This is a genomic window from Arthrobacter sp. 01N442, assembly GCF_056399345.1.
Genome location: NZ_JBFTRD010000005.1, coordinates 113,539 through 337,599, shown reverse-complemented (window position 1 = coordinate 337,599; position 224,061 = coordinate 113,539). Strand labels below are relative to the sequence as shown.

General features: G+C 67.2%; 213 protein-coding genes, 9 tRNA genes, 1 other RNA gene and 3 riboswitches (2 of these 226 cut by a window edge). Of the genes, 72 read left to right on the top strand and 151 right to left on the bottom strand.

Annotation, left to right across the window (positions count from 1 at the left end; translation table 11 throughout):
* On the top strand, positions 1 to 1,116 hold the 3' portion of the coding sequence (locus tag AC1DNC_RS12870) for a DUF5129 domain-containing protein (RefSeq protein ID WP_476862914.1). 360 nt of this gene lie to the left of the window's left edge; 1,116 of the gene's 1,476 nt are visible here — the last part of the coding sequence; the start codon falls outside the window, past its left edge; it ends in the stop codon at positions 1,114 to 1,116.
* Positions 1,117 to 1,202: 86 nt separating this feature from the next.
* Positions 1,203 to 1,580, top strand: a complete 378-nt coding sequence (locus AC1DNC_RS12865; RefSeq protein WP_476862913.1) for a cupin domain-containing protein — start codon at positions 1,203 to 1,205, stop codon at positions 1,578 to 1,580.
* Positions 1,581 to 1,613: 33 nt separating this feature from the next.
* Here AC1DNC_RS12865 and AC1DNC_RS12860 read toward each other — a convergent pair whose 3' ends face one another.
* Both AC1DNC_RS12860 and AC1DNC_RS12855 read right to left on the bottom strand, forming a co-directional pair.
* Positions 1,614 to 2,807, bottom strand: a complete 1,194-nt coding sequence (locus AC1DNC_RS12860) for a type II toxin-antitoxin system HipA family toxin (protein WP_476862912.1) — start codon at positions 2,805 to 2,807, stop codon at positions 1,614 to 1,616.
* Entirely contained in the window at positions 2,807 to 3,004 is a 198-nt protein-coding gene (locus AC1DNC_RS12855; RefSeq protein WP_476862911.1) for a helix-turn-helix transcriptional regulator, read from the bottom strand. The genes AC1DNC_RS12860 and AC1DNC_RS12855 overlap by 1 nt, the downstream gene beginning before the upstream one ends.
* Before the next feature lie 250 nt (positions 3,005 to 3,254).
* On the opposite strand from AC1DNC_RS12855, the gene AC1DNC_RS12850 reads away from it, so the two are divergent.
* On the top strand, positions 3,255 to 3,812 hold the full coding sequence (locus AC1DNC_RS12850; RefSeq protein ID WP_476862910.1) for a dihydrofolate reductase family protein: 558 nt from the start codon (positions 3,255 to 3,257) through the stop codon (positions 3,810 to 3,812).
* Positions 3,813 to 3,910: 98 nt separating this feature from the next.
* On the opposite strand, the gene AC1DNC_RS12845 is transcribed toward AC1DNC_RS12850, so the two are convergent.
* Positions 3,911 to 4,669, bottom strand: a complete 759-nt coding sequence (locus AC1DNC_RS12845; RefSeq protein WP_476862909.1) for an NlpC/P60 family protein — start codon at positions 4,667 to 4,669, stop codon at positions 3,911 to 3,913.
* 4 nt (positions 4,670 to 4,673) lie between these two features.
* A riboswitch (cyclic di-AMP (ydaO/yuaA leader) is annotated at positions 4,674 to 4,838 on the bottom strand.
* Between the two features lie 223 nt (positions 4,839 to 5,061).
* On the opposite strand from AC1DNC_RS12845, the gene AC1DNC_RS12840 reads away from it, so the two are divergent.
* The gene (locus AC1DNC_RS12840; protein ID WP_476862908.1) at positions 5,062 to 5,316 is read left to right on the top strand and encodes a hypothetical protein; all 255 of its coding nucleotides are present in this window, start codon (positions 5,062 to 5,064) and stop codon (positions 5,314 to 5,316) included.
* On the opposite strand, the gene AC1DNC_RS12835 is transcribed toward AC1DNC_RS12840, so the two are convergent.
* Complete coding sequence (locus tag AC1DNC_RS12835; protein WP_476862907.1) at positions 5,313 to 6,170, bottom strand: hypothetical protein; 858 nt, start codon at positions 6,168 to 6,170, stop codon at positions 5,313 to 5,315. The genes AC1DNC_RS12840 and AC1DNC_RS12835 overlap by 4 nt on opposite strands.
* 56 nt (positions 6,171 to 6,226) lie before the next feature.
* Positions 6,227 to 6,883, bottom strand: coding sequence for a DNA alkylation repair protein (locus AC1DNC_RS12830; protein WP_476862906.1), 657 nt, complete (start codon positions 6,881 to 6,883; stop codon positions 6,227 to 6,229).
* Between the two features lie 344 nt (positions 6,884 to 7,227).
* On the opposite strand from AC1DNC_RS12830, the gene AC1DNC_RS12825 reads away from it, so the two are divergent.
* Positions 7,228 to 8,484: a hypothetical protein gene (locus tag AC1DNC_RS12825; protein ID WP_476862905.1), complete on the top strand. Its 1,257-nt coding sequence runs from the start codon at positions 7,228 to 7,230 to the stop codon at positions 8,482 to 8,484.
* A gap of 135 nt (positions 8,485 to 8,619) precedes the next feature.
* On the top strand, positions 8,620 to 10,029 hold the full coding sequence (locus AC1DNC_RS12820) for an MBL fold metallo-hydrolase (protein ID WP_476862904.1): 1,410 nt from the start codon (positions 8,620 to 8,622) through the stop codon (positions 10,027 to 10,029).
* 145 nt (positions 10,030 to 10,174) lie between these two features.
* Here AC1DNC_RS12820 and AC1DNC_RS12815 read toward each other — a convergent pair whose 3' ends face one another.
* From AC1DNC_RS12815 to AC1DNC_RS12785, 7 genes are all read right to left on the bottom strand, one after another.
* Positions 10,175 to 10,624: a universal stress protein gene (locus AC1DNC_RS12815; protein WP_476862903.1), complete on the bottom strand. Its 450-nt coding sequence runs from the start codon at positions 10,622 to 10,624 to the stop codon at positions 10,175 to 10,177.
* A 215-nt stretch (positions 10,625 to 10,839) separates the two neighbouring features.
* Entirely contained in the window at positions 10,840 to 11,163 is a 324-nt protein-coding gene (locus AC1DNC_RS12810; RefSeq protein WP_476862902.1) for a helix-turn-helix domain-containing protein, read from the bottom strand.
* A 257-nt stretch (positions 11,164 to 11,420) separates the two neighbouring features.
* Positions 11,421 to 12,185, bottom strand: a complete 765-nt coding sequence (locus AC1DNC_RS12805; protein WP_476862901.1) for a sulfite exporter TauE/SafE family protein — start codon at positions 12,183 to 12,185, stop codon at positions 11,421 to 11,423.
* The gene (locus AC1DNC_RS12800; RefSeq protein WP_476862900.1) at positions 12,182 to 12,790 is read right to left on the bottom strand and encodes a rhodanese-like domain-containing protein; all 609 of its coding nucleotides are present in this window, start codon (positions 12,788 to 12,790) and stop codon (positions 12,182 to 12,184) included. Before AC1DNC_RS12800 ends, AC1DNC_RS12805 begins: the two co-directional genes overlap by 4 nt.
* A gap of 170 nt (positions 12,791 to 12,960) precedes the next feature.
* Positions 12,961 to 13,263, bottom strand: a complete 303-nt coding sequence (locus AC1DNC_RS12795) for a rhodanese-like domain-containing protein (RefSeq protein ID WP_476862899.1) — start codon at positions 13,261 to 13,263, stop codon at positions 12,961 to 12,963.
* Positions 13,264 to 13,402: 139 nt separating this feature from the next.
* Positions 13,403 to 13,729, bottom strand: a complete 327-nt coding sequence (locus AC1DNC_RS12790) for a metal-sensitive transcriptional regulator (protein ID WP_476862898.1) — start codon at positions 13,727 to 13,729, stop codon at positions 13,403 to 13,405.
* Between the two features lie 2 nt (positions 13,730 to 13,731).
* A complete protein-coding gene (locus tag AC1DNC_RS12785) occupies positions 13,732 to 14,046 on the bottom strand; it encodes a rhodanese-like domain-containing protein (RefSeq protein ID WP_476862897.1) in 315 nt (104 codons plus the stop codon).
* 153 nt (positions 14,047 to 14,199) lie between these two features.
* On the opposite strand from AC1DNC_RS12785, the gene trxA reads away from it, so the two are divergent.
* From trxA to AC1DNC_RS12770, 3 genes are all read left to right on the top strand, one after another.
* Positions 14,200 to 14,565: a thioredoxin gene (trxA, locus tag AC1DNC_RS12780; RefSeq protein ID WP_476862896.1), complete on the top strand. Its 366-nt coding sequence runs from the start codon at positions 14,200 to 14,202 to the stop codon at positions 14,563 to 14,565.
* A 364-nt stretch (positions 14,566 to 14,929) separates the two neighbouring features.
* Positions 14,930 to 15,487 (top strand): hypothetical protein, encoded by a 558-nt coding sequence (locus AC1DNC_RS12775; RefSeq protein ID WP_476862895.1) that lies wholly within the window; start codon positions 14,930 to 14,932, stop codon positions 15,485 to 15,487.
* A gap of 73 nt (positions 15,488 to 15,560) precedes the next feature.
* Positions 15,561 to 16,598 (top strand): Gfo/Idh/MocA family protein, encoded by a 1,038-nt coding sequence (locus AC1DNC_RS12770; RefSeq protein WP_476862894.1) that lies wholly within the window; start codon positions 15,561 to 15,563, stop codon positions 16,596 to 16,598.
* Between the two features lie 27 nt (positions 16,599 to 16,625).
* Here the strand turns inward: AC1DNC_RS12770 and AC1DNC_RS12765 are convergent, their stop codons facing one another.
* Both AC1DNC_RS12765 and AC1DNC_RS12760 read right to left on the bottom strand, forming a co-directional pair.
* Entirely contained in the window at positions 16,626 to 17,270 is a 645-nt protein-coding gene (locus AC1DNC_RS12765; protein ID WP_476862893.1) for an FMN-binding negative transcriptional regulator, read from the bottom strand.
* A gap of 38 nt (positions 17,271 to 17,308) precedes the next feature.
* On the bottom strand, positions 17,309 to 18,256 hold the full coding sequence (locus AC1DNC_RS12760) for a DMT family transporter (RefSeq protein ID WP_476862892.1): 948 nt from the start codon (positions 18,254 to 18,256) through the stop codon (positions 17,309 to 17,311).
* Between AC1DNC_RS12760 and AC1DNC_RS12755 the strand changes: the two genes are divergently transcribed.
* Together AC1DNC_RS12755 and AC1DNC_RS12750 are read left to right on the top strand one after the other, a co-directional pair.
* On the top strand, positions 18,255 to 19,676 hold the full coding sequence (locus AC1DNC_RS12755; RefSeq protein ID WP_476862891.1) for an aminotransferase-like domain-containing protein: 1,422 nt from the start codon (positions 18,255 to 18,257) through the stop codon (positions 19,674 to 19,676). The genes AC1DNC_RS12760 and AC1DNC_RS12755 overlap by 2 nt on opposite strands.
* A gap of 26 nt (positions 19,677 to 19,702) precedes the next feature.
* Positions 19,703 to 21,112 (top strand): AAA family ATPase, encoded by a 1,410-nt coding sequence (locus AC1DNC_RS12750; RefSeq protein WP_476862890.1) that lies wholly within the window; start codon positions 19,703 to 19,705, stop codon positions 21,110 to 21,112.
* 138 nt (positions 21,113 to 21,250) lie between these two features.
* On the opposite strand, the gene AC1DNC_RS12745 is transcribed toward AC1DNC_RS12750, so the two are convergent.
* Together AC1DNC_RS12745 and mscL are read right to left on the bottom strand one after the other, a co-directional pair.
* The gene (locus AC1DNC_RS12745) at positions 21,251 to 21,472 is read right to left on the bottom strand and encodes a hypothetical protein (RefSeq protein WP_476862889.1); all 222 of its coding nucleotides are present in this window, start codon (positions 21,470 to 21,472) and stop codon (positions 21,251 to 21,253) included.
* Positions 21,473 to 21,691: 219 nt separating this feature from the next.
* The gene (mscL, locus tag AC1DNC_RS12740) at positions 21,692 to 22,099 is read right to left on the bottom strand and encodes a large conductance mechanosensitive channel protein MscL (RefSeq protein ID WP_476862888.1); all 408 of its coding nucleotides are present in this window, start codon (positions 22,097 to 22,099) and stop codon (positions 21,692 to 21,694) included.
* Positions 22,100 to 22,243: 144 nt separating this feature from the next.
* On the opposite strand from mscL, the gene AC1DNC_RS12735 reads away from it, so the two are divergent.
* The 4 genes from AC1DNC_RS12735 (at position 22,244) to AC1DNC_RS12720 (ending at position 25,306) form a co-directional block, all read left to right on the top strand.
* Positions 22,244 to 23,473 (top strand): amidohydrolase, encoded by a 1,230-nt coding sequence (locus tag AC1DNC_RS12735; protein WP_476862887.1) that lies wholly within the window; start codon positions 22,244 to 22,246, stop codon positions 23,471 to 23,473.
* 123 nt (positions 23,474 to 23,596) lie between these two features.
* Positions 23,597 to 24,034 carry a universal stress protein gene (locus tag AC1DNC_RS12730; protein ID WP_476862886.1) on the top strand — a complete coding sequence of 146 codons (438 nt, stop codon included), beginning with the start codon at positions 23,597 to 23,599 and terminating at the stop codon, positions 24,032 to 24,034.
* 50 nt (positions 24,035 to 24,084) lie between these two features.
* A complete protein-coding gene (locus AC1DNC_RS12725) occupies positions 24,085 to 24,477 on the top strand; it encodes a VOC family protein (RefSeq protein ID WP_476862885.1) in 393 nt (130 codons plus the stop codon).
* A 37-nt stretch (positions 24,478 to 24,514) separates the two neighbouring features.
* On the top strand, positions 24,515 to 25,306 hold the full coding sequence (locus AC1DNC_RS12720; protein ID WP_476862884.1) for an SDR family NAD(P)-dependent oxidoreductase: 792 nt from the start codon (positions 24,515 to 24,517) through the stop codon (positions 25,304 to 25,306).
* A 31-nt stretch (positions 25,307 to 25,337) separates the two neighbouring features.
* On the opposite strand, the gene AC1DNC_RS12715 is transcribed toward AC1DNC_RS12720, so the two are convergent.
* A complete protein-coding gene (locus tag AC1DNC_RS12715) occupies positions 25,338 to 26,195 on the bottom strand; it encodes a 3-hydroxyacyl-CoA dehydrogenase (RefSeq protein WP_476862883.1) in 858 nt (285 codons plus the stop codon).
* Between the two features lie 13 nt (positions 26,196 to 26,208).
* A complete protein-coding gene (locus AC1DNC_RS12710) occupies positions 26,209 to 26,853 on the bottom strand; it encodes a TetR/AcrR family transcriptional regulator (protein WP_476862882.1) in 645 nt (214 codons plus the stop codon).
* 69 nt (positions 26,854 to 26,922) lie between these two features.
* Between AC1DNC_RS12710 and AC1DNC_RS12705 the strand changes: the two genes are divergently transcribed.
* The gene (locus tag AC1DNC_RS12705; protein ID WP_476862881.1) at positions 26,923 to 29,328 is read left to right on the top strand and encodes an alpha/beta fold hydrolase; all 2,406 of its coding nucleotides are present in this window, start codon (positions 26,923 to 26,925) and stop codon (positions 29,326 to 29,328) included.
* Positions 29,329 to 29,391: 63 nt separating this feature from the next.
* Entirely contained in the window at positions 29,392 to 29,979 is a 588-nt protein-coding gene (locus AC1DNC_RS12700; protein ID WP_476862880.1) for a TMEM175 family protein, read from the top strand.
* 40 nt (positions 29,980 to 30,019) lie between these two features.
* Here the strand turns inward: AC1DNC_RS12700 and AC1DNC_RS12695 are convergent, their stop codons facing one another.
* The gene (locus AC1DNC_RS12695) at positions 30,020 to 30,817 is read right to left on the bottom strand and encodes a dioxygenase family protein (RefSeq protein WP_476862879.1); all 798 of its coding nucleotides are present in this window, start codon (positions 30,815 to 30,817) and stop codon (positions 30,020 to 30,022) included.
* 196 nt (positions 30,818 to 31,013) lie between these two features.
* Between AC1DNC_RS12695 and AC1DNC_RS12690 the strand changes: the two genes are divergently transcribed.
* From AC1DNC_RS12690 to AC1DNC_RS12665, 6 genes are all read left to right on the top strand, one after another.
* The gene (locus AC1DNC_RS12690) at positions 31,014 to 31,763 is read left to right on the top strand and encodes a polysaccharide deacetylase family protein (protein WP_476862878.1); all 750 of its coding nucleotides are present in this window, start codon (positions 31,014 to 31,016) and stop codon (positions 31,761 to 31,763) included.
* Between the two features lie 99 nt (positions 31,764 to 31,862).
* The gene (locus AC1DNC_RS12685; protein ID WP_476862877.1) at positions 31,863 to 32,936 is read left to right on the top strand and encodes a DNA polymerase IV; all 1,074 of its coding nucleotides are present in this window, start codon (positions 31,863 to 31,865) and stop codon (positions 32,934 to 32,936) included.
* Positions 32,937 to 32,965: 29 nt separating this feature from the next.
* Positions 32,966 to 33,739 (top strand): hypothetical protein, encoded by a 774-nt coding sequence (locus AC1DNC_RS12680; protein WP_476862876.1) that lies wholly within the window; start codon positions 32,966 to 32,968, stop codon positions 33,737 to 33,739.
* A gap of 225 nt (positions 33,740 to 33,964) precedes the next feature.
* The gene (locus AC1DNC_RS12675) at positions 33,965 to 35,635 is read left to right on the top strand and encodes a phosphodiester glycosidase family protein (protein ID WP_476862875.1); all 1,671 of its coding nucleotides are present in this window, start codon (positions 33,965 to 33,967) and stop codon (positions 35,633 to 35,635) included.
* A gap of 47 nt (positions 35,636 to 35,682) precedes the next feature.
* On the top strand, positions 35,683 to 36,768 hold the full coding sequence (locus tag AC1DNC_RS12670; RefSeq protein ID WP_476862874.1) for a glycerophosphodiester phosphodiesterase: 1,086 nt from the start codon (positions 35,683 to 35,685) through the stop codon (positions 36,766 to 36,768).
* A gap of 129 nt (positions 36,769 to 36,897) precedes the next feature.
* Positions 36,898 to 37,434 carry a hypothetical protein gene (locus tag AC1DNC_RS12665; RefSeq protein ID WP_476862873.1) on the top strand — a complete coding sequence of 179 codons (537 nt, stop codon included), beginning with the start codon at positions 36,898 to 36,900 and terminating at the stop codon, positions 37,432 to 37,434.
* 87 nt (positions 37,435 to 37,521) lie between these two features.
* Here AC1DNC_RS12665 and AC1DNC_RS12660 read toward each other — a convergent pair whose 3' ends face one another.
* From AC1DNC_RS12660 to AC1DNC_RS12625, 8 genes are all read right to left on the bottom strand, one after another.
* Positions 37,522 to 38,037: a DUF805 domain-containing protein gene (locus AC1DNC_RS12660; protein ID WP_476862872.1), complete on the bottom strand. Its 516-nt coding sequence runs from the start codon at positions 38,035 to 38,037 to the stop codon at positions 37,522 to 37,524.
* A 223-nt stretch (positions 38,038 to 38,260) separates the two neighbouring features.
* Positions 38,261 to 39,235: a class 1b ribonucleoside-diphosphate reductase subunit beta gene (gene nrdF, locus AC1DNC_RS12655; RefSeq protein WP_018761532.1), complete on the bottom strand. Its 975-nt coding sequence runs from the start codon at positions 39,233 to 39,235 to the stop codon at positions 38,261 to 38,263.
* A 90-nt stretch (positions 39,236 to 39,325) separates the two neighbouring features.
* Positions 39,326 to 41,446 carry a class 1b ribonucleoside-diphosphate reductase subunit alpha gene (gene nrdE / locus AC1DNC_RS12650; RefSeq protein ID WP_476862942.1) on the bottom strand — a complete coding sequence of 707 codons (2,121 nt, stop codon included), beginning with the start codon at positions 41,444 to 41,446 and terminating at the stop codon, positions 39,326 to 39,328.
* A 68-nt stretch (positions 41,447 to 41,514) separates the two neighbouring features.
* Positions 41,515 to 42,003 (bottom strand): class Ib ribonucleoside-diphosphate reductase assembly flavoprotein NrdI, encoded by a 489-nt coding sequence (gene nrdI, locus AC1DNC_RS12645; RefSeq protein WP_476862871.1) that lies wholly within the window; start codon positions 42,001 to 42,003, stop codon positions 41,515 to 41,517.
* Between the two features lie 42 nt (positions 42,004 to 42,045).
* Positions 42,046 to 42,291, bottom strand: coding sequence for a glutaredoxin-like protein NrdH (gene nrdH, locus AC1DNC_RS12640; protein ID WP_476862870.1), 246 nt, complete (start codon positions 42,289 to 42,291; stop codon positions 42,046 to 42,048).
* 422 nt (positions 42,292 to 42,713) lie between these two features.
* On the bottom strand, positions 42,714 to 43,211 hold the full coding sequence (locus tag AC1DNC_RS12635; protein WP_476862869.1) for a hypothetical protein: 498 nt from the start codon (positions 43,209 to 43,211) through the stop codon (positions 42,714 to 42,716).
* 398 nt (positions 43,212 to 43,609) lie between these two features.
* Entirely contained in the window at positions 43,610 to 44,506 is an 897-nt protein-coding gene (locus tag AC1DNC_RS12630) for a hypothetical protein (RefSeq protein ID WP_476862868.1), read from the bottom strand.
* Between the two features lie 245 nt (positions 44,507 to 44,751).
* Positions 44,752 to 45,399 carry a hypothetical protein gene (locus AC1DNC_RS12625; protein ID WP_476862867.1) on the bottom strand — a complete coding sequence of 216 codons (648 nt, stop codon included), beginning with the start codon at positions 45,397 to 45,399 and terminating at the stop codon, positions 44,752 to 44,754.
* A 430-nt stretch (positions 45,400 to 45,829) separates the two neighbouring features.
* Here AC1DNC_RS12625 and AC1DNC_RS12620 point away from each other — a divergent pair, with 430 nt between their 5' ends.
* Together AC1DNC_RS12620 and AC1DNC_RS12615 are read left to right on the top strand one after the other, a co-directional pair.
* Entirely contained in the window at positions 45,830 to 48,172 is a 2,343-nt protein-coding gene (locus AC1DNC_RS12620) for a bifunctional polysaccharide deacetylase/glycosyltransferase family 2 protein (RefSeq protein WP_476862866.1), read from the top strand.
* Between the two features lie 58 nt (positions 48,173 to 48,230).
* Positions 48,231 to 49,325, top strand: coding sequence for a chitinase (locus AC1DNC_RS12615; RefSeq protein WP_476862865.1), 1,095 nt, complete (start codon positions 48,231 to 48,233; stop codon positions 49,323 to 49,325).
* Positions 49,326 to 49,375: 50 nt separating this feature from the next.
* Here the strand turns inward: AC1DNC_RS12615 and AC1DNC_RS12610 are convergent, their stop codons facing one another.
* From AC1DNC_RS12610 to AC1DNC_RS12595, 4 genes are read right to left on the bottom strand one after another with little or no spacing between them, the layout of a single operon-like run.
* The gene (locus tag AC1DNC_RS12610) at positions 49,376 to 50,617 is read right to left on the bottom strand and encodes a class I SAM-dependent methyltransferase (RefSeq protein ID WP_476862864.1); all 1,242 of its coding nucleotides are present in this window, start codon (positions 50,615 to 50,617) and stop codon (positions 49,376 to 49,378) included.
* On the bottom strand, positions 50,614 to 52,041 hold the full coding sequence (locus AC1DNC_RS12605; protein WP_476862863.1) for a class I SAM-dependent methyltransferase: 1,428 nt from the start codon (positions 52,039 to 52,041) through the stop codon (positions 50,614 to 50,616). Before AC1DNC_RS12605 ends, AC1DNC_RS12610 begins: the two co-directional genes overlap by 4 nt.
* Positions 52,038 to 52,769 (bottom strand): DUF1365 domain-containing protein, encoded by a 732-nt coding sequence (locus AC1DNC_RS12600; protein WP_476862862.1) that lies wholly within the window; start codon positions 52,767 to 52,769, stop codon positions 52,038 to 52,040. Before AC1DNC_RS12600 ends, AC1DNC_RS12605 begins: the two co-directional genes overlap by 4 nt.
* A complete protein-coding gene (locus tag AC1DNC_RS12595; RefSeq protein WP_476862861.1) occupies positions 52,766 to 54,151 on the bottom strand; it encodes an NAD(P)/FAD-dependent oxidoreductase in 1,386 nt (461 codons plus the stop codon). Before AC1DNC_RS12595 ends, AC1DNC_RS12600 begins: the two co-directional genes overlap by 4 nt.
* 172 nt (positions 54,152 to 54,323) lie before the next feature.
* Between AC1DNC_RS12595 and AC1DNC_RS12590 the strand changes: the two genes are divergently transcribed.
* The gene (locus tag AC1DNC_RS12590) at positions 54,324 to 55,244 is read left to right on the top strand and encodes a LysR family transcriptional regulator (RefSeq protein ID WP_476862860.1); all 921 of its coding nucleotides are present in this window, start codon (positions 54,324 to 54,326) and stop codon (positions 55,242 to 55,244) included.
* 3 nt (positions 55,245 to 55,247) lie between these two features.
* On the opposite strand, the gene AC1DNC_RS12585 is transcribed toward AC1DNC_RS12590, so the two are convergent.
* Positions 55,248 to 56,672, bottom strand: a complete 1,425-nt coding sequence (locus AC1DNC_RS12585; RefSeq protein WP_476862859.1) for an aldehyde dehydrogenase family protein — start codon at positions 56,670 to 56,672, stop codon at positions 55,248 to 55,250.
* Positions 56,673 to 56,771: 99 nt separating this feature from the next.
* Between AC1DNC_RS12585 and AC1DNC_RS12580 the strand changes: the two genes are divergently transcribed.
* Positions 56,772 to 57,278 carry a DUF2004 domain-containing protein gene (locus tag AC1DNC_RS12580; RefSeq protein ID WP_476862858.1) on the top strand — a complete coding sequence of 169 codons (507 nt, stop codon included), beginning with the start codon at positions 56,772 to 56,774 and terminating at the stop codon, positions 57,276 to 57,278.
* Between the two features lie 153 nt (positions 57,279 to 57,431).
* Here the strand turns inward: AC1DNC_RS12580 and metE are convergent, their stop codons facing one another.
* Positions 57,432 to 59,774 (bottom strand): 5-methyltetrahydropteroyltriglutamate--homocysteine S-methyltransferase, encoded by a 2,343-nt coding sequence (gene metE / locus AC1DNC_RS12575; RefSeq protein WP_476862857.1) that lies wholly within the window; start codon positions 59,772 to 59,774, stop codon positions 57,432 to 57,434.
* A 57-nt stretch (positions 59,775 to 59,831) separates the two neighbouring features.
* Positions 59,832 to 60,806 (bottom strand): methylenetetrahydrofolate reductase, encoded by a 975-nt coding sequence (locus AC1DNC_RS12570; protein ID WP_476862856.1) that lies wholly within the window; start codon positions 60,804 to 60,806, stop codon positions 59,832 to 59,834.
* 445 nt (positions 60,807 to 61,251) lie between these two features.
* On the opposite strand from AC1DNC_RS12570, the gene AC1DNC_RS12565 reads away from it, so the two are divergent.
* Positions 61,252 to 61,449: a hypothetical protein gene (locus AC1DNC_RS12565; protein WP_249777074.1), complete on the top strand. Its 198-nt coding sequence runs from the start codon at positions 61,252 to 61,254 to the stop codon at positions 61,447 to 61,449.
* A gap of 34 nt (positions 61,450 to 61,483) precedes the next feature.
* Here the strand turns inward: AC1DNC_RS12565 and AC1DNC_RS12560 are convergent, their stop codons facing one another.
* From AC1DNC_RS12560 to AC1DNC_RS12485, 16 genes are all read right to left on the bottom strand, one after another.
* Positions 61,484 to 62,686: an ROK family transcriptional regulator gene (locus AC1DNC_RS12560; RefSeq protein ID WP_476862855.1), complete on the bottom strand. Its 1,203-nt coding sequence runs from the start codon at positions 62,684 to 62,686 to the stop codon at positions 61,484 to 61,486.
* Between the two features lie 212 nt (positions 62,687 to 62,898).
* Positions 62,899 to 64,056, bottom strand: a complete 1,158-nt coding sequence (locus AC1DNC_RS12555) for a class I SAM-dependent methyltransferase (protein WP_476862854.1) — start codon at positions 64,054 to 64,056, stop codon at positions 62,899 to 62,901.
* A gap of 69 nt (positions 64,057 to 64,125) precedes the next feature.
* Positions 64,126 to 65,259: an NAD(P)-binding domain-containing protein gene (locus AC1DNC_RS12550; protein WP_476862853.1), complete on the bottom strand. Its 1,134-nt coding sequence runs from the start codon at positions 65,257 to 65,259 to the stop codon at positions 64,126 to 64,128.
* A 64-nt stretch (positions 65,260 to 65,323) separates the two neighbouring features.
* Positions 65,324 to 65,396 (bottom strand) — tRNA-Ala (locus AC1DNC_RS12545).
* A 186-nt stretch (positions 65,397 to 65,582) separates the two neighbouring features.
* Positions 65,583 to 65,655 (bottom strand) — tRNA-Ala (locus AC1DNC_RS12540).
* A 118-nt stretch (positions 65,656 to 65,773) separates the two neighbouring features.
* The gene (gene rsfS / locus AC1DNC_RS12535; RefSeq protein WP_476862852.1) at positions 65,774 to 66,175 is read right to left on the bottom strand and encodes a ribosome silencing factor; all 402 of its coding nucleotides are present in this window, start codon (positions 66,173 to 66,175) and stop codon (positions 65,774 to 65,776) included.
* 130 nt (positions 66,176 to 66,305) lie between these two features.
* On the bottom strand, positions 66,306 to 67,661 hold the full coding sequence (locus AC1DNC_RS12530; protein ID WP_476862851.1) for a hypothetical protein: 1,356 nt from the start codon (positions 67,659 to 67,661) through the stop codon (positions 66,306 to 66,308).
* 7 nt (positions 67,662 to 67,668) lie between these two features.
* Positions 67,669 to 68,298, bottom strand: a complete 630-nt coding sequence (nadD, locus tag AC1DNC_RS12525) for a nicotinate-nucleotide adenylyltransferase (protein ID WP_476862941.1) — start codon at positions 68,296 to 68,298, stop codon at positions 67,669 to 67,671.
* A 55-nt stretch (positions 68,299 to 68,353) separates the two neighbouring features.
* Positions 68,354 to 68,587, bottom strand: coding sequence for a hypothetical protein (locus AC1DNC_RS12520; protein ID WP_476862850.1), 234 nt, complete (start codon positions 68,585 to 68,587; stop codon positions 68,354 to 68,356).
* Between the two features lie 89 nt (positions 68,588 to 68,676).
* Complete coding sequence (locus AC1DNC_RS12515; RefSeq protein ID WP_476862849.1) at positions 68,677 to 70,011, bottom strand: glutamate-5-semialdehyde dehydrogenase; 1,335 nt, start codon at positions 70,009 to 70,011, stop codon at positions 68,677 to 68,679.
* 26 nt (positions 70,012 to 70,037) lie between these two features.
* Complete coding sequence (proB, locus tag AC1DNC_RS12510; RefSeq protein ID WP_476862848.1) at positions 70,038 to 71,189, bottom strand: glutamate 5-kinase; 1,152 nt, start codon at positions 71,187 to 71,189, stop codon at positions 70,038 to 70,040.
* Positions 71,179 to 72,768, bottom strand: coding sequence for a GTPase ObgE (obgE, locus tag AC1DNC_RS12505; protein ID WP_476862847.1), 1,590 nt, complete (start codon positions 72,766 to 72,768; stop codon positions 71,179 to 71,181). Before obgE ends, proB begins: the two co-directional genes overlap by 11 nt.
* A 116-nt stretch (positions 72,769 to 72,884) precedes the next feature.
* On the bottom strand, positions 72,885 to 73,148 hold the full coding sequence (gene rpmA / locus AC1DNC_RS12500; protein ID WP_009372867.1) for a 50S ribosomal protein L27: 264 nt from the start codon (positions 73,146 to 73,148) through the stop codon (positions 72,885 to 72,887).
* Between the two features lie 60 nt (positions 73,149 to 73,208).
* Positions 73,209 to 73,517 carry a 50S ribosomal protein L21 gene (gene rplU / locus AC1DNC_RS12495; protein ID WP_175321083.1) on the bottom strand — a complete coding sequence of 103 codons (309 nt, stop codon included), beginning with the start codon at positions 73,515 to 73,517 and terminating at the stop codon, positions 73,209 to 73,211.
* 366 nt (positions 73,518 to 73,883) lie between these two features.
* The gene (locus tag AC1DNC_RS12490) at positions 73,884 to 75,473 is read right to left on the bottom strand and encodes a bifunctional hydroxymethylpyrimidine kinase/phosphomethylpyrimidine kinase (protein ID WP_476862940.1); all 1,590 of its coding nucleotides are present in this window, start codon (positions 75,471 to 75,473) and stop codon (positions 73,884 to 73,886) included.
* Positions 75,474 to 75,522: 49 nt separating this feature from the next.
* A riboswitch (TPP riboswitch) is annotated at positions 75,523 to 75,620 on the bottom strand.
* Positions 75,621 to 75,763: 143 nt separating this feature from the next.
* Complete coding sequence (locus tag AC1DNC_RS12485) at positions 75,764 to 79,147, bottom strand: Rne/Rng family ribonuclease (RefSeq protein ID WP_476862846.1); 3,384 nt, start codon at positions 79,145 to 79,147, stop codon at positions 75,764 to 75,766.
* Positions 79,148 to 79,620: 473 nt separating this feature from the next.
* Between AC1DNC_RS12485 and AC1DNC_RS12480 the strand changes: the two genes are divergently transcribed.
* On the top strand, positions 79,621 to 80,292 hold the full coding sequence (locus AC1DNC_RS12480) for a vitamin K epoxide reductase family protein (RefSeq protein WP_476862845.1): 672 nt from the start codon (positions 79,621 to 79,623) through the stop codon (positions 80,290 to 80,292).
* A gap of 93 nt (positions 80,293 to 80,385) precedes the next feature.
* Here AC1DNC_RS12480 and ndk read toward each other — a convergent pair whose 3' ends face one another.
* The 10 genes from ndk to AC1DNC_RS12430 form a co-directional block, all read right to left on the bottom strand.
* The gene (ndk, locus tag AC1DNC_RS12475) at positions 80,386 to 80,799 is read right to left on the bottom strand and encodes a nucleoside-diphosphate kinase (RefSeq protein ID WP_476862844.1); all 414 of its coding nucleotides are present in this window, start codon (positions 80,797 to 80,799) and stop codon (positions 80,386 to 80,388) included.
* Between the two features lie 38 nt (positions 80,800 to 80,837).
* Complete coding sequence (locus AC1DNC_RS12470; RefSeq protein ID WP_476862843.1) at positions 80,838 to 81,281, bottom strand: DUF4233 domain-containing protein; 444 nt, start codon at positions 81,279 to 81,281, stop codon at positions 80,838 to 80,840.
* A gap of 3 nt (positions 81,282 to 81,284) precedes the next feature.
* Positions 81,285 to 82,643, bottom strand: coding sequence for a bifunctional folylpolyglutamate synthase/dihydrofolate synthase (locus AC1DNC_RS12465; protein WP_476862842.1), 1,359 nt, complete (start codon positions 82,641 to 82,643; stop codon positions 81,285 to 81,287).
* Between the two features lie 3 nt (positions 82,644 to 82,646).
* The gene (ileS, locus tag AC1DNC_RS12460) at positions 82,647 to 86,000 is read right to left on the bottom strand and encodes an isoleucine--tRNA ligase (protein ID WP_476862841.1); all 3,354 of its coding nucleotides are present in this window, start codon (positions 85,998 to 86,000) and stop codon (positions 82,647 to 82,649) included.
* Positions 86,001 to 86,345: 345 nt separating this feature from the next.
* A complete protein-coding gene (locus AC1DNC_RS12455) occupies positions 86,346 to 87,581 on the bottom strand; it encodes an MFS transporter (RefSeq protein WP_476862840.1) in 1,236 nt (411 codons plus the stop codon).
* Complete coding sequence (gene crcB / locus AC1DNC_RS12450; RefSeq protein ID WP_476862839.1) at positions 87,578 to 87,955, bottom strand: fluoride efflux transporter CrcB; 378 nt, start codon at positions 87,953 to 87,955, stop codon at positions 87,578 to 87,580. Before crcB ends, AC1DNC_RS12455 begins: the two co-directional genes overlap by 4 nt.
* Positions 87,952 to 88,515 (bottom strand): fluoride efflux transporter FluC, encoded by a 564-nt coding sequence (locus AC1DNC_RS12445; protein WP_476862838.1) that lies wholly within the window; start codon positions 88,513 to 88,515, stop codon positions 87,952 to 87,954. Before AC1DNC_RS12445 ends, crcB begins: the two co-directional genes overlap by 4 nt.
* Positions 88,515 to 89,066: a universal stress protein gene (locus AC1DNC_RS12440; protein WP_476862837.1), complete on the bottom strand. Its 552-nt coding sequence runs from the start codon at positions 89,064 to 89,066 to the stop codon at positions 88,515 to 88,517. The genes AC1DNC_RS12445 and AC1DNC_RS12440 overlap by 1 nt, the downstream gene beginning before the upstream one ends.
* Positions 89,067 to 89,201: 135 nt before the next feature.
* A riboswitch (Fluoride riboswitch) is annotated at positions 89,202 to 89,289 on the bottom strand.
* A gap of 57 nt (positions 89,290 to 89,346) precedes the next feature.
* Positions 89,347 to 90,126: an SDR family oxidoreductase gene (locus AC1DNC_RS12435; protein WP_476862836.1), complete on the bottom strand. Its 780-nt coding sequence runs from the start codon at positions 90,124 to 90,126 to the stop codon at positions 89,347 to 89,349.
* Positions 90,127 to 90,152: 26 nt separating this feature from the next.
* Positions 90,153 to 90,521 (bottom strand): DUF488 domain-containing protein, encoded by a 369-nt coding sequence (locus AC1DNC_RS12430; RefSeq protein ID WP_476862835.1) that lies wholly within the window; start codon positions 90,519 to 90,521, stop codon positions 90,153 to 90,155.
* A gap of 64 nt (positions 90,522 to 90,585) precedes the next feature.
* Between AC1DNC_RS12430 and valS the strand changes: the two genes are divergently transcribed.
* Positions 90,586 to 93,204: a valine--tRNA ligase gene (valS, locus tag AC1DNC_RS12425; protein ID WP_476862834.1), complete on the top strand. Its 2,619-nt coding sequence runs from the start codon at positions 90,586 to 90,588 to the stop codon at positions 93,202 to 93,204.
* Positions 93,205 to 93,304: 100 nt separating this feature from the next.
* On the opposite strand, the gene AC1DNC_RS12420 is transcribed toward valS, so the two are convergent.
* The 8 genes from AC1DNC_RS12420 to AC1DNC_RS12385 form a co-directional block, all read right to left on the bottom strand.
* Positions 93,305 to 93,601: a putative quinol monooxygenase gene (locus AC1DNC_RS12420; RefSeq protein ID WP_476862833.1), complete on the bottom strand. Its 297-nt coding sequence runs from the start codon at positions 93,599 to 93,601 to the stop codon at positions 93,305 to 93,307.
* A 108-nt stretch (positions 93,602 to 93,709) separates the two neighbouring features.
* A complete protein-coding gene (locus tag AC1DNC_RS12415; protein WP_476862832.1) occupies positions 93,710 to 95,539 on the bottom strand; it encodes a glycoside hydrolase family 15 protein in 1,830 nt (609 codons plus the stop codon).
* A 400-nt stretch (positions 95,540 to 95,939) separates the two neighbouring features.
* A complete protein-coding gene (locus AC1DNC_RS12410) occupies positions 95,940 to 96,557 on the bottom strand; it encodes a mycothiol-dependent nitroreductase Rv2466c family protein (RefSeq protein WP_476862831.1) in 618 nt (205 codons plus the stop codon).
* 142 nt (positions 96,558 to 96,699) lie between these two features.
* Positions 96,700 to 97,980 carry an ATP-dependent Clp protease ATP-binding subunit ClpX gene (gene clpX, locus AC1DNC_RS12405; RefSeq protein ID WP_476862830.1) on the bottom strand — a complete coding sequence of 427 codons (1,281 nt, stop codon included), beginning with the start codon at positions 97,978 to 97,980 and terminating at the stop codon, positions 96,700 to 96,702.
* 210 nt (positions 97,981 to 98,190) lie between these two features.
* The gene (locus AC1DNC_RS12400) at positions 98,191 to 98,850 is read right to left on the bottom strand and encodes an ATP-dependent Clp protease proteolytic subunit (RefSeq protein WP_056738346.1); all 660 of its coding nucleotides are present in this window, start codon (positions 98,848 to 98,850) and stop codon (positions 98,191 to 98,193) included.
* A 38-nt stretch (positions 98,851 to 98,888) separates the two neighbouring features.
* Positions 98,889 to 99,500 (bottom strand): ATP-dependent Clp protease proteolytic subunit, encoded by a 612-nt coding sequence (locus tag AC1DNC_RS12395; protein WP_175321079.1) that lies wholly within the window; start codon positions 99,498 to 99,500, stop codon positions 98,889 to 98,891.
* 246 nt (positions 99,501 to 99,746) lie between these two features.
* Complete coding sequence (gene tig, locus AC1DNC_RS12390) at positions 99,747 to 101,156, bottom strand: trigger factor (protein WP_476862829.1); 1,410 nt, start codon at positions 101,154 to 101,156, stop codon at positions 99,747 to 99,749.
* Between the two features lie 68 nt (positions 101,157 to 101,224).
* Positions 101,225 to 101,299 (bottom strand) — tRNA-Pro (locus tag AC1DNC_RS12385).
* Positions 101,300 to 101,430: 131 nt separating this feature from the next.
* Here AC1DNC_RS12385 and AC1DNC_RS12380 point away from each other — a divergent pair.
* Positions 101,431 to 101,501, top strand: a tRNA-Gly gene (locus AC1DNC_RS12380).
* Between the two features lie 146 nt (positions 101,502 to 101,647).
* Here AC1DNC_RS12380 and AC1DNC_RS12375 read toward each other — a convergent pair.
* From AC1DNC_RS12375 to AC1DNC_RS12365, 3 genes are all read right to left on the bottom strand, one after another.
* Positions 101,648 to 102,595, bottom strand: a complete 948-nt coding sequence (locus tag AC1DNC_RS12375; protein ID WP_476862828.1) for an Fpg/Nei family DNA glycosylase — start codon at positions 102,593 to 102,595, stop codon at positions 101,648 to 101,650.
* Positions 102,595 to 103,089, bottom strand: coding sequence for a ribose-5-phosphate isomerase (locus AC1DNC_RS12370; protein WP_476862827.1), 495 nt, complete (start codon positions 103,087 to 103,089; stop codon positions 102,595 to 102,597). The genes AC1DNC_RS12375 and AC1DNC_RS12370 overlap by 1 nt, the downstream gene beginning before the upstream one ends.
* A 73-nt stretch (positions 103,090 to 103,162) precedes the next feature.
* On the bottom strand, positions 103,163 to 104,164 hold the full coding sequence (locus AC1DNC_RS12365; RefSeq protein WP_476862826.1) for a hypothetical protein: 1,002 nt from the start codon (positions 104,162 to 104,164) through the stop codon (positions 103,163 to 103,165).
* A gap of 143 nt (positions 104,165 to 104,307) precedes the next feature.
* Between AC1DNC_RS12365 and pepN the strand changes: the two genes are divergently transcribed.
* Together pepN and AC1DNC_RS12355 are read left to right on the top strand one after the other, a co-directional pair.
* Complete coding sequence (gene pepN / locus AC1DNC_RS12360) at positions 104,308 to 106,860, top strand: aminopeptidase N (RefSeq protein WP_476862825.1); 2,553 nt, start codon at positions 104,308 to 104,310, stop codon at positions 106,858 to 106,860.
* Positions 106,861 to 106,963: 103 nt separating this feature from the next.
* Positions 106,964 to 107,461, top strand: coding sequence for an OsmC family protein (locus AC1DNC_RS12355; RefSeq protein ID WP_476862824.1), 498 nt, complete (start codon positions 106,964 to 106,966; stop codon positions 107,459 to 107,461).
* On the opposite strand, the gene AC1DNC_RS12350 is transcribed toward AC1DNC_RS12355, so the two are convergent.
* Positions 107,449 to 108,456 (bottom strand): NAD-dependent epimerase/dehydratase family protein, encoded by a 1,008-nt coding sequence (locus tag AC1DNC_RS12350; RefSeq protein WP_476862823.1) that lies wholly within the window; start codon positions 108,454 to 108,456, stop codon positions 107,449 to 107,451. The two genes, AC1DNC_RS12355 and AC1DNC_RS12350, sit on opposite strands and share 13 nt — an antisense overlap.
* Positions 108,457 to 108,544: 88 nt before the next feature.
* Here AC1DNC_RS12350 and AC1DNC_RS12345 point away from each other — a divergent pair, with 88 nt between their 5' ends.
* From AC1DNC_RS12345 to AC1DNC_RS12330, 4 genes are all read left to right on the top strand, one after another.
* A complete protein-coding gene (locus tag AC1DNC_RS12345; protein ID WP_476862822.1) occupies positions 108,545 to 109,204 on the top strand; it encodes a mechanosensitive ion channel family protein in 660 nt (219 codons plus the stop codon).
* A 1-nt stretch (position 109,205) separates the two neighbouring features.
* The gene (locus AC1DNC_RS12340) at positions 109,206 to 109,664 is read left to right on the top strand and encodes a globin (protein ID WP_476862821.1); all 459 of its coding nucleotides are present in this window, start codon (positions 109,206 to 109,208) and stop codon (positions 109,662 to 109,664) included.
* Positions 109,665 to 109,800: 136 nt separating this feature from the next.
* Entirely contained in the window at positions 109,801 to 110,244 is a 444-nt protein-coding gene (locus AC1DNC_RS12335; RefSeq protein WP_476862820.1) for a GNAT family N-acetyltransferase, read from the top strand.
* 36 nt (positions 110,245 to 110,280) lie between these two features.
* The gene (locus AC1DNC_RS12330; RefSeq protein ID WP_476862819.1) at positions 110,281 to 110,910 is read left to right on the top strand and encodes a CG0192-related protein; all 630 of its coding nucleotides are present in this window, start codon (positions 110,281 to 110,283) and stop codon (positions 110,908 to 110,910) included.
* A 62-nt stretch (positions 110,911 to 110,972) separates the two neighbouring features.
* On the opposite strand, the gene AC1DNC_RS12325 is transcribed toward AC1DNC_RS12330, so the two are convergent.
* Positions 110,973 to 111,632, bottom strand: coding sequence for a DUF8185 domain-containing protein (locus AC1DNC_RS12325; RefSeq protein ID WP_476862818.1), 660 nt, complete (start codon positions 111,630 to 111,632; stop codon positions 110,973 to 110,975).
* 63 nt (positions 111,633 to 111,695) lie between these two features.
* Between AC1DNC_RS12325 and tesB the strand changes: the two genes are divergently transcribed.
* On the top strand, positions 111,696 to 112,676 hold the full coding sequence (gene tesB, locus AC1DNC_RS12320) for an acyl-CoA thioesterase II (RefSeq protein WP_476862817.1): 981 nt from the start codon (positions 111,696 to 111,698) through the stop codon (positions 112,674 to 112,676).
* A gap of 78 nt (positions 112,677 to 112,754) precedes the next feature.
* Here tesB and ettA read toward each other — a convergent pair whose 3' ends face one another.
* The 3 genes from ettA to AC1DNC_RS12305 form a co-directional block, all read right to left on the bottom strand.
* Positions 112,755 to 114,437 (bottom strand): energy-dependent translational throttle protein EttA, encoded by a 1,683-nt coding sequence (gene ettA, locus AC1DNC_RS12315; protein WP_476862816.1) that lies wholly within the window; start codon positions 114,435 to 114,437, stop codon positions 112,755 to 112,757.
* Positions 114,438 to 114,536: 99 nt separating this feature from the next.
* Entirely contained in the window at positions 114,537 to 114,992 is a 456-nt protein-coding gene (locus AC1DNC_RS12310; RefSeq protein ID WP_476862939.1) for a DUF6993 domain-containing protein, read from the bottom strand.
* A 121-nt stretch (positions 114,993 to 115,113) separates the two neighbouring features.
* Complete coding sequence (locus AC1DNC_RS12305) at positions 115,114 to 115,653, bottom strand: single-stranded DNA-binding protein (protein WP_476862815.1); 540 nt, start codon at positions 115,651 to 115,653, stop codon at positions 115,114 to 115,116.
* Between the two features lie 268 nt (positions 115,654 to 115,921).
* On the opposite strand from AC1DNC_RS12305, the gene AC1DNC_RS12300 reads away from it, so the two are divergent.
* Positions 115,922 to 115,994, top strand: a tRNA-Arg gene (locus AC1DNC_RS12300).
* Positions 115,995 to 116,088: 94 nt separating this feature from the next.
* Here the strand turns inward: AC1DNC_RS12300 and AC1DNC_RS12295 are convergent.
* Complete coding sequence (locus tag AC1DNC_RS12295) at positions 116,089 to 117,105, bottom strand: magnesium and cobalt transport protein CorA (protein WP_476862814.1); 1,017 nt, start codon at positions 117,103 to 117,105, stop codon at positions 116,089 to 116,091.
* Between the two features lie 238 nt (positions 117,106 to 117,343).
* On the opposite strand from AC1DNC_RS12295, the gene AC1DNC_RS12290 reads away from it, so the two are divergent.
* Complete coding sequence (locus AC1DNC_RS12290) at positions 117,344 to 117,901, top strand: LapA family protein (protein ID WP_476862813.1); 558 nt, start codon at positions 117,344 to 117,346, stop codon at positions 117,899 to 117,901.
* Positions 117,902 to 117,960: 59 nt separating this feature from the next.
* Here the strand turns inward: AC1DNC_RS12290 and map are convergent, their stop codons facing one another.
* On the bottom strand, positions 117,961 to 118,728 hold the full coding sequence (gene map / locus AC1DNC_RS12285; RefSeq protein ID WP_476862812.1) for a type I methionyl aminopeptidase: 768 nt from the start codon (positions 118,726 to 118,728) through the stop codon (positions 117,961 to 117,963).
* Between the two features lie 38 nt (positions 118,729 to 118,766).
* Positions 118,767 to 120,332, bottom strand: a complete 1,566-nt coding sequence (gene mptB, locus AC1DNC_RS12280; RefSeq protein WP_476862811.1) for a polyprenol phosphomannose-dependent alpha 1,6 mannosyltransferase MptB — start codon at positions 120,330 to 120,332, stop codon at positions 118,767 to 118,769.
* Positions 120,333 to 120,489: 157 nt separating this feature from the next.
* Here mptB and orn point away from each other — a divergent pair, with 157 nt between their 5' ends.
* The 4 genes from orn to def all read left to right on the top strand — a co-directional run bounded on the left by orn (position 120,490) and on the right by def (position 123,243).
* Positions 120,490 to 121,137 (top strand): oligoribonuclease, encoded by a 648-nt coding sequence (orn, locus tag AC1DNC_RS12275; RefSeq protein ID WP_476862810.1) that lies wholly within the window; start codon positions 120,490 to 120,492, stop codon positions 121,135 to 121,137.
* A gap of 131 nt (positions 121,138 to 121,268) precedes the next feature.
* Positions 121,269 to 121,341: transfer RNA gene (locus AC1DNC_RS12270), tRNA-His, on the top strand.
* Between the two features lie 131 nt (positions 121,342 to 121,472).
* On the top strand, positions 121,473 to 122,627 hold the full coding sequence (locus AC1DNC_RS12265; RefSeq protein WP_476862809.1) for an acyl-CoA dehydrogenase family protein: 1,155 nt from the start codon (positions 121,473 to 121,475) through the stop codon (positions 122,625 to 122,627).
* 43 nt (positions 122,628 to 122,670) lie between these two features.
* Positions 122,671 to 123,243, top strand: coding sequence for a peptide deformylase (def, locus tag AC1DNC_RS12260; RefSeq protein WP_476862808.1), 573 nt, complete (start codon positions 122,671 to 122,673; stop codon positions 123,241 to 123,243).
* Between the two features lie 175 nt (positions 123,244 to 123,418).
* On the opposite strand, the gene ppk2 is transcribed toward def, so the two are convergent.
* Entirely contained in the window at positions 123,419 to 124,330 is a 912-nt protein-coding gene (ppk2, locus tag AC1DNC_RS12255) for a polyphosphate kinase 2 (protein WP_476862807.1), read from the bottom strand.
* A 134-nt stretch (positions 124,331 to 124,464) separates the two neighbouring features.
* Between ppk2 and AC1DNC_RS12250 the strand changes: the two genes are divergently transcribed.
* Entirely contained in the window at positions 124,465 to 125,427 is a 963-nt protein-coding gene (locus AC1DNC_RS12250; protein WP_476862806.1) for a 1-phosphofructokinase family hexose kinase, read from the top strand.
* Positions 125,428 to 125,526: 99 nt separating this feature from the next.
* Positions 125,527 to 126,093, top strand: a complete 567-nt coding sequence (locus tag AC1DNC_RS12245; RefSeq protein WP_476862805.1) for a hypothetical protein — start codon at positions 125,527 to 125,529, stop codon at positions 126,091 to 126,093.
* A gap of 19 nt (positions 126,094 to 126,112) precedes the next feature.
* On the opposite strand, the gene AC1DNC_RS12240 is transcribed toward AC1DNC_RS12245, so the two are convergent.
* The 4 genes from AC1DNC_RS12240 to AC1DNC_RS12225 all read right to left on the bottom strand — a co-directional run bounded on the left by AC1DNC_RS12240 (position 126,113) and on the right by AC1DNC_RS12225 (position 129,231).
* Positions 126,113 to 126,400 (bottom strand): hypothetical protein, encoded by a 288-nt coding sequence (locus AC1DNC_RS12240; RefSeq protein ID WP_441417537.1) that lies wholly within the window; start codon positions 126,398 to 126,400, stop codon positions 126,113 to 126,115.
* Between the two features lie 117 nt (positions 126,401 to 126,517).
* Complete coding sequence (locus tag AC1DNC_RS12235) at positions 126,518 to 127,315, bottom strand: HNH endonuclease family protein (protein WP_476862804.1); 798 nt, start codon at positions 127,313 to 127,315, stop codon at positions 126,518 to 126,520.
* A gap of 147 nt (positions 127,316 to 127,462) precedes the next feature.
* A complete protein-coding gene (locus AC1DNC_RS12230) occupies positions 127,463 to 127,672 on the bottom strand; it encodes a hypothetical protein (protein ID WP_476862803.1) in 210 nt (69 codons plus the stop codon).
* A 65-nt stretch (positions 127,673 to 127,737) separates the two neighbouring features.
* Positions 127,738 to 129,231, bottom strand: a complete 1,494-nt coding sequence (locus AC1DNC_RS12225; RefSeq protein ID WP_476862802.1) for a glyceraldehyde-3-phosphate dehydrogenase — start codon at positions 129,229 to 129,231, stop codon at positions 127,738 to 127,740.
* 278 nt (positions 129,232 to 129,509) lie between these two features.
* On the opposite strand from AC1DNC_RS12225, the gene AC1DNC_RS12220 reads away from it, so the two are divergent.
* Positions 129,510 to 129,662: a hypothetical protein gene (locus tag AC1DNC_RS12220; protein ID WP_175320881.1), complete on the top strand. Its 153-nt coding sequence runs from the start codon at positions 129,510 to 129,512 to the stop codon at positions 129,660 to 129,662.
* Positions 129,663 to 129,747: 85 nt separating this feature from the next.
* Here the strand turns inward: AC1DNC_RS12220 and AC1DNC_RS12215 are convergent, their stop codons facing one another.
* The 4 genes from AC1DNC_RS12215 to rnpB all read right to left on the bottom strand — a co-directional run bounded on the left by AC1DNC_RS12215 (position 129,748) and on the right by rnpB (position 133,276).
* Positions 129,748 to 131,982 (bottom strand): FtsX-like permease family protein, encoded by a 2,235-nt coding sequence (locus tag AC1DNC_RS12215; RefSeq protein WP_476862801.1) that lies wholly within the window; start codon positions 131,980 to 131,982, stop codon positions 129,748 to 129,750.
* A complete protein-coding gene (locus AC1DNC_RS12210; RefSeq protein ID WP_476862800.1) occupies positions 131,979 to 132,194 on the bottom strand; it encodes a hypothetical protein in 216 nt (71 codons plus the stop codon). The genes AC1DNC_RS12215 and AC1DNC_RS12210 overlap by 4 nt, the downstream gene beginning before the upstream one ends.
* Before the next feature lie 87 nt (positions 132,195 to 132,281).
* Positions 132,282 to 132,809 carry a PadR family transcriptional regulator gene (locus tag AC1DNC_RS12205; RefSeq protein WP_476862799.1) on the bottom strand — a complete coding sequence of 176 codons (528 nt, stop codon included), beginning with the start codon at positions 132,807 to 132,809 and terminating at the stop codon, positions 132,282 to 132,284.
* 73 nt (positions 132,810 to 132,882) lie between these two features.
* Positions 132,883 to 133,276: RNase P RNA component class A (rnpB, locus tag AC1DNC_RS12200), an RNA gene on the bottom strand.
* Positions 133,277 to 133,386: 110 nt separating this feature from the next.
* On the opposite strand from rnpB, the gene AC1DNC_RS12195 reads away from it, so the two are divergent.
* The 3 genes from AC1DNC_RS12195 to AC1DNC_RS12185 are packed head-to-tail and all read left to right on the top strand — an operon-like array spanning position 133,387 to position 135,300.
* A complete protein-coding gene (locus AC1DNC_RS12195; RefSeq protein WP_476862798.1) occupies positions 133,387 to 134,280 on the top strand; it encodes a slipin family protein in 894 nt (297 codons plus the stop codon).
* A 4-nt stretch (positions 134,281 to 134,284) separates the two neighbouring features.
* Positions 134,285 to 134,482, top strand: a complete 198-nt coding sequence (locus tag AC1DNC_RS12190) for a hypothetical protein (protein ID WP_476862797.1) — start codon at positions 134,285 to 134,287, stop codon at positions 134,480 to 134,482.
* Between the two features lie 53 nt (positions 134,483 to 134,535).
* Positions 134,536 to 135,300 (top strand): YaaA family protein, encoded by a 765-nt coding sequence (locus tag AC1DNC_RS12185; RefSeq protein ID WP_476862796.1) that lies wholly within the window; start codon positions 134,536 to 134,538, stop codon positions 135,298 to 135,300.
* 57 nt (positions 135,301 to 135,357) lie between these two features.
* Here AC1DNC_RS12185 and AC1DNC_RS12180 read toward each other — a convergent pair whose 3' ends face one another.
* Together AC1DNC_RS12180 and AC1DNC_RS12175 are read right to left on the bottom strand one after the other, a co-directional pair.
* The gene (locus AC1DNC_RS12180) at positions 135,358 to 136,095 is read right to left on the bottom strand and encodes a zinc ribbon domain-containing protein (protein ID WP_476862795.1); all 738 of its coding nucleotides are present in this window, start codon (positions 136,093 to 136,095) and stop codon (positions 135,358 to 135,360) included.
* Positions 136,096 to 136,273: 178 nt separating this feature from the next.
* Positions 136,274 to 137,167 carry a Nif3-like dinuclear metal center hexameric protein gene (locus AC1DNC_RS12175; protein ID WP_476862794.1) on the bottom strand — a complete coding sequence of 298 codons (894 nt, stop codon included), beginning with the start codon at positions 137,165 to 137,167 and terminating at the stop codon, positions 136,274 to 136,276.
* A 111-nt stretch (positions 137,168 to 137,278) separates the two neighbouring features.
* On the opposite strand from AC1DNC_RS12175, the gene msrA reads away from it, so the two are divergent.
* From msrA to epsC, 3 genes are all read left to right on the top strand, one after another.
* Positions 137,279 to 137,803, top strand: a complete 525-nt coding sequence (gene msrA / locus AC1DNC_RS12170; RefSeq protein ID WP_476862793.1) for a peptide-methionine (S)-S-oxide reductase MsrA — start codon at positions 137,279 to 137,281, stop codon at positions 137,801 to 137,803.
* 66 nt (positions 137,804 to 137,869) lie between these two features.
* Entirely contained in the window at positions 137,870 to 138,805 is a 936-nt protein-coding gene (gene cysK / locus AC1DNC_RS12165; RefSeq protein ID WP_476862792.1) for a cysteine synthase A, read from the top strand.
* 37 nt (positions 138,806 to 138,842) lie between these two features.
* Positions 138,843 to 139,427 (top strand): serine O-acetyltransferase EpsC, encoded by a 585-nt coding sequence (gene epsC, locus AC1DNC_RS12160; protein ID WP_476862791.1) that lies wholly within the window; start codon positions 138,843 to 138,845, stop codon positions 139,425 to 139,427.
* A gap of 78 nt (positions 139,428 to 139,505) precedes the next feature.
* Here epsC and gndA read toward each other — a convergent pair whose 3' ends face one another.
* Positions 139,506 to 140,942 (bottom strand): NADP-dependent phosphogluconate dehydrogenase, encoded by a 1,437-nt coding sequence (gene gndA / locus AC1DNC_RS12155; protein ID WP_476862790.1) that lies wholly within the window; start codon positions 140,940 to 140,942, stop codon positions 139,506 to 139,508.
* A 227-nt stretch (positions 140,943 to 141,169) separates the two neighbouring features.
* Between gndA and AC1DNC_RS12150 the strand changes: the two genes are divergently transcribed.
* On the top strand, positions 141,170 to 141,898 hold the full coding sequence (locus AC1DNC_RS12150; RefSeq protein WP_476862789.1) for a FadR/GntR family transcriptional regulator: 729 nt from the start codon (positions 141,170 to 141,172) through the stop codon (positions 141,896 to 141,898).
* Positions 141,899 to 142,178: 280 nt separating this feature from the next.
* Here the strand turns inward: AC1DNC_RS12150 and AC1DNC_RS12145 are convergent, their stop codons facing one another.
* The 5 genes from AC1DNC_RS12145 to AC1DNC_RS12125 form a co-directional block, all read right to left on the bottom strand.
* The gene (locus AC1DNC_RS12145; protein WP_476862788.1) at positions 142,179 to 142,469 is read right to left on the bottom strand and encodes a hypothetical protein; all 291 of its coding nucleotides are present in this window, start codon (positions 142,467 to 142,469) and stop codon (positions 142,179 to 142,181) included.
* Between the two features lie 118 nt (positions 142,470 to 142,587).
* Positions 142,588 to 142,663, bottom strand: a tRNA-Val gene (locus tag AC1DNC_RS12140).
* Between the two features lie 99 nt (positions 142,664 to 142,762).
* Positions 142,763 to 143,656 carry an NAD-dependent protein deacetylase gene (locus AC1DNC_RS12135; protein ID WP_476862787.1) on the bottom strand — a complete coding sequence of 298 codons (894 nt, stop codon included), beginning with the start codon at positions 143,654 to 143,656 and terminating at the stop codon, positions 142,763 to 142,765.
* Positions 143,657 to 143,700: 44 nt separating this feature from the next.
* The gene (locus tag AC1DNC_RS12130) at positions 143,701 to 144,201 is read right to left on the bottom strand and encodes a peroxiredoxin (protein WP_476862786.1); all 501 of its coding nucleotides are present in this window, start codon (positions 144,199 to 144,201) and stop codon (positions 143,701 to 143,703) included.
* Positions 144,198 to 144,617, bottom strand: a complete 420-nt coding sequence (locus AC1DNC_RS12125; protein WP_476862785.1) for a DUF3052 domain-containing protein — start codon at positions 144,615 to 144,617, stop codon at positions 144,198 to 144,200. The genes AC1DNC_RS12130 and AC1DNC_RS12125 overlap by 4 nt, the downstream gene beginning before the upstream one ends.
* 420 nt (positions 144,618 to 145,037) lie before the next feature.
* Between AC1DNC_RS12125 and aceE the strand changes: the two genes are divergently transcribed.
* From aceE to fabF, 6 genes are all read left to right on the top strand, one after another.
* Positions 145,038 to 147,818 carry a pyruvate dehydrogenase (acetyl-transferring), homodimeric type gene (gene aceE, locus AC1DNC_RS12120; protein ID WP_476862784.1) on the top strand — a complete coding sequence of 927 codons (2,781 nt, stop codon included), beginning with the start codon at positions 145,038 to 145,040 and terminating at the stop codon, positions 147,816 to 147,818.
* Between the two features lie 141 nt (positions 147,819 to 147,959).
* Positions 147,960 to 149,204, top strand: coding sequence for a PucR family transcriptional regulator (locus AC1DNC_RS12115; RefSeq protein ID WP_476862783.1), 1,245 nt, complete (start codon positions 147,960 to 147,962; stop codon positions 149,202 to 149,204).
* Positions 149,205 to 149,292: 88 nt separating this feature from the next.
* A complete protein-coding gene (locus tag AC1DNC_RS12110; RefSeq protein ID WP_476862782.1) occupies positions 149,293 to 150,222 on the top strand; it encodes an ACP S-malonyltransferase in 930 nt (309 codons plus the stop codon).
* Entirely contained in the window at positions 150,219 to 151,280 is a 1,062-nt protein-coding gene (locus AC1DNC_RS12105; protein ID WP_476862781.1) for a beta-ketoacyl-ACP synthase III, read from the top strand. Before AC1DNC_RS12110 ends, AC1DNC_RS12105 begins: the two co-directional genes overlap by 4 nt.
* A 144-nt stretch (positions 151,281 to 151,424) precedes the next feature.
* Positions 151,425 to 151,670: an acyl carrier protein gene (locus AC1DNC_RS12100; RefSeq protein ID WP_175320862.1), complete on the top strand. Its 246-nt coding sequence runs from the start codon at positions 151,425 to 151,427 to the stop codon at positions 151,668 to 151,670.
* Positions 151,671 to 151,909: 239 nt separating this feature from the next.
* Positions 151,910 to 153,145, top strand: a complete 1,236-nt coding sequence (gene fabF, locus AC1DNC_RS12095; RefSeq protein ID WP_476862780.1) for a beta-ketoacyl-ACP synthase II — start codon at positions 151,910 to 151,912, stop codon at positions 153,143 to 153,145.
* A 155-nt stretch (positions 153,146 to 153,300) separates the two neighbouring features.
* Here the strand turns inward: fabF and AC1DNC_RS12090 are convergent, their stop codons facing one another.
* The 20 genes from AC1DNC_RS12090 to ffh all read right to left on the bottom strand — a co-directional run bounded on the left by AC1DNC_RS12090 (position 153,301) and on the right by ffh (position 169,943).
* Entirely contained in the window at positions 153,301 to 153,804 is a 504-nt protein-coding gene (locus tag AC1DNC_RS12090; RefSeq protein ID WP_136322385.1) for a DUF3145 domain-containing protein, read from the bottom strand.
* A 399-nt stretch (positions 153,805 to 154,203) separates the two neighbouring features.
* Positions 154,204 to 155,130 (bottom strand): tyrosine recombinase XerC, encoded by a 927-nt coding sequence (locus tag AC1DNC_RS12085; protein ID WP_476862779.1) that lies wholly within the window; start codon positions 155,128 to 155,130, stop codon positions 154,204 to 154,206.
* A gap of 168 nt (positions 155,131 to 155,298) precedes the next feature.
* Positions 155,299 to 156,486 (bottom strand): DNA-processing protein DprA, encoded by a 1,188-nt coding sequence (gene dprA, locus AC1DNC_RS12080; RefSeq protein ID WP_476862778.1) that lies wholly within the window; start codon positions 156,484 to 156,486, stop codon positions 155,299 to 155,301.
* 65 nt (positions 156,487 to 156,551) lie between these two features.
* Positions 156,552 to 158,096 (bottom strand): YifB family Mg chelatase-like AAA ATPase, encoded by a 1,545-nt coding sequence (locus AC1DNC_RS12075; protein ID WP_476862777.1) that lies wholly within the window; start codon positions 158,094 to 158,096, stop codon positions 156,552 to 156,554.
* Positions 158,097 to 158,453: a YraN family protein gene (locus AC1DNC_RS12070; RefSeq protein ID WP_476862776.1), complete on the bottom strand. Its 357-nt coding sequence runs from the start codon at positions 158,451 to 158,453 to the stop codon at positions 158,097 to 158,099.
* Between the two features lie 91 nt (positions 158,454 to 158,544).
* Positions 158,545 to 158,871 (bottom strand): DUF2469 domain-containing protein, encoded by a 327-nt coding sequence (locus AC1DNC_RS12065; RefSeq protein ID WP_056426737.1) that lies wholly within the window; start codon positions 158,869 to 158,871, stop codon positions 158,545 to 158,547.
* A gap of 110 nt (positions 158,872 to 158,981) precedes the next feature.
* Positions 158,982 to 159,653: a ribonuclease HII gene (locus AC1DNC_RS12060; protein WP_476862775.1), complete on the bottom strand. Its 672-nt coding sequence runs from the start codon at positions 159,651 to 159,653 to the stop codon at positions 158,982 to 158,984.
* A gap of 11 nt (positions 159,654 to 159,664) precedes the next feature.
* Entirely contained in the window at positions 159,665 to 160,573 is a 909-nt protein-coding gene (gene lepB / locus AC1DNC_RS12055) for a signal peptidase I (RefSeq protein ID WP_476862774.1), read from the bottom strand.
* Positions 160,574 to 160,627: 54 nt separating this feature from the next.
* Positions 160,628 to 161,305 (bottom strand): signal peptidase I, encoded by a 678-nt coding sequence (lepB, locus tag AC1DNC_RS12050; RefSeq protein ID WP_476862773.1) that lies wholly within the window; start codon positions 161,303 to 161,305, stop codon positions 160,628 to 160,630.
* A 105-nt stretch (positions 161,306 to 161,410) separates the two neighbouring features.
* Positions 161,411 to 161,770, bottom strand: a complete 360-nt coding sequence (gene rplS, locus AC1DNC_RS12045) for a 50S ribosomal protein L19 (RefSeq protein ID WP_056738299.1) — start codon at positions 161,768 to 161,770, stop codon at positions 161,411 to 161,413.
* 261 nt (positions 161,771 to 162,031) lie between these two features.
* Positions 162,032 to 162,835, bottom strand: a complete 804-nt coding sequence (trmD, locus tag AC1DNC_RS12040; protein WP_476862772.1) for a tRNA (guanosine(37)-N1)-methyltransferase TrmD — start codon at positions 162,833 to 162,835, stop codon at positions 162,032 to 162,034.
* 1 nt (position 162,836) lies between these two features.
* Positions 162,837 to 163,421, bottom strand: coding sequence for a ribosome maturation factor RimM (gene rimM, locus AC1DNC_RS12035; protein ID WP_476862771.1), 585 nt, complete (start codon positions 163,419 to 163,421; stop codon positions 162,837 to 162,839).
* 126 nt (positions 163,422 to 163,547) lie between these two features.
* Complete coding sequence (locus AC1DNC_RS12030; RefSeq protein ID WP_056426755.1) at positions 163,548 to 163,790, bottom strand: RNA-binding protein; 243 nt, start codon at positions 163,788 to 163,790, stop codon at positions 163,548 to 163,550.
* A gap of 1 nt (position 163,791) precedes the next feature.
* Positions 163,792 to 164,214, bottom strand: coding sequence for a 30S ribosomal protein S16 (gene rpsP, locus AC1DNC_RS12025; protein ID WP_476862770.1), 423 nt, complete (start codon positions 164,212 to 164,214; stop codon positions 163,792 to 163,794).
* A 219-nt stretch (positions 164,215 to 164,433) separates the two neighbouring features.
* Complete coding sequence (locus AC1DNC_RS12020; RefSeq protein ID WP_476862769.1) at positions 164,434 to 164,871, bottom strand: hypothetical protein; 438 nt, start codon at positions 164,869 to 164,871, stop codon at positions 164,434 to 164,436.
* Positions 164,872 to 164,976: 105 nt separating this feature from the next.
* Positions 164,977 to 165,852: a VOC family protein gene (locus tag AC1DNC_RS12015; RefSeq protein WP_476862768.1), complete on the bottom strand. Its 876-nt coding sequence runs from the start codon at positions 165,850 to 165,852 to the stop codon at positions 164,977 to 164,979.
* An 80-nt stretch (positions 165,853 to 165,932) separates the two neighbouring features.
* Positions 165,933 to 167,033: an amidohydrolase family protein gene (locus AC1DNC_RS12010; protein ID WP_476862767.1), complete on the bottom strand. Its 1,101-nt coding sequence runs from the start codon at positions 167,031 to 167,033 to the stop codon at positions 165,933 to 165,935.
* Positions 167,034 to 167,036: 3 nt separating this feature from the next.
* On the bottom strand, positions 167,037 to 167,522 hold the full coding sequence (locus AC1DNC_RS12005) for a GNAT family N-acetyltransferase (RefSeq protein ID WP_476862766.1): 486 nt from the start codon (positions 167,520 to 167,522) through the stop codon (positions 167,037 to 167,039).
* 1 nt (position 167,523) lies between these two features.
* Positions 167,524 to 168,273, bottom strand: coding sequence for an alpha/beta fold hydrolase (locus AC1DNC_RS12000; protein WP_476862765.1), 750 nt, complete (start codon positions 168,271 to 168,273; stop codon positions 167,524 to 167,526).
* Between the two features lie 83 nt (positions 168,274 to 168,356).
* Positions 168,357 to 169,943 (bottom strand): signal recognition particle protein, encoded by a 1,587-nt coding sequence (gene ffh / locus AC1DNC_RS11995; RefSeq protein WP_476862764.1) that lies wholly within the window; start codon positions 169,941 to 169,943, stop codon positions 168,357 to 168,359.
* A gap of 160 nt (positions 169,944 to 170,103) precedes the next feature.
* On the opposite strand from ffh, the gene AC1DNC_RS11990 reads away from it, so the two are divergent.
* Positions 170,104 to 171,492: a glucose-6-phosphate dehydrogenase gene (locus AC1DNC_RS11990; protein ID WP_476862763.1), complete on the top strand. Its 1,389-nt coding sequence runs from the start codon at positions 170,104 to 170,106 to the stop codon at positions 171,490 to 171,492.
* A gap of 110 nt (positions 171,493 to 171,602) precedes the next feature.
* Here AC1DNC_RS11990 and AC1DNC_RS11985 read toward each other — a convergent pair whose 3' ends face one another.
* Positions 171,603 to 171,941: a P-II family nitrogen regulator gene (locus AC1DNC_RS11985; protein ID WP_175320845.1), complete on the bottom strand. Its 339-nt coding sequence runs from the start codon at positions 171,939 to 171,941 to the stop codon at positions 171,603 to 171,605.
* On the bottom strand, positions 171,938 to 173,311 hold the full coding sequence (locus tag AC1DNC_RS11980; RefSeq protein WP_476862762.1) for an ammonium transporter: 1,374 nt from the start codon (positions 173,309 to 173,311) through the stop codon (positions 171,938 to 171,940). Before AC1DNC_RS11980 ends, AC1DNC_RS11985 begins: the two co-directional genes overlap by 4 nt.
* 238 nt (positions 173,312 to 173,549) lie before the next feature.
* Between AC1DNC_RS11980 and AC1DNC_RS11975 the strand changes: the two genes are divergently transcribed.
* A complete protein-coding gene (locus tag AC1DNC_RS11975) occupies positions 173,550 to 174,800 on the top strand; it encodes an MFS transporter (protein ID WP_476862761.1) in 1,251 nt (416 codons plus the stop codon).
* Here AC1DNC_RS11975 and ftsY read toward each other — a convergent pair.
* The 7 genes from ftsY to coaD all read right to left on the bottom strand — a co-directional run bounded on the left by ftsY (position 174,797) and on the right by coaD (position 182,973).
* Complete coding sequence (gene ftsY / locus AC1DNC_RS11970; protein WP_476862760.1) at positions 174,797 to 176,005, bottom strand: signal recognition particle-docking protein FtsY; 1,209 nt, start codon at positions 176,003 to 176,005, stop codon at positions 174,797 to 174,799. The two genes, AC1DNC_RS11975 and ftsY, sit on opposite strands and share 4 nt — an antisense overlap.
* A 78-nt stretch (positions 176,006 to 176,083) precedes the next feature.
* Positions 176,084 to 179,692: a chromosome segregation protein SMC gene (gene smc / locus AC1DNC_RS11965; RefSeq protein WP_476862759.1), complete on the bottom strand. Its 3,609-nt coding sequence runs from the start codon at positions 179,690 to 179,692 to the stop codon at positions 176,084 to 176,086.
* 99 nt (positions 179,693 to 179,791) lie between these two features.
* Positions 179,792 to 180,763 carry a bifunctional DNA-formamidopyrimidine glycosylase/DNA-(apurinic or apyrimidinic site) lyase gene (gene mutM, locus AC1DNC_RS11960; protein WP_476862758.1) on the bottom strand — a complete coding sequence of 324 codons (972 nt, stop codon included), beginning with the start codon at positions 180,761 to 180,763 and terminating at the stop codon, positions 179,792 to 179,794.
* An 8-nt stretch (positions 180,764 to 180,771) separates the two neighbouring features.
* Positions 180,772 to 181,512, bottom strand: a complete 741-nt coding sequence (gene rnc / locus AC1DNC_RS11955; RefSeq protein WP_476862757.1) for a ribonuclease III — start codon at positions 181,510 to 181,512, stop codon at positions 180,772 to 180,774.
* A 21-nt stretch (positions 181,513 to 181,533) separates the two neighbouring features.
* Positions 181,534 to 181,737 (bottom strand): 50S ribosomal protein L32, encoded by a 204-nt coding sequence (gene rpmF, locus AC1DNC_RS11950; RefSeq protein WP_056738282.1) that lies wholly within the window; start codon positions 181,735 to 181,737, stop codon positions 181,534 to 181,536.
* 36 nt (positions 181,738 to 181,773) lie between these two features.
* Positions 181,774 to 182,298, bottom strand: a complete 525-nt coding sequence (locus AC1DNC_RS11945; RefSeq protein ID WP_082574983.1) for a YceD family protein — start codon at positions 182,296 to 182,298, stop codon at positions 181,774 to 181,776.
* A gap of 174 nt (positions 182,299 to 182,472) precedes the next feature.
* On the bottom strand, positions 182,473 to 182,973 hold the full coding sequence (gene coaD / locus AC1DNC_RS11940; protein WP_476862756.1) for a pantetheine-phosphate adenylyltransferase: 501 nt from the start codon (positions 182,971 to 182,973) through the stop codon (positions 182,473 to 182,475).
* Between the two features lie 48 nt (positions 182,974 to 183,021).
* Here coaD and AC1DNC_RS11935 point away from each other — a divergent pair, with 48 nt between their 5' ends.
* Genes AC1DNC_RS11935 through AC1DNC_RS11925 form a run of 3 tightly spaced genes read left to right on the top strand, consistent with a single transcriptional unit; the run spans position 183,022 to position 185,938 of the window.
* Positions 183,022 to 183,936 carry an SDR family NAD(P)-dependent oxidoreductase gene (locus AC1DNC_RS11935; RefSeq protein ID WP_476862755.1) on the top strand — a complete coding sequence of 305 codons (915 nt, stop codon included), beginning with the start codon at positions 183,022 to 183,024 and terminating at the stop codon, positions 183,934 to 183,936.
* On the top strand, positions 183,933 to 185,141 hold the full coding sequence (locus AC1DNC_RS11930) for an aminotransferase class I/II-fold pyridoxal phosphate-dependent enzyme (protein ID WP_476862754.1): 1,209 nt from the start codon (positions 183,933 to 183,935) through the stop codon (positions 185,139 to 185,141). Before AC1DNC_RS11935 ends, AC1DNC_RS11930 begins: the two co-directional genes overlap by 4 nt.
* Positions 185,138 to 185,938 carry a spermidine synthase gene (locus tag AC1DNC_RS11925; protein ID WP_476862753.1) on the top strand — a complete coding sequence of 267 codons (801 nt, stop codon included), beginning with the start codon at positions 185,138 to 185,140 and terminating at the stop codon, positions 185,936 to 185,938. Before AC1DNC_RS11930 ends, AC1DNC_RS11925 begins: the two co-directional genes overlap by 4 nt.
* 299 nt (positions 185,939 to 186,237) lie before the next feature.
* Here the strand turns inward: AC1DNC_RS11925 and AC1DNC_RS11920 are convergent, their stop codons facing one another.
* From AC1DNC_RS11920 to thiL, 6 genes are read right to left on the bottom strand one after another with little or no spacing between them, the layout of a single operon-like run.
* Positions 186,238 to 186,723 carry an AAA family ATPase gene (locus tag AC1DNC_RS11920; protein ID WP_476862752.1) on the bottom strand — a complete coding sequence of 162 codons (486 nt, stop codon included), beginning with the start codon at positions 186,721 to 186,723 and terminating at the stop codon, positions 186,238 to 186,240.
* Between the two features lie 33 nt (positions 186,724 to 186,756).
* Entirely contained in the window at positions 186,757 to 187,479 is a 723-nt protein-coding gene (locus AC1DNC_RS11915; RefSeq protein ID WP_476862751.1) for a class I SAM-dependent methyltransferase, read from the bottom strand.
* A gap of 23 nt (positions 187,480 to 187,502) precedes the next feature.
* Positions 187,503 to 188,111 carry a 16S rRNA (guanine(966)-N(2))-methyltransferase RsmD gene (gene rsmD, locus AC1DNC_RS11910; RefSeq protein WP_476862750.1) on the bottom strand — a complete coding sequence of 203 codons (609 nt, stop codon included), beginning with the start codon at positions 188,109 to 188,111 and terminating at the stop codon, positions 187,503 to 187,505.
* Between the two features lie 48 nt (positions 188,112 to 188,159).
* Positions 188,160 to 190,370 carry an ATP-dependent DNA helicase RecG gene (locus AC1DNC_RS11905; RefSeq protein WP_476862749.1) on the bottom strand — a complete coding sequence of 737 codons (2,211 nt, stop codon included), beginning with the start codon at positions 190,368 to 190,370 and terminating at the stop codon, positions 188,160 to 188,162.
* Positions 190,360 to 191,439: a DAK2 domain-containing protein gene (locus tag AC1DNC_RS11900; protein WP_476862938.1), complete on the bottom strand. Its 1,080-nt coding sequence runs from the start codon at positions 191,437 to 191,439 to the stop codon at positions 190,360 to 190,362. The genes AC1DNC_RS11905 and AC1DNC_RS11900 overlap by 11 nt, the downstream gene beginning before the upstream one ends.
* A 22-nt stretch (positions 191,440 to 191,461) precedes the next feature.
* Positions 191,462 to 192,466, bottom strand: coding sequence for a thiamine-phosphate kinase (gene thiL, locus AC1DNC_RS11895; protein ID WP_476862937.1), 1,005 nt, complete (start codon positions 192,464 to 192,466; stop codon positions 191,462 to 191,464).
* Between the two features lie 148 nt (positions 192,467 to 192,614).
* Here thiL and AC1DNC_RS11890 point away from each other — a divergent pair, with 148 nt between their 5' ends.
* Positions 192,615 to 193,118, top strand: coding sequence for a DUF3515 domain-containing protein (locus tag AC1DNC_RS11890; RefSeq protein ID WP_476862748.1), 504 nt, complete (start codon positions 192,615 to 192,617; stop codon positions 193,116 to 193,118).
* A 29-nt stretch (positions 193,119 to 193,147) separates the two neighbouring features.
* Here the strand turns inward: AC1DNC_RS11890 and AC1DNC_RS11885 are convergent, their stop codons facing one another.
* The 5 genes from AC1DNC_RS11885 to AC1DNC_RS11865 all read right to left on the bottom strand — a co-directional run bounded on the left by AC1DNC_RS11885 (position 193,148) and on the right by AC1DNC_RS11865 (position 198,152).
* On the bottom strand, positions 193,148 to 194,296 hold the full coding sequence (locus tag AC1DNC_RS11885; RefSeq protein WP_476862747.1) for a D-alanine--D-alanine ligase family protein: 1,149 nt from the start codon (positions 194,294 to 194,296) through the stop codon (positions 193,148 to 193,150).
* Between the two features lie 2 nt (positions 194,297 to 194,298).
* Entirely contained in the window at positions 194,299 to 195,360 is a 1,062-nt protein-coding gene (locus AC1DNC_RS11880) for an NAD(P)H-dependent glycerol-3-phosphate dehydrogenase (RefSeq protein WP_476862746.1), read from the bottom strand.
* Positions 195,357 to 196,169 (bottom strand): lysophospholipid acyltransferase family protein, encoded by an 813-nt coding sequence (locus AC1DNC_RS11875; protein ID WP_476862745.1) that lies wholly within the window; start codon positions 196,167 to 196,169, stop codon positions 195,357 to 195,359. Before AC1DNC_RS11875 ends, AC1DNC_RS11880 begins: the two co-directional genes overlap by 4 nt.
* 10 nt (positions 196,170 to 196,179) lie before the next feature.
* Positions 196,180 to 197,505: a UDP-N-acetylglucosamine 1-carboxyvinyltransferase gene (murA, locus tag AC1DNC_RS11870; RefSeq protein ID WP_476862744.1), complete on the bottom strand. Its 1,326-nt coding sequence runs from the start codon at positions 197,503 to 197,505 to the stop codon at positions 196,180 to 196,182.
* Positions 197,506 to 197,642: 137 nt separating this feature from the next.
* Positions 197,643 to 198,152, bottom strand: coding sequence for a TspO/MBR family protein (locus AC1DNC_RS11865; RefSeq protein WP_476862743.1), 510 nt, complete (start codon positions 198,150 to 198,152; stop codon positions 197,643 to 197,645).
* Positions 198,153 to 198,449: 297 nt separating this feature from the next.
* Here AC1DNC_RS11865 and AC1DNC_RS11860 point away from each other — a divergent pair, with 297 nt between their 5' ends.
* Complete coding sequence (locus AC1DNC_RS11860) at positions 198,450 to 199,928, top strand: HNH endonuclease (RefSeq protein ID WP_476862742.1); 1,479 nt, start codon at positions 198,450 to 198,452, stop codon at positions 199,926 to 199,928.
* Positions 199,929 to 200,184: 256 nt separating this feature from the next.
* Here AC1DNC_RS11860 and leuD read toward each other — a convergent pair whose 3' ends face one another.
* Together leuD and leuC are read right to left on the bottom strand one after the other, a co-directional pair.
* Positions 200,185 to 200,787: a 3-isopropylmalate dehydratase small subunit gene (leuD, locus tag AC1DNC_RS11855; protein ID WP_476862741.1), complete on the bottom strand. Its 603-nt coding sequence runs from the start codon at positions 200,785 to 200,787 to the stop codon at positions 200,185 to 200,187.
* Between the two features lie 58 nt (positions 200,788 to 200,845).
* The gene (gene leuC, locus AC1DNC_RS11850; protein WP_476862740.1) at positions 200,846 to 202,300 is read right to left on the bottom strand and encodes a 3-isopropylmalate dehydratase large subunit; all 1,455 of its coding nucleotides are present in this window, start codon (positions 202,298 to 202,300) and stop codon (positions 200,846 to 200,848) included.
* 160 nt (positions 202,301 to 202,460) lie between these two features.
* On the opposite strand from leuC, the gene AC1DNC_RS11845 reads away from it, so the two are divergent.
* Both AC1DNC_RS11845 and AC1DNC_RS11840 read left to right on the top strand, forming a co-directional pair.
* Positions 202,461 to 203,180: an IclR family transcriptional regulator gene (locus tag AC1DNC_RS11845; RefSeq protein WP_175322958.1), complete on the top strand. Its 720-nt coding sequence runs from the start codon at positions 202,461 to 202,463 to the stop codon at positions 203,178 to 203,180.
* A 40-nt stretch (positions 203,181 to 203,220) separates the two neighbouring features.
* Positions 203,221 to 203,766, top strand: coding sequence for a DUF1697 domain-containing protein (locus tag AC1DNC_RS11840; protein WP_476862739.1), 546 nt, complete (start codon positions 203,221 to 203,223; stop codon positions 203,764 to 203,766).
* Here AC1DNC_RS11840 and AC1DNC_RS11835 read toward each other — a convergent pair.
* The 5 genes from AC1DNC_RS11835 to AC1DNC_RS11815 form a co-directional block, all read right to left on the bottom strand.
* Positions 203,753 to 205,402: a GTPase gene (locus AC1DNC_RS11835; protein ID WP_476862738.1), complete on the bottom strand. Its 1,650-nt coding sequence runs from the start codon at positions 205,400 to 205,402 to the stop codon at positions 203,753 to 203,755. The genes AC1DNC_RS11840 and AC1DNC_RS11835 overlap by 14 nt on opposite strands.
* Entirely contained in the window at positions 205,399 to 207,159 is a 1,761-nt protein-coding gene (locus tag AC1DNC_RS11830; protein WP_476862737.1) for a dynamin family protein, read from the bottom strand. Before AC1DNC_RS11830 ends, AC1DNC_RS11835 begins: the two co-directional genes overlap by 4 nt.
* A 106-nt stretch (positions 207,160 to 207,265) precedes the next feature.
* Positions 207,266 to 207,341: transfer RNA gene (locus AC1DNC_RS11825), tRNA-Glu, on the bottom strand.
* Between the two features lie 144 nt (positions 207,342 to 207,485).
* Positions 207,486 to 207,557: transfer RNA gene (locus tag AC1DNC_RS11820), tRNA-Gln, on the bottom strand.
* Between the two features lie 134 nt (positions 207,558 to 207,691).
* Entirely contained in the window at positions 207,692 to 209,569 is a 1,878-nt protein-coding gene (locus tag AC1DNC_RS11815) for an O-antigen ligase family protein (RefSeq protein WP_476862736.1), read from the bottom strand.
* 257 nt (positions 209,570 to 209,826) lie between these two features.
* Between AC1DNC_RS11815 and AC1DNC_RS11810 the strand changes: the two genes are divergently transcribed.
* A complete protein-coding gene (locus AC1DNC_RS11810; RefSeq protein WP_476862735.1) occupies positions 209,827 to 214,467 on the top strand; it encodes a carboxypeptidase regulatory-like domain-containing protein in 4,641 nt (1,546 codons plus the stop codon).
* A gap of 278 nt (positions 214,468 to 214,745) precedes the next feature.
* Complete coding sequence (locus tag AC1DNC_RS11805; RefSeq protein ID WP_476862734.1) at positions 214,746 to 216,194, top strand: hypothetical protein; 1,449 nt, start codon at positions 214,746 to 214,748, stop codon at positions 216,192 to 216,194.
* A 75-nt stretch (positions 216,195 to 216,269) separates the two neighbouring features.
* Here AC1DNC_RS11805 and AC1DNC_RS11800 read toward each other — a convergent pair whose 3' ends face one another.
* The 8 genes from AC1DNC_RS11800 to AC1DNC_RS11765 form a co-directional block, all read right to left on the bottom strand.
* A complete protein-coding gene (locus tag AC1DNC_RS11800) occupies positions 216,270 to 217,007 on the bottom strand; it encodes an HAD family hydrolase (RefSeq protein ID WP_476862733.1) in 738 nt (245 codons plus the stop codon).
* A complete protein-coding gene (gltX, locus tag AC1DNC_RS11795) occupies positions 217,007 to 218,542 on the bottom strand; it encodes a glutamate--tRNA ligase (RefSeq protein WP_476862732.1) in 1,536 nt (511 codons plus the stop codon). Before gltX ends, AC1DNC_RS11800 begins: the two co-directional genes overlap by 1 nt.
* A gap of 117 nt (positions 218,543 to 218,659) precedes the next feature.
* On the bottom strand, positions 218,660 to 219,436 hold the full coding sequence (locus tag AC1DNC_RS11790; RefSeq protein ID WP_476862731.1) for a fumarylacetoacetate hydrolase family protein: 777 nt from the start codon (positions 219,434 to 219,436) through the stop codon (positions 218,660 to 218,662).
* Between the two features lie 46 nt (positions 219,437 to 219,482).
* Positions 219,483 to 220,277 (bottom strand): MBL fold metallo-hydrolase, encoded by a 795-nt coding sequence (locus tag AC1DNC_RS11785; RefSeq protein ID WP_476862730.1) that lies wholly within the window; start codon positions 220,275 to 220,277, stop codon positions 219,483 to 219,485.
* A 141-nt stretch (positions 220,278 to 220,418) separates the two neighbouring features.
* Complete coding sequence (locus AC1DNC_RS11780) at positions 220,419 to 221,531, bottom strand: branched-chain amino acid aminotransferase (protein WP_476862729.1); 1,113 nt, start codon at positions 221,529 to 221,531, stop codon at positions 220,419 to 220,421.
* Positions 221,532 to 221,639: 108 nt separating this feature from the next.
* Positions 221,640 to 222,692 (bottom strand): 3-isopropylmalate dehydrogenase, encoded by a 1,053-nt coding sequence (locus AC1DNC_RS11775; protein WP_476862728.1) that lies wholly within the window; start codon positions 222,690 to 222,692, stop codon positions 221,640 to 221,642.
* A gap of 72 nt (positions 222,693 to 222,764) precedes the next feature.
* Positions 222,765 to 223,523 carry a class F sortase gene (locus AC1DNC_RS11770; protein WP_476862727.1) on the bottom strand — a complete coding sequence of 253 codons (759 nt, stop codon included), beginning with the start codon at positions 223,521 to 223,523 and terminating at the stop codon, positions 222,765 to 222,767.
* An 80-nt stretch (positions 223,524 to 223,603) separates the two neighbouring features.
* A complete protein-coding gene (locus AC1DNC_RS11765) occupies positions 223,604 to 223,834 on the bottom strand; it encodes a hypothetical protein (RefSeq protein ID WP_476862726.1) in 231 nt (76 codons plus the stop codon).
* Between the two features lie 54 nt (positions 223,835 to 223,888).
* Here AC1DNC_RS11765 and AC1DNC_RS11760 point away from each other — a divergent pair, with 54 nt between their 5' ends.
* Positions 223,889 to 224,061 carry the beginning of a hypothetical protein gene (locus tag AC1DNC_RS11760; RefSeq protein WP_476862725.1) on the top strand. Its footprint extends 742 nt past the window's final position, so the window shows 173 of its 915 coding nt (coding positions 1–173); its start codon is at positions 223,889 to 223,891; its stop codon lies beyond the right edge, outside the window.

Here is a 224,061-nt window from a genome sequence, read left to right as displayed (position 1 = left end):
CACGTAGGAACGTACATGGGCGAGGACCGAAAGGTGTCGCTTGAGCAGCGAGCCGACATCCAGGATGCGTCCAAGGAACTGCTGCGCGACGCCCAGTGGACGGAGGGCACCATTGCCGGCATCCGGCGCGGTGCCGAGCTGATCAACCAGCCGTGGTACCGCTCGACGGCGTTCCTCGTCACAGCTTGGAGCGCCGTGGGGGCTGTCGCGGCTGGGGCAGGCACCTGGCTGCTGGTGCGCTGGCGTACCCGGGTGGGCGGCCGCAAGGAGATCGCCCGCGGCGACGCGAACTATGCCAATGTGAGCATGGACCTCCAGGTTACCGAACTCAATGCCAGCACCATCCCCGAATCCTCGCGCTACGGCAGCACCGTGCTGGAGAAGCACCGCACGTTCCTGAGCCGTTACAACACCGCCACCGGGCTCTCCAACCAGGTGCACGGGCTGACGCCGCGGCAACTGGGGCGCCGGTCCAGCCTGTCGCTGGCGCGGAAGTACGCGGACGCGGCTGCCGAACTCGATGCCCTGGACGACGTCATTGCCGACACCAACGCCCTGCTGAACCGGGGGTCCGTCTGGGCGACGGCGTGGGACCGGCAGCTCGCACCCTTCCGCAGCGACCTCGCCGGGATTGAGGGCATGCTCGCCAAGAGCCACGGCGAAAGCGACTCCGCCACGGCAGCCGCCCTCCGTTCCTTCCGCGACCGCAGCCAGCGTGAGATCGAGCGCTGGACGGCGGAACTGTCCGACGGCACCATCACTCCCGAAACCGCATTGGACCGGCTGCGCGATGCCAGGACCGAACTTTCCGGTCTGCTCAAGAGCCACGCCGACACTGTGATTGCCGGTTTCGCCCGCAACGAGCGCGAGGCCAAACTCATGCGCCGGGAAATGGAGGAGGCCCAGGCGGGGACCGGCAAGAAGCAACGGCGCAGCTATGAACCCAGCATCCTGGGCACGGTTTATCCCTCTTATTACTTCTTTTCGGTCCCCACCTTCAACTCTGGTTTCAGCACGGGCGTCGGCAGCGTCAGCTCTGCGAGGGGCGGGTCCACCACAGGCTATGGCGGCAGCGGCGGCAGCTTTTCCGGGTCCGGGAGCTCGTCCAGCTTCTAGGAAAACTGTGTATCGACAACCGGCGGCCAAGCGAGGACGCTTGGCTCCGTAAGCAGTTAAATTCCCTGATCGAAAGAGGGAGTGCCATGACCACAAATGTTGTTACCCAGCTGCAGGTGAAGTCCCACAACTCGCCGGATGAGAAACGCCGTCCGGATAAGACTGAGGTGGACATTGTGTCCGTCGGCGACTACACGATCGGCCGGTTCAGCTTCGAGCCGGGATGGCGCTGGTCCGAGTGCATCAAACCCGTGGTGAAGACTGAATCGTGCGAGAACAGCCACGTCGGCTTCTGCGTTTCCGGCAAGCTGACCGTCGAGACCACCGACGGCGGACGAATCGACATCGCTGCTGGCGATTCCTACACCATTCCGCCGGGCCACGACGCCTGGGTTGAGGGTGGGGAACGGTTCGTCGGGATTGAGTTCCTGAGTGCAGCAGCCTTCGCCAAGGGCGCGGAATAGGCGCGGCCAGGGCTCAACCAGTGGATCCCCGGTTCAGGCGCTTAGTTCCTGGCGCCTGAACCGCAGCTCCCGCTGTGCCCCGCGCAGCGGTGAGCCGGAGAATGGCAACTCGTCGAGGCGGACGGCATCCGCCGCGGAAAGCGCCGTGCGGTTGGCACTTTCCGCGGCGCGCTGCGGCAGGCCAAGTGCGTGCGCAAATTCTGCCCAGTGCCGTGCTTTGAGGTTCCGGGTTTTGCCGGCGACGGGCAGCGCCAGGGTCTCGTCCCCGTACAGCAAGGTGCAGGGAACATCGTAGACGGGGGCCATGACGAATCCGCCGGGTCCGCCCAGGATGGCCAGGTTCTTGGCGTGCAGGTCACCGTTTCCGGTCAGCCACGCGAAGAGGAACTGGAGGTACAGGTTGCGGCTGGCTACCACCGGGGCCTTGCACATCCGGGCCAGGGCGGCGGCGACCTCCTCGGCGTCCACCCCGTATTTGGAGGCCGGTGGCAGACCCAGCACCTGGGTGCCGTCCTCAAGCGGCAGCCGGTGCCATGCGCCGTCGGCCGACTTGACCCGGTCGAACCGTTCGACAAGGAGCCCGGGCAGTCCGTTGCGGTCGGCAATGACGGAGCTCTTCGCGACGGGGATCTTCAGTGCCTTCGCACCTTTCAGGTGGGCGGCCTCGTTCTCCACCAGGTGCGGATGTTCCGGAGGATCGAGCTTCAGCAGGTAGCGGTGTCCGCGCAGGGCCAGGGGCGTGGTCAGCATGGACGCGCTGGTCTTGCGCTGAACCCCCGGGATGCCGTGCAGGTCTACCGTGTTGGCGAGGAAGGAAAAATCCAGCTCTTCAGGCCGGGAGGTATCGGCCAGGGCCGCCGGTTCAGCCGGCGCCTCTCCGGCAGGAACCACCTGCACATCGCCCGGCACGTCCGCCCCGACGGCGAGGAGCAGGGTCAGCTCGTCGTCGAAACTGGTCTTGGTGGCGCTCTTCAGGACGGTGAGCCGGTGGCCTTCGGGCAGGAGGCCGGCGAAGAAGGCAGGCAAGGCCCCGGCCGGGGCTTCCACCGCGACGTCGACCGGCGGCAGGGAGACGGCAACGGCCGGATGGCCGCCGGCGAGATAGTCGGGGCGGTAGGTAAACTGCACTCCCCCGGCGCCGGTGCGGGCTAGGCGGCCGGCCAGGCGGCCGTTCTTGTAGACGTCAGCGGCCTTGACGAACCTCAGGTCCTGGAGTTCCGGGACCATCAGCCCACCGCGAGTTTCAGGCCGAGCACGTTCGCCACCGCCACGACCGCCTGCAGTGACGGGTTCCCGCTCCCTGTCTCGATGGCGCGGACGGTGCGCTCCGAGGTTCCGGCCAGGTGCGCCAGGTCCGCCTGGGTCAGACCGGCCTCCCTGCGGGTCCGGCGGATCCCCTCGGCTATCGCCCCCACGTCGCTCACTGTGCTCCCCTTCTCGTCCCTTTGTTACCGCATCCTCCGGCCAATCCCTTCCGGCAGTATGTTGCCGATCCAGCGCGAGGACTCTCCCATCATGGCCGATACGGACTCATTCGGCAAGATAATGCCGTAATTGGCTCAAAGAGCTTCCGCCGGAAGCCATAAGACCCTAATCGGCAGAAAATTGCCGAATCGGCCCCACGGTCACGCTACAGCCTCCCGCCAGGGATCCTCGCGGCGTAAGCTCTCGGCCATGCGGAAGATCATCCTGGCAATACAGGTGTCCCTCGACGGCTTCTTCGAGGGCCCCAACGGCGAGATCGACTGGCACATGGTCGACGAGGAACTCCACACCCACTTCAACGAGCAGCTCGCCACCATGGGCGCCTTCCTGGACGGCCGCGTCACCTACGAACTGATGGCCGGATTCTGGCCGACGGCGGATCAGGATCCCTCCAGCACCCCAGCCGAGGCCGAGTTCGCAAAAATTTGGCGGGACATGCCGAAGATCGTCTATTCCAGGACGCTGGAGCGGGCGGGGTGGAACACCACGGTGGCGCGCGACGTCGTCGCCGATGAGGTGCTGGCACTGAAGGCGCAACCCGGGGGAAGCCTGGCGCTCGGCGGGGCGGACCTGGCCGCTACCTTCCGCCGGCTCGGACTCATCGACGAGTACTGGATCTACGTCCACCCGGTGCTGATTGGACGCGGGAACCCGCTATTCAAGGACTCTGACGACAGGACCGCGCTGAGCCTCGCCGGCACCCGTACGTTTGGCAACGGCGTCGTCCTGGTGCGGTATACCGCCTGAGCATCGCCGGCAGGCGAAAAACGTGCGCAAAAGCCGGGGCCGGCTGCCATGAAAAGGCAGCCGGCCCCGGCCCTGGAAAGAGGTTCCTGCGCTTGTTGCTATGCGCCGGCGCGGACGAAGGTCACACCGCCGGTGGCAGTCAGCCAGGAAAGCGGGTGCTTGATGGTCTGGTTGCTGCCGTTCATGCCGCCGCTGATGACCTCGCCGCCACCGGCGTAGATGGCCACGTGGCCGGACTGGACGATCATGTCACCGGGCTGCGGGGTGCCCACAACCTTGCCGTAGTTCATGAACTGCTGGGGACCGAGGTCGCCCACGTGGATGCCGGCCGCACCGAGGGCCTTCTCCACCATGGCGGTGCAGTCCTGGGTGATGCCGATCTGGCTGTAGGCAGCAGAGAGCATCGCGGCGTTGACTCCGCCGGCTGCGGGGGCAGGCGCCACGGCCGACTTCGCCTGCACGGTGATCTGGGGAGCTGCCGGCGCAACGGCCGGGGCGGGTGCGATGGCCGGGGCCGGGGCGGCGACTGCCGGGACTGCAACAGGCTTCGGCTGTGCGACGACCGGTGCCGGCGTGGTCGTCACTGCCGGGCGGGCGAAGCTGATCTGGACCGCGGAATCGGCGGTGACGGGCGCGGAAATCTTGCTGCCGACGTCAACGGACGACGCCGGGGCGGCCTCGTTTTCGGCCGGGGCGACAGCTGCATTGGCGGCCATTCCGCTCGTGAGGACCAGGCCGGAGGCTGCGAAGACTACCGCGGCCTGACGGCCGATGATGCCTGATTTGCCCGAGAATGCTGAGCCCTGTCCGGCGGATGCGTCGGAACGATGGCGCGCAGAAGTAATGCTTGAAGTCATGGTTGTAGCCTCTCCCAATGCCTGCGAGGTGAGCTGTCGGATTCGGATGGGAGGCACCCGGCCGCGGGCCCGTCAATGCGGGCGCTGTGCGGCTTCACCCCAAGACCTGCTAAAAACGCAGATCGAAAGTGGTTTCCCCGTCTCTGCCAGATGGTTGCATTCGGATCCCGGGCCGCGGCAGAGTTAGGCAATCGGCTCGGGAGCGCCCGTATCGGATACAAACAGGCACCTATCCACGGTAACGGCCCATGGCCTGAATGTCACATTCAGATAACGGGGCCGTGTGCTCGCGCGGACAGTCCGCTGTGTCCCCTTGCGGACAAGGCCTAGGGCTCCGGCGGTCGTCCGCCATAGGATGAAGGCACCCAGCGTTCCCCGAGCGGAGGCACGAAATGAACAGCCACTGTGTCGCGATTTGCCAGCTCAGCGATGAGTCGCAGGAGGATTTTGACGTCAACACCGAGTTGCTGATTCTCGAGGAGAAGGAAATCCATGTGGCGACGTGGGACGCCGAACCGCGCGACGGCGGCTTCGATGTCCACGTCCTGAACGACCGTGTGGACACGCTCGGTTTCATGGTGGTGACCGATTGGCAGTTCCTCGACGGCAAGGCATACGCCGTCGTGGAGCGCCGGCCGCAGCGCTAGGGCAACCTGCTGAGCACCTGGTTGACGACGTCGGCGCCCTGCCTGGCGGCGGCATCGGCGTCGAGTGTCTGCGCCGCGTTGCCGTTGACGGTTTGGCGGTAGATCACGTCCACCCCGGATTTGCTGCCCCCCACGTAGATTGCGCCGACCCGCGCGCCGTCGGAGGTGAGCTGCGAGACCGCGAATGACTGCTCTCCGTCGACCTTCGCCGAGAGCCGGACAATATCCATCTGCAGCTTGCCGGGCAGCAGGGAGATTTCCCTCACGGTGTTGCATGAACCATAGGCATCGCGCCGCTGCTGGAATTCGGACCGCCCGGTTGAAGACGCGGGATGGACGGCGCTGAGGGAGCGGTAGGTTCCGGTCATCTTCATCGCGTCCTGGTCCCCGGGCGTGGACGGAATCAGGAGGCCGCTTGCCAGGCTGCCGTTGGCGGCGTTGAACATGAGGTAACTGTCGAAGAGCTCGCACTTGCCCGGCGCAGCGCCGCGTTTCGGGTCGGAGGCGTCGTGGTAATCACCCAGCGCGCCCGACGCCACGGCCCGGGGGTCATCTGCCTGGAGCTGGCCGATGCCATCGAGCTTGACTCCCCGGAGCAGCGCCTGCAGCCGTGCGTCGGTGTAGTCCCGATTCCCATCAGCCGTCGGCTTTCCGGCCGGGCCGCTGGCCGGACCGGGGGTGCCCGTCGTGGGGGTTTCCGTCGTGGGGCTGCCCGTCGTGGCGGCGCCCGTCGTGGGGGCGCCGGTTGTGCCCGGCCCCGAGCCGGGGCCGGCCGAGCACCCGGCCAACAGCGTTCCTGCAACGACGGTCCAACTGAGCTGGCGCGCCCAGCGCCGCGCCTGGAAGGTCTTCACCGCTTCAGCTTGACCCCGCCGCGGTGCCTCCCGCGAGAGCCTTAGTACCCGCTTCGCTAAAGACGCAGCTCAGGGCGGCGTTTCCGCACCTCGGCGACGACATGTGAGACCGCATCCCGGACCAGGCAGGAGTCACCGACGTGGGCCTCCGTCCCGCTCCCGGCACTGGGCGCGAAGCACTTTCTGGCATCGCGCACAAAGCGGTCCCAGTCGCCCGCGCCGGATCGAAGCTCACGGAGCGGCGCCATCAGGGCCGCGCGTCGCAACCAGTCGTCCGGGTCCTGCAGCCAGCGGCCCATCACAGCGTCCGCGCGGGCCCGGCTTTGGGGATCCAGCCCCGCCAGCAGCGGCCCGACGACGTCGATTGCCAACGGGTCGGCCAGCTCACGCAGGCGAGCGGTACGGACGAAGCCCTCGATCCGGGTCAGGTCCGAATTGTCCAACACAGCCACGCGGGATTGCAGTAGGACGACGGCGGCGAGGCGGCGTTCGAAAACCGGGACCGCCCACAACTCCGAGCTCAGCGCCGCGATCTCGTCACGGTCAAGGTCCCGGTAGCGGCGGAGCGCATCCCGGACCGTGCCGCGGACGGCACCGACGGAACAGCCGTAACTCGCCAGGTCCGGTCCATACCGGTCCCGCGCTTCTTCGGCGCGCTGCCATGAGCTCTCACGCTGCAGGCACGCATCGATGAAGTCCCCGGCCTGGCTCATGGATCCATTCTGACCCGGCTAGGGCTGCAGAGCCTAAGCGGGCCCGGACGGCGGGACACCAGCCTGTCGTGCGCCGAGGGGCACAAATCCTCTGGTGCCGTCCAACCCCGCGGCGGAACATGGGCTCAGCACATCTTTCGACGGCAGGGAGTCCAGTCGTGTGTCCAGGTGCTGCAACAACCCGAAATGCCGGTGGGCCTGTTTCACGGTCACGTCGCTGGCTCTTTGCCTGCGCTGCCGCCGCTCTGGCGGTCACCGGCTGCACGCCGGATCCGCCCTCACCACCTGACGGGAACGGATCGGTCCCCGCGAGCGCGCCTGTCCCGGCGTCGACGGCGGAAGGTGTGCTCTCCGATGAGGAACTCATGGTCCTGCTGGAGTCGGCCATCAACGGAAACCATGAGGGCACCGGACGTGTCTCCAGGAGCTCGGAGTTGCGCTCCCGCCTGCAAGGCCAGCAGGGCCCCCTCGACGATCCCGCCGTCGAGCCCGGCGAATGCGGGGTGTTCCGCCCGCACAGCTCGCCCACCAGCGGAGCGGACCTTGCAATGCACTTCGCCGCGGGCGTCCTCACCCTGACCGGGGCGTGGTCCCGCGAGGCCCTCGCTTTCGTCTTTGCCCGAAGCGCGCCGCGAAGCGAGATACTCGCTGCGGATTTCGCCTACACCGACGCGCTGGCCCAAAGGTGTGCAACGTTCCGGCAGACGTCGGGGAATGCCCCATCCTCCACCGTCAGGCTGCTCAACGTGCCGGCCGTGGGCGAGAAGGCCTACGCCACCGTCCTGGGCACCCCGGCGACTGCCGGTACTCCCCCGGTCGGAGCCACCATCGCATTGCAGGTGCTGCAGGGCACGCTGTCGATTGGGCTGCGCCGACAGGCACCCGCCCCCAGTTCCGAAGACGACGTTAGGACGGCCCTCGAGCCGCTGGTCCGGCTGGCCCAAAAGCTGATCGGCCAGACAGTCTCCAGCCCAGCGCCGTCTGCCGCACCGGCGCCGGGTCCGCCCGCCAGCCCTCGACGTCCCGCGCAGCAGACACCGCAGCAACTGGCCCGGCTGCTGCAGGGCATTACCGGGCCCACAGGGAACCAAGCCCAGGTGCTGGAGGGTGGCTACGCCCGGTCCGGGCCCGCAACGGCTCGGGCCGCGCCGGCTTGCGTCTATGACGACGCGGCATATCTTGCCTCCCTCGCGGGGTCCTCCGCCGTGGTGGCGGAGATCCCTGGTGATCCGCCGAAAACGGACCGGATCAGTTTGCGGCTCCTCAGCTTGCCGTCTCCGCCGACGGGATCGTCACCCTCAGACAGCCGGGCAGCTGACCTTGGCCGCTGTGGCTCCATCCTGGAAAAGCTCCCCGGCGGCGGCTCGCGCACCTGGACGGCGATCAAGCACCTGGCCGTCGACACCGGCGGAGAAGCCGGCTACGCCCTGGTTTATGTGCTGCCGGACGGGACGGGTGTCAGGCATGTCCGGGTGGGCGCCAGGAAAGGCGTGCTGTGCGTGGACACGGAAACGAAAACGCTCTCCGACGCCACCGTCCTCCAGGCTGCGCGGGGACTCGCCGCCACCATCAACAAGGTGCTGGCCAGGGTCGGCGGCTGAGCCTCCGGGCCACGCCGTCGGCCCCGCCGAAGAATCTGTCCTGTCGCGTTTGCGAGATACCCCCCGGGGTATTATTGTTGAACGTAGAGGAGGAAGGAATCCCTTCCCCGTCCACCTCAAGAAGGAGTTCCCCGAATGCTCATCGAGCGCATCTACGACGAAGACCTCGCACAGGCCAGCTACTTCATCGGCTGCCAGGCCAAGGGTGAGGCCCTTGTGGTTGACCCCCGCCGTGACATCGCTGTCTACCGGGACCTTGCTGCCGCGAACGGGATGAAGATCGTGGCCGTGACCGAGACGCACATCCACGCGGACTTCCTCTCCGGCACCCGCGAACTGGCCGCCGCAACCGGCGCCACCGCCTACGTCTCCGGCGAGGGCGGCGCGGACTGGCAGTACGGCTTCGAGGCCGAACGCCTGAACGACAATGACGAAATCACCCTGGGCAACATCACCGTCAAGGCCCTGCACACCCCCGGCCACACCCCGGAGCACCTGTCCTTCCTGATCACCGACGGCGCGTTCGCCGACAAGCCCGGCTACCTGCTCTCCGGTGACTTCGTGTTCTCCGGCGACCTCGGCCGCCCGGACCTCCTGGATGAAGCCGCCGGCGGCGTCGACACCCGCTTCGAAGGTGCCAAGCAGCTCTTCGCCAGCCTGCGGGATAAGTTCCTGACCCTGCCGGACCACGTCCAGGTCCACCCCGGCCACGGCGCCGGCAGCGCCTGCGGCAAGGCCCTCGGCGCCATCCCGTCCTCGACCGTCGGCTACGAACGCCTCTACGCCTGGTGGGGCCCGTACCTCGCGGCCAACGACGAGCAGGGCTTCATCAACGAACTCCTCGACGGCCAGCCCGACGCCCACGCCTACTTCGCACGGATGAAGCGCGAAAACCGTGAAGGCCCCGCTGTCATGGGCGAACGCGCACCCCTGACCGAGCTGCCGGCGGCCGACGTCGCCTCCGACCTGGCCGCGGACAAGGTCATCTTCGTGGACACCCGCCCCAACGGCCAGGTCCACGAAGGCACCGTCACGGGCTCGGTCAACGTCCCGGCCGGCAAGTCCACCGCCAGCTTCGGCGCCTGGGTGGTCGACCCCGAAAAGGACAAGGCCCCGCTGGTCCTGCTCGCCCCCAACCAGGCCGCAGCGCAGGAGATGTGGGACCACCTGGTCCGCGTCGGTATCGACAAGGTCGCCGGCTACGTCACCGGCCTCGAAGGCCTCCCGATCTCCGTGCCCAAGCTGATCCAGCCGGAAGAACTCGAGGGCTTTGAGGCCGCCATGGTCCTGGACGTCCGCAACAAGACCGAGCACGCCGCCGGCCACATCCCCGGCTCCTACCAGCTCAGCGGCGGCCGCGTCATGTGGCACCTGGGCGAGCTCCCGGCAGAGGGCACCATCGTCTCCTACTGCCAGAGCGGCGTCCGAAACTCCGTCGCGGCCAGCGCCCTGCGCCGCGCCGGGTACGACGTCGTCGAACTCGACGGCAGCTACGCAGCCTGGGCAGCACAGCAGCAGGCAACGGACACTGTTCCGGCCAGCTAGCCAGTATCACCAGTAACGAAACAGAGTAAATGCGTGGCGGCGGCCCGGGGAAACCCGGACCGCCGCCACAGCTGTGTCTGGGAAAAGTTCCCCCTGGCATCCCAGCGGCAACGGGGGCCCGATGAGCCCCTGGCCAGCCTCGCCGTCAGGAGCCCGGCGCCGGGTGAACGCCTGGACGGACGACCAGCACCGGGCACTCGGCGTGGTGTACAGCCTGGGTCGATACCGAGCCCAGCAGCATGTTCGCGAAGCCGCCGTGCCCGCGCGATCCAACCACGAGGAGGTCGGCCCCCGCGGCGGCGCCGAGCAGCACCTCGGCCGGATGCCCTACGGTCACCTCACCGGTGACATCGACGCCAGCATCCGCCGCGTGCCGCACTGCCTCGGCATGAGCCTGCCGGGCATGGTCGCCGAAAGCATCCCGATCCGGCGCCCGGCCTGCCGCGTCACCGATGACGGGGTAATGCCAGGCGCTCACAATGTGGACCTGGCCAGAGCGCAGGCGGGCTTCTTCGAGGGCCCAGTCCAGCGCGGCATAGGAGGAAGTCGACCCGTCGACCCCCACGACGATGCGGAACGTTTTTCCTGTTGCCATTGCGCGCCTCCGTCGTGTGTCCCTCGGGCACAGCGCCATGGTTTTTAGGGCACCCGTCGTGAAGATCTCCGTGACTGCGGCCTTGAGATCCTCCAAAGGGTCTGGAGCCTGGAGGCGGGACTGGTGATAGAAGAATGTCGATCGGGCAAGACCGGAGACTTGCAGCAAAATTGGAAGCGGGAAGTCAGCCTTGAGGGCGATGAGGGCCTGGACCTTCACCGTTGTTTTGGATCCCTCAAGGCCCGTAATTTTCCCAAGTAGGCCACTTCTGCCCGCAGGCGCTCGTTCTCACGGCGCAGCCGCTCCAGTTCGGATGGTTCAACCGGCGGGGCGTCGGGCTTTGGGGGCCGGCCTTTAGGCTTCGGTCGCAAGGAGTCCGGGCCCTCGAGACGATACGCGCGGACCCACGTTCTCAGCAGGACAGGAGAGGACAGGCCGGCCTCAGCTGCCAAGTCAGGGCCGGTCTCACCGGCGATGAAACGTTCGACCAAAGCGAGCTTGAACTCGAAAGAATATGACTGCTTCGTCGGCTTGCTCACCAGCGCTCCTCGACCACGAATCCTCCACCGCCGATACAGCCTCTTGACCGGCCAGTTCGACACGCCCAACAGATTAGCCGTCGCCTGATCTGCAAGACCTTTCTCAAACCACGCTACAGCCGCCTCACGCTGAGCCTCGGATAACGAACTATCTACACGCAAAAAACTGCTCCCCGGAAGTCAGAACTGAATTTCTCAGTCCAACTTCCGGGGACCAGTTCACAATCCTCCGGCGCTTTTGTTCAGTTGAAGCCCTCTTAGGAGACCAGCGCCTGCGCCGTCACATAGGCGGCGACCAGCAGGACCAGGACGCCGAAGCCGCGTTTGAGCGCCTTGTCCGGGATCTTGGTCCCCAGCCGGCCCGCAATCAGCGAAGCAACCATTGCTGCCCCTGCGAAAGCGGCCGTGACAGCCCAGTCGATCTGGAGGTCACCAAGGTGGGCGGCGAACCCGGCGATCGAGTTGATCACAATGATGACCAACGAAGTGCCGACGGTCACGGCCATCGGCAGGCCCAGGACGAGGGTCAGCGCCGGGACGATCAGGAACCCGCCGCCGACGCCCAGCAGCCCGGTCAGGAAGCCCACGACGGCGCCGGTCGCGATTGCCTTGGGCAGGCAGCTGCGCCAGTTCACGCCGCCGCCGGGGAGGGCGCAGGATCCGCCGGCCGCCTTGGACGGAAGCATCATCCGGATGCCGGCGAAGACCATGATGGCGGCGAAGGCCAACAGCAATACCTTCGGGTCGAGCAACCGGTTCACGTAGGCGCCCAGGTAGGCGGTTGCCGTGCCGGCGGCACCGATGATGAGGGCCAGCCGCCAGTTCACTCCGCCCCGCAGCCGGGGCACCACCGCGACGGCGGACGAGGCCCCGACCACGACCAGCGACGTCGGTATCGCCGCGGCCAGCGGCAATCCCACGCCGTAGACGAGCGCGGGGACGGCGAGAATGGACCCGCCGCCTCCTACCAGGCCCAGCAGGCCGCCGACGATCAGCCCGAACGCCGCCGCGGTGAGGATCATGCCTTGGAGCCCAGGTTCTGCAGTGCCTGGTGGGCGGTGGGCTCGTTGGCGGAGCGGTTCCACGGCATCTTGGAAAGCATCTGGCCCATCGCGCAGCTGTTCGTTGCCGCGGAGAAGGTCAGGCCCGCCCCGATGCCGCCGGCAAGCAGTCCCAACTTCGGCGAGAGCAGCTTGCTGCCCACCACGCCGGCCAGGACCAAGGATCCGGCCGTCATGCGGACCTGGCGCTCCAGGGCCCAGGTGTTCTTGCCCTTGACGACGTTGCCGCCGGCGGCGGCGTAGGCAGGAACGCCTCCGGTCAGCACGCTGGCGCTGCCGAGGCCTACCGCATCCAGATGCTTCCGGGCCTGTTCGGCACGGTTTCCGGACTGGCACACCAGTACGACGCGGGTGCCCATCTTGGCGGCAAATTCCTCAGCGTGCTCGCTCAGCAGCGGGAGCGGGACATGGTACGAGCCCTTGATGTGCATCGAATCAAACTCGGCACCGCCGCGTACGTCAATCACCATCAGGTCATCGTGGTTGTCCTCCCAGGCTTTCAGCGTGGAGGCGTCAATGGACTGGGGTGCGGACTGGACCGGGGTGGTCTGCTTTGAGGTAGTCATAGTCTCTTTCGGTATAGCTTGGGCAATTCTGGCGACAGCCCGCGGATGCGGGACATCGCCGTCCACCGGCCCGGAGCCCGGCAGGGCGCAGCCAGGACAGAACAGTCAGGACAGGTGGAGGCCCGGGCGGCGCGTGGGGGGAAGCGCCGCCCGGGCAGTCTTGGGGAGAGTCAGCCGGCAGGAAGTCCTGCGGCAGTCCAGTCGAGCATCCCGCCAGTCATCGTGTAGGCGGTGAAGCCTGCGGCGGCAAGTTGGTCCGCGGCTGCGGCGCTGCGGCGACCGCTGCGGCAGACGGCGACGACGGGGCGGGAGTTGTCCAGCTCGCCCATTCGCGCGGGCAGTTCGCCCAGCGGGATGTGCTGCGCGCCCGCGATCATGCCGGCGGCGACTTCCTCGGATTCGCGAACGTCCACGATCTGGGCGTCGCTGCCGTTCTTGAGCTGTTCGTCGAGTTGCTGGGCGGTGATGTCCATGGATGTGCACCTTTCGGGAGGCATTCGGGCGGGGCAAGTGGCCGATCCAGCCACTTACAATATACCCCCAGGGGTATAGCGGATCAAAATCTATAAGGGCGCACGAGGAGCGCCGGGAGCGCCACGCAGGCTGCGGGCATCAGGTCAAGCGCAGGAAGAGGCCACGAATTTCCTCGAGGGTCAGCCTCTGCGCCTCCGCACCGGCGGGCAACCCCGCCTCCACCCCGGACGGCACGTCGGTAATGCAGTCGCGCATGGCGGAGGAAAGGAGCTCGAACCCGGCCTTATCCAGGGCGCCGCGGACAGCCGAGAGTTGCGTGACGACACTCCGACAGTCTGATCCGGACTCGACGGCGGCGATCAGGGCGCCGAGCTGGCCCTGGGCGCGCTTGAGCCGGTTGATGGTGCGGCGCATCCCGGCGTCACTACCCGGCGTTGCCCCGGGCAGGCTGATGGCCGATGCCATGCTCAGTTGCCTCCGCCGCGGTAGGTTACCGGATGGCCGTTGCGGTACCACTCGGTGATTCCGCCCATCACATTGACGGCGTCGTAGCCATGCTCGGCGAGGAACGTGGTAGCCCGGGCGCTGCGGCCGCCGGAGGCGCACATGACATAGACGGTACGGCCGGTCGGAATGTCGCCAAGGGTGTGTTGCAACCGCGACAGCGGGAGGTTCTTGGTGCCGGGAACACTGGCCTCGGCGAACTCCTCGGCCTCCCGTACATCGATAAGCGGAACGCCCGGGACCAGCATGGCCAGGTCGTCGACAGAAATGCTTTTCATACTGCTTTCCTTTCAGGCCGCCGGAGCCCCGGACGGGAACGATACCCTTCCATAATGATACCCCCTGGGGTATTTTCGCAAACAGCCGCAGGCGCCTGTCCAGCCTTGGATGCGCGCTTGCGGGCAATACCCCCGGGGGTATATATTGAGGGCATGGCAACCATCGACATTTCTGAAAAGACCTTCAACGACACGATCTCCGGCAACGACATTGTGCTGGTGGACTTCTGGGCAGCCTGGTGCGGTCCGTGCCGCATGTTTGCCCCCACCTTCAGCAAGGCTTCCGAAGCGCACCCCGACGTCGTCTTCGCGAAGGTGGACACGGAGGCCGAGCCTGGACTGTCCGCGGCGGCACGCATTACCTCAATCCCCACCTTGATGGCCTTCCGAGACGGCATCCTCGTCTTCTCGCAGCCAGGTGCCATGAACGCCGGCGGCCTGGATGAGCTCATCACCGCCGTCAAGGGGCTGGACATGGAAGAAATCCGGGCCAAGCTGGCCGCCGCTCCCGCGTCCTGACCGTGTCCTAGCCGCTGGCGCCCAGACCTTCGCGGTCCAATAGAGGTGCGGCTTTGCACCACGCCAGCAACCACCAAACCAGCACCACCCATCCAGCAGTACCCACCAAAGGAGAAACCCAATGTGCAGTACCGTCCGTTGCAATAACTGTGGAAAGATCACCTGGGCCGGCTGCGGCGAGCACGTCGATTCCGTCATGGCCGACGTACCCACCGAACAGCGCTGCACCTGCAAGTGACCCGCCGGGCCGGCCGGGAAACGCAAGAACATGCCGCGGCGCCACGACGCTAGGGACCATCCAGCCGAAGCCGGCAGGGAGCGCTTCCTTGGCCGGCTAGCGAAGTTGCTTAGCGACTGTCGCTCGGTGCGCGGCTGGCGGCGCCCGCGGATCGTGGTTGCCGGGATCACTGCGGTGGCCGCAGCAGTGGCCATCATTGCCTCAAGCGGCGCATCCGGAGCGGCCGGATCCGCGTGGTGGAGTATCCCGGCCATCGCCGCGGGGACGCTGCTGGCCGGCCTGACGGTAGGCAGTTATCTCGGCACCCCGATCGGGGCGGAGGCAACGGTGTGTGATACCCGCTGGCCGATACTCGGTCTCGCCGGCCTCGCGCTTGGCAGTTCCGCCGGCCCGAACAGCCTTTTGGCCTATTTGTTCAACTGGGCGACGCCTACGCTGCTGGGCGCTGTGATCCAGCCGGCCGTCTCACTCGCCGCCGTCGCCCTGCTCGGCTGGGCGCTGCGCGTCCGGCTCGATCTTGAGAGGACAGCCCTGGCTCCCGTCGGCGGCGTGCCGTCGGCCGAAGGTTCCTGCCCCACCTGCCGGCCTCTTTTCCCGCAAAACCGCGCAGCCGGTCCTCTGCCCGGGGACGCTCCGCAACAAAACGGCACCCATACGGTACGGTCGACAACACGCCGGCAGTAGGCTGCGCCGTCCACGGGGACGACTTCGCGGCCGCTGCCAGAGACCATCTGCGCTTGGCCGAAGGGAACCCACGATGTCAGACACCGCCGCCGCCCCCTCCTCCCCCGATCGTCCCGCCGGCGCGGGAAGCGGCGTCCGCTGGGGGATCCTCGGCACCGGACTAATCGCCGGACTGCAGACTTCGGATTTGGTCGAGCACGGCTTCACTGTCCGGGCGGTAGGCTCACGGAACCTCGAGACGGCCAAGGACTTCGCCGGCAGGTTCCAACTGCCCGTGGCCCATGGCAGCTACGAAGCCCTGGTTAACGACCCCGACGTGGATGTCGTCTACATCTCCTCGCCGCACCCGTTCCACTACGAGAACGCGCTGCTGGCCCTCAACGCCGGCAAGCATGTGCTGGTGGAGAAGCCCTTCGCCATGAATGCCTGGCAGGCCCAGGAAGTCGTTGACCTTGCCGCGGCGCAGGGGCTGGTAGCGCTCGAAGCGATGTGGACCCGCTACCTCCCCCACATGGTCCGGATCCGGGAACTGATCGCCGCGGGCACCCTCGGAGAGGTCAGGACCGTCATCGCGGACCACAACCAGAACCTGCCCAAGGATCCGCAGCACCGGCTCAACGACCCCGCGCTGGGCGGCGGCGCGCTCCTGGATTTGGGGATCTATCCGGTCTCCTTCGCCTTCGACATTTTCGGCGAGCCCGCCAAAATCCAGGCCGCCGCCAGCATGACGGCCACCGGCGTCGACCGCCAAACCGCGATGATCTTCGAATACGCGGAAGGCCAGCAGGCCGTGCTGCACTGCGCGTTGGACACCGCCGGGCCCAACCGCGCAGCAGTGATCGGCACCGAAGGCAGCATCGAAATCGACCCGGTCTGGTACACGCCCACGGGCTTCACGCGCTACGACGACGGCGGCAACGTCGTCGAACGGTTCGACGAACGGGTGACCGGCCGCGGCATGCAGTACCAGGCATGGGAAATGGAGCGTCTCATTGCCACCGGCGCGATCGCCAACGACGTGCTGTCCCCCGGCGAGACCGTCCGCGTCATGGCGACACTGGACGCAGTCCGAGGCCAGATCGGCCTCAGCTACAGCAGCGACGAACGGTAGGTTCAGGCCAGCGCCGACCGGGCCGGCCTACCGCCCGGGATCCGGACGCCGCTCCCGCTGGGCACGCTCGACGTCGGCCGCGCTTACCGGCTGCCCGCTGGCTCGAAGCCCGGCCACGACGCCGGCCACGTCCAGCTCGGAGCGGTTTTGGCTGAGCTTGGTCTTCGCTTCGATCCTGCTGATCAGCAACTCGACGCCGACGATGGCGCGCAGTTGCCCGGCAACGTACCGCTCCGGCGCGTCGTCGACGGACCAGGGCCGGGCTGAATGGGCTTCGTTGTGGTCGGTGAGCCGCCTGACATGGTCGGCAAGCCAGGCCGGGTCCTCGTGGATCACCAGGGTCCCGTAGACGTGGGCCGTGGAATAGTTCCACGTCGGAACGACGCGTCCGTGTTCGGCCTTGGAGGCATACCAGGCCGGTGAAATATAAGCGTCGGCTCCCTGCATGATCACCAGGGCCTCGCCGATCGCGGGTTCGGACCACTGGGAGTTGTTTCTAGCCAAGTGCCCGGTCAGTGTGCCGCACTCGCCGGCCGAGGGGTCAAAGTGCAAGGGGAGCATGGTGGCGAGGATGCCGCTGGCGGTCATGGTGACCAGGTGGGCGGCTGCAGGGGCCGCGAGCAGGTCCTGGACGGCGGCCGGGCTGGCGGCGAAGTGGGCTGGGGTGTACATGTGATTGTCCTTCTGTACGAGGTGGAGCCTGGGAAGCGTCAGGGCTGTTGCGGTGCGGGCTTGAGCCGGACGCGGACGGCGATGCCGGCACACGCGATGACGGCGGCACCGCCGATCAGCGTGGCCGGCGTCAGGGACTCGCCAAGGAGGATCGCTGCCCAGGCGATGCTCAGCAGGGGCTGAATGAGCTGAATCTGGCTGACCTGCGTCATGGGTCCAATGGCGAGGCCGCGATACCAGGCGAAAAAGCCGAGGAACATGCTGACAACCCCGAGGTAGCCGAAAGCGGCCCACTGCGCCGGGGTCGCCGACGGCGGCTGCTGGGTCACCGCCAGTGTGGCCAGGACCAGCATTACGGGCGCCGCGAGTACCAGCGCCCAGGAGACGGTCTGCCAGGCGCCGAGTTCGCGGGCGAGCAGGCCGCCTTCCGCGTAGCCGATGGCCGCAGCCACGACAGCGCCAAGCAGCAGCAAGTCCTCCCAATCCAACTGCCCGAATCCTCCGGGCTGCGCCAAGGCGAACCCGGTGGCCGCGGCGGCACCTGCGGCGGTGGCGATCCAGAAGGTCCCGGGCGGACGTTCGCGGACCCGCAGGACGACGGCGGTTGCGGTCGCTGCCGGGAGCAGGGCGATCACGACCGCGCCGTGGCTGGCCGGCACACCAGCGAGCGCGAACGAGGTGAGTAGGGGGAATCCGATGACAATCCCGCCGCCTACGACGGGGAGCCGCAGCCACTGCCAACGGAAGGGGAACCGCTGCCGGGTGAGGATCAGGGCGGCGGCGGCCAGGACCGCAGCCACGACGGCGCGGCCGGATCCGATGAACAGAGGCGCCAGTCCCTCGACGACCACCCGGGTGAAGGGCACGGTAAAGGAAAACGCCGCCACTCCCAGGAGGCCCCACCAGAGGCCGCCGCCCTTACGCCCAGGCTGGAGGGGCGGTATCACCGGTCGAATAAGTGCAGTAGCGCTACTATTGTCTCTCATGGACAACGATAGCAGTTCGCGGATTGCGGCACAGCTGAAGGAATGGATCGCGCGCGCCGCTCCCGGTTCCCGGCTCCCATCGACCCGGGCGCTGGTCGCCGAGCACCGGGCCAGTCCGGTCACGGTACAGAGGGCATTGCAGGCTCTCGCCACACAGGGCCTCATCGAGAGCCGGCCCGGCGTCGGGACGTTCATCCGCGAGATCCGGACGGCGCGCCCGTCGGACTACGGCTGGCAGACCGCTGCCCTGCGGACGCCGCACGCACCGCTCCGTGCGGCGTCGACCGCGATGCGCAGCGCCTCCAACGACGTTATCGCCCTCCACTCCGGCTACCCGGCCCGCGAACTGCTGCCGGAGAGGCTGGTCCGGGCGGCCTTGACCAGGGCCGCGAGGAGCGACGCGGCGTTATCGCGCCCACCGGTTGCGGGGCTCCCGGAACTGCAGTCCTGGTTTGCCCACGAACTGGGCGCCTCGATGCCGGCCGGCATCACCCCGCCAGCTGCAAGCGACGTCGTCGTATTGCCCGGGACCCAAAGCGGGCTCAGCTCGATCTTCCGGGCACTGGTGGGCAGCGGGCAGCCGGTACTGATGGAATCCCCCAGCTATTGGGGAGCGATCCTAGCTGCTGCCCAGGCCGGCGCTAACGTTGTCCCCGTTCCGAGCGGACCGGACGGCCCGGACCCGGACGGGCTGGACCGCGCGTTCCGGGAGACCGGGGCGCGGCTGTTCTATGCGCAGGCCAACTACGCCAACCCCACGGGGGCGCAGTGGACGGGGAGGCGTGGCGAAGAGGTGCTGGAGATCGTGCGCCGCCACGGGGCGTTCCTGGTGGAAGATGACTGGGCCCATGATTTCGGCATCAGCACGGCGCCCGCACCCGTCGCCGCCCGCGACGATTCCGGCCATGTCATCTACCTGCGGTCCCTGACAAAGAGTGTCTCGCCGGCCATGCGGGTGGGCGCCCTGATCGCACGCGGGCCGGCCCGCGACCGCATCCTCGCGGACCGCGGGGCCGAGTCAATGTACGTCAGCGGCCTCCTCCAGGCCGCGGCCCTCGATGTCGTCACGCAGCCGGCCTGGCAGAGGCACCTGCGCAGCGTCCGCCATCAGTTGCAGTCACGTCGCGACCTGTTGGTTACGAGCCTTCGCGAGTACGCCCCGCAAGCGCATCTGACATTAGTGCCCAAAGGCGGACTGAACCTCTGGGCCCGCCTGCCTGACGGGACCGACGTCGACCGGCTCAGTGCAGACTGCGAGAGCTCCGGGGTGTTGATCGCCGCCGGCACGGAGTGGTTCCCGGCCGAACCCGCCGGGCCGTTCATCCGGCTGAACTACGCCGGTCCGAACCCCGGTGCGTTCCCGGAGGGCGCCCGCCTCCTGGGCCAGGCGCTCGGGCGCAACGCGCGGGAGGGTGCCTGAGTAGGGGACGCTGGTAGGGTCTGCGCATGGATGAAAATTTGGGGAAGTTCATCGAGGATTTCGCGCGACTCGTGCAGCTGGCGCAGGCTGGCCAGCACCGGGTGCCGGCGGGAGCGCAGCTGCTCGCCACACTGAGCGAGCACCTGGGCGTGCCTGCCGGGACGCTTCCAGTGGTGGCAGAGGAGATTCCGCCGCACCGGTTCGTCGACGCCGACATCCAGATGGCGGAACTGGCCCGCGAGGATCCGCAGTTCCGGCTGGTCGGCATCGGCGGCGGTGACCAGCGGCACCATCACTCCTTGAGCGACATGCTGCAGCAGGCGCAGGTGTTTCCCCAATTTCCGCTCTCCCAGCCCGACTACGCCAACATGGCGGTGGGCCCGGACGAACAGCGGCAGGCCGTGGCGCTGGGAGTGTGGCTGTTCAGCCACGGTGGACACCCCCTCGCGGTCCTGCAGCGCGATGCCAACCCCCGGTACGGCCGGCAAGCCGCGTCCCTTGAGGTCCTGGCCGGCAGCACCGACAGCGCTGCGGGCTTCCTCGCCGAGTTCCGGCGCCGGATGCAGCGCCAGAGCATTCTGAAGGGACAGATCATCTCGCTTGTCATGGAAAACTACGGTCCCAGCGCGGCCGGAGTGACCTTCCACGCCCGGCCGCAGCTGGCCGCGTCCGAGGTGATCCTGCCGGAAGGCCTGCTGCAGAAGGTGTCCGACCACGCCCTCGGGATCGCCGAACACCGCGACAGCCTCAAGCAGTACGGGCAGCATCTCAAGCGCGGAATCCTCCTGTACGGCCGCCCCGGCACCGGCAAGACCCACACGGTGCGGCATCTGCTGAGCAGGAGCGGTAGTGCCACGGCCATCCTGCTCTCCGGCGGTTCACTGGCACGGATCTCCGAGGCGGCCACCATGGCCAGGGCGCTGCAGCCCTCCATCATCGTTCTCGAGGACTGTGACCTCATTGCAGAGGACCGGAGCTTCGGGCACGGACCCCAGCCGCTGCTGTTCGAGGTGCTCGACGCGATGGACGGCTTGGCCAGCGACGCGGACGTGGCGTTCGTCCTCACCACCAACCGGGTGGACATGCTGGAGCGCGCACTGGCCCAGCGGCCCGGGCGGGTGGATCTGGCCGTGGAAATTCCGCTGCCCGCGGAGGCCGAACGCGTGGCGTTACTCAAGCTGTATGCCCGCGGTATCCCCTTCAGTACGGCTGCCCTTGAAGAGGCCGCCGGCCGCACCGAGGGAACCACGGCCTCGTTCGCCCGCGAACTGATCCGGCGCGCCGTCGTGGCCGCCGCCCTGGCTGGCGTCCCCGTCGCCGACGTCCACCTGCAAGGGGCCGTGGCGGAGCTGATGGCCGACGGCGAAGCGCTCACCCGGAGTTTGCTGGGCACGGCGGGTTCCGCCGGCGAGCCTGCCGGACACGCCGGCCCTTAGGGGCGGCCTTCGCCGAACGGACAGAAAGCGAACACACAGAAAGCGAACACACAGAAAGCGAACACACAGAAAGGTCCGACCGGGTACATGCCCCGGTCGGACCAGATTCCTGCGTGACGGGCGATAGCCCGGGCGGTGCTATCCGACCTTGCCCGCCAGCGCCACGAGCACCCCGGCGGTGGCGAAATACTTATTGCTGCCCAGGTCACGGATGGTCTTGATGCCCATGCCGGCGAGGATCTCGTCGTGCTTGTCGGTCAGCCCGGCCAGGGCCGAGGGCGGGGCCGAGAGTACTTCCTCGAGCGTCGCGTTCTCGTAGGCCTTGTCGAGTGCCTTACCCAATTCAATGGAAACCGCCATGTTCATTTCCTTTCATCGATACGGAACAACAAACCACCCGCCACGGCACCTTTGGGGGCCGAAATGGGAATACTGCCAGCGTCGGGGAAAACTCCCCGAGCACCTGCCGGACACGCTATCGCAGGCCGGTGGATAATGCATTGAACTGAACCGCAGAAATGAACTCTTGAGCCGAACCCTCGGAGGATCGGCGGCCTTCTACGGGACGTTGTTGTTTGGCTAGGGCCTGCGGTCCTGCTGCAGGGCATCACGGATTTCGGTGAGCAGCGCGATTTGAGGGTCTTCGGCTGCCTCGTCCTTGACGTCGGGGCTGATGCCAAGCCTGCGGTTACGGCGTTCGATCATATGGTTCATCGGCACCACGACCACGAAGTAGATGGCGGCCGCCACCAGGAGGAAGTTGACGATCGCGGTGAGCAGGACACCGAATTTAATATCGTTTCCGTTGAGGGTTACCACGGCAAAACTGTCGAAGTTGGGAGACCCAACCAGTGCCGCAATGAACGGCATTAGGACGCTTTGGACTAGGGCTGTGACCACTGCGCCGAAGGCGGCACCAATCACGACGGCGACGGCAAGGTCTACGACGTTGCCCTTCAGAATGAAATTCTTGAATCCGGTCAACATAACCCTCAAGATACTCCCCCGAGACGGGGATGCGGTGACCTTTGCAAGAATTTCGAGGGCCGGCGTTTCCTCGCGGGTCTATGCTGGGTTCCGCCACGTGTGCCCGGATCACTCGGGCGCAGTGAACCTCGGGGAGCCGTACGCATGAGCACTTCAGCAACCGTCCTGGCCGGCCTTGATGCTGAACTTGGCTGGATCCGCGACACCTACACCGCCCTGCACCGGCGCCCGGAACTGAGCCTCCAGGAGCAGGAGACCTCGAAGCTGGTTGAAAGCACCCTCGCCGGCTTCGGCTACGTCGTCAGCCGAATCGACGGGACCGGCGTCGTCGGGGTCCTGGCAAACGGGGATGGCCCCACGGTCCTTGCCCGCGCCGACATGGATGCCCTCCCTGTCTCCGAAGACACCGGACTACCGTACGCGTCCGAGGTGGACGGGGTCATGCACGCCTGCGGCCACGACCTGCATGTCAGCACCCTGCTAGGGGCTGCCAAGGTCATGGCGGACGGACGGGGCGCGTGGTCCGGGACCTACATCGCGCTGTTCCAGCCGGCCGAGGAGATCGGCGCCGGTTCGCAGGCCATGGTCGACGACGGCCTCGTCACCAAGGTGCCCCGGCCCGACGTCGCTTTCGCCCAGCATGTGATGCCCCTTCCGGCCGGCAATGTGTACACGACGCCTGGCCCTGTCCTCTCCGCCGCGGACTCGCTGAAGATCACCGTGCACGGGAAGGGCGCGCACGGTTCGATGCCGCACATGTCCGTGGATCCGGTGGTGCTGGCCGCCTCAATCGTGCTCAGGCTGCAGACGGTGGTGTCGCGCGAGGTGACTCCGGGTGAGTTCGCCGTCGTCACGGTGGGGGCCATCAACGCCGGAGCCACGTCGAACATCATCCCGGACCGCGCCACGATGCTGCTGAACATCCGGACCTACGACACCGGGGTCCGGACGGGCGTGCTCGCGGCGATTGAACGGATAGTCAAAGGCGAGTGTTCCGCCGCCGGATCGCCGCGGGAGCCAGAGTTTGAGTACTACGACCAGTTCCCGCTCACCAGCAACAACGCAACCGTGACCGAGCGGGTCACGGCCGCGTTCGGCGCCCGGTTCGGTGCGGACGCCGTGCAGCCGGCGCAGCCGCAGACAGCATCCGAGGACTTCAGCCGGATCCCTGATGCCTTTGGCGTGCCATACACATTCTGGCTCCTCGGCGGGGCGGACCCGGATGCCTACCGCGCCGCGGCTGCCAGCGGAACCGTGGCCCGGGACATCCCGGCGAACCATTCCCCCCTCTTCGCGCCGGTGCCGGATCCGACCCTGTCCATCGGCGTGCAAACCCACGTCGTCGCAGCGCTGTCGTATCTGGCTGACGGGTAGGGTGCTGGCGCCACCTGCCTGGGCGAACCAGCCGAAGGTGCCCAATGGCACTTCCGCAGACTCACACATGGCGCCATGATTCCACCACGGCAGCGCTCCGGACCGAATAGAAGTGGAGGAACCATGACCGGCAACGGCAAGTTCAGGATCGTGGTGGGGGTGGACGGATCGCCGCAATCCATGGCGGCCCTGGACTGGGCCGTCGAAGAAGCAAAGCTCCGGGACGGCCAGGTGCTGGCGCTCTCGGCATGGAGCTTTCCGTACGTCAGCGATGCTTTGGGCCAGGCCTGGGACTACGAGGTCTTTAAGTCAGACGCCGAGTCCATCCTCAAGGAGGAGCTTGAGCGTGTTAAGCGGAGCGGTGTGGCGATCACCGGACGTGTCGTGCAGAGCAATCCCGCCACAGCGCTCGTGGAAGCATCCCGGGAGGCCGACCTGGTGGCCGTAGGCTCACGCGGCCACGGCGGATTCGCTGGCATGATGCTCGGATCTGTGTCGACCCAGACGGTCCACCATGCGTACTGCCCGGTGTTGGTGTTCCGTGGCCCACCCGCCGAGTAGGCCGCGCCGGGGCAGTGATCCCCGAAAAGCTTGTGGGCTATCGTGGTGCCATGCCGAGCCAGCTAGCTTCTATTGCCATTGACGCGACCAACCCACGGATTGTGGCGGACTTCTGGTGCGCCGTCCTTGGCTGGCGTGTCGTCGAAGAGGACAGCGGCATCGTCACCATCGCGCCCCAAGACGGGATCCGGCCCTCCATCGACGTGATTGCGGTGCCCGAGGGCAAGACCATCAAGAACCGGCTGCACTTCGACCTGCGGGCCGACGGCGTGTCGACAGCAGAGGAGCTGGAGCGCCTGCTCGCCCTCGGCGCGGTGCGCACGGACGTGGGCCAGGGCCCGGACGTCAGCTGGGTGGTACTGGCTGATCCCGAGGGCAACGAGTTCTGCCTGTTATCGCGATCCGTCCAGGACGTCGAGCGGGAAGAACCGGGCCAGCCGTAAGAAGTCCAGCGACTCCCCCGCAGCGCAGCAACGGACGATGGGAACCACCTTGGCACGCATCTTTGTCACCGGATCCACAGCCGGGCTGGGCCTCGGCGCGGCCCGCACCCTGATCAGGGACGGGCACGACGTCGTCCTGCACGCCCGCACCCGCGAACGCGCCAGCGCTCTCAAGCAAAGGGCCAGCGACGTGGCAGCCCAAGCGGCCGGCGTCGTCGTCGGCGAGCTGGGCAGCGCAGCGGAAACCCACTCGGTTGCCGAGCAGCTAAACAGCATCGGCCGGATGGACGCCGTCATCCACAATGCCGGCACCTATTTGGAACCGAACCGCGGAACCACCCCGGAAGGCCACTCGCGCACACTGGCCGTCAACACCCTGGCGCCGTACCTGCTCACTGCGTTGATCGACCGGCCGGACAGGCTCATCTTTCTCAGCAGCGGCCTGCACCGCAGCAGTGGCGTGGAGTTGGCAGACATCGATTGGACAGCGCGGCGCTGGAACGCGGGCGAGGCCTACGCCGAGAGCAAGCTGTACGTCACCACCCTGGCCCACGCCGTGGCGCGCCGCTGGCCTTCGGTGCTGAGCAACGCCGTGGACCCCGGCTGGGTTCCCACCAGGATGGGCGGTCCCGGTGCGCCCGACGACCTGGAACTGGGGCACCTGACCCAGACGTGGCTGGCCACCAGCAACGATCCGGCTGCCCGCACCAGCGGCGGGTACTGGCACCACCGCGCCCTGCGGCCCCCTGCCGCCGACGCCCTCGACCCCGGCTTCCAGGACCGCGTCCTGGACCAACTCGCCGGGCTGACCGGCGTTCAGCTGTTCTGAGCCACACTGCCCCGTGCCAGTCTGCCCTAAGTCAGTAGGTGTAGAAGCCCTCGCCCGTGGCGACACCGAGTTTGCCCTGGTCGAGGTAGTTCTCCTTCAGGTACTGCGCGAAGGCCTGCGATCCCGCTGCCGGCGAAGAGGCGGCGATGTTGTACGCGGTTGTCAGGCCAACGACGTCGAAAATCTGGAAGGGGCCACTGGGTGCGCCGGTGGCGATGCGCCACGTCTTGTCGATGGTTGCCGGCTCGGCGACTCCCTCCAGCAGCAGGCCGGCGGCCGCGTTCAGGAGCGGGACCAGCAACGAGTTCAAGACGTAGCCGGCCTTTTCCTTCTTGATTTCAATCGGCTCCAGCCCGCTGTTCCGGGCGAACTCCACAACGGCGTCGAACACGGCCGGATCGGTCTGGGCCGTACCCATCACCTCTGCGACGTTCTGCGCCCAGATGTTGTTGGCGTAGTGGAGGGCGAGGAAGCGGTCCGGGCGGCCGGTGGAATCCTTGAGGTCGCTGGGCAGCAGGGTCGAGGAGTTCGTGGCGAAAATCGTCTTCGCGGGGGCGAGCTCCGCGAGCTTGCGGTACACGCCCCGTTTCAGCTCGAGGAGTTCGGGCACGGCCTCGATCACGAGGTCCGCATCGGCGACGGCGTCCGCCAGGTCGGCGGTGAGGCGAAGGTTGCCGATGGCTGACTCTGCTCTGGCCTCCCCGGCGCCGGCAACATTCGCCGCCCGGTAGATACCGGCGAGCTTTGTGAAGCGGGCGCGGGCCCCGTCCAGCGCCGCGGCGTCGACGTCGTAGGCGGTGACGGGAAAGCCATGGAAGGCGGCCTGGTAGGCGATCTGGGAGCCGAGCACTCCGGCGCCGAGCACGGTGAGGGTTTTGATCTCGGACATGTGCGTTTTCCTTTCAGTCCCGGCCGTTACCGGCGGCCGGCGTGACGGATCCGTAGATGCTGCGGATCCAGATGGTCGATAGGACATCCAGGGCGTGGGATTCCTCGATGGCGGGCGCTTCATGGTTGAGCACGGCCGTGATGACCCGCTCGTTCATCAGGTTGAGGCTGACCGCCAGGTCGTGGGCGTCGATGCCCCCCGCCGCGGCCCCGCGGGCCTGCTCGGAGAGAATCACGCTGCTGGAGAAGTCGACCCAGGACTGCATCGACTTGGACCAGAGCGCACGCACTTCCTCGCTGCGGGCCCGGGCCGCGATGGCGGCGGTCGCGACACCGCGGTGGGCCACAAAGACCTCGACGAACATGCCGATGGATCGGGTCCAGGCACCGGCGGGGTCGCTTTCGAAGTCCCGCGGCAGGGCGCCCACCCGGTGCTCAACTTCAGTGATCACACGGTCCAACAGGGCGAGCAGCACCTCATCCTTGGACGAGAAGTAGAAGTAGAACGTGGGGCGCGAAATGCCGGCTCCCCGGGCAAGGTCCTCGATCGACACCTCGTCGAAGGCACGCTCGCCGAGGAGCTCCTCGGCGGTGATCAGGATCGCGTCCTGACGCTCATCCCCCGAGACGCGGGCACTTCGTCTTCCTCGTTGAGCCATGCGCCCATCCTAACCATTGTTCTCAACACTGTGTTGACTCTCTCGACTTTAAGTCGATAGCTTGGCGTGATGAGCGAGCACGTGGATGTGTTGATTGTCGGAGCCGGGCTGAGCGGCATAGGTTTTGCCAGCCGGCTGAAGCGCGAGGTTCCGGGGAAGACCTTTGCGATCCTGGAATCACGGAGCGCCGTGGGCGGCACCTGGGACCTCTTCCGCTACCCGGGGATCCGGTCAGACAGCGACATGTATACGCTCGGCTACTCCTTCCGGCCCTGGGCCGGCGCCAAAGCGATAGCCGACGGCGATTCGATCCGCGAATACATCCAGGCGACGGTGGCCGACGAGGGACTCGCGCCGCAAATCCGGTTGAACACCCGGGTGGTCTCGGCGGATTGGTCCAGCGATACGGCGCTGTGGACCGTCACGGCCGTCCGCACGGTCGGCGGCGAATACCAGCCGAGTGACGGAATACCCGGGACCGCGGAGACGATCACCTTGACGTGTTCATTCCTCTCAGTCTGCTCGGGCTACTACCGCTACGACGAGGGGTTCACGCCGGCCATCGAGGGAGCGGATTCCTTCGCCGGGCGCATCGTGCATCCGCAGCACTGGCCCGCGGACCTCGATTACGAGGGCAAGCAGGTGGTGGTCATCGGCAGCGGAGCCACCGCCGTGACCCTGGTGCCGTCGATGGCGAAGACGGCAGCCAAGGTGACAATGCTGCAGCGCTCCCCCACCTATATCGCCCCTGTTCCGTCCCGAGACCACCTGGCTGACCGGCTCCGGGGCAAGCTCCCGGCGCAAGTGGCCTACGACGTCGTACGGGCGAAAAACATCCTCTTTTCGATGTTCACCTACCAGCTCAGCCGGCGGCGTCCGGAAACCATGAAGGCGATCCTGCGCAAGTCCGCCGTCGCGAAGCTCCCGTCCGGCTTTTCCGTGGACACACACCTGGCGCCCAGCTACCAGCCTTGGGACCAGCGTGTCTGCGCGATCCCCAACGGGGACCTCTACCGCGCAATCAGCGCCGGCACCGCCGACATCGTGACCGACAAAATCTCGCGGATCACCCCCGGCGGGATTGACTTGGTCTCAGGCGGGTCGATCCCGGCCGACGTGATTGTCACGGCAACGGGCCTGAACCTGCTCGTGATCGGCGGCATGACGCTCACCGTCGACGGCGAGCCTGTGGACGTGGGCAAGACCCTTACGTACAAGGGCATGATGCTCGACGGCGTTCCCAACTTTGCCCTGACCATCGGCTATACAAACGCGTCCTGGACCCTTAAGGCGGACCTCGTGGCGGGCTATATCTGCCGGCTGCTGAAACATCTCGACCGCCGGGGCCTGCAATGGGTGGCACCCCAGGCGCCCGCCGACATCGCCGGCGGCGAGCTGACGTCACTGATCGACCTGAAGGCCGGCTACATTTTCCGCGGGGCCGATCAGCTTCCCCGGCAGGGCGCAGGATCTCCGTGGCGACTGCACCAGAACTACTTCCGCGACTTTGCCCTGCTCAGGGCGGGCCGGCTCAAGGACCATGTCCGCTTCGGCCGGCGCGGGCAACGCGTGCCGGCCTCCGGACAGCGGACGGCTGCGCCGGATCCGCTGGAGCTGCCGGGAACCGGGCACGTCGACGTCGGCGGCACGCGGGTGCGCTACCGGAGGACCGGGAGCGGGGATCCGGTCCTGCTCCTGCACGGGATCGGCCAGAGCCTGGAGGACTGGACTGAGCAGCACGAGCGCCTCTCGGCACGCCACACCGTGTACAGCGTCGACCTGCCCGGCTTCGCCTACTCCGAGCGGCAATCCGGGCCGGCGACCCTTGCGAGGCTCGCCGATGCCCTGCCGGCGTTCCTTGATGCCGTCGGGGTGCACGAGCCGCTGCCGGTGATGGGCAATTCGCTGGGCGGGGCCGTGGCCATGAAGCTGGCCGTTGACCACCCGGATCGCGTGTCAGCCCTGGTTCTGGCCAACAGCGCCGGGTTCGGCAAGGAGGTTGCCCTCGCGCTGCGCCTGCTCGCCATAGGGCCGCTTGCGGGGCTACTCATGCGCCCCGACCCGACGGCTTCACGCCGCACCGTCCAGGCGATTTTCTACGACAAAGCACTCGTAACGGAAGACCGAATCAGCCATTCGCTGAGCTTGTCCCAGCGGGCATCGCACCGCCAGACGGTCCTGGACATCGCCCATGATTTAGGGACGATTTCCGGCATCCGGGCGCAATGGCGGACGGAATTGCTGGCGGCCGTCGCGAAGCTGGACTTTCCCACGCTCGTGGTCTGGGGCGACCACGACCATATCCTCCCATTCAGCCACCTCGAAGCTGCCCTGGCGGCACTCCCCCACGCCGAATCGCATGTCTTTCCGAAGACGGGGCATATGCCCCAGATAGAGCGGGCCGACGAGTTCGCCGCCGTGGTGGAGGACTTCCTTGCCAGACGGGTAGTACGGAGCCCGGCGGCGGGAGTGTAGCCCGCTCCGCGCCGTTGCCCTGGAAGTCTGCCGCGTGCATGATGACTGGATGGAGGGATCGGCGTGAACAAGAACCGTCTGGAGGCGTTCAGCGACGGCGTGCTGGCCATCATCATCACGATCATGGTCCTGGAGCTGAGGGTGCCGGAGGAACCGACCTGGCATGGGCTGGCCGCCATCCTGCCGACGTTCTACAGCTACCTGCTCAGCTTTGTCTACGTCGGGATCTACTGGAACAACCACCACCACATGATCCACCTGGCCGACAGCGTCAACGGCGCGATCCTATGGGCCAACCTGCACCTGCTGTTCTGGCTGTCACTGTTCCCCTTCACCACCCGCTGGATGGATGAATCCGGCTTCGTCCAGGTACCGGTGCTGGTCTACGGCATCAACCTGCTCTGCGCGGCCATCGCCTACTACGTCCTGCAGCAGGCGCTGATCCGCCGGCAAGGCAGGGAAGGCGCCCTCTCCCGCGCTGTCGGCCGCGACTGGAAAGGCAAAGTCTCGCCGCTGATTTACCTGGCCGGCATCGCATTGGGAGTGGCCCAGCCGCTGCTGGGAGTGGCCGTCTATACGGTCGTGGCGCTGATCTGGCTGATTCCGGACCGCAGGGTCGAACACTTCGTCATGCAGGCGGGACGAAGCTAGCCTCTTCCGCCCGCAACTCCATGACCTGCCGAGGTGCGGCTTAGGTCAGCGTCCACGAGCGCTTGGACAGGCCGAACCAGAATCCGTCGATGGCGGTTTTGGCCTGCAGGTCCCCCGACTCATACGCCGCCCCGAGGGCCACGTACAGCGGGGCCCAGTGCTCGCTGCGGGGGTGCGCCTCGCGGGCCGCCGGGGCCTTGTTGAGGAAGTCCAGGATGGAGTCGACGTCACCGCGGGCCATGGCTTCTTCCGCCCAGTGGTCGAACTCGCGGGAGACCGACGGCGGGGTGCTGTCCGGGCCGCCGGCAGGATTGAACCAACGCAGGTTGTGGGTGGTGAACCCGGAGCCAACGATCAGCGTGCCGCGGTCGCGCAGCGGCGCCAGGGACTTGCCCAGGTTGAACAGGCCCTGCGGATCGAGGGTGGGCATGGACATCTGCACGACCGGCACGTCTGCTTCCGGGAACATCTCCTTCAGCGGGACGTAGGCGCCGTGGTCCAGGCCGCGGCTCTCGTCCCGTTCGACGTGGTGGCCGTGGCCAGCCACGAGCTTCTCCACCTCGGCGGCCAGCCCGGGCGCCTGCGGGGCGTCGTAGGTGACTTCGTAGTATTTTTGCGCGAATCCGCCGAAGTCGTAGACCAGGCCGGGATTGCGCCCGGTGGCGCTGAGCGTGACCGGGGCGTTTTCCCAGTGGGCGGACACCATGAGTATGTCTTTGGGCTTGTCAAAGGTCCCGGACCACTCGCTGAGCTGGCGGGTCCACGTGGCATCGTCGGCCAGGGGCGGCGCACCATGGCTGAGGAAGAGAACGGGAGGGCGATCGATGATCTGCGTCATGACATCTATTCTACCCGGCTTTAGTTGAAGGTTCAAGTGTCTGCCTTGGCAAGGAGCCTCTCCTCCCGCGACTGCTTGACGACGGGCCGGTTGGCTCTAGTGCTTCGGGATCTACGGCCGGAAACTTAAGTCCGGGAACAAATCGGTCCTTGACCGCGTCGAGGGGCGTTCCCGGTTGTTAATGAGGTGGCGGCACATGAAGATCTTGCGGCTGATGCTGGTGACCCTGATCGTGGTCATGGGGTTGAACGCTCCGACGCCCACCGTGGCCGCCGCCCGGCCGGCAGTAATCCAAGCGGTCACCAACAACATGCCGCAACTGCGCTCCGCGTCCCGCCTGTCGGCCGCCGAGAAGTCCAATATCCTGCACCTGTACTCCCACGGCGCGAAGGTTCGCCTGACCTTCGATGACTGCGCCAGCCAGGCCCGCCTCACCGGGATCCTCAACTGGCTGCGCAAAAACAACGTGCAGGCCATCTTCTTCTTCACTGGCACATGCATGCTGGCCCATCCGACGTACCGTACGCAGCTCATTAGGGCCCACCAGCTGCTGGGCAACCACAGCTTCGACCACGGCGACTATTCACGGATGACCTCCGCCCAGATCTACACCGAGGTCCGGCGCCACGGCAGCGTCCTGCCCACCACGTCACCCAAACTGTGTCGGCCGCCTTATGGCGCCGGGGCCTTCAGCCTGCGGGTCTACAACGCGTTGGCCCGCGCCGGTTGCCGCCCCGCATTCTGGACAGTCGATACGCGGGACTGGGATGGATCCCCAGCCGCCACCATCATCCGCCGCGTACAGTTCGGCGACCGCTTCACCCCTCGCGCCCGGGCTGGCGGCGTCATCCTGATGCACGGCACCGGACCCCATACCCTTGAGGCGCTCCCGGGTGTCCGCCGGGCCCTCATGTACTGGGGGCTTGCAACGTTCCATCTCCGCTAGGCCAGCTGCCGCGGGCGCCGTGCGGGCCCGGTGCGGGCCCTAGCGGAGGTTCGACGAACAGCCGGCGCCGGCCCGGGGCGTTTAGGGCAGACTGGTGGCGTGAACGGAATCAGCTGGGTGCTGCACGTCGATCTCGACCAGTTCATCGCCGCCGTCGAAGTGCTGCGGCGGCCCGAGCTTGCGGGCAAGCCGATCATTGTCGGCGGGCGGGGCGACCCCACCGAACGAGCCGTCGTGTCGACCGCCTCCTACGAGGCCAGGGCCTTCGGCGTTGGGTCCGGAATGCCGTTACGCGTTGCGGCCCGCAAAGTGCCCGACGCCGTGATCCTGCCCGTTGATCACGAGGCTTACCTTGCGGCGTCCGAAGCGGTGATGGCCACGTTGCACGCGCAGCCCGGCGCCACCGTCCAGGTGCTGGGCTGGGATGAAGCCTTTGTGGGCATTGAGTCAGACGATCCCGAGGCGTATGCCCGGCAGGTGCAGGGCGCCGTGCTGGAGCATACGCAGCTGCACTGCAGCATAGGCATCGGCGATACCCTGGTCCGGGCCAAGGTCGCCACCGGATTCGGCAAGCCTGCCGGCGTCTTCCGCCTCACGGCAGCGAACTGGCTGGGTGTAATGGGCAGCCGCTCCACGAAAGAGCTCTGGGGCATCGGAACGAAAGTCTCCGGCCGGCTGGCCAAGCTCGGCATCACGACTGTCGCCGAGCTCGCCGCGGCCGACCCCCAGCAGCTGGTGCCGGAATTCGGCCCCAGGATGGGTCCCTGGTACGCGGAACTGGGACGCGGCGACGGCGCGAGCGTCGTGGACCCCACTCCGTGGGTCGCCCGCGGGCACAGCCGGGAGACCACCTTCCAGCAGGACCTGACCGAGCCTGCCCAGGTGGACGACGCCGTGCGGCAGCTGGCAGCGCAGGTCCTCGAGGATGTCGCGGCGGAAGGACGGCCGGTGGTGGGCCTGACGTTGAAGGTCCGGTATGCACCGTTCGTGACCAAGACCCACGGGCGAAAGGTGCCCGAGACGTTCGACCGGGACGAGATCCTGGCGCGGGCCATGGACCTCGCGGCCCTGATAGAAGCGGGCCGGCCTATCCGGCTTCTGGGCCTCCGGGCCGAAATGGCCATGCCAGGCGATGCCCGAAAGGGGCACACCCCCACACGCGGAGGCTGGTGACGTCTGTCCCCCGCTGTATCCTCGGGAACATGACTGACAGGCCGCCACTGGTGCACCGAACACGCGACTGGATCGCAAAGGCACGTTCTTTTCACTACCGGCAGCTCACCACGCACCGGAAGGTGAGGCGGCTCGGAAAGACCCGTCTGACCTTCACCACGGGCCAGGCGCTCACGAGTGTGGGCGGCTTCTTCCTTGCCGGCTCGAGCGGATCCGCGGGCGCACCGGACTGGGTCGTCCTCGCCGTCCTGGCCGGAGGTTTCCTGGCCGGAAAATTCCTGTTCCCCATTCCGAGCAGCAGCGTTGCCAGCCGGCGGGGCCCGGCCGACGTCGTGAGCAGAAGTGCTGCGGAGCTCGACACGATGACCCCGGAAGAAATCCGGATCTATGAGAACAATATGGTCCTCAAGCACCGGCTCAAGGAGACGCGGCAGCTGGGGACAGCACATGCGCTGCAGCGCCAGCGCGAGGCCACTTGGAAGGTGGAGGAAGCCGCCGGCGTGGCCTCCGGAGGGCTGAGTGGGCTGTCGCTGGCCGACGCTCACGCCTTTGGGGCCGCTGCGGCCCAGCACAAAGATCTCGACGGCCGGTGGCTGGCGTATGAGGTGGACCCGAAACTGCAGTTCGATTTCCCGTCGATGTCCGATGCTGCTTTCCCCGCCACCGCGGCCATGCTCCGGGCTCGGCGCCGGGCCGAGCAGGCAAGGTCGGAAGGCGACACGGCAAATTATCGGTCAGCCGTGTCCGCGTTCGGCAATGCACTGACGGCAGCGGAGTCCGCCGCCGGAGTGCCGCGGAGGTAGCCCCGGTCTGCTGCAACCCAGTTAAGACCGGTGCCACCGGTCACGCCGGGGTTGGCCCTGTCTGCACCGCAGAGCAGTGCCGAAGGCGTAGTTGGGGGTGATCACGCCTGCGGGGAACGTCCGGACATTTCTACCCCAACCCGCGGTGAACAGTTCCCGAAAGCCGGATAAACGGCGGCGTGTGGGTACCGGGTGCGCATCCTCGCGACCCTAGCGTGGGTGACCATGATCGACACCAATCAGCGTCACCGCCGCGTAGTTATCACCGCCGTCGCCGTGAGCCTCCCCCTCGCCTTTCTTTCGCCGGCCGGAGTCTCCACCGCGGCACCCGCTGCTCCGGCCCCTGATCAGCAGACGGCCGCACACTCAAGGCCGGGCCATCTTGACCTTGGCGCAGCGGACCAGCCGGAAACGCGCACCGTGACCACCCTGGCCCCGGGCCTGACCCGGACCATCATCACCCGCGGCACCCCCAACCCGGACTTCTTCTGGACCGCCGAAGTGGCCGTCCCGTCCACCTCTCCCGACCCGGACGCCCCCGCATCGGCACTGGCCACGCAGGCCCGGGCCCAACTGGTCGCAGACAGGCTGAAGTCTGCAGGGATCGCGGCCAGGGTCGAGCACGTCCAGTCACCGCAGCTGGCAGATGCCGGCGGAGACCTCGGTTATAGGGTTCGGGCCGGACAGTTTACGGCCAAGGCGGACGGAACCGCGACCGTGGACCAGATCAAGGCGGCCGGCTACACGTCCTCCGTCATCTACACCGGCTGGGACGGCGACGCCGGGACCAGCGAGGATGACCGTGGCCCCTGGAACCTCCAGGTGCTCACCATCGACCCCAAGAAATTCAACGGCAGCCTGACCTCCTCGGCCGGCCCCAGCCTGGAGGACCGCGAGACCACGAGCTCACTCGCTGCCGCGGCAGGTGCCCTGGCCGCCACGAACGGCGGCTACTTCGTCATGGACCCGAAGGCCGGCGCCCCCGGTGATCCCGCCGGCGCTGCGGTCCACGAAGGCAAAGTGCTCAGCGAACCGGTCGGGGACCGTCCCTCCCTGGTCCTGGACCAGAACGGGACTTCCATACAGCGTCTGCACTGGCATGGTGCGGTCACCGCCCCGGGTAGGCCCGGGGCACTCCCCCTGGACGGGATTGACCGTGTTCCGGGACTCATCCGCAACTGCGGAGGCACCGACGACACCCCCACAAACCTGCCGCTGCACGACTTCACGTGCACCGATGCGGACGAGATCGTCGCCTTCACTCCGGAGTTCGGGCCCTCCACGCCGTCCGGGCCTGGACTCGAAGTCATCCTCGACGCCCACGGAACCGTCACCGCGGTCAACCACACCCGAGGCACCACCATCCCTGCCGGCGGCCGGAGCCTTCAGGCCATCGGGGCGGACGCGGACAAGCTCGCTACACTCGCAACCCCCGGCACCAAGCTCAAGGTCGACACAGACTTGATCAATGAGGCCGGCAAACGCCTAAAGACCCGTGCCACGACGGACGTCGTCAACGGCGGCCCCACCCTCGTCCAAAACGGCCAGCTCAACGTCACGGCCAAGCGAGACGGCATGGTCCGCTCCGATGACAACAACAGCTTCTTCTACGGCTGGGTCCACAAGCGGAATCCCCGTACCTTCGCGGGAGTCGACGCCCAGGGCCGCACCCTCCTGGTCACCGTAGATGGACGCCAAACCACATCCCTGGGCCTAAGCCTGAATGAAGAAGCACATGTGGCCCGGTCCCTGGGAATGGTCACCGCCATGAACCTCGACGGCGGCGGATCCACCACCATGGTCCAGGGCCGCCGGGTCGTGAATTCACCCTCCGACGCCACCGGCGAACGCCCCGTAGGCGACGCCCTCCTCGTACTCCCGGCACGCAAGCCATAGCGGTACGTGCCTTGAACCTTCACCATCACAACTACCCTGGAGAACCCATGAAGTACACAAAGCTGCTGACCGCTGCTGCCATCACCGCCGGCCTCGCCCTGGGAACATCCCTCCCGGCCCAGGCCGCTGACACCAACCCGAACGGCACCGACAACCACTTTGACCTGCAGGCGCACCGCGGTGGCATTGGCCTTACCGTCGAATCGACGCTCGCCTCGTTCGCCAAGGGGATCGAGACCGGCGTCAGCACCCTCGAGATGGACCTGCAGATCACCAAGGACGGCCGTGAAGTGATCACCCACGACCGGAAGATCAACGGGGACAAGTGCCGCGACACGGCACCCGTTACCCCAGGCGACCCCAAGTTCCCGTATGTCGGCAAATACATCAAGGACCTCACCTTCGCGCAGGTCCGCAGCCTGGACTGCGGTTCCTCCAGCCTGCCGCAGTTCCCGGGCCAGCAAGCGTCCCCGGGCGCGAAGATGCCGACCCTCGCCGAGGTCTTTGACCTGGCGAACCGTTACCGGGCCAGCCAGGTCAAGTTCAACATCGAGACCAAGGTAGAAGCCGGCGCCCCGGAAGAAACCGCTCCGCGTGAGCAGTTCGTCGACGTCGCCCTGCGCGAAATCAACAAGGCGCACATGGCCGAGCGCGTCTCCATCGAAAGCTTCGACTGGGGCTCGCTCCGCCTGGTAAAGGAACGCCAGCCCGGCATTCGCACCGTCGCACTGACCAACAAGGACTTCCTGCAGGCCGGGCAGCCCGGCAAGTCGCCGTGGCTCGGCGGCATCGATGCTGACGATTTCCGCGGCGACCTGGTGGACGCGGCCGCGTCCCTGGGATTCGACGCCATTTCCCCGGTCCACGGCACGCCGCAAAACGGGACCGTCACCGACGCCAACTACGTCCCCTACGTCACCGCAGACATGGTGTCCCGCGCCCACGCCAAGGGCATGCAGGTCATCCCGTGGACCGTCGATGACAAGCCGACGATGCGCGCCCTCATGGATTACGGAGTCGACGGAATTATCACCGACTACCCGAACCGGCTCCGTCAGGTCATGGCCGAGCGTTCGATGAAGCTCCCGAAGCAGTTCACCCTCGAGCCCGGGGCATCAGCACACACAAGCTGATCGGGCACCCCACGCCCTGAGGCCCCTGTCCCGACTATCCGGGGCAGGGGCTTCTTGGCGCATAGCGGTCGAAAAAAGATGTCCCCGAACGCAAGAGCTGTGCCGCTACAGAGGCCTACACTTTCAGCCATGGGGGCCTCAAAGTCAGACGCGGTAACAACTCCGGTGATCGGGCGGCTTGCGGTCGGTATCTGCGCCGCGGCCAACCTGATCATCCTGGGCGTAATCATCACGGACGCAGCATCCACCAGCGCAGCCGCGGTCCTGTCCGCCATGGCCCCACCATCAGGGCCCCTCGGGCTGCTGGCCTTCGGGCTCGGGGCTTCCGTCATCCTCGGCGTCATCTTCGCGGTGAACTCCCTGACCGGTCACGACCCCGACAACGGGGAGATGCTGAGTCTCTTCAGACGCAACGACCTCAGCGGATTGAGCGAAGCCGCACCAGCCATGCCGCTCCTCGGCTTTTCGTTCCTGACCTATTGGCCGGGCTTCATGGGCGTCACCTGGTTCGCGTGGAGACGGAACGAGCCGGCCTCTGCCGTAGCCCAGGTGAGCGCCACCCTCACACTCGTTGGCGCTGCTGCCTTGGCTCTGTGGCTGATCCTGGTCGCTCTCAGCATCAGGGCACCGCGCTCCGCGGAAAATGGCACGCCGAAGCAGCCCTAGCTTCGCCGGATCGCTCAGCCAGCAGGCCCAAGACAAGGAAAGCCCCGCCGTCACCGACGGCTGGGCTTTCCTGTTCCTGCGGGCGGCTTAGGGCTGCCAGACGCCGGCCTGGTGGACGGGCTCATCGAAACGCTGCCCTTCGGGCTTAGGGCCCATCAGGGTGAAGACAAGAATGATGAACGGTCCGGCGAACGGAATCAGCACCAGAAGATACATCCATCCGCTGAAGTTGGCGTCGTGGAGACGGCGGACCATGAGAGCCAGGGACGGGATCAGCACCGCCAGCACCCAGATACCGGCCAGGATCAGTCCCACGAGCATGCCCGCGCCCGGGACGCTGGTGCCGTTGGGGCCAAGCTTCGCGCCGGCCGAGCCGCCGGCAACCATGATGACGTTCAGGACGATGGAGACGATGCCGGACACGAGCGCCCACCACCAGTATTCACTTCGACTGGCGCGGCCGCTGAACGTCGCATACTTCTTGAAGAAGCGCTTGACGGCCGCCGGCAACGGCGCACCGTAATAGGGTGCCCACAGCGGCGGTTCGCCTCCCTGCAGGGCCTGGTGCGGGTCCTGCTGCTGCGTATATTGCGGATAGCTCAAAGTTCCCCCATGGATTTGTTGGTGGTATGACGCGCTCATGGTACGACGCCGAGCAGACGCTGACCCCGTTCCAGGGGATTTTTGGGCCGCGTTTCCTGACAGACCCCGTGGCATGAAAAAGGACGGCACCGAGCAGGCACCGTCCTTGTGGACTGTTTGGCCAGGGCGTCGGCCTACCTACAGGTCCTGCAAGTAGGCCGACGCGCTCCTGTAAACAGAAGAACTAGAAGTCCCAGTCCTCGTCCTCAGTATTGACAGCCTTGCCAATCACATACGACGAACCTGAACCCGAGAAGAAGTCGTGGTTCTCGTCTGCGTTCGGCGACAGAGCCGAGAGGATTGCCGGGTTCACGTCGGTGACGGAGGCCGGGAACATGGCCTCGTAGCCGAGGTTCATCAGCGCCTTGTTGGCGTTGTAGTGCAGGAACTTCTTGACGTCCTCGGCCAGGCCGACGCCGTCGTACAGGTCGTGCGTGTACTGGACCTCGTTCTCGTACAGCTCGAAGAGCAGTTCGAAGGTGTAGTCCTTGATTTCCTGGCGCTTCTCCTCGGAGACCTTCTCCAGGCCCTTCTGGAACTTGTAGCCGATGTAGTAGCCGTGCACGGCTTCGTCGCGGATGATGAGGCGGATCAGGTCGGCCGTGTTCGTCAGCTTGGCGCGAGAGGACCAGTACATCGGCAGGTAGAAGCCCGAGTAGAACAGGAAGCTCTCCAGCAGCGTGGAGGCCACCTTGCGCTTCAGCGGGTCGTCGCCCTGGTAGTAGTCCATGACGATCTGGGCCTTCTTCTGAAGGTTCTCGTTCTCAGTGGACCAGCGGAACGCCTCGTCGATCTCCTTGGTGGAGGCCAGCGTGGAGAAGATCGAAGAGTAGCTCTTGGCGTGCACCGACTCCATGAAGGCGATGTTCGTGTAGACAGCCTCTTCGTGCGGGGTGAGCGCGTCCGGGATCAGCGAGACGGCGCCGACGGTGCCCTGGATGGTGTCCAGCAGGGTCAGGCCGGTGAACACGCGCATCGTGAGCTGCTGCTCGGCCGGCGTCAGGGTGTTCCACGACTGGACGTCGTTGGACAGCGGCACCTTCTCCGGCAGCCAGAAGTTGTTGACCAGGCGGTTCCAGACGTCCACGTCCTTGTCGTCCTGGATGCGGTTCCAGTTGATCGCCTCGACGTGGCTCAACAGCTTGACCTTCTCGGTCATGTCATCCCCTCAATGTTGGGTAGTTCTCTAAGTTAAAGCGTACGACGGCGGGCGGGCGCCCGCCGTCGTACTCAAGCCTTCAGCGGCTGCCTACAGCATGCAGCTGACGCAGCCCTCTACCTCGGTCCCTTCCAGCGCGAGCTGGCGGAGACGGATGTAGTAGATGGTCTTGATGCCCTTCTTCCAGGCGTAGATCTGGGCCTTGTTGATGTCGCGCGTGGTGGCGGTGTCCTTGAAGAACAGCGTCAGCGACAGGCCCTGGTCCACGTGCTGCGTGGCCGCGGCGTAAGTGTCGATGACCTTCTCGTAGCCGATCTCGTACGCGTCCTGGTAGTACTCCAGGTTGTCGTTCGTCAGGTACGGCGCCGGGTAGTACACGCGGCCCAGCTTGCCTTCCTTGCGGATCTCAATCTTGGAGGCCACCGGGTGGATCGAGGAGGTGGAGTTGTTGATGTAGGAGATCGAACCGGTCGGCGGGACGGCCTGCAGGTTCTGGTTGTAGATGCCGTGCTCCATGACGGAAGCCTTCAGCTCCCGCCAGTCATCCTGAGTGGGGATGTGAATGTTCTGGAAGAGCTCGGCAACCTTGGCCGTCTCCGGGACCCATTCGCGGTTGATGTACTTCTCGAAGAACTCGCCGGAGGCGTACTTCGACTTCTCGAAGCCGCCGAAGGTCTGGCCGGTCTGGATGGCCAGCTTGTTGGAGGCGCGGACCGCGTGGAACAGCACCGTGTAGAAGTAGATGTTGGTGAAGTCCAGGCCCTCTTCGGAACCGTAGTGGACCCGCTCGCGGGCCAGGTAGCCGTGCAGGTTCATCTGGCCGAGGCCGATCGCGTGGCTCTGGTCGTTGCCGCGGGCGATCGAGGGCACCGAAGTGATGTTGGACATGTCGGAGACCGCGGAGAGGGACCGGATGGCCGTCTCGATGGTCAGGCCGAAGTCCGGCGAGTCCATGGTCTTCGCGATGTTCAGCGAGCCCAGGTTGCAGGAGATGTCCTTGCCGGTGGTGTCGTAGGACAGGTCATCGTGGTACGTGGTGGGCTGGGAAACCTGGAGGATCTCCGAGCACAGGTTGGACATGATGATCTTGCCGTCGATCGGGTTTTCCCGGTTCACGGTGTCCTCGAACATGATGTACGGGTAGCCGGATTCGAACTGGATCTCGGCGAGGGTCTGGAAGAACTCGCGGGCCTTGATCTTGGTCTTCTTGATCCGGGAGTCGTCCACCATCTCGTAGTACTTTTCGGTGACCGAGACGTCGGAGAACGGCATGCCGTAGACCTTTTCGACGTCGTACGGCGAGAACAGGTACATGTCCTCGTCGCGCTTGGCCAGCTCGAAGGTGATGTCCGGGATCACGACGCCGAGCGAGAGGGTCTTGATACGGATCTTCTCATCCGCGTTCTCGCGCTTGGTGTCGAGGAAGCGGTAGATGTCCGGGTGGTGCGCGTGCAGGTACACGGCACCGGCACCCTGGCGGGCACCGAGCTGGTTGGCGTAGGAGAAGCTGTCCTCGAGGAGCTTCATCACGGGGATGACGCCGGAGGACTGGTTCTCGATCTGCTTGATCGGCGCGCCGACCTCGCGGATGTTGGTCAGCGCGAAGGCAACGCCGCCGCCGCGCTTGGACAGCTGCAGCGCGGAGTTGATGGAGCGGCCGATCGATTCCATGTTGTCTTCGATGCGGAGCAGGAAGCAGGAGACCAGCTCGCCGCGCTGCTTCTTGCCGGCGTTCAGGAACGTCGGGGTGGCCGGCTGGAAGCGGCCTTCGATGATCTCGTCCACCATCGCGGTGGCGAGCTTCTCGTCGCCGCGGGCCAGGTGCAGGGCCACCATGCAGACGCGGTCCTCGTAGCGCTCCAGGAAGCGCTTGCCGTCGAAGGTCTTCAGCGTGTAGGAGGTGTAGAACTTGAACGCGCCGAGGAAGGTCTCGAAGCGGAACTTCTTCTTGTAGGCGCGGTTGAAGAGCTCGCGGATGAAGTTCATCGTGTACTGATCGAGGGTTTCGCGCTCGTAGTACTCGTTCTTGACGAGGTAGTCGAGCTTTTCCTCAAGGTCGTGGAAGAACACGGTGTTGTTGTTCACGTGCTGCAGGAAGTACTGGTGCGCGGCCTCGCGGTCGGCCTCAAACTGGATCTCGCCGTTCGGGCCGTAGAGGTTCAGCATCGCGTTGAGCTCGTGGTAGCCCAGGCCCTGGTAGGCGGCCGGCATGGCCGGCTTCTCGCCGGGGATCGTGTGCTTCTCGACGGCGGTAACGCTGGCCGCGTGGGAGCCCCCGGTCACTTCGGTGTCTGCGACAGTCGTGTCCAAAATTCTTCCAATCCTTGTTGTACTCGGCTGACGTCTTCCGGCGTCCCCATGAGTTCGAAACGATATAGGTGCGGGACCTGGCATTTGGCGGCGATGATGTCGCCGGCCATGCAGTAGTTGTCCCCAAAGTTCGTGTTGCCCGCCCCGATCACTCCACGGAGCTGTTGCCGGTTTCTCGGATCATTCAGAAAGCGGATGACCTGCTTCGGAACCGAGCCCTCTCCCCCGGTCCCCCCGTAGGTGGGAAGGACCAACACGTACGGTTCGGTGGCCACTAGCGCCGGCTCCTTCGACAGAAGAGGGATGCGGGCGGCGTCGACACCGAGCTTCTGCACGAAGCGCTTGGTGTTTTCGGAGGTAGAGGAGAAGTAGATGAGGTGGCTGCTGGTGGTCCGGAGCGTGGCTGAGTCCACGGTCTCTGCTGCCAGCGGCCGGTCGGCGGTTGCCGGTGCAGCCATGGGAGTCACCTCATCCGACGTGGTGTTGCCTTGGGTAGCGTTTCAGGCAACCGCGACGGCGGCAGCCTGCGCCAGTTCTTCGATCTTGTCCGGGCGGAACCCGGACCAGTGGTCTCCGTCGGTGACGACGACCGGGGCCTGCATGTAGCCCAGGGCCTTGAGGCGCTCAAGGGCCTCGGCATCCTGGGAGATGTCGACGCTCTGGTAGGCGATGCCCTTCTTATCGAGAGCGCGGTAGGTGGCGTTGCACTGCACGCAAGCCGGCTTCGTGTAAACCGTAACGGTCATGTCCTTCAGTCCCCTTTGTTGAAATCTGTGGTTCGTGTCCGGTGGGCCTGACCGGAACAGGAATCCTTATCCGTTACTGGCCCCGCCTGGCGGTCTGCAACCGCTCCGCTCGAACTGTATGTCGATACTACATGTAGTGCAAGAGCCCCGCGCGGACCCCAAGATGATGTATTACAAGTATGTCATTTAACCCACTTTTAATCCACAGCCCGGGGCCCTCAAAATGTCCGGATTTCAGCCATTTTCACGGACGAAATCCACACCCTGTGGAGTACTTAGCCACAATTAACCACTCCGCGTGTCGGATTCCGGACGGCGTGTCGCGGCTCCGTCCCAGCGGGCCCCGGAGTGGCATAAAGCACCGCCTCCAGTGGGCGAAGGCACAGCTAAGGGAGGGCCGGCTGGCCGGGTCCGGGCGGCGCTCAGCCAGCCGGGCGCAGCGAAGTGATCATCTGCCGCAACGAGTCGTACTCCTCGGTGCTCGTATAGGCCTCCGGAGTGTCGACGTCCGGCGCTTCCCCCTGGACCGGGACGAGCGGGTCATAGACCCCGCTGAAGGCCGCCACGCCCGGCGGCCAGTTGAAGAATTGGAATATCGGGCAGGCACTGCGGCCGCTTGGCATCGGGGCGGACGTGATCCCGTAGGACAGCGGGGCCGGCCTTGACGGGTAGGACTCATGGTCGTCCCGCCCCTCGAAAACAAAGCGCGGCTTCACGCCGTCCTGGGCAAGCGCCGGCAGCTCCTGCGAGTCCATCACGGCATAGGGCGATTTCTGGGCGCAGTTCGCCTTGGTCACAATGTTGGTGCGCAGGGTGGCGATCGACTTTCCGTTGCCGGTGAGGACTTCGAGGAAGACACCTCCCGGCGCCGCCTCACGCGCCCGGTCCTTGACGACCCAGTCCGGTGGATAGTCGAACATGAACTCGCCGTCCGGGGTCGTATACGTCTTCCAGGCGGCCTGCGCGGTCGGCCGCGGGGATGCCTGGGCGGCGGGCTTCAGGCCCGTCTTTGAGCCTGCGGACGGGCTTGGCGAGGACGTTGGAGCCGTCGGCCCGGCCCCCGTCGGCGGGCCATCCGGGGAACACGCCGCCAGCAGGGCGGCGACGCAAAACCCTATGGAAACTGCCTTGAAGGACGGTCCGGACCGACGCATGGCGCCCTCCCCTTTTGGGTGCTACTACTCCGCTCTATTCTGCTTCGTCCCAGCCCAAAGACAAGGGTCTTTGGCCTCCGGCGCCGATGAAAAACGGGGGCTGGCGAAGTTTCGCCAGCCCCCGCAGGGCTTCCGGACGGCGCCGGAAGTCAGTCTCTCGACAGCTACCGCTTCAGGAGAGTGTTCCCGTAGCCGGCGTCGCATTTGCCGTCGTGGATGACACCTGCACCCGGCGCCACCGCGTAGTTGCTGGCCGGGTTGAAGACAGCCGTCCGCATGTTGGTTACCTTGCTGGCGCAGTTATCGGCGCCGTCAGAACTCATGCTCTGGCCGCCGATCCACATGTCGATCCAGATGGTGGAGTTGGTGCCCTCCACGTTGGTGCCCTGGTGGCAGGGGCCGCCCTGCGGGTCGTTGCCGTCGCCGCAGCTGTCCTCGACGATGAAGTAGCGGCGCACGTCCGGAAGGTAGATCCGGGTGCCGGCCGGGAAGTCCAGCACGTCCTTGCCGGTGGCCGTGGAGTGGCCCACGGCGATGGTGATCGGGTCCTGGTAGGTGCCGGTGCCGCCTGCGGTCTTGTGCAGGATCGGGTGGCTGATCGTGGCCGAACCCACGGGCGTGTTGTCGTACCAGGTGTACGCCGTCGTGTAGGTGGTGTGAACAATCCGCTCAGACGAGGACGCCGGAACTACCGGCGCCGGGGCCGGCTTGGGCGCGGCGGGAACCACGGCCGGTACAGCGGGCACTGCCGGCGCTGCGGGCACCCTCACGGCAGCCTTTTTAGCTGCCGCAGCGGCTGCAGCCTTCTTGGCGGCAGCGTCTGCCGCTTTTGCCTTCTTGGCGGCAGCAGCAGCAACCTTGGCCTTCTCGGCAGCGGCACGCTGGGAGGCTCCGATTTCGGCGGACGGCTTGTCCGCTGCGGTGGTGGAGGTGGCTTCAACACCGGCGATGGCCGATCCTGAGGACTGTGCGGTCGAGTTGGCGGCGCCGGTGGCGCCACACGCCGAGGTGGCGAGTAGAACCGAGAGCATGCCGGCAGCCAGCAGATGGTTTCTGCGCATGGAAAATAAAGCCTATTCATGGAGTGCGGAAAACGAGCAGTCGTCCGAAGACATGTCCTGCCCGGACTTGGTCACGGTCTGCGGAACGCAAAGGCGCTGCCACCTGGGGACTTACCACACGCGGGAGCGTTCAGGACGCTCCGCCAGGCGTGTGCGCCAACCGGTGACCTAAACGTTACCTCGCATGTCATGGAGAGGCCAATCGACAGGGTCCTTTGACCTGTCTTGGACGTTTCTTCCCGATCTCAGGGTGTCTTGGGGGCCGCTGACGTCGTGACGAGCTGGTTCCCGTAACCGCTGTCACACTTGCCGTCGTGGATCACGCCATTTCCGGAGGCTACGACGTAGTTGTCCGCTGGGTGGAAGATCGCGGCCCGGACGCCCGTTATTTGGTTGGCGCAGCGCCTGGCAAAGGACTCACTCTCCCCCTCGCCGCCAATCCAGACGTCAAGCCAGCTGGATGCGCCGCCGTGCCTGGCGGCCATGGCGTGGCATGGCCCATCCTCGGGGGTAGGGCCGTCGCCGCAAGTGTCCTCCACGATGAAGTAGCGGCGAACATCGGGCAGGTAGATCCGGGTGCCGGCAGGGAAATCAAGGACGTCCTGGCCCGTCGCCAATGAATGCCCGACGGCGATGGTCACCGGATCCGCGTACGTCCCGGCCCCGCCGGCCTTCTTGTGCAGCACCGGGTGGCTGATGTCCGGAGAGCCCTCGGGTGTGTTGTCGAACCACGTGTAGGCCGTGATGTAGGTGTCCGGTGCCGCCGTCAGTCCCGATGCCGCCGGAGACGTCGGTGGCGGCGGAGCCGGCGGAGCCGGCGGCTCGCCCTCGCACGCGGCGACGGCCAGGACAACCGACAGCAAGCCCGCGGCCAGTCCGATTTCTCTGCGCATGCAGCCTCCGCCTCCCCTAATACCCACCACGTACCTTGAACGCTACCCTTGCGCCCTGCTGCCGCGATAGCCACAATTTCCGGCCGCCCTCCGGCGGCCCGCGGCACCACGGCCACCTACCCCGCACGCACCCGCCACTCGGCACCAATCGCGGTACTCGGCCCATGAAACCACGTAGGGCCGCCCCGAAAACGCGAGTGTTTTCTACGCGTGTGTGACCCCATTGGGCGCTCCTAACCTCGAAGGCATGAGGGTACGCCGCGAACCGGCGACTCGTGCGGCTTCCGGGGAGAGATCAAGATGAGCGCCAATTTTTCCCTCCGCGAACTGATCGCCAGTTCCGGGTTTGACCCCCGGACAACAGAGCTGGCGCTCACGCCCTGACCTAGGTCGGGGCGTCATCACACAAGATTTCCTGGCGAGGCAATCCATGACGAAATCATCCCCAATTTCCGGCACTGCACCGGTCTTCTTCGATCCCAGTGGAAAACGGTGGCGACGGATTCTCGTCGCCTTGGTGGCGAGTGTACTGCTGATCGTTTTCTCGGTCGTATGGATCCTGCCCGCCGCCAGCGCTCCGGTCTGGAAAGCGCCGGTGAACCAGTCGGTGGATTACCCGCGGAAATTGCTGGCCACCCAGGACCTGCGGAATATTCCCCACATCGGCCCTGAAGGCGGCTTCGTCTTCGACCGGATTGCGCTCATCGAGCGGCGAAACGGCAAGGTCTTCCTCAAGGACCCCTTCAGTGACACCATCTGGCGGGAGGCAACAGCCGACGAAATTGATCTGATCGGCAACAGCCCGTACGCCATGGAATCGTTTGGGAAGCCGGCGGACCACACCTTGATGTTGACTTTCGATGATGGTCCCGATCCTCGGAATACGCCGCAAATCCTTGACCTGCTATCCAAGGAAGGCGTGCCGGCAACGTTCTTCACGGTTGGCGACAATATCGTCAAGTATCCCGACATCTTCCGCCGCATGACCCAGGAAGGTCATATGGTCGGAAACCACACGATGTCCCACATCGATTTCTGGGCCCACGACGACCTCTTCAACCGCCAGCAGCTTATTGGGGCGGACCGGGTGATGCGCGCTGCCGACAACTACGGGACACGGCTGTTCCGGATCCCCACCGGAGATCCGGAAAACAACACCCTGGCCCTCCTGCAGGCCCAGCAGTTGGGTTTCCTCCACATCAACATGGACTTTGATACCCGCGACTGGTCCTACGCTCCCGGCGCTCCGATCAAGGCCCAGAAGCTTGACGGGCAGGGACACATTGTCCTGGTTCACGACGGTGGCGGCGACCGCAGCGCAACGATCGAAATGCTTAAGACTTTCATCCCGCAGGCGAAAGCGATGGGCTACACCTTCACCACGGTCGAGCCTTTGCTCCCGGCGGAATACATTCCGCAGACCGACGTCAAAGGCTCCGTGGAAGACGAGGCCACCCTGGCCGCGATGACAACGTACCTGGTAACTCCGAACGTCATCCTGACCTGGCTTTTCTGGTTCGGCATCGGCTCCCTTACCATCCTGACGTTCCTCTACGTGGTGCTTGCCGTTATTAACAATCACCGGCAGAAGAAACGTCGCTGGGCGGACGTCAAGGAGGAAGACTGGCCATTCGTCAGCGTGGTTCTACCGGTATTCAACGAAGAACTCGTCGTGGCCAAAACCCTGGACGCCCTGCGGGCCAGCGACTATCCCCGGATGGAAGTCGTCGCCATTAACGACGGCTCAACCGACGGGACCCTCTCGGTACTTTCCGAATACGCCCGGACCTGGCCGCAACTGCGAGTTATTGACCAGCCCAACGGCGGAAAGTCCGCCGCCAGCAACCACGGCATAGCCCAGTCCCGCGGAGAAATCGTGGTTACGCTCGACGGCGACACACTTTTCGAACCGCAGACGATCAAGATGTTTGCACGCCATTTCCTGGCGCCGCGGAACGGGAAGATAGTCGGAGCAGTCGCCGGGCACGTGAAAGTCGGAAACCGGCGCAATCTCCTGACTGCCTGGCAAAGCCTCGAATATCTGTCCGGCATCTGCGTCACCCGAATGGCGGAGGGGCTGATGGGAGCGATCTCCATTGTCCCGGGCGCCTGCGCAGCCTGGCGGCGGGAGGCCCTCATCCAAGCAGGCGGCTACTCCCACGACACGCTTGCTGAGGACGCCGACCTGACTCTGTCCTTGCAACAACTGGGCTACAGCATCGTCCAGGAGAACAACGCCGTCGCCTGGACCGAGGCGCCCATGACCCTCCGGGGACTGTTCAAGCAGCGGCTCCGCTGGACCTACGGCAACATCCAGACGCTGTACAAGCACCGCTCCATGCTCTTCAATCCGCACTTCGGCGCCCTCGGCATGCTGACCATGCCGTACGCACTGATCTCGGTGCTGGTCCCGCTGGTGTTCATGCCGCTAACGGTCATCGTCGCAGTAACCAGCCTGGCCCGCGGAGAATGGCAAGCCGTTGCAGCGTTCTCGATATTCGTCGCCGCAACCCACATGATCATTTCGATCGTGGCGGTCCTGATGGTCCATGAGAGTCCCATGCACCTGCTCATGGTCCCCATCTACCGGCTCATTTACGAACCGCTCCGCGCCTACGTAGTGTTCGGATCCGCGATTCTGGCACTGCGGGGCACCGCCGTCGGCTGGTACAGGCCGGAACGCACCAACAGTGTGCTGATGCCTACGGGCCAGGCAAAGCTGAGTTCCCTGGCCCCGGCCCCCGCACCGGCGGACAGCCTGGCCCCGTTGTAGCCTGGGCCCTGGATCCGTGGCGAAAAGAAGGCCACCCACGTGGACGTAGGGAGCAAATATGCACCGACGGCATAGGCCCCGCTCCGGCAGACGGAGCGGGGCCCTCGCGGCAATCGCCGTCGTGCTGGCGGTAGCCGCCTGTTCTCCCGCACCGCCGGCCAACTATGGCCAGGAGCCACGCGGGAGCCAGCCCACGCAGGCCCCTCAGTGGTTTGGGGGCTACCTGGACGTCACCCTCAGCCCGGGCGTCCGGCTGCAGGACACGGCGCCCCAAGGAGCCGCCACCACGGTCCTGTCCTTCATTACCGCACATCCGAAAAACCCCTGCCAGCCCTCTTGGGACGGCGTCCACACTCTTGATCAGGCCGCCGCCAGGCTGAGCGTCGACAGCCAAATAAGACCCTTCCGCGCGGCTGGCAATGACATCGCTGTCTCTTTTGGAGGCCAGCTCGGCACCGAACTCGCCGCGGCCTGCACGGACGTCGACGCGCTCGTGCGGGCTTACTCGGCGGTCATCACCAGGTACGGACTCGATACTGTCGACTTCGATATTGAAGGCACCGGGCTGAAGGACCAGGCCGCAACAAAACGGCGTGCCGCGGCCGCCGCGAAACTTCAGGCCCAACGTCCTTCCGTCAACCCGTTGAACGTATGGCTGACGCTTCCCGTTTCCCTGCAGGGCCTGACGGCGGAGGGCGAAAAGTCCGTGACAGCCATGCTGGACGCCGGAGTTGAACTCGCCGGAATCAACATCATGGTGATGGACTTTGAGCCACTCGCGCCGGGCCAGACGATGCTCGCCGCGGCAAAGAGCGCCGCCGAGGCTACCCACAAGACGCTGAGTGCACTCTATAAAAAGGCCGGCAAGCCGCTCGACGACGCAGCCGCCTGGCAACTGATTGGACTCACCCCGATGATCGGGATGAACGATGTGAAGGGGCAAGTCTTCACGCTCGCGGACGCACAGGGCCTGAACAGCTTCGCCGTGGATCGCGGCATCGGGCGGCTCTCCATGTGGTCGCTGAACCGCGACGTCGCGTGCACCGCTACCAGCCAGCCGGAACCCGACAGCAGCGCTTCGAGCAACTGCAGCGGCGTCAAGCAGACGCCGTGGATGTTCGCGAAAGCGCTGGGCAAGTCCCTTTCCGGCTGAGCCCGGCGCCGGGTGCCGTCGCACCCAGCGCCCAGCCTGCTGCCAAGCCGTTACTCCGGACGGCTGCAGAGAATCTGTTCCACCCCCATGCGGCCTTCCGCGAAGCTGCGAAGTGCGCCCACCAGGTAAAGCCGCCAGACCCGGGCAATTTCCTCACCCATCATTGCGACGGCGGCGTCGTGGTTCTGTTCGAATCGGGCGTACCAGGCCTCAAGGGTGCGGACGTAATCCCGGCGCATCGCCTCGACGCCCTCAACCTCGAGGCCGGCCTCCTCCAGGAATCCCAGCGTCTCCCCCACCGGACGCATGTGCATGTCCGGGGCAATGAACGACTCGATGAACGGTCCTCCCCCGGGGTGCTTGCCGCGCCGCGACATCTGCTGCACCAGGACGCGGCCGCCGGGGACCACGTTGTTGAACAGTGCACCCGCATACACCGGGTAGTTGCGCTGACCCACGTGCTCGCCCATTTCGAGCGAGGCCACGGCGTCGAATGGTCCGTCCGGGATCTCCCGGTAGTCCTGGACCCGGATCTCGACGCGCCCCTCCAGGCCGCGTTCCTTGATCCGCGCGTCGATGAATGCCTTCTGCTCGACGGAAAGTGTCACGCCGACGACGTCGACGCCGTAGTGCTGCGCTGCGTGCAGGCTCAGCGAACCCCAGCCGCAACCGATGTCGAGCAGCCGCATACCCGGCTTCAGCCCGATCTTGCGGCACACCAGATCCAACTTGTCCCGCTGGGCGTCCTCAAGGCCGTAACCCGAAGCGGCGTTCCCTCGGGAATCCATCCAGTAGCCGCTTGAATAGGCCATCTGCGGGTCAAGGATCAACGCGTAGAAGTCGTTGCTGAGATCGTAGTGATGGCTGATGGCGGCGCGGTCCCGGATCAGGCTGTGCAGCCGGCCCTTCACCCGGGCCTGGCTGGCCGGCGGCTCCGGCGGCGTACCGAGGGCCCCGGCGGCCTTGGCAATTTTAGCCACCCCGGCCAACACCGACGGCGTCGGCCGGACGCCGGTCAAGCCGCGGTCCCGGACCACCTTCCAGAGGTGCTCCAGCGCCGAGTTGAGGTCGCCGTCGACGTCCAGTTCCCCGGTGACGTAGGCCTGCGCCGCACCCAGCTCCCCCGGCGCCCAGAGCAACCGGCGGATTGCGTCCGGCGAGTTGAGCCGCACCACCGGCGCCCCGGCCGGACCGGCCTCGCTGCCGTCCCACACGACCAGCCGGACGGGGAGTTCTCCGCCGACCACCGGGCGGAGGACATCCGCGATTGTGCTTGCGAGCGCCGCCGTCATCCTGCGATCCGTCCGCTGGAAGCATTGGCTGTTGCCCTGCTGGACGCCTTATCCAGCACGATCTGCTGCACGTCCAGGTAGCCGGTCTCGAAGCCGGCGCGGGAGTAGCACAGGTAGAACAACCACATCCGCTGGAAGATCGTGTCGAACCCGAGGGCCTCGACGTCCGCGGCGCGGGCCATGAAGCGCTCCTCCCACAACCGCAGGGTCTGGGCGTAGTGCTCGCCCATGGCGAGGCGTTCGCGGACCCGGAGGCCGGTCTGCTTCTCGGTGATTTCCTCGATCGCCCGGACCGAGGGAATGACCCCGCCCGGGAAGATGTACTTGTGGACCCAGGTGTAGCTGGTGCGGGTGGCGATCAACCGGTCGTGGCCGATCGTGATGGCCTGGATGGCGACCTTCCCGCCCGGGGCCAGGACGCGCTCGATCGTCTGGAAGTAGGTGGCCCAGTACTCATAGCCCACCGCTTCGATCATCTCAACGGAGACGACGGCGTCGTACTCGCCTTCGACGGCGCGGTAGTCCTTGAGCTCGATCGTGACGGCGTCGGCGTAGCCGGCCTCGGCCACGCGCTGCCGGGCCAGCTCCTGCTGCTCGCTGGAGAGGGTCACGGAGTAGACCGTTGCGCCGCGGGCTGCGGCCCGGAGGGCCAGTTCGCCCCAGCCGGTGCCGATTTCCAGTACCCGGGTTCCCTGCGTGACGCCGGCCTTGTCCAGCAGGCGGTCGATCTTTGCCTGCTGGGCGGCGGCGAGGCCGTCCCAGGCAACGTTCCGCAGCTCGTCGCCGCTCTCCGGGAAGAGAGCACTGGAATACGTCATGGTGCTGTCCAGGAAGGTCGCGAAGAGCTCGTTGGACAGGTCGTAGTGCCGGGAGATGTTGGAGCGGGTGTTCTGCTCCGTGTTCCGCTCGGTGCGGGGCGTGCGGGGCAGGTACAGCCCGCGCAGCTTCTGCAGCGGCTCGGGTACGAGCGTCCCTACCCGGGCAGCGAAGACTTCCATCACGGCCGTGAGGTCGTCCGCGTCCCAGTCCCCGGCCATGTAGGACTCGCCAAGGCCGATCAGTCCGCCGTCTCCGAGTCGGGCAGCGAAAGCCTCCGGGCGGTTCATGGTCATTACCGGGAAGGACTGGCCCGGCTCAACCGCGGCCTTTCCGAGCACGGTGCCGTCGGGGTAGCGCACCTCCAGCGGCAGGCGGCGCACGGCAGCGCGGAAGATCGCATCCGCGGCCTTCCCGGCCAACCGGGCCTTGAAGCTTGAGGGCACGGTGGCGATGCTGGGCCAGATCGCGGCGTCGATATTCGCCGGAGGCTGCGGCACCTTGTAGGGCACGGCCGTGGTTGAAGGTGCCTGGCCTGCGCCTGACGGCTTCGCCTGGGCAGGGTTCGTCTGCGCCGGCTGGGATCCGGTCGCTTCGGTCATGGTCACTGGACTGCCTCCTGTGAGGGGTGGTGTGGTCTTTTGATGATGGGCAGCCGACGTGCCCAAAGCTTGATTCCCTGCCAGCGGATTTGCGCGGCCACCCGCAGCGGCGCCAGCGGGACGGCGAGCGCCGCGGCCAGGATGTTCGGCACCGCGGCGTCGCGGCGGATGCCGTCCATGGTGGCGACGAAAGGCTTCTGCCCATCCCGTTCCAGGACGATCGAGACGGCGAGACGCTCGGCGGGTTCCGGCAGTTTCATCCGGTAGTCGCCGTCGACGTCGTTGAACGGCGAGACGTAGAACGCCTTCGGTACGGTGGCCCGTCCGGCGTCGTCCGTCTCCAGCAGGTAGCAGTGCCGTTCCCCGTAGGTGTTGTGGACCTCGGCGACCACGCAGCGCAACTCCCCCGCGCCGTCGTGGCACCAGAACAGGCTGAGCGGGTTGAAGACGTGCCCGAGGACGCGGGCGCTGGTCAGCATGGTGATCCTGCCGCCGTCGAGGGTGATCCCCTGGGTAGCGAGGTAGCGTTCGACGTTGCCGCGCAGCGTGCCATTGGGATCGCCTAGGTGGTCCGCCACGGAGAATCCCGCCAGCGGGGACAGCCAACGCGGCAGCTCGGGAAGGGCATCGACGTCGACGTACCAGCTGTAGCTGCGGTAGGTAAAGGCGTTGTGCAGCGGGCTGCGCCGCACGTGGGCAATCGAGGTGCGGTAGATGGCTGAGCTGCCGGTCATGCGCGCTCCACAGAAGCCGACTGCAGTTCCGGCACCTGCCCGTTGGGAGCGTCGGCCTGTTCCCACTCGCGTCCGAGCTTCGCGGCGGCGCGGACGCCGGACAGGGCGCCGTCCTCGTGGAAGCCCCAGCCGTGGTAGGCGCCGGCGAACGCCAGGCTGCCGTCGCCGAGGGTCAGGATCTGCTGCTGGGCGCGCAAGGAATCCGGCGTGTACTGCGGGTGTTCGTAGACCATCTGGTCGAGGACGGTCCCGTCGCCGATCAGCTCCGACTCGCCGAGGCTGACGATGTAGCGCTTGCCGTCCGCCGGTTCCAGCCGCTGCAGGCGGGTCATGTCGTAGCTGACCAGGACCCGGTCCGGGCGGGCGTCGCAGGAGGGCAGCCGGTAGTTCCAGGAAGCCTTGGCGTTGTCGCTGGCGGGCAGCACGGCGTCGTCGCGGTGGAAGACGGTGTGGTTGACCGAGTAGGGCATGCCGCCCAGGGCGTCCCGTTCGGCGGGGCTGGCATCCTCGAGCATCCGCAGCGCCTGGGCCGGGTGGGTGGCGATCACGACGGCGTCGAAGGTCTCACTGCCGAGCGCCGTGGTGATATCCACCCCGCCGTCGTGCCGCCGGACGCCGGTGACCGGAGCGGACAGGCGGATGTCCGGCAGCGTGGCGGCGAGCTTGTCCACGTAGCTGCGCGAGCCGCCCGTGACCGTGCGCCACTTCGGGGAGCCCTTGACGCCGAGGAGCCCGTGATGGCCCAGGAAGGTGAAGAGGTAGCGGGCCGGGTAGGCCAGCGCGGTGGTGGGGTCGCAGGACCAGACGGCGCTGACCACGGGCGTCATGAAGTGCACGATGAAATAGCTGCTGAACTTCTCCCGGTCCAGGAACTCGCCGAGGGTGAGCTCTGGAGCGTCAGCGCCCGTGCCAGGGTTGCTCGCGGCGGCGTCGGCCTCTGCCAGCAGGGCGCGGGCCCGGCGGTAGAAGCGGGTGACCTCCAGCAGCATGAGCAGGTAGCGGCCGCGCAGCAGGGTGGAGGGGCGCGGGATGATGCCCCGCGCGCCGGCCCGGGCCCCGGCATATTCCAGACCGCAGCCGTCGCAGCGGATGGACATGCTCATTTCCGATTCCTGCGTCTGGACGCCGAGTTCCTTGAACAGCCGCAGCAGGGTGGGGTAGGTCCGGTTGTTGTGGACAATGAAGCCGGTGTCGATGCCCAACACGGAGCCGTCGGCCTGGCGGACATCGTGGGTGTGGGCGTGGCCCCCGAGCCGTGCATCCGCTTCGAACACCGTCACGTGGTCGCGCTGGTTCAGGACGTAGGCGGCGGTCAGTCCGGCCACCCCGCTTCCGATCACGGCGACGCGCCGCCCGTCCGGGATGCTTGCTCTCTGCTGCACTGGTCTACTCCTGTTGCTTCGCCTGAATTGTCCTGGTGGATCGTCTTATGGGCAATTCGTAACCGCGGGGCGGCCGGATGAGTGCGATTTCCCATCGGCTGCCCGCACACCAATGTGCCAGAATGAAGCGGGATTTCGCTCCCGCCTCACCGTAACCACCGAAGGACCGTCCTTGATCAACCCCGTGCACCTCCGAACGCTCGTGGAAGTGGTCCGGCTGGGCTCGTTCGCCGCGGCGGCCACGCGGCTGGGCTACACGGCCTCGGCGGTCTCGCAGCAGATGTCGGCCCTGGAGCGGGACACCGGGGTGGCCTTGTTCCAGCGGTCGGCCCGCAGCATCCATCCGACCGAGGCCGCCGTCGTAATGACCCGGCATGCGTCCAAGGTCCTCACCGACATCGACGCGCTGATGGCAGCCGCAGCCCGTACCCATGACAGCGCCAGCCAGGAACTCCGGCTCGGCATCTTCCCCAGCCTTGCCACCTACGTCCTCCCCCGGATCCTGCAGAACCCGGCGTGGAAGAAGCTGGGCATCGAACTGAGGGTCTCGGTGGCCGAGCCGGGGCAGACGATCCAGGGGCTGCGCACCGGCGGCGAGCTCGACGTCGCGCTGGTCTACCAGGTGGGCCAGTCCGGCCTCGCCTGGCCGCACACGGTAAACCGGCAGTGGATCGGCGACGACGACTTCCGGGTGGTGCTGCCGGCAGCCTGGGGAATCGGCCCCGGGTCCAAGGTGGCGGCCGACCACCTCTCCGACATGCCCTGGATCATGCACCACCCCGGCACGTCCGACGCCACCGTGATCGAACGGCTCTTCGCCAGCTGCAACCTGCACCCGCGGGTGGTGGCGTACAGCGACGATTTCCATGCAAGCCTGGAGATGGCGGCGGCCGGGCTGGGTGCGGCGCTGGTTCCGGAGTTGGCCCTGCTGCACCGTCCCGCCGGCGTAGTGGTGCTGGACGTCCCTGAGATCCGGTTGGCCCGCAACGTCTTCGCCCTGCTGCCCAAGGAAAAGCAGACCGCCCAGGTGCAGCTGTTCGTGGAACTGCTGGCGGACACCTTGCACAAGCTAGGAACCACGCACCGGGACTAGGCCTTAGGGCTGGCCGGGCTTCTGGTGCTTCCTCCCGAACTTGGCGATTTTTCCGGCCGGCGCCACCAGGGTGCTGATGATCCGGTGCTTGGCCTTCGTATACGGCGGGTAGATCAGCGCCAGTGTGTCCGGCCAGAGCGGCTTGGAGAGCGTGGAGCGTTCGTGTGAGAACGTCCGGAGCGAGTGTTCGCCGTGGTAGGCGCCCATGCCGCTGCCGCCCACCCCGCCGAACGGCAGGCCCGGAACGCTCAGGTGCGCGGCGGGCACGTCGAAGCACAGCGCCCCGGATGAGGTCTGTTCGGCGAATGCCCGGCGCGTGTCGGCGTCGTTGCTGAAGACGTACAGGGCCAGCGGCTTGGCTCCGGCGTTGATCGTCCGGATTGCCTCGTCCCGGCCGCTGACCGGAACCAGCGGAAGCAGCGGGCCGAAGATTTCCTCGCCCATCACGGCGTCCCCGGGCGCAGGCCGCAGCAGCGTGGGAGCAAAATACCGGCCGGCGGCGTCGCGTTCGCCGCCGTGGACGACCTTGCTGCCGTCCGCGAGCGCCGCAAGCCGGTCGAAGTGCCGGTCGTTGATGATCCGGCCGTAGGATCCGCTCCGCGCCGAATCCGCGCCGAACAGCTCCCCGATCGCCTTGACCAGCGCGCTTTCCAGCGGAACCAGGACGTCCTCCCTGGCCAGGATGTAGTCCGGCGCCACACACGTCTGCCCGGCGTTCATGAACCTTCCCCAAGCAATCCGTTTGGCCGCCTTGGCAAGGTCCGTGGAGGCATCGACGTACACCGGGGACTTGCCGCCCAGCTCCAGGGTCACCGGCGTCAGGTGTTCTGCCGCTGCGCGCAGCACCACCTTGGCCGCGGCCTCCCCGCCGGTGAAGAAGATGTGGTCGAACCGCTCCGCGAGCAGGGCGGTGGTTTCGGGAATTCCGCCTTCCACCACTTGGGCCGCGCCGGGCAGGTATTCCGGGATCCAGCGGGCCAGGGCGGCGGAGGTTGCCGGGGCGTGCTCGCTGGGCTTGAGCACCACGGTGTTCCCCGCGGCCAGCGCCCCGGCCAAGGGGGCCAGCAACAGCTGCAGCGGGTAGTTCCACGGACCGATGACCAACACCACGCCCAGCGGGGTGAGTTCGGTCCACGCCTTCGCCGGCTGCACAGCCAGCGGAACGGGAACCGGCCGGGGACGCAGCCAGGCTTCGAGGTGTTTCTCCAGGTGGGCGGCTTCCGCCGTGACAAACCCGATTTCCGTCAGCTGCGCCTCGGTTTCGTGCTTGCCCAGGTCGCTGGCCAGTGCGGCGACAAACTCGCTGCGCCGCTCGACGAGCATCCGCCGGAGGCTGCCGAGCTGCTCCAGCCGCCATGCGAGCGGGCGGGTGGTTCCGCTGTCAAAAAAATCTCGGGCGCGGGCAACGGCGTCGGCAATGGTTTGCATTCGAACAATGTACCGGTCCCCCGCCGGTGTCCGGGGGCGGTACCGGATAAATCCCGGGCGATGCTGGAACGGACCCGTATTGAGGACTATGTTGAAGACATGAGCAAGGTAGCGAGCCAGCACTTTGGAGAGATCGAGCTCAACCACGGGCGTGACCATAATTTCGCCGCGAAGCACGAACTTGCGGGCCAGCCCCTGGAGCTTGACCTCAATGTCAACGCGCATGACCATTTCGACGAGGCGGCCCTGCACAAGGTTGACTACCGGCTTCGCTTCCTGCCCGAGCTCGTGGACCAGGTCCGCGAGATGATCGCCGAGGAGCTCGAGCAGGAAGGCACCAGCCCGCAGGAGTACCTCCGCTTCCATTGCAACGCCATCAAGCCCGAACACCTGCAGCAGGTCTTCGGCGTCACGGACAAAGCGCAGCTGACCAACCAGGTCTTCCTGAAGGCGCTCAAGCTCGGCCACGTGGGCATCTACCCGGGCCAGCCGGAACGCTACTTCGTCCTCGACTTCACCCTGGGCGCGCACTTCTCCGACGAGGTCCTCGTCGCCTCCGCGGACGAGGACGGCGTGGTTGACGACGAGATCCTCTGGGAATCCTGACTCACCCGTGCACTCCCTCCCGGATCGATTGCTCCGTAGCCGCCCTTTTGGGGGCTCAAAACGGCGGTTGCTCAGCAATCGTTGAGTGAAACGGACGACGGCGGCCGGCCACCTGGGTAGGTGGCCGGCCGCCGTCGTTCGTGGAGCCGAGTGCTACTTGGCCGCCTCAAGGAGATCGGCGCGGACCGTCCTGGTGGCTGCGACCAGGTTGCGCAGCGATTCCTCGGTCTCTGCGTAGCCCCGGGTCTTCAGGCCGCAGTCCGGGTTGACCCAGAGCTGGCGGGACGGGACGTGCTTGACCGCGGTGCTGAGCAGTTCGGTGACTTCCTGCTCGCCCGGGACGCGCGGCGAATGGATGTCGTAGACGCCCGGGCCCACGCCGCGGCCGAAGCCGTGCGATTCGAGGTCGTGCACTACCTCCATGCGGGAACGGGCCGCCTCGATCGAGGTGACGTCGGCGTCGAGGCCGTCGATCGCGTCGATGATGGCGCCGAACTCGGAGTAGCACAGGTGTGTGTGGACCTGGGTGGCGTCCGCGGCGCCGGCAGTGGCGAGGCGGAAGGACTTCACCGACCAGTCCAGGTACGCGGCCTGGTCCGCCTTGCGCAGCGGCAGGAGTTCGCGCAGGGCCGGCTCGTCGACCTGGATCACCTTGATCCCGGCGGCCTCCAGGTCCGCGATCTCGTCGCGGAGCGCCAGGGCCACCTGGTTGGCGGTCTCGCCGAGGGGCTGGTCGTCGCGGACGAAGGACCAGGCGAGGATGGTGACCGGGCCGGTGAGCATGCCCTTCATCGGCTTGTTGGTCAGGGACTGCGCGTAGCGGGCCCATTCCACCGTGATCGGGGCGCTGCGGGTGACATCGCCCCACAGGATGGACGGGCGGGTGCAGCGCGAGCCGTAGGACTGGACCCAGCCGTGCACGGTGACGTCGAAGCCCTCGAGGTTCTCGGCGAAGTACTGGACCATGTCATTGCGCTCGGGCTCGCCGTGGACCAGGACGTCGAAGCCGAGCTCTTCCTGCAGGTCGACAACGCGCTTGATTTCGTCCTTCATGAGCTGCTCGTACTGTTCGGTGCTGAGTTCCCCTTTGTTGGCGCGGGCCCGGGCGGTGCGGATCTCCGACGTCTGCGGGAAGGAGCCGATGGTGGTGGTGGGCAGCGGCGGCAGGTGCAATGCCTCGGTCTGCGCGGCTTCGCGGACCGCGTAGGCGGAGCGGGTGAAATCGGCGTCGGTCAGTGCCGCGGTGCGTGCCCTGACCTCGGCGCGGCGGACGCCCTCCGCCTCGGCGCGGGAGGCGATGATGCGGGTGGCCTCCTCGATGGCCGGGCGCACGGCGTCGGCGTCAGTCAGCAGGCCCGCGAGGGTGACGACCTCGGTGGCCTTCTGGTCGGCGAAGGCGAGCCAGCTGCGCAGCTGTGCGGAGAGCTGGACTTCCTCCTCGACGTCGTGCGGGACGTGCTGCGCTGAGGTCGAGGTGCTGATGGCCAGCTTGGCCACGGACTGCTGCAGTTCGGCGATTTTCGCGGCCGAGGCTGCCAGGTCGTTGCGCCAGATGTTGTGGCCGTCCACGACGCCGGCCACGAGGGTCTTGTTGCCCAGCGCGGCGAGGGCCGCGGCGGAGGGGACCTCGCCCTTGAAGACGTCCAGGTGCAGGGCGTCGATGCCGGTCGCCGCGAGGGTGCCAAGCTGTCCGCCCAGCGCGCCATACGGCGTGGAGACGAAGAGCTGCGGACGGTTCGCGGCGGCGGCGAGGACCTCGTAGGAACGGGCCACGGCGGCCTGGATTTCCTCGGCCGGGGTGTCCTGGTCAACCACGAGGGCGGGCTCATCGAGCTGGACCCAGCTTGCGCCGGCGGCGGCCAGCTTCTCCAGCAGTGCTGTGTAGACGGGGAGGACGTCCTCGAGGCGGGACAGCGGGCTGAACCCGGCAGGGGCGTCGTCGGAGGCCTTGCTCAGCAGCAGGAACGTGACCGGGCCGACGATGTACGGGCGGGTCTCCACACCGTTGGCGAGGGCGTAGGCGAACTCCTCGACGATCCGGCTGGAGGTCAGCGAGAAGCTCGTCTCCGGGCCGATCTCCGGAACCAGGTAGTGGTAGTTGGTGTCGAACCACTTGGTCATTTCCAGCGGCTGCTGGGCCTCGGTGCCGCGTGCCAGGGTGAAGTAGCCGTCGATGTCGAGCTGGCCGTCGGCGTCGAGGAGGTTGCCGAAGCGGGCGGGCACGGCGCCGAGGTGGGCGGCGGCGTCGAGGACCTGATCGTAGTAGGAGAACGTCCCCGGAACGGCGGCGGCTTCGCTCAGGCCGAGGTCGTGGAGGCGCTTGGCGGTGCCCAGCTGGATTTCCTTGGCGGCCGCGTCCAGGGCGGCGGCGTCGATGGTGCCGGCCCAGTAGGCTTCGACGGCCTTCTTCAGCTCGCGGCGGCGTCCGATGCGCGGGTAGCCAAGGATCGAGGCGGCCGGGAACGGGGTGGGGACAGCGGTGTTCTTGTCAGTCATGGGAAGTCCTAAAAGTTGGTGGGGCGGTGCGGGGGAAAGTTGTGTCTGCCGGCGCCGTCAGCTGGCGAGCTGGCGGCTGGCGGCGGGGCGTTGGAGGCTGCCGTGGCGGTGGCCGTTTCGCGGGCGCGGCAGCGCGAGCTTGTCCAGCACCTCGAGGGCGCTGGCGTGCTCGTTGAACGTGTAGAGGTGCAGGCCCGGGGCGCCGGCGTCCAGGGCCGCGTTGGCCAGGTCCACGGTGGCGTTGACGCCGATCCGGTTGCGTTCGGCGTCGGTGTCGGCGGCGGCGAGCCGTTCGATCAGTTCCGGCGCCGGTTCGACGCCGGTCAGTTCGCCCAGCCGGGTGAGCCGCCTGATGCTGGTCAGGGGCATGACCCCGGGGATGATCGGGATGTTGACGCCGGCGCGGCGGGCCCGGGACAGCAGCTGCGCGTACTGCTCGGTGTGGAAGAAGACCTGGGTGATTGCGAAGTCCGCGCCGGAGCGCTGCTTGGCCAGCAGCACCTCGACGTCGTGCGCCTCGCTCGGCGACTCGGGGTGCCGGGTGGGGTACGCTGCGACGCCGACCGCCACCTTGCCGGCGCAGAGCAGGGCCGAGCGACGTTGTTCGACGCGGCGGATGAGCTCGATCAAGTCCTGGGCGTAGCGCAGCGAGCCGTCGGCGGGGACTCCCCCGTCCCGGGGCTGGTCACCGCGCAGGGCGAGAATGCCGCGGACGCCGACGTCGAGCAGCTCGCCGATGATTTCGGCCAGCTCCTGGGGCGTGTTGCCCACGCAGGTCAGGTGCGCCAGGGGGCGCAGTGTGGTTTCCTGCACCAGGCGGTTGATGAGTTCGACGGCGGTGTTCCGGTTCGAGCCGCTCGCGCCGTAGGTGACGGACACGTAGTCGGGACTGGTGGCTTCCAGTTCCCCGATGGTGGTCCAGAGCGACTCAGCCGCCGCGGGCGACCTGGGCGGGAACAGTTCGTAGGAGAGCGCAACGGGTGCCGCGCCGGCGAGATTTGGATGTGCGTCAATAAGGCTTGGTGGAGACATTTGCGTCCTTGGCTGTGAGCCACTGGTGCCAGCTGTGCCGGAGTCCGGCCGGCGCTGGCGCCAATGAGTTGAGTTTGGGGAACACGGAGGGAACTTCAGCAGGACGCAGTCGCGACTGTTACGCCTGATACGAAGTTGTCCGTGAGCAAATGTCAGGCCCACATGGGGGCACCCACACCCTCCTTGGCCGCCCGGGAAATTTCCTGTGGGCCGGCCCGCAGCGGAGGATCGCTGACACGTTACCGCGGTAACTTGTGTACGACTCTAGGGCGGCCGGGAGAGGCATTCAAGTCTGGCGCCGAATTAAGACGCGTCTTTACGTTCTTTTCCAGCCCTTCGCAGAAGATTCTTCGTTCATTCGGCCGATTGCGTCTGCTGGCTGTGCGCCCGGGAGCAGGGCTTCGGGCCCTCCCCAGCGCTGCCCACGCAGGTCTATCCTGAGGGCATGATCCAGCTTCCAGCCAGTTACCAGGAGTATCTCGCCGGCAAGAGCGAGAGCGTCATCAACACCGTTCGGCCGATCCTGATGCAGTCGGCGGCGGACAAGTTGCACGGCGTCCGGGTGGTGGTGCATCCGCACGACCACCAGGCGCATCTGGATGACACCATCCCGTTCGGGACCGTCATCGAGGACATCGACTGACGGCAGTCCCCGCGGCCGAGGGGGCTGCTGCTCGTTAGCCCTCCAGCAGGAGGCGCTGGGAGCGCGGAGCCAGCGTGTGCTCAAGGACCAGGCAGGCGGCGCCAATCGCGCCCACGTCCTCGCCCACGCCGGTGCCGACGACCTCGATGCCGTGGATCTTCCGGGTGGCGCTGTTATCCCCGACGAGTCCCGGGATGAGTTCAAGGTAGGCCGGCGCGAGGCAGGTCCAGAAAGGGCCGCCGAACACGACGCGGTCCACATCCAGGGCGTTGGTGACCGCCGAGATGGCCCGTCCCACGAGCACCGCAGATTTCCGCAGGATGCCCTGGGCCTCCTCGTTCCCGCTGTAGGCCAGCGCGCAGAGTTCCGCGAAGCGTTCCTGCACGGCGGGCGCGCTCCGGTCCGCAAGGGAGCCGTCCAGTACGCCGGCCGCCTCGGCCTGGGCCACGAGGACCTGCGGTATGGCGGAGGACTTCACACAGCCGTGCTGGCCGCAGTCGCACAGCGGGCCGTCGGGATCCACGATGATATGCCCGATCTCGCCGGCGTTGCCGGAAGTGCCGCGGATGACCTCGTCGTTGAGCACCACCCCGCAGCCGATTCCGGTGCCCATGTACATGAAGACGAAGCTGCCCGCGCCACTGGGGCCGCCGGCCCAGGTCTCGGCCACGGCGGCGCTGGTGACGTCCTTGTCCAGCAGCGTGGACAGCCCGGTGGCCTCGGCGAGACGGTCGCGCAGTGGAACACGTTCCCAGCCCGGCAGCAGGGGCGGATCCACTACAGCGCCCTCCTCAAGGTCGATCGGCCCCGGCGAGGCGATGCCCAGCCCGGCGACCTTGGCGCGGTCCACGCCGGAGTCCTCGACCAGCTGCTTGATCTCGGTGGCGATGGTGTCGATGATGGAGTCCGGATCCGCACCCGACGGCGTCTTGATCCGGGAGTGCTTGACCACGGCGCCCACGAGGTCCAGCACAACGAAGGTTAGGACGGCGGGGTCGAGATGGACGCCGACGGCGTACATTCCGCCCGGGTTGAGCCGGAGCATGGTCCGAGGCTTGCCGGGGCCGGTGCCTTCCTTGCCCGCCTCGACGATCAGGTTCTGGTCCAGCAGCCGGCGGGAGATGTTGGAAATAGTCTGCGGCGAGAGTCCGACGATCTGCGCGAGTTCCACCCGGCTGAGCCCGTTCGGGGCGCGCCGGATGGCGTCCAGGATGACGGTGAGGTTGAAGTCTCCCATTCGTGGCAGGTTTGTTCCGCGCCGCGGCGAGGGTGTGCGGATCTCAGTCACTGGTACCTCTCAACGTCTTCGGCCAAGCACTGCTGATGTCAGAATCGTACGTTACTTGCGGCCCCCAGCCCCCACCTTTGTCCGTCACAGTCGGACTGATTCGCCCCGCCGGCACTGCCGCGGGCCCAGCCGGACCCGGACGTGTGCCCTTGCCTGCCCCCCTAGGGGCGTGGGCCTCTTACACTCGCGGTGACGGTGAATTTCGGGTTCCGCCCCACCTCGCGGGTGCGGCCGACCAGCCGCTCCAGCGCGGGCTGGTAATGCAAGTGGCTGTTGAACACCGTCCACAGTTCGCCACCCGGAGCCAGGACCCGGGCGGCGGCTTCGATCAGCTTGATCCCGGCTCCGGCGTGCACGGCGGCCCCCAAGTGGAAGGGCGGGTTGAGCAGGACCAGCTCGGCGCAGGCATCCGGCATGGTGCTCATGGCGTCGTCCTGCAGAACCTCGATCTGACGCTCCAGGCCGTTGGCGCGTGCCGTGGCCCGGGCGGAGTCGACGGCCGCCGCAGACCGGTCGGTGGCGGTGACCTGCGCCTCCGGGTGGCTGCGGGCGTACAGGGCCGCCAGGATTCCGGTGCCGCAACCGAGGTCCACGGCGTGCGCGACGTTGGGGATCTCCGGCAGGAAGTCCAGCAGGAAGCGCGTTCCGATATCCAGCCCGGTGCCCGCAAAGACGGCCCCGTGGGCGTGCACCGTGAGGTCCAGCCCGGCGTGGCGCTCGGAAACGGGATACGGAGGGGCCCCGGTGACCGCTTTCGCGGCCCGGGCGAGCAGGATCCGTGATTTCTGCCGTGCCAGCTGCGGCTGAACCTCGCCAAAGTAGCGCTCCAGCACGGCGTTCATGCCCAGGCTCATGTGCTTGACCCGGCCGCCGGCCAGCAGCACCACACCGGGTGCGGCGTGCCGGGCGACGGCGTCGGCAATCTCCTCGAGCTCGGCGAGGGAGCGTGGCAGCTGAAGCAGCACCAGCCCGGCGCCTTCCACGGCATCGGCCAGCGGGAGCTGCTCGAACCCTTCCGTGAGACCGGTCGCTGCGGCGTTATGGCGCAGCGCCCGCTCCCCCGTGACAAGATCCTCGTGGACCCGGACGGGTCCGGTTTCCTGCAGCCCCAGGGCGAGCGCACCGAGGGTCAGGGCTCCGTAGCGGTCCCCCACGGCGGCGATCCGGGCGCCGGGTGCCAACTGGCCGGCGGCGCGAAGCTCGGCCGCGGTGTCCAGCAGCAGCCGGTCCGTGGCGTCCCAGGCCTGCAGGTTGGCCGCCTCGACGTCGGGAAACCTCCGGAGCCGGGAGAAGAGGGAATCAAGATTGTTGTCCGCCACGCGAGGGGTTGCCGCCGTTCCTTGTCGGGCCGTCACAGATCAGGCTTGGGTATGTTGCAACGCTATACGTTATCCCGGACCGGCCAGCAGTTTGACGATCCCGGCCACGGCGGCCCGGCCCGCGCGGTTGGCGCCGATGGTGGAGGAGGACGGGCCGTAGCCCACCAGGTGGACCCGGGGCTCAGCGGCCACCTGCGTGCCGTCCATGGCGATGCCGCCGCCGGGTCCGCGCAGGTGCAGCGGCGCGAGGTGCTCCAGCTCGGCGCGGAAGCCGGTTGCCCAGAGGATGACGTCGGCGGCCAGGAAGCTCCCGTCCGCCATCCGCACTCCCCCGGGTTCGATGCCGTTGAACATGGGGTGGCGCTGGAGCACGCCGCGCTCCGCGGCCGCACGCAAGGCCGGCGTCCAAATCAGTCCGGTCACGGCAACGACGCTCTGCGGCGGCAGCCCCTGTCGCACCCGCTCCTCGACCAGGGCGACGGCGTCGTGGCCTGCCTGCCGGTCGAAGGCGGCGTCGCGCCAGACGGGTTCACGGCGGGTGAACCAGGTGGTGCTGGTGACCTTGGAGATCTCATCGAGCAATCCCACGGCGGAAATGCCGCCGCCCACCACGATCACGTGCCGGCCGCGGAATTCCTCGGCGGAAACGTAATCCGCGACGTGCAGTTGCCTGCCGCGGAAACTGGCCTGGCCCGGGTAGATAGGCCAAAAGGGGCGGGTCCAGGTGCCCGTGGCGTTGATCAGGGCCCGGGCGGACCAGGGGCCGCGGGACGTTTCGAGATGCAGGCGTCCGGCCGGGTTGCTGTCCTCGCGGCCAACGGCCTGCACCTTCACGGGCCGCTCGATGGCAAGGCCGAGTTGGGCTTCGTAGCCGCCGAAGTAGCGGCTCAGGAAACGCGAACTGGGCTCCTGCGGGTCCACCGATGGCTGCGGGATCCCCGGAAGGTCGCTGATGCCGTTCACAGTGTCCATCAGCAGGCTCTTCCAGCGGTGCCGCCACGCGCCTCCGGGACCGTCTTCGGCGTCGAGCACCACATAGCTCAGCGGGCCGGCGGAGGCGTTGTCGTGACCCGGGCCGCCGGAAAGCGGGGCCGGGACGAAGCCGTGGCGCTGGAGGTGGTACGCGGCGGACAGTCCCGCCTGACCGGCACCGATGACCACGACGTCGGCTGGACGCACCGTCGTCAGCGTGCTGTCGTTCACGGTCCCATCCTATTTGCGCGTTAACTAAAGCGAGGCCCCGCTCGGAGAGCGGGACCTCGTTCGGTGGAGCTGAGGGGACTCGAACCCCTGACCCCCTGCATGCCATGCAGGTGCGCTACCAGCTGCGCCACAGCCCCGAAACCGCTGCTGACCGGAACCGAAAGATGCTGTTTCGATCAAGCAACCTGATTAGCTTAATCTACATTTGCCGCCGACGCTAATCGGCCTACGGCGTGGCGGATCTGCAGTCTTTGGATACGCCCGGGCGGCGGCAGGACACAAAAAAATCCGCCGGAATCTCTCGATTCCGGCGGATCATTCGGTGGAGCTGAGGGGACTCGAACCCCTGACCCCCTGCATGCCATGCAGGTGCGCTACCAGCTGCGCCACAGCCCCAAATTTTCGCTGCTCCGAATTCGTTCTCTCCGAAGCAACTCAAATATCTTAGATCAGCACTTCTGAAAATTCCAAATCGGGCATATTCAGGGTTTTGCGCCGGTCGCTCCCTGGCCGCTTACTCGGTTTCGGTGGCAGCGTTGGCCTTCGCCGAGGCGTCGTCGCCGAGCTGCAGGTCCACGACCGGGCAGTCCTTCCAGAGACGCTCGAGGGCGTAGAATACGCGGTCCTCCTCGTGCTGGACGTGGATCACGACGTCGGCGTAGTCCAGCAGCACCCAGCGTCCGCCGGAGCGTCCTTCGCGGCGCACGGGCTTGAGGTCGAACTTGGACAGTTCATCCTCGATGCCGTCGACGATCGCGTTGACCTGGCGCTCGGACGGCGCCGACGCAATCAGGAAGACGTCCGCGAGGGCCAGCCGCTCACTGACGTCGAGAGCCACAATGTCCTCGGCCAATTTTTCCGCGGCCGCGCGGGCTGCGTGGCGGGCTGTGGCGATGGATGAATCGGTTGCAGTCACGGGACTCCTTGTTGAATGTGTAAAAGCTTTTGAATAGAGAAGCTGTTTTGAAAGAAAAAGGTGCGTTGGCGCAAACGCCTGCTGGACGGGGCCAGATCCGAAACAGCGCAGGGACGCTGTTACGACTCGGCTAGTGTGCCAACCCGGTGATGATCAGGACGATGCCGACGATCAGCGCCACGACCCCAAGGGCCAGCACGCCGAGTTGAAGGGCGCGCAGGCGCCGTGCCCGGCCCAGCCCGGCCGTGGCCGCGTCGAGCGGATCGAGACCGTAGGCGGCGTTGGCAGCGACCGGCGGACGCGCGGCAACGTCCTCCTCCACTGCCTGGGCGCTGGAATTTTCAAGGGCGGCTGCCGCAGCCGGGCGGCGGGTCGAAGCGGCCTGCGCAGCTGCCTCGGCACGAGCTAGCACACCCGCACGGCCGTTGGCCGGGCCGGCATCCCGCTTGCGGGCAGGGCCGGGACGGCGCGCGGTGCGCGGAGGCTGGACTTTCGGGCTGGAATTGGTGACCAGCGGGACGTACGACGTGGCAGGGCGCTTCATGACCGGCCGCTCCACGCCGGGAACCTGGACGAATTCCAGCGGAGTCACCATGGCGAGGTTGCTGGCGGTCGAGGGATCGTTCTTCGGCGCTTCGCTGCGCGGCTGTGCAGGCCGGTTGTTCTGCTCTGCCAGCTTCTGTTTCGCGGCCGCGCGCCGGTTGAGCACGGCGGCCCGTTCGGCGAGGGCAATTTGCTCGGCCAGTATTTCCGGGTTGACCGCGTCCGGATCAGTGGCGGCAATGTGCTCCATCTTCGCCACCTGGTTGCGGGCCTGCGCGGCAAGCAGCTCGCGGGCGGCGAGGGCTTGCTCGACGCTCATGCCCTCCGGTAGCTGGCCGCCGGGGCCGGGCCCTTCTTTAGCGGCGCCCTCGTTTGGCGCGGCGGCAGTCTCCGCCGGTGTCGCGGTCGGCTCGTCCGAGGTATCAGTGCCGGACGACGGCTTGGTTTCCGGTTTGGCTGCCTGCGCCACGACCGGATGTGAACGGGTGCGCTGCGAGGGCATCGGCACGATCGGGTTGGCCGAGGTGGCAGGAGCCGTCTCCTCCGCCAGTTGCTGCAGCCGGAGCTGGCGGCGCGTGGGGGCGCCTCCCGGTGAAAGTTGTCCCTCTTTTTCAGCCAGTTCCTTGATGGTGCGCAGCGCGGCACGGTCGCGGGCCCGGATCTGGGAAGAGCGTTCGGCGGCGGAGGTCGTTCGGACCGAATCCACCGGGCCGGGTACGCGGCGGCGTCCCGTGGTCTCGGCTTCGGTCGGTTCCTCGGGACGCCCTGAGAAGGAGGGGTTCGCTCCGGCCTGCCCGGAGCCGGACCCTGTGCCCTCCTGGTTCCGGGCAGCCTGACCGGCACCAGCACCCGGGGTGCTCGCGTTCGGGTTGGCTTCCTGGCGTTCATCCCTGGCCTGGCGCAATTCGCGGCGGCTGCGGATGGGAGGCTGTTCCTGACTCATTGAAGGCTCATTCGGTGCTGGCGGTTTGGTTTGTTTCGAGGGCGTGCGGGGAATCCTGGAAATCCGGCCCGGGGTCGGGCTGGCCGTCGTACAGGTCGTACTTGGCGATGTACTGGACCACGCCGTCCGGCACGAGGTACCAGACGGGATTTCCCGCCGCCACCCGCGTACGGCAGTCGGTCGAGGAGATCGCCATGGCCGGGACCTCGAGCAGGCTGACATCGTCGCGGCCCATGCCGTCCAGCACGTGCCCGGGGCGCGTCACCCCGACGAAATGGGCCAGGGACCACAGCTCGTCAATATCTTTCCAGGACAGGATCTGGGCAAGCGCGTCGGCGCCGGTAATGAAGAACAGATCGGCATCGGGCCGCAGCGTGCGCAGGTCCCGCAGGGTGTCGATGGTGTACGTGGGACCGGGGCGGTCGACGTCGACCCGGCTCACCGTGAACCGGGGGTTGGATGCCGTGGCGATGACCGTCATCAAGTACCGGTGCTCGGCCTCGCTGACTTTCTTGCTGCTCTTCTGCCAGGGCTGTCCGGTGGGGACGAACACCACTTCATCGAGGCCAAACTTGGCCGCGACCTCACTGGCCGCGACGAGGTGACCGTGATGGATCGGATCAAACGTGCCGCCCATCACACCCAGGCGCAGGCGGCGCTTCGCGCCGTGCTGCTTCACTTTGGCGGAAATACTAGTGGCCCTGGCCGTGGTCGTGCTTGTTCGGGTGCTGGCGGTGCGGGTCCGGGTGCTCCTCGACGGCTTCGTGGCGCTTGCCGAGGTTGCCGTAGGACAGCGTGATGAACATCAGGACCAGCAGGATCACGAACATGGTGCCGCCGATGACGAACGGCGGCGCGATGAGCGGCGCGAGTTCCTCGTGTTCAACGGCTGCGGCTATGGACGTGGTGATCTGCTGCGACAGCATGTTCTCCCCTAGTGACTTAACAACTTAATGCGGTTTTGCGACGACGGAGGTCCCGCCGTTCCTGGCTTCTGTTCCATGTTACCGCGTTGCTAGCCCCGGATCTGGCCTTCGCCCTGCACGATCCACTTTGTGGTGGTGAGCTCGGTCAACCCCATGGGGCCGCGCGCATGCAGCTTCTGCGTCGAAATGCCCACCTCGGCGCCGAGGCCCAGCTCTCCCCCGTCGGTGAACCGCGTGGAGGCGTTCACGATCACGGCCGCGGAGTCCACCTCTGCGATGAAGCGCTCGGCGTTGGCGAGGTCGTTGGTGAGGATGGCTTCGGTGTGCCCGGTGGACCAGGTGCGGATGTGCTGCACGGCCTCGTCGAGGCTGTCAACCATGGCCACCGCCAGGTCCAGGTCCATGTATTCGGTGGCCCAGTCCACCTCGGTGGCGGGCACGGACTCCACCGCGGCCGGCAGCGCGGCGCGGATCCGGTCGTCTGTGTGGAGGGTCACGCCCGCGTCGCGCAGCGCGGCGGCCACGGCGGGCAGCACGGTGGAGCCGGAATGGACCAGCAGCGTCTCCACGGTGTTGCAGACGCTGGGGCGCTGGGTTTTGGCATTGAGCAGGATCTCGACGGCCATCTTTTCGTCCGCCGAGGCGTCGAGGAAGATGTGCACATTGCCCTCGCCGGTTTCGATGACGGGCACCGAGGAGTTCGTCACGACGGTCTGGATCAACTCGCGTCCGCCGCGGGGAATCAGGACGTCGACGCGGCCCCGGGCGCGCATCAGGACGTTCGCCCCGTCCCGGCCGAACTGGTCTATGGTCTGCACGGCGTCGGCGGGCAGGCCCACGGAGTCCAGGGCCTCGCGGAGGATGCCGACGAGTGCCTCGTTGGTCGCGGCGGCGGCGCTTCCGCCCCGCAGGATCACTGCGTTGCCGCTCTTGAGGGCCAGTCCGGCAATGTCCACGGTGACGTTGGGACGCGCCTCGTAGATCGCGGCCACCACACCCATCGGCACGTTGACCTGACGCAGGCGCAGTCCGTTCGGAAGCGTCTGGCCGCGGACCACATTGCCCACGGGGTCCGGCAGGTTGGCGAGGTTTTCCAGTGCCGCGGCCAGGGCCTGCACGCGGGCGTCGGTAAGGGTCAGGCGGTCTAGCAGCGCGGCGGAGGTGCCGTTGGCCCGGCCGGCCGCGACGTCCGTGGCGTTGGCGGCCAGGATCCGGTCCTTGTTCTCGACCAGCGCGGCACCGATGGCGCGCAGCCCGCGGTCCTTCCAGGCCCGGTTGGCGCGGGCCATCTGCCGGGAGGCTGCGCGGGAGCGGTCGGCGATGGCATGAACGGCGGCTTCGACGTCCGTTGCGGCTGGCGGCAGGCCCGCGGAGGGCATGTCGTGAACCGGCAGGTCGGGGTGCGAAGTCAGGGCCTCAGTCATTCTCCAAGTTTAGGCGAGGCGGGAGCTTAGACCAGCACCAGGTCGTCAACATGAACAACTTCACGGTCATAGCCGCGGCCCAGCGTCTTGCCGAGTTCGCGGGTAGAGCGGCCGAGCATCTGCGGCAGTTCGGCGACGCCGTAGTTCACCAGTCCGCGTGCGATTACGGTCCCGTCGGTGCCGACCATCTCCACGGCGTCGCCGGCTTCAAAGTCGCCGTGCACGGCTGAAATCCCGGCGGGCAGCAGTGAGGTGTGGCGGTCGCGGACGGCGCGCACGGCACCGTCGTCGAGCACCAGGGTGCCTTGAACGGACGCCAGGTGGGCGAGCCAAAGGAGCCGGATCGGCTTGCGGGAGCCGTTGACGGAGAACCAGGTTCCCACGTCCTCCCCCGCCAGCGCGGCGGCGGCGTTCGCGGTGGAGGTCACGAGGGCGCTGATCCCGGAGCCGGCGGCGATGGACGCGGCCTCGACCTTGGTGACCATACCGCCGGTGCCGACGCCGGCCTTGCCGGTGCTGCCGATCGAGACGCCTTCAAGGTCGTGCGGGCCGGAGACGTGGGCAATCCGTTTGGCGCCGTGTGACGGCGGGCCGTCGTAGAGCGAGTCGACGTCGGAGAGCAGCACCAGGGCATCGGCGCGGACCAGGTGGGCCACCAGGGCAGCGAGCCGGTCGTTGTCGCCGAAGCGGATCTCGTGCGTCGCGACGGTGTCGTTTTCATTGACTACCGGGACGACGCCGAGGTTCAGCAGCCGGTCAAGCGCCCGGAAGGCGTTCGTGTGCTGACTGCGGCGCATAAAGTCATCCGCGGTCAGCAGCACCTGGCTCACCGTGACGCCGTGGGCGCCAAAGGCGTGGGTGTAGCGGGCCATCAAGAGGCCCTGGCCCACGCTCGCAGCGGCCTGTTGGGTGGCGAGGTCCCTGGGGCGCTTCTCGAGTCCCAGCGGCGCCAGCCCGGCGGCGATCGCCCCGGAGGAGACCAGGATGATTTCGGTGCCCGCGTTGCGCTTGTGCGCGAGGGCATCGGCGAGGTCGCTCAGCGCTTCCTCGGCGATCCCGCCCTTGATGGAAGTCAGCGAGGAAGACCCGACCTTGACCACGATCCGGCGGGCGCCGGAGAGCAGCGTGCGGCTGGGGGCGCCCGCCGCTCCGGGCGTCGCGACGGTGTTACTCGTCATCGGCTTCGCCGAGTCCACTCTCCTTGAGCGGCTGCGGCGCGCGGCGGGCACTGACCGATTCGGTCCAGATGCCGGCCTTGCGCTCGGCCTCCAGCTCGGCCCGGGCTGCTGCCTTGGCGTCGCGGCGCTCCTGCTGTTCCTCGCGCTTCTGTCCGCGGGTGGGGCGGTCGCCGATGTCGGCGAAGCGCACGTCGGTACCGCGCGGGGAGGCCAGCAGTTCGGCACCGGCCATCATGGTGGGCTCCCAGTCGAAGACGACGCCGTCGTCTTCGCCGATGACGACGGTGTCGCCGGGCTTGGCGCCCTGCTTGAACAGTTCCGTTTCGACACCCAGCTTCGCGAGGCGGTCGGCGAGGTAGCCGATCGCTTCCTCATTGGTGAAGTCGGTCTGCTTGACCCAGCGCACGGGCTTCTCGCCCAGCACGCGGAACAGCGGCTCGAGGTTCTTCTCCTCGCGGCGGATCGTGAAGCCGCTCTCGTTGACGGCGCGCGGGCGCAGCACCGGCGCCTGGACCTTCGGCGGCGTCGCGGCCACAGCATCGCGGGCTGCCTTGACGATCTCGGCCATGGCGAAGCCCAGCTGGCGGAGCCCCTCGTGGCTGGTGGCGGAGATTTCGAAGACCTTGTAGCCGCGCTTTTCGAGTTCCGGACGGACGAATTCGGCCATGTCCTTGCCGTCCGGCAGGTCTACCTTGTTCAGCGCGATCAGGCGGGGGCGGTGGTTCAGCGGCACCACTTCGCCGTCCGAACCTGCGTAGCTCATGTCCACGGCGTACTTCTCGAGCTCGGCCTCGATCACGGCGAGGTCCGAGAGCGGGTCGCGGTCCGATTCCAGCGTGCCGCAATCCAGCACGTGGACGAGGGCCGCGCAGCGTTCGACGTGGCGCAGGAAGTGGTGGCCCAGGCCCTTGCCCTCGCTGGCGCCTTCGATCAGGCCGGGTACGTCGGCGATGGTGAAGCGCACGTCGCCTGCCTGGACGACGCCGAGGTTGGGGATCAGAGTGGTGAAGGGGTAGTCGGCAATTTTGGGCCGCGCGGCGGACATGGCGGCGATGAGGCTGGACTTGCCGGCGGAGGGGAAGCCGACCAGGGCGATGTCGGCGATGGACTTCAGTTCCAGGACGATGTCGCTGGAGTCGCCTTCGATGCCGAGCAGCGCGAAGCCCGGGGCGCGGCGCTTCTGCGAGGACAGTGCGGCGTTGCCGAGGCCGCCCAGGCCGCCGGCCGCGGCAATGAACTCGGTGCCTTCGCCCACCATGTCGGCCAGGACGGTGCCGTCCTTGCTCTTGACAACCGTGCCCTCAGGCACGGGAAGAACCAAGGTCTCGCCGTTCTTGCCGCCGCGCCAGTCGCCCATGCCGGGGCCGCCGTTGGTGGCGTGCCGGTGCGGGGCGTGGTGGTAGTCGAGCAGGGTGGTGGTCTGGGGGTCCACGCGCAGGATGACGTCGCCGCCGTTGCCGCCGTTGCCGCCGTCGGGACCGCCGAGCGGCTTGAACTTCTCGCGGTGGACGGAGACACAGCCGTGGCCGCCGGTACCGCCGGATACGTGCAGTACTACCCGGTCTACAAAGCTCGCCACGTGGATCTCCTCAGTGCTGTTCCTCGGGTCCGCGAGGGGCCCAAGATGATTGTAATGCGGTTAAAACACCGGTGGAGCGGACCTACTGGCCCGCCCCACCGATTTAGAACTTGTTGTTACTCTGCAGCTGCAGCAGCCACGATGTTCACAACGCGACGACCACGGCGGGTGCCGAACTCGACAGCACCGGGGGTCAGGGCGAACAGGGTGTCGTCGCCGCCACGGCCAACGCCGGCGCCCGGGTGGAAGTGGGTGCCACGCTGGCGGACGATGATCTCGCCTGCGGAAACTACCTGGCCGCCGAAGCGCTTGACGCCGAGGTACTGGGCGTTGGAGTCACGACCGTTGCGAGTGGAGCTCGCGCCTTTTTTATGTGCCATTTGAAATGCCTGCCTTTAAAATTCTGGGGAATCTGCTGAAAACCTGAACAGTAACGCTAGTTACTTGATACCGGTGATCTTGACCTTGGTCAGTTCCTGACGGTGACCCTGGCGCTTCTTGTAACCGGTCTTGTTCTTGAACTTCTGGATGACGATCTTGGGACCACGGAGGTCTTCCAGGATCTCAGCCGTGACCGTTACCTTGGCCAGGTCCTTGGCTGCAGACGTGACCTTGTCACCGTCCACCAGGAGCAGTGCGGGCAGCTCAAAGGTGCTGCCGGCTCCACCGGGGACGCGGTTCAGGGTAACGAAGTCTCCAACGGAAACCTTCTCTTGGCGGCCGCCTGCGCGGACAATCGCGTACACCACTGGGGAACTCACTTCTCTCGACGTTTATTACTAGATTTGCGTGCGGAACCTGGGGCCAAAATGTTTGGACCGGCTCACGCTGTGCCTCAACGCCGGTGGATTCCCCGGGGGAACCCATGAGCTATCCCGTGGAATGTCCTGCCCGTAATACGGGTGAACAGTTCCTCAAGGTCATAACCCAAGTGTTGGCGTAAGCACCGAAGATCTAGACTACGCTAATTTTGCCTTCGGTCGCAAACGAGGCTGGTCCCGGCGGGTAGTGCGTGACAGGCGCCACACCATGTCCGCGGGGGACAAAGTTGTGGTGTTGCAGCGACTTCCGGAACCGCGCCCCATTATGTTACCGGCTGCCCTGCTCCGCGCGGCTCAGGCGTGCAGCCTCGGCGCGTCGAAGAACTCGACTTCGTACCGGGCGGACTGCCGGAAGGCCACCGCCATGGCGTTGCGCTCCGCCTCGGAGCCGTTGCGGGCTGCCGCGTCCGCGTACCTGATCGCCTGCCGGGTCGACTCGGCGAAGGCCTCGTCGGCGTAGGTCCGCAGCCAGTCAGCATATGCGTGCCCGGCCGGTGCACCGGCGGTGAGGAAGTCGCGGTGGAGCGTGGCGCCCACCTCGGCGTAGAGCCAGAAGCACGGCAGCGCAGCCGCGACGAGCACGCCGTAGCTGCCCGCGAGCGAGGCTGCGTGCAGATGATCCACGTAGGCCTTGGTGACCGGGCCCAGCTGCCTCTCGACGGTGCGGCCGGCCAGCCAGCTCCGGTGGAGTTCGGATTCGACTTCGAGGCACTGCTGCGCCGAACGGGACCAGAAGAGCTGTTCGGCTTCCGACGGCGCCAGCGCCGCCGCACGGGAGAGCACCCTGGAGTAGCCGTTGAGGTAGAGGGCGTCCTGTGCGAGGTAGTAGGCAAACTCGTGTTCCGGCAAGGTGCCGTCCGCGAGGCCCCGAATGAAGCCCAAGGCGTAGATCGCCTCCAGCTCGTCCGCCGCGTGCCCTTCCAGCAGCGCCGCGAAGTGGCCCTCGGCGGGGAGCTGCGCACCGGCCGGCGAAGCGGCGGGCTGCAGGTGGTGGAAATGGTGCACCGGTCCGTTGCCGGTTCCGACCTCCAGGCGCCCTGCTTCCCGCAGCGCGCCGAGCAGCCAGGGTTTCACGTCCCGCAGCGATGTCTCCCAATCCCCCGTCCTGGCCTGGACCGTGGCCAGCGCCGAGGACAGCGAACAGCCGGTGCCGTGGCTGTTGCGGGTGGCGATTCGCGGGCCTGCCACGACCACCACCTCTTGGCCCAGCACTCCCCCGGTGTTGACGAGCGCGTCCGGGCAGCCGCCGGCGTCCTGGCTTCCGCCGTCGTAGGACCCGCCGACGTGGGTTCCGGTGTCCGGCAGGTGTCCGCCTTTGACCAGCACCGTTGTGCCGGTCAGCGCCGCGAGCCGTTTGCCCTGCTCCAGCGCCCCGTCCCAGTCCTGGGCGGCCGGTTCGCCGAGCAGCATGGCCAGTTCGGCCAGGTTCGGGGTGATCAGGTCCGCGAGCGGGAGCAGCTCCCGCAGCGCGGTCTCGGCGGATTCCTGCAGCAGCCGGTCACCGCTTGTCGCGACCATCACCGGGTCCAGGACCAAGACGCCGGGGCGCACCTTTTCAAGCCAGGTCCGGACGGCGTCGATCACAGAGTCGTCGCCAAGCATGCCGATCTTGACGGCATCGATGGTGATGTCATCGCTGATGGCCTCCAACTGGGCCGTCAGGAAAGACGCCGGCGGCACATGCACGGACCTTACGCCCTTGGTGTTCTGGGCCGTCAGCGCCGTGATGGCCGCCATTCCGTAGCCGCCGTTCGCGGCGATGCTTTTCAGATCGGCCTGGATGCCGGCCCCGCCGGAGGGGTCGGAGCCGGCGATGGCGAGTACCCGCGGGATCCTTGGCGTCCCCGGGGTTCCGGCGTCGGGCGCCGGGAAGACGGACTGCAGGAGGGCCGGGGCCCGGTCAGGTCCCGGTTGGGTTGATGAGAGCGCGGTCGTGGAAGACAAGAGACATCCCTTCGCCGGTGCTAACCGGACAGGTTCAACGGGTCTGGATCTCAGCCGGCTCGATGCGCGGCACCCCGTGTCAGTCCCCTAGCCTAGCGTTCCCCGCCGCCAGGCTTCCTACATGTCAGCCCAGTGGCCGGCCCGTTAACCAACTCGCGGGTACCGTCCGGGATCGACGTAACGCTACATCGATTCCGGACGGCACCCGCGAGCCGTGATGCCTGCTGGCCCTAGAGCTCCGACGCCGGGACGCCGACGCCGAGGATGATCGGCTTGTTGGCGGCCGGCTTGGTGGCCACCATGGCCTGCTCCGGGGCCTTCGCCTCGTGGACCGAGACGGCCGCAGCCGACGGAGCGGTTTCCCGCTGCTGTACGGACGTCTCGTTGGCGGCGCCCTGGGCTCGGCTGGCGCTCCGGTTCCGGCGCACCCGCCGGGCTCCGGTGCCGCTAGCTGCCTCAGCCGGGGCCTGCGCCTGGGGTGCGGCCGCCTTGCGGGTCTCCTGCCGGACCGGGGCCTGCGCCTGGGGTGCGGCCGCCTTGCGGGCTTCCTGCCGGACCGGGGCCTGCGCCTCGGGTGCCTTGCGGGTCTCCTCCCGGACCGGCGCCTGCGCCTCGGCGGTGCGTGCGCTCGGCGGCGTGATCCGAGCCGTCCGTGCGCGGCCGCGGCCACGGGTGGCACGGGAGGCGGCTGGCGCCGCCTGCTCCGCCGCGGGAGCCTCCGGTGCGGACCGTTCCGAGGACCGTTCCGCCGGACGTTCCGCAGTCTGGACCGCGTCGGCCGGCTTGCCGGCTTCGGCGTCGCCCAAGTGGGCGAACGCTTCGGTCAGCACATCCAGGGTCAGCGCAGGCTGCGGGGTTTCCTCGGCGTGCTCGACGAAGGGCAAGGCGACCTGTTCGCCGCCGAAGGTCAGCACTGCCGCGGGACGTCCCGCTGCTTCCTCCGTCGAAGCGAGCTCCACGGCGGCGTCGAGCGCTGCCTGGCGGGTCTCGGCGTCGGGAGCGGCTGTTGCCTCGCCGTCGTGCAGGTGGGCTGCGTGTGCTGCGGCGGCGATGTTGGCCAGCGCGGCACGCGTCGCCTCCGCCTTCGCGTGGCGCTCTGCCTCGGTGGGCTCGGCGTGCACGGCTGCGGGGGCGGACGGCGTGGTTTCGCCGGCTCCCTGACCGCCCTTGCCGCGGCGGCGCTTGCGCTCAGTGCGTGCGGCGGGCTGGTGTTCGGTGCGCGGGACGTGGTGTTCCGCGGCGACGGTGTTGGCGCGGCGGTGCTCCACGGGCTCGTCGTGGGTGACGACGCCGCGGCCTGCGCAGGCCTCGCACTGTTCGCCGAAGACTTCCAGCAGCCCGGTGCCCATCCGCTTCCGGGTCATCTGCACGAGGCCCAGCGAGGTCACCTCGGCGACCTGGTGCTTGGTCCGGTCCCGGCCCAGGCACTCCACCATGCGGCGCAGCACGAGGTCGCGGTTCGATTCCAGCACCATGTCGATGAAGTCGATGACGATGATGCCGCCGATGTCGCGCAGCCGCAGCTGCCGGACGACTTCCTCGGCCGCTTCGAGGTTGTTCTTGGTGACGGTTTCCTCGAGGTTGCCGCCGCTGCCCGTGAACTTGCCGGTGTTGACGTCCACCACGGTCATGGCTTCAGTGCGGTCGATCACGAGGGAGCCGCCGGAGGGCAGGAAGACCTTGCGGTCCAGCGCCTTGTGGATCTGCTCGTCGATGCGCCAGGCGGCAAAGATGTCCGTGTCCTTGGTCCACTTTTCAAGCCGGCCCACCAGGTCCGGTGCCACGTAGGTGACGTAGGCCTCGATGGTGTCCCAGGCTTCCTCGCCCGAGACGATCAGCTTGGAGAAGTCCTCGTTGAAGACATCGCGGACCACCTTGATGGTCAGGTCCGGTTCGCCGTAGAGGAGCTCCGGGGCGAGGATCTTGGTGGATGTGGACTGGCTTTCGATGCCTTCCCACTGGGCACGCAGACGGTTGATGTCATGCGTCAGTTCCTCTTCCGAGGCGCCCTCAGCCGCGGTGCGGACGATCACGCCGGCGTCCTCCGGCAGGCGGTCCTTGAGGATCCGCTTGAGCCGGTTGCGTTCGACGTCGGGCAGCTTGCGGGAGATGCCGGTCATCGAGCCGCCGGGCACGTACACGAGGTAGCGTCCCGGGAGCGAGATCTGGCTGGTCAGGCGGGCGCCCTTGTGGCCCACCGGGTCCTTGGTGACCTGGACGAGTACGGAGTCGCCGGACTTCAGCGCGTTCTCGATCCGGCGTTGCTTGCCCTCGAGGTTGACGGCGTCCCAGTTGACTTCGCCGGCGTACAGGACGGCGTTGCGGCCGCGTCCGATGTCGACGAAGGCCGCTTCCATGGACGGGAGTACGTTCTGGACCTTGCCCAGGTAGACGTTCCCGATCAGGGAGTCCTGCTGGGTCTTGGAGACGAAGTGCTCGGCCAGCACGCCGTCTTCCAGGACGCCGATCTGGATTCTGTCGTCGCGCTGCCGGACGATCATCTGGCGGTCCACCGATTCGCGGCGGGCCAGGAACTCGGCCTCGGTGATGACGGTGCGGCGGCGGCCGGTGTCGCGGGATTCGCGGCGGCGCTGCTTCTTGGCTTCCAGGCGGGTGGAGCCCTTGAGGGAGGTGACGCGGTTGCTGGCCGGGGCCTCGCTGATCGCACGCGGCGCGCGGACGCGGGTGACCGTGTTGGGCGGATCGTCGTCCCCGCCACCGGTCAGTTCGAGGTCCTGGTCTCCGCGGCGGCGACGGCGGCGCCGGCGCGAGGTCACGCCGTCTTCGAGCGTCCCCTCGGAGTCTTCGTCGGACTCGCCCGCACCTTCGGCGGAGCCGTCTGAGTCGGTGTCGGCTTCGCCGGTGCGGCTGCGGCCACGGCGTCCACGGCTGCGACGACGGCGGCGGCTGCCGGCGTCGTCGCCTTCCTCGTCCTCTTCCTCTTCGGCTTCCGCGCTTGCCGCGGGGGCCGGGGCGGGACGGACGACGGTGCTCAGGTCCGGGGCCTGGAAAATCATCGAGGTGACAGCGCCGGGAGCCAGGAAGAGCGAGGGTGCCTCGGAGGTCTCGGCAGCCGGCGCCTCTGCCGGAGCAGCCGCGGTGGTTGCAGTCTCGGCGGGTGCGGCCTCGGCGGGTGCGGTCTCGGCAGCCGGCGCGTCGGAAGGCACTTCAGCGGCTTCGGCCTGCGTGGCGGCCTCTTCCGTCGGTGCAGGGGCCGGGGCCGTCTTGGCGCGGGAGGCACGGCGGCGGACCGGCTTTTCCGGTGCCGTCTCGGCGGCCGGCAGTCCAACGAATGCCTCGGCGGCGGGGGCAGCTTCCGCGGCCGCGGCTGAATCGGCGAAGGCGGGCAACACTTCGTCCTCGGTCTTCTTGCGGGACCGGCTCCGGCGGACCGGGGCCTTGGCTGCGGGGGCTTCGAGGTTGTCAGCGGCCGGGGCTGCGTCAGCAACGACGTCAGCAACGGCTTCGGGAGCGGGAACCGCGGCCTCAGCCTTCGGGGCGGCCTTGCGGCGGGACCTGGTTGCCTTCTTGGGCGCCTCCGCGGCGGCGGTTTCCGGGGCTTCTTCGGCGGCAGCGGCTTCGTTGTTACCGGCTACAAGCTGGTCATTATCCATATGTGGCTACACTCCTGCCCTGACGTACCGCCACATCCGGCACCCGTGGGGCAAATATTTGTCAGCACCCGCAGGCACCGACAGAAGTCAGTTGGATACCTCCAGGTTCGCACCGGCAGTGGGGTGCGGCAGCCCTGGAAGGCCGGCGAGATTGCTTTGAACCCGTTGATCTCTGTGTCACAACCAGGTGCCGTCCAATGGCATTGCGGGATAGGCCGGATCAAGTGATCCAGAGTATGCCCTGCTCATCATTGGCGGTCTTGAAAGCAAAGTCGCCGGACCGAGACCCGAATGTGGATCGAGCCCCAGCCAGGTTCATTGTCTCACAGCAGGCGCCAAAGCAGGGCTAAGCGGGTCATCCTGTCCGCGCCGTGGACCGAATCACTGTCGACGGCCCAACGCCTACCCGGTTACGTCCAGCCTCCGGCGATAGAATCGGCCCAAGAGCACCCGACGCAAAGGACTGAAATCCCATGCCCAGCATCTCCCACGCCCCCGGCGACGTGACTGCCCACGAGCGTGGCGCCGGCGCGGCAGCTGCGGAGCGCCCGTTGCCGCCGATGACGCGTGACCGGCCCTTCGCCTGGCTACTGCTGATCACCGGCGTGGTCGGCTGGCTTGCCTCCGGCGCCTTGGTCCTGGAGAAACTGGAAGTCCTCAAGGACCCGAAGCACGTCACCGTCTGCGACGTGAATCCCTGGATCTCCTGCGGCCAGGTCATGCAAACACCGCAAAGTTCCGTCTTCGGTTTCCCCAATATGTTCATTGGCATTGTCGCGTTCGCAGTCATTATTACGACGGCGATGGGCATCTTCGCCGGGGCCCAGTTCGCCCGGTGGTACTGGATCGGGCTGCAGACCGGCGTGACGTTGGGTTTCGCCTTCGTGGTGTGGCTCTGGTCCCAGGCGCTGTACTCGATCCACATCCTCTGCCCGTTCTGCATGATCGTCTGGGCCGCGATGATTCCCATGTTCGTCTGGGTGACGGTGCGCAACGTCAGCCACGGCGTCATTCCGGTCCCGGCCCCGGTTGCCCGCATCATGGGGGAATCCGGCTGGATCCTTACAGCCCTGCTCTACGTCGCCGTCATCGCCACCATCTTCTTCGCCTTCATCCAGGTCTTCATCGGGACCTCCGGCTACTGAGCGCTCCGCAAACGCCGCGAGGTGACAGATAAGGCCAATGTTCGCTCGCGTTCATTGGCCTTATCTGTCACCTCGGAGTGGTGCTTCGGGTTCCTAGAACCAGATGTTGATCTCGCGCTCGGCGGACTCGGTCGAGTCGGAGCCGTGGACCAGGTTCTGCTGGACCTTGACGCCCCAGTCGCGGCCGAAGTCGCCGCGGATGGTGCCCGGCGCCGCCGTCGTCGGGTCGGTGGTGCCGGCGAGCGAACGGAAGCCCTCGATCACGCGGTGGCCTTCGAAGATCGCCGCGACAACCGGGCCGCTGAGCATGAACTCGACCAGCGGCTCGTAGAACGGCTTGCCGACGTGCTCCTCGTAGTGCTGCTCGAGGAGTTCGCGGGTGGCGTTGACCTTCTTGAGTTCGGCCAAGGTGTAACCCTTGGCTTCGATCCGGGCGATGATGCTGCCGGTCAGGTTGCGGGCGACGCCGTCGGGCTTGATCAGGACTAGGGTGCGCTCAATGCTCACAACTGCTCCAATGTGTTGGGGTGGGGTTCGGGACAAGTCTAGTTGCTCTGGCCCTCGGGGTTCGCGGCCTCCCAGGCCGCCTGCTCGCGTTCGCGCTCGGCCGACTCGCGGTCGATCCGGATGCCGGTCCGGATGCCGTACCACCAGGTGATCGCGAACAGCCCGCCGACCACGAACATCGTCGGTTCAATGAATCCGGTGAGCACCAGCAGCAGCTGCAGGACCCAGCCCAGCCCCACACCCCACGGCTTAGTCAGCACGGCGCAGGTCAGGGCGAGCACCAGGCTCAGCCCGATCCCGACGCCGAAGACCAGCAGCGGCGGGAATTCGCCGCGGCGCAGGCCGAAGACCGCGAGGGTGCCGAAGAGCGCCACGAAGGCCTCCAGCAGCAGCACCGTAGAGGCGAACATGACCTTGGTGGAACGGCGCTTCTTGGGCATGCCCGGGCGCCACTCGCGCTGGGCTTTGGTGAGTTTTGCCATGGGTTATGCCTCGGCCTTTCCGAGCAGGACCCGGGCCTCGGCCACGAGCGTGATGGACCCCGTGACGAGGATTCCGCCAGCCAGGTCGTCGTTGGACTCGGCCCGCTCCACGGCCCATTCGAGGGCGTCGTCGAGCTTCTCGGCGACGTGGATGTTCTCCTCGCCGAAGCCCAGGTCCAGCGCCAGCTCGCCGAGTTCCTCCGCGGGGATGGCCCGGGGCGAGTTGGACTGCGTGAAGCAGAATTCGGCCGGGACCTCCGCAAGGGAGTCCTTGAGCTGGCGGAGGATTTCCTCGGCGTCCTTTTCCTGCAGGATGCCCAGGACCACCACCAGCTTGCTGAAGCTGAAGGCCCCCTGGAGCGCCTCGGCGGAGACCCGGATGCCCTCCGGGTTGTGCGCCGCGTCCACCACGATGGTGGGGGCGGTACGCAGCACCTCCAGCCGGCCCGGCGAGGTGACGGCGGCGAAGGCCTCCTGCAGCACCTCGGCATCCAGCGGCTTCTCGGCGCCGAAGAAGGCTTCCAGGGCGGCGATCGCGACGGCGGCGTTCTCCGCCTGGTGCGCGCCGTGCAGCGGCACCAGCAGGTCCTCGTACCGGTCCGCCAGGCCCTGGATGGTCACCATCTGGCCGCCGACGGCCACGGTGCGGGACTCGACGCCGAACTCCACGCCCTCGAAGCGGAAGGGCACGCCCACCTCCTTGGCCTTTTCCAGCAGCACCTGGGCCGCGTCGACCGGCTGCGCCGCGCTGATCAGGAAGCCGCCGGGCTTGATGATGCCGGCCTTTTCGTAGGCGATCTCCTCGGTGGTCTGGCCGAGCAACTCGGTGTGGTCGAGCGAGATCGGGGTGACCACGGCCACCTGGCCGTCGCCGACGTTGGTCGCGTCGGTGATGCCGCCGAGGCCCACCTCGATCACGGCAACGTTGACCGGCTGGTCCGCGAAGACCGCGAAGCCCAGGATGGTCAGGCATTCGAAGTAGGTCAGCCGGGGCTGGCCCTCGGCCACGAGCTCGCTGTCCACGATCTCCAGGTACGGGCGGATCTCGTCCCAGATCCGGACGAAGGTCTCATCCGGGACGGGTTCGCCGTCGATGCTGATCCGCTCGGTGACCTTGGACAGGTGCGGGCTCGTGTAGCGGCCCGTGCTCAGCCCGTGGGCGCGGAGCCCGGCCTCGATCATCCGGGCCGTGGAGGTCTTGCCGTTGGTGCCGGTGACATGGATGATCGGGAACGCCTTGTTCGGCTCCCCCAGGATGTCCATGGCCCGGCGCAGCGGAGCCAGCCTCGGCTCCATCTTGTTTTCCGGCGCCCGGCCCAGCAGCTCGGCGTAGACGCTCTCTACGGAAAATTCGTCGCTCATGGATTATGCCCCTGCCTCAACAGTTACTTTTTCGACGCTGACCTGCGGTTCCTTGACCTCGGCGGCTGCGGTGTCCAGCTCGATGGTCAGGGTCTCGGTCTTGACCAGTTCGGCGTGGGCCAGCAGCGCCTCCACGGTGTCCTGCGCTGCGGTGACGGTGGTGCGGATCCGGTCGCTGACGTGCAGCCCGGCATCCTTGCGGGCCTGCTGGATAGCGCGGACCAGGTCGCGGGCGGTGCCTTCGGCCTCGAGTTCCGGGGTGACTTCGGTGTTGAGCACCACGAACCCGCCGCCGGGAAGGACCGCCGCCGCGCGTGATCCTTCGCCTTCGGCGGCTTCGGCCACCACGGTTTCGAGGGTGTATTCCTGCGGCTCGAGGGCAAGGCCGCCGGCGGTCACCACCCCGTCCTCGCCGACCGACCAGTCGCCGGACTTGGAGCCCTTGATGGCCTGCTGGACGTTCTTGCCCAGTCGCGGGCCGGCGGCACGGGCGTTGACCACGAGCTTCTGTTCGATGCCGAACTCCTCCGGGGAGGCGCTCTCGGCGTCGAGCAGGCGGACCGAGCGCAGGTTCAGTTCATCGGCGACGACGGCGGCAAAACTTGTCAGTGCGTCCGCGCCGGGTGCCACGACCGTGAGTTCCTGCAGCGGCAGGCGCACCCGGAGGTTGGCGGCCTTGCGCAGCGACGATCCGGTGGAGCAGATCTGCTGGACGCGGTCCATCGCCTCGACGAGTCCGGCGTCGGCCGGGAACAGTCCGGCGTCCGGCCAGTCGGCCAGGTGCACGGAGCGGCCGCCGGTGAGGCCGCGCCAGATTTCCTCCGAGACCAGCGGCAGCAACGACGCCGCAACCCGGCAGACCGTTTCCAGCGCGGTGTAGAGGGCGTCGAAGGCGTCGACGTTCTCGTCGAAGAAGCGCTGGCGGCTGCGCCGGACGTACCAGTTGGTGAGCATGTCCAGGTAACCGCGCAGTTCATCGCACGCTCCGGAGATGTCGTAGCTGTCCAGCTGGGCGGTCATGTTCCGGACCAGGTCACCGGTGTTGGCCATCAGGTACTGGTCCAGGGTGTCGGCGTAACCGTCGTAGCGCAGCTTCGCTTCGTAGCCCTCGCCCCCGTTAGCGGCGTTCGTGTACAGGGTGAAGAAGCTGTAGACGTTCCAGAGCGGCAGGATGACCTGGCGAACGCCGTCGCGGATGCCCTGTTCGGTGACGACGAGGTTGCCGCCGCGCAGGATGGGGCTGGACATCAGGAACCAGCGCATCGCGTCGGAGCCGTCGCGGTCCAGGACCTCGGAGACGTCCGGGTAGTTGCGCAGGCTCTTGGACATCTTCTGCCCGTCGGAGCCGAGCACGATGCCGTGGCTGATGACGTTGCGGAATGCCGGGCGGTCGAACAGCGCGGTGGAGAGGATGTGCAGCATGTAGAACCAGCCGCGGGTCTGGCCGATGTACTCGACGATGAAGTCCGCCGGGTTGTGCGTGTCGAACCATTCCTCGTTCTGGAACGGGTAGTGCACCTGGCCGTACGGCATCGATCCGGAGTCGAACCAGACGTCCAGGACGTCCTCGACGCGGCGCATCACGGACTGGCCTTCTTCCGGGGTGCGGGGGTCGTCCGGGTTGGGGCGGGTGAGCTCGTCGATGAACGGCCGGTGCAGGTCCACCTGGCCGGCTTTGTTCAGCGGCAGGCGGCCGAAGTCGGCTTCGATCTCGGCGAGGGAGCCGTAGACGTCGGTGCGCGGGTAGTCCGGGTCGCTGGACTGCCAGACCGGGATGGGGCTGCCCCAGTACCGGTTGCGGCTGATGGACCAGTCGCGGGCGTTGGCGAGCCACTTGCCGAACTGGCCGTCCTTGACGTTGCCCGGGATCCAGTTGATTTCCTGGTTCAGCTCGGACATGCGGTCCTTGAACTTGGTGACCTCGACGTACCAGGAGGACACCGCGCGGTAGATCAGCGGGTTGCGGCAGCGCCAGCAGTGCGGGTAGGAGTGCTCATAGCTTGCCTGGCGGACCAGGCGTCCCTGGGCGCGGAGGACCTGGGTGATGGGCTTGTTGGCCTCGAAGACCTGGAGTCCGGCGATTTCGGCGAGGTCGCCGTGTCCGAAGAGCGGCAGGAACTTCGCGCCCTCATCGACCGAGAGGACCACGGGGATGCCGGCCTCTTCACAGACCTTCTGGTCGTCCTCACCGTAGGCGGGAGCCTGGTGGACGATGCCGGTGCCGTCGGTGGTGGTGACGTAGTCCGCGACGAGGAAGCGCCAGGCGTTCTCGGTGCCGTACTTCTCGGTGTCGTGGAAGTAGTCCCAGAGCGGCTCGTAGCCCAGGCCCTCGAGTTCGGCACCGGTGTGGCGGGAGACGACGGCGGCTTCCGCCGCGGCGGCACCCTCGGCGCCGTCGCCGTAGCCGAGATCCTTGGCGTAGGCGCCCAGCAGGTCCGCGGCAAGCAGGAAGCTGCCCGTGACGGGAGCCTCGGCCGAGGCGGCCTTGATTCCGTGCGGGCCGGCCGGGAGGACAACGTAGGTGATGGCGGGCCCGACGGCGAGGGCCAGGTTGGTGGGAAGGGTCCAGGGCGTGGTGGTCCAGGCGAGTGCCTGCACGCCGGCCAGCTGGCGGGACAGTTCCGACTCCCCCGGCGTGATCGGGAAGGTGACCGTGACGGTCTGGTCCTGGCGGTTCTTGTAGACGTCGTCGTCCATCCGCAGCTCATGGTTGGACAGCGGCGTCTCGTCCTTCCAGCAGTACGGCAGCACGCGGTAGCCGTTGTAGGTGAGTCCCTTTTCGTGCAGCTGCTTGAAGGCCCACAGCACGGACTCCATGTACTCGACGTTGAGCGTCTTGTAGTCGTTGTCGAAGTCCACCCAGCGCGCCTGGCGGGTGACGTAGCTCTTCCACTCGTCGGCGTACTTCATCACCGAGGCGCGGCAGGCGTCGTTGAACTTGTCGATGCCCATGGCCTCGATCTGGGTCTTGTCCGTCATGCCCAGCTGCTTCATGGCTTCGAGCTCGGCGGGCAAGCCGTGCGTGTCCCAGCCGAAGCGGCGTTCGACGCGGCGGCCGCGCTGGGTCTGGTAGCGGCCCACCAGGTCCTTGGCGTAGCCGGTGAGCAGGTGGCCGTAGTGCGGCAGGCCGTTGGCGAACGGCGGGCCGTCGTAGAAGACGAATTCGTTGGACCCGCGCTGTCCTCCTGGAAGGTCAGAGTCGCGCTGGTCGATGCTCGCCTGGAAGGTGCCGTCCTGATCCCAGTACTTGAGGATGCGCTCCTCGATCTCCGGGAACTTCACGGAGGCGGACACGCCGGCTGACGGGGAGCTGCTGGCGTCGGAAGGTGCGGCTGAGGCCTTGGGGTAATGGGTCATCTCGACATCCTGGGTTGAGCTGGTGAACAACGGGATTCATTCAGGATGCGAGGACGGCTCCTGTGCTGTCGGAACAACACCGGCACCGTGGTACCACCTCACTTACCGCACACTGGCCCGCGCTCCCCGAGGAGGACGCCGGCCGGCCACGGCCGCTCGTTGACTGCTGTGACGGGCTTACCCGTCCGGTTCTACCTGCCCTGCCGCGCACTGTTGCCGCGGTGGGGCGCTCTTCCGGAAGCTCACCGGTGATGGCCGGGTCAAAGCTGATACCTCGATGTTACCGGAAGTCGCCGAGACCCGGGCGCCGCGGCCAGGCGTGCCCGCGGCAAGGACCGGCGGCGTTCACGGCTGGATCGGCGCAGCGGTCCGTCCAAAGAGTGGAATGAACGCCAGCAGCGCAGCCAGCTGGGTGGCCACGGTGAAAGCAATGAGCCCGGGCAGGGAAGCCGCGTAGAGGGCGCCGATGATGGTGGAACCGGCCAGCCATGCCGTGCCGTAGATCGCGGTGAAGATGCCGTATCCGGTGCCGCGGCGCGCGGCGGGGACTAGGTCCGCGACCGCGGCCCGCAGGGTGGATTCGTGGATGCCCAGCGCCGCACCCCACACCACCGCGCCGGCCCAGACCAGGCCTGGCGAGTTGCTGAAGGACAGGAACGGGACGGCAGCCGTCAGCGGCAGGGCAATCAGCAGGCCGCGCAGGCCGATCCGGTCGTACAGCGTCCCGGAGGCCAGGGCAGCCAGCGCTGCCGCGCCCATAGAGACGGCGTAGGTGACAGGGATCAGGGCGGCGGGAAGCACCCTGTTCACCTCAAGGTGGTAGGAGATGACCCCGAAGGTGGAAAACCCGAACATCGAGATGGCAGTGAATCCGCTGTACCACCAGAACCTGGCCGGCAGCGGGAGCCGCGCAGGGCGGCCCGCCGGAGCCCCCGCGGCGTTGGCGGCGGGTCGGGGGTCCGCACCGGTGCCGTGGGTGTCGAACCTCGCCGGCACCGGGACGGCGCGGCGGAGCAGCATCACGGCGACCAGGGCGAGCGCCCCGGGAATGGCGAGCACCGCGAACCCGAGCTGGTACCCGGACACCGCGACCATGAGTCCGACCAGCAGGGGTCCCAGCAGCGCTCCGGATTGGTCGAGAGCTTCATGGACGGCGAAGGCCCTCCCGTGGCCGATCTTCGACCCGGCGTGGGAGAGCATCGTGTCCCGCGCCGGCGTGCGGACGGCCTTGCCGAAGCGTTCCGCGATCACCAGCGCCGAAGCTTGCCACAGCGCTCCGGCCAGGGACAGCAACGGCACGGCAACAACGGTCAGGGTGTATCCCGCGATCGTCAGGGGCCAGTACCTGCGGGTCTTGTCCGCCAAGGGGCCGGTGGCCAGGCGCAGGATCAAGGCCACGGCTTCGCCGGCTCCGGTGATGAAGCCGACCATGACAGCGGACGCGCCGAGGGTGGCCAGGAACGGGCCCGTGATGGCGCGGGCACCCTCGTAGACGACGTCGGCGAGCATGCTCACGACGCCGAAGGAGAGCACGAATCCCAGCGGGCCGAGCTTGTTCGTAGCCCCCGACGGGCGGCTCACAGGAGCCCGGCCAGCGCCAGCCCGGCGGCGGCCGCAGCGACGGCGGCGACGGCTGTGCCGACACCGTTCAGGAGTGCCAGTCCGGTGCGGCGGGACTGGATGAGGCGGACCGTTTCGAAGCTGGCCGTGCTGAATGTGGTGAAGCCGCCGAGGAACCCGGTTCCGGCGATGGCCTGCAGTTCGGCCGGCGCCGCGTGGGTGATGACCAGCCCGGCGACTAATCCCAGCAGGAACGAACCGGCGATGTTGATGGCGATGGTTCCCAACGGCAGTGCGGTACGGAGCCGGGACCGGACCAGGCCGTCCACGACGAAACGGGTTCCGGCGCCAAGGCCGCCGGCCAGGCCGAGCAGGAGGAGTGTCGGGAGGGTCATTCGCCCTGCTCCTGCCGTCGGGAGGCCTGACGGGCGTGCTGCCCGGCGGCTGCCCGGATGCCGGCCACGGTCGCCAGGGCTCCGCCGATCACGGTCGCCGCGACGTAGCCCAGCGCGTCTGCGGCCCGGCCTTCGCCGAGCAGGATGTTGGTTTCCAGGGCCAGTGAACTGTAAGTGGTGAAGGCGCCCATGAACCCGGTCCCGGCGAGCAGCCGGACAACCCGGAGGCGGCCGGCGTCGGGCCCCCGCCGCACCAGGGCCTCGAGCAGGACGCCGAGCAGGAACGCCCCGGCGAGATTGATGACGAAGGTCGGCAGCGGCCAGCCGCCCGGGTAAGGCAGCACGGTGCCGAGCCCGTAGCGGGCCAAAGCGCCGGCCACACCGCCGCAAACCACTACCAGCACAAAGCCCGGGTGCAGGTGTACCGGGCGGCGGATGCGGGCGGCCCCCAGCGTCCCGGTGTCGCTGTCCAGCCCGGCGCCGGCCGCCGCCGGGGTCGTCTCGGGGCTAGTCGCCGGGGTCGTATCCGGCGCGGTCGTGTCCGGGGTGGGGCGCTCCATCAGTGGGCTTCCTTCGGACGGGATTTGGGCTGCGGCGCGAGCGGAACCACCAGGACCGGCCGGTGCTGGCGGTGGGTCAGGTGGACGGCCACGGACCCGACCAACAGTTCCTCGAACCGGGCGCCGAGGCCGCGTTCCCGGGTGCCGACCACGATGACGGAGGCCGCCGTCGATTCGGCCAGCCGACCCAAAGCGCGGGCCGGTTCGCCGGCCAGGGTCACGAAGGACCACTCGACGCCGGAGCCGTCCAGCGCCTCCCGCAGGCGTTCGGCGATTGCGGCGCTGATGCCCTCGACGTCGTCGTCAATGCCGTCCGGATCGATGGGCCGGGCGCCGGTGCCGCCGTCGGGATCGCCGGCCAGGTAGCTGGTGACGTCCACGTAGGCGCAGACCAGCTTCACGTTCAGGCTGTACGCCAGCTCCGCGGCGCGGTGGGCGACGGCGAGCGGCTGGCCTGGCACGACCCCCATCAGGACCGGGCCGGTGATCCTGCGCGGAACGAAGGCCGTGGGGCCGGTGTCCGCCCCGGGGCGCTTCTCGGGCTCGCTCATCAGTGCTCCTGTCGTTCGGGTTCAGCATCGCCGGGGCGGGACGCTGCGGGGACGACGCAAGGAAGATCCCCGGCTAACTCGAGGAGCCGGGGATGGGGCAACACGTGCGGGCATGGGTCACCTACCTTCGTATCCGCAAAGGTAGGAACCATCAGCCGGGAGGCGGTTCGAACGTCCGCAGCGGGTGCAGGGCGTTCCGGCGGGATCCATCGCCGTGAACAGATGCTACAGGCACAATCGCGGGCACGCCATCATGGGGCGCCCCGCGGGCACCGTGCTGCTAGCTTTTGCGGATCACCTTGAAGTTGGATGCCTGCGCCACCGGGCGGATGATGATCTGGTCCAGGTTGACGTGGTGCGGCGCGGTCACTGCGTAACGGACGACGTCGGCGACGTCGGCGGCCGTGAGCGGCTTCTCCACCCCGGCGTAGACCTTGTCAGCGGCGCCCTTGTCGCCGAGCCGGTTGAGCGAGAACTCTTCGGTCTGCACCATGCCGGGCGCCACCTCGATGACGCGCAGGTTGTGCTCTGCCTCTTCCAGGCGGAGGGCGCCGGTGAGGGCGTGCTGGGCAAACTTTGCCGCGTTGTAGCCGCCGCCGCCCTCGTAGGCGGAGAGCCCCGCCGTCGACGTCAGATTCAGGACCGTGCCTTCACCGCAGGCGCGCAGCATCGGCAGGAACGCGCGGGTGAGCTTCATCGTGCCGAGCACGTTGACCTCGTACATCCACTCCCAGTCCTCGGATTTGGCCTCGGCCACCTTGTCCGCGCCGCGGGCGCCGCCGGCCACGTTGATCAGGGTGTCGATGCCGCCCGCACGGGTCACCTCGTCCACCAGGCGGCTGACGTCGGCGTCGACCGTCACGTCGGCGGGAAGGGCAACGGCGCCGGTCTCGGCGGCGAGCGCTTCGAGCCTCTCGGCGCGGCGGGCGACGGCGAACACGGTCCAGCCCTCGTTTCGGAGCGCGCGGACGGTGGCCTCGCCGATCCCGGTGCTGGCGCCGGTGACGACCGCCGCCTTGGCCGTAGGTGCAGTTCCCGCGTTATCGATTCCCTGAGTCATGGCACCACCCTATGGGAATCCGCCGTTCATTTCCTGCCGCGCTCGAGGAACTCCAGCAGCACGCGGGCGTGATTGGTCTGCGGATCTTTGGCGCCGAACAGCAGGGTCACCTTCCCTTGCTCGGCCGCCAGGTCCCGCAGGGTGCCCACGGCCGGGTTGGACTCGAGCTCTGCCTCGTAGGCGGCGCGGAAGTCCGCGAAGCGTTCCTGCATATGCGCGAATTCCGTGCGAAGGGGCGCCGAGGGCGCCACTTCCTTGAGCCACAGCTCCAGTTGCGCGCGTTCCTTGCTGACCCCGCGCGGCCAGAGCCGGTCGACCAGGACCCGGCAGCCGTCGTCGTCGGCGGGTGCGTCGTAGATGCGCTTGATCGTGAAGCTTCCGGTGCTTTCCTTCATCTGCTGCATGCTACTGCAGGGCCGTGCTGCGGAGCCCGGCGGCAAAGCGTGGAAGAATTGGCCCATGGCTGAAGACACGCAGGGTACAGACACGCCCACCACCGCCCCCATCAACGTTCCGGACAAGCCCGCCCTGGAGGGGCTGGAAGCCGCCCTCACCCGGCGCTGGCTTGACGAAGGGACCTACAAGTTCAACCGGGAAACCACCCGGGAGCAGGTCTACTCGATCGACACGCCGCCGCCCACCGCGTCGGGATCGCTGCACGTCGGACACATGTTCTCCTACACGCAGACCGACGTCCTGGCCCGCTACCAGCGGATGACCGGAAAGAACGTCTTCTACCCGATGGGCTGGGACGACAACGGCCTGCCCACCGAGCGGCGCGTGCAGAACTACTACGGCGTGCGCTGCGATCCGGCCATCCCTTACGACGCCGGATACCGGCCGCCGACCGAACCGGCCAAGAACCAGCGCGATTTCGACGTCGTCTCGCGCCGGAACTTCATTGAGCTCTGCGAAGAACTCGCCGTCGAAGATGAAAAGGTCTTCGAGAACCTCTTCCAGACCCTCGGCCTGTCGGTCGACTGGGACCTGACCTACCGCACCATCGACGACAAGTCCCGCGCCATCTCGCAGCGCGCCTTCCTGGCCAACCTCGCCGCCGGTGACGCATACATGGCCGAGGCCCCCACCCTGTGGGATGTCACGTTCCGCACCGCGGTGGCGCAGGCCGAGCTCGAAGACCGCGAGGTGGCCGGCGCGTACTACCGCTACCCGTTCTTCACCGAAGACGGCGAGAAGGTCTACATCGAGACCACCCGTCCCGAACTGCTCGCCGCCTGTGCCGCACTGGTGGCGAACCCCGACGACGAGCGCTACCAGCCGCTCTTTGGCAAGAAGGTCACCTCTCCCCTGTTCGGCGTCGAGGTGGAGGTCAAGGCCCACCCGCTCGCCAAGGCGGACAAGGGTTCGGGCATCGCCATGGTCTGCACCTTCGGCGACCTGACGGACGTCACCTGGTGGCGCGAGCTTCAGCTGCCCACCCGGGCGATCGTGGGCCGCGACGGACGCATCGTCGGCGAAACCCCGGACTGGATCACGTCCGAGGAGGGCCGTGCGGCGTTCGCGGCGATCGCCGGCAAGACCGTCTTCAGCGCCAAGGAAGGCGTGGTGGAGCTGCTCACGGCCGCGGACCTGCTCGACGGCGAACCCAAGAAGATCATGCACCCGGTCAACTTCTTCGAGAAGGGCGACAAGCCGCTCGAAGTTGTCACCTCCCGCCAGTGGTACATCCGCAACGGCGGCCGCGACGAGGAACGCCGTGAACGCCTGGTCGGCCGCGGCAACGAGATCGAGTTCCACCCGTCCTTCATGCGGTCCCGCTACGAGAACTGGATCACCGGTCTGAACGGTGACTGGCTGGTCTCCCGCCAGCGCTTCTTCGGCGTGCCGGTGCCCGTCTGGTACCCGCTCGACGCCGACGGCAACCCGGACTACGACGCCCCGATCCTGCCGTCCGACGCGCAGCTCCCGGTGGACCCGGCTGCGGACGCGGCCCCCGGCTACGAGGAGGCCCAGCGCGACAAGCCGGGCGGCTTCACCGGCGACGCCGACGTCCTGGACACCTGGGCCACGTCCTCGCTGACCCCGCAGATCGTCGGCGGCTGGAGCACCGATGAAGCGCTCTTCGCCAAGGTCTTCCCGTTCGACGTGCGCCCCCAGGCCCACGACATCATCCGGACCTGGCTGTTCTCCACCGCCGTCCGTGCCGATGCCCTGCAGGACGTCGCACCGTGGAAGCACGCTGCCATCTCCGGCTGGATCCTGGACCCGGACCGCAAGAAGATGTCCAAGTCCAAGGGCAACGTGATCGTCCCGACCGATGTGCTCAACGAATACGGCTCCGACGCCGTCCGCTACTGGGCAGCCTCGGCCAAGCTCGGCGCTGACACTGCCTACGAGATCGCGCAGATGAAGATCGGCCGCCGCCTGGCGATCAAGCTGCTGAACGCGTCCAAGTTCGTGCTGAACCTGGGCGCCACCGAGGACTCGGTGGTCTCCGGTGATCTCTCGGTCCTGACCAACCCCCTGGACCGCGCCGTGCTCGCCCAGCTCTCCGACGTGGTCCAGCAGGCCACCAAGGCGTTCGAAAACTACGACTACGCCCGGGCTCTGCAGATCACCGAGAGCTTCTTCTGGCACTTCACCGACGACTACGTGGAGTTGATCAAGGACCGTGCCTACGGTGCCGCCGGCGAAGCCCAGCAGGCGTCCGTGCTGGCCGCGCTGGCAACCAGCCTGGACACCCTGCTGCGGCTCTTCGCCCCGTTCCTGCCGTTCGCCACGGAGGAGGTCTGGGGCTGGTGGCGCGCCGGCTCGGTGCACCGCGCGCAGTGGCCCGCCGCCATCGAGATCGACGGCGACACCACCCTGCTCGCCACGGTGGGCGCCGCGTTGGGCGGCATCCGCAAGGCCAAGTCCGAGGCAAAGGTCAAGCAGCGCACTGAGGTGCTCTCCGCGACCATCACGGCCTCGGAGTCCCTGACGGCGCAGCTGAAGGCCGGCCTGGGGGACCTCAAGGCCGCCGCCAACGCCCGTGAGGTGGCGCTGGCGGCCGGCGACGGCGAGCTGACGGTCAGCGACGTCGTCCTTGCCCCCGCCGAGGAACCCGCCCAGGCGTAGCCCCCGGCTGAAGAAGAACCGAAAAGAGGGCCCTCCGCCCGGCTCACGCCGGGCGGAGGGCCCTCTTTGGTTCTCTGCCTTCGGTTCTGCGAGTTTGCGCTTAGATCCCGAAGGAGTCCTCGAAGTGCGTCAGGACCGGCGGGGCGGCCAGGAGTTCACCCAGCCCGCTCGCGCCCTCCTCGTAGGACCGCCACGCCCGGTAGGCAGCGTCCTGCTCCAGCGAGGCCCACTTTTCCACGACAAGGATGTGTGCGGGATTTTCCTTGTCGACCAGGACGTCGACCCCGAGGCAGCCGTCAAATGCCCGGGTGTCGGAGAGAATGTCGCGGAGAACGGCCGGCGCCGTGGGCAGGGATTCCATTTTGAGAGTCAGGTCGAGATGGGCTGTGACGGGCATGGTGCTCCGATGTTCGCAGGTAGGCTCAGGGCCGGGGTGGACACAGCGCACAACAGCGGCACCGCCCCGCTTGTTCCTTCGAGCGCGCGCCCGCCCCGCCAGCAGTTGTCAGGGCGTGCTCCCCCGGAGCCGCCGTTCCGCTTCGCCGATTGCCCAGGCTGCGTTGACCAACCCAATGTGGCTGAACGCCTGCGGAAAGTTGCCCAGCAGTTCCCGGCTGTCTGGCGCCACCTCCTCGGCCATCAACCCCAGCCCGGTGGCGAAGCCGGCAGCCCGCTCGAACACGGCCCTGGCCCGGTCCGTCAGCCCGGCCAGGGCGAGGGCGTGCGCAAGCCAGAACGTGCACAGCAGGAAAGCGCCCTCCTCCCCTGCCAGCCCGTCCTCGCCGTGATACCGGTAGACCAGTCCGCGGGCGTCGGTGAGCCGCTGTTCGATGGCCTCGACCGTGGCGAGGAAGCGCGGATCTGCGGCCGGAAGGAACCCGACAATCGCGAGCATGAGGGCCGAGGCGTCGAGGCGCTCGGTCCCGTACGCCTGGGTGTACGCCCCTGCGGCGTCGCTCCAGCCATTGGCGCGGATGGACTCTGCGATCTTGTCCCGGGCCAGCATCCAGCGCGGTACCCGGTCCCCGGCCTGCAGCACGCCCGCGAGGGTGATGGCACGGTCAACCGCCACCCAGCACATCAGCTTGGAGTACAGGTAGTGCTGCGGTTCGCCGCGGACCTCCCAGATCCCCTGGTCCTTGTTCTGCCAGCGGGCCACGGCGGCATCGGCGGCGTCCGCCAGGAAGCGCAGGGTCTCCGGTGCCAGCTCCGCCAGGAATTCCGGCATCGTGGCGGCAGCATCCAGCAGTTCGCCATAGACATCGAGCTGCCGCTGGTTCCAGGCGCCGTTCCCGACGCGCACCGGGGCACTCGACCGCCAGCCGGGGAGGTGATCCAGCACCCGTTCGGGCAGGTCCCGCTCACCGCCGACCCCGTACATGATCTGCAACTCCTCACCGCCGGCGAGCTGGCGGGCGGCGGCGGTCGCGAGGAACTGGAAGAACTTGCCCGCCTCATCCGGGCAGGCCGCCACCCACAGCGCCTGCAGGGTCATGCTGGCGTCCCGGACCCAGGTGTACCGGTAGTCCCAGTTGCGGGTGCCGCCGGCGACCTCAGGCAGCGAGGTGGTGGGGGCGGCCACGATCGCGCCGCTCGGGTAATAGCTAAGGGCCTGCAGGACACGCCCGCTGCCCGCCACGAGCTCCTGCCACGGGCCCCGGTAATTCTGGTGGATTCCGGACCAACTGGTCCAGCCGTCGAGGGTGTCCGTGAGCCGGTGGGCAAGCTCCTGCTGGCTCCAGAACACCGGCACCTCCTCCGGGCCGCGCTGGCAGTGCAGGGCGAAGCAGATGGTATCTCCGGCAGTCAGGTGCAGGACGGCCCGGCCGGTGCCTCCCTCCAATTCGAAGGGCACCGGGGAGGACAGGGAAAACGCCTCTCCGCCGGCCCGGACCAGGACGCCGCCGTCCACGTTGCGCAACTCCGGAAGGATGACGCCGTAGCCCGGCCGCGGCGCGAAGCTGACCTCGACGTCCACGGTCCCCCGGGTACAGGAAACCTGGCGCAGCAGGGTCCCCGGCGAATCCTGGCCGAGGTCGTGGCCGCGCCTGCCGGAGCCGAGGACGAGGGCGTCGCTGACGGTAATTTGACCCTGGGCGGTGGTGTGGAGCGAGTCCAGCACCATGGACGGGCCCACGTACCTCCGTGTGGTCGCACGCGGTGCCGCGGGGCTGATGGACCAGTAGCCGGCGTCCTCACCCAGCAGCCGGCCGAAGACCGAAGGGCCATCGAAGCGAGGGAAGCAGAGCCAGTCCACGGAGCCTGCCTCGCTGACCAGTGCGGCGGACCAGCAGTCGGAGAGCAGCGCGTAATTTGCGATGGGCTCAGTGCTCACGGCTCACCACCCCCGCGCTTTGGGATTCAGCTAATTTGGACTGCGCTGTTTTGGGCTGCAGCGTTTTTGGACTGCGCTGTTTTCGGGCAAAGGGGAAGCCCCATCAGCTTTTTGCGGTTGGTGGGGCTTCGACTTTTTCGATCACCACGTGACGTCTTAGGTAATCTGGCGGGATCCTTGGAATTTCAGGTCTTCCTACCTCGTCACTGGTAGCCATCATCTGACTTTGCCGAAGGCTGCGTCGGATGAGTGTCACTGAATCTTTGGTTCCTGCGTCCCGCTTCTTTCGAAGTGGGTAAGTTCTATTGTTCTCCCGCTGTTCGGGATGCACAAGGGCCCCGGACGAACTACAAGGAAGTAGTTTTTCCGGGGCCAACGTGACCGCCCTAGGCGCAGTCGCCTAGCTGAAAACCGGGCTCTCGGTGCGGCTTCGCTTGAGCTCAAAGAAATACGGGAAGGAAGCAAGGGCCACGGTGGCGTCCCAGAGCTTGCCGGCGTCTTCGCCGCGGGGAATGCGGGTGAGCACGGGGCCGAAGAACGCCGTTCCGTTGAAGGCCACAACCGGGGTGCCGACGTCCTGGCCCACCAGCGAGATGCCGGCTTCGTGGCTTGCGCGCAGCTGGGCGTCGAATTCATCGGTCTCACCGGCGGCCGCGAGCTCCGGCGGCAGGCCGGCCTCAGCCAGCGACTTGGCGATGACCTCGGCGATGTCCTTGGTGCCCTCGTTGTGGATCTTGGTGCCCATGGCATCGTAGAGCGGCTTGATGTATTCGGCGCCGTGCTTCTCGGCGGCGGCCACGATCACCCGGACAGGGGCCCAGGCCTTGACCAGAAACTCCTTGTACTCGGTCGGCAGCTCATCGCGGCCCTCGTTCAGGACGGCCAGGCTCATCACGTGCCACTCGGTCTTGATGTCGCGGACATCTTCCACCTCGGAGATCCAGCGCGAGGTCACCCAGGCGAAGGGGCACATGGGGTCGAACCAGAAGTCGGCTTTGTTCGTCATGGTCTCAGGCACAGGAATTCTCCTTTGGAAGTCAACGGGGCTGCACTGCGACGGGCCGGCTGAAATGGCACGGCGGCACGGCGCATCATCTACGCATAGCCACGCTGCCGCTAGATTTATTCCGCAGCTTGGCTGATGCGCTGCGTGATTCGGATCAAGCGGACTTACGCCGCTTCACGTCGTGGGCGATCAAGGTGGGCGGCGCCTTCTTGGCCACCACGTCCTCGGTGATGACCACGCTCGCAACGTCGTCGCGGCTCGGCAGGTCGAACATGACCGGCAGCAGGACTTCCTCGAGGATGGCACGGAGGCCGCGGGCACCGGTGCCGCGCTCCAGCGCCTGGTCCGCGATCAAGTCCAGGGCTTCGTCCTCGAACACCAGCTCGACGCCGTCCAGCTGGAACATCTTCTGGTACTGCTTGACGAGAGCGTTCTTGGGCGTGGACAGGATCTGGATGAGCGCCGGGCGGTCCAGGTTCGAGACCGTGGTGATAACCGGGAGCCGGCCGATGAATTCCGGGATCAGGCCGAACTTCAGCAGGTCTTCGGGCATGACCTCACCGTAGGAGTCCGCGTTGTTCTTGACCTCGTTCAGCGGGGCGCCGAAGCCGATACCCTTGCGGCCCGAGCGCGAACCAATGATCTCCTCGAGGCCGGCGAAGGCTCCCGCCACGATGAAGAGCACGTTGGTGGTGTCGATCTGGATGAATTCCTGGTGTGGGTGCTTGCGGCCGCCCTGCGGCGGAACGGACGCGACCGTGCCCTCGAGGATTTTCAGGAGCGCCTGCTGCACGCCCTCGCCCGAGACGTCCCGGGTGATGGAGGGGTTCTCGCTCTTGCGCGAAATCTTGTCGATCTCGTCGATGTAGATGATGCCCTGTTCGGCCTTTTTGACGTCGTAGTCCGCGGCCTGGATCAGTTTGAGCAGGATGTTCTCGACGTCCTCGCCCACGTAGCCGGCTTCGGTCAGGGCGGTGGCGTCGGCGACGGCGAACGGCACGTTCAGTCGCCGCGCCAGGGTCTGCGCCAGGTAGGTCTTGCCGCAGCCGGTGGGGCCGATCAGCAGGATGTTGGACTTGGCGATCTCGACGTCGTCGTGGTGGCCGCCTTCGGCGAGGGCGCCGCTCTTGGGCGCGTGGCCGGCCTGGATGCGCTTGTAGTGGTTGTAAACGGCGACGGCGAGCGACCGCTTGGCGGGCTCCTGGCCGATCACGTATTCCTGCAGGAAGTCGAAGATCTCGCGGGGCTTGGGCAGCTCAAAGCTGCCCAGGTCAGCTACTTCGGCGAGTTCTTCTTCAATGATCTCGTTGCAGAGTTCAATGCACTCGTCGCAGATGTAGACGCCGGGCCCGGCAATGAGCTTGCGGACCTGCTTCTGGCTCTTTCCGCAGAAAGAACACTTCAGCAAATCGGTGCTCTCGCCAATCCGAGCCATATGTGAACCCCTTAGTATCTTGCTGCCGGCCGGGTCGTGCTCCTGTGCAGCGTTGCACCCGTTACTGGAATCACGGACGTTTCCCGCAGGACGTACGGCCGTGACAACTTCCACTCTAGGTCACTTTCGGCCTGATGGGTGGAAAGAAGACGCCGGTGCGGCCCCATTTCTGCTGGGCTGCACCGGCGTCGTGGTTGGACTGCCGTCCGGCTACTTGGTGAGCGCCTGCGGCTTGATCTTGCGGGAGTCAAGCACCTGGTCGATCAGGCCGTAGCTCATGGCCTCGGCGGCCGTGAGGATCTTGTCGCGCTCGATGTCGTTGTTGACCTGCTCGGAGGTGCGGCCGGAGTGCTTGGCCAGGGTGTCCTCGAGCCAGGACCGCATCCGCATGACCTCGGCCGCCTGAATCTCCAGGTCCGAAGCCTGCCCGCCCTGGCCGCCCGAGAGGGCCGGCTGGTGGATCAGGACGCGGGCGTTCGGCAGTGCCAGGCGCTTGCCCGGGGTGCCGGCGGCGAGCAGCACGGCGGCCGCACTGGCAGCCTGGCCCAGGCAGACCGTCTGGATCTCCGGGCGGATGTACTGCATCGTGTCGTAGATCGCCGTCATGGCGGTGAAGGAGCCGCCCGGGGAGTTGATGTAGAGGGTGATGTCCCGGTCCGGGTCGGTGGACTCGAGCACCAGCAACTGCGCCATGATGTCGTCAGCGGAGGCGTCGTCAACCTGGACACCCAGGAAGATGATGCGGTCCTCGAACAGCTTGGTGTAAGGGTCCTGGCGCTTGAAGCCGTAGGGGGTGCGCTCTTCAAACTGCGGCAGCACGTAGCGGCTGCTCGGCAGGTTGCCGGCAGTCGATCCGAAGTTGTAGTTCATGTTCATTGCTCCTGGAGTCGGTTCTGTCTGCGTGCCGTTTAGTTTTCGGTGCCAGCGTCGGCGTTGGTTCCGCCGCCGCCTGCTACGGATCCGGCGTGCGCCGCGATCTTGTCGAAGAAGCCGTATTCGAGGGCTTCGGGCGCCGTGAACCATTTGTCGCGGTCGTTGTCCTTGAGGATGGTTTCCACGGTCTGCCCGGTCTGCTCCGCTGTCAGTTCGGCCATGACCTTCTTCATGTGCAGGATCAGCTCGGCCTGGATTTTGATGTCCGAGGCGGTGCCGCCAATGCCGCCGGAAGGCTGGTGCATCAGGATGCGCGCGTTCGGGGTCGCGTAGCGCTTGCCCTTGGTGCCGGAGGAGAGCAGGAACTGGCCCATCGAGGCCGCCAGGCCGGTGGCGACGGTGACGACGTCGTTCGGGATGAACTGCATCGTGTCGTAGATGGCCATGCCCGCGGTGACCGAGCCGCCGGGCGAGTTGATGTAGAGGTAGATGTCCTTCTCGGGGTTCTCGGCCGAGAGCAGCAGCAACTGGGAGCAGATCGCGTTGGCGTTCTCGTCGCGGACCTCGGAGCCGAGCCAGATGATGCGCTCTTTCAGCAGGCGGTTGTAAATGTAGTTATCCTGGGCGGCCGGATCGACGGTAGCCATCCGGGGTGCCCCTGCTTGCTGTGACATATGTACTTACCTCTCGCTGGCGACGGTGACGCCACTGGACGGCGCCACTGAACTTTCCTACATGGACACTAACGGTTTTCCGGCCTGCTTTGTGCTCAGGCACAGGGCTGTTCGCTGACGGCGCACGATTGCCCGGGAGGGTTCATTGCAGGCTTAAAAAGCCGCACCCCCGGATCGGTGATCCGGGGGTGCGGGCAGGAACTGCGGGAACCGTTGGTGCTAGAACTTCACGGCCGCGGGGTCGTCGTTCTTCGGCGCTTCGGTGGCTGCTGCGTCGTCGGCGGTCTCGGCCTCGGAAGCGGCGTCCTCGGCGTCGGCCTCGAAGGAAGCCTCTTCGCCGCCGGGGCGGACGAAGTCGCTAAGGTCAACCTTGTTGCCCTCGGAGTCGGTGACCTCGGCCTGGCCCAGGACCACGGCGAGTGCCTTGCGGCGGCGAACCTCGGAAACCATCATCGGAACCTGGCCGCTCTGATCGATGATCTGGGCGAACTGGTTCGGGTCCATGCCGTACTGGCTGGCGGTGGTGACGATGTAGTCGATCAGCTCGTTCTGAGTGACGTTGACTTCTTCCTTTTCGGCGATGGCGTCAAGGATGATTTCGTTCTGGAAGGCGCGCTCGGTGTTGGTCTTGACCTCGGCGCGGTGCTCCTCGGTGTCGTGCTCGCCTTCACCGTGGGAGTTCTCGGCGCTGAAGTGCTGCTCGAGCTGCTCTTCGACGACGGAAGCCGGAACCGGGACCTCGACGAGCTCAACGAGCTTGTCCAGGACCTTGTCGCGGGCCTCGACGCCCTGCTCGACGGTCTTGGAGTCTGCGGCCTGCTTGGCGAGGTCCTCGCGGAGCTCGGCAAGGGTGTCGAACTCGGACGCCAGCTGGGCGAAGTCGTCGTTGGCCTCGGGAAGCTCGCGCTCCTTGACGGCCTTGACGACAACCTTGACCTGTGCGGACTCGCCGGCGTGGTCGCCGCCCACGAGGGTGGTGTCGAAGATGGCGTCTTCGTCGGCGCTGAGGCCGGTGACTGCCTCGTCGAGGCCTTCAAGCATGGTGCCGGCGCCGACCTGGTAGGACAGGCCGGACGCGGAGTCGACCTCGGCGCCGTCGATCGAAGCGGTGATGTCGATGGTGAGGAAGTCACCGTCGGCTGCCGGGCGGTCCACGGACTTCAGCGTGCCGAAGCGGCCGCGTAGTTCGTCAAGGGCCTTGTCGACGTCGGCGTCGGACGACTCCGCAGCGGCAACCTCGACCTTGATGCCGGAGTAGTCGGGGAGCTCGATCTCGGGGCGCACGTCAACCTCGGCGTGGAACTTCAGCTCGCCGTCGGTGGCGGACGGGTCCGGAACCTCGGTGATTTCAACCTCGGGACGGCTCAGCGGGCGGATGCCGGTTTCCTGCACGGCAGCCTGGTACCAGCCGTTGAGGCCTTCGTTGATGGCCGTTTCCAGGACGTAGCCGCGGCCGACGCGCTGGTCAATGAGCTTGGAGGGGACTTTGCCCTTGCGGAACCCGGGAACCTGGATCTGCGAAGCAACAGTCTTGTATGCCTCTTCGATGCTGGGCTTCAATTCCTCAAAGGGGACCTCAACATTGAGCTTGACCCGCGTGGGGGTGAGGTTCTCGACAGCGCTCTTCACAGTCTAAGTACTCCTGGTTTTGGGGGATGGGGTTCTGCAACGCCACATGTCTGGCAGTTGCTGCAGAGTCGGGGTGACAGGATTTGAACCTGCGACTTCCTGCTCCCAAAGCAGGCGCTCTAGCCAAGCTGAGCTACACCCCGTAAGTGCACAGAACAGTCTACGGTCATACTGTGCCGATTTGCACATTTGACACTGGGGGCCTGAATTGGGTTTAGTTATATCCGGCTTCAACAGCCGCCCGGAAGTTTTGCTGAAGTTCCAGCAAATTCCCGGGGACGTAGCTTAATGGTAAAGCCTCAGTCTTCCAAACTGATTACGCGGGTTCGATTCCCGTCGTCCCCTCCGAAATATGACGAAGCTAGGGCCCCTCTCCGGAGGGGCTTTTTTCGTGCCCGTCGCCCCCATCGATTGCTCCGTAGCCGCCCTTTTGGGGCGTCAAAAGGGCATCTACTCAGCAATCGACGCGCCTGCCGGGCACCCCGGCCGGTTCAGGCTGACTGGCAGGCAGGGCACCAGTAGAGCTTCCGGGCGGCGTGCTCCGTCAACGCCACCGCTGTGCCGCAGTCCCGGCACTCCTGGCCGTGCCGTCGGTAGACGAAGTGCGCGTCCCCGGGCTCCGGCAGCGTGCCGGCGGGGCGGGCTCCGTTGCCCGCTGCGCCGACGACGGCGGTTCCGTCGCCGCGGGTCGAAGTCCAGTAACGCTCGGGGGTGGTGATGATCCGTCCGTCGCGCACGCCGTCGGACATCATCGCGACGGTGTCGTCCCACAGCTGTCCAGCGGCCGCCGCGGACAGGGCCGTGCCCGGCAGCCAGGGATCCAGCCGCTGCCGGAACAGCAGTTCGGCCCGGTAGACGTTGCCGACGCCGGCGATCACCTTTTGGTCCATCAGCAGCGTCGCCAGCGGGGTGCGCTTTTTCGCCAGGGCGGCGATGAAGCCCTCCCGGTCCCCCGGAAGATTCCGCAGCGGATCGGGTCCCAGCCGGTCGGTGACTGCCTGGGCCTCTGTTTCGGTGAGCGTCTCGCAGGTGGTTGCCCCGCGCAGGTCAGCCCAGCCGTGGGCGCTGGCCAGCCGCACCCGCACGGCGCCCACCGGAGCCGGCGGTCCGGCATACACGGTATCCGGGGCGGCGTCGCCGGAGACCTCCCGCTCCCCTATTTTGCGGGGCGCGCCGATGCTGGAAGCACCGCGGAAACGCTCGTCCCCGCCGAAGTCCCAGGCTCCGTAGAGCCCCAGGTGTACGTGCAGCACCAGGCCGTGGTCGAAGTCGAGGAACAGATGCTTGCCGTGCGCCACGGAGGCGGTGAGGACATGGCCGTCCAGCAGTGCCGCGCCCTGTACGAAACGCCCCTGGGGGCTGGACACGGTGAGCCGCTCCCCCGCAAAGACGTCATCGAACTGCCGCGCCAGCCGGTGGATCGAATGCCCTTCCGGCACTACTCGACGACCTCGCCGGTGGTTTCGTAGGTGGCGATCTTGCCGATCCGGCGGACGTGGCGTTCGTCATTGCTGAACGGCTCGGTCAGGAAGGCCTCGATGATGGCGGTGGCCTCGTCGACGCTGTGCTGGCGGCCGCCCACGGCAACGACGTTGGCGTCATTGTGCTCACGCGCCAGCTTCGCGGTGGAGAGGTTCCAGGCCAGGGCGGCGCGGACTCCCTTGACCTTGTTCGCCGCGATCTGCTCCCCGTTGCCTGAACCGCCCAGGACGATGCCCAGTGCGTGGATGCCGGCCTCCTGGTCCGCGACGACCGCGCGGGCGGCGTTGATGCAGAACGAGGGGTAGTCATCGAGAGCGTCGTAGACCTTGGGCCCGTGGTCCACCACGTCGTATCCCTTGGCGCTGAGGTGGCCCACCAGGTGGGCGCTGAGCTCCATGCCGGCGTGGTCGGTGGCGATGTGAACGCGCGGGAAATCCGGGGCAGTGGTCACGGCGTATCCGTTTCTGTGGGGCGCCGGTGGGCTCTCGGCGCTGCTGGTCAGGGTTCTTCCCAGCCTACTAGGGCTACGCCGTCGGCGCCCCGCCGTTGCGGCGTGCCCGCGCCGCCACGCGGGACAGCACCTGCGCTACGTTGTCCGCCGTCGTCGCATTTCCCCCGCTCACTGCCAACCGCCGGCCGTCGGAGCGGTCGACGACGACGGCGGGGCCGCTGCTGACCAGCATCGCCGTCGTGGCGCCGTGGCTCCGGTAGCCCCAGCCGCCGTAGTCGGACGCCTTGACCTCTTTCGGCGTCGCCGAGTCGATGGCGGCGGCAGGTACGTCCATGACCCGCACGAACCCGGCAGCGAACACCCGCAGCCCACTCCGGTCCACCCGGATCCGGGCAAAGAGGAACACGGCCGCCAGCAGTGCGACCGCCACCAGCAACGCGGCCAGCCAGGGCACGGCGACGGTGAGCAGCGCCGCGGGGAACAGTGTGGCAATCCCGAGCATCACAAAGACCGAACTGCGCGCATGGACCCAGAGGCTCACGGAATCGCCGGCCAACTCGGGGTCCAGCTCCCGCTCCAGCGCGGCCTGCACGGCCCGCTCGTCATCCGTGGACCACCGCTCGTCGGCCTTGAAGACGAACCCCATGACCACTCCCAGGCCCAGGGCTGCGCCACTGCCCATGGCCAGGACAACAACGTCCACCCGCGATCCACGGGCGTCCGGCAGGCCGAGCTGGCCCACCAGCACCGCGGCGAGGACGGTGGTGACGAACAGGCTCACCGCGAGTCCGGCGCCCATCATGAACCGGCGCATCATGACCGGCCGGGACAGCGGCGCCGCCTGCAGCAGGACGGCCCAGCCGACCAGCACGATCAGGGCCGCCCCCACCCCCACCACCGCTCCAAAGGGCGCAAAGTCCGCGGCCCCGGCATCCGTCCAGCGGACGGCCAACGGCTCGGGCAGGTCATTGCGGATCAGCAGGGCGCACACCACGAAGGCGGCCGCCAGCATCAGCGGGAACCCCACGGCGAAACGCAGCGCCCTGGCGTCAACCGAATCCCGGATCTTTCCCATGACTCCAACGCTACCCCTGCGCGGCCGCCCGGAGGGGACACGCTGTGACGTGCACAACTTGCCAAGCTGCTGCAACGTGAAAGAATAATTTCACAGTATTGTTTCCACCGTTCCCACCCTTTTGGAGGCACCCTTTGCCCGGTATGAACCTCACGCGCGCCGAAGCCCGCGAGCGCGCCGAACTGATCGCCGTCGACTCCTACGAGGTCAGCCTCGACCTGACCCGCGGGGAGAAAGTGTTCGGCTCCACCACTGCCGTGAAGTTCACGGCCAAGCCCGGCTCCTCGACCTTCATCGACGCCGTGACCCACACGGTGCACAGCGTCACGCTGAACGGCCGCGAGCTGGATCCTGCGGAGGTCTCCGACGGCATCCGGATCCAGCTACCGGACCTCGCCGCCGAGAACGAGCTCCTGGTGGTCGCGGACGCCCCTTACATGAACACGGGCGAGGGCCTGCACCGCTTCGTGGACCCGGTGGACAATGAGGTCTACCTGTACACGCAGTTCGAGGTTCCCGACTCCCGGCGGATGTTTGCCGTCTTCGAACAGCCCGACCTCAAGGCCAGCTTCAGCTTCACCGTCACCGCGCCGTCCCACTGGGACGTCGTCTCCAACTCCCCCACCCCGGTGCCGGTCGAAACCATCCCGGGCGAGGACGGCGGCGCCCGCTCGGTCTGGGAGTTCGCCCCCACCCCGCGGCTCTCCTCCTACGTCACGGCCCTGATCGCCGGGCCCTACCAGTCGGTCCGCAGCGAGGTGAAGTCCGCCGACGGGAAGGTCACCCCGCTGGGCGTCTTTGCCCGCAAGTCCCTGATGCAGTACCTCGATGCCGACAACATCTTCGACCTCACCCGCCAGGGCTTCGAGTTCTTCGAGGCCCAGTTCGGCTGCCCCTACCCGTTCGAGAAGTACGATCAGCTCTTCGTGCCGGAGTTCAACGCCGGCGCCATGGAAAACGCCGGCGCCGTGACCATCCTGGAAGGCTACGTCTTCCGCAGCAAGGTCACCGAGGCCCAGGTGGAGCGCCGCGCCATCACCGTGCTGCACGAGCTGGCCCACATGTGGTTCGGCGACCTCGTGACCATGCGCTGGTGGAATGACCTCTGGCTCAACGAGTCCTTCGCCGAGTACATGTCCCACCTCGCGGCCGTCGAGAACACCAAGTTCGACCACGCCTGGACCACCTTCGCTTCGGTGGAAAAGTCGTGGGCCTACCGCCAGGACCAGCTGCCCACCACGCACCCGATCTTCGCCGAGATCAACGACCTGCAGGACGTCGAGGTGAACTTCGACGGCATCACCTACGCGAAGGGCGCCTCGGTGCTGCGGCAGCTGGTGGCCTGGGTTGGCCCGGAGGAGTTCATGGCCGGCGTGCGCGAGTACTTCCGCAAGCACTCCTGGCAGAACACCGAGCTCAGTGACCTGATGGTCGAGCTGGAAAAGGCCAGCGGCCGCGACCTGGACCACTGGGGCCGGCTCTGGCTGGAAACCGCCGGGGTCAACACGCTCAAGCCGGAGCTGTCCGTCGGCGAGGACGGCACGATTACCTCGTTCGCCATCCTGCAGTCCGCCACCGAGTCCCAGCCGACCATCCGCCCACACCGCCTCGCCGTCGGTTTCTACAACCTCGACGGCGCCGGGAAACTGGTGCGCGTGCACCGGGAGGAGCTCGACGTCGACGGCGAGCGCACCGAGGTCCCGGCCCTGGCCGGGCTCGCTCAGCCGGACCTGATCCTGCTCAACGACGACGACCTCGCCTATGCCAAGGTCCGGCTGGACCAGAAGTCCCTGGCCACCGCCACGGCGCACCTGAAGGACTTCGGCCAGAGCCTGCCCCGGACCCTGGTCTGGGGTTCTGCCTGGGACGCCGCGCGCGACGGCGAAACCCCGGCCCGCGGCTACGTGGAACTGATCCTGGCCAACATCGCCGAGGAATCCGACTCCTCCGTGATCCTGGTCCAGCTCCGCCAGCTCGCCACCACGTTGAACTTCTACGTGGCCGCAGAACACAAGGAAGCCACCGCGACCGCCGCGGCCGACCGGCTCTGGGAGCTGGCCTCCCGGGTCCCGGCCGGCTCCGACGCGCAGCTGCAGTTCGTGAAGTCCTACGCCTTGCTGGCCCGCAGCGCCGGCCAGCTGGACACGGTCGCCGGCCTGCTGGACGGCTCGCGCGAGCTGCCCGGCCTCACCGTGGACCAGGACCTGCGCTGGGAGCTGATTGCATCCCTCGTGGTCGGCGGCCGGGCAGGCCAGGATCAGATCGACGCCGAGCTCGAGCACGACAACACCGCCACCGGACAGAACGCGGCAGCCCTGGCCAAGGCGGCCATCCCCACCGCAGAGGCCAAGGCCGCGGCCTGGGAGTCGATCGTGGTCAAGGGCGAGCTGTCCAACGCGCTGCAGGGTTCGGCGGTCGCCGGGTTCACCCGCGTGCTGGACACGGCCCTGCTGGAGCCCTACGCCGAGAAGTACTTCGAGGCCGTCCCGGGCATCGTCAAGGACCGCACCCACGCCCTGGCCCAGCAGATCGTCGTCGGACTTTACCCGGCGCAGCTGACCACGCAGGAAACGGTGGACCGCACCGATGCGTTCCTCGCCTCGCTGCCCGAAGACAGCGCGGCGCTGCGCCGGATGATGCTGGAGAACCGCGACGGCGTGGCCCGCGCCCTGCGCGCCCGCTCCGCGGACATCTAGCTCCGGCCGAGACTGACCCGCAAGACGGGGACAGCAGCCCAGGACCCCGGCACCGCTAGGCGGCGCCGGGGTTCTGGCGTTTCAGCGCCGCTAGACTGGCGGCATGAGCCTCGACTTGCACCGTTACGCCCTGACCGTCCGCTGGACCGGAAACCTGGGCAGCGGGACCTCGTCGTATCGGGGCTACTCCCGCGACCACGACGTCGAGATCCCCGGGCTGCCGGTGCTGAAAGGCTCGGCGGACCCCACCTTCCACGGGGACCGGGAGCGGCACAACCCCGAACAGCTGCTGCTGGCGGCGCTCTCGCAGTGCCACATGCTGTCCTTCCTGCACGTCGCGGTGAAGCACGGCGTGGTGGTGACCGGCTACGAGGACCAAGCCGAGGGCCTGATGCGCACCAACCGGGACGGCAGCGGCCAGTTCGAATCGGTCACCCTCAAACCCCGGGTCACGACGGCCGAGCCGGTGGCGGACGAGCTCTTCGAGGAACTGCACCGCGGAGCGAACGCGGTCTGCTTCATCGCCCGGAGCGTGAACTTCCCGGTCCGGCACGAGGCCTCCGCAGCCGTGGACCCGGCGGCAGCAGCTCAGCTGGACTGAAACTCCGCCTGGAATTCCTGCAGCAGCCGGCGCTCGGTGTCCGGGCTGAGACCGGCCCGGCGTTCCCGGTCCAGCCCGCGGCGGCGCTCGTCCGCCAGTGTGTCGCGCAACGTCTCCGTCCAGGGCCGCAAAACCATCCCGGCGGCCTGCGCCGCGGCGCCGCTGCGGGAGGAGAACCCGGCGTGGCCGTCCGGGAGCCAGAGCGGCAACGAGTCCGGACCTGCCCAGTAATTCGCACCACGGGCGGCGAGCCAGTCAGACGGCGCCGCCACGACCTCCCCGCTTCCCCCGGACAGCCGCCGTGACTCCTCGAGGTACTCGGCAAAGGGCACCGGCTCGCCCACCGCGTTCAACGCCCCCGTGACACCCTCCTCCGCCGCGGCCAAGACCCAGGCGGCCAGGTCCCGGACGTCGATGATCTGGGTGGCGTCCGCAGGAATATCCGGAGCCAGCACCGGCCCCGTATCCCGGGCGAAACGGGCGGGCCAGTAACCGTACCGGTCCGAGCCATCCCCCGGCCCGCCGATCAGCCCGGCCCGGCAAAGGTGCGCCCGGCCCCCGGCCAGTTCCGTTGTCAGGCGTTCGATCGCCGACTTCGCTTCCCCGTAATTCTCCGCCGTCGCCGGGATGCCGGCCGGCAACGGCGCCAGCACGGCGTCGTCCTCCGCCGCGCCGGGCACCGAGTGGTCCGCGTACACGGAACAGCTGGATACGAACGTCCAGTGGCGGGCACTGCCGGCGAGCGCCTCAAGCGCTTCCTGAGCCTGGCCCGGGTCCCGGGCGACCTCGATGACGGCGTCCCATTCCCCCGCGTGGACGGCCCCCTCGTAGGCGGCCGGGCCGGTTGATCGGTCCGCTTGCAGCCACGTGGCCCCCTGCGGCGGTGGCGACGTTGTCCCGCGGGCCAGGCACATGACCTCGTGGCCGGCGGCGACGGCCTGCCGGGCGATTTCTGCTGACAGAAAGGCTGTGCCGCCGAGGACGAGGATGCGCATGGGGCCACGGTACGGCGCTAATGTTGAAGTTGAACAGAGTGTTATGCGCCCGGCGAACGCGGGCGTTCCGAAGGAGTAAACCCTGCTGATGTACAGCCTGACCGCCGCCGAGCCGCTCACGACGCCGGACATTTCGGCCATCAACCTGCCCGGTGTCCTGATCAGCATCGGGGTCGGCGTCGCCGCGTGGCTGGTGGCGTCCTTCGTGATCGCAGGCATCACGAAGCGGGTCGCCGCGGGCACCACATTCTTCAAGAAGCCGCATTTCCGCTGGGTGGCCCCGGCGCTGCGTGCCCTGGACCATCAGCGGCGCGAGCAGCGCGCCAACACCATCGGTTCCCTGCTCAACAGCGTGGTGAGCGTACTCGTCGTCGTGATCACGGTGATGTATGTCCTGCAGAACCTCAACGTGAACATCGCCCCGCTGCTGACCAGTGTGGGCATCCTCGGCGTCGCGATCGGCTTTGGCGCCCAGCAACTGATCCGCGACTTCCTGGCCGGCATCTTCATCACCATCGAGGACCAGTACGGGATCGGCGACGTCATTGAGACCTCCGAGGTGGTGGGCACGGTCGAGTCCATGGGCCTGCGCATCACCCGGGTCAGGGCCGAGGACGGCACGGTCTGGTACCTGCGCAATGGCGAGATCCTGCGGGTAGGAAACCGTTCACAGGGCAGCTATGTGGCGCCCGACAGCGGACCGGCCGACGACGCCGGCTCCGCAACCCAGCAACAGGCCGGAGAATAAAATGACGCTTCCCATTGCCGGCGAACCCCGCCAGCCCAAGATGCTGATGCAGAACGATCCATTCAGCCAGCCCGGTTACACGGACAATTTCTATGACGCCGTGGGCGGCCATGAGACGTTCGTGAAGCTCATCGATGTGTTTTACGACAGCGTCGCGACGGACCCGCTGCTTCGCCCGATGTATCCGGAAGAGGACCTCGGACCGGCGAAGCGGCGTTTCCTGATGTTCTTGGAGCAGTACTGGGGCGGTCCCACGACCTACGGTGAGGAACGCGGCCACCCGCGGCTGCGGATGCGGCACCAGCCGTTCCGCGTCACGCCCGAGGCCAAGGACGCCTGGCTGCACCACATGCGCACCGCTGTCGACGCCCTGGAACTGCCGCCGCTCTACGAGGGGACCCTCTGGGACTACATGGAACGGGCGGCGCTCTCGATGGTCAACAGCCCCTCCGGCGCCTAGGCCGGACATGGAAGACCCCGGAGGCACTTGGGGGGATGTCTCCGGGGTCTTTCTGCCTCAAGAATACCCTGCCGGGTATGGGGCGGCAAGTGTTGCGGCCGTCTTTACTGCCGCCGTGATGGGTAGGGTACTTTCCATGCCGATAATCCGCGACGACCGTCCCGCCGACCGCACCGCGCTGGCCGCGCTCAGGGCCAGGTGGGCCGCAGAGCAGGAGCCCGAACCGCGGGGCGGCCGGGACTTCGACGAGATCTACGGCGACTGGATGGATGCCAACCCACGCAAGTTCTTCGTGGCGGAGGAAGACGGCCAGCTGATCGGAATGCTCAACCTCCTGGTCTTCGAACGGATGCCGAAGCCGGGGAAGCCGCCCTCCTTCTGGGTCTACCTCGGTAACGTTTACGTGCTGCCGGACTTCCGGAATGCCGGCGTCGGGGCGCAGCTGGTGCAGGCCGCAATTGAGTTCTCGCGAGGCCTCCCCGCGGCACGAATGGTCCTGTCGCCGTCTCCCGCGTCGCACAATTTCTACACCCGGCTGGGATTCCAGCCCGCAGCGGAGCTCAGCGTTCTCCGGTTCTGACCGGGGACGCAGCCCCGTCCGGCTAGGCTGACGGGCATGGCGATCATTCATCAGGCTCAGCTGCAGCCCACGAAACTTGAACTCCTCCAAAGCTGGCTGCCGCGGCAGCCCTGGTTCACGAGAGGCGCCGCGGGGCTCGGCAAGGTGGGCGCCTTCCGGTTCGACGACCCGGACGGCGAAGTCGGCATGGAGACGATCCTCGTCGCGGCTGACGATACGGTCTTCCAGGTGCCGCTGAGCTACCGGGGCTCACCCCTGCACGGCGCCGAGGCGTCGTTAATCGGGACCATGCAGCACTCGGTCCTCGGCGAGCGGTGGGTTTACGACGCCGTCGGCGATCCCTGCTACCTGGACGCCCTGGCCGCCGCCATCCTGACGGGCCAGCCACAGGCGCAGCACTTCCTGGCGGTGGAGGGCAGGCTCGAGGCGATGCCGGAGACGGTCCTTGTTGGCAGCACCGGGCCGCATCGTTCCGCGGCGCCGGCCCTCGGCCCAGCCACAGTCTCCAACACGGACGCGGGAACGCTGGTCCGGACCGGAGCGCTGGAGCTGCTCGTCATCCGCCGGCTTCAACTGGCGGAACAGGCCGCTGGCCCCGAGGCCCTCACCGGAACCTGGGACGGCCAGCAGACCCCGGTCAAACTCGCGGCCGTCACGGCAGGCTGAGCGCGTCGAGCTCCGGGCGGCGCTGGCCTGGGGATCTGGGGACCTAGGGACCTGGGCTCGTCCTAGAGTCCCGATCCGGCACGGACCAGGACGTGCCCGCGGGGGCTGCTGAGCCGGAACCACCGGCCCGAGCGGAAGAGGCTTTGTTCGGCGTCGGCCAGGAATCCCAAGGTCAGCGCGGCGAAGGCCGCACCGGCTGGCAGGCCGCTCGCGTCGGGCAACTCCCGGCCCCAGACGGTGGCCCGGGCGTTGTTCACGATCAGGGCGCCCGGCTTGTCCGGGATGATGGCCGCGATTTCGCTAATGCCGGCCTCTGCCGCCAGTCGAAGGGTTGCGTCCTGCAGCGTTCCAAGCGGCTCCCACCCGGCGCGGGGAGCGCCGACGCCGGCCCACGATTCGGTGACGGTCATCGGCGGCACCGGCAGTTCGACGTCGTCGGCGCCAGCACGGGCCAGGCGGTCCAGCACCGCGGAGAGCGGGACGGTCACGTCGAGTTCGGCGGGCGCAGCCAGGGCGACGGTCCGGAGCCCCAGGATGGTCGGGGTGGCCTCCCCCAGCAGCCGGGGCCGCAGCACGCAGACATAAGCCGCCAGAACCGGCCCCGAGGCGTTCAGCCGGATGGCGCCGTCGTCGACAGCCCGGGCCCGGGTGGCGAAGGTGCGCAGGTCGGCGAGGTCGCGGGGATCGGTGAACTGCAGGGGCTGGGTTAGGACGTCAGACACAATCTCGACTCTACCGGCTGTGCCTCTTTTGAGCCGTGCCGGGGTGCCGTCTAGAGTCAAACCATGACTGAAGCCGAAGCCGGATTGCAGGCGATGCCCACCGAGGATCCCACCTCCTCGCTCATCCAACTCCTGAACCTCGGCGAGCTGGAGGGCGCAAGGACCGACGAGGACATCTTCATGGGCCCCTCCCAGAAGCAGCCGCGCCAGCGCGTCTTCGGCGGCCAAGTGCTGGCACAGTCCCTGGTAGCCGGCAGCCGTACCGTTCCCGAAGGCCGCGGAGTCCACTCCATGCACGGCTACTTCCTCCGGCCCGGCGACGCCAACAAGCCAATCACCTTCGGGGTCCAGCGGCTGCGCGACGGCCGGTCCTTTTCCGCTCGCCGGGTCCATGCCTACCAGGAGGGCATGCCTATCCTGTCGATGATCGCGTCTTTCCAGGACGAGGATGAAGGCATCGAGCACCAGACCGAAATGCCCGCCGGGATACCGGACCCGGAGTCGCTGCCGAGCACGGCCGACCTGCTCGGCAAATACGACCATCCCGTGGCGCGGCACTGGGCCTACGAGCGGCCCTTTGACATCCGCCACGTGGATCCGGCGCTGTACGTGTCCGCGAAGGGCCCCAAGGAGGCCCGGAACGCGGTCTGGATGCGTACCTTCGGCCCGATGCCCGACGACCCGGAGATGCACCGCGCCGCGCTGGCCTACGCCAGCGACTACACCCTGCTCGAATCCGTGCTGCGCCGGCACGGAATGAGTTGGATTACCCCGGGAATGTCCGTGGCCAGCCTGGACCACGCCATGTGGTGGCACCGGCCCGTCCGCGTCGATGAATGGCTGCTCTACGTCCAGGAATCGCCCAGCGCACAGGGTGCCCGCGGCCTGGCCACCGGCAAGATCTTCAGCCGCGACGGCCGGCACGTGGCGACCGTGGCCCAGGAGGGCATGATCCGGGTGCCGACCGACCTGAAAAACAAGGTCAAGGGTGCTGTGCAGACCAAGGTGCTGAAACACCAGATGCGCAAGGCCGACCGCGGCTGAGGCGGACACACAAAAGGCCCGGCTCCCCGTGGGGAGCCGGGCCTTTGCATTGGCCATGGCGGGACCGCGCTGCCGGACTTAGTCGCGGGTCAGGCGGCGGTGCGTCACCCGGTGCGGCTTGGCCGCGTCCGGGCCGAGGCGCTCGATCTTGTTCTCCTCGTAGGATTCGAAGTTGCCCTCGAACCAGTACCACTTGGAGGGGTTCTCCTCGTCGCCTTCGTAGGCGAGGATGTGGGTGGCCACCCGGTCCAGGAACCAGCGGTCGTGCGAGACGACGACGGCGCAGCCCGGGAATTCGAGCAGGGCGTTCTCGAGGCTGCTGAGCGTCTCAACGTCCAGGTCGTTGGTCGGTTCGTCGAGGAGCAGCAGGTTACCGCCCTGCTTGAGGGTCAGCGCCAGGTTCAGGCGGTTGCGCTCACCACCGGAGAGCACCCCGGCCTTCTTCTGCTGGTCCGGACCCTTGAACCCGAATGCGGCAACGTAGGCGCGGGACGGCATCTCGACCTGGCCGACCTGGATGAAGTCGAGTCCGTCGGAGACGACCTCCCACAGGGTCTTGTTCGGGTCGATGCCGCCGCGGCTCTGGTCAGCGTAGGAGATCTTGACGGAGTCGCCGATCTTCAGTTCGCCGCCGTCGAGGGGTTCCAGGCCGACGATCGTCTTGAAGAGCGTGGTCTTGCCGACGCCGTTCGGGCCGATGACGCCCACGATGCCGTTGCGCGGCAGGGTGAAGGAGAGCCCGTCGATCAGGGTGCGGTCCTCGAAGCCCTTCTGGAGGTTCTTGGCCTCCAGGACCAGGCCACCGAGGCGCGGGCCCGGCGGGATCTGGATCTCTTCGAAGTCGAGCTTGCGGGTACGGTCCGCCTCGGCGGCCATTTCCTCGTAGCGGGCCAGACGGGCCTTGGACTTGGTCTGGCGGCCCTTCGCGTTGGAGCGGACCCATTCGAGTTCTTCGGCGAGGCGCTTAGCCTGCTTCGCGTCCTTCTTGCCCTGGATCTCCAGGCGGGCGCGCTTCTTCTCGAGGTACGTGGAGTAGTTGCCCTCGTACGGGTACAGGTGGCCGCGGTCGACTTCGGCGATCCATTCGGCCACGTGGTCCAGGAAGTACCGGTCGTGGGTCACGGCCAGGACTGCACCAGGGTAGGAGGAGAGGTGCTGCTCGAGCCACAGCACGCTCTCGGCGTCGAGGTGGTTGGTGGGCTCGTCGAGGAGCAGCAGGTCCGGCTTCTGCAGCAGGAGCTTGCAGAGGGCGACGCGGCGGCGCTCACCACCGGAGAGCAGCGTGACGTCGGCATCGGCCGGCGGGCAGCGCAGGGCATCCATGGCCTGCTCGAGCTGGGAATCGAGATCCCAAGCGTCGGCGGCGTCGATGGCTTCCTGCAACTGGCCCATTTCCTCGAGGAGGGCGTCGTAGTCAGCGTCCGGGTTGGCCATTTCCTCGGAGATCTCGTTGAAGCGCTGGATCTTGCCGTAGATCTCGCCGACGCCTTCCTGGACGTTGCCCAGAACGGTCTTGTCCTCATTCAGCGGCGGCTCCTGCAGCAGGATGCCGACAGTGTAGCCGGGGCTCAGCCGGGCTTCGCCGTTGGAAGGGGTGTCCAGGCCGGCCATGATCTTGAGAATGGTGGACTTACCGGCACCATTCGGGCCAACAACACCAATCTTGGCCCCCGGGAAGAAGGACATGCTCACGTCGTCGAGGATAAGTTTTTCGCCAACAGCCTTACGGGCCTTGGTCATTGTGTAGATAAATTCCGCCATGCCTACAAATCTAGTGGCTCGGCACGGATAACTCACATTCCGGGCCCTGCCAGCCGGCGATGTGGCTCCGCATGTGCATGGACGACCTCCGGACCGGTTCTAGGCAGCCGAACCCGCGAAACAGCGGCCATCGGCCAAGACGGTCAAGACGGTCACTGCCACCGCGCCGTTGCGCAGCTGGGCGACGACGCAGTCCCTGTCCTGCCGGACCGCGGCCTCAACGACATCAGCCTGCAGGCCGGTGGGGGTTTGGCTCGCAGTGACTTCGATGGATGCCCGAGGAAACCCAGCTTCGACGAGGGCCGCCCGGATTTGTTCCGTTCCGGGCTTGGACCCTCCGCTCGATAGCTTCGTCAGGGCCGCCTCTACCCGGTCCCTGGCAGCGGAAGTCGCAGGGCCCAAGGTTGCTGCCGTGGAGGGGATCCGGGCGGGTACGGGCGGCGCCGGGACAAGCGGAGCCTGCGTGGACGAAGCCTGCGTGGACGGGAGGCGGGCCGACGCTCCCCCGTTGACGCCCTCGACCGCCGAGCAACCTGCCGTTGCTGCCAGCAACACGACAAGCGCTCCGAGCACAGGCAGCACCAGATGGCGTCGGGTGTTCGTCCGGGCTCGCTTCACCCGGCAATTCTGCCATGTGGTCTCAGCCACGCGGTCTCGCGGCCTCAATCCGCCGGACTCAGGCGGCGGCCCCTTTCAGTTCGCCGGTCTCTGCATCAAAGTCCTGCTCGTCATCGTCTGTTCCCGCAGCGTCGGCGTCGTCCGCCCCGGCATCCATGTCGCGGTCGGCGTCGTCCGGGGCGTCCTGCCCGGCGTCCGCTCCGTGCGGCACGGCGCCGTCGTGACCGGGGACCGGGCCATTAGCGGCAGTGCGCGTGAAATTGGCAGAGCCCCACATCAGGTCGTGGCCAACGGACTCGGCGTCGATCTCCGCCACGTGATAGACGCGGCCATCCTTTTCCCAGCTGCGCATCTTGAGCCGGCCGACGATGATGACCCGCTGGCCCTTCTTGATGCTGCAGCCCATGTTTCCGGCCAGCTGGCGGTAGCCCTGCACCGTGAACCAGTTGGTATTTCCGTCCACCCAGGCGTTCGCGGAGCGGTCAAAGCGCCGCTCCGTCGAGCCCAACCGGAAGGAAGCGGTGGCGACGCCGCCCGGCGTCGTCGAACTCCTGATCTCCGAAGCAACGAAGCCGCGGACCGTGATGCTGTCGTTCATTGGTCTGTCCTGTCTGGGAATTGTCCCTGTTTCGAAGAGGGTCTGTCCTGAAGAAGCGCTGCCTTGAATAAGCGCTGTCTCGATTGGTCCCGCTCCAGCGGGCAGTTCCAGCTTCGCGCCCGGGTGTCCTGGCTGTCAGTGCGGGTTTCCGCTATGTGGAAAACCCGGCCGGCCAGCAGGCACGGGCTCTCCTTGACTGGCGGCGCGCGCGGGGCACTGTAAACTTCTTGAGGCGTCCCCGGCATCAGCCGGCCGGCACGCCGAACGTGCCCCAGTAGCTCAGGGGATAGAGCAGCGGCCTTCTAATCCGCCGGTCGGGGGTTCGATTCCCTCCTGGGGCGCAACGTGCGGCCCTGGTCGCGGATCATCCGCCGCCCAGGGCCGCACCTTTCCCGCCTCGCACCGACGAGGCCAACAACCGCCAACCCGGCCCCTTCAAATCCATTTGTTGTGCCTGAAGGTCAGGTAGAGCGCCACTCCCATCACCAGCATCAGCCCCAGCGCCATGGGGTAGCCGAATACCCAGTCAAGCTCCGGGATGAGGCGGAAGTTCATGCCGTAGATGGACGCGATCAGCGTGGGCGCGAAGAGAATGGCCGCCCAGGACGAGATCCGCTTGGTCTGCTCGTTCTGGGCAATGCTCGATTCCGTGAGGAGCCGCATTTCGTCGTTCTGCCGCTGGGCGACGAGTGCGGCGTTGACCGCGAGCGCGTTCTGGAGCAGGGCGCGGAAGGCTGCGATCCGTTCACTCAGGCGCAGCACGTGATCCAGCACATCGCGGAAGTGGTCCTGCAGTTCCGGCCCGGGCACCCGGTTCGGGAGCCCGGCCCGGAGCGCCTGAAGGATGCCGGTCAACGGGGCCGTCGCACGCTGGAACATGATCACCTGCCGCGAGAGTTCGTAGATCCGGCGGGAAACTCCCGGATCGGCGGCGAAAAGCTCATCTTCGATCTCGTCGACGTCGTTCTCCAGGCCGGCGGCCACAGGTTCGTACTCATCGACCACCTGGTCAAGGATGGCGTACAGCACGGCGTCCGGCCCCAGCGCCAGGAAGTCCGGCTGGGATTCCATCCTGCGGCGCACCCGGGCGAGGTCCGGTGACTCCGCCCGGCGGACGGTGACCACGAAGTCGGGGCCAGTGAATATGTGGATCTCGCCGAACTGGACCTTTTCCACTTCGTCCAGGTAGCGCGCCGGCCGCAGCACCAGGAAGGTGGTCTCGCCGTAGTGTTCGAGCTTGGCACGCTGGTGGCCGGCGAGCGCGTCCTCCACCGCAAGATGGTTCAGGTCAAACTCTTCGGCCACCGAGCGGAGCTCCTCGGCGTCCGGACGGTACAGCCCGATCCAGGCCATCCCCTGGCGCTGCCGCAGCAGGAAGTACGTCTCGTCCAGGTCATCCGGGTCCGCGGTCCGGTACCCGTCCACGTAGACGGCGTTGTCGACGATCGTCACGGCTATGCCTCCTCGCCTGAACCGCCCGCTCCGGGCGTCCCCCTTTGGCTGTGACGCTATACCGTCGGCCCTCCGGTGCCAACAGCCCGTAGCCTCCCGCAAGCGCCAAGCGGACCGGGCAGGAACGCACCCCCAGGCTGCATACCCCCAGACCATCAGCACGCTTAGTATTGAGGTGAGACGCGGGGCGCCAGGGAATGCCTGGGCAATCCGCCCGCAACCGAAAGGTACGGCCGCCATGACCCAGACTCCCGACAGATTCGATCCCAGCGACCGCATGGCTCCCCACGATGCCCACGACGCCCCGCCCGCGCAGTACCCCAGGCCGTCGGAGGCCCCGTCCGGAGACGTCGGGGGCTACCCGGCTGGCGCCGCGGGAAACAGCGCCGCCGTTGATACCGGAGCCCCGGTTGAAAGAGCCCCTGTTGAGACAACCCCGGTTGGCCAGACAGCCGAACCGCGCCAAGAAGCTCCCCGCGCCGGGACCCCGGCACCGACGGCGGCCATAGACGAACCCCGCCGGGTCACCCGGGCAGGCATGGTGTGGACCGCCGTGGCCAGCGCGCTGGTGGTGCTGATCCTGCTGATCGTCTTCATCCTGCAGAACCAGGTCTATGTCCAGGTGAAGTTCTTCGGCCTCGAAGGGTCCGTCCCGCTCGGCGTCGCTCTCTTCATCGCAGCGGTGGGCGGCGGCGTGCTGGTCGCCATCGCCGGGGCGGCCCGCATCGTTCAGTTGCGGCTCGCCACGCACCGCCAGCGCGCCCGGCTCGCCGTCCAGGGCACACGAAACCGCTGAAATCCCGCTGACACCCCGGCGGCCTGCGCCGATCGTTCGGTCTTCGCCACCTACCGGCCCTAGGGCAGGGTCAGGATGACCGGCCCGTCTGCGGTGATCGCCACGGTGTGTTCGCTGTGGGCTGCGCGGCGCCCGTTGGCCGAACGGAGGGTCCACTCGTCGTCGTCGTGGTAGTAGTCGTCGTCGCCGCCGAGGATCAGCATGGGTTCGATCGCGATGACCAGTCCTTCGGTCAGTTTGAGGCCCCGGCCCGGCCGCCCGTGATTGGGCACGGGCGGTTCGGCGTGCATGGTCCGGCCAATGCCGTGGCCGCCGTGGTCGGCGAGCAGCCCGTAACCGGCCCGGCGTGCGGCGCCGCCGATCGCGTAGGCCACATCTCCCATTTTGTTGCCGATCCGCGCCGCCTCAATGCCGCGGGCTAGCGCCTCATCGGTAGCGTCGATGAGTGCCTGGTCCACCGGGTCCGCCGTGCCCACGATGAAGCTAACGGCCGCGTCCCCGCACCAGCCGGCAAGGAAAGCGCCGCAGTCCACGCTGAGCAGGTCGCCGTCCGCGAGCCGGTAGTCGTTGGGGATGCCGTGCACCACGGCGTCGTTGACGGACGTGCAGATCACGCCCGGGAAGGGGACGGAGGCCCAGCGGGGGTGGTAGTTCAGGAACGCCGGCGTGGCGTCTGACTCTGCCATCACCTGCGCGGCCACGGCGTCGAGATCCTTGAGGGACACGCCGACGGCGGCAGCCTCACGGACCTGCGCCAGCGCGTTCGCCACCACCCGCCCGGCCTCGCGCATCAGGGCGATCTCTTCGGGGCTTTTGATCATGGACATGGCATTCCTTCCGACGCTGGGGCAGGTGGCTGCGACGCTCAGATGACGGGCCGGGTGGTTACCGGCTCCGACGGCTTGCTGAACAGCTGCTTGGTTTTCGGATCAAGGAAGATCAGGTACAGGGCGAACAGCAGGGCGATGATCGCGGCGGCGTTGCGCGCCAGGGCGAGCGCGAGGCCCAGGTCGTCGGTCTGCAGGTAGGGGAAGACTTCCAGCTGGTCCGAGATGGCGTAGACCATGAAGAAGGACACCATGAAGTACAGAGCCTTGACCTGCCAGTCGTCCCGGATGCCGGTGACCGCAAAGAGCGGGATGAGCCAGACGACGTACCAGGACTGGATCATCGGGGCCAGGAAGACGACGGCGGCGAACGCCAGGGTGAGGCGCCGCATCAGGCGGTCGAAATCGCCGCGGAAGATCTGCCAGCCGACAATGCCTAGCGCAAGCAGCTTCCCGGCGTCGTACGCCCACTTGGCCATCCCCCAGCCGTCCAGGCTGAAGGCGTTGAAGATCGAGGCGACAATGAGCCCGAGCAAGCCTACCGGCGCATACCAGATCCAGATGCTGCCGGGGGCGGATAGCCCGTTGATCCAGCCGAAGCCAAAGCCGTTGACCAGGCTCATCGCATAAAGCAGACCCAGGCTGATGCCGGCGGTCAGGGCCCAGAAGATGAACTTGCGCGGCCAGCCGGCATTCTTGCCTGCCCACAGCAGGCCGATGAACGGCAGGAACACGATCGTGATGGGTTTGACCGAGATGGAGAGCGTGACCAGGACCAGGCCAAGCGGCACGCGTTTGGTGGCGCAGTAGTAGAGGCCGGCGAGGGCCAGGCCGATCATCAGGGCATCGTTGTGCACGCTGGCGATGAAGTTGGTCAGGAACAGTGGGTTGGCGGCGGTGAGCCAGAGGGCGCGGTGCGGATTGACGCCGTGGAGCTCAGCCAGCTTGGGTACGTAGATCACGCAGAGCACAATGCCGACCAGAGCCGCGAGCCGGAACAGCATGACGCTGGCCTCCGGGTGGACGTTCGTGGACCAGACAACAAACTGTTCGATCCAAAGGAACAGCTGCCCGTACGGTACCGGCGCCTCGGTCCACATCTTGTCCGCGCCCAACTGGAAGTAGTTCGACAGCGCCGAGATGCCGTTCTCGTAGGGGTTGAACCCCTCCACCATGAGTCGGCCCTGGCCGATGTAGGCGTAAACGTCGCGGCTGAACAAGGGGACGGAGAACATCATCGGCAGACCCCACGCCGCCACGGCCGTCAACGTTGCCTTGCGGGCGCCGGGGCCCCAGGTGCGCACGCGCTGGCCGAGCCGGAGCCAGGCGCGGACCAGCAGCATGCCGCCCACGGCCAACAGGACGATGCTCAGCCCGACACCGACGGCCTCGGTCCGCATCCAGATGAACAAAGGCAGGCGCCGCAGTTCGGAGACCGGGGCGAGCCAGCCAACGCCTAGCGAACCGACCGCCATGAACATTGAGCCCAGGAAGCCCGACAGGATCGGCGAGCGGGCGTTGTCCACATCAGCAACAACTGCCTTCGGGGAGGTGCGGGACGTACCGGCAGCCGTTTCCCCCGCCGCAGGTACAGGCGCCGTCATCTCAGGATCGTCCAATCTCTTGTGGGGCTTGGTTGGCCCGCAGCCGGCCGGTAATCCGGCCATGGGGCAGGCCGCGATGACGAAAATCTTCGACGGCCGCGTACCCGAAATCCTAGCACCGGACCGCTCAGCGGCGGCGGAACGGTAGGCTGGGCGGGTGCCTATAACTAACGAACGCATCGTGTGGATCGACTGCGAAATGACCGGCCTGGACTCCAAGAACGACGCCCTCATCGAAGTGGCGGCCCTGGTGACGGACTCGGAACTGAACATCCTCGGCGACGGCGTCGACGTCGTGATCAAACCCGACGACGCCGCGCTGGCCCAAATGAACGACTTCGTGCGCGACATGCACACCCGGTCCGGCCTGCTTGCGGAGCTCCCCGATGGCAAGACCATGGCTGAAGCGCAGGCCCTGGTGCTCGAGTACATCAAGAAGTGGGTCCCGGACCCGAAGAAGGCCCCGCTGGGCGGCAACTCGGTCGGCACCGACCGTGTGTTCCTGGTCCGCGACATGCCCGAGCTCGTGGAACACCTGCACTACCGCGTGATCGATGTCAGCACCATCAAGGAACTCTCTCGGCGCTGGTACGCCCGGGCATACTTCCAGTCCCCCGCCAAGCTCGGCGGCCACCGCGCCCTGGGCGACATCAAGGATTCCATCGACGAGCTGCGCTACTACCGGGAGGCGGTCTTCGTGCCGGCCCCCGGGCCGGACAGCGCCACCGCCCAGCGGATCGCGAAGTCGATCATGGCACCGCAGGAAGTCCCTGCCGCCGCACCGCAGGAAGCCCCGGCGGAGTAATCTCCACCACGTTTGGGGAAAATTTCGGCGAATTCGGGAAAAGTGGCAAAACCACCCCCAAAGAGCAGGTAAGCTATTTGTCGTTGCCTTTCCAGCCAGCCGGTTCGCCGGACGGCACGGCGGGGCACATGGTGGGCGTAGCTCAGTTGGCAGAGCGCCTGGTTGTGGTCCAGGAGGTCGCGGGTTCAACCCCCGTCGCTCACCCTCACCAAGGACGGCAGAATTGTCCGACCTTGCCAAAGGCCGCACCGGTTATCCGGTGCGGCCTTTGTTGTCTGTCCAGAAAATGACTGCCCAGAACTTGCCCAGCGTCGTCCGTGCACGGAAGGAACCTCATGAAGCGCCAGCTCTTTGAAGAAGACCACGAGATGTTCCGTGAAGTGGCAGCGGAGTTCAACAACCGGGCCGTCGCCCCGCACTACGCCCAGTGGGACCAGGACCACATCATGCCCCGCGCACTGTGGACCGCGGCCGGCGAACAGGGCCTGCTGGGACTCGCCGTCCCCGAGGAGTTCGGCGGCATGGGCATGGCCGACTACCGCTTCCGGGCGGTCCTGGACGAAGAATTCGCCAAGAGCAACCACCTTGCCGTCGGCCTGGCCTTCCACCTGCACGACGACATGGTCCTCCCCCACCTGCTGGCCTACGGCTCGGACGATCTCAAATCGCGCTGGCTCCCCGGCATGGTCTCCGGGGAAACGGTCACCTCGGTTGCCTGGACAGAGCCCGGGGCGGGGTCGGACCTGCGCGGCATCCGCACCAAGGCCGTGCGGGACGGCGACGACTGGCTGATCACCGGCCAGAAGACCTTCATCGGCAACGGCATCTCCGGGGACGCCTCCCTTGTCCTTGCCCGCACCGATGGCGGCACCGGCCGCGGCGGCCGCGACTCCTTCTCGCTGTTCATGGTGCGCAAGACCGAGGGGTACAACACCGGCAAGCAGCTGGACAAGATGGGGCTGAAGGCCTCCGACACGGCGGAGCTGTTCTTCGACAACGTCCGGGTGCCGCACGCTGACCTCGTCGGCGAGGAGGGCAAGGGCCTGCAGTACGCCGCCGAGCAACTCCCCCAGGGCCGGCTCGCGATCGCCGTGGCGAGCTCCGCCGTCGTCCGCGCCGTTTATGAAGCGACGGTCAACTACACGAAGGACCGCAACGCCTTCGGCGAACGGATCATCGACTTCCAAAACAGCCGCTTCGAGCTCGCCGACATCCTCACCGAGGTCGAGGTCACCGAAACCTACGTCGACCGGGCCATCCAGGCCTTCAACGCAGGGGAACTCGACGCCGCTTCGGCAGCACGGGCCAAGCTCTGGGCCTCCGAACGGGCCAAGTCCGTCACCGACAGGTGCCTGCAGCTGCACGGCGGCTACGGCTACATCCTGGAGTACCCGGTGGCGCAGGCCTACCTCGCGGCTCGCCTGCTCACGATCTTCGGCGGCACGAACGAAATCATGCGCGACGTCGTCGGCCGCACCATCGCCGACTGACGGTCCGGCCCACAACCCACAGCACCAAAGGAACTCTTTCGACATGACAGTCCTTCCCATCACCATCTGGGGCGAACCCGTTCTGCACCGCCGGGCCGCCGAGGTCGAGGTCTTCGACGACGAACTGCGCACGCTGATCGCGGACATGTTCGAGACCAACGACGCCGCAAACGGCGTCGGCCTTGCCGCGCCCCAGGTCGGCGTGGGCAAGCGCTTGTTCGTGTACAAGTACGAGAACGACGACGGCGCCCCGCCGTCCGGCGTCGTCGTCAACCCGGTGCTGACCCTCTCCAAAGTCTCCGGCGCGCTGCCCGACCCCGACGAGGAAGAGGAAGGCTGCCTGTCCTTCCCGGGCGGTCATTACCCGCTCAAACGGGCCGAATGGGCCCGGGTGCAGGGCTTCGACGGCGACGGCAACCAGATCGAGTTTGAGGCGACGGGCTGGTTCTCCCGGGTCATGCAGCACGAATACGACCACCTTGACGGCAAGCTGTACGTCAACCGGCTGATCGACCGGTACTCCCGCAAGGCGATGAAGCAGGCCAAGAAGAGCGGCTGGGGCGTGCCCGGGCTGACGTGGATGCCGGGCGTGGACCCGGATCCCTTCGGGCACTAGCGCCCCGGCGGGCCCACGCTCGGCGTCGACGCGGCCAGCGTCGCGACGAACTTTCCCCACCTTTGACCCGACGCACAGGAAATCCCCCGGCGGTTTGGCGCGACGCGCCGGCCGTCGGTCGCAGAAGTGAGAAATTTCCGCCGCCGCCGGATAAGGACCCATCAGGGCCGCCGGCCTACTCGCCGTTCGACTTCTGCAGCTGGGCGGCGTGGTCGGGGACGTAGCGGAAGAGGTCCCGCGGCGGCCGGGTGTAGTTGACGGCGCGCGGCCTCTGCGGGAGTGTTACCGGCTCCGTCCTGACTTCGGTGTAGTCGATGCTGGAGAGCAAATGGGCAATCATGTTGATCCGGGCCCGGCGTTTGTCCTCCGCCTCCACCACAAACCACGGGGATTCGGCGGTATCCGTCTGCATGAACATGTCGTCCTTGGCCCGCGAGTAGTCCTCCCACCGCAGGATCGCCTCGCGGTCCATCGGCGAGAGCTTCCATTGCCGCAGCGGGTCTTCCAGCCTGGACCTGAAACGCCGTTCCTGCTCAGCGTGGCTGATCGAGAACCAGTATTTGAAAAGCAGGATGCCGTCCTGGATCAGCAGCCGTTCAAAAACCGGGCACTGGGACATGAAGCGTTTGTGTTCCGCGGGCGTGCAGAATCCCATCACCCGTTCGACGCCGGCGCGGTTGTACCAGGAGCGGTCCATCAGCACGATTTCCCCGGCCGCCGGCAGGTGCTGCACGTAGCGCTGGAAGTACCATTCACCGCGCTCCCGTTCGGTCGGCGCCGGCAGCGCCACAATCCGGGCAACACGGGGATTCAGGTATTCGGTGACGCGCTTGATGGCGCTGCCCTTGCCGGCGGCGTCGCGACCTTCGAAGATCACCAGCACCCGCGCTCCCGTGCTTTGGACCCATTCCTGTAGCGCAACCAGCTCCGCTTGAAGCCGCGTCAGTTCCGCCGTGTAGATGCCAAGCGGCAGCCGGCGAGGCTGCCCCGGCTTCTCCCCCGGGTTGTCCTTATGGCGCGCGGGCTCCCTGCCGGCGCTGCCCTTGCCCGCATTTCCCTTACCCGCGTTTCCCTTGCGATGTGCCATGCTTCCCGCCCGGTCGTGGCGGCTGAATCCCAGCCTCCTGTCCTGCCGCGCCCATTCTCGCGGAGCGCCCCACGGCCCACAAGGGGATCCCGGCCCGGGGACAGGGCGAACGCCGTGCTCTTATGCTTGGCCCCATGGAAGCCACCAAGCCGGCGCAGCCCATCCTCACGGTCACCGTGAACCCAGCCCTGGACATCAGCACCACCACCGGGGTGGTCACCAGCGGGCATAAGCTCCGTTGCGGGCCCAGCCGCTTGGATCCGGGCGGCGGCGGCGTGAACGTGGCCCGGGTGGTCCAACGGCTCGGCGGACGACCCCTGGCCATCTACACGGCGGGCGGCCCCACGGGTGAGGCTTACCGCAGACTGATCGAAGCGGAGCGGCTCCCCACCCTGGTGGTTCCAATCCAGGGCAGCACCCGGCAGGACTTCACGGTCGACGAGACCTCCACCGGCAAGCAGTTCCGCTTTGTCCTGCAGGGGCCCGAGCTGAGTGAACCCGAGTGGCGGCTGTGCCTGGCGCTCGTGGCGGATTCCATCCAGCCGGGCGGGTACGTGGTGGCCAGCGGCAGCCTGCCCCCCGGTGTACCGGACAACTTCTACGCCGAGGTGGCCCGGCTCGCGCGCGAGCAGAATGCGCGCTGCGTGGTCGACGCATCCGGGCCGGCCCTGGCCGCCGCCTTGTCGGAGGGGGTCTTCCTGGTCAAACCGAGCCGGCGGGAGCTCGGCCTGCATTTCGGCATCACCCTGGAGACCGAGCAAAGCGAGCTCGACGCGGCCATGGCGCTGGTGGCCGACGGATCCGCCGAGCATGTCGCGCTGACCCTGGGCGGCCAGGGAGCGGTCCTGGCGTCCCAGAGCGGCACGCTCCGTCTGGCCGTGCCGCAGGTCCGGGTGCAGAGCACGGTCGGCGCCGGCGACAGTTTCCTGGCAGCCTTCGTGCTCCGGCTGGCGCAGGGGCGCACGCTGGCCGAAGCGTTCCGTTCGGCGGTCGCTGCCGGCAGCGCGACGGTCACCACGCGCGCCACCGAGCTGTGCCACCGGCCCGACGTCGAACGGCTCGAGGCAGAACTCGCGGAACAAGCCTCCCGGGCCTAGCCGGGAAACCTGCCTTCCGCTGGCATGATGGGCCGCATGGGGGAAACCGAAACACGCTCAAGACCGAGGCCGCGCACCTTCAAGGAACCATCCGGCCGGGTGGTATCGCTCCTCGTCTGGGGAGGCAGCGCTGCGGCCGTCGGCTGGCTGCTGCTCGCCGGCAGGGGCGGGGCTGCCGCGGCGGCTGCGCCGTGGCTCGCGGCCGCGTCGCTGCTGGTCTACCTGACGCAGTGGCAGCCGCGGCTGGTCGTGGGGTCCGACGGGTTTGACGTGGTCAACGGCCTGCGGCGGCACCGGATCCCGTTTGCCGCGGTGGACGACGTCGAGGTCCGCTACACCGTCACGGTGAGGGCAGCCGGCAGGAAATACGTCAGCTGGGGTGCCCCGACGCCGCCCAGCGCCTTTGGGTCGGGATTCGAACAGGCGCGGGACTGGAAACAGCGCCCCTTCGGGATGCTGCCATCCAACGAGCGCATGAGCCAGGCTACGACGCCGGGGGCCCGGGATGCGATTGTCCGGGCCTGGCAGGATGCCCGGCAGCCGGGCGCAGCCGGCGGCCCCGGCCAGAGTTCGGCCGAGCGCACGGTCGTGTCGGAGTGGAACGTCCCGATGCTGGTCGTGGGTCTGCTCGTGGCCGGCTGGTGCGTGGTCTCCGTGCTCACCTGACTGCTGGACGGCCTGTTTCCTAGGGCATCACCTTGTAGAGCTCGATGACGGTCTCTTCAGGCGGGGACGTGAAGCCGCCCTCGATGCCGGCCTGCATTTTGGGCATCAGGATGCCGTCACGGAATTTCTCCCAGCTCTCCTGGGAGTCGTGGACCGCCATGATGGTCCACCCACCGGCCGATGCGCCGCCGGCATGAAAGACCTGCCCCTCCGGCAGGCGGCCTTCGCCGGGATGAACCGCGGCAATGGACGCCTCGTATTGTTCCTTGGTTCCCCCCGGGAAAAAGTGCACAACTCCGTAGGCCATTTCTGCTCCTCGAGTGGTGGGCCGTAGCTGACGATTCCAGTCCTAGACCTGGCAGTGTCGGGTGTCAATGAGCCAGGAATCGCTCCGCTCCCGACGGCGCAGACAACAGCGCAGACATCAGCGCGGCACGATGCTCTGCTGCTCCGGGCAGGCACCGAGAACCCGTTCCATCGCGTTCTTCTCGGCCGCTGTCACCCACAGCGCGTAGGCGGCCTTCACCGAGATTTGCCGAGCGACGTAGTGGCAGCGGAACGCCTTGTTGGGCGGGAGCCAGCTCGCAGCGTCGGACGCACTCTTGTCCTGGTTGGCCTGGCCGTCCACGGCGATCAGGTTCAGCGGATCGTTGGCGAGGTGCTGGCGCAAGAGCGGGCTCAGCTGCTGGGCGCCCGTCTGCCAGGCGTCGCCCAGGGCCACGACGTGGTCGATCTGCACGGCTTTGCTGGAATCCGCGCCGCGCCGGAAGTCAACCGTGCGCCCGGTGTAGGGCTCCTGGAAGGTCCCGGACCCGATCCGGCAGCGGGAGCCCTTGGTGAACCTGGCGCCGGCCAGGTCGCGGCGGAGAATGTCGTTGCGCGTGTCGCAGCCGTTGCGGTCGACGTCGAGCCATGCCTGGCCGAAGGCGCTGCGGTCATAGTTGCCACTGGCCGCGCGGCCCTTCACCGGGAGCGACGCCAGGACGTCCGCGGCTCGTCCGGGCGGCACCGGCCGCACCGCCGGGACCATCTTCATCCAGCCTGCCGCCAGCACCGGAGCTTCGGTGGGGCCCGTAATCCGCGGCTCCCCCAGAGCAAACTGGCCGGCGGTGAAGAACCAGGCGACGCCCGTTAGCAGTGCCAGCACCGCAGCGGCCAGCAGGGCCCAGGCCTGGCGGGACCGGCGCCGGGCGCGCCGGTAATCGCGCCAAGAGGTGGTCACGGCGGTATCGGCGAGGGCGAGGTCTGGTGCACCCCTTCAGCCTAGGCAGGGGCGCCGACGGCGGCCCGCTTGTCCACAGTGTGCAGGACAGGTCGCTGCCCCCGGGGCAGGCGTCCGCAGGGGCGCCGGAGGCTCAGCGCCCGGCGGTCACTGTTCCTTGGTGACCCGCCGGAGGTCCTCCTCGGCGAGGTTCAGCAGCTCTTCCAACTGGCTGACCCGCGCATCGTCGATCTCGCCGGCCTCGCGTTTGGCACGGGCGTCGTCGAGGAGGCGCTTGGCTTCCTTGGCGTTGCGCCGGGCTACGTCGAGGGCGTGTTCCAGAGTGGTTTCGTGCTCCACAGCCGAGTTCTGTTCCATGGCTCCATTGTGGTTCCCTTTCCCGGCCGATTCCAGCGGACCGGCCGGGAAGGTCCAAAGAGGGGCTAGCCGACCTCGACCGGCAGGCCGGCAGCTTCGAGGGTCGCGGCCGCGTCTTTGGCCGGGAATGACGGCGGGTTGACGCCAGCCATTTCCTCCATCACGCGGACCACCTGGCAGCTGTAGCCGAACTCGTTGTCGTACCAGACGTAGAGCACCAGGTTCTTGTCGTTGGAGATGGTGGCCAGGCCATCGACGATGCCGGCGCGGCGGGAGCCGACGAAGTCTGTTGAGACAACCTCGGGCGAATCGATGTAATCGACCTGCTTGCGCAGTTCGGAGTGCAGCGACATTTCCCGCAGGTAATCGTTGACCTCGTCCTTGGTGGTGCCGTTTTCCAGGCTGAGGTTCAGGATGGCCAGGGAGACGTCCGGGGTGGGGACGCGGATGGAGCTGCCGGTGAGCTTGCCGAGGAGTTCCGGCAGCGCCTTGGCGACGGCCTTGGCGGCGCCGGTCTCGGTGATGACCATGTTCAGCGCGGCGGAGCGGCCGCGGCGGTCGCCCTTGTGGAAGTTGTCGATCAGGTTCTGGTCGTTGGTGAAGGAGTGGACCGTCTCGACGTGGCCGTGCACCACGCCGTAGCGGTCGTTGATCGCCTTCAGCACCGGGGTGATGGCGTTCGTGGTGCAGGACGCCGCCGAGACGATCTTGTCCGAATCCGTGATCGTGGCGTGGTTGATGCCGTGCACGATGTTCTTCAGCTCGCCCTTGCCGGGCGCGGTGAGCAGGACGCGGGAAACGCCCTTGCTCTGCAGGTGCTGGGACAGGCCCTCGGCGTCGCGCCAGCGGCCGGTGTTGTCGACGACCAGAGCGTCGTGGATGCCGTAAGCGGTGTAGTCGACCGTGGCAGGGTTGTCCGAGTAGATGACCTGGATCTGGACGCCGTTGGCGGTGATGGTGTCGTTTTCGAGGTCCACCTTGATGGTGCCTTCGAAGGAGCCGTGCACCGAGTCGCGGCGCAGCAGGCTGGCGCGCTTGGTGAGGTCGTTGTCGGAGCCGCGGCGCACCACGATCGCGCGCAGCCGCAGGCCGTGCCCGCCGCCGGCCTTCTCGATCAGGAGGCGGGCCAGGAGCCGGCCGATGCGGCCGAAGCCGTAGAGGACGACGTCGGTGCTGGTGCGGTCGTCGCCGCCGCGCTTGCCGACAACTTCGGCCAGTTCGTTGCGCAGGAACTCGTCCAGGCTGACGCCTTCGCCTTCGGCGCGGTACTTTTCGGTCAGGCGGGCAATGTCGATCGCTGCCGCGCCGAGGTCGAGCTTGGTGAGGGCGTCAAGCAGGGGCGCGGTCTCTTCGAGGCGCAGTTCTTCCTTGCTCATCCGGCGGGCAAAGCGGTGCGCCTTCAGGATGTTCATGGTGGACTTGTTGATCAGGCTCCGGCCGTGGATGGACGTCACCACGTTGTTTTCGCGGTACAGCCGGCCGATTACCGGAATCATGGCCTCGGCGAGCGCCTCCCGGCCCATCCACGTATCAAGACAAGAATCTGACGTCTGGCTCACAGAACTACCTTCCTAAAATCCACCACATACGTCGTCGTATGCGGCTGTCGGCTGCCGGCGGGTCTCCGGAACCTGAACGCGGCGGGGACTCGGTCCACCCCGCGCGCCTGCATGGAGCGCAAAGAAAAAGCCACCGGCTGCGAACGCAGACCCGGTGGCAGAACATCTACGTTCGCTATCCATTCTAAAGCGGCGGCCCCACCCCTGAGGCCGGGGGCAGCGTGAAATCACTCACACGCCTGCGGGGCACGGCCGACCCGGTGACGTAGGATGTCCGGATGGGACTCATAGTTGCACTACTTGTCATCTGGCTCATTCTTTCGATCCTGGGCTTCGTCGTTAAGGGCCTGCTCTGGCTGGCCGTCATCGGCCTGGTCCTGTTTGTCGCGACGGCAGCGTGGGGCTGGGTGAAGCGGAAGGCCAAGGCCTGATCCGAAACCTACGTCGTGGACAAAGGGGGCTGGCACCGAACGGTGCCGGCCCCCTTTTTGCTTTCCTGTGGCGAGCCAGGCCGCGTCATTCGAATCGGGTGGCCGTCAGTCCGGTCTGGCCGCGGACCAGACCGGCCATCGCGGCGACGGCTGCGAGTGCCAGCAGCAGGCTGAGGCCCAGGGCGGCGAAGTACGACGGCGCAGGCCAAGACATGCGGTACGTGCCGTCGATGAAGGTCACCATGAGCCACGCCACGAGGAATCCGAGCCCCACGGAGAGCAGCAGGACGGTCAGGAGGGGGACGGCTGCCTCACGGATGATGATCCGGCGCAGGACGGACTCCGGCATTCCCATCAGCCGCATCAGGCCGAGCACTCTCTTGCGGTCCAAGATCGCGGAGGCGGTGGCGACGGACAGGGACAGGCCGGCGATGGCGATTGCCACGAACATGCCAAGGTAGGCGAGCACGGCAAGGCCCTGGATCAGGCGGGTGCTTGATTGTAGTCCTGCGTCCAAGGAGGAATTGGCGGGATGTGCTGTAACACCTGAAGTATTCAAGAGTGTCCGGGCGCGATCCATGGCCTCGGGCGTCCCGTCAGTGCCGAGCACCATCACCACCGGCACCATTCCGTCCACGTTGGCGGCAGCGGGAGCGGGGGTCAGTGCCAGCGGTTGCGTTGTCCAGGAGTATAGGAACGACATATCAACCGTGACTATCTCTGTTGCTGGGATGTCATCGAATCCCAGGCCGGGGGCGTCCGCGGCGCGAAGATAGATTTCGGGGCTGGCATCCCTTTCTGAGAGGACTGCCGGGCCATAGCCAACGGTTGCGCTCCTGATTCCGGGCAGTTCCCTGGCGTGGCGGGCGGCCGCCTCGACCTGGGCCGGAGTGTGCCCGGCCCCAACGTTGGCGTGGAGGCTGGTGGGTTGCAGCAGACCGGGCCTGGTCGGAGGCGCCTCAGCGGACTTGATGATGCTGGATGCTCCGGCGAAGACGGAGACGACGAACACGGCGATCACGAGCCCGGAGACGGAACGGAAGGTCGCCACCGGGGTTTTGTGGATCCGGCTGGCGGCAATGACTGCCGCCGCGCTCCGCGCCTGCCGCAGCCCGATCCGGCTCACGAGACGGGTCAGCCAGGGGCCGATGACAACGATGCCGACGAGGATCAGCAGAAAGCCGACGATAAGGAGTGGTGATTCCAGCCACGGCAGCCGCACCTCCAGGACCCGGATCATGAGTACGGCCGTGGTCATGGCGGCCAGTCCAGCCAGCAAGGGCACGGTCCGCCAGTTGGAGGGTGTCTTTTCCGGCACTGCCCTCGTCACGCCGAGCGGGCCAATGCCGGCACGGGCCGTGCGTTGCGCGGCGACGAGTGCCGATGCTGCGACGACCACTCCAACGACGACGGCGTCCGCGGCCCAGCCCGTGGCCAGATCGGCCGCGAACATCCTGCTGCCGTTGACTGGGATCTGTGCAGCAGCAGGTCTCAGCAGGACGGCCAGCCCGACGCCGAGAACTGCCCCGACCAGGCTGGGGACGGCTGTTTCGACCGCGGCGATTCGGGAGATGACCCGAGGGGACGCACCAATAAGCCGGAGGGTCGCGAAACGTTCCCTGCGCTGGGCCGCCCCGAGTCCGGTAACAATGCTGATCAGCAGCAGTACGGGAAAGAACACCGCAATGGCCCCGATGGACAGCACCGTGTTATAGGCGGCTGCGCTGCCACCGTAAGGGTTGGTCGTGAAGTCTGACACGAGAAAAGTTGGCCCGTTCTGGCGGAGTTCGGCCTCCGTTGCTCCCGCGACGACGATCAGGGAATCCGGTCCGGGCAGCGCAGCATTGTCAATCGTCCCGGCAAACGACCCGAAACGGTCGCCAAGCTCATTCCGAGGCGTTGACTCGATCAGACGCTGCAGCGCCGGCGAGGCATAGTACTGACCCGGCACCGGCGGGGCGCCGATCCCGGGGATCTTGACGGTAGTCGAATCCAGGGCGGCGAAATCGCGGCGGTTGATCAGCCGGTCTCGGAAGACCTCCACCGGGTTGGCTTCCATGAGCGCCGTGCCCGGGGTCAGCGGCACCGGCGTCCCGGGGCCGGAAGCGGTCGGGTCCTCCGCGGGAGGGGCGGAGACGGACGGGAGTCCGGTTTCGCGCAGCCAGGCACCGCGGTCATCACGTGCGCTCAGGCCGTTGGCGCCGCCCCACAGCAGCAACAACAGGCACACTCCGACGGCGACCCCTGCAGCGATGCCGGCGAGCCTGCCGTACGCGGACCGGCTGCCGACGACGGCCAGCTTGAACAGCCCGGGATTCACGCGGATACCCGGTAGCCGGCGCCGATGGCACCGTCGCGGACGATGACTTCCCGGTCCGCATACGCGGCGGTGCGGGCGTCGTGGGTGATCATCACCACCGTGGTCCCAGCTTCGCGGACAAGTTCTAGCATCAAGGTCAGTACGTTCTCTGCTGCGAGGGAATCCAGCGCACCGGTGGGTTCGTCCGCGAACAACACGGCAGGGGCGGTCACAAGTGCCCGGGCGCAAGGCTTCGGTCTGCCCGAAGGAGTGGTGCAGTCCCTGGGCGCTGAGGATCGGTGCAGCGTTGGCGTGGGTACTCATGCGCTCTGGAGCTCCTTCTTGAGTTGGGTCAGGCGGGCGCTGGTGAGGTCGATCCAGCGCAGATCGGCCTCTATGTGGAACAGCCCGTGGTCGCACATCAGCACCCGCAGCAGGTCCGCGTCCTTCTTCAGCCGGGTCAGTTCCCGCATCCGGGCCATGTGTTCACGGCGCTGCACATCGAGCAGCTGGTCGGCGTCGTCGTCGAGCAGCAGTGCGATCACGGTCTTGGCAAAGAGCTCGCTTTGCAAAGATCCCGAGGGAACATCCGGAGTGAACAGCCATTCGCGGACCCGGTCGCGACCCGCCACCGTAATCTCGTATTTCTTGCGGTCCGGACCGCCGCCGGTCTCTTCCCCCAGGGCCCGGATCAGCTCGTCGCGGACCATCCGGGCGAGCGTGGAATAGACCTGCCCGAAGGCAAGCGCCTTCTCGGCACCAAAGTAGCGGTCGTACGAATGCTTGAGGTCATAGCCGTAGCTCGGTTCGCGGCTCAGCAGGCCCAGCAGGGTGAGGGAATTGTTCACAGCACCATCTATACACTGAGTGCATAGTGTTGGCCAGCTCCGCGCGGGCGTGTTCCTCAAGGCGCGAAGTGAATGGATGGGTTGACCGATACGCCGGGTTCTGTGCTCCCGCGCTGTTACCGGCACGGGAGTAGCGGCCATCCATCTACGGACGCCGTTGCCGACGCCCTCCAGCAGCCTACCCGGACACTCGGGCGGGCAGCCCTCAAACGTGTCCTGTCTGGCCTTGCTCCGGGTGGGGTTTACCTAGCCTTCCCGGTCACCCGGGAAGCTGGTGGTCTCTTACACCGCCGTTTCACCCTTACCTGCTCCCCCGGCCGTGCAAACACGGCCCGGAGGCAGGCGGTCTATTCTCTGTGGCACTGGCCTGCGGGTTACCCCGAGTGGGCGTTACCCACCACCCTGCCCTGCGGAGCCCGGACGTTCCTCGAGCCACTTGCGTGACGCGCGGCCGCCTGGTCAACCCATCCGATGTTTATTCTACGGTCTCCCCCGCCAGCTGGGGCACCGGCGCCTTTTGGGCCCGCCGGTGGGAGAATGAAAGCAGCCACTCCCGTCATGCAAGGAAGCGATTCGGATGGATTTCACCGCCGTCGTCATTTGGCTGATCATCGCCGCGCTCGTGCTCATCCTGGCCCGGGCCTCGATCCGGATCGTGCGCCAGTACGAACAGGGCGTGCTGTTCCGGCTGGGCAGGGTCATCGGCGTCCGGATGCCGGGGCTGCGGTTCATCGTCCCGGTCATTGACCGGCTCCAGCTGGTCAGCCTGCGGATCGTGACCATGCCGATCCAGTCCCAGGGCATCATCACCCAGGACAACGTCAGCGTCGACATTTCCGCCGTCGCGTATTACCGGGTCATCGACGCCGTGAAATCCGTCGTGGCGATTGAGAACGTGGCCGCGGCGATCAACCAGATCGCCCAAACGACGCTCCGGAAAGTGGTCGGCCGGCACAGCCTGGACCAGACCCTGTCCGAAACGGAACATATCAACAGCGACATCCGCGAGATCCTGGACGCGCTCACCCTGGAGTGGGGAGTCGAAGTCACGCTCGTCGAGCTGAAGGACATCCAGCTTCCCGAAAGCATGAAGCGCGCCATGGCCCGGCAGGCGGAGGCCGAGCGGGAGAAGCGGGCCAAGATCATCGCGGCCGAGGGAGAATCCATCGCGGCGGTGGCACTCGGCGAAGCGTCGGACATGATGATGGCGCACCCGCTGGCCCTGCAGCTGCGGAACCTGCAGTCCCTCGTCGAGATCGCGGTGGACAAGAATTCCACGGTGGTCTTCCCGGCGCCGCTAATGAGCACCATCGGCGAGCTGTCCGCATTCCTGGCACGGGAGACAAAGTCCGCCCAGGAGGCCGCGCGGGCGCAGACACCCGCTTCCGCACCTGTCGCGGCGTCGGCGCCCGGCCAGGTTGCCGCCTCCGTGGCGCCTCCTATCCCGGCGACGCCGTCCAAGGTAGCCTGAGCGCATGGAACTGTTGCTGCTCGCCATCGGAGCCGGAGTGCTGGTTGTCGCGACCGTCGTGCGTGACCTCCTGACCCGCCGGAAGCACGCGCGGCTGGGCAGCGACCCGGACTCTGAGCGGGCGCGGCGTGACGTCCAGCGGGCGAAGACTCTTGGCCAGTCGCATTTCGTCGGCCTGGACAACACCGGGCACCGGCGCTAGCCCCGCGTCAAAACCCGCGGCGTCGGCCGCACGTCCGCCGGTAGGATCGTACGGTGCTAATTCTGTTGCCGCCTTCCGAAGGCAAAACCCCCGCGACCGGCGGCGATGCCGTCGACTCGGCCTCGCTCAGCTTCCCCGACCTCAATGCTTACCGGGCAAAAGTGCTTGAGGCGCTCGGCACCGTCAGCGCCCACGAGGACGCTCTGGCGCTGCTGGGGGTCGGAGCCTCGCTGAAGGCCGACGTCGAACGCAACACCCGCCTGCACGCGGAACCGGCCGCACCGGCGCACCAGGTGTATTCCGGCGTGCTTTACGACGCCCTCGGCTACCGCTCGCTGACCCCGGCGCAGCGGAAGAAGGCGGACACTTCCGTGCTGGTGATTTCGGCGCTCTGGGGCGCCATTCGCTTCGCCGACCGGGTGCCGGCGTACCGGCTGTCGATGGGTACGGCGCTGCCCGACGTCGGGCGGCTGGCCTCGTTCTGGAAACCGCAGCTAACTGCCGCCCTCGCCGCCGTCTCGGAGGGCGAACTGCTGGTCGACTGCCGTTCGAGCACCTACGCCGCGGCCTGGGCTCCACCGCCCGAGCAGACCGTGGCGGTGAACGTCTTCAGCGAGGTCAACGGGGTCCGCAAGGTGGTCAGCCACTTCGCCAAGCACACCCGCGGGGAGCTTGCCCGGCACCTGCTGACCCGGCGCGGCAAGGCCCCGCAGACGCCCGCACAGCTGAGACAAGCCGCGGCCGAGAAGTGGCCTGCGGAGCTGGTTCAGGGCACGGCCCGGAAGCCGCACACCCTCAACCTCATCCTGCCCAACTAGCTCGCAGTAGTTGTCGTTTTCAGGGCCGAAAACGACAACTAATGCCAGTCACCTGGCCTAGGCCCACTCGGCCGAGCGGACCAGGATGCAGCCGGAGTCGGGGCAGAAGACGATGTCGTCCTCGGCGGCGGCCTTGATCTCGGCGAGGTCGCCGGGGCTCAGCTGCATGCCGGAGCCCTCGGAGGTGCCGTGGAAGAGCCGCGCCGCGCCGACGCCGCGCTTGGCGAGCGTCTTCTCGTAGACGGCGAGCATGCCCGCGTCCAATCCCTCGGCGAACTCGGCGCGCTGGCCGCGCACCACGGTCGTCTCGGCGGCCACCTCCGCCAGCTGCTCGTCCAGTTCCGCACGGATGGTGCCAAAGGATCCTTGGATATCGTCGACGATCTGCTGCTGCGTGGCCTGGCGCAGGCGCAGCGAGTCCAGCCGCTCCAGGACCTCGAGTTCGACGTCTTCGAGGTCGGAGCGGCGCTTGTTCAGGGAGGCGATGTCGCGCTGCAGGGCCACGAGGTCCTTGGACAGCCCGGTGCCGCTGTTGAGCCTGGCCTCGTCGCGTTCGATCCGGGAGGCGACCTGCTCGACGTCGGCCTCGGCGCGCTTGAGTTCCAGTTCGGCGTCGTGCACCGCCACCTTCGCGGCGCCGAGTTCACCGTTGGCCACGCTGAGGGCGGCCTCCAGGTCCGTGATCCGGGAGTCGCTTTCAAGGCTGCGGCGGCGGTTGGAGAGGGACTTGAGCTTGGCGTCCAGTCCCTGCAATTCGAGCAACTTCAACTGTTCCGCCGGTGCTGCCTTGGCCACTATTTCCTCCGCTTGTTCACTTACCGGCCGGAGCCGGGCACCGTACCGGCGCTCCCTAGACTCTATCGCCTAGCCTGCTCCCCGGCATCGCTACGCCCACCCCGGGGGCACCGCACCCTAGCGCCTGGCATGCTCCCCGGGCTCGCTACGCTCACCCGGGGCCCCTCGCACGCCAGGCTTAGCCGGGAGTCAGAATGAAGTCCCAGGGGTCGCTGTTGGTGGTGCTGACCCGGATCTCGATGTCGTGGCCCTGGTCCGCCAGCACATTCCGCAAGGCGTCGGCGGCCGCCGGCAGCCAGAGCCACTCGCTGGCAAAGTGCGAAACATCGATCAGGTAGGGCCGGTCATTGACGGCAGCCTCGCGGGCCTCCGACGCCGGATGGTGGCGCAGGTCCGCGGTCAGGTAGACGTCCGCGTGGTTCGCCCGGACCTGGTCGAACAGCGAGTCGCCGGCACCGCCGCACAAGGCGACCCGGCGCACCAGGCCGTCCCGGTCGCCGGAAACCCGGACGCCGCCGGCCACCGACGGCAGGATGCCGAACACCCGCGCGGCAAAGTCCCCCAGCGTCTCGACGTCGGCAAGGTCGCCCACCCGGCCGATCCCCTCCTCGGGAAGTCCGTTCGCGGCCGGCGTCAGCGGCACCACGTCCTGCAGGCCCAGCGCGTCGGCCAGCACGTCGGAGACGCCACCGACGGCGGAATCACCGTTGGTGTGGACCGTCAGAAGCGCGGTCCCGGTCTCGATCAGCCGGTGCACTGCCTTGCCCTTGGGGGTGTTGGCGGCGACGGACGTGACTCCCCTGAGCAGCAGCGGGTGGTGCGTGATCAGCAGTTCGGCGCCCCAGTCGACGGCTTCCTCGATGACTTCCAGGGTGGGGTCCACGGCGAAGAGGATCTTGGTCACCTCTGCGGCCGGGTGCCCGGCCACGAGGCCCACCTCATCCCATTCCTCCGCCAGGGATTCGGGCCAGAGCTCCTCGACGGCCAGCAGGATCGTGCCCAGCGTGGCGGCCCCGCCGGTGCTGATGGCGTCGGCGGGCTCAGCTGAAACGTCGGTGTTCTCAGGTTCCATAACCTCATTTTTACCCTATCCGCGGTCTCCGCCACCCCTGCCGGGAGTCCCGGATAGGGCCGGAATGCCGGGTTCGGGAATGATCCGGGCCGTTCGTCCATTGAACAGGACATGAGAACTTTCGTCCTCGGCGGTGGCTGCTTCTGGTGCCTCGACGCCGTCTACCAGAAGACCAAGGGTGTCAGCTCGGTTGTCTCGGGCTACACCGGAGGCCACGACCGCAACCCCGACTATTACTCGGTCTGCTCCGGAACCACCGGTCACGCGGAGGTGGTGGCGGTGACCTTCGACGAGGAGGCGATCCCGGCCGAGGTCATCCTCGACATGTTCTTCGCGCTGCACGATCCGACGACACTGAACCGGCAGGGATACGACGTCGGCACCCAGTACCGGTCCTCGATGTTCTACGAGACCACCGAAGAGAAGATCCTCTTCGAAGAAGCGATCGGCCGCAACCAGGAGCTCTGGTCCGACCCGATCGTCACCGAGGTCAGCCGTCTGCCGGTCTTCCACGTGGCCGAGGATTTCCACCAGGACTACTACGCGAAGTACCCCGAGCAGGGCTACTGCCAGGTGATCATCAACCCCAAGCTGGCGAAGGCCAGGAAATATTACTCTGCATGGCTTAATGCTTAGCTAGGGCCTGAAAGCCCTCGTTAGGCTGACCTTAGAATTCCTCCTCACAGATAGGCATACCTACCCATGGCACGGATCTATGACGATGTTACCCAGCTGGTCGGCGGCACCCCGCTGGTCCGCCTCAACCGGCTGAGTGAAGGCCTGGACGCCACCGTTGCGGTCAAGCTGGAGTTCTACAACCCGGCCAACAGCGTCAAGGACCGGATCGGCGTCGCCATCATCGACGCCGCCGAGAAGTCCGGTGCGCTGAAGCCCGGCGGAACCATCGTCGAGGGCACCTCCGGCAACACGGGCATCGCCCTGGCCATGGTCGGCGCTGCCCGCGGTTACAAGGTCATCCTCACCATGCCGGAGACCATGTCCACGGAACGTCGCGTCATGCTCCGCGCCTATGGTGCCGAAATTGTGCTGACCCCGGGCTCCGAGGGCATGCGCGGAGCCGTCGAAAAGGCCCAGGAGATTGTCGCCAACACGGAGAACTCCATCTGGGCGCAGCAGTTCGCCAACGAGGCGAACCCCGAGGTGCACCGCCGGACCACGGCCGAGGAAGTCTGGGCCGACACCGACGGCAAGGTGGACATCTTCGTCGCCGGAGTCGGCACCGGCGGAACCGTCACCGGCGTCGGACAGGTGCTGAAGGAGCGCAAGCCCGACGTGCAGATCATCGCCGTCGAGCCCAAGGACTCCCCCATCCTCAACGGCGGCGCCCCGGGCCCGCACAAGATCCAGGGCCTCGGTGCGAACTTCGTGCCGGACATCCTGGACACCAACGTCTACGACGAGGTCATCGACGCCACCCTCGAGGACTCCGTCCGTGTAGCCCGCGATCTGGGCGTCAAGGAGGGCATTCTCGGCGGCATCTCCTCCGGCGCGATCGTCTGGGCAGCCCTCGAGCTCGCCAAGCGCCCGGAGAACGCCGGTAAGCTGATTGTTGCCGTCGTTTGCGACTTCGGGGAGCGCTACATCTCCACCGTGCTGTACGACGACATCCGCGGCTAATTCAGGCCCTGTCCCAAGAATTCGTAGAAAGGTCTTTGTGAGCTTCTTCGCAAGGCTGAAGGAAGACCTCGACGCCGCCCGGTCCCACGATCCGGCGGCGCGGGGTTCTTTCGAAAACTTCTTTGCCTACTCCGGCCTGCACGCGATCTGGGCGCACCGCCTGACGCACCGGCTTTGGCAGAACCCATCGCTGCGCTTCCTAGCGCGGCTGATCTCCCAGCTGGCCCGATTCCTGACCGGCATCGAGATCCACCCCGGCGCCACGATCGGCCGCCGCTTCTTCATCGACCACGGCATGGGAGTCGTCATCGGCGAGACCGCCGAGATCGGCGAAGATGTCATGGTCTACCATGGTGTCACCCTCGGCGGCCGGTCGCTGGCCAAGATCAAGCGCCACCCCACCATCGAGGACCGCGTCGTGATCGGCGCGGGGGCCAAGGTCCTGGGGCCCATCACGATCGGCCGGGACAGCGCGATCGGCGCCAACGCCGTGGTGGTCAAGGATGCCCCGGCAGAGTCGATCCTGACCGGCGTGCCGGCCACCTGGCGGCACCGCGACGCCCAGCGCGAGACCAAACCCGCCGTCGACCCGGCCGAATACCTGATCGAGTACCGGATCTAGGCTCGACCTTAACGCCAGCGACCGGCGTCCCTCGAATGAATCGGGGGACGCCGGCCGCTGTGGCTTAACCAGACTCGGCTAGTGCGTGTCCACTGCCGCGATCTCGGACTTGTCCTCGCCCCAGAGGGTGTGGAAGGTGCCCTCGGTGTCGATGCGGCCGTAGGTGTGCGCACCGAACAGATCGCGCTGGCCCTGGATCACGGCGGCCGGCAGACGCTTGCGGCGCAGGCCGTCGTAGTAGGCCAGCGAGGAGGAGAACACCGGCACCGGGATGCCGAGCTGCACGGCGGTGGCCACCACGCGGCGCCAGGCCGGGAGGACCTCGGCGATCGCCTTGGTGAATGCCGGCGCGAAGAGCAGGTTGGCCGGCTTCTCCTCCGCGGCGTAGGCCTTGGTGATTTCCTTGAGCAGCTCGGCACGGATGATGCAGCCGCCACGCCACAGCGAGGCGATCTCGTCCAGCTTGAGGTCCCAGCCGTACTCGCCCGCGGCCGAGGTCAGCATGTCCAGGCCCTGCGCGTAGGAGACCAGCTTGGAGGCGTACAGCGCCTGCCGGACATCCTCGACGAAGGTCTCGGGGACCTCGACGGCGGCCTCGCCGCCGGCGAGCAGCTCCTGGGCCAGCTTGCGCTGCTCCGCCTGCGAGGACAGCGCGCGGGCGAAGACCGATTCGGCGATGCCGGAGACCGGGGAGCCGAGCTCGAGGGCGGAGATGACCGTCCAGCGGCCGGTCCCCTTCTGCCCGGCGGCGTCCACGACGACGTCGACGAACGGCTTGCCGGTCTTGGCGTCGACGTGGCCGAGGACCTCGGCGGAGATCTCGATCAGGAAGGAGGCGAGCTCGCCCTTGTTCCACTCGGCGAAGACCTTGGACTGCTCGGCCGGCTCGATGCCCGCGCCGGAGCGCAGCAGGTCGAAAGCCTCGCCGATGACCTGCATATCGGCGTATTCGATGCCGTTGTGCACCATCTTGACGAAGTGTCCGGCGCCGTCGGTGCCGATCCAGGCGCAGCAGGGCTGGCCGTCGACGTGGGCGGCGATCTTTTCCAGCAGCGGACCAAGCGCCTCGTAAGACTCCTTGGAGCCGCCCGGCATGATCGAGGGGCCGTTGAGCGCGCCTTCCTCGCCGCCGGAGACGCCGATGCCGACAAAGTGCAGGTCCTTCTTCGCGAGCGCGGCCTCGCGGCGGCGGGTGTCCTCATAGTGCGAGTTGCCGGCGTCGATGATGATGTCGCCGGCCTCCAGCAACGGCTCCAGCTGCTCGATCACGGAGTCCACCGGCTTTCCGGCCTTCACCATGATCAGTACGCGGCGCGGCTTCTCCAGCGAGTCAACGAGTTCCTGCAGCGTTTCCGTCCGGACGAAATCGCCGTCCTGGCCGTGCTTCTCGAGGAGCGCGTCGGTTTTCTCCACGGATCGGTTGTGCAGGGCAACGGTGAAGCCGTTACGGGCCAGGTTCCGGGCCAGGTTGGCCCCCATCACCGCAAGGCCGGTGACACCGATGTGTGCTGACATCAAAACTCCAATTCATTCTGTGCATCGAGTGCAGTTCGTTCCACATATGCTGCGGAACACGCTTCTTGGGATCAGTGGCTGTCAATAAACCATATGTATTTCCGCGGACTGCACGAAAGCAGCGCCCACGTGGCGGAATACGGCGCGTCACAAACAGTCTATGATTTTCCGCGGCCACTGCGCCTGTAGCCGCAGGGATTGCGACGTCCGCCACTATGCTTACGACTATGTCGACCAGCCTGCATCACCGCGCCATTGAGCATCTGGGAGCCCGCATCGTCTCCGGTGAGCTTCCCTCCGGCCATGTCATGCTGGCCGAACACCTTGAGGATGAGCTGAAAGTCTCCCGCTCGGTAGTCCGTGAAGCGGTGCGGGTGCTGCAGTCGCTGGGGCTGGTCGAGACCATCAAACGCGTCGGGATCCGGGTGCTACCCGCCAGCCGCTGGAACCCTTTCGATCCGCTTGTGATCCGCTGGCGCCTTGCCGGCGAGGGCCGCGGCGCCCAGCTGCGCTCCCTGGCTGAGTTGCGCACCGCCGTGGAGCCGATGGCGGCCGAACTCGCGGCCGGAAACGCCCCGGACGACCTCCGCAGCGAGCTGGTGGAGGTCTCTCACGCCATGCGGGAGGCGGGCGTGGCCGGCGACGTGCCGCGGTTCCTGGAACTGGACATCAAGTTCCACTCCCTGCTGCTGAGCGGCTCGGGCAATGAAATGTTCGCCAACATGGTGGGCCAGGTGGCCGAGACGCTGACCGGCCGCACCGTCCACGGCCTGATGCCCGACCATCCGCGGACCTCCGCGCTGCAGTGGCACGTGGATGTGGCGGAAGCTATTGCGGACGGCAACGGCGCGGCCGCCCGCGAGGCCTCCAACAAGATCATGCGCGAGACCATCGCCGACATGGAACCCAGCTGGAAGGACCAGCCCCGCGTGTTCGTCCCGCTCCAGCCCCGCTAGGCAAGCCTCCAGCCAAGGTGAGGCTCCGAGCGGCGCCCAGCGCGGCCCGGGGTCATCCCGACGATGGCGAAATTCAACCGCTAGGCGTTTCACATTTGGACGCATTCACGGTATATTTCTAACAAGCCTTCCACCGCGGCATCCCCCAATAGTCGCGGTGGAAGGCTTTTCCATTGCCAGTAGGCTTTTCCATTGCCCGGAGGCTTTTGCATTGCCTACAGGTTTTCCAGTTCCGGCAGGGTCTTCAATTTCCGCAGGAACTCCCTCACGCGACAGCCGTTCAGGCGGCGTCCGCCACCGCATCCCGGAGCCGCCAGCCTCCGCCGAGCCCGTCCCGGACGATTTCCATCGTGGTCAGCGCCGATCCCCTGTTCCGGCCCAGCGTGGCCTGGATCTGCCACACCTCGACGTCGACCCGGCTTAGGCCCTTCGGCATCCGGCGCTCGGCTTCCCACCAGCTAACGCGCTCAAACCACCGCACCGGCTCCGCCCCGACCACCCATTCACGGCCACCGCGGACCACTGCCAGGGGCTCCCCCGCCGGGCCCGTCTTCACGATCACATGTTCCATGCCCGTGACAGTACGGGCGGGCGCCGACATTTTCGCGGCCACAGTAACCAGGGCCAAGATGGCAGTAAAAAACCCCGCCTTGGCCGGCCAACTGGCCTGCCGCGACGGGGTTTTTCCTTGGTGGGTCCTACCGGGATCGAACCGATGACATCCACGGTGTAAACGTGGCGCTCTACCAGCTGAGCTAAAGACCCAAGGTGTCGTTTCCGCACTTCAGTGCGTCAACCAACGAACAATGACTCTACCGGAAACGGCGTCGGAAACGCCAATCGGCAGCCAGCCCCGGGCTTGCCCTAGAGACCGGGAAGTTCTGCGGCCAGCCAGGTCAGGGATTCGCTGACTCCTGCCTCCAGCTTGATGGTGGCAAGATCATCGCCGCGGGTTTGGCCCCGGTTGATGATCACCACGGGTTTGTCCTGCTTGGCGGCGTGCCGGACGAAGCGCAGGCCGCTCATCACGGTCAGGGAGGATCCGGCCACCAGCAGGGCGGCTGCGTCATCCACCATGGCGTAAGCGCGCTCCACCCGGTCCTTGGGAACATTCTCGCCAAAGTAGACGAAGTCGGGCTTCAGGGTTCCCCCGCAGGCCGGGCAGTTCGCGACCGTGAATCCGGCGATCAGCTCCGAATCCTCCACCGTGGCGTCGGCGTCGGGCGCCATTTCCACTACACCGGCGGCGAGTGCGTCGGTCAGGAAGTCCGGGTTGAGTTCCTCCAGCACACCGGCCAGCAGTGAGCGGCTGTAGCGGCGCTGGCAGGCCAGGCACACCACCTGGTCGAAGCGGCCGTGCAGGTCCACCACGTTGACGCTGCCCGCGTCCTCGTGCAGCCGGTCCACGTTCTGCGTGATCAGGCCGGTGAGGAGCCCGCGGTGTTCCAGGCGGGCGGCGGCCGTGTGGCCGTCGTTGGGATCGGCGCGGCGCAGATGCGACCAACCGATGTGGTTCCGCGCCCAATACCGCTGCCGGTTTTCGGGTTCGCCGATGAATTCCTGGTACGTCATCGGTGCCCGCGGAGCAGCACCCGGGCCCCGGTAGTCCGGGATGCCCGAATCGGTGCTGAGTCCGGCGCCGGTGAGCAAAGCGAAGCGCTCCCCCGCGAGGAGGCCGTGGATTTCGCGCAGGACTTCGAGTTCGCTCCGCTCCGGTTCGGCGGTCACCGCCGGCGGCAGGCTGGCGAAGCCGGTCATGCCGACACCTGGCCGCCGCTGCCTCACTGCGCCCGTCCCCGCCGTCAGTTCCCGGCGAGCCCGGCCAGGGCGGCGCGGTAGCCGGCGAAGTCCCGGGCCTGCCCACGGGGGTTCACCACGACGTAGCGGACAATTCCGTCCGCGTCGATGATGAAGGTGCCGCGCTTGGCCATGCCGCTGTCCGGGTCGAAGACACCGTATTGCTCGGCAACGGCCCCGTGCGGCCAGAAGTCAGCAAGCAGGTCGAAGGTGTAGCCTTCCTTTTCCGCGTAGGCGCGCTGCGCGAACTTGCTGTCCACCGACACACCCAGCACGGCGGCGTCGGCGTCTTCAAAGAGCGCAAGGTTGTCCCGGATTTCGCAAAGTTCGCCCGTACAAATGCCCGAGAACGCAAAGGGGAAGAACACGAGGACCACATTGCGTCCGCGCAGTCCCGAGAGGCGGATGGGTTCGCCGAACTGGTTCAGAAGTTCGAAGTCGGGAGCGGGCTGTCCTACGGCCGGCACGGCAGTAGCCAGAGCCGCAGCTGCGCCGGATTGGGTCACTTGTTCTTCCGGGTGACCAGGCGGGTGGCGCTCCAGTCCTTGGAAACGCCCGCGGACGTGGTGTAGTGCAGGCCCGCGGTGGGGGCGGCATCCTGGATATCCGCCGGTGAAACGTAGCCCACGCGCCCGTTCTTCGGGGTGAGCACCCAGACCACGCCGCCCTCGGTCAGGGTGGTGCGCGAGCCGACGAGGGTGTCAACGAGGTCTCCGTCGTCGGACCGCCACCAGAGAATCACGGCGTCGACGACCTCGTGGTCGTCCTCATCGAAGAGCTCCGAGCCGGTGAGATCCTCGATGTCGTCGCGCAAGTCGAAGTCGACGTCGTCGTCATAACCGAATTCTTGAATCAGATCTCCATTTTTGAAACCCAATTTTTCCGCCACATTTACCGAAGTGGCGGCGTCGGCCTCGCTCACGTGTTGCTCCTATGCTGTTTGTACGTCTTGGTGTACTGCTTGGTGGACCCAATGGTGCTAGTGATTTCCATTACTACAAGCCAACACCCTTTGCGCCTTTGCTTCAAGCTGCTGACGCCGCGATCCGCCATATTCTGCGTCACACCGGCCGTTCCGGGGGCCCCGGAGGGGGCACGCGTCACACAACCAGTATGCCCGTGAAATACGGTGGCGGCCCCATGCGGTGGCTACGCATCCGCGGACGCACACGGCTAGAGTGGCTGATGACGACTATGCCTGCGCGGCCAACCGACCGCTGACACAGGCAGGCATGGTTGTGATTGGACCTAGCCCGGCATACAGGACCGGGCTGCTGTTACCGATATGTCGCACACGTCGCGTTCACGCCAGGCAGTCACCCTGCCGGAGCTGAGGGTGCCGATGAATGCGCTCAAAGAGAGGTTGGACGTGGCTGCAGGAGAAGATACCTCCCATATCCTCAGCGGGTTGACTAACCAGCTGCCTGATCGTGATCCGGAAGAGACCGCCGAATGGCTGGAGTCCCTGGACACCCTGATTCAGGAACAGGGCACCGAACGTGCCCAATACATCATGCGGAGCCTGCTCCAGCGGGCCGGCGCGCAGAGCGTGGGCGTGCCGATGGTGACCACCACGGACTACGTCAACACCATCCCGGTGGACCAGGAAGCACCGTTCCCCGGTGACGAAGAGATCGAACGCAAGTACCGCGCCTGGCTGCGCTGGAACGCGGCCGTCATGGTGCACCGCTCCCAGCGCCCGGACATCGGCGTGGGCGGACACATCTCCACCTACGCCGGCGCCGCGACCCTCTACGAAGTCGGCTTCAACCACTTCTTCCGCGGCAAGGACCACCCCGGCGGCGGCGACCAGGTCTTCTTCCAGGGCCACGCCTCCCCCGGCATGTACGCCCGCGCCTTCATGGAAGGCCGGCTGACCGAGGAGGACCTGGACGGCTTCCGCCAGGAGAAGTCCAAGGAAGGCCACGCCCTCTCCAGCTACCCGCACCCGCGCCTCATGCCGGAGTTCTGGGAGTTCCCCACGGTGTCGATGGGCATCGGCCCGATGAACGCCATTTACCAGGCGCAGTCGAACCGCTACCTGCACAACCGCGGCATCAAGGACACCTCGGACCAGCAGGTCTGGGCGTTCCTGGGCGACGGCGAAATGGACGAGCCGGAATCGCGTGGCCTGCTGCAGCTCGCCGCGAACGACAAGCTGGACAACCTTAACTTCGTCATCAACTGCAACCTGCAGCGTCTCGACGGCCCGGTCCGCGGCAACGGCAAGATCATGCAGGAGCTCGAAGCATTCTTCCGCGGCGCCGGCTGGAACGTCATCAAGGTCGTCTGGGGCCGCGAGTGGGACAACCTGCTCGCCAAGGACGAAGACGGCTCGCTCGTGAAGATCATGAATGAGACGGTCGACGGCGACTACCAGACCTACAAGGCTGAATCCGGCGGATTTGTCCGCGAGCACTTCTTCGGCAAGACCCCGCAGACCAAGGACATGGTCGCGGACATGACGGACCAGGAGATCTGGAACCTCAAGCGCGGCGGCCACGACTACAACAAGGTCTACGCCGCGTACAAGGCCGCCACCGAGTTCAAGGGCAAGCCGACGGTCATCCTGGCCCACACGGTCAAGGGTTACGGCCTGGGCACCCACTTCGAGGGCCGCAACGCGACCCACCAGATGAAGAAGCTGACGCTGGCGGACCTGAAGGCCTTCCGCGACCACCTGCGCATCCCGGTCACGGACGAGCAGCTCGAGGCCGACCCGTACCAGCCGCCGTACTACCACCCCGGCGCCGACGCCCCGGAGATCCAGTACCTGATGGAGCGCCGCCGTGCCCTCGGCGGGTTCGTCCCCGAACGCCGTTCCAAGCACACCGACGTCACCCTGCCGGGCGACAAGGCTTACGAGGTCGCCAACCGCGGTTCCGGCAAGCAGCAGGCCGCCACCACCATGGCGTTCGTCCGCCTGCTCAAGGACCTGATGCGGGACAAGGACTTCGGCACCCGGATTGTGCCGATCATCCCCGATGAGGCACGCACATTCGGCATGGATGCGTTCTTCCCGACGGCGAAAATCTACAACCCGAACGGCCAGAATTACCTGTCCGTGGACCGCGACCTGGTCCTGGCCTACAAGGAATCCATTGCCGGCCAGATCGTGCACGCCGGCATCAATGAGGCCGGTTCGGTCGCAGCTTTCACCGCGGCGGGCACCTCCTACGCCACGCACGGCGAACCGCTGATCCCGATCTACGTGTTCTACTCCATGTTCGGTTTCCAGCGCACCGGCGACTCCTTCTGGGCGGCCGCGGACCAGATGACCCGCGGGTTCATCATCGGTGCCACCGCGGGCCGGACCACGCTGACCGGCGAGGGCCTGCAGCACGCTGACGGCCACTCCCCGATCCTGGCCTCGACCAACCCGGCCGTCGTCACCTACGACCCGGCCTACGGTTACGAAATCGGCGTCATCATGCGTGACGGCCTGAACCGGATGTACGGTCCCGGCCCCGCGGACAACGACCCGTCCCGGAACCTGATGTACTACATCACGGTCTACAACGAGCCGATCGTCCAGCCCCCGGCACCGGCCGAGCTCGACGTCGAAGGCATCATCAAGGGCATCTACCTGCTGGCGCCAGCCAAGATCGACGGCCCCCGCACGCAGATCCTGGCCTCCGGCGTCTCCGTCCCCTGGGCCCTCGAAGCCCAGCGTGTCCTCGCCGAGGACTGGGGTGTCTCGGCCGATGTTTGGTCCGTGACGTCGTGGACCGAACTTCGCCGTGACGCCATGGCTGCCGAGGAAGAGGCCTTCCTCAACCCCGGCCAGCCTGCCCGCGTCCCGTTCGTCACCGAACAGCTCGCCGGCGCCACCGGACCGATCGTGGCCGTCTCGGACTACATGAAGGCCGTTCCGGACCAGATCCGCCAGTTCATCCCGAACGAGTTCGCCTCGCTCGGCGCTGACGGCTTCGGCTTCTCGGACACCCGCGCCGCCGCGCGCCGCTTCTTCAAGAACGACATCCACTCGATCGTGGTCCGTTCCCTGCAGATGCTGGCCCGCCGCGGCGAGGTCGATGCCCAGGCCCCGGCCCAGGCAATCGAGAAGTACCGCCTGCTCAACGTCAACGCCGGCACCACCGGCAACGCGGGCGGCGACTCCTAGCCGCGTGCCAGCGCAGAAAACAGTACGACGGCGGTCCCGGCTGGGGCCGCCGTCGTGCGTTTAAGGCTGTGATGAAGCCCAAAGCAACTTGTAGCCTTTGCACAAATGGAGCTTGAACGGCGGGCACCGTATGCTCGATGCATGGCAGAGCCCACCACCACTCCCGCAAAACGCAAACCGTCCGTGCGGGCGCTCACCCCGGAGAAGGCCGAGACGCTGAAAAAGCTCCGCGCCAGCGTGGGCCAGCTGTCCACCACGACCCTGCGCCAGCTGGAAAAATCCCTGCCCTGGTACAGCAGGCTGAACTCCGATGAGCGCTCCGCCCTGGGCATGGTCGCGCAGAACGGCATCGCCGCCTTCGTGACCTGGTTCGAACGGCCCAGCTCGCCGTCCTGGATCCTCTCCGACGTCTTCGGCACCGCCCCCACCGAACTCACGCGCTCGATCAGCCTGCAAAAGGCACTGCAGCTGATCCGGATCGTCGTGGAGGTTGTCGAGGACCAGGTGCCGATCATCGCGCCCGAAGCGGACCAGGCCGGCTTGCGCGAAGCCGTGCTCCGCTACTCCCGCGAGGTCGCGTTTGCCGCCGCGGATGTCTATGCCCGGGCCGCCGAGACCCGCGGCTCCTGGGACACCCGGCTGGAGGCGCTGATTGTCGACGCGATCCTGCGCGGCGAAAACACCGATGCGCTGCGCTCCCGGATCGCCGCCCTGGGCTGGAAAGCCCAGGAACGGTTCACCGTGATGGTGGGGAATTCCCCCTCGGAACCCAGCGCCAGCTACGTCAGCGAACTCCGGCGCACGGCCGGGCGCTTCGCCGAAGACGCCCTCGTCGGCATCCAGGGCGACCGGCTCATCCTGATCCTGGGCGGCGTGCAAGACCGCGAGACGGCCTGCCAGAAACTCAGCGAACTATTCGCGCCCGGTCCGGTGGTCTACGGCGCCGAGGCCGGTTCGTTGCTGGAAGCCAGCGGCTCGGCCCAGTCCGCCTTTGCCGGCCTGACAGCGGCCAGGGCGTGGCCCTCCGCGCCGCGTCCCGTGGCGGCCGATGACCTCCTGCCCGAGCGCGTGATCTCCGGCGACGACGCGGCCAGGCGCTCCCTGGTCAAGAACATCTACCGGCCCCTGGTGGCGGCATCCAACGGCCTCGTGGAGACCCTCGGCACCTACCTCGAACTCGGCCATTCGCTCGAAGCGACGGCCCGCGAGCTCTTCGTCCACGCCAACACCGTGCGCTACCGGCTCAAGCGGGTTTGCGACGTCACGGGCTGGGATCCGCTGATCCCCCGGGAGGCCTTCGTGCTCCAGGCGGCGCTCGTGGTGGGCCGGCTTTCGGCCCCGCCCAGACCCTCCACGGAACGCCAGCCCTCGCGTAACAACACCTGACCCGTTGTAGACTTCCTACAACCTGACCCAGTGAGCTTGGTGCATGAAAGTACCGATGAATCACGCGGCAATTTGGAAAGCTGGATACGTGCTTGCAATCGTTTGCCCTGGACAGGGCTCCCAGACCCCTGGTTTTCTGGCCCCCTGGCTGGAACTGCCTCCCGTCGCAGGCCATTTGGCCTCCCTTAGCGAAATAGCAGGTATCGACCTCACCGCCCACGGCACCACGTCCGATGAGGAGACCATCAAGGACACCGCCGTCGCGCAGCCCCTGATCGTCGCCGCCGGGCTGGTGGCCGCAAAGTCCCTCTTCGACGTCGAACTGGGCACACTCCCGGTAATCCTCGCCGGACACTCCGTCGGTGAGATCACCGCCTCCGCCCTGGCCGGCGTGCTGACCGAAACCGAAGCCATGACCTTCGTCCGTGAACGCGCCAACGGCATGGCCAAGGCCGCCGCGGCCACCCCCACCGGCATGAGCGCCGTCGTGGGCGGAGACCCCGCCGAAGTGCTGGCCGCGATCGAGGCATGCGGCCTCACCCCGGCCAACGTCAACGGAGCCGGCCAGACCGTCGCCGCCGGCACCCTGGAACAGCTCAAGGCCCTCGCCGACAACCCGCCGGCCAAGGCCCGCGTGATCCCGCTAAAGGTCGCCGGCGCGTTCCACACCTCGCACATGGCCCCCGCGGTCGCCGCGCTCCAGGCCCTCCGGCCGTCCCTGCACCCGCGCAACCCGCAGGTCCCGCTGCTCTCCAACTTCGACGGCGCCGAGGTCACCGAAGGCGGCGCCGCGGTCGACAGCCTGATCGCACAGGTCTCCCGCCCGGTCCGCTGGGATCTCTGCATGGAGACGCTCGTGAAGCGCGGCGTTACCGGAGTGATCGAACTCGCCCCTGCCGGGACGCTGGCCGGCCTGGCCAAGCGCGGCATGCCCGGCGTGAAGACCGTCACCGTCAAGACCCCGGACGACCTGTCCGCCGCCTTGGCCCTATTCGCAGAACTGGAGGGAGGGGAATGAGCGCTCCTACTCTGAAGCAGGCTCCCCTGCAGGAGAACACCCGTGTGATGGGCGTCGGCGCCTACCGCCCCAGCGTCATCGTCACCAACGAGGATGTCTGCCAGTGGATCGATTCCTCGGACGAGTGGATCCGGCAGCGCACCGGCATCATCACCCGCCACCGGGCTCCCGCTGACGTCAGTGTGATCGACATGGCCGAGGGCGCTGCCCGCGAGGCCCTGCAGAAGGCCGGCGTTGAGGCCTCCGAACTCGGCGCCGTGATCGTCTCCACCGTGACCCACCCGTATGCGACGCCCTCGGCTGCGGCGAGCCTGGCAGACCGCCTCGGCGCCACCCCGGCACCGGCGTTCGACATCTCCGCCGCCTGTGCCGGCTACTGCTACGGCATCGCCCAGGCCGACGCGCTGGTCCGCTCCGGCGCGGCCAAGTACGTGCTGGTGGTGGGTGCGGAGAAGCTCTCCGACGTCATCGACAACACCGAGCGCACCATTTCATTCCTGCTCGGCGACGGCGCCGGCGCCGTCGTCATTGGCCCCTCCGACACCCCCGGCATCGGCCCCTCGGTGTGGGGTTCGGACGGCAGCAAATGGGACGCCATCGGCATGACCCACTCGATGCTGGACATCCGCGACTTCGCCGCCGCCGGCAAGCGTGAGACCGCCCTCAGCGAGGGCGAAGCCACGGTGACCGAAGCTGCCCTGTGGCCCACGCTCCGGCAGGACGGCCAGACGGTCTTCCGCTGGGCGGTCTGGGAAATGGCCAAGGTGGCCCAGCAGGCCCTTGACGCCGCCGGTGTCCGCGCCGAGGACCTCGCCGCGTTCATCCCGCACCAGGCCAACATGCGGATCATCGATGAGATGGCCAAGAAGCTCAAGCTTCCGGAGACCGTCAAGGTCGCCCGGGATATCGCCGAAGCAGGCAACACCTCGGCAGCCTCCATCCCCCTCGCCACCCACCGCTTGCTGCAGGAAAACCCTGAACTGAGCGGCGGACTGGCCCTGCAGATCGGGTTCGGAGCCGGACTCGTCTTCGGCGCCCAAGTGATTGTGCTTCCGTAGGCGGTCACCGCACTTCCCAAGCTGAAGCGTTCTTCGACAGCGCGGATTCCCAAGCAAGCCGAACCCTCGGTTTGAATCATTTCGCCAGCGGCTCCCGGAACAACCACCGGAAGCCGACGGCAACAACAAGAAAAGGAGCCATCAATGGCTAGCAACGAAGAGATCCTGGCCGGACTGGCTGAAATCGTCAACGAAGAGACCGGCCTGGCCCCCGAGGCTGTCGAGCTGGACAAGTCCTTCACCGAGGACCTGGACATCGACTCCATCTCCATGATGACCATCGTGGTCAACGCCGAGGAAAAGTTCGGCGTGCGCATCCCGGACGAAGAGGTCAAGAACCTCAAGACCGTCGGCGACGCCGTCAGCTTCATCGCCAACGCCCAGGCCTAATTCCGCCTGAGCCACGGCTTCGGCCGGCAGACCGGGTCTGTGACCCGGTTCGGCCCTTCGGCCGGTTTTGTGGCCCGGTCCGGGACGTCCGATAACGTCCCGGACCGGGAACACCGCAGCCGACCCCGGATCTTGTTTATCCCCGTTTCTTGCATGACCACCGAGTTTTCCCTACGCAGGCCCCGGCCGTCTTTCAACAGGCTCCGGATAAGGCAGGCGCACCGACAGAGAGTGATCCCATGGCACGCAAAGTAGTCATTACCGGTCTGGGTGCCACCACACCCATCGGCGGCGATGTCCCCACGATGTGGAAGAACGCGCTGAAGGGCGTCTCCGGCGCGCACACGCTTGAGGACGACTGGGTGGCCAAATACGAACTGCCCGTTCACTTCGCCGCCCGCGCCTCCACACCCGCCTCCGAGGTCCTGAGCCGGGTCGAAGCCAAGCGCATGGACCCGTCAACGCAGTTCGCCGTTGTCGCCTCCCGCGAGGCCTGGGCCGACGCCGGCATCGCCGACATCGACCACGACCGCCTCGCGGTAGCTTTTGCTACCGGCATCGGCGGCGTCTGGACCCTGCTGGACGCTTGGGACACGCTGCGCGAAAAGGGCCCACGCCGCGTCCTGCCCATGACCGTGCCGATGCTGATGCCTAACGGCCCCGCCGCGGCGGTCAGCCTGGACCTCGGCGCCCGTGCCGGCGCCCACACCCCCGTTTCGGCCTGCGCGTCCGGCACCGAAGCGGTTCACATGGGGCTGGACCTGATCCGCTCCGGCAAGGCCGACGTCGTCGTCTGCGGCGGCGCCGAAGCCGCCATCCACCCGATGCCGATCGCCGCGTTCGCCTCGATGCAGGCGCTCTCCCGCCGCAACGACGATCCGGAGCACGCCTCCCGCCCCTACGACCGCGACCGCGACGGCTTCGTGATGGGTGAAGGCGCCGGAGCACTGGTCCTCGAGGCCGAGGAGCACGCCCTGGCCCGCGGTGCCCGGATCTACGCCGAACTCGCCGGCACCTCGGTGACCGCCGACGCGTACCACATCACTGCACCGGATCCGGAGGGCCTCGGCGCCACCCGCGCCCTCAAGGCAGCAATGTTCGACGGCCGGATCCAGGCCGAGGACGTGGTGCACGTCAACGCGCACGCCACCTCCACCCCGGTCGGCGACAAGCCCGAGTACACCGCCCTCAGGGCCGCCCTCGGCACCCACGTGGACAATGTGGCGGTCTCTGCCACCAAGTCGCAGATGGGGCACCTACTGGGCGCCTCCGGTGCCGTGGAGGCCGTGCTGACCGTCATGGCCGTGTACGACCGCAAGGCACCCGTGACGATCAACCTCGAAAACCAGGATCCGGAGATCCCGCTCGACGTCGTCACCTCCGAGCGTGCGCTGCCCGGCGGCAGCATCGTGGCCCTGAGCAACTCCTTCGGCTTCGGCGGCCATAACGCCGTCATCGCCGTCCGCAGCGTCTAGGCCGTCCGGGCCCGGGCACGTGCCCGGGCCCGGATCCTGGCCCTCGCAGCACGCCGAAATGACAGATGGCGGCAGTGTTCCTCGTGAACACTGCCGCCATCTGTCATTTGGCGTTGCTATGGAGTTTGTTGCGTTGCGTCCGGGACGGGACGGGCCTAGCCGACCTGGTGCAGCCAGCGGACGGGGGCGCCTTCGGCGGCGTGCCGGAAGGGTTCGAGTTCCTCGTCCCAGGCCTCGCCGAGGGCTAGGGAGAGCTCGTGGTAGACCGCGGAAGGGTCGCCGGCGCCTGATTCGTAGGCGTAGCGGATGCGGTCCTCGGAGACCATGATGTTGCCGTGGACGTCCGTGACGGCGTGGAAGATGCCGAGTTCCGGGGTGTGCGACCAGCGGCCGCCGTCGACGCCCTGGCTGGGCTCCTCCGTGACCTCGTAGCGCAGGTGCGCCCAGCCGCGGAGCGCAGACGCCAATTGAGCCCCCGTGCCCGGTGTTCCGGTCCACGACAGCTCGGCCCGGAACATTCCGGGCGCGGCAGGCTGGGCAGTCCACTCAAGGTCCGTCCGCTTGTCCACGACAGACCCAATGGCCCACTCAACGTGGGGGCACAGGGCGGTCGGGGCCGAGTGAACGAACAGGACACCGCGGGTTAGTGCAACAGACATTCCATCCTCCATAGCTATAGGTACGTCTTCCCCAACGACCTCTGCCTGGATGCCTGCCTGCTGCGTCAATCCGCGTGCAGGGCGGTTGCCCCTGCCAGACTATTCAGTTTTGACAATCCATTTGGTGCAAAAAATCTGTGCAAAAAATAGGTCCGGACCTCAGGTGGTGACACGATGCTTCAGAGCTTCAAGCACCACTTGAAAGTTGCCGGGCGTGAATCTCATTCTGCCGTACCCCGCCTAATTACGCCAGTGCAATTCGGCGCGTCGCTCCCGGCGAGTCGTTTTCGTTTTGCTAGAGCTCCGGGACCGCCGTGGAAGGCCGTCCCGGAGCGGATCCGGGACAGTGCAGGGCACGGCGCGGAAGGCGGTGCCGTGGCCAGCGCGGACCGTGGCCGATCAGGCCCTCGGATGCGCCTGTTGGTAACTTTGCCGCAGCCGGTCGACCGATACGTGGGTGTAGATCTGCGTAGTGGCCAGGCTGCTGTGCCCCAGAATCTCCTGCACCGCGCGCAAGTCCGCCCCGCCGTCGAGCAGGTGCGTTGCCGCCGAGTGGCGGAGCGCGTGCGGGCCCGTGGCCGAGGTGTCCCCCAGCCCGTCCAGCAGGCCCTTCACGACGCTGCGGACCTGCCGCTGGTCCACCCGTTTCCCGCGCGCGCCAAGGAAGAGCGCCGGGCCCGAGTCGGCCGCCATCAGGGCCGGACGTCCGCGACGAAGCCAATCGTCGACGGCGAGCGCGGCCGGCAGGCCGTACGGCACGGTCCGCTCCTTGTTGCCTTTGCCCAGTACGCGTAGGGTCCGGCGATCCGGGTCGAGGTCGTCGATGTCCAGGCCGGCGAGCTCCCCGACGCGGACTCCCGTGGCATAGAGCAGTTCGAGCATGGCGCGGTTGCGCAGGGCCATTGGCTCGCCCTCAGCAGCGGCGGACTCTGCCCCTGCCACGAGCCGCTGGACCTGCCCCTGCTGCAGCACACCGGGAAGGGACTTCTCACGCTTCGGAGCCTTTAGCCGTAGGGCCGGATCCACCGTGATGAGCTCCTCCCGCACGGCCCAGGCGGTAAAGGCCCGCGCGGTGGCGGCACGCCGGGCGAGTGTGGCGCGGGACATGCCCGACTCGCTCTGGGCACCAAGCCAGCGCCGTAGGGTGCCCAGTTCAAGGTCGGCCAGTTCCGCGGCGCCCTCGGACGCCGCGTGCGCCAGCAGGCTGCCGACGTCGGAGAGGTACGCGCGCACCGTGTGGGCGGACCGGCCCCGCTCCGCTTCCAGGTACCGGCCGAAGCCGTGGGCGGCCTCAGCGAGCGCGGCGGGAATCTGCTGTGTTGACACCCTCCCACTTTCCCAGCAACCCGGGCCGCAACCCGTGCAGCCGAGCGGCGCGCCGTCAACACACGCGCTGCCGCATCACCGTTGCCCGGACTGCGACTCGCTGCTGCAGCGGCAGGCACGGCCGATCGCGGCCGGACTATCAGGGCGCAGCACAGCCGGTACACCGCGTCAGCCCGCCGTGGCGGATCGTTTCCATCCGCCCCGTTGGGATTCGGCGAGGCCCAGGAGTCCGAGCCGCCCCAGGCCTGCCCTGACCGATTCCGGACTCAGCCCGGCAACCACGGAAAGCTTTTCGACAGTGCTCGTAACGCGCAGCGGAAGTGCATCCAACAGGATCAGGTCCTCCAGGGTCAGCCCGTCGTGGGCCTCCGCCCGGCTTGGCTTAGCCTCCGTCAGCGAGTCGCCGCTCGGCGAGGCAAGCTCCGCGATCTCGCCGGCGTCCGTGACGCATACTGCGCCGCCTTCGCGCAGCAGCCGGTGGCAGCCGGCCGAGTTGGCACTGTGCACCGAGCCCGGAACTGCCCCGACCGCCCTGCCCAGGGTCTCGGCATGGTGCGCGGTGTTGAGGGCCCCGGACCTCCACCGGGCCTCGACCACCACCGTGACGGACGACAACGCCGCTATGAGCCGGTTTCGTTGCAGGAAGCGGTATCTGGTGGGCGCCGAACCGGGCGGAACCTCGGCCAGCACGGCGCCCTGATTGGCTACCGCCCGGAGCAGGTCCTCGTTGCCGGAAGGGTAGAAGCGGTCCACTCCCCCGGCCATCACGGCGATGGTGGGCAGCGCCCCGGCGGATCCTGCCAGCGCGGCTCGATGGGCGTGGGCGTCGATGCCATAGGCGCCCCCGGAGACGATGGTAAAGCCCCGCTGGGCGAGTCCGTAGGCGAGGTCTCCCGTCACCGCTGAGCCGTAGGCAGTGCTGTCCCGGGAACCCACCAGTGCGATGGCTTTGCCGGCCGGCGGCAACTCCTGTTCCACGCCGCGCCACCAGAGGCATAACGGCTCCTGCAGCCCCAGGTCCGCGAGCTGGCCGGGCCACAGTGGGTCCGTCGGGATGAGCAGCCGGCCGCCGAGGCGCTGCATGGTCGCCAGGTCGCGTGCCGGGGCCAGGTCCGGTACGCGCGGCGCCCAACGCTTCAGCGCCATGCTCAGGCCGGTCCAGCCGCCGCCGGCGCCGTTCTCCTCCAGCACCCGGGACAGTTCCTGCTCCGTGTCCGGGCCGGCCGACAGCTCCCCGGTAGCGATCCGCAGGGCGTCCTCCGGACCTGCTACCCGGACGAGTGCCAGGCCGGCGGCGTCCTGGGGTTCCAGGAGCCTTGACAGCGCCGCCCTGGCAGTCCTTTCCTTCTCTGTCATGCTTCGGTTCCCTCCATATGCTGTGGTGCCGTTCTCGGGCGGACGGGTCGGCTGGGCCTGTGCTGTCACGCGGCGGCCGATGTTGCTTGCCGAAGGTTGAGGGCCTGGCCGATGTCATCCGCGTCGGGACCGTCGCGGCCGGAGAGGTCCGCCAGCGTCCAGGACAAACGCAGTACACGGTCGTAGCCGCGGGCCGTCAACGCGCCGCGTTCCAGCGCGTGGTCGAGGATGCGTGTTGTAGGGCCCGCCAGCCGCAGCGGGCCGCGGAGCACCCTGCCAGGTACCTGCGAGTTGGTTTCCAGTCCGAGTGGCCGGAGCCGGTCCAGCTGCCGTTCCCGGGCGGCGCGCACCCGCGCCGCGATGTCGGCAGTTGCTTCCTCTGCGCGGGGCTGGCCAAAGTCTGCGAGGGCAACGCGTTCGACTTCCAGCTGGATGTCGACCCTGTCGAGCAGCGGCCCGGACATCCGGGCGAGGTAGCGTCGCCGCATCATCGGCGTGCAGGTGCAATCCACGCCCTTGCCCGAGGCCTTGCCGCAGGGGCAGGGGTTGGCCGCCAGGACCAGTTGGAACCGGGCCGGATAGGCCGCGGTGCCTGCCGAGCGGTGGATGACCAGCTCGCCGCTTTCCAGCGGCTGCCGGAGCGCGTCGAGGACGCGGCGCTCATATTCAGGGGCTTCGTCCAGGAACAAGACGCCGCGGTGCGCCCTGGAGGCCGCGCCGGGCCGCGGCAGCCCCGAACCTCCCCCGATGATGGCGGCGGCCGTGGCCGTGTGATGCGGGTTCTCGTAGGGCGGCCGCCGCAGCAAGGTTACGGAGGCCGAGGTGAGCGAACTGAGGGAATGGATGGCCGTCACCTCCATGGCTTCCCGGTCGCCGAGGTCGGGCAGCAGCCCGGGAAGGCGCTCGGCCAGCATGGTCTTGCCGGCCCCGGGCGGCCCCGTCAGCAGCACATGGTGGGCCCCGGCAGCGGCCACTTCCAGGGCCCGGCGGCCCTCGCCCTGGCCGGAGACGTCGCACATGTCCGGTGCCATCGCGGCCGCAGCCGTGCCGCCGTCGTCGGGCTCTTCATCATCCGGCTCAAAATCCAGCGCCAGGTCCTGCGGGTCGGCACCGAAGTCGAACGCCAGCCTGGCCAGGGTCCGGTAGCCGCGAACCCTCGCCCCTGGCACCAACCCGGCCTCGGCAGCGTTGGCCTGCGCCACCACCACGTCCGGATACCCGGCCTGAACGGCGGCCATCACGGCGGGCAAAATACCGCGCACCGGACGTAGCCGTCCGTCCAGGCCCAGTTCGGCGATGAAGACATGCCGCCCGGTGGAGCGCACGTCGTTCGCGGCCAGCAGCACCGACATAGCGATGGACAGGTCGAATCCGGATCCGCGCTTCGGCAACGACGCGGGGATCAGGTTCGCCGTGATCTTCCTGCGGCTGAGCGGGATTCCCGAGTTCTGAGCGGCTGAGCGGATCCGTTCCTTCGCCTCATTGAGCGAGGCGTCGGGCAGGCCCAGGATCACGAAGGCGGGCAGGGTTTGTCCGATGTCGGCCTCAACCTCGACGATGTAGCCGTTCAGCCCGACGAGTGCCACCGAGTAGGTCCGTCCCAGCGCCATCTACCCCACTCCTTTGAGGTGTTCGATGGCCGGGGTGCCGGTGCCGTCGTCGAGCACGGCGATTACGTCCACGCGGCGCAGCGGCATCCGCAGCTCATGGTCCCGGCACCACGCGGAGGCCAGCCGGTGCAGCCGGGCGAGCTTATCCGCGCCCACGGCTTCGAAGGGGTGCCCATAGGCGAGGGATTTGCGGGTCTTGACCTCGGCGATGACGAGAGCGTCGCCGTCGAGCGCCACAATATCGATCTCGCCCTCGGGGCAACGCCAGTTGCGGTCAACAATCCGCATGCCCTGGGCTTCGATGAAGCCGGCGGCGAGCTCCTCACCGCTCCGGCCCAGCATGTCCTTAGCTCTCATGCCTCCAGCGTGGGACGTGCACGAACCGTGCCACAGAGGCTTACCGGGCTATGTGGACAACGTCGGCCGCGGGGCCGGTTGAGGGCAGGAGTTAGTTCCCCAGCCCCTCCACCTTCGGCAGGGCCAGTTCCTCGCTGCGCGGGAGCTCCTCCACATTGACATCCTTGAAGGTGATGACGCGGACGCTCTTGACGAACCGGGCGGATCGGTACACGTCCCACACCCAGGCGTCCTGCAGCGTCAGGTCGAAATAGACCTCGCCGTCGGCGCTGCGCGCCTGCAGGTCCACGTGGTTGGCCAGGTAGAAACGCCGCTCGGTCTCGACCACATAGCTGAACAGCCCGACAACGTCGCGGTATTCGCGGTAGAGCTGCAGCTCCATGTCGGTTTCATAGTTTTCAAGGTCCTCGGCACTCATGGTTCCATCTTGCACCATCGGGCGCCGGACGCGCGCCACGGGCCCGGCCCACGGCCCACCACGGCACAGTCGCCCGCCCGGCACAGTCGCAGGCCCCGCCGGAAACGCGCTCAGTCGCCGAGCAGTTGCCAGCTGACCCGGTGGTACGGCGTGGGGCCGGCCGCGCGGAGTGCATCCTTGTGCGCGGCGGTGCCGTAGCCCTTGTTCTCGTCCCAGCCGAACGCCGGGTACTCGGTGTGCAGGGCAGCCATTTGGCGGTCCCGTTCGACCTTGGCCAGCACGGACGCCGCGGCCACGGACAGGCACTGCATGTCCGCCTTGACCAGCGTGTGGACCGGCGCGTCGCAGCCCGGCTCCTCGGGGCCCTCGTCGAACAGCGAGGCCTGCGCCACGGGTGAAAGCCAGTTGTGGCTACCGTCCAGCAACACCACGTCCGGCGTCACGCCGGCGGCCAGCACCGCGAACCAGGCCCGGTTGCCGGCGAGCCGCAGCGCGCCGATGATTCCGAGCGCGTCGATCTCCGCCGCGCTGGCGTGTCCCACGGCTGAGGCGACGCTCCAGCTGCGCACCAGCGGTTCCAGCCGTTCCCGGTCAGCGACCTTGAGCAGCTTGCTGTCCCGCACATCGGCGAGCAGCTTCTGCTTGTGCAGGTCCACGACGGCGATCCCGACGCTGACGGGCCCGGCCAGGGCGCCGCGGCCGACCTCGTCGATGCCGGCGAGCAGCCGGGCACCCGAGGCACGGAACCGGCGCTCATAGTCGAGGGTTGGTGCTTCGGACACTGCTGCCGTCCTTACTTCCCTGACGGTGCCGGGACGCCGCGGAAGACGTCCGGATAGTTGTCCAGCGAGGTGATCCGGTTCAGCGGCCATGCGATCACGACGGCTTTGCCTTCGACGTCGGCCAGATCGATGAAGCCTCCATTGGTCTCCATGTGGGCGCGGGAGTCGGCGGAGTGGTTTCGGTTGTCGCCCATGACCCAGACCTTCCCGGCCGGGACCACGACGTCGAAGTCGCGAACCTGCGGAACCTCGGTTTTGTTGACGTACTTCTCGTCCAGCGGCGCCCCGTTGACCGTGAGCCGGCCGCTCCCGTCGCAGCACACGACATGGTCCCCGGGCAGGCCGATCACACGCTTGACCAGGTGCTGCTCGGAGTTGTCCGGGAGCAGGCCGACGAACGTCAGCGCGTCCTGGACTCCGGTGAGCGGCCCGGCAGGCTTCGCCGCGGTCGGCACCAGCCAGCCCTTGGTGTCCCGGAACACGACGACGTCCCCGCGCTGCAGGGCCATCGGTTCCGGCACCAGCAGGTTGACGAAGATCCGGTCGTTGACGTCCAGGGTGTTCATCATGGACTCGGACGGGATGTAGAAGGCACGGAACAGGAAAGTCTTGATCAGGAAGGACAGCACGACGGCTATCACCACCACCGTGGCGATCTCCTTGAGCCACATCAGCATGGGGTTCCGGCCTTCACGGGCCTTCGCCTTCCGGGCACGCGTCGACGACGGCCCGGCGTGCGAGGGGCCCGCCAGCGGGGTGCCGGCAGCTCGCTCCGGCTGAGCTCGCCCGGGGTGCACCGGATCAGGCTCGCCGGCGTACACAGGATCAGCCGGCGGGGGTTCCGGCGCGTGCTCGGGACGCGGCGTGGCTGGTAGCTGCGTCGTCGGGTGATCGGTGCCCGGGATGGGCGAGGAGGTCACTCGGGGCTCGTCGTGCCCCCGCGGATCAGGAGTCCGGGGTCCGGTCTCGGGCATCTACTGTCCGTTCTTCATCGTCGTGCCGGCCTCGGTGGGCCGCGGTATTGCTGCAAATCTATCAATCGGCCAGATGATCTGTACCGGACGGCCGATCACGCGCTCCAGCGGGACCATTCCGCCCCCCGGCGCGCCGAGCAGGCTGCGCGAATCGGCCGATTTTGAACGGTGGTCCCCCATCAGCCAAAGCCGGCCTTCCGGGACAATCACGTCGAACTTCAGCTTGCTCGGGGCATCGCCCTCATATAGATAGCGTTCCTCAACTTGCTGGCCGTTGACTGTGAGCCGGCCGTCCGCGCCGCAGCACACGACGCGGTCGCCGGGAAGCCCGATGACACGCTTGACGTAGGTCGTGTCGCTGCCGGTCAGGCCCAGCCAGTGGCCCGCGCCGGCGAGGAAGTCGGCCGCTGGCCCCTTGCCGCTGTTCAGCGGGGCGAAGGAGCCGCGGCCGTCGAACACCACCACATCACCGCGGCGCACCTGCTCGAACGCGAAGTCGGTGCGGGAAACCAGAATCCTGTCCCCGTCGCGGAGCAGCGGCTCCATCGACGCGGAGGGGATGTAGTAGACATCAAGCCACAGGGAGCGGACCAGGCCGCTGATGGCCACGGCGAGCACCAGGCCCAGAAGCGCAAAACGCCAGCCCAGTTTCCTGGGCCGGCGTTTTGTCTGTTCCATGATCCGTGTCCTCTTACGCTTTTCTTAGTTGAACGGCGCAGTGGCGGAGCGTTCCGGCAAACGCCGGAGCCCTCCGTGGATCCGCTTTGGAAAGTCCGGAGGACTTTACTTGGCGGTCTGGAAGTCGCGCTTTTCCTTGATCTTCGCAGCCTTACCGCGCAGTGCACGCATGTAGTAAAGCTTGGCGCGGCGCACGTCACCCTTGGAGACGAGCTCGATCTTGTCGATGATCGGGGAGTGTACCGGGAAGGTACGCTCCACGCCGACGCCGAAGGAGACCTTGCGGACGGTGAAAGTTTCGCGGACGCCGTCGCCCTGGCGGCCCAGGACGAAGCCCTGGAAGACCTGGACGCGGGAGTTCTTGCCTTCGATGATGTTCACGTGCACCTTGATGGTGTCACCTGCGCGGAACTCGGGAACATCGTTGCGCAGCGAGGCTGCATCTACGGAATCGAGGATATGCATTGATCCACTCCTGGTGAACGCCACAGGTCATTCACGTTGGGTCACGGCGGCCAAGCCCGGATGCTGTGCGCACCGGAAATTTCCGCCGAAAGTTTTGTCGTTCCGGCTCCGCCAGGAATTGGCAGGGCCGGGGTGCCGCGCTGTTGGTGTCGCTCCCCCTGTGGCAGGTTCGCACCCAGCGGGCACAAGGACTAATTTTGCCACATTCCGCCGTGTTTTGGTGAATTGGCCGGGCGCACCGGCCTGGTGCAGCGGCGCGGCTCAGGCGTCGGGGCGTCGCCGGAGCCGGCCGTCGACGACGTCGTAGCCCAGCTCCCCCAGTGCGGTGCGGTCCGCGCGGGGCAGCGTGCCGGCGTCGAACGCGTCCAGCAGGTCAGGCCGGCGCTCGGCGGTACGCCGGTACTGTTCGTGGCGCCGCCACTGCGCGATCTTGCCGTGGTTGCCGCTGAGCAGCACGGCCGGAACCTCGCGGTCCCGCCAGCTGGAGGGCTTGGTGTACACGGGGTACTCGAGCAGTCCGTCGGAGTGGGATTCCTCCACGAGCGATTCGGGATTTCCGACGACGCCGGGCAGCAGCCGCCCGACGGCCTCGACCATGGCCAGCACGGCCACCTCTCCGCCGTTGAGCACGTAGTCCCCGAGGCTCATGGGCCGGACGGTGAAGCGCTCCGAGGCCCACTCCAGAACGCGCTCGTCAATGCCCTCATAACGCCCGCAGGCAAAGACCAGCTGGTCCTCTTCCGCGAGCTCGTGCGCAATGGCCTGGCTGAAGCGCTCCCCCGCCGGTGAAGGGACGATCAGCACGGGTTTGCTGGCTTCCGCGGAACGCGCGGGTCCCGCTTCGGCCACGGCAGTCAGCGCCTGGGCCCACGGTTCGGGCTTCATCACCATCCCGGCGCCGCCACCGTAAGGGGTGTCGTCCACCGTGCGGTGCCGGTCCGTGGTGAAGTCCCGGAGGTCATGGACGTTGAGTTCCAGGAGCCCGTCCTGCCGGGCCTTTCCGATCAGGGACAGTTCCAGCGGTGCCAGGTACTCGGGGAAGATACTGACGACGTCGATCCGCATCTTAGGCGTTGTCCCCGTTGCCGTTTTCGGCGTCACCGCTTCCCTCGCCGTCGCCGTCGTCGGGGGTCTCGCCGGTTGCGGTGTTGACCTCGAAGAGGCCGGCCGGCGGGGTGACGAGGACATACTTCTCCGCGACGTTTACCTCGGGCACAATCTGCTCCACGAACGGGATCAGGATTTCCTTGCCGTCCTTGTCCGTCACCACGAGCAGGTCCTGGACCGGCATGGTGTGCAGCCCGGAGACCTTGCCCACCACCGTCTCGCCGACGCGGACGTCCAGGCCCATGAGCTCGTGCTCGTACCAGCCCTCGTCGTCGTCCTCGTCCAACTCCTCGGTCTCGATGTAGAGCTTGGCGCCACGGAGCGCTTCCGCGTCGTTGCGGGTCTCCACCTCCTCGAACGCCAGCAGCAGGATGTCCTTGTTCCAGCGCGCGCTCTCCACGGTCAGCGGACCGGCGGAGGCGGGCTCGACCACGAACCGGGTGCCGGGAACGAAGCGGTCACCCGGCGCGTCCGTGAGCACCTGGACGGTCACTTCGCCGCGGATGCCGTGGGGCTTGCCGATTCGTGCCACCTGAAGCTGCATCTGTTCCTCTGTTCGGATTCTCGTAAAGTCTGGGATTTGTTGGTGCGTTTACTGCGCAAAACAGTCCGGCCCCTCCACCATAAGCTGGTGAAGGGGCCGGACTAAAGACAAGTACTGCTGGTCGCGCTACCGGCGGCGGTCGGTGTCGACGACGTCGACCCTGACCGGCTCGCCGTCGGCCAGCGCCGCCACCACAGTGCGCAAAGCGCGTGCGGTGCGGCCCTGGCGTCCGATCACCCGTCCGAGATCGTCCTGATGAACGCGCACCTCGAGGGTGTCCCCGCGGCGGTTGTTCTTCGCACTGACCTTGACGTCCTCGGGACTGTCAACAATCCCGCGGACCAGGTGTTCGAGCGCTTCTGCCAGCAATTTACTCAGCCTCGGTGGTCTCTGCTTCGGCGTCGGCGGGAGCCTCGGCTGCTTCGTCCTTCTTGGCCTTCTTGGTGATGGCTTCCGGGATGATCACGGAACCCTTTTCCGGGGTGACGAAGGCTTCCTTGGGAGCCTTGGTCTTCAAGGTGCCCTCCTGGCCCGGGAGACCCTTGAACTTCTGCCAGTCACCGGTGATCTTCAGGATCGCGGCAACCTGCTCGGACGGCTGTGCGCCGACGCCGAGCCAGTACTGGGCACGGTCCGAGTTGACCTCGATGTACGAGGGCTCTTCGGTCGGGTGGTACTTGCCGATCTCTTCGATGGCACGGCCGTCACGCTTGGAGCGTGCGTCCATGACGACGATACGGTAGTACGGTGCGCGCATCTTGCCGAAGCGCTTAAGGCGAATCTTTACGGCCACTTTTGTGGTCACTCCTGTTTCTGAAACGGGGTCGAGCCCGGCGTTCTGCACCCGTGGGGCGGGCCGTACTAGGGGGTTCTAAAGGACAGGATCCGGACGCGGAGAGAGGGGCCACGCAGATCGAGTACCTGTTCATTGTGCCAGATCACCGCTCGGATTTCGACTTGACACCCGTGGGCTGCGTGTCCGGCACTTTTCGGGCGGGCCAGCCTGGAGGCGTCAGGAGGTCCAGACGTAGAGTCCGGACTTGGTGGCGGGGTCGACGCCGGCGGCCAGCTCGGCAAGCTGGCGTACACAGCGGGCGGCCTGCTCGGCACCGAAGGGCATGTCCTCCTCCGCGGCCCAGGCTGCGGCGACGTCCGCGAGGACGTCACCCTCGCCCTCGGTTTCGTAGCTGAGCAGCTCGCCCAAGGCACGGACCATCGCCGCGGGCACGCCGAGCAGCGAATCGCTGGCCACGTCGACCATGGCCAGTTCATAGTCGGCGCCGGCGGCGTGCACGGCGGTTCCGGCCAGGTCGCCCAGCCGCTCGACTTCGAAGTCGCTGATGTCAGCAATCCTGACGGCACCGGGTGCGGCCGCGGCGCCGGCGTCGAGGGCGGCAGCACGCTTGAGGGCGGCATCATGGGTGGCGACGAAGATTTCAGTAAAGCCCAAGGAAGTGCTCCTCATGAGGGTCGGCGGCGCTGGCCGCGGTTTTGGCGTCGCATTCAGCCTAGCCGCTCCGGCCCGGGCCGGGGCGGCCTGGGCATGCCTGGATGCTTAGCGGACCGCGACGCGGATGCTATTGCGCCACGGGTCCTCGAAGCGCAGCTCGGCCCCGGTGTGGTGCGACGGGACACCGGCGGTCTTGAGCCGGTCGGCGAGGGCGCCGACGTCGTCGCCGGACGGTACCTCGATCAGCACCTCGCCGAGACCCAGGGTGTCGCGGCGGGGGCCTGCGCCGCGGCTGTTCCAGACGTTCATGGCCATGTGGTGGTGGTAGCCGCCGGCAGAGACGAAGAGCGCCTGCCCGTGCCAACCGGCGGTCTTCTCGAAGCCGAGGGTGCCGACGTAGAAGTCATGTGCGGACTGTACGTCGCCGACCTGCAGGTGGACGTGCCCCACCCCTGCCTCCGTGTCGCGCTGTCCGCTCAGGGCGGCTTCGGTCAGGTGCTGTTCCAGGTAGCGCTGCGGCGGCAGGGCCAGGCTGTCCATCACGACGTTCTTGCCGTCCCAGGACCAGGCGTCGCGCGGGCGGTCCCAGTAGAGCTCGATGCCGTTGCCCTCCGGGTCGTTGAAGTAGAAGGCCTCACTGACGAGGTGGTCGGCGCTGCCGGTAAAGGACTGCGGCTCGTACTGCGCGGCGGAGGCCACGGTGGCGGCCAGCGAGGGCTGGTCTTCGAACAACAGTGCGGTGTGGAAGAGGCCAGCTTCGCCGCGGGAGGGCAGGTTCAGTCCGGGGGCGGGAGCAAGGTGGACCAGGGGCTTGCGCTTGCGTCCGAGGTAGAGTCCGCCGTCCTGCTCGGCCACGACATCGAGGCCGAGGGCGCGCTGGTAGTAATCGGTCATCAGCTTCATGTCGCCGACCTTGAGCATCACGGTACCCATGGTGAGTTCGGCAGGAAGAAGATCCTGGGTGCTGGCTGCTGCGGTCATTGAATCGCTCCCGTAGTTCTGCGGCTACCGACCTTCGGTAACCGTCATAGGGTTAAATTACTTGAAGCTTCAATTTATTCCTAACGGGGTTGAGCGTCGGTGCGCACCAGTTCTCCGCGCAGCACGATTGCCCTCAATTCGCGCAGGGTCGAGATATTTCCGCGAGGGTCCTCGGCGCAGACCAGGACGTCGGCGCTGGCGCCGTCTGCAATCGCCTCGGCCCCGAGCCAGGCCCGCGAAGCCCAGGCCCCGGCGTCGAGGGCGGCACCGGCAGGGAGTCCGGCCGCGTGCAGGGCCTCAAGTTCATCGACGATGCGTCCGTGCTTGATGACGCTTCCCGCGTCCGTCCCGGCATAGATGGCCACCCCGGCCTCATGGGCCTCGAGGATCCGTTCGGCGCGGCGCTCCCAAAGCCCCAGCATGTGTGCCGCGTAGCGGGGAAACTTTGCCTGCGCCTGGGCCGCGATGTCCGGGAAGGTGGCGATGTTGATCAGGGTGGGGACGATCGGAACGCCCTGCTCCACGAACCGGTCCAGGTGCCGGGGCAGCAGGCCGGTTCCGTGCTCGATGCAGTCGATCCCGGCGTCGAGCATGTCGTCAAGAGTGTCCTCGGCGAAGCAGTGCGCGGTGACGCGGGCGCCTTCGTCGTGGGCGGCCTGGACCGCGTCCTTGACGCTGCGGGCGGGGAAGCTGGCGGCGAGGTCGCCGGCGTCGCGGTCGATCCAGTCCCCCACCAGCTTGACCCAGCCGTCCCCCGCGCGGGCCTGCTTGCGGACGGCCTCCACGAGGTCTTCGGGCTCCACCTCGGCGGCGAATCCCCTCAGGTACCGGCGAGTCCTGGCGATGTGCCGGCCCGAGCGGATGATGCGCGGCAGCTCACGCCGTTGCTGGATCCAGCGAGTGTCGTGGACGGCACCGGCGTCGCGGACCAGCAGGGTTCCGGCGCCGCGGTCGGTCAGGGCCTGCTGCTCTGCCACGACGTCGGAGACGTCGCCCCCGGGTCCCAGCCCGATGTGGCAGTGCGCGTCGACGAGTCCGGGGATCACCCAGCCGTCCAGCACCTGGTCCGGCGCGGACGCTGGGCGCTGGAAGGTGAGCCTGCCGTCGACGGACCACAGCCCCCGTCGCTCCTCGTCGACTCCGGTGAGGATCGGGCCGCTGAACTCGATGATGGCACTCATGGGCTAAAGCCTAATCCTCATGGCGGTTCTCGGTCCCAAGGCGTCCAGTCCCAGCCGGGCTTCGTGCCTCCGCAACGCTGCCAGCTCTCCTGCCGGATGAGGGACGGGTGAGAAGCCGCAACTTGCGTAGAACGGCCCATTGAACGGTACATCGGAAAAAGTGCACAGCGTCATCGATTCATAACCCCGGCCACGGGCCAGCTGGAGCGCCGCCGCCACCAGCGCCCGGCCGATTCCCTGACCGGCGGAGTCGGGATGCACCGAAAGTTGTTCCAGGTGGGCCTGTCCATCGACTTCATCGACCCTGGCGAAACCCGCGGCAGGAGTTCCGGCAACCAGGATAAAGAGCGGTTCGGAAGCCCCTGCCGGTTCCGCATTCGGGAGCGCGAGGCCCAGTGATGCTTCCAGCAGGCGGTCAGCCGCCGTCTCTATAGCGGGCAGGCCGGCAAGGTCCTCCGGCAGAGCCGGCCTGATGCTGGGGCCGGGCATATCAGGAGGCGTGCGCGTGCCCGCTGCGGTTGACGTCGGCGATGAAGGTGCGGATGGCGCGGTCACCTTCCTTCGAATCCTGCGGCCGGTGCCCTCCCGGGGCAGTGCGGTGCAGGGCGCCCGTCTCCCTCAGATAGCCGGCAATTTCCTCATAGAGCGGCTCCCAGCCGCCGGTGAGGACCAGCGTCGGCACGCCGGGGACGATGTGCAGCGGCGCGTCCCACGGCGGCGCCTGCAGCCTCAGCCGGCGCGCCGCCCGTGCGTCCTCAATCGCAGGCTCGCCCACAGTCCCGCGCACCGGGGCGTGGGCGGCAAATACGCGGCGGACGAACTCCCGCTGGAAGTCGTCGTCGGAGAGACTGTGCCGGACGTCGAAGAGCGGCTGCATGAGCGCCCGGTGCGCGGCTGTCGCCGGCAGTTCGGCGGTGAGCGAGAGGCAGGCCGGTTCCACGAGGGTGAGGGACTGCACCAGGTCCGGACGTTCGACGGCCGCCATCATGGCGGCAATGGCGCCCTGCGAATGGGCCACCACGTGGCCGCCGGCAGCGCCGCGGCCATCGTCCGCCAGGGCCCGCAGGACGATGTCAGCGTCGGCGGCGAAGTCCGTTTCTTGCGGCTCGGCGACGGCGTCGAAGCCGTGCCGCCGCAGGAACAAGGCGTCGTAGCTCAACGCCATGCCGTGCTGCTTCGGCCACGCCGCGGCACCAAAGCTGCCGGCCCCGTGGACGAAGACTACGCGCTGCTTGAACATGTCCTAAGCCTATGGCACCGGTCCGTTAACGAGGCCGAAGACATCCTCGCCGCCGGGACAGTGTCGGAGCCGAACGGCTCCTGCTACTTGCTGCCGCCGAGGAACTTGTCGAAGCCCTTCGGAAGGTTCAACTGGGACGGGTCGAACTCCCCGCCCTGCTGACCGAAGGATGCACCGGTCGGAACGGTCTTCGGCCCGGCAGCGCGCCGCGCCTCCGCATCCTTGAGCTCCTGCGCGGCCTTGGCCGGGTTGCCGGAGCGGGCCTTCTTCTTGGGCGCGCTCTTCCCGCCCTTGCGGGCTCCGCCGCCGCCCATCCCGGGGATTCCCGGCATTCCCGGGATGCCGCCGCCGGCCGCCATCTTCTTCATCATCTTCTGGGCTTGGGCAAAACGTTCCAGCAGGCCGTTGACCTCGGAGACGTGCACACCGGAACCGCGGGCAATGCGGGCGCGGCGGGAGCCGTTGATGATCTTCGGGGCCACCCGCTCGTGCGGGGTCATGGAGCGGACGATCGCCTCGACCCGGTCGATCTCGCGTTCGTCGAACTGCTCCAGCTGCTGCCGGATGTTCTGCGCACCCGGCATCATCATGAGCATCTTCTTCATCGAGCCCATGTTGCGGATCTGCTGCATCTGGGCGAGGAAGTCCTCGAGGGTGAAGTCTTCCTGGTCGGCGAACTTCTTCGCCATCCGGGCTGCCTCGTCCTTGTCCCAGGACTTCTCGGCCTGCTCGATCAAGGTGAGTACGTCACCCATGTCAAGGATGCGCGAGGCCATCCGGTCCGGGTGGAAGAGCTCGAAGTCATCCAGGCCTTCGCCGGTGGACGCGAACATGACCGGCTTGCCGGTGACCGACGCAACGGACAGCGCGGCACCGCCGCGCGCGTCGCCGTCGAGCTTGGAGAGCACGATGCCGGTGAAGTTGACGCCCTCGTCGAACGCCATCGCCGTGTTGACGGCGTCCTGGCCGATCATGGAGTCGATCACGAAGAGGACTTCGTTGGGGACGATGGCCCGGCGGATCTGGCGGGCCTGTTCCATCATTTCGGCGTCAACGCCGAGCCGGCCGGCGGTGTCAACGATGACGACGTCGTGCAGGGTGCGCTTGGCTTCCTCGACGCCGGCCCGGGCGACGGCGACCGGGTCGCCGGCAGGGTGGTCCAGCTCGGTGGAGGTGGCGCCCGGGTGCGGGGCGAAGACGGGAACGCCCGCCCGCTGGCCGACAACCTGCAGCTGGGTTACGGCGTTGGGGCGCTGCAGGTCGCACGCAACCAGCATGGGGCTGTGGCCCTGCGCCTTGAGGAACTTGGAAAGCTTGCCGGCGAGCGTGGTCTTGCCGGCACCCTGGAGGCCGGCGAGCATGATGATGGTGGGACCGGTCTTGGCGAGCCGGATCCGGCGGGTCTCGCCACCGAGGATCTCGACGAGTTCCTCGTTGACGATCTTCACGATCTGCTGGCTCGGGTTCAGCGCACCGGATACCTCGGCGCCGAGGGCCCGTTCGCGCACCCGGCCGGTGAACTCCCGGACCACGGGCACGGCAACGTCGGCGTCCAGCAGGGCGCGCCGGATCTCGCGGACCGTGGCGTCAACGTCCGCCTCGGTGAGGCGGCCCTTGCCACGGAGGTTCTTGAAGGTTGCTGTCAACCGGTCAGAGAGTGAATTGAACACGCGCCGTGCACTTCTTTCAGTGGATCTACAGCTGGCGGCCGGTGCGGCGCGCCAGAGTCGTGACTGTTTCGCCGGAACCAGCCGGTACGAACTGCCTCGACAACGGGACTCGACTATCTAGGGTACCAAGTCGGGCCTTCAAGATGGCATGCTGGCTTAGGTGACCAGTCAAGCAACTGTAAAGACCCTGCTCATCCTCGGCGCCTCGGGCGACTTGACCGGCAGGCTGCTGCTGCCCGGGCTGGCCCGGCTGGTGGCGAGGGGCCACGCCCCTGGCCTTACTTTGGTGGGTGCAGGATCGGACGACTGGACCGAGGAACAGTGGCATGAGCGCCTCGAGACCTCGTTCGCCGACGCCAACTCCCAGGCCGACACCAGCGGCAAGCGCGAGCTGAAGCGAATCCGCGAAACCACCAGCTACCACCAGCTGGATGTCACCGCCGAGGGGCAACTGGCAGGGCTGCTGGCCAAACTGGAAGGTCCCGTGGCTGTCTACTTTGCGCTGCCGCCGAAGATCAGCCAGCTTGCCTGCGAGGCCCTGACCCCGGAACAGGTACCCGCGGGGACCCGGCTGGTGATGGAAAAGCCGTTTGGCTCCAGCGAGGAGTCTGCGCGGAACCTCAACAAGACCCTGGCCGCGTTGGTCCCCGAGGACCACATCCACCGGGTGGACCATTTCCTGGGCAAGGCGACGGTGTTGAATATCCTGGGCCTGCGCTTCGCCAACACCTTCCTTGAGCCGGTGTGGAACCGGGAGCACATCGAGAGCGTGGAGATCATCTTCGATGAGGACCTCGCGCTCGAGGGCAGGGCCCGCTACTACGACGGCGCCGGCGCCCTGCGCGACATGATCCAAAGCCACCTGCTGCAGATCATGGCCCTGATGGCGATCGAACCGCCCGCCTCGGTGGACGAGCGAGACCTGCGGGACGCCGTCGCCACCCTCCTGCGGGCCAGCAGCATCAAGGCCCCGTACGCCAAAAGCACGCGCCGCGCCCGGTACACGGCCGGCTCCATCGACGGCAGGAAGGTCCCGGACTACGCCAAGGAAGAGGGCGTGGACGCATCGCGCAACACCGAGACCCTGGCGGAGGTGCAGGTGGACATCGACAACTGGCGCTGGCAGGGCGTGCCGTTCATCCTCCGTTCCGGCAAGGCACTGGGCTCCATGCGCAAGGAGGCCGTGGTCACCTTCCGCCCCGTGCCGCACCTGCCCAAGGGCTTCACCGGCGTGGACTCCCCCAACCAGCTGCGGATCGGTTTCGGCCCGGACACGCTGCAGTTCGACGTCGACGTGAACGGCCCCGGCAACGTGCTGAGCCTGGACCGGGCCACGCTCAAGGCGGAACTCAGCGCCTCGGAACTGCTCCCCTACGGCGAAGTCCTGGAGGGGGTGCTCAACGGCGACCCGCTGCTGTCCGTTCGCGGCGACACCGCCGAGGACTGCTGGCGGATTCTCGAACCGGTGCTCAAGGCCTGGGCCCGGGACAGCGTCCCGCTGGAGGAATACGCCGCCGGGACCGCCGGGCCGGAAGGCTGGCCCGCGTAACCGTCTGCGGAACACGAAAAAGCGGGCCGGACACCTTTCCAGGTGTCCGGCCCGCCGTCGCAACCCTCGATCGCGGCCGCTGGCGCGGTGTGCGGCTGGAGGGCTGCCGCCTAGATAGCTGCCGCGCCGCGTTCGCCGGTCCGGACGCGGACTGCCTCGAAGACATCCATCGTCCAGACCTTCCCGTCGCCGGCCCGTCCGGTGTTCGAACTGGCGATGATGACATCCAGGATGTCGTCCGCCTGTTCGTCGGTGGCAAGCACTTCCACCCGGATCTTGGGGAGCAGGTCCACGTTGTACTCGGCGCCGCGGTACACCTCGGTGTAGCCGCGCTGCCGGCCGTAGCCGCTGGCCGCGCTGACCGTCAGGCCCTGCACTCCGTACGCTTCCAGGCCTTCCCTGATGGTGTCGAGCTTTTCCGGTCGGACGATTGCGGTAATCAGTTTCATGCTTCCACGCTTTCCTTGCCGGTTGCCGGCTTCTTGCCGTTCGAGGTGACGTCCACGGTCTCGGCGGCCGGGAACTCGACGCTGTCGACCATCGGCTTCCCGGTGATCAGTTCGTGCAGCGGCTGGAAGCTCCCGCCGTGGCCGCCGACGCCGAACTCGTAGGCGGTCTCGGCGTGCAGGCTGAGGTCCACACCCACGACTTCCTGCTCCTGGGAAACCCGGAAGCCCATCAGCTTGTGGATCGGGAAGGCGATGATGAAGGTCATGATCGCGGTGAAGGCCACGGAGAGCAGCGCGGCGAGAACCTGCGCTACGAGCTGGGTGGTGCCGCCGCCGTAGAACAGTCCCGCGGTGCCCTGGGCCGGGGTGGCCAGGAAGCCGATCGCTACGGTGCCCACGACACCGGACACGAGGTGGACGCCGACGACGTCGAGCGAGTCGTCGTAACCGAACTTGAACTTCAGGCCGACGGCGAGGGCCGAGGCCACGCCGGCGACGACGCCCAGGGCGATCGCGCCGAGCGGTGAGACGTTTGCGCAGGCCGGGGTAATCGCGACCAGGCCGGCGACCACACCGGAAGCGGCACCGAGGGAGGTCGGGTGGCCGTCGCGGAAGCGTTCGACGGCGAGCCAGCCCAGCATCGCGGCGGCCGGGGCAGCGAGCGTGTTGACCCAGATCAGGCCGGCCTGCTCAACCGTGGCGGCGGCACCGGCGTTGAAGCCGAACCAGCCGAACCAGAGGATGGCGGCACCCAGCATCACGAACGGGACGTTGTGCGGGCGGTGGTTCGGGTCCTTGCCGAAGCCCTTGCGGTTGCCAATGATCAGGACCAGGATCAGCCCGGCGACACCGGCATTGATGTGCACCACGGTTCCGCCGGCGAAGTCGATCACCGGGGCGAAGGTCTGGCCGAACCAGCCGTCCTTGGAGAAGAGCCCGCCGCCCCAGACCATGAAGGCCAGCGGCGCGTAGACAAGGGTGGCCCAGATGGGGGTGAAGATGACCCAGGCCGAGAACTTTGCCCGGTCGGCAACCGCACCCGAGATCAGGGCCACCGTGATGATGGCAAAGGTCGCGGCGTAGCCTACCTTGAGCAGGTCCGCGGGGTCCGTGAAGTTGTGCAACCCGAAGTGGCTGAAGGGGTTCGCGAAGATCTGGAAGAAGTTGTCTGAGTTGCTCGTGGCCATCGAAGCGCCCCACAGGACCCACGTGATGCCAACGGTCCCAATCGCGACGAAGCTCATCATCATCATGTTCAATGCCGACTTGGCACGGGTCATGCCGCCATAGAAGAATGCCAGGCCCGGGGTCATGAACAGCACGAGGGCTGACGCGACCAGGAGCCAAACGAGACCTGCGGTGAGTTCCATGGTCTGCGTCCTCTCTTGCTCTTAGGTGCGGACTTGTCCGCCGATCCAACGCGTTTTGCGTTCTAAGAAGAGTTTGCTGGCGCAGTGTTTCACCGGCAGAGGATTTACATTGCCGGGTTGTTACAAGAACCTCCCGGAAGTAAATGGTGCGTCTCACGCTTGTTACGGTTATGTTTCACGCGTTCAAACACGCCCCGGCCGGCCTTGCGGCACCAAATGCAGAACCGAAAGCAGCATCATGAGCAAAGCGTCCCGTTCCGCCAACGGAACCCGGGCCCTGCCCGGCCTCCGGCAGCCCGGCAGTCCCCGACTGCCCCGGGACATCAAGGTGATGCTGGTTGCGGCCTTCCTCATTGCCCTGGGCTTCGGCCTCGTCGCCCCGGTACTCCCCCAGTTCGCCACCACCTTCGACGTCGGTGCGACGGCGGCTGCGGTGATTGTCAGCATCTTCGCGTTCATGCGGCTCATTTTCGCCCCGGCCGGCGGTGCGCTGATCGTAAGGCTGGGCGAACGCCCGGTGTACGTGGCCGGGCTCTTGATCGTGGCGGCGTCCACGGCCGCGTGCGCCTTCGCCCAGGACTACTGGCAGCTGCTCGTCTTCCGCGGGCTGGGCGGGGCCGGCTCAGTGATGTTCACGGTGGCCTCGATGGCCCTCGTGGTGAGGCTCGCCCCGCCGGAAAGCCGCGGCCGCGTCTCGGGCGCCTATGCCTCGGCTTTCCTGATCGGCAACGTGTGCGGGCCGATCGTGGGCGGCCTGCTGGCCAGCTTCGGCCTGCGGGTTCCGTTCCTGGCGTACGCGGCCGCGCTGGTGCTGGCCGCCGCCGTCGTACAGACCCAGCTCAGCCACGTCCCCGCAGGCTCCCGTGAGGCAGGAGCGGCGGCGCCGGCCATGCTGCTCCGCGACGCTCTGCGGGACAGCGCCTACCGGGCCGGGCTGGCCTCCAGTTTCGCCAACGGGTGGGCCACCTTCGGCGTCCGGATGGCCACCGTGCCGCTTTTCGCGGTCGCTGCACTCGGCGCCGGATCCTCGTCCGCGGGCTGGGCACTGGCCGTGTTCGCGGCCGGCAACGCGGCGGCCCTGACCTTCTCCGGGCGGCTCGCGGACAACCTCGGCCGGAAGCCGATGATGCTCACCGGACTGGTGGTCACCGGCCTCGCCACCGCCGCCATCGGCTTCACGCACGAGTTGCTGTGGTTCCTGGCGGCCTCGACCGTTGCCGGCATCGGGTCCGGGCTGCTGGGCCCGGCGCAGCAGGCCGCGATCGCCGACGTCGTGGGCAATGAGCGCTCCGGCGGGCGGGTGCTGGCAGTGTTCCAGATGACTTCGGACAGCGGCGCGATCGTGGGGCCGGTCATCGCAGGACTGCTGGCGGACCAGCTGGGCTACGGCTGGGCCTTCGGCATCACCGGCGGAGTTCTCCTCGCGGCGGCTGCGGGCTGGGTGCTGGCGCGGGAGACCTTTCAGCGGCCAACCGCACCGGCGGCCTAGTTCAGGAGAGCGTCGACGAAGCTTTCGGCGTCGAAGGGCGCCAAGTCGTCCGCGCCTTCGCCGAGGCCGATCAGCTTGACGGGCACGCCGAGGGACTTCTGGATCGCGACCACGATGCCGCCCTTGGCGGTGCCGTCCAGCTTGGTCAGCACGATGCCGCTGATGTTCACGACCTCGGCGAAGACGCGCGCCTGGTTCAGGCCGTTCTGGCCGGTGGTCGCGTCCAGAACCAGGAGCACCTCATCCACCTCGGCGAGCTTTTCGATCACGCGCTTGACCTTGCCGAGCTCGTCCATCAGGCCGACCTTGTTCTGCAGCCTGCCGGCGGTGTCGATCATGACGACGTCGACTTCCTGGTCGATGCCGGCCTTGACCGCCTCGTACGCAACGGAGGCCGGGTCCGCGCCGTCGATGTCGGACTTGACCGTGGGAACGCCGACGCGCTGGCCCCAGGTGGCGAGCTGCTCCGCGGCTGCGGCGCGGAAGGTGTCCGCGGCGCCAAGCAGCACGTCCTTGTCCTCCGCCACCAGCACGCGGGCGAGCTTGCCCACCGTGGTCGTCTTGCCGACGCCGTTGACGCCGACCACCATCATCACCGCGGGCTTGTCCGCGTGGCGTTCCACGTTCAGGCTGCGGTCCATGGTGGGGTCCACGAGCTTGATGAGTTCCTCGCGCAGCAGGGCCTTGACCTCCTCCGGCGAGCGGGTGCCGAGCACCTTGACGCGTTCGCGGAGCGCGTCCACGAGCTGCATCGTCGGCTCGGTGCCAAGGTCGGCCAGCAGCAGGGTCTCCTCGACCTCGTCCCAGACGTTCTCGTCGATCTTGTCAGCGGAGAGCAGGGCGAGCAGGCCTTTGCCCAGGATGTTGTTGGACTTGACCAGGCGTTCGCGAAGCCGGGTCAGGCGGCCGGCCACCGGCAGCGGGGTCTCGACCGGAACGGTCTCCAGGCCCGCAACATTGTCCGGCACCTCAACCGTTTCGAGGCCCTCAAGGTCGACGACCTCCGGTGCCGCGCCACCGCGGGGCGGAGCCGGGCGGTCCTCCAGCAGCGTGCCGCCGCCGGTACCCTGCACGGGGTCGTTCGCGTCGCGCTGCGACGGGTAGTTGGTGATGTTCTTCCGGGTCTTCATGAGCACCGGAATCAGCGCACCGATAACCACCAGGGCAACGAGGATGGGCAGGATGATGGGGAGGATGTCGTTCACTCCCCTAGCTTCTCATAAACCCCAAACGCCCCGTCGGCAGCCCTGGCTACGTGCCTGGATGCCATCACAGGCCGGGCTTCAGACCTCGGCCCCCAGCCGCTGGCTGATCACGGTGGAGACGCCGTCCCCGCGCATGGTGACGCCGTAGAGTGCGTCCGCGACCTCCATGGTTCGCTTCTGGTGGGTGATGACGATCAGCTGGCTGGACTCGCGCAGTTCCTCGAAGATGGTGATGAGCCGGCCCAGGTTGGTGTCGTCCAGGGCTGCCTCCACTTCGTCCATGACGTAGAAGGGCGAGGGGCGGGCTTTGAAGATTGCGACCAGCAGGGCCACCGCCGTCAGCGACCGTTCGCCGCCGGAGAGCAGGGACAGCCGTTTGATCTTCTTGCCGGCGGGCCGGGCCTCTACCTCGATGCCGGTGGTGAGCATGTCCGAGGGGTCGGTCAGCACCAGCCGGCCTTCGCCGCCGGGGAACAGCCGGGCGAAGACCCGGACGAACTGGGCCGCGGTGTCCTCGAAGGCCTCGGCGAAGACCTTCTGCACCCGTTCGTCGACCTCCTTGATGATGTCCAGCAGGTCCTTGCGGCTGGACTTGAGGTCCTCCAATTGGGTGCTGAGGAACTGGTGGCGCTCCTCAAGGGCGGCAAACTCCTCCAGTGCGAGCGGGTTGACCCGGCCCAGGGCGGAGAGGTCCCGCTCGGCTTTGCGCAGCCGCTTTTCCTGCTCCTCGCGGACGAAGGGTTTGCCCTCGATGATCTCCTGTCCGTCCTCGTCCACGGGGGCGCGGAGTGCCGCCCACTTGTCCCCGGATTCGCCGGCCGGCAGGGGCACGGGCTGGTCGGGTCCGAAGTCGGCCACCAGCTGGTCGGCGGTCAGCCCGAGCTCCTCAACGCTGCGCAGCTCCAGGGCCTCGATCCGCAGGCGCTGCTGTGCGCGGGCAAGTTCGTCCCGGTGCACGGAGTCGGTCAGCTCTGCCAGTTCCCGGGCGAGGGCGTCGTTGCCGGTGCGCACCTCAGCCAGTTCGCGCTCCATCTGCTCGCGGCGCTCCTCGGCGCGGTCCCGTTCACGGCGCGCCAGTTCCACCGATACGTCGATGAAGCCGATCACTTGCCCCACGGCGGCGGCCACGGCGGCGGCGCGGCCGGCTTGGAGCCGACGGCGGCGGGCCCGTTCGGCGGCTTCTTCGCGGGCGCGGCGTTCGGTGGCGGCGGCCCGTTCCAGCGATGCGGCACGGTTGCGGGTCGCGGTCAGCTGCTCCTCCGCGCTGCGCAGCGTGAGGCGGGCCTCCATTTCGGCCGCGCGCGCGGCGGACGCCGCCAAAGCCAGGGCGTCACGATGTTCGGGCGAAGGCTCTTCCTCCGTGGGTGCCTCCTGGGCGGCGGCCAGCCGGGCGGCCACGGTCTCGAGTGCCTCCTGCTCCGACTGGATGTTTGCCTCTGCCCTGGCCAGCGACGCGGTGAGGCGTTCGCTTTCGCCGACGGCGCTGCGCAGCACCGAGTTGAGGTGGCCAAGCCGTTCGGCGACGGCAGCGAGCCGGGCGTCCGAGTCGTGCAGCTTTTCCAGTGCGGCATCGGCACGGTCCTGGGCGGCGGCACGGCGGGATTCCGCGGCGGCCAGGGCGAAGCGGTTGCGTTCCAGCTCTGCGCAGACGGCTGCGAGCCGCTCGGCCGCGTCGTCGACGGCGGCCTGGACTTCAAGCAGGGACGGCGCCGTGGCTGAGCCGCCGCTGACGCTCAGTGCGGTGAACACGTCGCCGGTCCGGGTCACGGCTGTCAGCTCCGGGTGCTCGGCAATGAGCCGTGCCGCGGCGTCGATGTCCTCGACGACGGCGGTGTCCCCAAGCAACCGGCCGAGCGGCACCCCGGTGCCGCCGTTGATGCTTGCGGCGGCCGGCGTGACGAGTGAGGTGGCCCAGCGGGCACCGTCGGGGAGGCCTGTCTCAATATCGTGCGTCAAGGAAGCACCCGGGCCGGAGGCGTCGGCGAGCAGCAGCGTGGCCCGGCCGGCGTCGTCGCCCTTGAGGAGCTGCAGGGCCTCGGCGGCGGTCGCGGCGTCGCGGACCACCAGGGCGTCGGAGCAGCTGCCCAGCGCGGCGGCGATGGCGGCCTCGTAGCCGGCCTGCACGCTCAGCATGCCCGCAAGGGGACCCAGCACTCCCGGGAGTCCGGCGGTGAGGACGCGTTCCGAGCCGTCCTTGCGGTTCAGGCCGAGTTGCAGGGCGTCCCGGCGTGCCACCAGCGCGTCGCGTTCCCGCTCGCCGTCGCGCTCGGACGCCTTGAGGGCGTCGATTTCGGCGACGACGGCGTCGAGGGCCATGCTTGCGGCTTCGTATTCGGCGTCGAGGGTCTCCTCGCCGTCCTCGACGCCGGCCACCTGCGACTCGAGGGCAGTGAATTCACTCTGGGCGACGCGGCGCCGCTCTTCGCCGGCCTTCTGTGAGTCCCGCAACCGGCCAAGTTCGGCCTGGGCGGACTCGACCCGGGACCTCGCTGCGCCCACTTGGCCGGCGAGCCGGGCAAGTCCCTCGCGCCGGTCCGCGGCGGCGCGGAGCAGGGTGGCGAGACGCTTGTCCTCGGCCGCTGCTGCGCTTTCGGCGTCCTGTTTCGCGGCGGTGGCGGCATCGAGCGCGCTGCGCCGTTCGAGGATCTGGTCCTCCAGCCCGGCCTGTTCCGCGCGGACCCGGGCCGCCTGCTGCTCGAGCTGCTCGGGATCCCGGCCGGTGTCCGGGGCCGCGTCGGACGCCCCCAGCAGGCGGCGGCGTTCCTCGGCGAGCGATCCGAGGGAACGCAGCCGTTCGCGGCCGGACGAGAGCTGGTACCAGTTGTCCCGCGCGGCGTTGAGCTTCGGGGTGGCTTCGGCGGCGAGTTGCTCCAGGCCAGCCTGCCGCTGGCGGCCGCTTTCGAGTTCGCGTTCGACGACGGCGCGGCGGGCCTTGAGCGCGGTCTCATCCGCGACGTCCTGGGCCAGCACGGACTGCAGCTGGACCAGTTCGTCGGCAAGGAGCCGGGAGCGGGCGTCACGGACCTCGAACTGGACGGTCTGGGCTCGCCGGGCCACTTCCGCCTGTTTGCCCAGCGGGGTGAGCTGGCGCCGGATTTCCCCGGTGAGGTCACTGAGCCGTGCGAGGTTTGCCTGCATGGCCTCGAGTTTGCGGACCGTCTTTTCCTTGCGGCGGCGGTGCTTGAGGATCCCGGCGGCCTCCTCGATGAAGCCGCGGCGGTCCTCCGGGGTGGCGTGCAGGACCTTGTCCAGCTGCCCCTGCCCGACGATCACGTGCATCTCACGGCCCAGCCCGGAGTCGGAGAGCAGTTCCTGGATGTCCAGCAGGCGGCAGCTGGCCCCGTTGATGGCATATTCCGATCCGCCGGTGCGGAACAAGGTACGGGAGATCGTCACTTCGCTGTAGTCGATCGGCAGGGCGCCGTCGCTGTTGTCGATGGTCAGCGAGACGTGCGCGCGACCCAACGGCGGCCGGCCTGAGGTGCCGGCAAAGATGACGTCTTCCATTTTGCCGCCGCGGAGCGTCTTGGCGCCTTGTTCACCCATCACCCAGGACAACGCGTCGACCACGTTGGACTTGCCCGAGCCGTTGGGACCCACCACGGCGGTGACGCCGGGTTCGAACTCAAAGGTCGTCGCGGAGGCGAACGACTTGAATCCGCGGACGGTCAGGCTTTTGAGGTGCAAGGTGGTTCGGGTCTCCTGGATGGCGGCAGCGGGGTTGTTGCCTGCCCTAAATGTACTGGGACACGGCGGAAATCCGCGGATTTGCGGCGTTCCGCCGGGCTACCAGCGCCCGTTCCGCGGCCGCGGCTGGCAGACGGGGCAGGTGTAGGAGGACCGGTTCATGAACTGCTCGCGTTTCATCAGGCTCACGATTCCCGCCTCCGCACAGCGCCGGCATTCCAGGCCCGCGCGGCCGTATGCGTTCAGCGACCGCTCAAAGTAGCCGGAGGCGCCGTTGACGTTGACGTAGAGCGAATCGAAACTGGTTCCGCCGGCGGCGAGTGCGTCCGTCATGACCTGGCGGGCGGCGTCGAGCACCCGCAGCGCCTCGGACCGCCGGAGGGTGTCCGTGGGCCGGGCGTAGTGGAGCTTGGCCAGCCAGAGCGCCTCGTCCGCGTAAATGTTCCCGATCCCAGAGACGAGCGCCTGGTCCAGGAGCGCCCGCTTCAGGCCGGTTTTGCGTGAGCGGAGCCGCCGGTAGAACAGGTCGAAGGAAAAGTGCGGGTCCAGCGGGTCCCGGGCGATATGGGAGGCTTCCTCGGCAATCAGCGGCAGCGGCGTCTCCGCAAGTCCGCCGGGACCGCCGTCGGCCGTGGGCACCAGCGAGGTGAGGAAGAGTCCTCCGAAGATGCGCTGGTCCACGAACCGCAGTTGCTCCGGCATGCCGGCCGCGGGACTGAGCCGCAGCCGGATCTTCAGGTGCTTCTCGTCCGCGACGGCGGCGTCCTGCATCAACAGCTGGCCGGACATGCCCAGGTGGGCCATCAGCGCGACGGCTGGCGCCGGCGCTGCCGCGTCCCCTGCGTCGTCCCCGGCGTCTGCGGTGTCCGCCAGCGGCAGCCAGAGGAACTTGCCACGGCGGACGACATCGAGCACCCGGGCACCGGCCAGGTTCCCGGCAAAGTCCTCGACGCCCAGCGCGTGCCTGCGGATGGAGCGCGGGTCCAGCACCTCGACGGAGGTGATGGTCCGGCCGCGCACCCAGTTCACCAGGCCGCGCCGGACCACTTCGACCTCGGGCAGTTCGGGCAATGCGGCGCCTAGCTGCCGGTGTGGGTGCTGGGCTGCGCGGCCTCGGCAGCGTCCGCGGTCCGGGCGGGCGAAGGAGCAGAGAGCCGGCGCCAGGCGTCGGCGGCTGCTTCCTGCTCGGCTTCCTTCTTGGAGTTCCCCGAACCGGTGCCGTAGTCGTTTCCGCCGATCCGCAGCACGGCCTCGAAAGTCCGCGCGTGGTCCGGGCCGGAGCCTTCGACGGCGTAGTTGATCGTGCCGAGCTGGCGGCTGGCCGCGAGTTCCTGGATGCTGGTTTTCCAGTCCGTGCCGGCGCCCAGCGCGGCGGCGTCCTGGAGCAGCGGGCCGACGAGGCGCATAACAAGCTGGCGCGCGGTTTCCAGGTCGTTGGACAGGTAGGTGGCGCCGATCAGCGCTTCCATGGTGTCCGCCAGGATGGAGGCTTTGTTCTTGCCCTCCGTGAGCTTTTCGCCCTGGCCGAGGTAGATGTACTCCCCCAGTCCGATGCTGCGGCCGATGCCCGCCAGCGCCCGGGTGCTGACGACGGCGGAACGGCGCTTGGCCAGATCGCCCTCGGGCAGTTCGGGGTTGTCGCGGTACAGCGCGTCGGTCACGGAGAAGCCCAGGATGGAGTCGCCGAGGAACTCGAGCCGCTCGTTGGTGGGGATGCCGCCGTTTTCGTAGGCGTAGGAACGGTGCGTCAGAGCAAGACGAAGCGTCCCGGCGTCAATAGTGACACCGAGACGCTTCAGAAGCTCTTCAGTTGAAGACATCTTAGTCAGCCTGTTGGCGGATTAGACGTCTGCGACCTTGCGGCCCTTGTACTCAAGGAACAGCGCGGTGCCAGCGGAGTCGGTAACGACCTTCGCCTGGTGCGGCAGGCTGTAAACAACCTGTCCGTTTTCCACGGTCTTCACCAGGTGGGGGGCGGTTGCCTTCCACTGGGAGCGGCGGGCGCGGGTATTCGAGCGAGACATTTTCCGCTTCGGGACAGCCACGGCTAACTCATTTCTCTCTAGTCCAACACTTACAAATCAGTTTTGCCGGTCAGGCTTAGCCAAGTCAGCTAGGGCGGCCCAGCGAGGATCTACGACCTCGTGGTGATGCCCCGGCTCGTCTTCCAGGCGAACTCCGCATTCGGAGCAAAGGCCCTGGCAGTCTTCCCGGCACACCGGCTGGAACGGCAGCATGGTGACAACTGCGTCCCGCAACACCGGCTCAAGATCGATCAGATCGTGCTCGACTCGACGTTGCTCTTCTTCGTCTTCTTCGTCCGGGAATTCAGCATCCCCGTAGAAGAAAAGTTCTTGCACATTGACCTCAAGGTCATACGCAAGGGGATCCAGGCATCGACCGCATTCGCCGGTTACTTCGACGTTCGCGGTGCCCGATACCAGAATTCCTTCGTGTACGGCCTCCAGGCGCAGATCCAGCTCGACATCCGAGCCTTCCTGCACGCCAATGAGCGCCACACCAAGGTCACTTGGTGCGGGTACATGTTCCTTCAGTGTCCGCATGCTTCCCGGACTGCGTCCGAGGTCCTTGACGTCGAACGCCAGGGGCGAACTAGCATCTCGTTTAATGAGAACTCCTGTTGAACATATGACCGACGTACCATCTTAGCCTGATCTTCCGGACGGACTCAAACCGGGCTGCAGCGCGCGGTTGAGCACCGCGCGCGGGGCCGGTCAGGGCCGCGCAACCGGCAGAAGGCCGCCGAGTACCGATCAAGCTTACCCTCTGCGCGGCGGATCCTGGACCGGCTCGCCGGACCGCAGGCGTTTCAGTACGGACTTCGGCACGAAGTCCGAGACGTCGCCGCCGAGGGTGAAAACTTCCTTGATCAGCGTGGAGGACAGGTGCAGATAGTGTCCCTCGGCCGGAATGAACACCGTTTCGACGCCGGTTAGCTGCCGGTTCATGGTGGCCATCGGCAGTTCGTAATCGAAGTCTGAGGACGAGCGCAAGCCCTTCACGATGGCGTTCGCCCCGCGCTGCCGGCAGTACTCGGCGAGCAGCCCCTCCCCCACGGGTTCCACCACGATGCCGCGCAGTGAGGCCAGGGTTTCCTTTGCCATGTCGAGCCGTTCCTCGAGCCCGAAGCGGTATTTCTTGGCGTAGTTGGTGGACACAGCCACAATGACCTCGTCGAAGAGGCTGGCCGCCCGGGCAATGACTTCCAGGTGGCCGTTGTGAATAGGGTCAAAGGAGCCAGGGCATACAGCGCGTCTCATGCTCCGAACCTACCGCATGGGCCTTGCGGGCCGGGATAGCATGGCGGAATGTCAGCATCTAAGACTTCCACTGCCGAGTCCGTGTCCGCGCCGTTCACTGTCTCCGGCGGAGTCGTCCTCGTGACCGGAGCCGCCATGGGCATGGGGCGGCTCTACGCGCTCCGCGCCGCACGTGAGGGCGCCGCCGCCGTCATTCTCTGGGACGTCGACGCCGACGGCCTGGCGAGCACCGCTGCGGAGGTTTCCGCCCTCGGTGCGCGCGCCGTCGTCCGCCGGGTTGACCTGGCCAGCCGGGACGACATTGCGGCGGCCGCTGCGGAGGCGCAGGCCGAGGGGCCGCTGACCCTGCTGGTCAACAACGCAGGGATTGTCCGCGGCGCCTTGTTCTGGGAGCACGAACCGGCCCGTGACATCGCCCTGACCATGGACATCAACGCCCTCGCCCCGATGTATGTCACCCACGCGTTTCTGCCCGCCATGATGTCCGACGCCGGCCGGCCGCGCCGCATCCTCAACATCGCCTCGGCCGCCGGCACCGTCTCCAACCCGCGGATGAGCGTCTATGCCGCCTCCAAGTGGGCGGTTATCGGTTGGAGCGACTCGCTGCGGCTGGAACTCGAGCAGCAGGGCTACAGTCACCTGAAGGTGACCACCTTCTGCCCCAGCTACATCTCCACCGGCATGTTCGCCGGCGCCCGCGGTCCGCTCTTCACGCCCCTGATGACCCCCGACGACGCCGTCAACCGCGCCTGGCGGGCCACCGTGGCCGGCCAGCCGCAGCTGATCGCCCCGGCGACGGCGCAGCTCGGCAAGGTGCTGCGCGGCCTGTTGCCGGTCCGGGCCTGGGATTTCGTCGGTGGGAAGATTTTCGGCATCTACACGACGATGGACAAGTTCACCGGCCGCACGGACACCACCTACAAGGCCGCCGGAGAGACCCCCGGCCAGGCGGGGACCCGGTGAGCGGACAGCCCCTGGCCCCCTGGCAGCGTGCCGCGACCGGCGCCAACCTGCTCTCCCCCGGCGGGGACCTGGGCGTCACCATCTTCGAGGAGATGACAACCCTGGCGCTCAAGACTGGAGCCATCAACCTCGGCCAAGGCTTCCCGGACGAGGACGGCCCGGCGGAGATCAAGGACGCCGCCCAGGCCGCGATCGCCGCAGGCGCCAACCAGTACGCGCCGGGCAAGGGCATCCTCGAGCTTCGGGAAGCCATTTCCCTGCACCAGGAACGGTTCTACGGGCTGACCCCCGACCCGCAGACGGAAATCATCGTCACCACCGGAGCCACGGAGGCCATCGCCGCCGCCCTGCTCGCTTTGGTGGGCCCGGGCGACGAGGTCCTGACTTTCGAGCCGTTCTACGACTCGTACGGCGCCATCATTGGACTCTCCGGCGCCACGCACGTCACCGCCCCGCTGCTGGCCCCCGATTTCATGCCCGACCTCGAGGCCCTTGCCGCGGCGTTTACCAGCCGCACCAAGGTGGTGCTGGTGAACAATCCGCACAACCCGACCGGCGCGGTGTTCCCGCGGGAGGTACTCGAACGCGTCGTAGAGCTCGCGGCCCAGCACGACGCCGTCATCATCACCGACGAGGTCTACGAACACCTCACCTTCGGCACAGCGCATCTGCCAATCGCTACCATCCCCGGCGCGGCTGAGCGCACCCTGACGATCTCGTCCGCGGGAAAGACGTTTTCCTTCACCGGCTGGAAGATCGGCTGGCTGTCCGGCCCCGAGCACCTGGTTTCCGCGGCCCGGACGGTCAAGCAGTTCCTGAGCTACAGTTCCGGCACCCCCTTCCAGAGCGCTATTGCGGTGGGACTGGGCCTGCCGGACGAGTTCTACGCCGGCATTGCCGACACCCTGCGGCTCAAGCGGGACATCCTCAGCGAAGGACTGCGCGCGGCGGGACTCGAGGTCTTCACCCCGCAGGGGACGTACTTCGTGAACGTGGACACCGCTCCTCTGGGGATTTCGGATTCGGTGGATTTGGCGCGCCGGCTGCCGGAACTGGTGGGCGTCGCCGCCATCCCTGTCCCGGTGTTTTGCCACGCCGAGGGCGCCGAGCGGACCCGCAGCCTGCTCCGCTTCGCGTTCTGCAAGAAGACCTACGTGCTGGAGGAGGCCGCCGAGCGGCTTTCCACCCTGCGGGACAGGCTGTGAGCACGGACGGAGCGCCGGACGCTGGACCGGCGTCCAGGAGGTTCCTGCGGACCACCGGCCAGCACGCCGTGATTGAGCCGGACGAGTTCACCGAGGGCGGGTTCGTGCTGAGCATCGGCGGGGCCGAGCAGTCGCACGTGAACCTGTCGGACCCGGGCGACATCTTTTACGAGTACCTGCGCCGAATAGGCCACATGGTGGACCTCGCGGCGCCGTGGGGCGAACCCATCGCCGCCCTCCATCTGGGCGCCGGGGCGCTGACGCTGGCGCGCTACATCCAGGCGACCCGGCCCGGCTCCGTGCAGTATGCGGTGGAGCTGGAGCGCGAATTGCTGGACTTCGTGCTGCAGCAGTTGCCGATGCCGGCGGGGACGGAGCTGCACACCGTGATTGGCGACGCCCGCGAAGCGCTGACAACCCTGCCCGCGGAGCTGCGCTTCGACGTCGTGATCCTGGACATCTTCTCCGGCCCCGAGGCGCCCGAACATATCGCCAGCGCCGGCTTCTACCAGGAAGCAGCGGCCCGGCTGACCCCTCGGGGCGTCCTGATCGTCAATGTCGGCGATGAGCCGGGCCTGACCCTGGTCCGGAGCCAGGTCGCGGCATTGCGCCGGGCGATGGCTGACGTGGCGGCATTCGCCGAGACCGGCATGTTCGCCGGCCGACACCCCGGCAACGTCATCCTGACCGGGACCCAGGTCCCGTGGCCCGATGCCTGGACCGCGGCGCTCACGGCCCGCGGTCCGCACCCGGCAAAGGTACTTTCCGGCGTCGAACTGGATGTGCTCTCGGACTAGCTGGTGCGGGGCTGCCCGAGAGTCGTAACCAAGCCTGCGGGACAGTCCTCTATATTGGCCAAAGGCCAAAGCAGCCGCACGTCGCTATCGTTGGGGAGAATTCTGTGGATGTTGGACTGTTGGTAGGCATTTTTTGGATCCTGGGACAGCTAGCAGTGGTCCTGGGTGTGCTCTATATGGTTGTCCGCGTAGCGGTTGGACACGCGCTCAAGGCTCAGCGCAGGAGAGAAATGCGTGCCGCCGAGGTCACCATTCCCCGAGGCTAGGGTCCGGCGGGCCACTGGCCGTCAGTCGATCGGCTATCCGCCAGGCGTGCCGAGAATGCGCGCCACGATCTGTCCGGCCGATTCCGCAGCTTCGATCCGCTCTTCCTGTACGAACGGTAGCGGCTGCCATCCGTGGAACCAGGACCGCATCTCGTCGACGGTGAAGTTCGCCGCTTGTGGCCGCATCGCATGCCTGCGGACGGTTTCATCGAACGTGAGGTCGTAGGCGAAAAACCTCGAGTCGCCGCTTCGGGCCGCGGTGCGCTCGAGCATCGCCGAATACCGCCCAGCGTTGAAGATTCCTTCGAGGATGACGTGGTGCCCGGCGCGGAGGCAGTGAGCCGCTGCGGCTTCCAGAAGGTCCGCGTGGGCGAGGCTCTCCTGCTCTCGTTCCCGGTACACGCTTCGCCGGAAATAGTCTTGGCTGAGGATCGCAGTCGGACCGTGCAAGGCTTCTTGGAGCATTGCCGCTACGGTGCTCTTCCCGGAGCCGGAGTTACCAGGCAGGACGACGAGCATGCCTAGAACGTAGCAGGAGCCGGAAGGGAACCGTCACCGGGCACGCGCGGTGACGACCATGAATGAGGCGTCAGGGGTGAAGGGAGTGCGCGCCCAGTCCCCGTATACGGCGTCCACCTCGAAGCCGGCTGTGGCGAGCTGCCGGAGAAGGCTGTCGACGTGGCGGAAGGCGAAGCGCGCCGTCTCGGTCACTCTTTCACCGGTCCGCAGGAACTGATTATGGAACCTGGCTGTGACAACGCCATCTTCGGGCTCTGACACCTCTGCCCACTCGTCAAGCGGCCCATGCGGGGTGTCGCGGCGGGAGCGCTCCTGCGACGCCCAGCGTTCCCATGCCCGGGCTGCGGGGTTCCTGCTGTCGAAGGCCAGTACTCCACCCGCCCGCAGATTAGCGTGGAGATCCCGCAAGGTGCGCTGCCACTCCGGATCGAGGATGTGCTGGACGACGTTGCCGGTAAGCACGATGACGTCGAATTGCATCGGAGGGATGGCGCGGCTGTCGCCCAGGATCCAGTCCACGCCGGCTGCTCCTGGCCGACGCCGCGCGAAAGCAAGCATCGCAGCCGACGGGTCCACGCCGACAACAGTGCGTCCTTCCCGGGCAAAAGTCACTGTCAGAATGCCGGTCCCGCACCCAACGTCGAGTATGGACTCCGCCTCACAGTCGTCAGCAATTGAGCGGTAGAAGTCGTGGTCCGGGCCATCCGGATTGTCCTGGTCGTAAAGGTTAACGAGTCTGGTGTCGTAGTCGCTCACAACGGGACCCCACGCACCAGCATCTACTCCGACGGTTCGCCGGGCGTGTCCGCCTCCGCGGCCTCGACCCCGGGCTCGGCAAACCAGAGCCGCGTCTCGCCGTATTTCTTCTCCGCGAACCGCTCCATGCCCTCGGGCCAGGACGGCTCCGGGGTGCGGGCGGAGCGTTCCACCACGACGACGGCGCCCTCGGCCAGGTGCGGAAGCAGCTTGGCGAGCACCGCGGCCAGCGCGACCTCGTCCAGCGGATAGGGCGGGTCCAGGAACACCAGGTCCCAGCGGGTTGCCTCGGCGGCGCGGTCCAGGAAGGATTCGACCTTCGAACGGTGCACGGAGACCACTTTGCGCCGCGCCACGGTATTGACCAGGTCCGCGTTGCGCTGGCAGACCTCGCTGGCCTTACCGTCGAATTCCACCAGGTCCACGGCCAGCGCGCCCCGGCTGGCGCTTTCCACGCCGAGTGAACCGGAGCCGGCGTAAAGGTCCAGCACCCATGCGTCGGCAACGACCTCGAAGGCGTCCAGCCTGGAAAAGAGCGCTTCCTTCACCCGATCCGTCGTGGGCCGCGTCAGGGAGCCAGGGACGCTGACCAGCGGTGTGCCGCCGGCGGCTCCGGCGATGATGCGGCTCATGCCTGCCGCTCCGATCCGGACGCGATAAGCCCGGCCTTGCTTCGTGTCCTAGCCGCGTTCAAGGAACGCCTCCTTCTCCGGGTTGAGGTAGTCGTCGATTGCCGCGGCCAGTCCCGTGTGCCGGGCCAGGTCCGGGTCGGCGCCGATGATCGCCTGGGCGTCCTGCCGTGCGCGGGCGATCAGGTCCTCGTGCTCCAGGACCCGCAGCAGCTTCAGCGTCGAGCGGCCGCCCGACTGGGACGCGCCCAGGATGTCGCCCTCGCGGCGCAGCTTGAGGTCCTCCTGGGAGAGCTCAAAGCCGTCCGTGGTGGCCGCAACCGCGTCCAGGCGGCGACGGCTGGGATGCTCAGGTTCCAGGGTGGTGACCAGCAGGCAGGTTCCCGGCAGCCCGCCGCGGCCCACCCGGCCACGGAGCTGGTGCAGCTGGGAGATGCCGAAGCGATCCGCGTCCAGGATCACCATGAGCGTGGCGTTGTGCACGTCCACTCCCACCTCGATCACGGTGGTGGAGACCAGTAGCTTGGTCTGGTTGGCCGTGAACGAGGCCATGGTTTCCGATTTCAGGACCGGATCCTGCCGGCCGTGGAGCGGCGCCACGGGTACGCCGGCCAGCGCCGGTTCGTCGCGCAGGAGTTCGACGACGCCGGTCACCGAGGCGAGTTCCCGGGCTCCGTTGTCGGCCAGGTCGGCGTCGGTGGGCTCGGCCTCGCCGGGGCTGAAGTCGCCGTCGTCGTCGGTGCCGATTTTGGGGCAGACGACGTAAACCTGGTGGCCGGCGTCGATCTCCTCGCGGGAACGGGTCCAGATCCGGGTGGCCCAGGCTGGGTGTTCGGCCAGGCCCACCACGTGGGTGGAGATCGGGGCACGGCCCGCCGGCAGTTCGTCCAGCACCGAGGTCTCCAGGTCGCCAAACACGGTCATGGCGACGGTGCGCGGGATGGGCGTGGCGGTCATGACCAGCAGGTGGGGCGGCTTGCTGGCCTTGGACCGGAGCGCATCACGCTGCTCGACGCCGAAACGGTGCTGCTCGTCCACGACGATCAGCCCTAGGTCGTAGAAGGAAACGTTCTCGCTGAGCAGGGCGTGCGTGCCGATCACGATTCCGGCGGTCCCCGACGCGGCGTCCAGCATGGCCTGCTTCCGGGCGGCGGTGGGCATCGAGCCGGTCAGCAGCGTGACCTGGACGGAGTCCGGGCCGAGGCCGCCGAGCAATCCGTCCCGGGAAAGCGGTCCGAGCGTGCGGCGGATGGACTCGAAATGCTGCGCCGCGAGCACCTCGGTGGGCGCCAGCAGCGCCGCCTGTCCTCCGGCGTCGACCACCTGCAGCATGGCGCGCAGGGCGACGATCGTCTTGCCGGAGCCCACCTCGCCCTGCAGCAGCCGGTTCATCGGCGAGTCCCGGGTCAGTTCCTCGGACAGGGTTTTGCCAACAGCTGCCTGGCCCGCCGTCAGGGTGAAGGGCAACTGGCGGTCGAACGCAGCCAGCAGGCCGTCCGCGGCGGGACGGCGCGCCGTCGCTTCCTCCGCGGCGAGCTGGGCGCGGCGCCGGGCCAGGGCTGATTGCAGCACCAGCGCCTCCTGGTAGCGGAAACGGTCCCGGGCACGCCGCCAGTCCGCCGCCGTCTCCGGGGCATGGATCAGCCGGTACGCGTCCGCGACCGGCAGGAATTTTTCCCGCGCGGAGATGTCGGCGGGCAGCGGGTCATCCAGGCTGTTCAGGTCGGCGGTTTCCAGCAGCGTGGAAATAACTTTCTGGATGGACCAGCTGGTCAGCTTGGCGGTGGCCGGGTAGACCGGGATGGGCATCGCCGCGAGCTTCTCCGGGTCCATGCCCGGGACGTCGGGATCCTCATCCAGCAACTGGAACTCGGGGTTGGTCAGGCCGAGGGAGCCGCCGTAGCGGGTCACCTTGCCGGAGAACAGGGCGCGCCGGCCCGGCTGGAGCTCGGCTCGGGCGCGGAAACCGTTGAAAAAGCTCACCTTCAGGGTGCCGGCGTTGTCGGTAATTACGACGTCGGTCAGCGAACCGCGCCGGGCGCGCATGGCGCGGGTGCTGTTGGAGAGCACGCGGGCGATCAAGGTTACTTCCTCGTCCAGCGGGACCTCGCTGATGAGGGTCAGCTCGCCTCGGATCATGTACCGGCGAGGGAAATAGTTCAGCAACCCGCCGACTGTGGTGATGCCGAGGTGCTTTTCGATCACGGCCGCGGAGCGCTTGCCGATGCGGCGCTCCAGGCCTAGTTCAAGTTCAGCGTTCATGTCCGTCGAGGTCCGCGCTGCGGGGGTCTGCGGCAGGAACTGCTTCCAAGGGAGAAGAATCAGCGTCCCGGGGCAGCGCCAACTCGCTGACGCTGATGTCCGAGGGTTCGCCCAGCGAGCGGATCAGGGCGACGGCGGGCGCGGCGTCGGGCACGTGGACATGCACCCGCCACCGGTAGGCGCCCTCGGCGTTGGCGTCGCCGCCCACCTGGCTCATGATGACGGACTCGCCCATCTCGTCCAGCCGTTGCCGCATGGTGGCCGCGTCCAGCGGCGAGAGCGTGATGGTGCACATGACTTCGACGCCGTCATCCCCCGGCATGTCCACGTGGATGTGCGGATCCTGGACGTCATAGCCATGCAGGCCGTCGAGCAACTGGTCCTGGAGTTCCTCGCCCAGCACGGCGGAGCGCAGGCAGTCCAGGACCAACAGCATCCCAACCCCGCCGGCGTCGACTACGCGGGCGGTGTGCAGGGCCTCAAGCTGGTCCTCGGTGTGCACCACGGCGGCCAGGGCAGCCTCGACGGCGGCGTCGAGCGCCAGCCCCAGGGCGTGGTTGCTGTCGTCGCCGTCGTGCTCGGCGTCGACGGCGGCGGCGGCGCGGGCGGCTGCTTCCATCACGGAAAGCATGGTGCCGGAAACCGGGTCACTCAAGGCTGACCACGCCCGGATCTGGGCACGGTTGAGGGCGGCCGCCAGCAGGGGTGAACTGAGCCGCGGGTGCCCGGCCAAAGGTTCGGCGGCGGCGCACAGGAAGACTGCGAAGAGAGTTCCGGAATTGCCCCGCGCCTGCTCCATGGCGGCCTGGCCTGCCCTGGCCAAGACAGCCCCGACGTCGTTTTGGGCCGGGTCGGGCGGGCCCACGACGTGCAGCGCCGGGCCGGCGTCCAGCTGCGGCAGGGCAGCCGTGTCGGTGGCTACGTCCTGGAGCGCGCGGGCTGCGGCGCGGACGGTGAGGTAGAGGTTGGTTCCGGTGTCCCCGTCGGCTACCGGAAAGATGTTGATGGCGTTCAGGCGGTCGCTGTGGTTTCCAAGCGTTGTCTCCGCCTTGCCCAACCACCGCTTCATCGCTTGCGCGTTGGCGGCAATCTTAGTCTGCAAAGTGATCCCATCCCACAGTGTCAGCGGGCCGGCCCGCTATCGTGACGCCTGTGCTGTCCGTTGGTGCAGAGGCTCCTACCGAGCCTATCGCAGTGAAACCGTGAGGCAGCTGAACGCCGGCCGGGAAGGCAGCAAGCAGGCCATGGTCCTCGCCGCCGCCAAGGACCCAATCCATTGGATCCGTCCCCAGCAGGGAGGCGGCCGGCTTAAGGGGCGCGCCCAGCTCTTTCAGTGCGCCGGGATCCAGGTCCAGGACGGCGTGGCTGGCCGCGGCCATCCGGGCCCCGTCCCGGACCAGTCCGTCGGAGATGTCCATCAGCGCGCTGGCGCCGGCGTTCCTGGCCAGCGGACCCGCCGCGAGTGGCGGCAGGGGGCGGCACTGGGTGTCCATCAAGGCACGCTGCTCCGGGGTCAGGCGCCCTACGGGGATGGCGGATTCCAGCAGGGCTAGTCCGGCGGCGGCGCGTCCGGCGGTGCCAGCGAGTGCGAGGGTGTCACCCGCACGGGCGCCCGAGCGCAGCACTGGCGCGTGGCCGTCGAGCGTGCCCAGGATGGCGACGCTGACAGCCAATTCGCGGCCCCGGCCCAGGTCCCCGCCGGCTACCGCGCAGTCCGGCGCGCCCAATTCGCGGATCCCGGCACTCATCCCGTCGGCGAAGTCCTCCACCCAGGACACGAGGGTTTGCGGGGGCATGGTCAGGCTGACAACCATCGAGGTGGCACGCGCCCCCATGGCATTTATGTCGCTGAGGTTCTGGGCGGCGGCCTTCCAGCCGACGTCGTAGCCGGTGGTGCGGTAGCCGTTGTTCCATTCCAGCCGGAAGTCCTGGTCCACAACCTGGGTGTCGATGCTGACCACTGTCCGGCCGTCCGGCGCTGCCACGATCGCGGCGTCGTCGCCGGGTCCCAGCAACAGGGCACTGCTGTCCCCGCCGTGGAGCCGCGGGAAGATCCGGGCAAGCAGTTCCGACTCGGAGAGTTCGGCCACGGTCAGGGCGTCGGGGTTCCGGGCCTCGGGGTTTTGGGGCTTTTGCGTCAGTGGTTCGGGCACAGCCCTACGCTACCGCGAGGCTCTGACAAGGGAGGCGTCGGGTCGCTCCGAAGCGTCCGGATGGCCGCCGCAGCCGGGATAGGCTGGATGGATGCAGCTGCTCCGCCCGCACGGTTCCCGTCGTCCACTTCGTCTTCTGGCAACCGCCGCCGCGGCCGGGCTCGCGCTCAGCGCCTGCTCCCCCGCCGTGGACGTCGCGCCCGCCAAAGACGCAGCGAACGCGGCCTGCGCGCCCATGATGCTCGCGTTGCCGGACAGCCTTGGTGACGCGAAGCTGCGCAAGACCAACAGCCAGGCGACGGCGGCATGGGGTGACCCTTCGCTGGTGGTCCTGCGCTGCGGCGTCAACGTCCCCGGACCCACCACGGACCGCTGCGTGAGCGTGAACGGCGTCGACTGGGTCATCAAGGAGGGGAACCCGGTCTGGACGCTGACCACTTTCGGGCGCGAACCCGCCACGGAAATCCTGATGGATCCCAACAAGATCAGCTCGGCCACGGTGCTGGCCGAGCTCGCGTCCCCGGCCTCGAAGATCAAAGCCACGCGCAAGTGCGTCGGCCAGGAGGATCTGCAGAACCTGCCTGCCGGCAAGTAGCCCGGCGGGCAGGTATCTCGGCCTCGCTTTTAGCGCAGCCCGGTCTTGCGGTGCAGCGCCAGGTAGATGAGCTCGTCGATCAGCTCCGCGTAGCCCAGTCCCGAGGCCTTCCACATCTGCGGGTACATGCTCTTGGGCGTGAACCCGGGCATGGTGTTGATCTCGTTGATGATCAGTTCACCCTCGGGCGTGTAGAAGAAGTCCACCCGGCTCAGGCCCTCGGCGCCGACGGCGTCGAACGCGACGGCGGCAAGCTCGCGGACCCGGGCGATGGCCTCTTCGGGGAGGTCGGCCGGGCAGCTGAGCGCAGCGGCGTCGTCCTCGACGTACTTGGCGTTGAAGTCGTAGAAATCGTGGCCGCCGCCGGCAACCGAGATTTCGCCCGGCATCGAGGTCCGGGGAGCATGGTTGCCGCGGCCCTCCAGCACGGCGCATTCGATCTCGCGGCCGACGATGCCGGCCTCGATCACGAGTTTCGGATCGTGTTCCCGGGCGGCCTCGATTGCGGCGTCCAGTCCCTCGAGCGAATCCACCTTGGAGATGCCCATCGAGGAGCCCGCCCGGGCAGGCTTGACGAAGACCGGGAAGCCAAGGGCATCCACGCGCTTGCGCACCTGTTCGGGATCGGTCAGCCACTGCCGGTCCGTGACGGCGATGTAGGGCCCCACGTGCAGCCCGGCGGACTCGAAGACCACCTTCATGTAGTGCTTGTCCATGCCGACGGCGGAGGCGAGCACGCCGGCCCCCACGTAGCGGGTGTCGGAGAGCTCCAGGAGCCCCTGGATGGTGCCATCCTCGCCGAACGGTCCGTGCAGCAGCGGGAAGACCACGTCCACCGAGCCCAGCTCCTGCGGGACCTGGTTCGGGGAGGCGACGATCAGCTGGTGTTCCCCGCTGATCTCGGCCAGCGTCACGGTCTGGTCCGACGGCGCCACCTCCGGCAGCGAGGATGCGGACAGCGACCACTGCTTGAGGTCGCCGGAGGCCAGCACCCATTGGCCGGTCTTGGCGATCCCAATCGGAATCACCTCGTACTTGGTCTGGTCAATCGCGCCGAGGACCCCGGCCGCGGTGACGCAGCTGACCGCGTGCTCGCTGGAGCGGCCGCCGAACAGCACCGCCACCCGGGGCCTGGATTGGTCGGATTGTGCCTCTGTAGTCAAATTCTTTTCCGACACTCTCAGTAATCGCCTTCGGGTTTCAGGTCCCGGGACAGCAGCAGCGGTCCCAGTTCGTCGACGGACAGTTTTCCGGCCAGAACCGCGACGACGGCGGCCGTGATGGGCATCTCGACGCCGAGCTTGCCGGCTAGTTCATGCACGGCCTGCGCCGATTTGATGCCTTCGGCGGTCTGCGTCATTTCGGCCGCGACCTGCTCCAGGCTCAGGCCGGTTCCGAGCAACCGTCCGGCCGTGTGGTTCCGCGAGAGCGCGGAGGAACAGGTGGCGACGAGGTCGCCCAGCCCGGCGAGCCCGGCCATGGTCCGGGCCTCGCCGCCGAGGGCCAGCGTCAGCCGCGACGTCTCGGCCAGGCCGCGTGTGATGACCGAAGCCTTGGTGTTGTCGCCCATCTGCTTGCCCTCGCAGATGCCTACGGCCAGGGCAATGATGTTCTTGACGATGCCGCCGATTTCGACGCCCACCACATCCGACGTCGTGTATGGGCGGAAGTATGGTGCCGTGCAGCTGCGGGCCATCCAGCCTGCGGCGGCGTCGTCCGTGCAGGCGACGACGGACGCCGTCGGCTCCTCACGGGCAATTTCCATGGCCAGGTTGGGACCGGACACCACGGCGACGCGCTCGGCGGGAATGGCCAGCTCCTCGCAGACCACCTCGCTCATCCGGGCATCCGTGTGCAGTTCCAGACCCTTCATCAGGGAGACCACCAGAGCGTCGGGTCCGATCAGGTGCTTCCACTCGCGCAACTGGGGCCGGAGGGTCTGGGCAGGGACGGCCAGGACCACCAGGTCCGCGCCGTCGAGTACCTCGGCCACGTCCGTGGAGGCAGTGATGCTGGCGGGCAGGGCGATGCCTTTGAGGTACTGCTCGTTGCGGTGCTCGCTGTTGATCTGGTCCACGACGGCGGCGCGCCGGCCCCAAAGCCGGACGCTGCGTTCGACGCCCGAGGCCGTGGCCGCGTCGGCCAGGATCTTCGCGAAGGTGGTACCCCAGGATCCGGCACCGAGCACGGCAACGCTCTTGGCCGAGCTGGAGGCATCCAGCTTGGGAAGCTCTGCCGTCACTTGGTGCCGTCCGTTGCGGCGCCGGCGTCGGTGTCTGTATCTGTGCCCTCGGCGGCTCCGCCGCTGTGCCCGCCACGTTCGATGAAGCGCCCGTGGGTGGACTGGTTGTGCGCCGAGGGGTCCCAGCGCACCAGCGGCGGCTGTCCGCCGCGCAGGGTCGCGAGCAGTTCGGTGATGGCGTCCATGATCACGCTTGTCGCTTCGGTCAGCGTCGCCTTGTCCAGGGGACGTCCGGCAAAAGCGCTGAGGTCCACCGGGTCGCCCACCAGCACCCGTGAGGTCTTGCGGGGGAACACATGGAAGCGCTTGGCATAGCGCGGAAAGACTTCATGGGCGCCCCAGTGGGCCATCGGGACCACCGGGATACCGCTTTCCAGCGCCATCCGGGCCGCACCGGTGTGGCCCTTCATGGGCCACAGCTCAGGGTCGCGTGTCAGCGTGCCCTCAGGGTAAATGATGATGGCACCACCCTCGTCTACGACCTCCCTGGCGATCTGCAGCGAACGGTTGGCGCCCGCCGTCGAGCGCTCCACTGGGACCTGCTTGGTGTTGCGGAGCACCGAACCCAGTACCGGCACCTTGAACAGGCTGCCCTTGGCCAGGAAGTGCGGCATCCTGTTCTGGTTGAAGAGCATGTGCCCGATCACCAGCGGATCGATCTCGGTGCAGTGGTTGGGCACGGCGATGAAACCGCCGGCGGGAAGCTTCTCCAGGCCCTCCCACTTCTTATTCATCAGCAGGTTCATGACAGGCCGGACGATGCCGGCCACGATGACAAAGGTGATGTGGCTCTTGGCCGTTTCCTTCACGTGGTCCCCGCTATCGGGCTGACGTGATGTCGAAGTCGGCGCCCAGACCGGCGAGCTTCTCGGTGAAGCGCTCGTAGCCCCGGTTGATGATGTCGATGCCCGTGACCTTGGAGGTCCCGGTCGCGGCCAGCGCGGCGATGAGGTGGCTGAAGCCGCCACGCAGGTCGGGCACGTCGATGTCGGCGCCCTTGAGCTGCGTCGGCCCGGAGATGACGGCCGAGTGCAGGAAGTTCCGCTGGCCAAACCGGCAGGGGACGCTGCCGAGGCATTCGCGGTGGACCTGGATGCTGGCGCCCATCCGGATCAGGGCGTCGGTGAAGCCGAAGCGGTTTTCGTACACGGTCTCGTGCACGATCGAGACGCCCTCGGCCTGGGTCAGGGCCACCACCAGCGGCTGCTGCCAGTCGGTCATGAAGCCGGGGTGGACGTCGGTCTCCAGCACCAGCGGGTTGAGCTTTCCGCCGGGGTGGTAGAAGCGGATGCCGTCCTCACCGATGTCCATGCCGCCGCCCACCTTGCGGTAGGTGTTCAGGAAGGTCATCATGTCCCGCTGCGTGGCACCCTCGACGAAAATGTCGCCTCGGGTCACCAGGGCGGCCGAGGCCCAGGACGCGGATTCGTTGCGGTCGGAGAGGGCACGGTGGTTGTAGCCGCCCAGGTCCTGCACACCCTCGATCCGGATGGTGCGGTCGGTCTGGACGCTGATGATTGCGCCCATCTTCTGCAGCACGGCGATGAGGTCGACAATTTCCGGTTCGGTGGCCGCGCCGGACAGCTCGGTGATGCCTTCGGCCCGGGTGGCGCTGAGCAGGACCTGTTCGGTCGCTCCAACGGACGGGTAGGGCAGCGCGATCTTGGCGCCCTTGAGGCCGTTCGGCGCGGAGATGTGGATCCCGCCCGGGCGCTTCTCCACGACGGCGCCGAACTGGCGCAGCACGTTGAGGTGGTAGTCGATGGGGCGGTCACCGATCTTGCAGCCGCCAAGGTCGGGGATGAAGGCCTCGCCGATGGCGTGGATCAGGGGTCCGCAGAGCAGGATCGGGATGCGGGAGTCACCGGCGTGCGCGTCGATGGCCGTGTGCGAGGCCGTCTTGGCGTTGGTCGGGTCCAGTGTCAGGTCCCCGGTAACGGGGTCCTTGTCCACCGTGACGCCGTGAAGTTGGAGCAGGCTGGTGACAACCTCAACGTCCTTGATTTCGGGAACGTTGCGCAACACGGACGGCTCATTGCCCAGCAGGGCGGCAACCATCGCCTTGGGGACAAGATTCTTGGCCCCCCGAACGGTGACGCGGCCGGTCAGCGGGACGCCTCCGCGGATTGTCAGAACACTACTCATTTACCAGTTTCCTCACGACTACTCGCCCCCCAAATCCTTACAAAGGCTCCAGCTAAGCATAGGAGCTAGCGTTACCGATCCGAAATACGGCGCGAAGCAGGCCGTGCGGAATCTCTCGCCCGAAGCTGGGCCGTCAATCAGTTCGCCGTCTTTCCGGCATTGAGGTGCGCCACCGCCGTCGACAACGCTGTAGCGAAGCCGCACCACGCCGCGTAGGGGGCAAGTGCCACTCCGGAACGGCGGTCCAGTTTGTAGGTGCGCCGCACCAGATCGACGCTGCTCGCCGTCAACACGGCGCATTCCGCCGCAGCGAGCCATGGCCGCCGCGCCCGCCAGAAAAGCCAACTCCAGGACGCATTGAGGACGAGATTGGCTACCAAAGCGGAGCGGTAGGCAGTTAGTTCCTGTTGCCTCGTGGTGCTGCCGGCGTCATCGGCCCCGTCGCTGCTATCCAGCGCGACGGCGGAGCTCACGGCGAGGTCCGCGTACAGCGCTGTCCAAACCACAGGAAATGCAATGGCTGGCGGTTGCCAATCAGGTTTGCGGAGCCGCCGATACCAGGCGCCGTCAGGGTCCGTCGCCAATCCACCGGCCGCTGCTGTCGCAGCCGTCGCGGCCGCCGTCCACACCACGGTCATGAGTTTCATCGCTGCTCCTTCTTGTTCCGCGTCGCTTTTTGCGGGATGGCCTCTCCGGGGCAAGCTCTCCCCCCGGGCAGGGTCTCCCCGTAAGGCCGATAATACGTCCGTTGCAGGGACCGCTGGCTTGGCCACCGTACGCTGATTCGGTAGATGCCGGCATATGTCGCGGTCCGTCACACTGGACCCGGGCCGTCGATTCCCAACGGGCCACTTCACCGGTGCGGCTGGCCTGCATCTCCGTAACCCGCCAAGCGTTCCGGCTGCTGAACTAAAATTGTCAGGGGTGACCTGTAGCGTGTTTTTATGGACGGCAAGCGAGAGCCCGACGTGGCTCCGGCGGAAGGCGTGACGGTCGCGGACTTCGCGCGGATCCTGGCCGGAATCCCCGCCCCGGCCAGCGCCGCGGCCCTCATCGACGAGACACGCGAGCTGGAGGACCTGAAGTCAGCCCTGGGCGCCCGACAGGCCCGGGACGCCGTCGCTTTCGACCTTCTCCAGCGCCGCGAACAATCCCTTGCCGGCGTTCCCGCCGACCAACTCGGCACCGGCGTCGGCGCGCAGATCGCCCTAGCCCGGCGCGAATCCCCCGCCAAGGGCGGCCGACTCCTGGGCCTTGCCAATGCCCTCGTCACCGAGATGCCGCACACACTCGCCGCCCTGGAAACCGGCCAGCTCAACGAATGGCGCGCCACCCTCCTGGTCCGCGAGACCGCCTGCCTGTCCGCGACCGACCGGGCCGCCGTCGACGAAGAACTCGCTTCCGACGCCGGGACATTCACCGGCGCGGGCGACCGCGCCATCGTCGCCGCGGCCCGTGCCGCCGCGTACCGGCGGGACCCGCGCTCCATCACCCAGCGCGCCGCCCACGCCGAAACCGAACGCCACGTCAGCCTCCGCCCGGCACCGGACACCATGTGCTACCTCACCGCCCTGCTGCCGGTCAGCCAGGGCATGGCCGTGCACGCCGCGCTCACCCGGCACGCGGATGCTCTCCGGGCCGCCGGGGACGCCCGTCCCCGGGGCCCGCTGATGGCCGACGCCCTGGTCGAACGCATCACCGGGAAAGCCGGCGGGCTCAGCGGCATCGAAATCCAGCTCATCATGACCGACCGCGCCCTGTTCCAAGCTGACAGCGAACCCGCCCGCCTCCCCGGCTACGGCATCGTCCCCGCGGGGTGGGCACGGGCACTGATTAAGGATGCGGGCACCGGCGCCGCGAGCGGAACGGAGGGTGTCAGCGCTGTTGGCGCCCCGGGCGTCGCAGGCGACGAACGCACCTTTGCGACCTGGCTGCGCCGGCTCTACACCGCTCCCGGCACCGGCGAACTCGTCGCCATGGACTCGCGCGCCCGGCTCTTCCCGACCGGGCTGCGCCGGTTCATCGAGGCCCGGGACAGTGCCTGCCGGACACCCTACTGCGACGCCACCATCCGCCACCTGGACCACATCGTCCCCTGGCACCGCGGCGGCGCAACCACAGCAGCAAACGGTGCCGGGCTCTGCGAAGCCTGCAACCACAACAAAGAAGCCCACGGCTGGAGCGCACAACCACGCACCGGACCCGCGCGGCACACCCTCCAACTCACCGCGCCCACCGGCCACAGCTACTACTCCACCGCACCGCCACTACCGGGGACCAGCCTCACAAGGAGGCTGCAACCTCGCTCCGATGGGAACAGAGATACCGCGGAGCCTCCAAGGCCTCCGCTCCAGACCAGAAAGTTCAGGCACCGGGCCAAAGCCACCGTGGTCGCCCGCCGTGCGACTCCACAGGCTGCATAACCGGGCCGCTCAGACCCATTCACAGGATTCCGCGACCTCGCAACACTCATCAATGTGACGGCACCTACGCCCGTGGTTGGCCGCAGGCTGCCTTGTCCACGGCACGGGGTGATCCCGGGGGCAACGAATTCGGCCTGCAGTTCGGAACCGTCCCAGACGTCCGGGACCAGGAGGCTATCCCTGGGCCGCTCACGGCCACGCAAAAGTGCCGCCGTCGGGCTTATTGCCCGAGGCGGCACTCATGAAGCCGCGGAACTCAGGACAGCTTCGCCGGCAGTGTCGTCGGTTTGAATGCCGGCCGAGTGGCCTCGTAGGCGGTGATGTCTTCCTCGTGCTGCAGGGTCAGCCCGATGTCGTCCAGGCCCTCCAGCAGGCGCCAGCGGGTGTAGTCGTCAATCTCAAACGGTGCCACCACATTGCCGCACTCTACGGTCTTGGAGACGAGGTCGACTTTGACTTCGGTGCCGGGGGCGTTTTCCAGCACCTTCCAGATCAGTTCGATGTCGTCCTGGGCCAGTTCCGCGGCGAGCAGGCCCTGCTTGCCCGAATTGCCGCGGAAGATGTCTGCGAACCGGGAGGACAGCACTGCCTTGAAGCCGTAGTCCTTCAGCGCCCAGACAGCGTGCTCGCGGGAGGAGCCCGTGCCAAAATCCGGCCCGGCCACCAGCACGGAGCCGGCGCTGAACGGTTCCTGGTTCAGGATGAACGACGGGTCTTTACGCCAAGCCGAGAAGAGCGCGTCTTCGAAGCCGGTGCGGGTGATGCGCTTGAGGTAGACGGCGGGGATGATCTGGTCCGTGTCGACGTTGCTCTGTCGCAGCGGGACACCGACGCCGGTGTGGGTGGTGAACTTTTCCATTGCGGATCCTTCTGAAGCTGGGTCTGCCAAACGGGGCAGGTGGCCGGGGCGGGTAGCGCTACGCGGCGCCCACGTGCTGGCCGGCGGGTTCGGTCACGGGCTCCAGGTCCGACGGCGAGCTCAACGTGCCGCGCACCGCCGTCGCCGCCGCCACCACGGGCGAGACGAGGTGGGTGCGGCCGCCCTTGCCCTGGCGTCCCTCGAAGTTGCGGTTGGATGTTGAGGCGCAGCGCTCCCCCACCTCCAGCTGGTCCGGGTTCATGCCGAGGCACATAGAACAGCCGGCAAAGCGCCACTCGGCACCGAAGTCCGTGAACTCCTTGTCCAGTCCCTCGGCCTCGGCCTCGAGCCGGACCCGGGCCGAGCCGGGCACCACCAGCATCCGGATGTCCGGATCCTTGGTGCGGCCGCGGATGATGTCCGCCGCGGCCCGCAGGTCCTCCATCCGGGAGTTGGTGCAGGAACCCAGGAAGACGGTGTCGACCCGGATCTCCTTCATCGGCGTGCCGGCCTCGAGGCCCATGTACTGGAGGGCACGTTCCGCAGCGGCCTTGGCGTTCTCGTCGCCGAAGTCCGCGGGCGAAGGCACGTTGGCGGACAGGGACACACCCTGGCCAGGGTTGGTCCCCCAGGTCACGAACGGCTCCAACGTGTCGGCGTCGAGGTCCACCTCGGCGTCGAACGTCGCGTCATCGTCGGTCCGCAGCGTGTTCCAGTACTCGACGGCGGCGTCCCAGTCCGCGCCCTGGGGCGCGTGCGGGCGCCCCTGCATGTAGTCATAGGTGGTCTGGTCCGGTGCCACCAGGCCGGCGCGGGCGCCGGCCTCGATGGACATGTTGCAGATGGTCATCCGGGCTTCCATCGAGAGCGCCCGGATGGCGGAACCGCGGTACTCCAGGACGTAGCCCTGGCCGCCGCCGGTACCGATCTTGGCGATGACGGCCAGAATGATGTCCTTGGCGCTCACGCCCGGCCGCAGCGTGCCCTCAACGTTGATTGCCATGGTCTTGAAAGGCTTGAGCGACAGCGTCTGGGTGGCCATGACGTGCTCCACCTCGGAGGTGCCGATTCCCATGGCGAGCGCGCCGAAGGCCCCGTGCGTGGACGTGTGTGAGTCGCCGCAGACCACGGTCATGCCCGGCTGGGTGAGGCCCAGCTGCGGGCCGACCACGTGGACGATCCCCTGCTCGGCATCCCCGAGGGAGTGCAGGCGGACGCCGAATTCCTTGCAGTTGTTCCGCAGGGTCTCGATCTGGGTCCGGCTGGTGAGGTCCGCGATTGGCTTGTCGATGGCCAGCGTGGGAGTGTTGTGGTCCTCGGTCGCGATGGTGAGGTCCGGCCGGCGCAGTTTGCGGCCGGCGAGGCGCAGGCCCTCGAAAGCCTGCGGGGAGGTCACCTCGTGCACGAGGTGGAGGTCAATGAAGAGGAGGTCCGGTTGGGCGTTGGCGCCTTCGCCGTCCCCCTTGCGCACCACGTGCGCGTCCCAGACTTTCTCGGCCAATGTCTTTGCCACGGCCTGCTCCCTTCACTGCTGTTTTGCCCCGCGACTGCCCTGCGCTGCTAGCGACGCGTCCCGGTCCGGCTGGTTGATGATCTCCACTGAATCAGCACTGCCGCCAAATATGCCAGCGCAATGATTTGCATCTCAGATATTGAGACGGCAATATCATTACATGGACAATTCTAGTGGCGTCGGCGTCATCGATAAAGCGGCCCATGTACTCGACGCACTCGAGGCCGGCCCCACCACCCTGGCGCAGCTCGTTGCGGCCACCGGACTCGCTCGGCCGACGGTACACCGCCTTGCGCTGGCGCTCGTTCACCACCGACTGGTGAGCCGCGACATCCAGGGCCGGTTCGTACTCGGCAGCCGCCTGGTCGAGCTCGCCTCCGCCGCCGGGGAGGATCGGCTCATTGCTTCCGCCGGCCCCGTGCTGATGCAGCTGCGCGACGCCACCGGCGAGAGCGCCCAGATTTTCCGCCGGCAGGGCGACTGGCGTGTCTGCGTCGCCTCCGCCGAGCGGCCCATCGGCCTGCGGGACACCATCCCGGTGGGCACCCAGCTTTCGATGAAGGCCGGTTCCGCAGCGCAGGTGCTGCTGGCCTGGGAAGACCACGACCGCCTGCTCGAGGGCTTGCAGGCCGCCCGCTTCACGCCCACCGTCTTGGCCGGAGTACGGCGCCGCGGCTGGGCGCAGAGCCTCGGGGAACGTGAGCCGGGGGTCGCTTCCGTGTCCGCGCCCGTCCGCGGGCCATCCGGCCGCGTGATTGCCGCAGTCTCCATTTCCGGTCCGATCGAACGCCTGACCCGCCAGCCCGGTCGGCTGCACGCGGAGGTCGTCTGCAACGCCGCCCGCGTCCTGACCGAGGCGTTGCGCAAGACCAACGACTAAGCGTCGCCGCTTTCCCTGCCGGCGCCGCTAGGCTGTGGCCATGAACAGCTATGCGGTCTTCCTGCGCGGGGTCAACGTCGGCGGGATAAACATCAAGATGGCGGAGCTCAAAGAGGCCCTGAAGAAGCGTCCGTTTTCGGCCGTGAAAACCCTGCTGGCCAGCGGCAATGTGGTGCTCGCCAGCGAGCTTTCGGCAGCGGAGGTCAAGGCAGAATTCGAGGCCTGCCTGCGCGGGGCCTTCGGCTACGACGCCTGGGTGGTGGTGCTGTCCGCCGACCGCGTGGCCGAACTTGTCGCCGCCTGCCCCTATCCCCCGGACGACACCACGACGCACAGCTACGTCACGCTCTCCTCGAATTCCGGGATACTTTCCGAGCTCTACGACGCCGGGAGCGCCCTTGGGGGCGTGGAGCTGACACGGCTGGGGCCCGAAGCCATGGCCTGGCTCGCGCCCGCCGGCGGCACCCTCGACAGCCCCTTCAGCAAGCTCTCGTCCAAGGCCAAGTACAAGGCCAGCACCACTACCCGGAACCTGCGGACCCTGGTCAAGGTCCGCGACGCCGCGGAAACAGTCACCGCCGAGTAGCCGCAGGCCTGTTGAACATCAACCCTGCCGCGGATTTCAAAGCGGCGTTGAAGGACATGAGCCGGCTGATCTCCAGTTCCACCGGGTCCACCACGAGTTCCTCCGCGACGGCGGACACGGCAGCGTGCAGGCGCTTCCGAGCCACCCGCGCCCGGGCACGGGCCGCGGCGGCGGCGATAAATCTCGCCGCGAGGGCCAGCACGATGCCCAACAGCACTCCCCCGGCCACCATGACGGTGGGCACAGGCCAGCCCTCCACCCGGGGAATCTCCGGCACAGGCAGCTGGAAGTAGCCCAACGCGGCCAGCACCCCAAGCCAGCCCAGGCCTCCGAGCGCAACCACCAGGCCCAGCCACTGGACCATGTTGAAGGCGGTCCACCACCAGGAACCGCGCCCGGCTTTGAGATCTGTGCTGGCAATCGCTTGGTCCAGCGCGTCGGGAAGCCGCTCCCTGCCCTCGCGGGCCGCTCCGCGGATCACCGCACGCCAGGGGCCCGGAGCGCCGTCGGACGCGGCGTCCGCAAAGTCGCGCACGGCGGCGTCGGTACGCGCCCGTTCCGGGGCCCCGGCCGGGGGCAGCGAGGTGCGGTTCAGCTCGGGCCGCGCGTCCGTCCGCCGCAGGTTCAGCCGCCGCAGCGGGTCGGGCCGGAACCGGACCAACCAGCGCGTCACCGGCCAACCGGTGCGGCGCGTGGCTTCCTGCCGGTAGGACCGTGCCACGGCATCCACCACCAGCGGCACATTGGCGGCGACGGCCAACTCCGCGGCCAGCCGGCCCCGGCTCTCAGCCCTCACGCCCGCGGCCTCGCCCGCGCCGGAGGCCTCGGCGAGCCGTGCGGAGGCCCGGTCGACGTCCGCAGCGAGCCGCTGCGAGAGCGCCAGCCGCTGCATGACAACCTGGCGGATGGCGGAGCGCACCTTGTCGACGCCGGTACCGACGACGGCCGACGCACCCAACACCTGCACTTTGCCCAGACCGTCCCGGGCCAGGATGCCCTTCAGGGATTCGAGCACAGGCCGGATCTCATGTTCTGGCAGGCGGTCCACCTGGTTGAGCACCACAAGCGTGACGGCCGCGTGTGAGGCCAGCGGGGCGAGGAAGTCATTGTGCACGGTGGCATCGGCGTACTTCTGCGGATCCAGCACCCACACCAGTACGTCCACGAGGCCCACCATGCGCTGCACGATCTCCCGGTTTTCGGCGCGCGTCGAGTCAAAGTCCGGCAGGTCCAGCAAAATCAGCCCGGTGGTTTCGTCGGCGAATCCAGGGACTGCCGCGGCGTGATGCCGGGCGCGGACATCCAGCCAGTCGAGCAGCCCGTCGCTGCCCTCGGCGCCCCAGATGCCGGCCAGTGGTTCGGAGGTGGTGGGGCGCCGGGCTGCCGCGGTGGCGATTTCCTCGCCGCTGACCGCGTTGAACAGCGATGACTTGCCGCTCCCGGTGGCGCCGAAGAAGCCCACCACAGTGTGGTCTGCCGAGAGCGAGCGGCGGGAACTCGCGCGGTCCAGCACCGCCAGGACTTCCTCCAGGGTCTCATCCGGCAGGGCGCCCGCCGCGAGTTCCCGGGCCTCGTTCAGGGCCTCCAGCCTGCGGTGCAGCTGCGAGGCCTGCTTGGCGGCGGTGTGGCGGTTCATGCCGAGGCCGCCAGCCGGCCGAGGTCCGCGGCGTGCTGCGCGAGGGCGGACGGGGGCACCCCGTCGGGCATCTCAAGCCGGGCCAGGAACCGCTGCTGTTCCGCCTGCAGCAGCCGCTGGCAGCGGGCCTGCAGGTCCTCGCGTGCCGTCTTGGCGAGCCGGCGGACCGCGTCTTCTCCGAAGACGGCTTCCAGGACGCGCTGGCCCACGACGGCGGTACCGCCGGCCACGCCGATCTCAAGACCGGTCAGGCCGGCGGTCATCGAAAAGACCACGATCATCAGCGCCGCGCCAAGTCCATTGATGCCGAAGGAGAGCCAGCGGGCCTGGCTGCGCTTGCCCTGGCCCTCTGTCCGGATCAGTTCCATCAGGCTGCCCTGCCAGGCCCGGATCTCGGCAGCCACAGCGTCGGCGAAGGACTCGCTGGTGCCGGAGAGGTCATCGGTGCCGAGAAGCTGGCGGCCGGCCGGGTCGGAGCGCCAGCGCTGGTCGGCTTCTTCGGCGGCGTTGGCGGCTTCGTCAAGGATGACCGCCTGCAGGCCCGTCTCGATCGCGGTCTCCACCCGCACGGCCGGGGTGGGTTCGCCCCGGAAGAAGGCGCCCATCCGGTCCCTGAGCCGGCCGATGTTTTGTTCCATGGCGCGGAAGAACTCGCCCGTACCCACGAAATCCTGCCAGCGGGCCAGAACTTCGCCGCGCAGCAGGGCCCCATCCTGCGTTGCGTCGAGGATGCGCCCGACGGCGTCCGCATAGGCACTGCTGGCGTCCTTGGCCAGTACCTCGGCAGCGCGCTGCTGGGCGGCCACGGCGCCCGCGACGCTCTCGACCCGGCCGCCCAACGCCCTGACCGTTCCGTTGAGCGTCCGGCGGGCTACCGCGGCCCGGCCGGCAGCGTCGGCAGCAAGTTCCCGGAGCCAGCTACTCAGCGGCGCCACGGCATCAGCCGGCAGCATCCCCATCGAGTCAAGCGCCACCTCGCGCACGACGAAGAGCCGCGCCGCGCCCAGTCCCTCTCGAGCCAGCATGGCCTGGAGGTCTGCGCTGACCTCCTCCTCTGCTGCCGCCGGGACACGGTCCAGGACCACGGCCACCATGATGTCCCGTGAGGCAGCGTCCAGCAGCAGGCGCCAGGGAACGGCGTCGGCGTAACGGTTGGCGGTGGTGACGAACACCCACAGGTCGGCTGCGGCCAGGAGCTGGCCGGCGAGCCGGCGGTTGTCATCCGAAACAGAGTCGACGTCGGGCGCATCAAGCAGCGCGATGCCCTGCGGCACCGCCGGATCCGCGGCGAGCACGAGGGAGGTGATGGCGGCCTGGTGCGCGGGCAGGGGCGCGTCGACCACCGTTCCGCGGATCCGACTCAGGCTCGGCAGCACCCGCTGGTCCTCAAACCATTCGGCGTCGCCGGGGTGGTGCAGCAAAATTGGCTGGCGGGTGGTCGGGCGGATGGCGCCGGCCCGGGTCACCGGGTGCCCTACAAGAGCGTTGACCAGGGTGGACTTGCCCGCACCGGTTGACCCGCCGACGACGGCGAGCAGCGGAGCCTCCAGGCTGCGGTACCGGGGCAGGATGTAGTCATCCAGTTGGGCCAGGACCTGGCGGATGTCGAGCCGCGCGGCATCGGCCCCGGGGAGGGCCAGGGGTAGCGACACCGCTGACAGTTCACGCCGTACCGACTCGAGCAGTTCGACGGCGGCAGCTTGCCGCGCGGCGGGCGTCTGCGGCCCGGGGCGGCGGTTGCTTTCGTTGGAGCTCACAGCCTCATCATGCCAGCTACGCTTCCCAGGGCGGTGCCGCTTGCGTCCGGGTGGTTGGCGGTGACAACAAAAAACGGCCCCGGGCTGATGCCCGGGACCGTTTCCATGGTGACCCCAGCGGGATTCGAACCCGCGTTACCGCCGTGAGAGGGCAGCGTACTAGGCCGCTATACGATGGGGCCCTAATACTTCCTTACTTGCACTTCCGAACAGCATTCCCGCCGTTCGAGCCAAGTCAGTATTTCACAGACTTAGCGTGTGTTCCAAATCGGTCAAACCGCTTCAGAACCCCTGATTTACCGCGGAAAACCGTGGATTATTCAGAGCTGGGATACCAGGACTCGAACCTAGAATGACGGTACCAGAAACCGTAGTGTTGCCAATTACACCATATCCCAATGGAACTTTCGGGCCGGTTCCGCAGGTCCAAACCCGCGCTCCCAGCGCCTCAGCACGAGTAATTACTTTACCCGAGACTTTTGCCGCGCACAAATCGAGGCTGGCGGGGCCATCCTGGGGCCTCGAGGACGGGCTAGCCAGTGCCCACATTCTGCGCACGTTGCAGCGCGTCCTGCGCCAGCTCGGCCTCGCCCAGACGCTGGTAAACACCGGCCAGTACCCGCCAAGGCATGTCCGACTTAGGATCGAGAACCGCCGCCCGCTGCAGGTCCGCGACGCTGTCCGCACCGCGGCCGAGCCCGAAGTTCGCAACGCCGCGCTGGAGGTAGACGGCCGATGAGTACGGGGCCATCACAGTCAGTTGGTCAAGTTGCGTCTTGGCCGCATCGAGCTGGCCGGCATAGATGTGGCCGATTGCGGTGGCAAGGCCGGCCTCCAAAGACTGGGGTGTCCGGACCAGCGCACGGCTTCCCCACTTCACGGCGTTGGCGGCGGCGGTCTTGTCACCATCGGTGGCCGGTCCAGCAAACGCTTGAGCCGCCAACATGGCTGTGTCGCTGTCCCAGGGGCGCAGACCATAGGCCTGCTGGAAGTATGCGTCTGCTCCGGTCGGGTTTCCCACGCGGGCGGCTCGGGCGCCGGCTGCCATGGGCCCTTCCGCTGCCGACGCGGGCACTGCCACGGCTAGGGCGGCCGCCACGAGGGCCAGTCCGGCAATCCTCGAGGAAGCCACGTCCCGCGCCAAACCCAGGACGCCTCCCTGACGATTCCGTCCATTCTGCTCGATCGCCACCAGTCCGCCGCCCAGAAAAGCCACCAGTCCGGTCGTCCCGGGAGAACTGAAATGGGTCAGGAGCGCGACCGCATAAGCACAGACAGCTGCCAGCACCACTATCAGCTGTTGCTTCCCCGCTGGTTCCGCGGCCTGGGCGATTCTTGCCAGCGCGCTCCGGATGAACAACCCGGCACACACGAGCGCAGCGATGAGCAGTGGCGCACCACCGGCCACCAGTAACTGCAAAGGCCAGCTATGCGGTGAATCAGTCGGGAACCTGTCCCCCACTGTTTGCGCCCACGATTGATCCACATAGGCGGGGAATGCGTCGACAAAACCACTTGGGCCGACGCCGGTCCATAGGTGGTCTTTCACGAGACCGAGGGTCCGGATCCAGAGCATGGACCGGCCATCAACAGTGTCTGCCGAGAACAGTCGAACGCGCATGGGCGGGATGAGCAATGCCGAGGCACCGACGGCAACGACCGCTCCGGCGAGACCCAAAACGACCGTGAGCTTCCTGCCTTGGCGCACTCTGAACAGAACAGCTGTTGCCGTGATGGCAACGATTGCCAGCGCTGCCAGGGCAGCCCGCGATGCGGAGAGCAGGACAATCGCCACGGCGGAGGCTAAACCAAGCACCGTCAGCCACTTACCTCTGCCGGCAGATTTTCCAAACGGCGCAGAAAGCACGCCTGCTATTACGACGCCAATGAGGCCCTGGTCTGTCGCATTTCCCAATGTCGCGCCGGTTCGGTCTCCAACGGCTCCGCCTATGGGCCGCAGTCCCACGGCCTCAAATCCGCTCAAGGCTAGAAGAAGGACCGCAGCGGCCGCGAGTGACAGCCGCAAAGTTTGCCAGTTGCCGGTTGTGGCCTTTCCTCCCAGAATCTTCGCCCCCACGAAAAACATCGCGACATAAAGTCCGAGCGTGGGAATTCCCTCGTATCTGGGCCATCGCCCCAGAAGGCTGGCCACCGGGCTCTCCGAGAACAACATCGCGACGACGATCCAGCCAGCACCAAGTCCAATGGCAACCTTCAGGGTCCGTGGAACGAGGCCGGTCCTCGGTGACAGGACGCCGAAGAGTACAGCCACGATAAGGATCAGGATCTTTGCCCAGACAAAGCGGAACAGCCCGCCCGGTTGAAATGCCAGTACGGAAATAACCGCCAGGCCAATGGAGAGGGCCGGAAATGAGACGGCGTCCGCCATTGGACGGACGGATTTCTTCACCGCCCTAAGTGTTGTCGTCACGAAACATCGTCCATCCGAGAGTTTTCCCGACTTAGGAATCTGATCCAGTCGGCCCCACTTAGTATGCAGGAAGTTACGGGCTTCGCCGCTTTACAAATGCCTTTCCCCGGTTACACTGAGTCGTTATTTGAAAACTGAATGATGGCACGGCGTAATCCGTTGCCGGAAATCACTCTTTGGGGGGAGTAAAGATGCTCTATAGGAGCACCCGATTCCGTGCGCGGTTTGCGACCGTATTGGCGGTACTTTCAGCTTTGATCTTCTTCGGGTTGGCGCCGGCGCATGCCGAAGAAGCCGACAATGCGTCCATCAGCGGCACCGTCACCGCACCAGCCGGCGTGGACCTGGCCCGCATTTGGATCTCAGCCGAGAGCACGGCGGAGTACCGCGGTACGCAGCCCGATTCGGAAGGTCACTTCACTGTCAGCGGCCTGCCTGCCGGCAGCTACAAGGTCCATTTTTCCGGCAACGACAGTGGCGCGGTAGACGGTTGGTACGGAGGCGCTTCTTCCTCCGAGGGGGCCACCGAGGTGCTGGTAAGTTCAGGGCAGGCACTCACCGGAATTAATGCCACCCTCGATAAAGGCGCTTCGGTAAGCGGCAAGATCACTGGAGCTGCCGGCGTCGATGTTGCGCAAATCGGGGTATCGGCTTGGCAGCCAGACGGATATCTTCCGAGATACAGCCAGGTGGACGCCGACGGCAACTACAAAATCGTAGGGCTTCCGGCCGGAACGTTCACGGTCAAGTTTGACGGTAGGAACGCCGGCGCCCTGGATCAGTGGTACCCGGCTGCCTCCTCTTTCGAGAGCGCAAAGATGTTCACTCTCACGGCCGGCCAGGAACTTTCCGGCATCGACGCCGCCATGGTCAAGGGTGCTTCAATCACAGGCACCGTCACCGCGCCTGCGGGCGTGGATCTTTCGACCGTGGGCGTCACGGCTTGGCCCACCTCGGGCATGACGAATAACAGCTTGGAGGTGCACCCCGACGAAACCGGCCGCTATGTCATCAAGGGACTGCCTAGGGGAAGCTACAAGGTTCAGTTCGCCTCTTACCAGGGGGATTTCCTGGAGCAGTGGTACGCGAACGCTACCTCCTTTGAAGGCGGCACTACCGTCACGATGGCGGACGGGGAGGACGTTGTAGGGATCGACGCGGCTTTGCTCAAGGGCGCCTCGATCAGCGGGAAGGTCACGGTTCCCGCGGGCGTGGATTATTCGGCCGTCAGCGTTTATGTCCAGTCCGAAGTGGGGTGGATTTGGCGCTACGCCGAGGTGGACACCGAAGGCCATTACAGCGTCTCGGGACTTCCCACAGGACGGTACAAAGTCCAGTTCACCGCGAACGGCACGAGCGCCATGGACCAGTGGTATGGCGGCGGCACTTCCCCTGAATCCGCCGTCGACGTAGTCGTCGCAGCCGATCAGGACGTCTCGGGAATCGACGCCACCCTGCTCAAGGGAGCGTCCATCAGCGGAAAGATTACCGCTCCGGACGGCGTGGATATCTCCGCCGTCAGCGTGGAGGTCGAGTCCAAGAATGAGCCAAGCTCCGCCGGCAAATCCGTCCGGGTAGACCCGGACGGCCGTTACAAGGTCCAGGGACTTTCCTCGGGCAGTTACACGGTGCGGTTCTCCCCCGGCGACTCCGGCGCGTTGGATCTCTGGTACCCGAACGCGGCCTCCGAGACGAGTGCAACTGCAGTCTCGGTAGAAGGCGAGCAAGACGTCACAGGGATCGACGCGACCCTTATCAAGGGAGCAACCGTTAGGGGAAAGATCACCATTCCCGCCGGTTTCAGCCCCAACTCTCTTACAGTCCAGATCTCTACGATGGGGCCCGGTCGGGGCAGCTCAAATATCACGAATGTCGAAAACGATGGAAGCTACAAGTTCATCGGACTCTATGCCGGTGACTACGTAGTAGAGGTCACCTCCTTCAGAACAGGCCTCCTGGACCTCCGCGGTTCCACCGGCATTCCCATCAAACTTGAGACAGGACAGGATCTGTCCGGCGTGAATGCCACCATGACCAAGGGCGCTTCAATCAGCGGCAAGGTCAGCGCTCCCGCGGAAGTTGATTTGACCTCAGTCCGCGTCATCGTGACGCAAGAGGACGGGTCCACCTTCGCCGGCAGTTCCGAGCCACGATCGGATGGAAGCTACGAGATCACTGGCCTGGCTGCCGGAAGCTACAAAGTAAGCTTTGCTGGCCAGGACTCCGGCAGCCTCAGCGAGTGGTACGACAATGTGCCGACCGCCGACAAGGCGCTGCCGATCACCCTTCAAGCCGGGCAGGACCGCACGGGAGTCGATGCGATACTGGCGCTGGGCGGCAGCGTTAGCGGGAAAGTGAACATCCTCCCGGATTTCAATCCGATTGAGAGCTACTACGCAGCGACTATCTTCCAAGCGGGAGACATTAACAAGGTGGTCGGCCGTGCATCCATCGGCTCCGATGGTCATTTCACCCTGCGGGGCCTCCCCACGGGTAGCTATAAGATTCTTTTCTCCTCCTACAACACTGGCGCCTTGGACCGTTGGTACGGCGATGCCGATAACTTCGGGGCAGCCACCCCGATCACCGTTGCCGCGGGACAGACCATCACAGCTGCGGACACGACCTTGATCAGGGGAGCAACTGTCAGCGGGAAGGTTACCGCCCCCGAGACCATGGACCTGCGCCTCTCCCGGATCACGGCCTACCCGGATGGCGTGCTGGACGGTGCTCAATTCAGCAGCCAGTTGGCTGCCGATGGGAGCTACAAGATCGTCGGGTTGCCTGCCGGAAGCTACAAGTTGAAGTTCGACGGCGGCAGCAGCGGCGCCACCGACCTCTGGTACGGCGGCTCAAATCTGGCAACGGCGTCCATGGTCACCGTCGCTACCAGCCAGGACCGCACGGGAATCGACCTGACAGCAATCAAGGGTGCTTCCCTCAGCGGAAAGGTGTCAGGGCTGGACGGTGTCCGCTACCCGGTCGACGTGCTGGACCCTGCGGGCAAGACGGTTAAGAACGGCTATACGGACGCCTCCGGCGCCTTCAGCGTCGTCGGTCTGGCGGAGGCATCTTACAAGGTTGCCTTCAACCGTTCGAGTGGTTATGCGCAGGAAGAAGCGCAGTTCTACGACAACAAGCCCGAATCGTCCGGGCCGGCGCAGGCGGCACCCATCGCTGTCGCCTCGGGCCAATCCGTAGATGGCATCAACGCCTCTTTGGTTCAAGGCGGATCGATTACGGGAACGGCAACCGACAAGGCAGGCAAGCCGATCGCGGGCGCGTGGGTCCAGGCCTACACTCTCGATGGATCGCTGGTGACCCGCAATGGCGCCACCGACTTCACGGGGAAGTTCACGATCCCGGGTCTCACCACGGGGAAGTACATCGTCGTGCTGCATAGCAACCTCGGCAAGCTGTACTCCGGCAATACCGCCAGCGAAACGTCGGCTACACAGGTCGACGTCGTGTCAGGGAAGGCCAGTGTTCTCGATCTCGCCTACGCTTCCGGGACCGATCCGCTAACAGCACCGGTTCCCACCATCACCGGAACGGCGAAAGTCGGGGCCACGCTCACGGCAGTCCCGGGAACCTGGTCTCCGGCCCCGGTCACCCTGGCCTACCAGTGGAAGGCCAACGGCGCCGCCATCAGCGGAGCAACGGCCAGCACCTACAAGCCGGCCGCGGCCGACCTCGGGAAAGCGATCACCGTCACCGTGACCGGCTCCAAAACCGGCTACACCACCGCCGAGAAGACCTCGGCGGCGACGGCTCCAGTCGTGGCTGCAGACCAGATCCTGACCGCACCGGTTCCCACCATCACCGGAACGGCGAAAGTCGGGGCCACGCTCACGGCAGTCCCGGGAACCTGGGCTCCGGCCCCGGTCACCCTGGCCTACCAGTGGAAGGCCAACGGCGCCGCCATCAGCGGAGCAACGGCCAGCACCTACAAGCCGGCCGCGGCGGACCTAGGGAAGACGATCACGGTCAGCGTCACCGGCTCCAAAACCGGCTACACCACCGCCGAGAAGACCTCGGCGGCGACGGCTCCAGTCGTGGCTGCAGACCAGATCCTGACCGCACCGGTTCCCACCATCACCGGAACGGCGAAAGCCGGGGCCACGCTCACGGCAGTCCCGGGAACCTGGGCTCCGAGTCCGGTCACCCTGGCCTACCAGTGGAAGGCCAACGGCGCCGCCATCAGCGGAGCAACGGCAAGCACCTACAAGCTGGCCGCCGCGGACCTCGGGAAAGCGATCACCGTCACCGTGACCGGCTCCAAGACCGGCTACACCACGGCTGCTAAGACCTCGGCTGCCACGGGCGCTGTCGGCGCCGGAGCCCTCGCCACCGCCGTTCCCGCCATCAGCGGAACGGCGAAGGTCGGGGCCACGCTCACGGCTGTCCCGGGAACCTGGGCTCCGGCCCCGGTCACCCTGGCCTACCAGTGGAAGGCCAACGGCGCCGCCATCAGCGGAGCAACGGCCAGCACCTACAAGCTGGCCGCCGCGGACCTCGGGAAGACGGTCACCGTCACGGTGACCGGCTCAAAGTCCGGCTACGCCGCGGCGGCTAAGAGCTCGGCTGCCACGGCCAAGGTCGGGGCCGGAGTTCTCGCCACCGCGGTTCCGACGATCAGCGGAACGGCCAGGGTCGGGTACACCCTGACTGCCCTGCCGCGCACCTGGGGTCCGGCGCCGGTAACACTCCGGTACCAGTGGCGGGCAAACGGCGTCGCCATCAAGGGGGCAACGGCAAGCAAGTTCAAGCCGAGTGCGGCGCTGCGGGGCAAGGCACTCACTGTCACGGTGACCGGCTCCAAAGCGGGGTACACAACGGTTGCCAAGACCTCCATAGCGACAGCCAGGCTGCGCTAGCCGGAGAGGAAATCGCTCCCCCGAAACTGGTTGAGCACTAACACGAGAGGGTCCTTCGGCTGCGGCCGAAGGACCCTCTCGTGTTTGTCCATTTTCTTAAAACCCTTGCCAACTCAGCCCGATCAAGTTTACGCTCGGTAAGTTACCAACGAGTAACAAACCCCTCCCCCACTCAGTTGCGGGCAGAATGACGGCCATTTTTGGATGTTAGCTGCATCACAGTTGCGGGGGGTCGGCAGCAGAGCCGCTGCCGGCGAGAACGTCGAGAGGAACAACCTGTGTCACAGAGCCGTGCCGCCACCGCCCCACCCCGCACCCGGGCGCAACAGATCGCCATCGCCATCCTGGCCCTCCTGCTGATCGCGCTGCTGGGGTTCTATACCCTGGTTACCGGGCGCATCACGGACGGATCCGCTCGGCTCAACGACGGAGCCGGACTCGCCTCCGCCGGGGCGCAGCAGCTCAAGGACGGCGCAGGCAAGCTTGCCACCGGCGCGGGACAGGCCGACGTCGGGGCCGGCAAGCTCTCGGACGGCGCGTCAAAGATCCAGGCCGGGATCGCCGGCAAGCTCGCACCCGGTGCGGAGAAACTGGAGGCCGGCGCCAACACGCTCGCCGAAGGCGCCGTCAAGATCCAAACGGACGTCACCAACAAGCTGGCACCCGGCGTCTACAAGGTAGACGACGGCGCGCAGAAGCTGGCCGCAGGAGCGGTGCAGCTCTCCGCCGCCCTGACTCCGACGGCTTCCGGTAAAGCCCCGAACAACCTGGCCGACGGCGCCACCCAGCTCGACGCCGGAGCCGCCCGGCTTGCCGACGGGACCGGCCAGCTCGCGACGGGCACCGCAGCGCTGAAGGCCGGGACCGACCAGCTGAAGGGTTACCGCGGCGCTAACAACAACCCCGAAGCGGGCACCGGAACCGCCGCGCTGGCCCAGGCCCTTGAGCTGCTCGAGGCCGCCGCCAACGACCCGGTCCAGGGCCTCGTGCCGCTGTCCGTGGTCAAGGACAAGATCGCGAAGATTCTTGACGGCGCCCACAGGCTGGATGCGGGCGCCTCCCAGCTCCAGGCCGGTGCCTCCCGGCTGCAGGCCGGCGCCGGGCAGCTGGATGACGGCGCGGGACAACTCCACGCGGGCACGGGAAAGCTCACCGCCGGTTTCGCCACCCTTGCCGGCAAGCTCAACAGCCGCGATCCCAACAGCCCCGGCGTCGTGATGGGCACCCAGCTGCTGGCCGACGGCACAGCCAAGATCCGCGTCGGCATGGACGGCGTTCCGGGCGACCCCGAACACCCCGGCCTGCTCAAGGCCGCCGCCAGAATGACCGATGGAACCTCGCGGCTGGCCGACGGAACGCTGGCACTGAATGCAGGGATTGCGGGAGACCCCGCGGACCCGGCCAACCCCGGACTGCTGAAGGGTTCCACGGCCTTGGCCACCGGCGCGTCGCAGCTCTCCGCTGGTAGCACCAAGCTGGCCTCAGGATCCACCCAGCTCTCCACCGGCGCCGGCAAGCTCGCCGACGGGAACGCCCGCCTTGCCGCCGGCACCGGAACCCTCTACTCCAGCGCGGCGGCAGTGTCGCCGTCGAACATGATCAAGGCTGACGTGGCCGTGGCCCTGGGGCTCGTGGCGCTCCTGGCCCTCGGTGCCGTCGGCGCCTACCTGGGGCTGCGGAACCTGCGCCTGGCGCAGGAACGGCGTCTGGCGCAGGAGACGGCCTAGCCCTTTCACGCGAAACGGCCCCGCCGGAGGAGTGCATCCTCGGGCGGGGCCGTTTCGGCGACCGGGGTCGAAAGGTCAGGCGAGCAGCTCCAGCAGCGAGCCGACCTCGCGCCCTGAGAAACCAGGCGAGGACTCCCCGGCGCGGTTCAGCCACACGCCCAGCAGGCCCGCAGCCGTCGAGCCCTCCGCGTCGAGCAGGCGGTTGTCACCAACGTACAGCGTCTCGCCGGCACCGGTGCCGAGCCGCCGCACTCCCTCGAGGTAGATGGCCGGATCCGGTTTGGCCACACCAACCGTGTCCGTGCCCACGAGGACGCCGATGCGCCCAAGTCCGGCGGCATCGAGCTTCACCCGCTGGTAGTCGTGCACATTGTTGCTCACCGCCCCGTACGGAACGCCGGCAGCGTCAAGCGCATCCAGCAGCGGTGCCACGTCGTCAAAGGCGCGGATGTAGCTGTGCTGCAGGCTCGCGTAGGAGCTCACCCAGTGGTGGGCCTGCTCCCCCTCTTCGAGTTCGACGCCGAAGTGCCCCAGCGCAGCCCGGCCGCGCAGCAGCCGTTGTTCGTTGAAGCTCAGTTCGCCGGCCAGGTAGCGGTCGTAGAAATGCGTCGTCTCGCGCGTGAAGATCCGCCCGAACCGCTCCCAGCCGGCCTCGTCGAGGCCGGGCAGGAGGTGTTCGCTGACGTCACGCAAGGCCGTCGTCATCGCAAATTCAAGGTCCACGAGGGTGTCGTCGATGTCGAACAGCACCCCGCGGATGCCTTGAAATCCGGCGGCGAGGGTCCCGCTGCCGGACCCGGACCGTCCGTTCATCAGCCGCGGAAGGCGCGCAGGCGGCCCAGGGACGAGTCTTTGCCGAGGATGACCATCGACTCGAACAGCGGCGGCGAGATCCGGCGGCCGGAGACGGCTGTGCGGACGGGTCCGAACGCCAGCCGAGGCTTGACGCCCATGCCCTCCACGAGGGCCTCCTTCAGCGCGGCCTGGATGTTCTCGGCGGTCCAGTCGGCAAGGGGTTCCAGCGCGGCCAGGGCGGCATCGAGCACCTCGGTGAGGTTCTCCGGGAGCCCCTTCCGGGCATCGTCGGCGACGTCGATCGCGTCGTCGGCCTTGAACAGGAAGGCAAGCATCTCGGGGGCTTCGCCCAGCAGCGAGATGCGCTCCTGGATCAGCGGCGCGGCCTCGGCGAGGATCTCTTCCTCACGGGTGGTCAGCTGCTCCCCGACCAGGCCGGCGGACTGCAGGTATGGCACCAGGCGGCCGCGGAAGTCCTCAGGGTCGAGCATGCGGATGTGCGTTCCGTTGATCGCCTCGGCCTTTTTGATGTCGAAGCGGGCCGGATTTGCCAGCACGTCGTTGACATCGAAGTTCTCGATCAACTGGTCGACGGTGAAGATGTCCTCGTCCGCGGAAAGGCTCCAGCCCAGCAGCGACAGGTAGTTCAGCAGGCCTTCGGGGATGAAGCCGCGGTCGCGGAGCAGGAAGAGGTTGGACTGGGGGTCGCGCTTGGAGAGCTTCTTGTTGCCCTCACCCATGACGTACGGCAGGTGGCCGAACACCGGCAGGTAGCTGGCGACGCCGATGTCCATGAGCGCCCGGATCAGCACCACCTGGCGGGGCGTCGAGGAGAGCAGGTCCTCGCCGCGCAGCACGTGGGTGATGCCCATCAGGGCGTCGTCCACCGGGTTGACCAGGGTGTAGAGCGGCGAGCCGTCGGCGCGGACGATCACGTAGTCCGGGATGCTGCCGGCCTTGAAGGTGATCTCGCCACGGACCATGTCGGTGAAGGTGACGTCCTCGTCCGGCATCCGCACGCGCAGCACCGGCTGGCGGCCCTCCGCCTTGAACGCCGCGAGCTGTTCCTCGGTGAGGTTCCGGTCAAAGTTGTCGTAACCCAGCTTGGGGTCCCGGCCGGCTGCCCGGTGCCGGGCCTCGACTTCCTCCGGGGAGGAGTAGCACTCGTAGGCGTAACCGGCCTCCAGGAGCTTGGCCACCACGTCCTTGTAGAGGTCCAGGCGCTGCGACTGACGGTACGGCTCGTGCGGGCCGCCCACTTCCACGCCCTCCTCCCAGCTGATGCCGAGCCACTTGAGGGCCTCCAGCAACTGCTGGTAGCTCTCCTCCGAGTCGCGCGCCGCGTCCGTGTCCTCAATGCGGAACACGAAGGTGCCCTTGGTGTGCTTGGCATGGGCCCAGTTGAAGAGGGCGGTGCGGATCAGGCCTACGTGCGGGGTGCCGGTCGGTGACGGGCAGAACCGGACACGGACCGGGGTTTCGGCGGTGACTTCACGGGTCATTTCCGTGGTGGCAGTGCTGGAGACGGCGTCGGGCGCGGTGGGAGTAGTCATAGTGGTACCAACTTTACCGCGTGCCCGGCAGCCAATTCCGCTGTGAAAACGGACAGCCGCACCGTGGATCCACGGTGCGGCTGTCCGAAATCGGCGCGGTTTCTTCCGCGGGAGCTGTTAGCGGCGGACCACCGGGTTGGAAAGGCGGCCGATGCCTTCGATTTCCACCTCGAAGCGGTCCCCGGCCTGGACCAGGCCGACGCCGGCCGGGGTGCCGGTCATGATGACATCGCCGGGCAGCAGGGTGAACGCCTGGGAGACGATGGAAACGAGTTCGCGGACGCCGCGGATCATCTGGCTGGTGCTGCCGTCCTGCCGGAGTTCGCCGTTGAGCCGGCCCTGGATCTGCAGGTCCTCAGTGTCCAGCTCCGTCTCAATCCACGGTCCCAGCGGCGCGGAGGTGTCGAAGCCCTTGGCCCGCGCCCACTGGAGGTCCGTCTTCTGGACGTCCCGGGCTGTGAGGTCGTTACCGCAGGTGTAGCCGAAGACGACGTCGTCGACCCGTTCCTCGGGGACGTCCTTGCAGATCCGGCCGATCACCACGCACAGCTCGGCTTCGAAGGAGATCTCCTCGGAGAACTCGGGCAGGATAATCGGATCGTTGGGCCCGATCACCGAGGTGTTGGGCTTCAGGAAGAGCAGCGGCTGGGCCGGCACCTCGTTGCCCAGTTCGTGGGCGTGTTCCACGAAGTTGCGTCCGACGCCGACGACCTTGCTGCGCGGGATAATCGGGGCGAGGAGGCGGACGTCCTCCAGCTTGTGCTTGACGGCGGTCCGCTCCACACCGTGGAAGAAAGGGTCGCCGTTGATGACAGTGATTTCCTCACTGCCGGGCTGGCCCTCAACAATGCCGTACATGGGATCAGAATCGACTACAAACCGGGCGATACGCATGGTTCCTAGCGTACCGTCTCCGGCTGCGGGCCTCCGGACGCGTGTTTCAGGCGGAGCCGCGTGAGCGCAGGTAATCCAGTTGAGCGGCGACGGAGAGTTCCGCAGCGGGCCGGACAGCGGGGTCGACGGCGGCGTAGACGGCGTCGGCCACTTCGTGCACACCCGCTTCCGGTCCAAGCTCGGCGAGGGCGTTGCGGATCTGCGCGAGGCGGTCCTGCCGGTGGTCCCGGTAGGCGCGGACGATGGCGTCGAGCGCCGGAAGCATGGGGCCGTGGGCTGGCAGGACGGTCGCCGGGCCCAGGGCTTCCAGCCGGTCCAGGGAATCGAGGTAGTCTCCCAGTCTGCCGTCGGGGTAATCCAGGACGGTGGTGCCAACACCCAAAATCGTGTCCCCGGTGAGGACGGCGCCGTGGGCACCGTCCTCCGGAAGGTGGAAGCATACGGAGTCTGAGGTGTGGCCCGGCGTCGCCAGCACGCGGATTTCCACCCCGGCGGCGTGCAGCACCTCGCCTTCCCGAAGCGGTTCTCCCCCGTGGCAGTGCGCCGGGTCTGCGGCACGGACGGCGGCACCGGTGAGTTCAGCGAAGCGTTCCGCGGCCGCGGTATGGTCCGCATGCCGGTGCGTGATGAGGACCAGTTCGACGGCACCGTACTGGGTCAGCTCCCGGAGGTGCTCCTCATCGAGGGGCCCCGGATCCACCACCACGACACCATCCGAACCCGGGGCGGACACCACGTAGGAGTTGGTGCCGTGCAGGCTCATCGGGCCCGGGTTCGGGGCAAGCCGAAACCTCGTCAGCTCGGTGCTGCGGACCAGGGCGCGGGCATCATCGGCAATCACCCTTCCATCTTCCCACCCCGGGACGCTAGACGGAGGAGCCGCAGGGCCCTAGTCACCCGCCGCACCTTCAGGACCACGAACGACGACGGCGGCCCGCACCCCCGGTGGGTGCGGGCCGCCGTCGAACGGTGGACCTGCGGCCTAGGCCAGGCGGGTCAGCCAGCCGTGGGTGTCCTCAACGGTCCCGGTTTGGATGCCGAGCAACTGCTGGCGGATGGCCATGGTGGTCTCGCCGGCCTTCGCGTCCTCGGAGCCGATGAACTCGGTCTCGTCCTTGAGGACGCCGATCGGGGTGATGACGGCAGCGGTGCCGCAGGCGAAAACCTCGGTGATCTCGCCGGAGGCCACGCCGTCGCGCCATTCGTCCAGGGTGATCTTCCGCTCGGTAACCTCGCGGCCCATGTCCCGTGCCACCTGGATCACGGAGGAACGGGTGACGCCCTCCAGGATGGTGCCGGACAGCGCCGGAGTGACCAGCGAGCCATCCTTCATGACGAAGAAGACGTTCATGCCGCCAAGTTCCTCGACAGCGTTGTCATTGAACTGATCCAGGAAGAGGACCTGCTTGCAACCGTGGGCCTCGGCCTCCTGCTGGGCAATTAGGGACGCTGCGTAATTGCCGCCACACTTTGCCGCACCGGTGCCGCCGCGGCCTGCGCGGGCGTATTCGCGCGAGATCCAGATGGACACCGGCTTCAGCTCGCCGCCGAAGTAGTTGCCCGCGGGCGAGGCGATGACGCGGAAGGACACTTCGCGGGCAGCGCGGACACCCAGGAAGGCCTCGGTGGCGATCATGAACGGGCGCAGGTAAAGCGCTTCGCCGTCCCCGGAAGGAACCCATTCCTTGTCCACGGACACGAGTTCACGGATGGCCGTGAGGAAGTATTCCTCCGGCAGTTCCGGGAGGGCGAGCCGGCGCGCCGACTTGTTCAGGCGCGCGGCGTTGGCCTCGGGCCGGAAGGTCCAGATGGAGCCGTCGGCATGGCGGTACGCCTTGAGTCCTTCGAAGATTTCCTGGCCGTAGTGGAGGACCGCGGCGGAGGGATCGAGCGTGATGGGACCGTAGGGTTCAATCCGTGCATCGTGCCAGCCGCCCTTGCCCTCGGCGTCGACGCTGTAGTCGACGACGGCGGTGTGGTCGGTGAAATAGTCGCCGAATCCCGGGTTGGCCAGGATGGCTGCACGTTCTTCAGCGGACTTCGGGGTTGCCGAGAGCCGCTGGCTGAATTCGACGCCATGGGCAGTCTGGGTCATGGTTCCTCCATGGTCGGCTGCCTGGCGTATGAACGTGGTTCATCCTCGGACCACGGCAGCATATTGGTGATTCGCAACAAGCTTACGCCCGCGGGCCGCGCGGGAAGCCTACAGGGCGGCGGCGATCGCGTCCCCGATGGCGGCGGTGCTCCGGAAGCTGCCGTCCCGGCTTTCGACGTCGGCGGCAACGGCGGCCTCGATCTTCCGTGCCGCCGTGGCATAGCCCAGGTGGTCCAGCAGCAGGGCCGCGGAAAGGATGGCGGCACTCGGGTCGGCCTTCTGCTGGCCGGCAATGTCCGGGGCGGATCCGTGGACCGGTTCGAACATCGACGGCGCTGTGCGGTCCATGTTGATGTTGCCCGAGGCTGCGAGGCCGATACCGCCGGTGACGGCGGCTGCGAGGTCGGTAAGGATGTCGCCGAAGAGGTTGTCCGTGACGATGACGTCGAAGCGGGCGGGGTCGGTGACCATGAAGATCGTGGCCGCATCCACGTGCAGGTAGTCGTGGCTGACGTCGGGGAATTCCTGCGCCACGGTTTCCACCGTCCTCTTCCAGAGGTGGCCGGCGAAGACCAGGACGTTGTGCTTGTGGACCAGGGTCAGCTTTTTGCGCGGACGCTCGTTGGCGCGACGGAAGGCGTCCCGGACCACGCGCTCAACGCCGTGGGCCGTGTTCAGCGAGACCTCGGTGGCCACTTCGTGCGGGGTTCCGGCCCGCAGGGTGCCGCCGTTTCCGACATAGGGTCCCTCGGTACCTTCGCGGACCACGATGAAGTCGATGTTGCCCGGGTTCGCGAGCGGGCTGCCGACGCCGGCGTAAAGGCGCGAGGGCCGCAGGTTCACGAAATGGTCCAGGCTAAAGCGCAGTTTGAGCAGCAGTTCGCGTTCGATGATCCCGGAAGGAATCCGGGTGTCGCCGGGGGCTGCACCCACCGCTCCGAAGAGAATGGCGTCCCTGGTGCGAAGGTCGGCAAGGGTTTCTGCCGGCAGGGTCTCCCCCGTCTCCAGCCAGTGCTGGGCGCCGAGCTCGTAGTGGGTCTGCTGCAGGACGATGCCCTCGGCGGCGGCAGCCTTCTCCAGGACCTTTAGTGCCTCGGCGGTAACTTCCGGGCCAATGCCGTCGCCGGGGATGACTGCGAGATCAATCGTGGATGCGCTCATGTTTTCAGCGTAGCGAAGGAATCCACATGCTGGTCAAATTGTCTCAATATTCGGAAAGGCGGGGGAGAATCCTCAGCCGCCCGCAACCGGGGACGCGACTACGGTCACGTTCTTTCCCCAAAGGTCACCGGTATAGCAGGAGATCAAAACCAGCCGATTGGGCACGATTGCCCAAATGGCGCTGTCCTTGAGGCTCGACTTGAGGTAGGTGGTCACGGAATCCACCTTGTAGGTGATGGCGCCGGCGGCCGTGTGGACGGTCAATTTATCACCGGGTGCGGCCATTGTGCTTAGCCGGTTAAACGGCGCATCTACTCCCTGCCAACTGTGCCCGACGACGTAGGTAGTGTTTGTCGATCCCACGCCCGGCACGCCGAACGGGGTGAGCCAGTATCCGTCCATGGTTTCGGGGGGAACGATGCTCTGGCTCGCAGCCTCACCCGGGCTCGGTTGCAGGGGATGAATCACGACATCCATTTGTGCAGCAGGGTAGGAAATACGCTCCGGGGCTGCGGCTACCGGGCCTGGCGCCGCCGGGGGGACCGTGCGTCGTACGGCCGCCTTGGGGGTGGCTTTTGGCGACGTGGCCGGGGTGGGTCCCGCGACTGACGGAACCGGTCCTTGCGCCGCTGCCGCAACCGTCGGAATGGGGCCGGCCGAGAGGCTGGCCGCGCCCGCCCCTCCAGCGCCGACGCCGAAGGCTGCGTAGAGCAGCCACGCCGCCAACAGCCCAACGGTGCAGAACACCAGCAGCATCTTGTCCCGGCCACGCAACAGCAGTCGTCGCGGCGATGCCTCGTCGGGATTACCTGCACTGCGATGAAGTGCCATGGGAGCTCCTGGTGCGGTCTTTGCCTGAGGGCAATAGCTGTGCGGGCCGGCTGCACAGTGGCAACCGACCCGCATCTTTCCTAGCTGTTGGCGTTACCGCGCTGGACCGTGCCCCGCAGCAGAGCCGTCGCGGCCCCTGCCATCAAGAGTCCGGTCAGCACCGAAAGCCAGAGCGGCACGCCCGCGCTCGGGGTGCTGGCTACCGCCGTCTGGACGTTGAAACCAACGTTGGAGACTGCCGGAGCGGCAGCGCCCTGGCCGGCACCGGTCGGCGGCGTCGCGGGCTTCGCAGGCGTCGGCGTTACGTGCACCGGGGGCTCTGCCGGCTCTTCGCAGTCGCAGTTGTCACCGTGGTCCTTGTCGCCATGGTGGCACTTGTCGCCATGGTCCTTGTCGCCGTGGTGGTCCTTGCCGCCATGGTCGCCGTGGTCACCATGATCGCCGTGGCCGTTGCCGTTGCCGTTCCCGTTGCCGTTGCCGTTCCCGTGGTCACCGCCGTTCCCGTTCCCGTTTCCGTTCCCGTGGTCACCGCCGTTCC

What these genes read in the sequence shown, in the direction of transcription:
- AC1DNC_RS12770 (WP_476862894.1), top strand. Translation starts at nt 15,561, where the DNA reads ATGTCAGACACCGCCGCCGCCCCCTCCTCCCCCGATCGTCCCGCCGGC.
- AC1DNC_RS12100 (WP_175320862.1), top strand. Translation starts at nt 151,425, where the DNA reads ATGGCTAGCAACGAAGAGATCCTGGCCGGACTGGCTGAAATCGTCAAC.
- AC1DNC_RS12230 (WP_476862803.1), bottom strand. Translation starts at nt 127,672, where the DNA reads ATGGAACAGAACTCGGCTGTGGAGCACGAAACCACTCTGGAACACGCC.
- AC1DNC_RS12795 (WP_476862899.1), bottom strand. Translation starts at nt 13,263, where the DNA reads ATGGACATCACCGCCCAGCAACTCGACGAACAGCTCAAGAACGGCAGC.
- AC1DNC_RS12580 (WP_476862858.1), top strand. Translation starts at nt 56,772, where the DNA reads ATGAGCAAGGTAGCGAGCCAGCACTTTGGAGAGATCGAGCTCAACCAC.
- fabF (WP_476862780.1), top strand. Translation starts at nt 151,910, where the DNA reads ATGGCACGCAAAGTAGTCATTACCGGTCTGGGTGCCACCACACCCATC.
- AC1DNC_RS12735 (WP_476862887.1), top strand. Translation starts at nt 22,244, where the DNA reads ATGAGCACTTCAGCAACCGTCCTGGCCGGCCTTGATGCTGAACTTGGC.
- AC1DNC_RS12220 (WP_175320881.1), top strand. Translation starts at nt 129,510, where the DNA reads ATGGGACTCATAGTTGCACTACTTGTCATCTGGCTCATTCTTTCGATC.
- AC1DNC_RS11845 (WP_175322958.1), top strand. Translation starts at nt 202,461, where the DNA reads ATGGACAATTCTAGTGGCGTCGGCGTCATCGATAAAGCGGCCCATGTA.
- ppk2 (WP_476862807.1), bottom strand. Translation starts at nt 124,330, where the DNA reads ATGGCACATCGCAAGGGAAACGCGGGTAAGGGAAATGCGGGCAAGGGC.
- AC1DNC_RS12625 (WP_476862867.1), bottom strand. Translation starts at nt 45,399, where the DNA reads ATGCGCAGAGAAATCGGACTGGCCGCGGGCTTGCTGTCGGTTGTCCTG.
- AC1DNC_RS12635 (WP_476862869.1), bottom strand. Translation starts at nt 43,211, where the DNA reads ATGTTCGACTATCCACCGGACTGGGTCGTCAAGGACCGGGCGCGTGAG.
- coaD (WP_476862756.1), bottom strand. Translation starts at nt 182,973, where the DNA reads ATGAGACGCGCTGTATGCCCTGGCTCCTTTGACCCTATTCACAACGGC.
- AC1DNC_RS12565 (WP_249777074.1), top strand. Translation starts at nt 61,252, where the DNA reads ATGATCCAGCTTCCAGCCAGTTACCAGGAGTATCTCGCCGGCAAGAGC.
- AC1DNC_RS12465 (WP_476862842.1), bottom strand. Translation starts at nt 82,643, where the DNA reads ATGAGCGACGAATTTTCCGTAGAGAGCGTCTACGCCGAGCTGCTGGGC.
- AC1DNC_RS12750 (WP_476862890.1), top strand. Translation starts at nt 19,703, where the DNA reads ATGGATGAAAATTTGGGGAAGTTCATCGAGGATTTCGCGCGACTCGTG.
- leuD (WP_476862741.1), bottom strand. Translation starts at nt 200,787, where the DNA reads ATGGAAAAGTTCACCACCCACACCGGCGTCGGTGTCCCGCTGCGACAG.
- AC1DNC_RS12675 (WP_476862875.1), top strand. Translation starts at nt 33,965, where the DNA reads ATGATCGACACCAATCAGCGTCACCGCCGCGTAGTTATCACCGCCGTC.
- nrdF (WP_018761532.1), bottom strand. Translation starts at nt 39,235, where the DNA reads ATGACCGAGAAGGTCAAGCTGTTGAGCCACGTCGAGGCGATCAACTGG.
- AC1DNC_RS12620 (WP_476862866.1), top strand. Translation starts at nt 45,830, where the DNA reads ATGACGAAATCATCCCCAATTTCCGGCACTGCACCGGTCTTCTTCGAT.
- ettA (WP_476862816.1), bottom strand. Translation starts at nt 114,437, where the DNA reads ATGGCGGAATTTATCTACACAATGACCAAGGCCCGTAAGGCTGTTGGC.
- tesB (WP_476862817.1), top strand. Translation starts at nt 111,696, where the DNA reads ATGACTGAAGCCGAAGCCGGATTGCAGGCGATGCCCACCGAGGATCCC.
- AC1DNC_RS12585 (WP_476862859.1), bottom strand. Translation starts at nt 56,672, where the DNA reads ATGCAAACCATTGCCGACGCCGTTGCCCGCGCCCGAGATTTTTTTGAC.
- lepB (WP_476862773.1), bottom strand. Translation starts at nt 161,305, where the DNA reads ATGGAACAGACAAAACGCCGGCCCAGGAAACTGGGCTGGCGTTTTGCG.
- AC1DNC_RS12240 (WP_441417537.1), bottom strand. Translation starts at nt 126,400, where the DNA reads ATGGCCTACGGAGTTGTGCACTTTTTCCCGGGGGGAACCAAGGAACAA.
- AC1DNC_RS11835 (WP_476862738.1), bottom strand. Translation starts at nt 205,402, where the DNA reads ATGAACCGCCACACCGCCGCCAAGCAGGCCTCGCAGCTGCACCGCAGG.
- AC1DNC_RS12845 (WP_476862909.1), bottom strand. Translation starts at nt 4,669, where the DNA reads ATGACTTCAAGCATTACTTCTGCGCGCCATCGTTCCGACGCATCCGCC.
- ileS (WP_476862841.1), bottom strand. Translation starts at nt 86,000, where the DNA reads ATGACCCATTACCCCAAGGCCTCAGCCGCACCTTCCGACGCCAGCAGC.
- AC1DNC_RS12570 (WP_476862856.1), bottom strand. Translation starts at nt 60,806, where the DNA reads ATGTCTCCACCAAGCCTTATTGACGCACATCCAAATCTCGCCGGCGCG.
- nrdI (WP_476862871.1), bottom strand. Translation starts at nt 42,003, where the DNA reads ATGGCTGCACCGGCAACCGCCGACCGGCCGCTGGCAGCAGAGACCGTG.
- AC1DNC_RS12135 (WP_476862787.1), bottom strand. Translation starts at nt 143,656, where the DNA reads ATGACCGGCTTCGCCAGCCTGCCGCCGGCGGTGACCGCCGAACCGGAG.
- AC1DNC_RS12075 (WP_476862777.1), bottom strand. Translation starts at nt 158,096, where the DNA reads ATGGCGCTGGGACGGACCTACTCGGTGGCACTCGTCGGGCTGAACGGC.
- AC1DNC_RS12705 (WP_476862881.1), top strand. Translation starts at nt 26,923, where the DNA reads ATGAGCGAGCACGTGGATGTGTTGATTGTCGGAGCCGGGCTGAGCGGC.
- nadD (WP_476862941.1), bottom strand. Translation starts at nt 68,298, where the DNA reads ATGGGCGGCACGTTTGATCCGATCCATCACGGTCACCTCGTCGCGGCC.
- AC1DNC_RS12725 (WP_476862885.1), top strand. Translation starts at nt 24,085, where the DNA reads ATGCCGAGCCAGCTAGCTTCTATTGCCATTGACGCGACCAACCCACGG.
- AC1DNC_RS11865 (WP_476862743.1), bottom strand. Translation starts at nt 198,152, where the DNA reads ATGAAACTCATGACCGTGGTGTGGACGGCGGCCGCGACGGCTGCGACA.
- AC1DNC_RS12480 (WP_476862845.1), top strand. Translation starts at nt 79,621, where the DNA reads ATGCCCAGCATCTCCCACGCCCCCGGCGACGTGACTGCCCACGAGCGT.
- AC1DNC_RS12400 (WP_056738346.1), bottom strand. Translation starts at nt 98,850, where the DNA reads ATGAACTACAACTTCGGATCGACTGCCGGCAACCTGCCGAGCAGCCGC.
- AC1DNC_RS12350 (WP_476862823.1), bottom strand. Translation starts at nt 108,456, where the DNA reads ATGCGCATCCTCGTCCTCGGCGGCACAGCCTTTCTGTCAGCAGAAATC.
- AC1DNC_RS12720 (WP_476862884.1), top strand. Translation starts at nt 24,515, where the DNA reads ATGGGAACCACCTTGGCACGCATCTTTGTCACCGGATCCACAGCCGGG.
- AC1DNC_RS11985 (WP_175320845.1), bottom strand. Translation starts at nt 171,941, where the DNA reads ATGAAACTGATTACCGCAATCGTCCGACCGGAAAAGCTCGACACCATC.
- rsmD (WP_476862750.1), bottom strand. Translation starts at nt 188,111, where the DNA reads ATGAGCCGCATCATCGCCGGAGCCGCCGGCGGCACACCGCTGGTCAGC.
- AC1DNC_RS12365 (WP_476862826.1), bottom strand. Translation starts at nt 104,164, where the DNA reads ATGGGAAAGATCCGGGATTCGGTTGACGCCAGGGCGCTGCGTTTCGCC.
- AC1DNC_RS12785 (WP_476862897.1), bottom strand. Translation starts at nt 14,046, where the DNA reads ATGAAAAGCATTTCTGTCGACGACCTGGCCATGCTGGTCCCGGGCGTT.
- valS (WP_476862834.1), top strand. Translation starts at nt 90,586, where the DNA reads ATGGCTGAAGACACGCAGGGTACAGACACGCCCACCACCGCCCCCATC.
- AC1DNC_RS11775 (WP_476862728.1), bottom strand. Translation starts at nt 222,692, where the DNA reads ATGAGCGCATCCACGATTGATCTCGCAGTCATCCCCGGCGACGGCATT.
- AC1DNC_RS12190 (WP_476862797.1), top strand. Translation starts at nt 134,285, where the DNA reads ATGGAACTGTTGCTGCTCGCCATCGGAGCCGGAGTGCTGGTTGTCGCG.
- gltX (WP_476862732.1), bottom strand. Translation starts at nt 218,542, where the DNA reads ATGACTACTCCCACCGCGCCCGACGCCGTCTCCAGCACTGCCACCACG.
- mptB (WP_476862811.1), bottom strand. Translation starts at nt 120,332, where the DNA reads ATGACGGCGCCTGTACCTGCGGCGGGGGAAACGGCTGCCGGTACGTCC.
- AC1DNC_RS12695 (WP_476862879.1), bottom strand. Translation starts at nt 30,817, where the DNA reads ATGACGCAGATCATCGATCGCCCTCCCGTTCTCTTCCTCAGCCATGGT.
- AC1DNC_RS12305 (WP_476862815.1), bottom strand. Translation starts at nt 115,653, where the DNA reads ATGAACGACAGCATCACGGTCCGCGGCTTCGTTGCTTCGGAGATCAGG.
- nrdE (WP_476862942.1), bottom strand. Translation starts at nt 41,446, where the DNA reads ATGCCGGCCGCCTACCAGGGCCTGGGCTACCACGAGCTCAACGCGATG.
- AC1DNC_RS11975 (WP_476862761.1), top strand. Translation starts at nt 173,550, where the DNA reads ATGAGCAAAGCGTCCCGTTCCGCCAACGGAACCCGGGCCCTGCCCGGC.
- AC1DNC_RS12865 (WP_476862913.1), top strand. Translation starts at nt 1,203, where the DNA reads ATGACCACAAATGTTGTTACCCAGCTGCAGGTGAAGTCCCACAACTCG.
- trmD (WP_476862772.1), bottom strand. Translation starts at nt 162,835, where the DNA reads ATGCGGATCGACGTCGTCAGTATCTTCCCCGAGTACCTGGCACCGCTG.
- rnc (WP_476862757.1), bottom strand. Translation starts at nt 181,512, where the DNA reads ATGTCTTCAACTGAAGAGCTTCTGAAGCGTCTCGGTGTCACTATTGAC.
- AC1DNC_RS12015 (WP_476862768.1), bottom strand. Translation starts at nt 165,852, where the DNA reads ATGACCGCAGCAGCCAGCACCCAGGATCTTCTTCCTGCCGAACTCACC.
- AC1DNC_RS12815 (WP_476862903.1), bottom strand. Translation starts at nt 10,624, where the DNA reads ATGGCAACAGGAAAAACGTTCCGCATCGTCGTGGGGGTCGACGGGTCG.
- AC1DNC_RS12345 (WP_476862822.1), top strand. Translation starts at nt 108,545, where the DNA reads ATGTACAGCCTGACCGCCGCCGAGCCGCTCACGACGCCGGACATTTCG.
- AC1DNC_RS12195 (WP_476862798.1), top strand. Translation starts at nt 133,387, where the DNA reads ATGGATTTCACCGCCGTCGTCATTTGGCTGATCATCGCCGCGCTCGTG.
- gndA (WP_476862790.1), bottom strand. Translation starts at nt 140,942, where the DNA reads ATGTCAGCACACATCGGTGTCACCGGCCTTGCGGTGATGGGGGCCAAC.
- AC1DNC_RS12615 (WP_476862865.1), top strand. Translation starts at nt 48,231, where the DNA reads ATGCACCGACGGCATAGGCCCCGCTCCGGCAGACGGAGCGGGGCCCTC.
- AC1DNC_RS12175 (WP_476862794.1), bottom strand. Translation starts at nt 137,167, where the DNA reads ATGGAACCTGAGAACACCGACGTTTCAGCTGAGCCCGCCGACGCCATC.
- map (WP_476862812.1), bottom strand. Translation starts at nt 118,728, where the DNA reads ATGTCCATGATCAAAAGCCCCGAAGAGATCGCCCTGATGCGCGAGGCC.
- AC1DNC_RS12680 (WP_476862876.1), top strand. Translation starts at nt 32,966, where the DNA reads ATGACTGACAGGCCGCCACTGGTGCACCGAACACGCGACTGGATCGCA.
- AC1DNC_RS11790 (WP_476862731.1), bottom strand. Translation starts at nt 219,436, where the DNA reads ATGCGTATCGCCCGGTTTGTAGTCGATTCTGATCCCATGTACGGCATT.
- AC1DNC_RS11890 (WP_476862748.1), top strand. Translation starts at nt 192,615, where the DNA reads ATGCAGCTGCTCCGCCCGCACGGTTCCCGTCGTCCACTTCGTCTTCTG.
- AC1DNC_RS12105 (WP_476862781.1), top strand. Translation starts at nt 150,219, where the DNA reads ATGAGCGCTCCTACTCTGAAGCAGGCTCCCCTGCAGGAGAACACCCGT.
- nrdH (WP_476862870.1), bottom strand. Translation starts at nt 42,291, where the DNA reads ATGACCGTTACGGTTTACACGAAGCCGGCTTGCGTGCAGTGCAACGCC.
- trxA (WP_476862896.1), top strand. Translation starts at nt 14,200, where the DNA reads ATGGCAACCATCGACATTTCTGAAAAGACCTTCAACGACACGATCTCC.
- AC1DNC_RS11935 (WP_476862755.1), top strand. Translation starts at nt 183,022, where the DNA reads ATGTCAGCATCTAAGACTTCCACTGCCGAGTCCGTGTCCGCGCCGTTC.
- AC1DNC_RS12830 (WP_476862906.1), bottom strand. Translation starts at nt 6,883, where the DNA reads ATGAGCCAGGCCGGGGACTTCATCGATGCGTGCCTGCAGCGTGAGAGC.
- mscL (WP_476862888.1), bottom strand. Translation starts at nt 22,099, where the DNA reads ATGTTGACCGGATTCAAGAATTTCATTCTGAAGGGCAACGTCGTAGAC.
- metE (WP_476862857.1), bottom strand. Translation starts at nt 59,774, where the DNA reads ATGACTGACAAGAACACCGCTGTCCCCACCCCGTTCCCGGCCGCCTCG.
- AC1DNC_RS12265 (WP_476862809.1), top strand. Translation starts at nt 121,473, where the DNA reads ATGAAGCGCCAGCTCTTTGAAGAAGACCACGAGATGTTCCGTGAAGTG.
- AC1DNC_RS12850 (WP_476862910.1), top strand. Translation starts at nt 3,255, where the DNA reads ATGCGGAAGATCATCCTGGCAATACAGGTGTCCCTCGACGGCTTCTTC.
- def (WP_476862808.1), top strand. Translation starts at nt 122,671, where the DNA reads ATGACAGTCCTTCCCATCACCATCTGGGGCGAACCCGTTCTGCACCGC.
- AC1DNC_RS12765 (WP_476862893.1), bottom strand. Translation starts at nt 17,270, where the DNA reads ATGTACACCCCAGCCCACTTCGCCGCCAGCCCGGCCGCCGTCCAGGAC.
- msrA (WP_476862793.1), top strand. Translation starts at nt 137,279, where the DNA reads ATGAGAACTTTCGTCCTCGGCGGTGGCTGCTTCTGGTGCCTCGACGCC.
- AC1DNC_RS12840 (WP_476862908.1), top strand. Translation starts at nt 5,062, where the DNA reads ATGAACAGCCACTGTGTCGCGATTTGCCAGCTCAGCGATGAGTCGCAG.
- AC1DNC_RS12335 (WP_476862820.1), top strand. Translation starts at nt 109,801, where the DNA reads ATGCCGATAATCCGCGACGACCGTCCCGCCGACCGCACCGCGCTGGCC.
- AC1DNC_RS11780 (WP_476862729.1), bottom strand. Translation starts at nt 221,531, where the DNA reads ATGACCCAGACTGCCCATGGCGTCGAATTCAGCCAGCGGCTCTCGGCA.
- AC1DNC_RS12395 (WP_175321079.1), bottom strand. Translation starts at nt 99,500, where the DNA reads ATGGCTACCGTCGATCCGGCCGCCCAGGATAACTACATTTACAACCGC.
- AC1DNC_RS11980 (WP_476862762.1), bottom strand. Translation starts at nt 173,311, where the DNA reads ATGGAACTCACCGCAGGTCTCGTTTGGCTCCTGGTCGCGTCAGCCCTC.
- AC1DNC_RS11900 (WP_476862938.1), bottom strand. Translation starts at nt 191,439, where the DNA reads ATGAAGCGGTGGTTGGGCAAGGCGGAGACAACGCTTGGAAACCACAGC.
- pepN (WP_476862825.1), top strand. Translation starts at nt 104,308, where the DNA reads ATGAACCTCACGCGCGCCGAAGCCCGCGAGCGCGCCGAACTGATCGCC.
- AC1DNC_RS12670 (WP_476862874.1), top strand. Translation starts at nt 35,683, where the DNA reads ATGAAGTACACAAAGCTGCTGACCGCTGCTGCCATCACCGCCGGCCTC.
- AC1DNC_RS12115 (WP_476862783.1), top strand. Translation starts at nt 147,960, where the DNA reads ATGGCAGAGCCCACCACCACTCCCGCAAAACGCAAACCGTCCGTGCGG.
- AC1DNC_RS12290 (WP_476862813.1), top strand. Translation starts at nt 117,344, where the DNA reads ATGACCCAGACTCCCGACAGATTCGATCCCAGCGACCGCATGGCTCCC.
- rplS (WP_056738299.1), bottom strand. Translation starts at nt 161,770, where the DNA reads ATGCATATCCTCGATTCCGTAGATGCAGCCTCGCTGCGCAACGATGTT.
- AC1DNC_RS12340 (WP_476862821.1), top strand. Translation starts at nt 109,206, where the DNA reads ATGACGCTTCCCATTGCCGGCGAACCCCGCCAGCCCAAGATGCTGATG.
- clpX (WP_476862830.1), bottom strand. Translation starts at nt 97,980, where the DNA reads ATGGCTCGGATTGGCGAGAGCACCGATTTGCTGAAGTGTTCTTTCTGC.
- rimM (WP_476862771.1), bottom strand. Translation starts at nt 163,421, where the DNA reads ATGCAGCTTCAGGTGGCACGAATCGGCAAGCCCCACGGCATCCGCGGC.
- AC1DNC_RS12005 (WP_476862766.1), bottom strand. Translation starts at nt 167,522, where the DNA reads ATGCCCGGCCCCAGCATCAGGCCGGCTCTGCCGGAGGACCTTGCCGGC.
- AC1DNC_RS11905 (WP_476862749.1), bottom strand. Translation starts at nt 190,370, where the DNA reads ATGAACGCTGAACTTGAACTAGGCCTGGAGCGCCGCATCGGCAAGCGC.
- murA (WP_476862744.1), bottom strand. Translation starts at nt 197,505, where the DNA reads ATGAGTAGTGTTCTGACAATCCGCGGAGGCGTCCCGCTGACCGGCCGC.
- AC1DNC_RS12610 (WP_476862864.1), bottom strand. Translation starts at nt 50,617, where the DNA reads ATGACGGCGGCGCTCGCAAGCACAATCGCGGATGTCCTCCGCCCGGTG.
- AC1DNC_RS12430 (WP_476862835.1), bottom strand. Translation starts at nt 90,521, where the DNA reads ATGAAGGAAAGCACCGGAAGCTTCACGATCAAGCGCATCTACGACGCA.
- AC1DNC_RS12090 (WP_136322385.1), bottom strand. Translation starts at nt 153,804, where the DNA reads ATGTCTGTTGCACTAACCCGCGGTGTCCTGTTCGTTCACTCGGCCCCG.
- AC1DNC_RS12530 (WP_476862851.1), bottom strand. Translation starts at nt 67,661, where the DNA reads ATGAGTCAGGAACAGCCTCCCATCCGCAGCCGCCGCGAATTGCGCCAG.
- cysK (WP_476862792.1), top strand. Translation starts at nt 137,870, where the DNA reads ATGGCACGGATCTATGACGATGTTACCCAGCTGGTCGGCGGCACCCCG.
- AC1DNC_RS12710 (WP_476862882.1), bottom strand. Translation starts at nt 26,853, where the DNA reads ATGGCTCAACGAGGAAGACGAAGTGCCCGCGTCTCGGGGGATGAGCGT.
- AC1DNC_RS12250 (WP_476862806.1), top strand. Translation starts at nt 124,465, where the DNA reads ATGGAAGCCACCAAGCCGGCGCAGCCCATCCTCACGGTCACCGTGAAC.
- AC1DNC_RS12630 (WP_476862868.1), bottom strand. Translation starts at nt 44,506, where the DNA reads ATGCGCAGAAACCATCTGCTGGCTGCCGGCATGCTCTCGGTTCTACTC.
- AC1DNC_RS12790 (WP_476862898.1), bottom strand. Translation starts at nt 13,729, where the DNA reads ATGGCATCGGCCATCAGCCTGCCCGGGGCAACGCCGGGTAGTGACGCC.
- AC1DNC_RS12665 (WP_476862873.1), top strand. Translation starts at nt 36,898, where the DNA reads ATGGGGGCCTCAAAGTCAGACGCGGTAACAACTCCGGTGATCGGGCGG.
- AC1DNC_RS11770 (WP_476862727.1), bottom strand. Translation starts at nt 223,523, where the DNA reads ATGGCACTTCATCGCAGTGCAGGTAATCCCGACGAGGCATCGCCGCGA.
- AC1DNC_RS12010 (WP_476862767.1), bottom strand. Translation starts at nt 167,033, where the DNA reads ATGAGTGCCATCATCGAGTTCAGCGGCCCGATCCTCACCGGAGTCGAC.
- AC1DNC_RS12715 (WP_476862883.1), bottom strand. Translation starts at nt 26,195, where the DNA reads ATGTCCGAGATCAAAACCCTCACCGTGCTCGGCGCCGGAGTGCTCGGC.
- AC1DNC_RS11800 (WP_476862733.1), bottom strand. Translation starts at nt 217,007, where the DNA reads ATGAACGGACGGTCCGGGTCCGGCAGCGGGACCCTCGCCGCCGGATTT.
- AC1DNC_RS12355 (WP_476862824.1), top strand. Translation starts at nt 106,964, where the DNA reads ATGAGCCTCGACTTGCACCGTTACGCCCTGACCGTCCGCTGGACCGGA.
- AC1DNC_RS12070 (WP_476862776.1), bottom strand. Translation starts at nt 158,453, where the DNA reads ATGAGAGCTAAGGACATGCTGGGCCGGAGCGGTGAGGAGCTCGCCGCC.
- AC1DNC_RS11840 (WP_476862739.1), top strand. Translation starts at nt 203,221, where the DNA reads ATGAACAGCTATGCGGTCTTCCTGCGCGGGGTCAACGTCGGCGGGATA.
- dprA (WP_476862778.1), bottom strand. Translation starts at nt 156,486, where the DNA reads ATGACAGAGAAGGAAAGGACTGCCAGGGCGGCGCTGTCAAGGCTCCTG.
- AC1DNC_RS12730 (WP_476862886.1), top strand. Translation starts at nt 23,597, where the DNA reads ATGACCGGCAACGGCAAGTTCAGGATCGTGGTGGGGGTGGACGGATCG.
- AC1DNC_RS12860 (WP_476862912.1), bottom strand. Translation starts at nt 2,807, where the DNA reads ATGGTCCCGGAACTCCAGGACCTGAGGTTCGTCAAGGCCGCTGACGTC.
- rpmA (WP_009372867.1), bottom strand. Translation starts at nt 73,148, where the DNA reads ATGGCACATAAAAAAGGCGCGAGCTCCACTCGCAACGGTCGTGACTCC.
- AC1DNC_RS12515 (WP_476862849.1), bottom strand. Translation starts at nt 70,011, where the DNA reads ATGACTGAGGCCCTGACTTCGCACCCCGACCTGCCGGTTCACGACATG.
- AC1DNC_RS12150 (WP_476862789.1), top strand. Translation starts at nt 141,170, where the DNA reads ATGTCGACCAGCCTGCATCACCGCGCCATTGAGCATCTGGGAGCCCGC.
- AC1DNC_RS11920 (WP_476862752.1), bottom strand. Translation starts at nt 186,723, where the DNA reads ATGCTCGTCGTCCTGCCTGGTAACTCCGGCTCCGGGAAGAGCACCGTA.
- proB (WP_476862848.1), bottom strand. Translation starts at nt 71,189, where the DNA reads ATGACGAGTAACACCGTCGCGACGCCCGGAGCGGCGGGCGCCCCCAGC.
- AC1DNC_RS12760 (WP_476862892.1), bottom strand. Translation starts at nt 18,256, where the DNA reads ATGAGAGACAATAGTAGCGCTACTGCACTTATTCGACCGGTGATACCG.
- AC1DNC_RS12805 (WP_476862901.1), bottom strand. Translation starts at nt 12,185, where the DNA reads ATGATCCTCACCGCGGCGGCGTTCGGGCTGATCGTCGGCGGCCTGCTG.
- AC1DNC_RS12330 (WP_476862819.1), top strand. Translation starts at nt 110,281, where the DNA reads ATGGCGATCATTCATCAGGCTCAGCTGCAGCCCACGAAACTTGAACTC.
- AC1DNC_RS12445 (WP_476862838.1), bottom strand. Translation starts at nt 88,515, where the DNA reads ATGGAGCGCCCCACCCCGGACACGACCGCGCCGGATACGACCCCGGCG.
- AC1DNC_RS12560 (WP_476862855.1), bottom strand. Translation starts at nt 62,686, where the DNA reads ATGGGAGACTTCAACCTCACCGTCATCCTGGACGCCATCCGGCGCGCC.
- AC1DNC_RS11860 (WP_476862742.1), top strand. Translation starts at nt 198,450, where the DNA reads ATGGACGGCAAGCGAGAGCCCGACGTGGCTCCGGCGGAAGGCGTGACG.
- AC1DNC_RS12420 (WP_476862833.1), bottom strand. Translation starts at nt 93,601, where the DNA reads ATGCCCGTCACAGCCCATCTCGACCTGACTCTCAAAATGGAATCCCTG.
- AC1DNC_RS12820 (WP_476862904.1), top strand. Translation starts at nt 8,620, where the DNA reads ATGCTCATCGAGCGCATCTACGACGAAGACCTCGCACAGGCCAGCTAC.
- aceE (WP_476862784.1), top strand. Translation starts at nt 145,038, where the DNA reads ATGAATGCGCTCAAAGAGAGGTTGGACGTGGCTGCAGGAGAAGATACC.
- AC1DNC_RS12145 (WP_476862788.1), bottom strand. Translation starts at nt 142,469, where the DNA reads ATGGAACATGTGATCGTGAAGACGGGCCCGGCGGGGGAGCCCCTGGCA.
- AC1DNC_RS12000 (WP_476862765.1), bottom strand. Translation starts at nt 168,273, where the DNA reads ATGTTCAAGCAGCGCGTAGTCTTCGTCCACGGGGCCGGCAGCTTTGGT.
- AC1DNC_RS12690 (WP_476862878.1), top strand. Translation starts at nt 31,014, where the DNA reads ATGAAGATCTTGCGGCTGATGCTGGTGACCCTGATCGTGGTCATGGGG.
- AC1DNC_RS12800 (WP_476862900.1), bottom strand. Translation starts at nt 12,790, where the DNA reads ATGACTACCTCAAAGCAGACCACCCCGGTCCAGTCCGCACCCCAGTCC.
- AC1DNC_RS12755 (WP_476862891.1), top strand. Translation starts at nt 18,255, where the DNA reads ATGGACAACGATAGCAGTTCGCGGATTGCGGCACAGCTGAAGGAATGG.
- AC1DNC_RS12435 (WP_476862836.1), bottom strand. Translation starts at nt 90,126, where the DNA reads ATGACTCAGGGAATCGATAACGCGGGAACTGCACCTACGGCCAAGGCG.
- AC1DNC_RS12485 (WP_476862846.1), bottom strand. Translation starts at nt 79,147, where the DNA reads ATGGATAATGACCAGCTTGTAGCCGGTAACAACGAAGCCGCTGCCGCC.
- AC1DNC_RS12440 (WP_476862837.1), bottom strand. Translation starts at nt 89,066, where the DNA reads ATGAGCGAGCCCGAGAAGCGCCCCGGGGCGGACACCGGCCCCACGGCC.
- AC1DNC_RS12600 (WP_476862862.1), bottom strand. Translation starts at nt 52,769, where the DNA reads ATGACCGGCAGCTCAGCCATCTACCGCACCTCGATTGCCCACGTGCGG.
- AC1DNC_RS12745 (WP_476862889.1), bottom strand. Translation starts at nt 21,472, where the DNA reads ATGGCGGTTTCCATTGAATTGGGTAAGGCACTCGACAAGGCCTACGAG.
- AC1DNC_RS12065 (WP_056426737.1), bottom strand. Translation starts at nt 158,871, where the DNA reads ATGAGTGCCGAGGACCTTGAAAACTATGAAACCGACATGGAGCTGCAG.
- crcB (WP_476862839.1), bottom strand. Translation starts at nt 87,955, where the DNA reads ATGACCCTCCCGACACTCCTCCTGCTCGGCCTGGCCGGCGGCCTTGGC.
- AC1DNC_RS12520 (WP_476862850.1), bottom strand. Translation starts at nt 68,587, where the DNA reads ATGCTGTCGCAGCAGATCACCACGTCCATAGCCGCAGCCGTTGAACAC.
- AC1DNC_RS12470 (WP_476862843.1), bottom strand. Translation starts at nt 81,281, where the DNA reads ATGGCAAAACTCACCAAAGCCCAGCGCGAGTGGCGCCCGGGCATGCCC.